General features: G+C 54.2%; 187 protein-coding genes (1 of these 187 cut by a window edge). 109 read left to right on the top strand and 78 right to left on the bottom strand.

Annotated elements, in window-relative coordinates; genetic code table 11:
- Window positions 1-2,445: the 3' portion of a TonB-dependent receptor gene (locus D3A97_RS00915; RefSeq protein WP_119075720.1), read on the top strand. The gene continues 219 nt to the left of window position 1, outside the view; 2,445 of the gene's 2,664 nt are visible here — the last part of the coding sequence; its start codon lies off the left edge, out of view; its stop codon occupies window positions 2,443-2,445.
- Window positions 2,446-2,495: 50 nt separating this feature from the next.
- Here D3A97_RS00915 and D3A97_RS00910 read toward each other — a convergent pair whose 3' ends face one another.
- Window positions 2,496-2,837: a HopJ type III effector protein gene (locus tag D3A97_RS00910; protein WP_119075718.1), complete on the bottom strand. Its 342-nt coding sequence runs from the start codon at window positions 2,835-2,837 to the stop codon at window positions 2,496-2,498.
- 245 nt (window positions 2,838-3,082) lie between these two features.
- Here D3A97_RS00910 and D3A97_RS00905 point away from each other — a divergent pair, with 245 nt between their 5' ends.
- The 3 genes from D3A97_RS00905 (at window position 3,083) to D3A97_RS00895 (ending at window position 4,598) form a co-directional block, all read left to right on the top strand.
- The gene (locus tag D3A97_RS00905) at window positions 3,083-3,544 is read left to right on the top strand and encodes a helix-turn-helix domain-containing protein (protein ID WP_119078364.1); all 462 of its coding nucleotides are present in this window, start codon (window positions 3,083-3,085) and stop codon (window positions 3,542-3,544) included.
- 5 nt (window positions 3,545-3,549) lie between these two features.
- Complete coding sequence (locus tag D3A97_RS00900; RefSeq protein ID WP_119075716.1) at window positions 3,550-4,128, top strand: PIN domain-containing protein; 579 nt, start codon at window positions 3,550-3,552, stop codon at window positions 4,126-4,128.
- A 98-nt stretch (window positions 4,129-4,226) separates the two neighbouring features.
- Entirely contained in the window at window positions 4,227-4,598 is a 372-nt protein-coding gene (locus D3A97_RS00895) for a SnoaL-like domain-containing protein (RefSeq protein ID WP_119075714.1), read from the top strand.
- Window positions 4,599-4,758: 160 nt separating this feature from the next.
- Here the strand turns inward: D3A97_RS00895 and D3A97_RS00890 are convergent, their stop codons facing one another.
- The 9 genes from D3A97_RS00890 to D3A97_RS00850 form a co-directional block, all read right to left on the bottom strand.
- A complete protein-coding gene (locus tag D3A97_RS00890) occupies window positions 4,759-5,190 on the bottom strand; it encodes an RrF2 family transcriptional regulator (protein ID WP_119075712.1) in 432 nt (143 codons plus the stop codon).
- A gap of 4 nt (window positions 5,191-5,194) precedes the next feature.
- Window positions 5,195-5,518, bottom strand: coding sequence for a metal-sulfur cluster assembly factor (locus tag D3A97_RS00885; protein ID WP_119075710.1), 324 nt, complete (start codon window positions 5,516-5,518; stop codon window positions 5,195-5,197).
- Window positions 5,515-6,798, bottom strand: coding sequence for a cytochrome C oxidase subunit I (locus D3A97_RS00880; protein ID WP_119075707.1), 1,284 nt, complete (start codon window positions 6,796-6,798; stop codon window positions 5,515-5,517). The genes D3A97_RS00885 and D3A97_RS00880 overlap by 4 nt, the downstream gene beginning before the upstream one ends.
- Window positions 6,779-7,597: a DUF2249 domain-containing protein gene (locus tag D3A97_RS00875; RefSeq protein ID WP_119075705.1), complete on the bottom strand. Its 819-nt coding sequence runs from the start codon at window positions 7,595-7,597 to the stop codon at window positions 6,779-6,781. The genes D3A97_RS00880 and D3A97_RS00875 overlap by 20 nt, the downstream gene beginning before the upstream one ends.
- A 66-nt stretch (window positions 7,598-7,663) precedes the next feature.
- Window positions 7,664-8,599: an iron-sulfur cluster repair di-iron protein gene (gene ric, locus D3A97_RS00870; protein ID WP_119075702.1), complete on the bottom strand. Its 936-nt coding sequence runs from the start codon at window positions 8,597-8,599 to the stop codon at window positions 7,664-7,666.
- A gap of 30 nt (window positions 8,600-8,629) precedes the next feature.
- The gene (locus D3A97_RS00865) at window positions 8,630-9,082 is read right to left on the bottom strand and encodes a PNPOx family protein (RefSeq protein WP_157986295.1); all 453 of its coding nucleotides are present in this window, start codon (window positions 9,080-9,082) and stop codon (window positions 8,630-8,632) included.
- Between the two features lie 6 nt (window positions 9,083-9,088).
- Window positions 9,089-9,478 (bottom strand): putative zinc-binding protein, encoded by a 390-nt coding sequence (locus D3A97_RS00860; protein WP_119075697.1) that lies wholly within the window; start codon window positions 9,476-9,478, stop codon window positions 9,089-9,091.
- A 383-nt stretch (window positions 9,479-9,861) separates the two neighbouring features.
- Window positions 9,862-10,674, bottom strand: a complete 813-nt coding sequence (locus D3A97_RS00855; RefSeq protein ID WP_119075694.1) for a hypothetical protein — start codon at window positions 10,672-10,674, stop codon at window positions 9,862-9,864.
- A gap of 647 nt (window positions 10,675-11,321) precedes the next feature.
- The gene (locus D3A97_RS00850; protein ID WP_157986294.1) at window positions 11,322-12,140 is read right to left on the bottom strand and encodes a hypothetical protein; all 819 of its coding nucleotides are present in this window, start codon (window positions 12,138-12,140) and stop codon (window positions 11,322-11,324) included.
- A gap of 291 nt (window positions 12,141-12,431) precedes the next feature.
- Here D3A97_RS00850 and D3A97_RS00845 point away from each other — a divergent pair, with 291 nt between their 5' ends.
- The 24 genes from D3A97_RS00845 to D3A97_RS00730 all read left to right on the top strand — a co-directional run bounded on the left by D3A97_RS00845 (window position 12,432) and on the right by D3A97_RS00730 (window position 48,466).
- Window positions 12,432-14,078, top strand: a complete 1,647-nt coding sequence (locus tag D3A97_RS00845) for a glycoside hydrolase family protein (protein WP_157986293.1) — start codon at window positions 12,432-12,434, stop codon at window positions 14,076-14,078.
- Window positions 14,079-14,080: 2 nt separating this feature from the next.
- A complete protein-coding gene (locus D3A97_RS00840) occupies window positions 14,081-15,337 on the top strand; it encodes a mandelate racemase/muconate lactonizing enzyme family protein (protein ID WP_119075688.1) in 1,257 nt (418 codons plus the stop codon).
- A gap of 5 nt (window positions 15,338-15,342) precedes the next feature.
- A complete protein-coding gene (locus D3A97_RS00835; protein WP_119075686.1) occupies window positions 15,343-16,353 on the top strand; it encodes a D-2-hydroxyacid dehydrogenase in 1,011 nt (336 codons plus the stop codon).
- Between the two features lie 11 nt (window positions 16,354-16,364).
- Window positions 16,365-16,847 carry a NanQ anomerase/TabA/YiaL family protein gene (locus D3A97_RS00830; protein ID WP_119075684.1) on the top strand — a complete coding sequence of 161 codons (483 nt, stop codon included), beginning with the start codon at window positions 16,365-16,367 and terminating at the stop codon, window positions 16,845-16,847.
- Between the two features lie 6 nt (window positions 16,848-16,853).
- The gene (locus D3A97_RS00825; protein WP_119075682.1) at window positions 16,854-17,966 is read left to right on the top strand and encodes a Gfo/Idh/MocA family protein; all 1,113 of its coding nucleotides are present in this window, start codon (window positions 16,854-16,856) and stop codon (window positions 17,964-17,966) included.
- A 16-nt stretch (window positions 17,967-17,982) separates the two neighbouring features.
- Window positions 17,983-19,677 carry a phosphate ABC transporter substrate-binding protein gene (locus D3A97_RS00820; RefSeq protein ID WP_119075680.1) on the top strand — a complete coding sequence of 565 codons (1,695 nt, stop codon included), beginning with the start codon at window positions 17,983-17,985 and terminating at the stop codon, window positions 19,675-19,677.
- 477 nt (window positions 19,678-20,154) lie between these two features.
- Complete coding sequence (locus tag D3A97_RS00815) at window positions 20,155-21,354, top strand: GDSL-type esterase/lipase family protein (RefSeq protein ID WP_198673812.1); 1,200 nt, start codon at window positions 20,155-20,157, stop codon at window positions 21,352-21,354.
- 169 nt (window positions 21,355-21,523) lie between these two features.
- A complete protein-coding gene (locus D3A97_RS00810) occupies window positions 21,524-24,583 on the top strand; it encodes a SusC/RagA family TonB-linked outer membrane protein (RefSeq protein ID WP_198673811.1) in 3,060 nt (1,019 codons plus the stop codon).
- A 91-nt stretch (window positions 24,584-24,674) separates the two neighbouring features.
- Window positions 24,675-26,444 (top strand): RagB/SusD family nutrient uptake outer membrane protein, encoded by a 1,770-nt coding sequence (locus D3A97_RS00805; protein WP_198673810.1) that lies wholly within the window; start codon window positions 24,675-24,677, stop codon window positions 26,442-26,444.
- 18 nt (window positions 26,445-26,462) lie between these two features.
- Window positions 26,463-27,389 (top strand): DUF5017 domain-containing protein, encoded by a 927-nt coding sequence (locus D3A97_RS00800; protein WP_119075674.1) that lies wholly within the window; start codon window positions 26,463-26,465, stop codon window positions 27,387-27,389.
- A 72-nt stretch (window positions 27,390-27,461) separates the two neighbouring features.
- The gene (locus D3A97_RS00795) at window positions 27,462-29,633 is read left to right on the top strand and encodes a HEAT repeat domain-containing protein (protein WP_119075672.1); all 2,172 of its coding nucleotides are present in this window, start codon (window positions 27,462-27,464) and stop codon (window positions 29,631-29,633) included.
- Between the two features lie 12 nt (window positions 29,634-29,645).
- Window positions 29,646-30,887, top strand: coding sequence for a hypothetical protein (locus tag D3A97_RS00790; RefSeq protein ID WP_157986292.1), 1,242 nt, complete (start codon window positions 29,646-29,648; stop codon window positions 30,885-30,887).
- Between the two features lie 174 nt (window positions 30,888-31,061).
- Window positions 31,062-34,244, top strand: a complete 3,183-nt coding sequence (locus tag D3A97_RS00785; protein WP_232825807.1) for a SusC/RagA family TonB-linked outer membrane protein — start codon at window positions 31,062-31,064, stop codon at window positions 34,242-34,244.
- Between the two features lie 15 nt (window positions 34,245-34,259).
- Window positions 34,260-35,777 (top strand): RagB/SusD family nutrient uptake outer membrane protein, encoded by a 1,518-nt coding sequence (locus D3A97_RS00780; RefSeq protein ID WP_119075668.1) that lies wholly within the window; start codon window positions 34,260-34,262, stop codon window positions 35,775-35,777.
- Complete coding sequence (locus tag D3A97_RS00775; RefSeq protein ID WP_119075666.1) at window positions 35,767-37,377, top strand: M14 family zinc carboxypeptidase; 1,611 nt, start codon at window positions 35,767-35,769, stop codon at window positions 37,375-37,377. The genes D3A97_RS00780 and D3A97_RS00775 overlap by 11 nt, the downstream gene beginning before the upstream one ends.
- Before the next feature lie 3 nt (window positions 37,378-37,380).
- Window positions 37,381-38,637, top strand: a complete 1,257-nt coding sequence (locus tag D3A97_RS00770) for a hypothetical protein (RefSeq protein WP_119075664.1) — start codon at window positions 37,381-37,383, stop codon at window positions 38,635-38,637.
- Between the two features lie 176 nt (window positions 38,638-38,813).
- A complete protein-coding gene (locus D3A97_RS00765; protein ID WP_119075662.1) occupies window positions 38,814-40,553 on the top strand; it encodes a GMC family oxidoreductase in 1,740 nt (579 codons plus the stop codon).
- A gap of 5 nt (window positions 40,554-40,558) precedes the next feature.
- Complete coding sequence (locus D3A97_RS00760) at window positions 40,559-41,251, top strand: gluconate 2-dehydrogenase subunit 3 family protein (RefSeq protein WP_119075660.1); 693 nt, start codon at window positions 40,559-40,561, stop codon at window positions 41,249-41,251.
- 57 nt (window positions 41,252-41,308) lie between these two features.
- Entirely contained in the window at window positions 41,309-42,562 is a 1,254-nt protein-coding gene (locus D3A97_RS00755; protein WP_119075658.1) for an MFS transporter, read from the top strand.
- Between the two features lie 12 nt (window positions 42,563-42,574).
- On the top strand, window positions 42,575-44,926 hold the full coding sequence (locus D3A97_RS00750; protein ID WP_119075656.1) for an aminotransferase class III-fold pyridoxal phosphate-dependent enzyme: 2,352 nt from the start codon (window positions 42,575-42,577) through the stop codon (window positions 44,924-44,926).
- 50 nt (window positions 44,927-44,976) lie between these two features.
- The gene (locus tag D3A97_RS00745; RefSeq protein ID WP_232825806.1) at window positions 44,977-45,777 is read left to right on the top strand and encodes an HpcH/HpaI aldolase family protein; all 801 of its coding nucleotides are present in this window, start codon (window positions 44,977-44,979) and stop codon (window positions 45,775-45,777) included.
- A gap of 11 nt (window positions 45,778-45,788) precedes the next feature.
- Window positions 45,789-46,745 (top strand): aldo/keto reductase, encoded by a 957-nt coding sequence (locus D3A97_RS00740; RefSeq protein WP_119075651.1) that lies wholly within the window; start codon window positions 45,789-45,791, stop codon window positions 46,743-46,745.
- Window positions 46,746-46,750: 5 nt separating this feature from the next.
- A complete protein-coding gene (locus tag D3A97_RS00735) occupies window positions 46,751-47,683 on the top strand; it encodes a Gfo/Idh/MocA family protein (protein ID WP_232825805.1) in 933 nt (310 codons plus the stop codon).
- Between the two features lie 3 nt (window positions 47,684-47,686).
- Complete coding sequence (locus D3A97_RS00730; RefSeq protein ID WP_119075648.1) at window positions 47,687-48,466, top strand: SDR family oxidoreductase; 780 nt, start codon at window positions 47,687-47,689, stop codon at window positions 48,464-48,466.
- Window positions 48,467-48,475: 9 nt separating this feature from the next.
- Here the strand turns inward: D3A97_RS00730 and D3A97_RS00725 are convergent, their stop codons facing one another.
- Window positions 48,476-49,393 carry an AraC family transcriptional regulator gene (locus tag D3A97_RS00725; RefSeq protein WP_119075646.1) on the bottom strand — a complete coding sequence of 306 codons (918 nt, stop codon included), beginning with the start codon at window positions 49,391-49,393 and terminating at the stop codon, window positions 48,476-48,478.
- Window positions 49,394-49,610: 217 nt separating this feature from the next.
- Between D3A97_RS00725 and D3A97_RS00720 the strand changes: the two genes are divergently transcribed.
- Genes D3A97_RS00720 through D3A97_RS00695 form a run of 6 tightly spaced genes read left to right on the top strand, consistent with a single transcriptional unit; the run spans window position 49,611 to window position 55,709 of the window.
- Complete coding sequence (locus tag D3A97_RS00720; RefSeq protein WP_119078360.1) at window positions 49,611-50,024, top strand: RidA family protein; 414 nt, start codon at window positions 49,611-49,613, stop codon at window positions 50,022-50,024.
- Entirely contained in the window at window positions 49,996-50,976 is a 981-nt protein-coding gene (locus D3A97_RS00715; protein ID WP_119075644.1) for a 3-hydroxyacyl-CoA dehydrogenase family protein, read from the top strand. Before D3A97_RS00720 ends, D3A97_RS00715 begins: the two co-directional genes overlap by 29 nt.
- An 18-nt stretch (window positions 50,977-50,994) precedes the next feature.
- Window positions 50,995-52,302, top strand: coding sequence for an aspartate aminotransferase family protein (locus D3A97_RS00710; RefSeq protein ID WP_119075642.1), 1,308 nt, complete (start codon window positions 50,995-50,997; stop codon window positions 52,300-52,302).
- A gap of 18 nt (window positions 52,303-52,320) precedes the next feature.
- Window positions 52,321-53,265, top strand: a complete 945-nt coding sequence (locus tag D3A97_RS00705) for a 3-hydroxyacyl-CoA dehydrogenase family protein (RefSeq protein WP_119075640.1) — start codon at window positions 52,321-52,323, stop codon at window positions 53,263-53,265.
- Window positions 53,258-54,340, top strand: a complete 1,083-nt coding sequence (locus D3A97_RS00700) for a dipeptidase (protein WP_119075637.1) — start codon at window positions 53,258-53,260, stop codon at window positions 54,338-54,340. The genes D3A97_RS00705 and D3A97_RS00700 overlap by 8 nt, the downstream gene beginning before the upstream one ends.
- Before the next feature lie 19 nt (window positions 54,341-54,359).
- A complete protein-coding gene (locus D3A97_RS00695) occupies window positions 54,360-55,709 on the top strand; it encodes a hypothetical protein (RefSeq protein ID WP_119075635.1) in 1,350 nt (449 codons plus the stop codon).
- A gap of 120 nt (window positions 55,710-55,829) precedes the next feature.
- On the opposite strand, the gene D3A97_RS00690 is transcribed toward D3A97_RS00695, so the two are convergent.
- The 3 genes from D3A97_RS00690 to D3A97_RS00680 are packed head-to-tail and all read right to left on the bottom strand — an operon-like array spanning window position 55,830 to window position 58,112.
- Window positions 55,830-56,306, bottom strand: coding sequence for a hypothetical protein (locus tag D3A97_RS00690; protein WP_119075632.1), 477 nt, complete (start codon window positions 56,304-56,306; stop codon window positions 55,830-55,832).
- Between the two features lie 2 nt (window positions 56,307-56,308).
- Entirely contained in the window at window positions 56,309-57,424 is a 1,116-nt protein-coding gene (locus tag D3A97_RS00685) for a hypothetical protein (RefSeq protein WP_119075630.1), read from the bottom strand.
- Window positions 57,425-57,455: 31 nt separating this feature from the next.
- Complete coding sequence (locus D3A97_RS00680) at window positions 57,456-58,112, bottom strand: hypothetical protein (protein WP_119075627.1); 657 nt, start codon at window positions 58,110-58,112, stop codon at window positions 57,456-57,458.
- A gap of 143 nt (window positions 58,113-58,255) precedes the next feature.
- On the opposite strand from D3A97_RS00680, the gene D3A97_RS00675 reads away from it, so the two are divergent.
- The 13 genes from D3A97_RS00675 to D3A97_RS00625 all read left to right on the top strand — a co-directional run bounded on the left by D3A97_RS00675 (window position 58,256) and on the right by D3A97_RS00625 (window position 72,152).
- Entirely contained in the window at window positions 58,256-58,957 is a 702-nt protein-coding gene (locus D3A97_RS00675) for a helix-turn-helix transcriptional regulator (RefSeq protein ID WP_119075625.1), read from the top strand.
- 259 nt (window positions 58,958-59,216) lie between these two features.
- The gene (locus D3A97_RS24765; RefSeq protein ID WP_157986291.1) at window positions 59,217-59,384 is read left to right on the top strand and encodes a hypothetical protein; all 168 of its coding nucleotides are present in this window, start codon (window positions 59,217-59,219) and stop codon (window positions 59,382-59,384) included.
- A gap of 45 nt (window positions 59,385-59,429) precedes the next feature.
- The gene (locus D3A97_RS24760) at window positions 59,430-59,588 is read left to right on the top strand and encodes a hypothetical protein (protein ID WP_157986290.1); all 159 of its coding nucleotides are present in this window, start codon (window positions 59,430-59,432) and stop codon (window positions 59,586-59,588) included.
- Window positions 59,589-59,645: 57 nt separating this feature from the next.
- The gene (locus D3A97_RS00670) at window positions 59,646-60,404 is read left to right on the top strand and encodes an ABC transporter ATP-binding protein (RefSeq protein ID WP_119075623.1); all 759 of its coding nucleotides are present in this window, start codon (window positions 59,646-59,648) and stop codon (window positions 60,402-60,404) included.
- Between the two features lie 3 nt (window positions 60,405-60,407).
- A complete protein-coding gene (locus D3A97_RS00665) occupies window positions 60,408-61,739 on the top strand; it encodes a hypothetical protein (RefSeq protein ID WP_119075621.1) in 1,332 nt (443 codons plus the stop codon).
- Between the two features lies 1 nt (window position 61,740).
- Window positions 61,741-62,430 carry a hypothetical protein gene (locus D3A97_RS00660; protein ID WP_119075619.1) on the top strand — a complete coding sequence of 230 codons (690 nt, stop codon included), beginning with the start codon at window positions 61,741-61,743 and terminating at the stop codon, window positions 62,428-62,430.
- Window positions 62,427-62,948: a peroxiredoxin family protein gene (locus D3A97_RS00655; RefSeq protein ID WP_119075617.1), complete on the top strand. Its 522-nt coding sequence runs from the start codon at window positions 62,427-62,429 to the stop codon at window positions 62,946-62,948. Before D3A97_RS00660 ends, D3A97_RS00655 begins: the two co-directional genes overlap by 4 nt.
- Window positions 62,945-65,314, top strand: a complete 2,370-nt coding sequence (locus D3A97_RS00650; protein WP_119075615.1) for a peptidase domain-containing ABC transporter — start codon at window positions 62,945-62,947, stop codon at window positions 65,312-65,314. The genes D3A97_RS00655 and D3A97_RS00650 overlap by 4 nt, the downstream gene beginning before the upstream one ends.
- 46 nt (window positions 65,315-65,360) lie before the next feature.
- The gene (locus tag D3A97_RS00645; protein ID WP_119075612.1) at window positions 65,361-66,101 is read left to right on the top strand and encodes a sulfite exporter TauE/SafE family protein; all 741 of its coding nucleotides are present in this window, start codon (window positions 65,361-65,363) and stop codon (window positions 66,099-66,101) included.
- A gap of 56 nt (window positions 66,102-66,157) precedes the next feature.
- Window positions 66,158-66,919, top strand: a complete 762-nt coding sequence (locus tag D3A97_RS00640) for a class I SAM-dependent methyltransferase (RefSeq protein ID WP_119075609.1) — start codon at window positions 66,158-66,160, stop codon at window positions 66,917-66,919.
- 59 nt (window positions 66,920-66,978) lie between these two features.
- Window positions 66,979-68,913, top strand: a complete 1,935-nt coding sequence (locus D3A97_RS00635) for an SGNH/GDSL hydrolase family protein (RefSeq protein WP_119075607.1) — start codon at window positions 66,979-66,981, stop codon at window positions 68,911-68,913.
- Between the two features lie 85 nt (window positions 68,914-68,998).
- Window positions 68,999-69,904, top strand: a complete 906-nt coding sequence (locus tag D3A97_RS00630) for a helix-turn-helix domain-containing protein (RefSeq protein ID WP_119075605.1) — start codon at window positions 68,999-69,001, stop codon at window positions 69,902-69,904.
- Window positions 69,905-70,028: 124 nt separating this feature from the next.
- A complete protein-coding gene (locus D3A97_RS00625; protein ID WP_119075602.1) occupies window positions 70,029-72,152 on the top strand; it encodes a right-handed parallel beta-helix repeat-containing protein in 2,124 nt (707 codons plus the stop codon).
- Here D3A97_RS00625 and D3A97_RS00620 read toward each other — a convergent pair.
- Window positions 72,138-73,307 (bottom strand): glycosyltransferase family 87 protein, encoded by a 1,170-nt coding sequence (locus D3A97_RS00620; protein WP_119075600.1) that lies wholly within the window; start codon window positions 73,305-73,307, stop codon window positions 72,138-72,140. The two genes, D3A97_RS00625 and D3A97_RS00620, sit on opposite strands and share 15 nt — an antisense overlap.
- A gap of 54 nt (window positions 73,308-73,361) precedes the next feature.
- Between D3A97_RS00620 and D3A97_RS00615 the strand changes: the two genes are divergently transcribed.
- Entirely contained in the window at window positions 73,362-74,159 is a 798-nt protein-coding gene (locus D3A97_RS00615) for an aminoglycoside phosphotransferase family protein (protein WP_119075597.1), read from the top strand.
- A 1-nt stretch (window position 74,160) separates the two neighbouring features.
- Here D3A97_RS00615 and D3A97_RS00610 read toward each other — a convergent pair whose 3' ends face one another.
- Window positions 74,161-75,123, bottom strand: a complete 963-nt coding sequence (locus D3A97_RS00610) for a zinc-binding alcohol dehydrogenase family protein (protein WP_119075594.1) — start codon at window positions 75,121-75,123, stop codon at window positions 74,161-74,163.
- An 87-nt stretch (window positions 75,124-75,210) separates the two neighbouring features.
- On the opposite strand from D3A97_RS00610, the gene D3A97_RS00605 reads away from it, so the two are divergent.
- The 5 genes from D3A97_RS00605 (at window position 75,211) to D3A97_RS00585 (ending at window position 80,192) form a co-directional block, all read left to right on the top strand.
- Window positions 75,211-76,074 carry an AraC family transcriptional regulator gene (locus D3A97_RS00605; RefSeq protein ID WP_157986289.1) on the top strand — a complete coding sequence of 288 codons (864 nt, stop codon included), beginning with the start codon at window positions 75,211-75,213 and terminating at the stop codon, window positions 76,072-76,074.
- A gap of 101 nt (window positions 76,075-76,175) precedes the next feature.
- On the top strand, window positions 76,176-77,084 hold the full coding sequence (locus tag D3A97_RS00600) for a serine hydrolase (protein WP_119075592.1): 909 nt from the start codon (window positions 76,176-76,178) through the stop codon (window positions 77,082-77,084).
- A gap of 161 nt (window positions 77,085-77,245) precedes the next feature.
- On the top strand, window positions 77,246-78,169 hold the full coding sequence (locus tag D3A97_RS00595) for an ABC transporter ATP-binding protein (protein ID WP_119075589.1): 924 nt from the start codon (window positions 77,246-77,248) through the stop codon (window positions 78,167-78,169).
- A gap of 23 nt (window positions 78,170-78,192) precedes the next feature.
- Window positions 78,193-79,338 (top strand): methionine aminotransferase, encoded by a 1,146-nt coding sequence (locus D3A97_RS00590; protein ID WP_232825804.1) that lies wholly within the window; start codon window positions 78,193-78,195, stop codon window positions 79,336-79,338.
- A gap of 20 nt (window positions 79,339-79,358) precedes the next feature.
- Window positions 79,359-80,192 (top strand): DUF5995 family protein, encoded by an 834-nt coding sequence (locus D3A97_RS00585; protein ID WP_119075587.1) that lies wholly within the window; start codon window positions 79,359-79,361, stop codon window positions 80,190-80,192.
- Here the strand turns inward: D3A97_RS00585 and D3A97_RS00580 are convergent.
- The 7 genes from D3A97_RS00580 to D3A97_RS00550 form a co-directional block, all read right to left on the bottom strand.
- Window positions 80,146-81,021 (bottom strand): SMP-30/gluconolactonase/LRE family protein, encoded by an 876-nt coding sequence (locus D3A97_RS00580; RefSeq protein WP_119075585.1) that lies wholly within the window; start codon window positions 81,019-81,021, stop codon window positions 80,146-80,148. The genes D3A97_RS00585 and D3A97_RS00580 overlap by 47 nt on opposite strands.
- A gap of 50 nt (window positions 81,022-81,071) precedes the next feature.
- A complete protein-coding gene (locus D3A97_RS00575; protein WP_119075582.1) occupies window positions 81,072-83,066 on the bottom strand; it encodes a gamma-glutamyltransferase family protein in 1,995 nt (664 codons plus the stop codon).
- Window positions 83,067-84,779 (bottom strand): amidohydrolase family protein, encoded by a 1,713-nt coding sequence (locus tag D3A97_RS00570; RefSeq protein ID WP_119075580.1) that lies wholly within the window; start codon window positions 84,777-84,779, stop codon window positions 83,067-83,069. It lies immediately after the preceding gene.
- Window positions 84,780-84,897: 118 nt separating this feature from the next.
- Window positions 84,898-85,773, bottom strand: coding sequence for an acyl-CoA desaturase (locus tag D3A97_RS00565; RefSeq protein ID WP_119075578.1), 876 nt, complete (start codon window positions 85,771-85,773; stop codon window positions 84,898-84,900).
- Between the two features lie 207 nt (window positions 85,774-85,980).
- Window positions 85,981-86,181: a hypothetical protein gene (locus D3A97_RS00560; RefSeq protein ID WP_119075576.1), complete on the bottom strand. Its 201-nt coding sequence runs from the start codon at window positions 86,179-86,181 to the stop codon at window positions 85,981-85,983.
- 100 nt (window positions 86,182-86,281) lie between these two features.
- The gene (locus D3A97_RS00555; protein WP_119075572.1) at window positions 86,282-87,328 is read right to left on the bottom strand and encodes an agmatine deiminase family protein; all 1,047 of its coding nucleotides are present in this window, start codon (window positions 87,326-87,328) and stop codon (window positions 86,282-86,284) included.
- Window positions 87,325-88,203, bottom strand: coding sequence for a carbon-nitrogen hydrolase (locus D3A97_RS00550; protein WP_119075570.1), 879 nt, complete (start codon window positions 88,201-88,203; stop codon window positions 87,325-87,327). The genes D3A97_RS00555 and D3A97_RS00550 overlap by 4 nt, the downstream gene beginning before the upstream one ends.
- 131 nt (window positions 88,204-88,334) lie before the next feature.
- On the opposite strand from D3A97_RS00550, the gene D3A97_RS00545 reads away from it, so the two are divergent.
- The 3 genes from D3A97_RS00545 to D3A97_RS00535 all read left to right on the top strand — a co-directional run bounded on the left by D3A97_RS00545 (window position 88,335) and on the right by D3A97_RS00535 (window position 91,281).
- On the top strand, window positions 88,335-89,843 hold the full coding sequence (locus D3A97_RS00545) for a sensor histidine kinase (protein ID WP_198673809.1): 1,509 nt from the start codon (window positions 88,335-88,337) through the stop codon (window positions 89,841-89,843).
- 16 nt (window positions 89,844-89,859) lie between these two features.
- Window positions 89,860-90,561 carry a LytR/AlgR family response regulator transcription factor gene (locus tag D3A97_RS00540; RefSeq protein ID WP_198673808.1) on the top strand — a complete coding sequence of 234 codons (702 nt, stop codon included), beginning with the start codon at window positions 89,860-89,862 and terminating at the stop codon, window positions 90,559-90,561.
- Window positions 90,562-90,804: 243 nt separating this feature from the next.
- Window positions 90,805-91,281, top strand: coding sequence for a DUF4920 domain-containing protein (locus tag D3A97_RS00535; RefSeq protein ID WP_119075568.1), 477 nt, complete (start codon window positions 90,805-90,807; stop codon window positions 91,279-91,281).
- Window positions 91,282-91,341: 60 nt separating this feature from the next.
- On the opposite strand, the gene D3A97_RS00530 is transcribed toward D3A97_RS00535, so the two are convergent.
- Together D3A97_RS00530 and D3A97_RS00525 are read right to left on the bottom strand one after the other, a co-directional pair.
- Window positions 91,342-92,043: an alpha/beta fold hydrolase gene (locus tag D3A97_RS00530; RefSeq protein ID WP_119075565.1), complete on the bottom strand. Its 702-nt coding sequence runs from the start codon at window positions 92,041-92,043 to the stop codon at window positions 91,342-91,344.
- Window positions 92,044-92,260: 217 nt separating this feature from the next.
- The gene (locus D3A97_RS00525; RefSeq protein ID WP_119075562.1) at window positions 92,261-92,653 is read right to left on the bottom strand and encodes a VOC family protein; all 393 of its coding nucleotides are present in this window, start codon (window positions 92,651-92,653) and stop codon (window positions 92,261-92,263) included.
- 143 nt (window positions 92,654-92,796) lie between these two features.
- On the opposite strand from D3A97_RS00525, the gene recQ reads away from it, so the two are divergent.
- From recQ to D3A97_RS00510, 3 genes are all read left to right on the top strand, one after another.
- On the top strand, window positions 92,797-94,947 hold the full coding sequence (gene recQ, locus D3A97_RS00520; RefSeq protein WP_198673807.1) for a DNA helicase RecQ: 2,151 nt from the start codon (window positions 92,797-92,799) through the stop codon (window positions 94,945-94,947).
- A 154-nt stretch (window positions 94,948-95,101) separates the two neighbouring features.
- Window positions 95,102-96,085 carry a sugar phosphate isomerase/epimerase family protein gene (locus tag D3A97_RS00515; protein WP_232825802.1) on the top strand — a complete coding sequence of 328 codons (984 nt, stop codon included), beginning with the start codon at window positions 95,102-95,104 and terminating at the stop codon, window positions 96,083-96,085.
- 54 nt (window positions 96,086-96,139) lie between these two features.
- On the top strand, window positions 96,140-96,475 hold the full coding sequence (locus D3A97_RS00510) for a hypothetical protein (RefSeq protein WP_119075556.1): 336 nt from the start codon (window positions 96,140-96,142) through the stop codon (window positions 96,473-96,475).
- Between the two features lie 87 nt (window positions 96,476-96,562).
- On the opposite strand, the gene D3A97_RS00505 is transcribed toward D3A97_RS00510, so the two are convergent.
- Window positions 96,563-97,348 (bottom strand): FecR family protein, encoded by a 786-nt coding sequence (locus D3A97_RS00505; RefSeq protein WP_198673806.1) that lies wholly within the window; start codon window positions 97,346-97,348, stop codon window positions 96,563-96,565.
- A 207-nt stretch (window positions 97,349-97,555) separates the two neighbouring features.
- Here D3A97_RS00505 and D3A97_RS00500 point away from each other — a divergent pair, with 207 nt between their 5' ends.
- From D3A97_RS00500 to D3A97_RS00475, 6 genes are all read left to right on the top strand, one after another.
- On the top strand, window positions 97,556-98,734 hold the full coding sequence (locus D3A97_RS00500; protein WP_119078355.1) for a proline dehydrogenase family protein: 1,179 nt from the start codon (window positions 97,556-97,558) through the stop codon (window positions 98,732-98,734).
- 121 nt (window positions 98,735-98,855) lie between these two features.
- Window positions 98,856-99,425 carry a sigma-70 family RNA polymerase sigma factor gene (locus D3A97_RS00495; protein ID WP_119075552.1) on the top strand — a complete coding sequence of 190 codons (570 nt, stop codon included), beginning with the start codon at window positions 98,856-98,858 and terminating at the stop codon, window positions 99,423-99,425.
- Between the two features lie 66 nt (window positions 99,426-99,491).
- Window positions 99,492-100,697: a FecR family protein gene (locus D3A97_RS00490; protein ID WP_119075550.1), complete on the top strand. Its 1,206-nt coding sequence runs from the start codon at window positions 99,492-99,494 to the stop codon at window positions 100,695-100,697.
- Window positions 100,698-100,891: 194 nt separating this feature from the next.
- Window positions 100,892-104,242, top strand: coding sequence for a TonB-dependent receptor (locus tag D3A97_RS00485; protein ID WP_157986288.1), 3,351 nt, complete (start codon window positions 100,892-100,894; stop codon window positions 104,240-104,242).
- Between the two features lie 18 nt (window positions 104,243-104,260).
- Complete coding sequence (locus D3A97_RS00480) at window positions 104,261-105,913, top strand: RagB/SusD family nutrient uptake outer membrane protein (protein ID WP_119075545.1); 1,653 nt, start codon at window positions 104,261-104,263, stop codon at window positions 105,911-105,913.
- Between the two features lie 4 nt (window positions 105,914-105,917).
- Window positions 105,918-107,432, top strand: coding sequence for a sulfatase family protein (locus tag D3A97_RS00475; protein WP_119075542.1), 1,515 nt, complete (start codon window positions 105,918-105,920; stop codon window positions 107,430-107,432).
- A gap of 137 nt (window positions 107,433-107,569) precedes the next feature.
- Here the strand turns inward: D3A97_RS00475 and D3A97_RS00470 are convergent, their stop codons facing one another.
- Together D3A97_RS00470 and D3A97_RS00465 are read right to left on the bottom strand one after the other, a co-directional pair.
- The gene (locus D3A97_RS00470) at window positions 107,570-108,859 is read right to left on the bottom strand and encodes a RagB/SusD family nutrient uptake outer membrane protein (RefSeq protein WP_119075540.1); all 1,290 of its coding nucleotides are present in this window, start codon (window positions 108,857-108,859) and stop codon (window positions 107,570-107,572) included.
- Window positions 108,860-108,880: 21 nt separating this feature from the next.
- Window positions 108,881-111,847 (bottom strand): SusC/RagA family TonB-linked outer membrane protein, encoded by a 2,967-nt coding sequence (locus D3A97_RS00465; protein WP_119075537.1) that lies wholly within the window; start codon window positions 111,845-111,847, stop codon window positions 108,881-108,883.
- 481 nt (window positions 111,848-112,328) lie between these two features.
- Here D3A97_RS00465 and D3A97_RS00460 point away from each other — a divergent pair, with 481 nt between their 5' ends.
- Window positions 112,329-113,123: a thymidylate synthase gene (locus tag D3A97_RS00460; RefSeq protein ID WP_119075535.1), complete on the top strand. Its 795-nt coding sequence runs from the start codon at window positions 112,329-112,331 to the stop codon at window positions 113,121-113,123.
- Window positions 113,120-113,623 (top strand): dihydrofolate reductase, encoded by a 504-nt coding sequence (locus D3A97_RS00455; protein ID WP_119075532.1) that lies wholly within the window; start codon window positions 113,120-113,122, stop codon window positions 113,621-113,623. Before D3A97_RS00460 ends, D3A97_RS00455 begins: the two co-directional genes overlap by 4 nt.
- On the opposite strand, the gene dnaG is transcribed toward D3A97_RS00455, so the two are convergent.
- Window positions 113,616-115,604: a DNA primase gene (dnaG, locus tag D3A97_RS00450; protein WP_119075529.1), complete on the bottom strand. Its 1,989-nt coding sequence runs from the start codon at window positions 115,602-115,604 to the stop codon at window positions 113,616-113,618. The two genes, D3A97_RS00455 and dnaG, sit on opposite strands and share 8 nt — an antisense overlap.
- 96 nt (window positions 115,605-115,700) lie before the next feature.
- On the opposite strand from dnaG, the gene D3A97_RS00445 reads away from it, so the two are divergent.
- The 5 genes from D3A97_RS00445 (at window position 115,701) to D3A97_RS00430 (ending at window position 124,068) form a co-directional block, all read left to right on the top strand.
- Entirely contained in the window at window positions 115,701-119,651 is a 3,951-nt protein-coding gene (locus D3A97_RS00445) for a PKD domain-containing protein (RefSeq protein ID WP_119075526.1), read from the top strand.
- Between the two features lie 555 nt (window positions 119,652-120,206).
- The gene (locus tag D3A97_RS00440; protein WP_119075523.1) at window positions 120,207-121,379 is read left to right on the top strand and encodes an acetyl-CoA C-acyltransferase; all 1,173 of its coding nucleotides are present in this window, start codon (window positions 120,207-120,209) and stop codon (window positions 121,377-121,379) included.
- 88 nt (window positions 121,380-121,467) lie between these two features.
- Entirely contained in the window at window positions 121,468-122,451 is a 984-nt protein-coding gene (locus D3A97_RS00435; protein WP_119075521.1) for a pyruvate dehydrogenase complex E1 component subunit beta, read from the top strand.
- Between the two features lie 81 nt (window positions 122,452-122,532).
- The gene (locus D3A97_RS24755) at window positions 122,533-122,682 is read left to right on the top strand and encodes a hypothetical protein (RefSeq protein WP_157986287.1); all 150 of its coding nucleotides are present in this window, start codon (window positions 122,533-122,535) and stop codon (window positions 122,680-122,682) included.
- An 18-nt stretch (window positions 122,683-122,700) separates the two neighbouring features.
- Complete coding sequence (locus D3A97_RS00430) at window positions 122,701-124,068, top strand: TlpA family protein disulfide reductase (protein WP_119075518.1); 1,368 nt, start codon at window positions 122,701-122,703, stop codon at window positions 124,066-124,068.
- Between the two features lie 5 nt (window positions 124,069-124,073).
- Here the strand turns inward: D3A97_RS00430 and cysM are convergent, their stop codons facing one another.
- Together cysM and D3A97_RS00420 are read right to left on the bottom strand one after the other, a co-directional pair.
- Entirely contained in the window at window positions 124,074-124,958 is an 885-nt protein-coding gene (cysM, locus tag D3A97_RS00425) for a cysteine synthase CysM (protein WP_119075516.1), read from the bottom strand.
- 33 nt (window positions 124,959-124,991) lie between these two features.
- On the bottom strand, window positions 124,992-125,792 hold the full coding sequence (locus D3A97_RS00420) for a serine O-acetyltransferase (RefSeq protein WP_119075513.1): 801 nt from the start codon (window positions 125,790-125,792) through the stop codon (window positions 124,992-124,994).
- A gap of 196 nt (window positions 125,793-125,988) precedes the next feature.
- Here D3A97_RS00420 and D3A97_RS00415 point away from each other — a divergent pair, with 196 nt between their 5' ends.
- The 3 genes from D3A97_RS00415 to D3A97_RS00405 are packed head-to-tail and all read left to right on the top strand — an operon-like array spanning window position 125,989 to window position 128,007.
- Complete coding sequence (locus D3A97_RS00415) at window positions 125,989-127,173, top strand: sigma-54-dependent transcriptional regulator (protein WP_119075511.1); 1,185 nt, start codon at window positions 125,989-125,991, stop codon at window positions 127,171-127,173.
- Window positions 127,174-127,187: 14 nt separating this feature from the next.
- Window positions 127,188-127,364, top strand: coding sequence for a helix-turn-helix domain-containing protein (locus D3A97_RS00410; RefSeq protein WP_119075508.1), 177 nt, complete (start codon window positions 127,188-127,190; stop codon window positions 127,362-127,364).
- On the top strand, window positions 127,357-128,007 hold the full coding sequence (locus tag D3A97_RS00405) for an alpha/beta hydrolase (RefSeq protein ID WP_157986286.1): 651 nt from the start codon (window positions 127,357-127,359) through the stop codon (window positions 128,005-128,007). The genes D3A97_RS00410 and D3A97_RS00405 overlap by 8 nt, the downstream gene beginning before the upstream one ends.
- Here D3A97_RS00405 and D3A97_RS00400 read toward each other — a convergent pair.
- Window positions 128,002-128,895 (bottom strand): MerR family transcriptional regulator, encoded by an 894-nt coding sequence (locus D3A97_RS00400; protein WP_157986285.1) that lies wholly within the window; start codon window positions 128,893-128,895, stop codon window positions 128,002-128,004. The genes D3A97_RS00405 and D3A97_RS00400 overlap by 6 nt on opposite strands.
- 163 nt (window positions 128,896-129,058) lie before the next feature.
- Between D3A97_RS00400 and lepB the strand changes: the two genes are divergently transcribed.
- The 3 genes from lepB to D3A97_RS00385 all read left to right on the top strand — a co-directional run bounded on the left by lepB (window position 129,059) and on the right by D3A97_RS00385 (window position 131,994).
- Window positions 129,059-130,234 carry a signal peptidase I gene (gene lepB / locus D3A97_RS00395; protein WP_119075501.1) on the top strand — a complete coding sequence of 392 codons (1,176 nt, stop codon included), beginning with the start codon at window positions 129,059-129,061 and terminating at the stop codon, window positions 130,232-130,234.
- 96 nt (window positions 130,235-130,330) lie between these two features.
- Window positions 130,331-130,816 carry a cytidine deaminase gene (locus D3A97_RS00390; protein WP_119078354.1) on the top strand — a complete coding sequence of 162 codons (486 nt, stop codon included), beginning with the start codon at window positions 130,331-130,333 and terminating at the stop codon, window positions 130,814-130,816.
- 239 nt (window positions 130,817-131,055) lie between these two features.
- On the top strand, window positions 131,056-131,994 hold the full coding sequence (locus D3A97_RS00385) for a tetratricopeptide repeat protein (RefSeq protein WP_198673805.1): 939 nt from the start codon (window positions 131,056-131,058) through the stop codon (window positions 131,992-131,994).
- A gap of 51 nt (window positions 131,995-132,045) precedes the next feature.
- On the opposite strand, the gene D3A97_RS00380 is transcribed toward D3A97_RS00385, so the two are convergent.
- Window positions 132,046-133,977, bottom strand: coding sequence for an arginine--tRNA ligase (locus tag D3A97_RS00380; RefSeq protein WP_119075497.1), 1,932 nt, complete (start codon window positions 133,975-133,977; stop codon window positions 132,046-132,048).
- Window positions 133,978-134,114: 137 nt separating this feature from the next.
- Between D3A97_RS00380 and D3A97_RS00375 the strand changes: the two genes are divergently transcribed.
- Window positions 134,115-134,780 carry an HAD family hydrolase gene (locus tag D3A97_RS00375; RefSeq protein WP_119075494.1) on the top strand — a complete coding sequence of 222 codons (666 nt, stop codon included), beginning with the start codon at window positions 134,115-134,117 and terminating at the stop codon, window positions 134,778-134,780.
- On the opposite strand, the gene D3A97_RS00370 is transcribed toward D3A97_RS00375, so the two are convergent.
- On the bottom strand, window positions 134,777-135,355 hold the full coding sequence (locus tag D3A97_RS00370) for a porin family protein (protein WP_157986284.1): 579 nt from the start codon (window positions 135,353-135,355) through the stop codon (window positions 134,777-134,779). The two genes, D3A97_RS00375 and D3A97_RS00370, sit on opposite strands and share 4 nt — an antisense overlap.
- 225 nt (window positions 135,356-135,580) lie before the next feature.
- Window positions 135,581-136,939, bottom strand: a complete 1,359-nt coding sequence (locus D3A97_RS00365) for an OmpA family protein (RefSeq protein WP_232825801.1) — start codon at window positions 136,937-136,939, stop codon at window positions 135,581-135,583.
- A 209-nt stretch (window positions 136,940-137,148) separates the two neighbouring features.
- On the opposite strand from D3A97_RS00365, the gene dnaK reads away from it, so the two are divergent.
- Window positions 137,149-139,059: a molecular chaperone DnaK gene (gene dnaK, locus D3A97_RS00360; RefSeq protein WP_119075490.1), complete on the top strand. Its 1,911-nt coding sequence runs from the start codon at window positions 137,149-137,151 to the stop codon at window positions 139,057-139,059.
- A gap of 67 nt (window positions 139,060-139,126) precedes the next feature.
- Here the strand turns inward: dnaK and D3A97_RS00355 are convergent, their stop codons facing one another.
- From D3A97_RS00355 to D3A97_RS00345, 3 genes are read right to left on the bottom strand one after another with little or no spacing between them, the layout of a single operon-like run.
- Window positions 139,127-140,431 carry an amidohydrolase gene (locus D3A97_RS00355; protein WP_119075487.1) on the bottom strand — a complete coding sequence of 435 codons (1,305 nt, stop codon included), beginning with the start codon at window positions 140,429-140,431 and terminating at the stop codon, window positions 139,127-139,129.
- A gap of 38 nt (window positions 140,432-140,469) precedes the next feature.
- Entirely contained in the window at window positions 140,470-140,847 is a 378-nt protein-coding gene (locus D3A97_RS00350) for a helix-turn-helix domain-containing protein (RefSeq protein WP_119075485.1), read from the bottom strand.
- A 6-nt stretch (window positions 140,848-140,853) separates the two neighbouring features.
- Entirely contained in the window at window positions 140,854-141,159 is a 306-nt protein-coding gene (locus D3A97_RS00345) for a type II toxin-antitoxin system HigB family toxin (protein ID WP_119075482.1), read from the bottom strand.
- Between the two features lie 208 nt (window positions 141,160-141,367).
- On the opposite strand from D3A97_RS00345, the gene D3A97_RS00340 reads away from it, so the two are divergent.
- Together D3A97_RS00340 and D3A97_RS00335 are read left to right on the top strand one after the other, a co-directional pair.
- Window positions 141,368-143,755 carry a 4-alpha-glucanotransferase gene (locus tag D3A97_RS00340; protein ID WP_119075480.1) on the top strand — a complete coding sequence of 796 codons (2,388 nt, stop codon included), beginning with the start codon at window positions 141,368-141,370 and terminating at the stop codon, window positions 143,753-143,755.
- 31 nt (window positions 143,756-143,786) lie between these two features.
- A complete protein-coding gene (locus D3A97_RS00335) occupies window positions 143,787-144,806 on the top strand; it encodes a dipeptide epimerase (RefSeq protein WP_119075478.1) in 1,020 nt (339 codons plus the stop codon).
- On the opposite strand, the gene D3A97_RS00330 is transcribed toward D3A97_RS00335, so the two are convergent.
- The 3 genes from D3A97_RS00330 to D3A97_RS00320 all read right to left on the bottom strand — a co-directional run bounded on the left by D3A97_RS00330 (window position 144,803) and on the right by D3A97_RS00320 (window position 147,215).
- The gene (locus tag D3A97_RS00330) at window positions 144,803-145,201 is read right to left on the bottom strand and encodes a hypothetical protein (protein WP_119075474.1); all 399 of its coding nucleotides are present in this window, start codon (window positions 145,199-145,201) and stop codon (window positions 144,803-144,805) included. The genes D3A97_RS00335 and D3A97_RS00330 overlap by 4 nt on opposite strands.
- Window positions 145,202-145,456: 255 nt before the next feature.
- Complete coding sequence (locus D3A97_RS00325) at window positions 145,457-145,765, bottom strand: hypothetical protein (RefSeq protein WP_157986283.1); 309 nt, start codon at window positions 145,763-145,765, stop codon at window positions 145,457-145,459.
- Complete coding sequence (locus D3A97_RS00320) at window positions 145,725-147,215, bottom strand: C25 family cysteine peptidase (protein ID WP_119075469.1); 1,491 nt, start codon at window positions 147,213-147,215, stop codon at window positions 145,725-145,727. The genes D3A97_RS00325 and D3A97_RS00320 overlap by 41 nt, the downstream gene beginning before the upstream one ends.
- A gap of 142 nt (window positions 147,216-147,357) precedes the next feature.
- On the opposite strand from D3A97_RS00320, the gene D3A97_RS00315 reads away from it, so the two are divergent.
- Window positions 147,358-148,554, top strand: coding sequence for a DUF6807 domain-containing protein (locus D3A97_RS00315; RefSeq protein ID WP_157986282.1), 1,197 nt, complete (start codon window positions 147,358-147,360; stop codon window positions 148,552-148,554).
- 91 nt (window positions 148,555-148,645) lie between these two features.
- Here D3A97_RS00315 and D3A97_RS00310 read toward each other — a convergent pair whose 3' ends face one another.
- Complete coding sequence (locus D3A97_RS00310; RefSeq protein ID WP_119075464.1) at window positions 148,646-150,001, bottom strand: NAD-dependent succinate-semialdehyde dehydrogenase; 1,356 nt, start codon at window positions 149,999-150,001, stop codon at window positions 148,646-148,648.
- 79 nt (window positions 150,002-150,080) lie between these two features.
- Here D3A97_RS00310 and D3A97_RS00305 point away from each other — a divergent pair, with 79 nt between their 5' ends.
- Window positions 150,081-151,259: an MFS transporter gene (locus tag D3A97_RS00305; protein WP_119075462.1), complete on the top strand. Its 1,179-nt coding sequence runs from the start codon at window positions 150,081-150,083 to the stop codon at window positions 151,257-151,259.
- On the opposite strand, the gene D3A97_RS00300 is transcribed toward D3A97_RS00305, so the two are convergent.
- From D3A97_RS00300 to pfkA, 3 genes are all read right to left on the bottom strand, one after another.
- Window positions 151,235-151,687 carry an energy transducer TonB gene (locus D3A97_RS00300; RefSeq protein ID WP_119075460.1) on the bottom strand — a complete coding sequence of 151 codons (453 nt, stop codon included), beginning with the start codon at window positions 151,685-151,687 and terminating at the stop codon, window positions 151,235-151,237. The genes D3A97_RS00305 and D3A97_RS00300 overlap by 25 nt on opposite strands.
- A 108-nt stretch (window positions 151,688-151,795) precedes the next feature.
- Window positions 151,796-153,286 (bottom strand): pyruvate kinase, encoded by a 1,491-nt coding sequence (gene pyk, locus D3A97_RS00295; protein WP_119075458.1) that lies wholly within the window; start codon window positions 153,284-153,286, stop codon window positions 151,796-151,798.
- A 10-nt stretch (window positions 153,287-153,296) separates the two neighbouring features.
- Entirely contained in the window at window positions 153,297-154,277 is a 981-nt protein-coding gene (gene pfkA, locus D3A97_RS00290; RefSeq protein WP_119075456.1) for a 6-phosphofructokinase, read from the bottom strand.
- Window positions 154,278-154,498: 221 nt separating this feature from the next.
- Between pfkA and D3A97_RS00285 the strand changes: the two genes are divergently transcribed.
- Both D3A97_RS00285 and D3A97_RS00280 read left to right on the top strand, forming a co-directional pair.
- On the top strand, window positions 154,499-156,598 hold the full coding sequence (locus D3A97_RS00285; protein WP_119075453.1) for a prolyl oligopeptidase family serine peptidase: 2,100 nt from the start codon (window positions 154,499-154,501) through the stop codon (window positions 156,596-156,598).
- A 97-nt stretch (window positions 156,599-156,695) separates the two neighbouring features.
- Window positions 156,696-157,613 carry an SDR family oxidoreductase gene (locus D3A97_RS00280; protein ID WP_119075451.1) on the top strand — a complete coding sequence of 306 codons (918 nt, stop codon included), beginning with the start codon at window positions 156,696-156,698 and terminating at the stop codon, window positions 157,611-157,613.
- Between the two features lie 75 nt (window positions 157,614-157,688).
- Here D3A97_RS00280 and D3A97_RS00275 read toward each other — a convergent pair whose 3' ends face one another.
- The 3 genes from D3A97_RS00275 to D3A97_RS00265 are packed head-to-tail and all read right to left on the bottom strand — an operon-like array spanning window position 157,689 to window position 163,355.
- Entirely contained in the window at window positions 157,689-158,603 is a 915-nt protein-coding gene (locus tag D3A97_RS00275) for an HU domain-containing protein (protein ID WP_119075448.1), read from the bottom strand.
- Between the two features lie 36 nt (window positions 158,604-158,639).
- Window positions 158,640-160,271, bottom strand: a complete 1,632-nt coding sequence (locus D3A97_RS00270; protein WP_119075445.1) for a hypothetical protein — start codon at window positions 160,269-160,271, stop codon at window positions 158,640-158,642.
- A gap of 9 nt (window positions 160,272-160,280) precedes the next feature.
- Window positions 160,281-163,355, bottom strand: a complete 3,075-nt coding sequence (locus tag D3A97_RS00265) for a tetratricopeptide repeat protein (RefSeq protein WP_198673804.1) — start codon at window positions 163,353-163,355, stop codon at window positions 160,281-160,283.
- A 373-nt stretch (window positions 163,356-163,728) separates the two neighbouring features.
- Here D3A97_RS00265 and D3A97_RS00260 point away from each other — a divergent pair, with 373 nt between their 5' ends.
- The 4 genes from D3A97_RS00260 to D3A97_RS00245 all read left to right on the top strand — a co-directional run bounded on the left by D3A97_RS00260 (window position 163,729) and on the right by D3A97_RS00245 (window position 167,374).
- The gene (locus D3A97_RS00260; RefSeq protein WP_119075440.1) at window positions 163,729-164,139 is read left to right on the top strand and encodes a DoxX family protein; all 411 of its coding nucleotides are present in this window, start codon (window positions 163,729-163,731) and stop codon (window positions 164,137-164,139) included.
- A 185-nt stretch (window positions 164,140-164,324) separates the two neighbouring features.
- A complete protein-coding gene (locus D3A97_RS00255) occupies window positions 164,325-164,732 on the top strand; it encodes an acyl-CoA thioesterase (RefSeq protein ID WP_119075438.1) in 408 nt (135 codons plus the stop codon).
- A 21-nt stretch (window positions 164,733-164,753) separates the two neighbouring features.
- Complete coding sequence (locus D3A97_RS00250; protein ID WP_119075436.1) at window positions 164,754-166,001, top strand: CinA family nicotinamide mononucleotide deamidase-related protein; 1,248 nt, start codon at window positions 164,754-164,756, stop codon at window positions 165,999-166,001.
- Window positions 166,002-166,051: 50 nt separating this feature from the next.
- On the top strand, window positions 166,052-167,374 hold the full coding sequence (locus tag D3A97_RS00245) for a dihydrolipoamide acetyltransferase family protein (protein WP_119075433.1): 1,323 nt from the start codon (window positions 166,052-166,054) through the stop codon (window positions 167,372-167,374).
- Between the two features lie 347 nt (window positions 167,375-167,721).
- Here the strand turns inward: D3A97_RS00245 and D3A97_RS25320 are convergent, their stop codons facing one another.
- Both D3A97_RS25320 and rbp read right to left on the bottom strand, forming a co-directional pair.
- Window positions 167,722-167,979 carry an integrase core domain-containing protein gene (locus D3A97_RS25320; RefSeq protein WP_119075430.1) on the bottom strand — a complete coding sequence of 86 codons (258 nt, stop codon included), beginning with the start codon at window positions 167,977-167,979 and terminating at the stop codon, window positions 167,722-167,724.
- Window positions 167,980-168,052: 73 nt separating this feature from the next.
- Window positions 168,053-168,376, bottom strand: coding sequence for an RNA-binding regulator (gene rbp / locus D3A97_RS00235; RefSeq protein WP_119075427.1), 324 nt, complete (start codon window positions 168,374-168,376; stop codon window positions 168,053-168,055).
- Window positions 168,377-168,627: 251 nt separating this feature from the next.
- On the opposite strand from rbp, the gene D3A97_RS00230 reads away from it, so the two are divergent.
- Complete coding sequence (locus D3A97_RS00230) at window positions 168,628-169,347, top strand: hypothetical protein (RefSeq protein ID WP_119075424.1); 720 nt, start codon at window positions 168,628-168,630, stop codon at window positions 169,345-169,347.
- 164 nt (window positions 169,348-169,511) lie between these two features.
- Window positions 169,512-169,793, top strand: coding sequence for a hypothetical protein (locus D3A97_RS00225; RefSeq protein WP_119075422.1), 282 nt, complete (start codon window positions 169,512-169,514; stop codon window positions 169,791-169,793).
- Here D3A97_RS00225 and D3A97_RS00220 read toward each other — a convergent pair.
- From D3A97_RS00220 to D3A97_RS00185, 8 genes are all read right to left on the bottom strand, one after another.
- On the bottom strand, window positions 169,790-170,404 hold the full coding sequence (locus tag D3A97_RS00220; RefSeq protein WP_119075419.1) for a DUF4230 domain-containing protein: 615 nt from the start codon (window positions 170,402-170,404) through the stop codon (window positions 169,790-169,792). The genes D3A97_RS00225 and D3A97_RS00220 overlap by 4 nt on opposite strands.
- A gap of 9 nt (window positions 170,405-170,413) precedes the next feature.
- Window positions 170,414-170,875 carry a GNAT family N-acetyltransferase gene (locus D3A97_RS00215; protein ID WP_119075416.1) on the bottom strand — a complete coding sequence of 154 codons (462 nt, stop codon included), beginning with the start codon at window positions 170,873-170,875 and terminating at the stop codon, window positions 170,414-170,416.
- Window positions 170,876-170,959: 84 nt separating this feature from the next.
- Window positions 170,960-171,613: a DUF6597 domain-containing transcriptional factor gene (locus D3A97_RS00210; protein WP_119075413.1), complete on the bottom strand. Its 654-nt coding sequence runs from the start codon at window positions 171,611-171,613 to the stop codon at window positions 170,960-170,962.
- Between the two features lie 197 nt (window positions 171,614-171,810).
- On the bottom strand, window positions 171,811-174,648 hold the full coding sequence (locus D3A97_RS00205) for an alpha/beta hydrolase family protein (protein ID WP_119078352.1): 2,838 nt from the start codon (window positions 174,646-174,648) through the stop codon (window positions 171,811-171,813).
- A gap of 75 nt (window positions 174,649-174,723) precedes the next feature.
- Window positions 174,724-175,611, bottom strand: coding sequence for a DMT family transporter (locus D3A97_RS00200; RefSeq protein WP_119075410.1), 888 nt, complete (start codon window positions 175,609-175,611; stop codon window positions 174,724-174,726).
- Complete coding sequence (locus D3A97_RS00195) at window positions 175,608-176,327, bottom strand: polyprenol monophosphomannose synthase (protein ID WP_119075408.1); 720 nt, start codon at window positions 176,325-176,327, stop codon at window positions 175,608-175,610. The genes D3A97_RS00200 and D3A97_RS00195 overlap by 4 nt, the downstream gene beginning before the upstream one ends.
- A gap of 71 nt (window positions 176,328-176,398) precedes the next feature.
- Complete coding sequence (locus D3A97_RS00190) at window positions 176,399-177,175, bottom strand: 3'-5' exonuclease (RefSeq protein WP_119075405.1); 777 nt, start codon at window positions 177,173-177,175, stop codon at window positions 176,399-176,401.
- A 3-nt stretch (window positions 177,176-177,178) separates the two neighbouring features.
- Window positions 177,179-178,549 carry a UDP-N-acetylmuramate--L-alanine ligase gene (locus D3A97_RS00185; RefSeq protein WP_119075402.1) on the bottom strand — a complete coding sequence of 457 codons (1,371 nt, stop codon included), beginning with the start codon at window positions 178,547-178,549 and terminating at the stop codon, window positions 177,179-177,181.
- Between the two features lie 174 nt (window positions 178,550-178,723).
- On the opposite strand from D3A97_RS00185, the gene D3A97_RS24750 reads away from it, so the two are divergent.
- The 4 genes from D3A97_RS24750 to aroQ all read left to right on the top strand — a co-directional run bounded on the left by D3A97_RS24750 (window position 178,724) and on the right by aroQ (window position 180,693).
- On the top strand, window positions 178,724-178,864 hold the full coding sequence (locus tag D3A97_RS24750; RefSeq protein WP_157986279.1) for a hypothetical protein: 141 nt from the start codon (window positions 178,724-178,726) through the stop codon (window positions 178,862-178,864).
- A 22-nt stretch (window positions 178,865-178,886) separates the two neighbouring features.
- On the top strand, window positions 178,887-179,210 hold the full coding sequence (gene ytxJ, locus D3A97_RS00180; RefSeq protein ID WP_119075400.1) for a bacillithiol system redox-active protein YtxJ: 324 nt from the start codon (window positions 178,887-178,889) through the stop codon (window positions 179,208-179,210).
- Window positions 179,211-179,596: 386 nt separating this feature from the next.
- Entirely contained in the window at window positions 179,597-180,157 is a 561-nt protein-coding gene (locus D3A97_RS00170) for a UbiX family flavin prenyltransferase (protein ID WP_119075395.1), read from the top strand.
- A 113-nt stretch (window positions 180,158-180,270) separates the two neighbouring features.
- Window positions 180,271-180,693: a type II 3-dehydroquinate dehydratase gene (aroQ, locus tag D3A97_RS00165; protein WP_119075393.1), complete on the top strand. Its 423-nt coding sequence runs from the start codon at window positions 180,271-180,273 to the stop codon at window positions 180,691-180,693.
- Window positions 180,694-180,787: 94 nt separating this feature from the next.
- On the opposite strand, the gene D3A97_RS00160 is transcribed toward aroQ, so the two are convergent.
- The 4 genes from D3A97_RS00160 to D3A97_RS00145 form a co-directional block, all read right to left on the bottom strand.
- The gene (locus D3A97_RS00160; protein WP_119075391.1) at window positions 180,788-181,411 is read right to left on the bottom strand and encodes a hypothetical protein; all 624 of its coding nucleotides are present in this window, start codon (window positions 181,409-181,411) and stop codon (window positions 180,788-180,790) included.
- Between the two features lie 30 nt (window positions 181,412-181,441).
- Complete coding sequence (gene bioB, locus D3A97_RS00155) at window positions 181,442-182,431, bottom strand: biotin synthase BioB (protein WP_119075389.1); 990 nt, start codon at window positions 182,429-182,431, stop codon at window positions 181,442-181,444.
- Between the two features lie 405 nt (window positions 182,432-182,836).
- Window positions 182,837-183,937 (bottom strand): M42 family metallopeptidase, encoded by a 1,101-nt coding sequence (locus D3A97_RS00150; RefSeq protein WP_119075387.1) that lies wholly within the window; start codon window positions 183,935-183,937, stop codon window positions 182,837-182,839.
- Window positions 183,938-183,974: 37 nt separating this feature from the next.
- The gene (locus tag D3A97_RS00145; RefSeq protein WP_119075385.1) at window positions 183,975-184,814 is read right to left on the bottom strand and encodes a UbiA family prenyltransferase; all 840 of its coding nucleotides are present in this window, start codon (window positions 184,812-184,814) and stop codon (window positions 183,975-183,977) included.
- Window positions 184,815-184,927: 113 nt separating this feature from the next.
- Here D3A97_RS00145 and D3A97_RS00140 point away from each other — a divergent pair, with 113 nt between their 5' ends.
- On the top strand, window positions 184,928-186,244 hold the full coding sequence (locus D3A97_RS00140; protein WP_157986278.1) for a sensor histidine kinase: 1,317 nt from the start codon (window positions 184,928-184,930) through the stop codon (window positions 186,242-186,244).
- Window positions 186,245-186,302: 58 nt separating this feature from the next.
- On the opposite strand, the gene D3A97_RS00135 is transcribed toward D3A97_RS00140, so the two are convergent.
- Together D3A97_RS00135 and D3A97_RS00130 are read right to left on the bottom strand one after the other, a co-directional pair.
- On the bottom strand, window positions 186,303-187,841 hold the full coding sequence (locus D3A97_RS00135; RefSeq protein WP_119075380.1) for an acyl-CoA carboxylase subunit beta: 1,539 nt from the start codon (window positions 187,839-187,841) through the stop codon (window positions 186,303-186,305).
- Window positions 187,842-187,899: 58 nt separating this feature from the next.
- Entirely contained in the window at window positions 187,900-188,361 is a 462-nt protein-coding gene (locus tag D3A97_RS00130) for a hypothetical protein (protein ID WP_119075378.1), read from the bottom strand.
- A gap of 100 nt (window positions 188,362-188,461) precedes the next feature.
- Here D3A97_RS00130 and D3A97_RS00125 point away from each other — a divergent pair, with 100 nt between their 5' ends.
- Window positions 188,462-189,439 carry an acyl-CoA synthetase family protein gene (locus D3A97_RS00125; RefSeq protein WP_119075376.1) on the top strand — a complete coding sequence of 326 codons (978 nt, stop codon included), beginning with the start codon at window positions 188,462-188,464 and terminating at the stop codon, window positions 189,437-189,439.
- A 48-nt stretch (window positions 189,440-189,487) separates the two neighbouring features.
- Window positions 189,488-190,339 carry a hypothetical protein gene (locus tag D3A97_RS00120; RefSeq protein WP_157986277.1) on the top strand — a complete coding sequence of 284 codons (852 nt, stop codon included), beginning with the start codon at window positions 189,488-189,490 and terminating at the stop codon, window positions 190,337-190,339.
- 108 nt (window positions 190,340-190,447) lie between these two features.
- Here D3A97_RS00120 and D3A97_RS00115 read toward each other — a convergent pair whose 3' ends face one another.
- Window positions 190,448-191,872 carry a S41 family peptidase gene (locus D3A97_RS00115; protein ID WP_119075372.1) on the bottom strand — a complete coding sequence of 475 codons (1,425 nt, stop codon included), beginning with the start codon at window positions 191,870-191,872 and terminating at the stop codon, window positions 190,448-190,450.
- Window positions 191,873-192,077: 205 nt separating this feature from the next.
- Here D3A97_RS00115 and D3A97_RS00110 point away from each other — a divergent pair, with 205 nt between their 5' ends.
- The 3 genes from D3A97_RS00110 to D3A97_RS00095 all read left to right on the top strand — a co-directional run bounded on the left by D3A97_RS00110 (window position 192,078) and on the right by D3A97_RS00095 (window position 194,666).
- Window positions 192,078-192,719, top strand: a complete 642-nt coding sequence (locus tag D3A97_RS00110; RefSeq protein WP_119075370.1) for a YceI family protein — start codon at window positions 192,078-192,080, stop codon at window positions 192,717-192,719.
- 298 nt (window positions 192,720-193,017) lie between these two features.
- Window positions 193,018-193,230, top strand: coding sequence for a dodecin family protein (locus D3A97_RS00100; RefSeq protein ID WP_119075365.1), 213 nt, complete (start codon window positions 193,018-193,020; stop codon window positions 193,228-193,230).
- 86 nt (window positions 193,231-193,316) lie between these two features.
- Window positions 193,317-194,666: a DEAD/DEAH box helicase gene (locus D3A97_RS00095; protein WP_232825800.1), complete on the top strand. Its 1,350-nt coding sequence runs from the start codon at window positions 193,317-193,319 to the stop codon at window positions 194,664-194,666.
- Between the two features lie 79 nt (window positions 194,667-194,745).
- On the opposite strand, the gene D3A97_RS00090 is transcribed toward D3A97_RS00095, so the two are convergent.
- Complete coding sequence (locus D3A97_RS00090) at window positions 194,746-196,935, bottom strand: B12-binding domain-containing radical SAM protein (protein ID WP_119075361.1); 2,190 nt, start codon at window positions 196,933-196,935, stop codon at window positions 194,746-194,748.
- Between the two features lie 154 nt (window positions 196,936-197,089).
- Between D3A97_RS00090 and D3A97_RS00085 the strand changes: the two genes are divergently transcribed.
- Window positions 197,090-199,090: a TonB-dependent receptor family protein gene (locus D3A97_RS00085; protein ID WP_119075357.1), complete on the top strand. Its 2,001-nt coding sequence runs from the start codon at window positions 197,090-197,092 to the stop codon at window positions 199,088-199,090.
- Window positions 199,091-199,093: 3 nt separating this feature from the next.
- Here D3A97_RS00085 and D3A97_RS00080 read toward each other — a convergent pair whose 3' ends face one another.
- Window positions 199,094-200,221 carry an ATP-binding protein gene (locus D3A97_RS00080; RefSeq protein WP_119075355.1) on the bottom strand — a complete coding sequence of 376 codons (1,128 nt, stop codon included), beginning with the start codon at window positions 200,219-200,221 and terminating at the stop codon, window positions 199,094-199,096.
- 257 nt (window positions 200,222-200,478) lie between these two features.
- Between D3A97_RS00080 and D3A97_RS00075 the strand changes: the two genes are divergently transcribed.
- Entirely contained in the window at window positions 200,479-202,560 is a 2,082-nt protein-coding gene (locus D3A97_RS00075; RefSeq protein ID WP_119075352.1) for a M3 family metallopeptidase, read from the top strand.
- Between the two features lie 158 nt (window positions 202,561-202,718).
- Here D3A97_RS00075 and D3A97_RS00070 read toward each other — a convergent pair whose 3' ends face one another.
- From D3A97_RS00070 to D3A97_RS00050, 6 genes are all read right to left on the bottom strand, one after another.
- Window positions 202,719-206,453, bottom strand: coding sequence for a restriction endonuclease subunit S (locus D3A97_RS00070; RefSeq protein ID WP_119075350.1), 3,735 nt, complete (start codon window positions 206,451-206,453; stop codon window positions 202,719-202,721).
- A 749-nt stretch (window positions 206,454-207,202) separates the two neighbouring features.
- Window positions 207,203-207,853 (bottom strand): DUF1345 domain-containing protein, encoded by a 651-nt coding sequence (locus tag D3A97_RS00065; protein ID WP_119075347.1) that lies wholly within the window; start codon window positions 207,851-207,853, stop codon window positions 207,203-207,205.
- Window positions 207,854-207,875: 22 nt separating this feature from the next.
- Window positions 207,876-209,177, bottom strand: coding sequence for a DEAD/DEAH box helicase (locus tag D3A97_RS00060; RefSeq protein ID WP_119075344.1), 1,302 nt, complete (start codon window positions 209,175-209,177; stop codon window positions 207,876-207,878).
- 273 nt (window positions 209,178-209,450) lie between these two features.
- Window positions 209,451-213,875 (bottom strand): TonB-dependent receptor plug domain-containing protein, encoded by a 4,425-nt coding sequence (locus tag D3A97_RS00055; RefSeq protein ID WP_198673802.1) that lies wholly within the window; start codon window positions 213,873-213,875, stop codon window positions 209,451-209,453.
- A 4-nt stretch (window positions 213,876-213,879) separates the two neighbouring features.
- Complete coding sequence (locus D3A97_RS24975) at window positions 213,880-216,369, bottom strand: SusC/RagA family TonB-linked outer membrane protein (RefSeq protein ID WP_198673801.1); 2,490 nt, start codon at window positions 216,367-216,369, stop codon at window positions 213,880-213,882.
- A 179-nt stretch (window positions 216,370-216,548) separates the two neighbouring features.
- Window positions 216,549-218,450 carry an AAA domain-containing protein gene (locus D3A97_RS00050; RefSeq protein WP_119075339.1) on the bottom strand — a complete coding sequence of 634 codons (1,902 nt, stop codon included), beginning with the start codon at window positions 218,448-218,450 and terminating at the stop codon, window positions 216,549-216,551.
- Window positions 218,451-218,596: 146 nt separating this feature from the next.
- Between D3A97_RS00050 and D3A97_RS00040 the strand changes: the two genes are divergently transcribed.
- Together D3A97_RS00040 and D3A97_RS00035 are read left to right on the top strand one after the other, a co-directional pair.
- Window positions 218,597-219,250 (top strand): Crp/Fnr family transcriptional regulator, encoded by a 654-nt coding sequence (locus D3A97_RS00040; protein WP_232825799.1) that lies wholly within the window; start codon window positions 218,597-218,599, stop codon window positions 219,248-219,250.
- Between the two features lie 70 nt (window positions 219,251-219,320).
- Entirely contained in the window at window positions 219,321-219,650 is a 330-nt protein-coding gene (locus tag D3A97_RS00035; protein ID WP_119075331.1) for a DMT family transporter, read from the top strand.
- A gap of 157 nt (window positions 219,651-219,807) precedes the next feature.
- Here D3A97_RS00035 and D3A97_RS00030 read toward each other — a convergent pair whose 3' ends face one another.
- From D3A97_RS00030 to D3A97_RS00020, 3 genes are all read right to left on the bottom strand, one after another.
- Window positions 219,808-220,200: a VOC family protein gene (locus D3A97_RS00030; protein WP_119075329.1), complete on the bottom strand. Its 393-nt coding sequence runs from the start codon at window positions 220,198-220,200 to the stop codon at window positions 219,808-219,810.
- A gap of 323 nt (window positions 220,201-220,523) precedes the next feature.
- Complete coding sequence (locus D3A97_RS00025; RefSeq protein WP_119075326.1) at window positions 220,524-222,161, bottom strand: SusD/RagB family nutrient-binding outer membrane lipoprotein; 1,638 nt, start codon at window positions 222,159-222,161, stop codon at window positions 220,524-220,526.
- Between the two features lie 11 nt (window positions 222,162-222,172).
- Window positions 222,173-225,259 carry a SusC/RagA family TonB-linked outer membrane protein gene (locus tag D3A97_RS00020; protein ID WP_119075324.1) on the bottom strand — a complete coding sequence of 1,029 codons (3,087 nt, stop codon included), beginning with the start codon at window positions 225,257-225,259 and terminating at the stop codon, window positions 222,173-222,175.
- 771 nt (window positions 225,260-226,030) lie between these two features.
- Between D3A97_RS00020 and D3A97_RS00015 the strand changes: the two genes are divergently transcribed.
- Window positions 226,031-229,324: a glycosyl hydrolase gene (locus D3A97_RS00015; RefSeq protein ID WP_157986276.1), complete on the top strand. Its 3,294-nt coding sequence runs from the start codon at window positions 226,031-226,033 to the stop codon at window positions 229,322-229,324.
- A gap of 36 nt (window positions 229,325-229,360) precedes the next feature.
- Here D3A97_RS00015 and D3A97_RS00010 read toward each other — a convergent pair whose 3' ends face one another.
- Both D3A97_RS00010 and D3A97_RS00005 read right to left on the bottom strand, forming a co-directional pair.
- Window positions 229,361-229,675 (bottom strand): hypothetical protein, encoded by a 315-nt coding sequence (locus tag D3A97_RS00010; RefSeq protein ID WP_157986275.1) that lies wholly within the window; start codon window positions 229,673-229,675, stop codon window positions 229,361-229,363.
- Window positions 229,676-229,719: 44 nt separating this feature from the next.
- Entirely contained in the window at window positions 229,720-229,959 is a 240-nt protein-coding gene (locus D3A97_RS00005; protein ID WP_119078351.1) for a helix-turn-helix transcriptional regulator, read from the bottom strand.
- A 98-nt stretch (window positions 229,960-230,057) separates the two neighbouring features.
- On the opposite strand from D3A97_RS00005, the gene D3A97_RS24745 reads away from it, so the two are divergent.
- Both D3A97_RS24745 and D3A97_RS24740 read left to right on the top strand, forming a co-directional pair.
- Entirely contained in the window at window positions 230,058-230,222 is a 165-nt protein-coding gene (locus D3A97_RS24745; RefSeq protein WP_157986274.1) for a hypothetical protein, read from the top strand.
- A 14-nt stretch (window positions 230,223-230,236) separates the two neighbouring features.
- On the top strand, window positions 230,237-230,539 hold the full coding sequence (locus D3A97_RS24740; RefSeq protein ID WP_157986273.1) for a hypothetical protein: 303 nt from the start codon (window positions 230,237-230,239) through the stop codon (window positions 230,537-230,539).
- Window positions 230,540-230,686: the final 147 nt, after the last annotated feature.

The following is a 230,686-nucleotide window of genomic DNA, read 5'->3' as shown; positions in this document are numbered from 1 at the left end:
AACGAACCTGTTGAAAAAGTAGTACCGCTGCTCTTCGAAAAAACCGGCATCAATTACCGCATCACAGATAACACCATTCTGCTGTCAAAAAACAATCCTCCCAAACAGGATGTCACTGATCAGCCGGTCCTTTTTCAAACTATAAAAGGGAAAGTAGTAGACAAAGAAAGCCAGGCGCCGCTGCCCAACGCCAGCATCACCGTATTGAACCAGCCGGAAGTACGGGGCGCCATCACCGACAACAACGGCCGGTTCTCGCTTAAAGTACCGGTGGGCCGGCAGGTGCTGCAATGTTCTTTTCTGGGTTACCAGAAATATACCACAGCCGATGTGCTGGTGATTTCAGGGAAAGAAACTTTTTTGACAATAGAACTGCAGGAAGCGGCGGAAAACATGCAAACCGTTACCATCCATGCCAACGAAGGCGCACCCCGCGCCCTCAATTCCATGGCTACCGTCAGCACCCATACCCTCAGCGCGGAAGACGCCGCCCGCTTTGCCGGTGGTTATAACGACCCCGCCCGTATGGTCACCGCTTTTGCGGGCGTTACCTCCGGCGGCAGCGGCAGAAACAACATGATCGTTCGCGGCAACTCCCCCAAAGGGATACTCTGGAAACTGGAAGGTATCGAAATCCCCAGCCCCAACCACTTTAGTCAGGGTCAGGGCGATGGCGGCGGCATCTTCAGCATCATTGAAGCTGATGCGCTCAGCAATTTCGACTTCTTTACCAGCGCTTTCCCTGCTGAGTACGGCAACGCTTTATCCGGCATCCTCGACCTTAACCTCCGGAAAGGCAATACGGATAAAATGGAATATGGCCTGCAACTGGGCATGATAGGTACACAGGCTTCTATTGAAGGCCCCCTCAGCAAGCACAAAAAAAGCTCCTTTCTCTTCAATTACCGCTACGGCAACCTGCAATTCCTGGATAAACTCAATCTGGTCTCGCTCGGGGAGAACAGCAAACCGCCCGTTTTCCAGGACTTCAACCTGCATGTGCATTTACCCACCCAAAAGGCGGGCGATCTCTCCGTATTCGCCATTGGCGGCATCAGCAAAACCGGGAGGTCCCCCGGCAGGAACACGTCTGGCGGCTCAATGGGAATTGGCAACGAGAGTAACGACGAAACGGAAAATCATCAAATGGGCGTAGTGGGCATCAAACACATGCAAACATTTGCGAACAAAAAGACCTACCTGAGATCCGTTGTATCCGCATCATGGCTGAGCGACCGTTACGAGAACACAGTGCTGGAGCAGGATAACCAGCATATCCTCACAGACAGCAGCCGCTTCAGCTACCCTACTGTCCGGTTCAGCACCATGTTGAACCACAAGTTCAGCGCAGGCAGTGTGATCAGGGCGGGTGTCAATTACAATCACTTCTTTTATTCCATTTACGGTAAACGGAATAACCGGAATACCGGGCCTGACATCTATGCAGATCAAAGTGGCAATACAAGTTCTGCGGAAGGGTTTCTGCAATGGAAATACCGCCTCGCAAAAAACCTTGAGATCAATACCGGCCTGCACGCCACTTTGTTTTTCCTGAACAACAGCAACGCCATAGAGCCGCGCTTTGGCGCAAAGTGGCGCACCGGCCGCAACGCCGCTATCAGTTATGGGTTTGGCATGCATTCGAGGATCGAACCTATTTCCCTGTACCTCTATAAAATGACAGGGGCTGACGGCAGCATCACACAACCTAACCTGGACCTGGGGCTGACAAAGGCCGTGCATCATGTGCTCGGGTATGAGTGGGCGCCTGCCAAAAATCTCCGTTTCAAACTGGAAGCATATTACCAATACCTGTACGATGTGCCGGTTAAAGACGATTCAACCAGCACTTTTTCCATCCTCAACACCATGCGCGGCATTGCAGATTCAGCGTATGCCAACAAAGGGAAAGGGTACAACAAAGGTATTGAGCTTACGATGGATAGGTCTTTCTCGGACAACTATTACCTCATTTTCTCCGGCACTGTTTTCGATTCAAAATATGTTCCCGGCAACGGCAAGAAATACAACACCTACTTCAATACCGGCTGGCAGGTAAACGGGCTGGCAGGCAAAGATTTTAAAGTAGGAAGATCGAAACAGAACCTTTTAAGCCTGAATGCCAAAGCGGTGGTACACGGCGGCTTCCGGTACTCGCAGGCGCAAATGGCTACCAACAGCAGCGGTATGCCTTATCTGTATTATCTTCCTGAAGATACGTATGCCGGCCAAACGGACAAGTTTATGCAGCTGGATGCCGGGATCAAGTTCAGAAAAAACAACCGGCACTATTCATGGATACTTTCGCTGGACGTGCAAAACCTCACGAACCGGGAGAATGTGCTGCAACGTGATTTTTATATTGTCAACGGAGGAGCCATGCGCGCAGAAGACGAGACCGACCTGGGTATTATTCCCATCCTGAACCTGAAAGTGGAGTTTTGATTGGGATAAATGCAGGAGCAGGTCACCGATCTGTAGCTTCTTTGCATAAATTACTTCGCAACCAGCGCCTGCCCCTCAAAAACAACCCCCGGCCATCCGTGCGCCATAAATTGCCTGATGTTCTGATGGTCTGCGCCATCCGGAGTATTTAATACCGACTGATAGTGTTCCGCAAACAGATAAAGCGTGTCTTCCTTGCTCAGGTTGTTCAATTGAGCAAAAGCGAAAACCTTGGCGCTACCCTGGTTTTGCGTAGCTTCATTATACGCCCCGCCATTTTTAAATGCTGTTGGCTGATGCTGATAGTACCGCTCTATAAATCCGGTCACCTCTTTGAAGGAGAGTGTATTGTTTTTTAGTTGGCCGATCAAGGTAGTTAGTTGTTCTTTCATGCGGAATGACGTGTATGGTAATTAATTAGAGTTGCTTTAGCGGCTCAAAAGTAGAAATTTAAATATGGTTTTCAATGGGCTTTGCTGGAGGTGCTGCCATACCTATTGCAACTGATGAACGGGTCAGCCCTTAAAGCCGGCCCGCAATACTTATGATCGTTGTTGCCTGCTGCATGAAACCCGCCAGCCGTTGTTTCGTTTATTTCGTTTATTTTCCTATCTTTGAAATGAAAAATCAACGGGATATGGAAGCGATACTTGAGAAAACCACGAAAAGCGATCAAAAAATTGCCAGGGCGCTGAGGCCCAGGGTTACAGAGGTATCCGCAGCAGTAGCGAAAACGAGCAGCAGTACGGTCCCATTGCGGATTGCCGGGTACAAACAGCCATTGGAGATACCGAAGTCGGCCATGACGCTGCTTTTTACAATTCTGGATAATATGGCAGACGGCAACTCCTTTGCATTATTCCTTTCAGATGATAATGCAGAGATCAGTACGCAGCAAGGCGCAGATCTGCTTGGCGTGTCCAGGCCGCATCTGGTCAACTTGCTGGAGAAAGGCGAAATACCTTTTCACAAGGTGGGGACACACCGCAGAATACAACTTAAAGATCTGATAGCTTACAACAAAAAGATCAAGAAAAATAGGGCCGATAAGTTAGATTTTCTGGCTGATCAGGCACAGGAGCTTAACCTGGGATATTAGTTTTCATGAACGATACCGAAAAGTTTGTTGTGGTACTGGACGCGAACGTTCTCTACCCGGCCCCCTTACGAGATTTTTTTCTACGCCTGGCAGAAACCGGTTTGTATATACCGAAGTGGTCTGACGAAATTCATGATGAATGGATAAGGAACCTGCTGCTAAAGCGCCCTGATCTGAAGGAGGCCCAGTTAAACCGGGCCCGGCAGGCAATGGACAGTGCTTTCCCCGACTCGAACGTAGCCGGTTTTAAAAGCTTGATAGCTGGCTTGAGTTTGCCGGATAGCGGTGACCGGCATGTACTGGCCGCAGCTATAAAATGTGGTGCAAGGATGATCATTACGTTCAATAAAAAGGATTTTCCGGCAAAGCATGTCAAAACATTCAATCTTGAGATAAAAAACCCGGATGAATTTGTTATGCTGCTGCTGAAGGTTAACCAGCCTAAGGTGTTACATGCGCTGCGGAGGCAGGTCAGCGCCCTTAAAAATCCGCCCCAAAGCAGAGAGCAGGTATTGTCTTCCCTGAAAAAATGCGGTTTGGCGCAAAGTGGAGGAATGTTGGCAGCGGCGCCCGGTTTGGCGTAAGTACCTATGCGCCATGTCCAAATCCCCCCGCCACAAAGTCCACATCACACATCATCGAACTTCTTTTTGGACAATACCTTTGCTTAAAAAGCAATACCATGTCAAAGGAACACAAAACAGTGCAGCAGGTGGCCGCCCGGTTCATGGAGCTGGCCCGCCAGGAAAAATGGTTCGAGATACACAACGAGCTGTTTGCTGACAATGTAAAAAGCGTAGACCCGCCTGATTCTCCCTATTTCGGCTATGCGGAAGGCAAAGTACCGGTGCGGCAAAAGGGAGAGCGCTTCGTGAGCCGGATCACGGCGCTCCACCACGCCGCCACTTCAGAGCCTGTTATAGCGGGCAACCACTTTGCGGTGGGCCGGGAAATGGATATTACCACGCAGGACCACGGGAGGATACAGATCAACGAGATCATGTTGTATGAAGTGAAGAACGGGGAGATCGTGCTGGAGCAGTTCTTCTACTAGGCCGCGGTTATGACCGGGCAAACATACAGGGACCAGGCCGTTGACGGGTACGCCGTCAACGGCCTGGGTGTGCTTGACTAGAACTGCTGCAGCGCCTGGCTGAGGGAGACGCAAACGCCACGCAGGTGCATAGAACAGGCAATGACTGTTTTATGCGCCATCATCCGATCAAATAGGCAATGCCGCAATTCACCGGCCCGCACAGGTCCGCTATTTTTTTACTGCTGAACAGGTTTTCCAGCAAGGTCCTTGCCTCCTTGTATTCGTTATGGATGGGGCAGGGGCGGGTGGCGGAACATTTGCTCAGGCCAAGGCCGCATTCTTTAAACACCTGCTTTCCATCAATTGCCTCAATTATATGGATGATGGGTTGCTTTATTTGCGCTTTGGAAACATAAAAACCACCGGCAGGGCCTTTCATGCTGTTGATGACCCTTTGTTTGACGAGCGTTTGCAGCAGCTTGCCGACCGTATGTTCGCTGGCGTCAATATATTCCGCAATTTCCTTGATTCCCGCATTTTCGCCGCTTTCAAATTTTGAGGCCAGGTAGATCACTGCCTTTATAGCGGTTTTACATGTATTGCTTAACATCGGATCATCTGTTTAAAAAATTCTGGCCTTCTTCAGATATCATCTCGTGGTTCCAGGGAGGATCAAATACCAGCTCCAGCTCAACATCATAACCTGGAAAGCAGGCTGACAGGTTATTTTTCACACCATCCGCAATGGACTGGCCCATGGGACAAAATTGCGTGGTTAAAGTCATTAAAGCAAATATTTTTCTGCTGTCTTCCTCAAAATTCAACTGGTATATCAACCCCAGGTCTACTACGTTCAATCCTATTTCAGGATCAAGCACATCATGCAGGCTGGCCAGCGCAATGGTACATCTGAGATCATTATTGGTGGCTACATTCATTTCACGGTGGCTTTATGAAAAAATATTTTGAACACGTTGCCGCTATACAGCACGGCGCTGCAGAGCAGCAGCACCGCGCCGGCTTGTGTGATCAGGGTGTTGCCGGCCAGTATGCCAACGGCAAAACATACAAACCCGGCCAGGTAACTGAACGCCATGCCATTAAACATCCGGGAGCTGAACAGGTCTTTTGGATGGGGTGTTTTACCCAGGCCTGCTTTGGCGTGGTATGTTTTATTCCAGACAATGAACGGCAATGTTTTGAAGGTCATTCCCAGGATCAGGGCCGTCAGCCATCCAAAAAAGATGGTGAAGCCGTACGCCAGCACCAGGGATGTGCTGGCACCTGACAGCAGCAGCACGGCAATAATGGTGAACAGGAATACCATGGGCACTATCATCATCAGCACGGAAAGCAGCGATATTTTCATTTGCCCGTCCACCTGTTTCCGGATGCGCTGCCGGTACGCATGGCGGCAATAGGCCCCGAACAGTACCAGCGCTGCGGCCACGAGCGCTGCCGGGAACAGGTAAGTAAATGAAGGAAAGGGCAACAGGAACAATATTAAAAATATCACCAGGCCGCCATTGATCAGGAAATACATCCACCATAACATGCCGGGGTGGTTGAACTTCGAGATCAGGAACATGGGTATCAGCCGGGAGCCAACGCCGATGACCAGCAGCAGGAACCATCCTGCAATACCGATATGGGCATGCAGCGAAAGATAGTGGAGAGAATTTTCAGGTAAAATGTGCGCGGTAAAATTAAATACCAGGAAGCCGCCAACCGCCGTTGTGATGAACAGCCACACGCCGGCCGTGAAGATGAAGGTGGCATGTACGTTTCCATGACGGCTCTGGTCAATACTTGCGCCAACATTGATGAGGTACAGCAATACCCCGGTATTGACCAGCACGGCCCCGTATTGCGCGGGCCAATGCATGTCAAAGATGTAGAAGGCCCATACCAGCAACGGGATGCCGGTACCGGAAAATATAAAAGAGAGGTATGCCAGGGAAGGGCTGTATAGCTTGCCGCCGGTCAAGACGGGCAGCAGTTGATGGCTGGCGCCCAGTATGATCATGGTGCCCCAGCCAAGTGCCATGGCATGCGTGACCGCCAGTATTTTAGGCTGAAAATAATGCCCGGAAAACGCGTGCGATGAGGCAAGCAGCAGCACGGCGGAAACAACGAACGCCAGCGCCGCATAGATATAAAAGGGCAATACCACCTTGTGGGTAGTGGTTTTCGCTATGTCACTGCCTGCCAACATCATTGCTGAAAATTATGAGGTGTACTTCCCCGTCGCTGATCTCTTTTATCCTGTAGTCAAATTGCCTTTGGGCCAGCTCGGGAAGCAGGAATACGGGGATGCGTTTATGGTATACGAATAAGGCGGTCTCAACAGGCAACTGGTCCAGCTCTTCTAATATGGTGAGCATGGGCAGCGGCATTTCAAGGTGGCGCACGTCAATCGTTTTCAGTTTGCCCTTGAATTGCCGCAGGATGTTGTCCCAGTTCATCTGGCCCTCCGCCGTGGGCGCGGGATGCCATTCTTCCGCTGATGTCCTGTAGAAAAAGGTTTCCACCAAATTGTCGTCAATTTGTTCGGCATAGGATGCGAAGCCCTGTTTTTGCAACAGGAGCATCAGCGGAGTAGGCTCAAAAGTATTCTGGATCTTTAGCACCTGGCCGCTTTGCAGGTGGCGCACCTTTTCGAGGATGATATTCAGCGGGTCTTGCCCCAATGCCAGCACCGGCCGTACATCCAGCAGCACCACCTGGTCTGGTTTGACCGTTTTGAGGAAGCCGGGCACATCCTGCTTTTCTTCCGGCCCTGCCGGTGTGGCAAGGTCAATGTCAAACCCCAGGGGCCGCAGTTTGGCGAAGAAATCGCCAACAGGGCAGCCGCCGATCTTGCTGGCCATGGCAACAGTGGCCCTGCCTGCTATCAGCTTTCTTAAAAGCGGGTTGCGCAGCTTCTCAAATTTGGGAGAGATACTGATGATCGCTTCCAGCGCGGCGGGGTGGTGCTTCAGGATGGCGGCGATCCTTGTACGGGCGTTGATGACCATGATCTTCCAGGTTTAAGGTGAAACAAGCGCCTGCCGCGGTTGGCGGGCCGGCGCTTTTCCATAACGTTATTGTTTTTCGAGCGCAAGCGCTTTAGGGAAGAGGATGTTGTTTTCAAGATGAACATGCAGGTGCAGGTCACCCTCAAATTCCTCCAGCATCCGGTACAGCAGGCTATAGGTGGCGCAGGCGCTATCCGGCAAGGTATAGTTGTTGCTCAGGGTCCTGATCTCTTCCAGGGCCTTGCCGGTCATTTCATGTTCTGTTTCCATCACAGTGACCGGATGCCCCAGCGTTCCGGGATTGGCCGCTGCGTGCTTTTCTGTTGCCAGCGCTTTAATAAAGGGGAACAGCGCATTTTCCTCCTCTTCCAGGTGAGCAGGCAGTACGGCGCAGATCTTCTCTACCAGCTGATAGATCACCAGCAGCTCCGGGTTCATCTCCCCATGTACCTGTGCCACTTTTGCCGCATAGGCGCGCAGGTCGGGCAGCGTTTTCTTTACATAGGAGTGATGCGTATTCACAATGTAGTCCGCCAGAAAATCAAGGCTCCAGTCATCATAGGGGAGCGGCCTGGCGCCGGGATTTTTATCCACCTGCTGCAGTTCATACTCAATTTTGGTGACATCCAGCCCTTTGTCCGCGCAAGCCTCCTTGACGCTTTTCTTGCCTCCGCAGCAGAAGTCAAGGCCATATTTCTTGAATACTTCCGCTTTACGCAAGTCTTTAGCGGCAATTTGGCCGAGGGTTTCCTCCCCGGCGCCGGTGATGTTTTTACTGATCCGCACTTTCCACCACTCCGGCCCCTGCTCCAGGTATTCCCAGGAGAATATATTTCCCCGCTCGCCCAGCAGTTGGTAGTAAAGCGGTTTGGGGTCATGGTCATTATGTATGGTAAGGCTTTCCCCTTCCCGCAGGTGGTCGAACCGGGCAAAAATGGTGGGATGTTTTTGTCTTGGTTCCAGCAAGGTCACGTCCAGGATGTTTTCCGCTATGGTTTGCATGTGTTTGTTTTTATGAGTGAAAAAATTGTTTTAAGGTAATGTGGCGGCATCCGCGGTGTCATCCCTTTGCCAGGTGATCTTGTTGCCGAAGCCTTTTGAATTGTCGGTCATTTTTATTGATGTCAGGCTGATCATATAGATGGCGCCCGGTACCGCCCTGGCCAGGGGGAATTTTTTATAGTACAGTGCCGGGGCATCTTTCCCGCCGGTGGCGGCGGGAAAGAGAACAGTACCCGAAAACTGGATGCCCTTCATGGAGAACAGGTGCAGCTTGTCTGGCAGAATGGTGCCAGCAACGCCGGGCCTTTCCATGATGATCTGGCTATGCAGGGCAGTGGCGGCAGATTTGAAAATGAGCAGGTGGTTGTGGCGGTCAAATGCATAACAGCAGTTAAAACAATGCGGCCTGTTCTGTGCATCCGTGCAGCATATGGTGGCCACCGTCTGGCCGAGCATGAATTTGACTATTGTTTCGTGCAACATATACGGTTATTTTTTTACGGAAGGGAAGGCGCTTGGTATTTGCTGCAGCAGGTCTTGCAGAATAACGCCCGCCTGGTGCTGATCAAAATCCTCATGCTTTTTTTTCTGCACGCCCATCCGGGTCAATTCAACTTCCATATCTGGTGTTATGCCGTGATTGGAAAGGCATGCCTTTGAACAGGCCAGTGGACAGCCATCTATTACTATGATCTTTCTGCCTGACAGCGCCGCCCTGACCAGTGACCTTACATTCCCGCCAACCCCGGCTATGCAGGACATTTCCGCCAGGCCGGCCCTGTCCAGCTGAACAGCCAGGTAGTTGGCCATTTGCGCCGCGCTGGAGCAGCCGGAGCAGGAATAAACGAGCGGTTTGCCGTGTAGTGTCTGACTGGTCATGTGCTTTTAATTGTGTACTGCAAATATAGGGACGAATAATATAAAAGTATAAAAGTACTTTGATACTTTTATTATTATTTTCTTGTGGAAGTGTCAAAAGTGGGGAAAGCTGATCAATGTCAGGAAGGGTTGTGACGTGGGTCATGGTTTCCAACTTCCTGGTATGGTATGGAACAGGCAGGGGATAACCTGGGGAATGGCTACAGCGGGAATATCACTTGTGAAAACAGGCAGGCGATACGTGAACGTGATTGTTCGCAAGGGAAAGAAAAAGAAGGCGGATAAAGACGGCAGGAAAACAATAGTAAGTGATGAAAGGTTTTCCTGGTACACGCTGAAGAAGTACCAGCATTTACAGCATGCCCGCCGGCGGGGAAATGGTATCACCAGTTTTTCAGACCGGCGGGTATTTGCTGCAGGAAACGCGCCAGCCCCGGCCCTTCCCGGTGAACGCGCACGGCTTCCCTTTCAAAGCCCAGTACAGGATAAGAGCCTTTTTCTTCCGCGGTTTGCTGCGTGGTCACAATAAAGGGGATACCCCGCTCCCGCGCAAACGCCACCGCCCCGTTCAGCGAAGTGATGGACCCGCCCGGATGCCCGCTGATATTGCAGCTGGTAATGAGCAGCGCCGTGTAATTGTTGCCGCCCCAGATGGCGTCTTGCGGGTAATGGTCAAAGGAACGTTCCACCTGCATGAACAACCGGCGGAACGGCCCGTTCAGCAGCAGCCCCTGGTGCTGCCCGTTCCTGATAACGGCAGACTGGAAATGCCGGTGCCTGAATTGCAGGCGGATAAAAGCGCCTTCCATGTTCCGGAACTGTTCCGCCGTATGAAAATCGCAGGGCAGCGCTCCCGGGCGTGCCTGCGCCAGAAAATGCTGCAGGCTGCCAATAGCCGTGCCGTAGTTTTTTCCTTCCAGCCGCATTTTGCAATTGTCCAGCTGGCGCGCGCCTTCCGCGGTGGGCGCGGCCATCAGGGCAAATACCGTTGGCAGCTGGATGAGTACCGGGTGCTGGTGAACGGTTCTTGTTACCATGGCCATGGCCGCGGGAGTGTTCATGTCAATCAAAGGAATGGCGGTGGTGCGGTGGTGTACCGGTTTACGCAAGGGAGTGGTGATCGTTTCCATCATGGTGTGTTTAATTGGGGTGACTGTTCTCATCATAGCGTGTTTGGCGGCAATGCTCGTTTCCATCACATATGTTTGTTTGGGGTGACCGTACAAATCTACCACCGCCCGGCAGGTCGGAGTAGCGGTTTTAACGCAGGGGTGGTGCGGGTTGATGGATGGGTGGTTTTGATTAATAGGTAACAGGGCTTGCCTGCGCCCCGGTGGTGGGGAAGTGAAAGGTTACCCGCTCTACCATTGGCTTTGTACAGATGCCTGCCTGCGCCCCCCTACCGGCGGAGTAGGGATTGCATAGCGCCATCCATACCGGAACACTATAGGAACGCTACAGGGTCAGTATAGGGAAAGCGAACGGTAGGTGGACTTGATGCGGAAATGCCCTGCAAATGATGTAGGGATGATCTGGCGATGCCATTTTGAGTTAACACCGGCTAAAAAAGGGTGCGGAAATACGTTCAGGATATCACGCGCAAGGCAAAAGCAGCGGGGAACAGTGTTTTCAGGGTGTTTTAAGGAAGAAAAAGTGAGGCTTGGGCATGAAGGGGCGTTCAGCAAGGCTGGGGAGGCGGTAAAGGATATAAAAAGATCTGCGAAGCGGAGGTTATTCCTGTTGCGGATGGTGGATCACCGATTTCGGCCCTCCAGGCGTTGTGTACGCTATTCCTGTTGCGGATGGTGGATCACCTATTTCGGCCCTCCAGGCGTTGTATACGCTATTCCCGTTGCGGGTGATGAATGACCAGACCCGGCACAACCGGCGGCTGCACCCGAGGCTGCCGCTGCGTACCATGCGGAACGGGTTCCTCCCGCACAACAATCGCTGCCTCCGGCTGCAGCACAGCAATCACCTCCGCCGCCATAAATTTCCGGTTACCCAGCAGGTACGGGCGGCCATGTTCCATCTGCCAACTGGTCACCTCCAGTATCACGCAGGTGACCGCATCCCGGTCAGCCGACACCGTCAGCGAAAACGCCGCCGAAGGTTCGTCCGCCTTCAGCATCACCATGTCTGACGCCGCGGCCTTTGCAGTAGCGAAGCCGCGCTCCAGGCATACGGCCACCGCCCTGATGCCCACATGCGTGGCCCTGGGGTTGCACAGATGCTGCCGGATGGCGGGAACGGTTACGCCAATGCTGCCGTCCGCATTTCGCATAGCGGCGGCCTCTACGGGCAAAACATGGGAAAGGTCTGCATGCGGGGTGAAGCAGAAACGCTCCAGGTCACGGAAGTACCGCGGTATAAAACGTTTCTGCCGGTGCAGGTCATCTTGCCGCAATACGTGCAGCAGGCTTTTGTTCAACCTGTTGATCACCGTATTGTCCTGCTTTACGTGCAGCAGCCCGTGCAGGGCGTGGCGTATGGTAGCGCCCAGGCGGCTGGCCTTGCCGAAGTGGCGGCTGCTCACCTTGCTGTGCGGGCTTTGCCGTACTTGCTCCGGCGCGCTACGCAGGTAGTACTTTTTGCCCACCCGGTAGCCGATGAGGTTACCCACCTTCCCGGTGAATTTTAACAAACTTGTTTGCGTTGCCATAACATCTTTTTTATTGAATGTAAGGTATTTGGCGGGGCAGGGCCGTGAGGGGGATTCAATAGATTCTAAAAGGAGAACGATTGGCGTTAGCAATTTTCCAAAAGCGCTTCGACTCAGGTTAGATATTGACGAAGGGAAGTGCATTGCGGGGTGGAGATTATCGAAAATGAAGGCGGCTTTTCCGGGGAAGCGGGCCTTCCTGTAAGATAGTGTTACTATTCAAAATAAATTCAGTACTCTGCCATTGGGAGCTGGCTATCTTTGAGAGATACCTTCAATAAATCAGAAAGTATGAAAAAGAAGCCTGTAAATTCCAGACGAAATTTTATTCAGCATACGCTTTTGTCAGCTACGGCATTAACTATTGGCCCATTGAAAGGCGTTGCGGCCGGTTTTCTCGAAAGTACCGCGGAGGGTAGCGGCGCCAGTGTAAATACCGGCAGGGAAAAGGTGTTGTTTTCTTTTGATGATCAGAGCATCCCCTGGCAGCATAACCTCAAAGTTACTTTGGTAGAAGCTACCAAACATCCCGGTAACCCGGTGCTGAGGCGGGGCCCGGCAGGCAGTCCCGATCAGGGGCATGCCATATTGTATGGGACCGTTATTAAAACAGGTGACCGTTTCCGCATGTGGTACCTGGCCATGCACGAGACCAGGATAGTTAAAGGGCAGGCCCCCGGCAACTGGCGGCCCATGTGTTATGCGGAAAGCAAAGACGGTGTACACTGGGAAAAGCCGGATCTCGGGCTGGTTGAATTTAACGGCAACCGTAACAACAACATCTGCCTCATTGAAGGTACCCCGCATTCATTGACTCGCATAAATGATTTTTTATCAGTACTTTATGAACCAAACGACCCGGACCCGAACAAACGGTACAAGGCCGTCTATATTGCCCACGTGCCTGTTGATGATATTAAAGGAGGGCTTAGCAAAATAGGCCCGCCTGAAAAAACGCCCTGCGTAACTATTGCCGCTACCAGCGCGGACGGGTTGCGGTGGAAGGTGGTAGGTGACCGGCCTGCTGATGCCGGCGGGGAACGTTTTGAAGTATCCAGCCTGTACAAATTCGGGGACTTCTACTATTCTACCGGCCAGCTTTTGTCACCCTGGGCCTGGATGCCGGACGGGCGCCCGGCCGGCAGGGTGATCATGGTGTACCGCTCGCCCGATTTTAAAAACTGGTCAAAGGCAAAAGCGTTCGGTTTTGCGCGGCCGGGGCAATGGGCCAATCCGCCCATAAAAGGGCAGCAGTCCCATTTAGGGGTTGGGCTGTGGAACCGCGGGAATGTGATGGTGGGCCTGTACGGCATCTGGCAGGACGGGTTGCCCGCCTCCGAGCGGCCGCCCGGCGCTTCGCATTTACTGGGTACCAGCGTTGACCTGGGTTTGATATTGTCTAACGATGGCATTCACTACCGCGAGCCGGCGCCCGATTTTAAGGTCATAGCCCGCGGAAAAGCCGGCGAATGGGATGATACGGCCTTGCTGCAGGGGCATGCTTTTGTGAATGAAGGCGATCAGACCATGATCTGGTATTCTCACTGGGATACAGGCGGAAAACTGAAGAACATGGAAATCGGGCTGGCCACGCTGCGGAGAGACGGGTTCGGCTATTTATCAAGGCAGCACGATGTAAACGATGCCCATTTCCTGACCGCCACGCAGGAAGTAGATAAACAGGCCCGGTTGTACATCAATGCAGACGGGCTAAGCCAGGATGCTCCGCTGTATGTGGAATTGCTGGACCACCTGGACCGCCCGCTGGAGGGTTTTTCCGGTAAACACCGGGCGGTACTGGTGAAAGATGGCATCCGGCAGGTAGTGGCATGGCGGGGATCACAGGTATTGCCTGCCAGGAAAAAGTTTGTTGTAAAAGTGTATTTCCCTGAAAATAGTACCGCCAGGGTATATGCGCTGTATGTAAGTCAATCCTGAGTATGAAGATAACAGACGTTAAAACAATATTGCTGAGCGGCCCCTGTACGAACGATCCTTTTCTGAGTGAACTGAGAACGATGCGCAGCGCGGCCTTTATCCGGATAGAAACGGACACGGAGTTATACGGAACGGGTGAAACCTATGCGGGCTATTTCTTCCCGGAGGGGGTGCCGCCCATTGTGGATTTTTTTAAGCCGGTACTGATCGGGCAAACGGTTGACGATATCGATCTGCTGTGGCAGCGCATGTATCACGCCGGCAATTTCTGGTGCCGCGTGGGCCTGGGAGCCATTGTGCTGGCCGGAATAGAGGCCGCCTTGTGGGATTTGCGCGGTAAAGAACTTAAAACCCCTGTGTACAAATTACTGCAACAAAAATGGAGCGCTGCGTTCAGCAGCCAGCATTTACAGGCATATGACCCCGAGCGCCCTTTACCCTGTTATGCAACAGGCGGCCCCAGCAATTTCCCGCTGGAACGGCTGGGGGAGAAAGTAGCGTTTTACATGGAGGAAGGTTTTAAGGGCGTTAAGATCGGCGCAGGCGCCTTCGGGCAAAACAAGGTGCTCACCCTGCATCATCATCCGGAAAATGCCGCCGCCGCGGAGGTAGAAAAAGCCGACTTCATCCGCCGGCAGTTCGGCCCTGATCTATGGTTAATGCTGGATGCGCATATGGGGAACAGTCCCGGTGTTACCTGGGGACTGGACACCGCCCTTACCGTATGCAAGGCGCTGGAGCCGTACGGATTATTGTTCCTGGAAGAACCGCTGCATTATACCCGGCCAGACTGGTACGCCACGCTTTCAAGGTCCACTTCTGTACCGGTTGCCGGTGGGGAATGCCTGACCGCCGTTTGTGAGTGGCAGGCGTTCATTGACCAGGAATGTTTCCATATTGGCCAGCCGGACGCCTCATTTACCAGTGGCCTGAGCCCCTTTATGGATGTTGCCTCCCGCTTGTCCCAGCGCGGCCTGGGCATTGCCACGCATGCCTGGGGCGCCGGCGCTTCCCTGATGCAGAACGTACATGCCGGGTTTGCCAGCGCCAATACCCGCATACTCGAAATTGCCCCGGCCTACGGCCCGCTGCATGCTGAGCTGATCGGTGATTCACTGCAGATCAGCAAAGGGCATGTATTGCCTCCCCAAGCGCCGGGGCTGGGCATAGACCTGCGGCCCGATACAATAGACCGGTATCCGTTCATTCCCGGAACGGGAGAATTTAACAGCGTTCCGGGCAAAATATTAACAACCTGAGTGCCATGAAAATATTAATTGACGTGCCGGTTTACAAGCCCGCTTTAGACCGGTTGCGGCAGCGGCAGGGGCTGTATGTTGAGGTGGTGGAGCCGCCGGCGGAATACTTGCGGCCGCTGCCGGTTGACCGTATTGAGGATTGTGACGTGTTGTTCTGCACCATTCCGCCGGAGAATCACCGCCAGATGAAAAAATTGCAGTTCATCCAGATCTGCTCCGCGGGTTACACGCAGCTGGCAGGCGCCGGTTTCCCGGAAAGGGGCGTGCGTGCCAGCAATGCGCTGGGGGTATTTGACGTACCTATTGCGGAATGGAATATAGCCATGATGATCAACCTGAAACGGAACCTGCGGCAGATGGTCCGCAACCAGGAGGCGGCCGTTTGGGACCGTTCCGCCGTTTTTCAGCAGGAAATAAGGGGCAGTGTGGTAGGCATCTGGGGATATGGGGGCATTGGCCGGGAAACGGCCCGCCTGGCCCGCGCAATGGGCATGCGGGTACATGTACTGGGCCGCCGCCGGCCGCCTGTCCGCAGCAATACTTATGTAGTGGCCGGCACCGGGGACCCGGATGGCACGGGATACGACCGGTTTTTCCCGCTTGAGAGCAAAGCGGATTTTCTGCGGGGGCTGGACTTCCTCATCATTGCCATGCCCGGAACGCCTGAAACATTAGGCATGGTAAGTGCAGAAGATCTGAAAATGCTGCCGGCGCATGCATTTGTACTGAACCCCGCCCGTGGGCCTATTATACAGGAGCAGGCGCTCTTGCAGGCGCTTCGTGAAAACTGGATCGCGGGCGCCGCGCTGGACACGCACTATTATTACCCCATGCCGCCAGACCATCCGCTGTGGCGCATGCCGCAGGTAATACTAACGCCGCACATATCCGGAAGCAGCGCCAGTAACCGCTTTAAAGAAAGGATATGGGATATTTTCACACAGAATGTTGACAGGTTGCTGAACGGTGAGAACTTATTGAATGAACTGTCACCAGCGCAACTTCAACCTGCCTAAATGTACTTGTTATGATCTTTGACTACGTGGAGAACTACACACGTTACGCAAAAGGCAATACCGCCGTATGGGAAAAGGTATTTGACTTTATTGCCGGCCTCAACGAAAATTCGGCGGCCGGGAAATTCGATATTATAGGTGATGACGTGTTCGCATTTGTACAGCACTATGAAACGCTGCCGGTAGAAGCCGGTAAAATAGAAGCGCATGATCAGTACCTGGATATTCATGTTCCCCTCTCCGGCAGTGAACGGGTATATTTTAGCGCCCTGGAAGCGCTGGTATTGCTGGAAGACTTCAGGCCGGCGTCTGACGATCTGCTGTTTGCGTTCGATGCGGCAAAGGCCAGCAGCTTTGAACTGACGCCGCGGCATTTTGCGCTTTTCCTGCCGGGAGAAGGGCATATGACACGGATTCAGACAGGCCCTGCGCCGGCCGCCATTAAAAAGGCCGTTATCAAAATTTCCGGCAACCTCTTTTACGGGCCTAAATAACGAACGATGCATAGACTAAGGTACATGTTGCTGTTCCTCCTGCTGGCGGGCCCTTGGTCGGAAGCCAGGCCCCAGCTGCCGGAACGGCCGCTTAGAGTGGTAGTGGCGGGAGTAAGCCATGGGCACTCGTCCTGGATATATGGTGCAAAGAAGACCGGCGCTATTGAAGTAGTGGGCATCTTTGAACCAAACCGGCAGCTGGCCGCGGAATTTAAACAGCGGAATAACTTACCGGCATCGCTTTTTTACACAGACCTGGAGCATGCGCTGGATACGCTGAAGCCGGAAGGCGTGCTGGCATTCAATGCCACCAGCGAACATCTTTCCGTGGTCAGGGCCTGCGCGCCAAGGGGTGTTCATGTAATGGTGGAGAAACCGCTGGCCACCACGGAAAAAGATGCAAGGCAGATAGCCGGTCTGGCTAAACGGTATGGCATTCAGGTACTGACAAACTACGAAACATCGTGGTACCCCACTACACGTAAAACCTACCAGCTTGTGCACGATACCGGCTTTGTAGGACAGGTCAGGAAAGTAATATTTCATACAGGGCATTCCGGCGCCAGAAGGCAGGAGCATATCCGCTTCTTTTTTGACTGGCTGACGCACCCGGTAAAGAACGGCGGAGGGGCCTCATTTGATTTTGGCTGCTACGGCGCCAATATCATGACCTACCTTATGCAGGGGGCGGCGCCTTTTGCCGTGACCGCGGTTAACAGGCAATTCAAGCCGGATATATACCCCCGTGTAGATGATGAATCTACGGTCATTCTCAGTTATCAACAGGCGCAATGCATTATCCAGGCATCCTGGAACTGGCCGTTTAACCGGAAGGACATGGAGGTATACGGCGTGGCCGGCTCCATCAGGGCGCATGACCATACCAGGCTGTCTGTACGCTCCATGCAGGACAAGGCAGAACGGCACCTGCTGGTTACTAAAGAGGATACGCCCGTGTACGACAACCCCTTTGAGTTTTTTGCGGCCGTTGTGCGCGGGCTTGTGAAGCCAGACAGTTATTCTCCCTATACCCTGGAAAATAATGTGCTGGTGGTCAAAATTCTGGCCGCCGCGCGGAAGTCCGCCCGTTCGGGCAAAACGGTCAGCTTGAAATATTGACAATCAAAACAGCATCATGAAGTACAGTTCCCGGCTCTGTTATTTATTGGTATGGCTGCTTCCCTGCAGTTGTTCCCTGAACCGGAAAACTTCCGGCGGCCAGCAGGATAGCACGGTTTTTCACATTCTGCACGGGGGGCAATCCCTGGGAGAAGGCAGCCAGTCGTTGCCGCTGGTAACCACCGCTCCAACAGGGTACGGGAATTTCCGGTTCTCAATGGGCACACACACCTGGCGGAATAACTACGGGAACAACCCGGAAAGCCGCCCGGACTCTTTGTTCACCTTTGTGCCGCTAACGGCGGTGCAGCTGGGTGGTATTGGTGAAACCATCGGCAACGGGGTGGCGGACCACCTGCGTGCCGCATTGCAAAAAGCAGGGCGCAATGGCCCGCGGTTCTTATTCAGTTACGCGGGGCAGGGAGGCCGTTACATACGGGAGCTGAACAAACGGCATGATGATGCGAAAGACCCGAGAGCGGCCGGCCGGCAGTCGGCAGGCGGGTATTACCGGACGGCTATTGACGATGTGCGGAGGGCCCGGCGGCAGGCCCTGCAAATGGGCCGGCCCTACCAGGTATTGGCCTTGACCTGGATGCAGGGCGAAGCCAACGGAACGCTCCGGCTAAACCGCTGGGAAGGACCGTTGACCAGGCAGGCGGCCATGGAACATTACCGGGAAGATCTTGTGGCGCTGAAAGAAGATCTTCAGCAAGACGTTCAGGCCATTACAGGGCAGCAAGCACCGCCTCCTTTTTTCATGTACCAAACGGCCGGCAATATGGCGGGCATTGCACAGTTTCAGGCCAGCGAAATGTACGGTGACATGTACCTGGTAGCGCCCACATATATGCTGCCAAATGCAGAGAACGGCTACTACTACAGCGGCGAAAAACGAATGCATGGAGACGGCATTCACCTGACGGCAGATGGCGAGCGCTGGCTGGGTGAGCAGTTCGGGAAGGTAATTTCGGAAGTCATGTTTTCCGGGAAGAACTGGAAGCCGCTGCACCCCAAACGGGCATGGCTAAACGCTGAAGACGGCGCCATATATATCCGCTTCCACGTACCGGCGCCTCCTTTGGTACTCGATACGGCCTGGTTGCCCGCACAGCAGAAAGGATGCGGATTTGACGTGTTTGACAGCGGCGGCAACAGCATAGCGGTTGAAAAGGTGGAAATAGCCGGGGAGGACCTGCTGAAACTCCGGCTGAACAATCCTGGCAAGGCCATGCCCGCCAGTATACAGTATGGCCTGAATAGCCGGGTGGCAGACCTTTCTCTCCCCGTAGCCGGTGTACGGCAGCCGGTTACTCTAAAAGATGGCCATGAGGGGCTGGACGTAATTTTTGACGGGGACCTGTTGGCCGAAGTAGCTGCACTAAGAAAGGAAGGGGTGTTTTATATCGGGAATATAGCAGCCGAGAATATTTTTACTAACCTGATCATCCGGGAGGTTTTCCTGGATGCCGCCGGGCAAACAGTGATGCGCGGGGAATTGAAAGACCTGAGAAACAACGTGCCCTTTCAGAAAGGGCAGCGTATCTATACAGCCAGAAGATATGCTTACGGGAACCTGAGAGATTCAGATAACCGCCAATCGGTATTTACATTTTCAGATACTTCGTACGGTACCCGCCAAGGGCAAAAATACCCGTTGTACAATTACTGCATAACCTTTGAGGCGTTGCCGGTCGGCGGCAAGGAATAGTTCCTGCCGCAAAATGTAGGATTGTGTTATTATAATGGAAAAAAGTAGGAATACTGTTGATGATTAAAGGGTAGTTTTGAAGTAATACGTTAGACATATTCAACCATCATACAGAGCGCATATGAATACATGACCTGTTTCTCCCGGGAAACGGGAAGCGCTGATATTTTATATCCGATTTTTTGCCGGGCAACAATAATTGATATGGGTTTATTTGCTGGAACGGTCCTCCGCGGTACATTCTTTTTCCTTTTCACGATGGCCGCCTTTCATGCGGGTGCGGCATCACCCTGCGCTGATTCGGTGCTCCGTTTTCAGACAGCGGATGGTGTAAGGTTCGGGATGTGGGGAAAACGGACAGGTACCGCGCCTGCCCCGGTGCTGTTCATTTTGGCAAGTACGATTGATGAAACATTAGGCAGCGGTTATTTCAGGCAATGCGGCACGCGGCTTTCAAAAGAAAACGGCTGGCTTTGCGTGTCGCTTGATTTACCCTTTCATGGCGAGCTGCACACGGAGAACGGGCAAAACAACCTGGCGGAATGGGCGGCGGCAGCCCGGCGGAAAGAAGATTTTGTTGCCAGTAACAATGCGCGGATGAGATCGGTGCTGGACTACCTGGTGCGGCACGGGTATGCGAATGATACGCTGGTTTTTGCATGCGGCACCTCACGCGGCGGGTACCTGGCGCTGCAGTTTGCGGCGTATGACCAACGGGTAAAAGCGGTAGCTGCTTTTGCTCCCGTAACGAAGCTGACCGCCTTGCGCGAGTTTGAGGGAATGACGGAGGAGGGCCTGCTTCCTTCTTTCCGCCTGAACAAGCAACTGGATAAACTTGCCGGCCGGCATTGCTGGCTGGTTATTGGAGACCGGGATGCCCGGGTGAATACAGATGATGCCGTTCAGTTTGCGAGAAACCTGAGCGCCCGCATAGCGGAACGCAAGGAGGGCGGCAGTGTGGAACTGAACGTAATGCCGGAACCCCGGGGCCATACAACGCCTCCCGGCGCGGCAGACAAGGCCGTGGAGTGGTTCCGGCGGCAGGCGCCTGATCATTTGCCGCGCTGGGACAGTACTGCCCGCCCCGATATTTATTATTCCCGCGTAGAACTGTTCCGCTCGCTGCCGCATTCCGGGAAGGACATTGTTTTACTGGGCAACAGCATTACGTTCTGGGGAGACTGGAACATGTTACTGGCATCTCCCCGCATCAAGAACAGGGGCATCCCGGGAGATAACACCTTCGGCGTGCTGGAAAGAATCAACGAAGTGACGGAAGGGAAACCGGCAAAGGTGTTTTTGCTGATCGGCATCAACGACCTGGCCAAAAATATCCCGGATAGTGTCATTGTTCGCAACTACAAACAGATCATTGCACAAATAGAAAAGGGATCGCCCGGCACAAAAATTTATTTCCAGACCTTGCTGCCCACACAGAATATACTGAACAAGCGATCCCCTATTTATAACAATAACGACCGTATACGGAAGATCAATGCGTCCATCAGGGAGCTGGGCGCTTTGAACAAGCGGGTGGTGATAGTAGATCTTTATCCCCACTTTGCCGATGCCGGTGGAAGGCTGAAAAGGGAATACACCTGGGATGGTGTTCACCTGAACCTGGCGGGATACAAGAGATGGGCGGCCATCCTGGAAGCGGAAAAAATATTGAAATAGCTGGTTTTTGCCATATACCTGAATTTTTATCAGACAATACGAAGTAATTCCATTTTTCATTTTTTCAACCAAAACTGTTATGACTATACCGCGATTGGGAAACAGGATGCGTGCGCTACGCTGTTGCGCCCTTCTGGTGCTTTTTCTCACTTCTTTTTCGGCTGCTGTAATGGGTCAGAGAACAATTACGGGCACTGTTGTAGACGAAAGTCAGCAGGGGCTTCCCGGGGTAAACGTTTTCGTCAGGAACAAGAGCAGCAAGACCGTTACCGCCGGCGATGGCCGCTACAGCATTCAGGCCGCTACAGGAGATTCAATTGTTTACTCGTTCGTAGGAATGAAAGTAATGGTCGTTCCCGTACGGGACAGATCAAGTATTGATGTAACGCTGGAAAGGACCACCACTTCCCTGCAGGATGTGGTGGTGATCGGCTATGGTACGGTGCGCAAGGGAGACCTCACCGGCTCTGTTGGCGTGGTGAACATGGAAGATGCCGGCAAGGCGCCGGTGTCTAATTTTGCGGAGGCGCTGGCAGGCCGGATTGCCGGCGTACAGGCGTCCTCTGCGGATGGTCAGCCGGGCGCATCCATCAACCTGGTGGTCCGCGGCGCCAACTCCATTAACTACTCCAATTCCCCGCTGTACGTGATAGACGGGTTCCCGTTTGAAGATCCGCAGCCCGCCTCGCTGAACCCTGCTGACATAGCGTCCATTACCGTGCTCAAAGACGCCTCCTCCACGGCTGTGTACGGCTCCAGGGCCGCCAACGGGGTAGTGGTGATAGAGACCAAAAAAGGAAAGCTGGGGCGCCCCGTGGTAACGTTCAACAGCTCCGCGGGCTGGCAGTCGCTTCAGAAAAAGGTAGACCTGATGAATGCCTATGAGTTTGTGAAATACCAGGAAGAGCTGAATATTGTGCGTGCCACGCCTGACTGGACGGCCGCCCGGTATTATTCGAACGGGAGAACGCTGGAGTCTTACAAGACCATTGAGACCATAGACTGGCAGGACCTGATCATCCGCAACGCGGCCCCCTTTATGAACTACGACATTGCGTTGCGGGGCGGCGCGGGCGGTACCAGGTATTCGATTTCCGGCAACATACACGACCAGGAAGGCGTACTGATCAATACCGGTTTCAAGCGCTACCAGGGGCGTTTAACGCTAGATCAGACCATCAGCAAGACCTTCAGCGCGGGGTTAAATGCCAATTATGGGTATACGGATACCTACGGCCCGCCGGCCGCTTCCGGCCAGTTCACCAACTACACATTGTACCAGACCTGGGGATACCGCCCGGTGGCTGGCGAAGGAATTGACCTGCTGAACGATGTGGTAGACCCTGATAACAATGTGGTGAATAACTATCGCTTCAACCCGTACTTATCCCGTACCAACGATCATACCCAGCAAACTTCCGGCAACCTGAACGCGGCTTTGTATGTAAGCGTCAACCTGACCCCGTCACTGGTGGCCAGAGTGTCCGGCTCCATTTATAAACGAACGGACCAGCGAGACCTGTTTTATAATTCCAATACGCCGCAAGGCTCGCCGAAAATTCCCGAGAATACGCGGGGCATCAATGGTTCGGTATTTTTTAACCAGTTCAATATCTGGTCTAACGAGAATACGCTTACTTACCGCAAACGCTTCAATGACCATGCTATTGACGCGGTGGGCGGTTTTTCAAACCAGTATACCAAAAATCAGCAGTTCGGGTACTCCGGCATGAACCTCCCGAATGAATCTTTCGGTATGTCCGGCCTGGAAGAAGGGCAGGTGTATGCCTCAGTGGCGTCTGTCAGTTCCAATTCCCTCTCCTCTGTATTTGGCAGGGTGAACTACGGGTATAAATCCCGCTACCTGTTAACGGTTACTTTCCGGGCAGACGGTTCTTCCAAGTTCAAAGGCGAGAACCAGTGGGGGTATTTCCCCTCCGGCGCATTTGCATGGAATGTGATAGAAGAACCGTTTATGAAAAGCCAGCGGTTGTTCTCCAACCTCAAATTCAGAACAAGCCATGGTATTACCGGCAACAACCGGGTAGGTGACTTTGCCTATGCGGCCCGCATTACCATGCCGCTGGTCAATTCCTACTCCTGGAACAATGCATCGCCCACCCATGGCCTGATCCAAAGCGCGCTGGAAAACAAGGACCTGAGATGGGAAACCACCGAGCAAACTGATATTGGCCTGGATGCGGGGTTTCTCAAAAACCGGGTGGAGCTGACGGTAGACGTGTACAGGAAAACTACCCGGGATTTGCTGCTGTCTGCTGACATACCGGGCGCTTCTGGTCTGACTACCAGCACCATGAACATTGGCAGCACGCAGAACAGGGGGCTGGAAATTACCCTCAATACCGTGAATATCGAAAAACGGGACTTCACATGGTCCAGCAATTTCAACATCAGCTTTAACAGGAACAAGATCATTGCGCTGGCAGACGGGCAGCAGTCTTTAACCGGGTCTTCCCTTATTGCGTCCAACCTGTACATGTCTTTTGTAGGCCAGGAAGCAGGTACCATGTGGGGCTATGTGTTTGACGGGGTTTACCAGTATGAGGATTTCGACAGCCCTTCTCCCGGAAAATATATCCTGAAGAAACAACTGCCCTCAAACGGGAATGCCCGCAATACTATCCAGCCCGGAGACCAGAAGCTGAAAGACCTCAATGGCGATGGCACGGTGGACATATATGATATGACGGTGATAGGGCGTTCCCAGCCGGTGCATACCGGCGGGTTCACCAACAACTTCCGGTACCGGAATTTTGATCTGAACGTTTTCATGCAATGGTCTTACGGTAATGACCTGCTGAACATGACACGCTACCAGTACGAAGGCAACGGCAGCCGGCTGGCGGACCTTAACCAGTTTGCCAGTTATATTGACCGGTGGTCTCCCACCAACCCCAGCAATACGCTGTACAGGGCCGGTGGTCAGGGCCCGCTGGCGCGCTCTACATCGCGGCTGGTTGAAGACGGGTCTTACCTGCGGCTGAAAACGGTCTCGCTGGGGTATAACATGCCGAAGCACGTGGCCCGGAGACTGTATATGAGTGATTTGCGGCTGCATTGCTCCGCGCAGAATTTATTGACCATTTCAGGCTACTCCGGCCTGGACCCGGAAGTTTCAAGGGTCAATTCCATACTTTCCGGGGGGCTGGACTTCTGCGCCTATCCACATGCCCGGACCATCACTTTCGGCTTAAACGCAACCTTCTAGGTCTTTATTTCAAGCAACAATTTTTACTATGAAACGGAGTTTAGTTTTTATATCAATAGTGTTCCTGCTTTCGTCTTTTTCATGTAAGCGATTGCTGGATACGAAACCGGTAGATTTCCTGGCGCCGGAAAATGCCTACAATACCCCCGAGCAATTGACCAGCGCGCTGGTAGGCGTGTACGATGTTTTGGGGAATACCTACATGTATGGCAGCAGAATGTTGTACCTGTATGGGCTGGAAGGGGACATGTCGTATTACGGCGCAACCAACCCGGCAGATGGCCCGCAGCAGTATGATTTCAATTCTTCCCATATAGAAGTGGTCAACCACTGGAACGCGCTGTATACTGGCATTGGCCGGGCCAACAACCTGCTGGCGAATATTGACAACAACCAAAGTATCCCGGAGGGCACCCGCCACCAGGTACGTGGCGAGGCGTTGTTCCTGCGGGCGTACTACTATTTTTTGCTGGTACAGACCTACGGCGGTGTTCCCCTGCAGCTGGAGCCGACCCGGTCTGTAAGCGATGCGCAGCGGCCCAAGGCATCTGCTGCCGAAACCTATGAGCAAATACTGTCTGATATGAAAGCGGCGGAAGGGCTGGTGGCCCCCATTACCACACTAGGGTTTGGCGGGCGCGTGAGCAAATCTGCCGTGAGGGGCATGCTGGCCCGGGTATGCCTGTATATGGCCGGTGAACCGCTGAAAGATGTTGCCCGGTGGGCTGAAGCGGCTTCCTGGGCAAAAAAGGTGATGGACGATGGCGAAGCAGACCATGCCCTGAACCCGAGCTTTTCGGAAGTATTCCTGAATTACGCGCGGGATAAGTACGATATCAAGGAAAGCATCTGGGAAGTTGAGTTCCACGGCAATCTTAAAACCAGCTACAATGAAACGGGCCAGAACGGGAACGTGAACGGCATATCCAGCGGGAACCTGTTAACGGGTACGGCAAATGGCCTGGTGAAAGTAACAACAGAGCTGTTCTTTAAATTCAGGGAAGGGGACCTGCGGCGCGATTTTTCCATTTCGAACTATACGTACAATGCCACCGGCCCCAATGGCAGTAAAACATTTGCGGCCATTCCCACCCACCGCAACCAGTACTATGGCAAGTTTTCCAATAAATTCCGCCGAGAGCACGAAGCGCTGACGGACAAAGCGTCTAACTGGACGCCCATTAATTTCCCGCTGCTGCGGTATGCCGATGTAATGCTCATGTTTGCGGAAGCGGACAATGAAGTGAACGGCCCCACAGCAACCGCCATTGAGGCAGTGAATGACCTGCGCCGGCGTTCATGGTCATCAGGCATCCGCTCCATTACCGTAACAGACGGTGGCAGCGGGTATACAACGCCGCCAACGGTCACTATCAGCGGCGGCGGGGGCAGCGAGGCGCAGGCAAAGGCCGTTGTTGATGTAAACGGCAAGGTAACCCGCATAGACTTTGAGTTTGACGACATCCAGGGCTTTAAGCGCGGTACCGGCTATACGGCCGCCCCCGATGTGGTGATCAGCGGCGGCGGCGGCTCCGGCGCAACAGCTACGGCCGCTGTCTTTTTGCCGGACGAAGCGGATATGGAACCTGCTGACTATGCAACCAAAGAAAGCTTCCGCGAAACCATACGGCTGGAACGTATACGCGAACTGACCTTTGAGCTGCTACGCAAGCGGGACCTGGTCCGCTGGGGCATCTTTGAAGAATCCATGCACTACGCCGGCAGCCGCATACGGGTAGATGTTCCCACCGCATACTATGCCGTACCGTTCGAAAATGTGGAAAACAAACATAAGATATGGCCCATACCGGCGAGGGAAATTAACCTGAACAAACTGCTGGAGCAAAACGCTAATTGGTAATTCGAAAACGAATCTGTTATGAACTGTAAATATATACTGGGAGTCTTTTTGTGCATGGCCATACTGTCATGCAATAAAGAACTGCCCGTCCTGAACGGCGTGCCGGACTTTAACGTACGCCTGAATAAAAATACGTACAAGGCGAACGAAAAAATTGACTTCATCCTGGAAGGGGATGCCGGTACCATCTCCTTTTTCTCCGGCGAAACCGGAAGGGACTACGAGTTTCGGAACGGGCGTGTGGTAGAGGCTGGGGATCTGAAGCTGAGCTTTCAAAGCGCGGTATCCGGCGGGGCGCAGGCCAACCAGTTTTCGCTCTGGGCGTCTTCTGACTTTGACGGGCAGTATGACAACTATACCAGCATCCAGAACGGCAACTGGGTGGATATCTCAGACCGGTTTGTTTGGGGAACTGCCGCTACGTTCGTGGCATCCGGCAACCAAAACCTGTCTGACCTGAAGAAGCCGGGAAAAAGGCTCTACCTGGCTTTCAAATACCATACAAAACCACAGGTAGCAAATGGCGCTGCCCGGTCATGGATGGTGCAGAGCTTTTCCCTTACCACCGCCAGCAGTATCGGCAACCTGGTTGTTGCGGATATGAACAATGTGGGTTTTCATATCATAGACCAGGATTCTACACAGGCCATCTCAAGATCATCGGTGTCTGCAACCCGGCTCACCATGCTGGGCAACACCTTCACGGCCGCCGCGGACCCGGAGCTGACCACCTGGGCCATTACGGCCCCCTTTGAAGTGAATAACTTTGATAACGGGCCAGACAGGGCGGTGGGCATAAAAGCCCCCCTGGAGGCGCCAAAGGCTACGTACAGCTACAGCTATAGAACCCCGGGCACTTATAAAGCCATATTTGTTGCCTCCAATCACAACGTGTACGGCGGGCACCAGGTGGTGAAAGAAATAACGGTTACCATTACTCCTTGATTACACTTTTACCCGGGGTAGCTTTATAGCCTTGCCGCCAATAGAGCTGCCCCTTTTTTCCCCTGATTAATTATGATACGTAGCAGGTTGGGGATGATCATCCCTGTTTTTTTATGGTGTTTTCCTTTTTCCGCGCTGCATGCCATTGGGCAGCAGGCGAGAGAAACGGGCAAGCCGCATGTTGAATCGGTAGATAATTTCATTAGCACCGGCGATAACCACTGGCTGGGCGAATCCATGGCCATTGATTCAGACAGGTCTATCCGTGATGCCCTGGCCATGATGAAGGAGCTGTACAACACCAAAACTTTGTATTGGCGGGGATTGCAGGAAGCAGCCTGGGTCCGTACCCTCTATTTTCGGCCGGAAAACTACCGGTATGCCACCGCTATGCGCTGGTTCAGGCACCTGATAGAAAATGTGAAGGTAGAGCGGTTGGTGACCAGGGCGGGGGCTGAAGTGGGCATTGATGTATGGGGCGTGTCTACCCTGGGAGACTGGGGCTCGCCGGCAGATACGCCCGGTTTCAATGACTTCCCTTTCTGCTTTGAGTCCAGGCTCCGCATAGACCACCCGGAATGGGTACCGGTTGACAAGTACGGCTACAGAAGGCAGGGCGGCACTATTGAACTGGCCTATCCGGCAGCCAGGAAGGCGTTGATAGACCTGCACGTGCAACTGGCAAAAGAGGCCGGTTACAAAGGGGTGGCGTTTTTGACCTATGTGGAAAATTTTTCCTTGCGGTTCGAAGATGAGTTCGGGTACAGCGAGCCGGTTGTTGCGGAGTTTAAAAAACGGTATGGTATTGACATCCGCCGCGAGCCGTTTACCAAAATGGCCAGTGTACATGCCTGGCGCAAGTTGCGGGGAGAATATGTAACGCTGTTCTTTAAAGAGCTGAAAGAAGCGCTGGTAAAAGAAGGAATGGGGCTGGGCGTTTTTCTCGACCCCGTTATGCCGAACAAGCCGATGACCTGGGCCACCCTGCCGCATACGCATACTACAATCGGTAACATGTATATGGATATCAGCCAGTGGGTGCAAAACGGTATTGTAGACAGGTTGCTGGTGTACGGCGGGGTGAACGGGGGCCTGGCGGCTAAAACCGCCCTTGACCTGGCCTTCCTGGCAAGGGGCACATCTGCTGATATCAGCACATGTACCTCCGGCCCTTATAATGATTTGTGGAAGGACCTGCGGCGGCAGGGCATCAAAACAATTCTCACCCTGGGCAAAGACGCAGACTATATCCTGAGAAGCCCCCTTCCGGTGCAAACGGTGGCTGCGCTGAAGTCAGGCAGCGTATACGAAAAACTGCGCTTCCTTTGCCAGGTGGCGGAGGGGAGCAGTACGGCCGATGCGGCGCTGGTATTGCCCCTGCTGAAAAGCGGGAATGTGATCACGCGGCGCATGGCGTTGCTGGCGCTGGCGAAAATAGGGGACAGGGCGGCCATACCGGCCATGGAACATGCGCTCAGCGATGTGGAGGTAGGGGTGCAGAGCATGGCCATACATGCGCTGTCACAGTTAACAGGGCCGCAATCTGTCCGGAAAATATTTGACCTGGTGGGGCGGCGTAAGAGCCATCCGCTACTGGAAGTGTGCCATGCCTATTTGCATCGCATGCAGCCATTTCCCAAAGAAGAGTTTATACAGGCGGCACAATTTCATAAAGTACCGGAAGTACGGCTTACGGCCATGCGCATACTGGACATAAAGGCCTTCCCGGACCTGGCGCCCGTATACCGGAAGGGCCTGCAGGATAAAGACGGGTACGTAAGGTATACCAGCGCCCGCGGTTTGGGCAAGCTGCGCAATAATCCGGAAGCAGTGCAGGTGCTGATAGCGGCCCTGCGGCATCCGGATGTGGTTACGCAATGCCGGGCGGCCGTTTCGCTGGGTGAGCTGATGCAGCGTAAAGATGAGGCGGCGGCCGCCAAACAGGCTGAAATTATTGGCGCGCTGGGCGAAGTGTTTAAACGGTACGGCAATGGTTCAACGCGGTCAGACCTTTCCTGGGGGTACCGCTCTGTTGGCCAGGCCCTGCTTGATGGCGGCGAGGAAGGAGAAAACCTCCTGCATGCCTTCCGCACGCAACACGCAGACGGGCAGCTGGCTGAAATGGCCTGGCGGGTATTGGTGTACCGGGAAAAGAAAGGCCCCAACGCGTTCAACCTGATATCAGCGAAAGAGAACGACCTGCTGTTTGGCCTGCGGCCGGATTTTATGAAAGGACCAAAATAAAAATGATACGCTATGCGCTGCTTGTTTTATGTTTTGTGCTGCATGGCAACCCTGTTGCCGGGGTCCGTATGGGCCCAGCATATTTACGTTCATCCCGGAAAAGGGAACGACGCCGGTAACGGCAGCAGCCCGCAACAAGCTGTTCAATCCTTGCAGCGGGCGGTATCACTGGCCGTGCCGGGAACGGTTATTCATCTGATGCCAACGGAAACGGCCTGGCACGACTTCCTTTTTTTTCACGACCGGAGCGGTACGCCAGGCAAACCGATCATTGTGGAAGGCAACGGGGTGCGCCTGTCCGGAAGTGTGCCGGTCAACCCGCAGGAATGGGAGCATCTGGGAAACGGACTGTACAGGAACGACACCTTGTTCAGGCAGTTACGCGCTAACATGGACATAGTAAGGCGCTACTTTTTCCTGTTTGATGGTAAAATGGAGCGGATGGGGCGGTGCCTGAAAGGGCATAACGAACCTTTTCGGGACCCGGCGGAGCTGAAGCCTTTCGAATGGACGTTTGTACAGGCGGAAGGTGCGTTTTACCTGAAGACAGACCCCGCCCGCACATTGCAGGAACTGGACATTAAGATCCCCGTACGCCCAACCGGCGTGCAGTTTTCCGGTAAGGTCCACGATGTGATCGTCCGCAATATAAAGTGCGAGAATTTTTATAACGACGGGTTTGGTATTACGGGCCAGGTACACCGGGTACGTTTTGAACAGATACAGGCCTGGTATAATGGTGACGATGGTATTAGCGCCCATGCGGACTGTGCTTTTCACGTAGAAGGGTTCATATCGGCAGGTAACGGCACTGGCATCTGTGATACCGGGAACAGTTTTACCACTTATAATAACGTGCTCATCAGGGATTGTGCGGGCGTGGATGTATACTTCCTCAATGAAAAACCCGAAAGGCCCGCGTACCATGCGCTGCGGAACGCCCTGGTGTACTGCGCCGCCTTCAGGCCCGTCATATTGGAGGCAACCCACCCGGCTGCCGGGTTGGGCATATTGATGGAAAACGTACAGTTTCTGGCAAAGGAACATGGAGACAGGCAGGTGCGTATTGCCGGCAATGTTGACCTGAAAACAAGCCGGCTTGGCGCCGGCGGGCTGGCGTTCAGCCGCCCGGAACAGGCCGCCGCGGCAGACGGGGCATTTGATGCAGGCTGGCTGGCAACACTGGAAGCGCCATGGGGCCATCTGTTCAGGGAAGCATTTGAAAAAATGAAGGATAGTATTAGTATTCCATAATTATTCAGGTGATTTAACACATTTATCAACCTACTTTTAAGACTGGATACGTTGCATACCATTAGACGATTATACATGTGATTACGCTACTCTCTTCACTCACTAGCGATTGTTAATAAAATTAATACAATGATGTACAGGTATTTTTTTGAAAAAAATGGGTCAACTGTTTTTTTGAGGAAGCCGTTAAGGCATGCTTTTCTCTTTAAAGCCGCCTGCCTGGTGATAGCCATATTATTGGGCTGTCTGAACGTGATGGCCCAGCAGGTCCGCGTTCATGGCACTGTCAGGGAAGCGGGAGGCCAGGGGTTGCCGGGCGTGACCGTACGCCTTAAATCATCCGGAACGGGTACCACCACAGACGGATCGGGCCGCTTCCAATTGCTGCTGCCGGCCGGCGGCGGAGAGCTGGAATTTCGCCTCATGGGTTATGAGCCTTATGAGGTACGGGTAACCGGCGAACAGGAACTGAATATTGCGTTGCAGGAAAAAGCCTCGGAGCTGGAAGGCGTGGTAGTAGTGGGTTACGGCAAACAGTCCCGGGCAACCGTTACCACCGCTATCAGCAAGCTGGACAATAAAGTGCTGGAAAATATATCCTATGCCAATGTGGGTACCGCCATGCAGGGGGCCCTGGCGGGCGTAAAGGTGCAAACAACTTCCGGCCAGCCCGGAACGGCGCCCCGCATCATTGTCAGGGGCGGGACCTCTATCAATAACCCCAACGGGGCCGCACCCTTATATATCGTAGACGGTGTTATCAGGACCATTAACAATATATCGCCAGACGATGTGGAATCCATCCAGGTACTGAAAGACGCCGCTTCAACGGCCATATATGGCGCCCGCGGGTCTAACGGGGTGGTGTTGATCACCACCAAATCGGGAAAGGCCGGTAAAACGCAGGTAACGTACTCCGGGGATGTTACCACGTCCAAAGTGGTACGTTTATTCGAACTGGCATCCGCGGAGCAGTACATTACGCTGGGGCGCCTGGGAACAGTGGCGGTAGCGGGAAAATTGCCTACCTACCTGGGAAGGCTTGCCCAGCCGTTGGGATATGGTACCGGTAATGACTTTACCAAGAATACGGATTATACCACCATGTACCTGACCGATGCCAACCGGCATAAGCTGAACGAAGGCTGGCAGTCTATGCCGGACCCGGTAGACCCTTCAAAAACGATTATCTATAAAGAAACGGATTTCCAGGCGCTGGCCATGCAGACCGGTATTTCTTCCAGTCATCACCTGTCTGTGTCCGGGGGAACGGAAAAAGCCACCTTTAACGCAGGCGTTGGCTACCTCGATGCGTCCGGCACCGCTAAAACCACCTTCTACAAAAGGCTGACGTTTAACCTGAACGGTGACCTGTACGCCACCAACAAGCTGAAGTTTTTTGCGCGGACCATGTTTGCACAGGCGGTTGACAACCGGCTGGTGTCTGACAGTTACACCTTCTGGGGAGCCGCCACCCGGCCCACTGCCAAGTATACGTATGAAGATGGTACGCTGGCGCCGGGGCGGATCAACCAGGGCAACCCTGATTATCATATGAAGAACCGGGATGCGGAGAACCGTTCTTACAACCTGACCCTCACCGCAGGTGCGCGGTGGGATATAGCGGACGGCCTGTCATTTGAACCGCAGGTGTCTCACAACAGCACATTCGGGTTCAACCGGTCTTTCCAGCCAACGTATGGTAACGGGTCAGGCCGTATTGTGTCAACGCGCGCCGCATCGGCCAACGATTCGCGCAACAACCAGATACAGGCAGACGCCGTGCTGACCTACGTAAAGGCCATCAGGGACCATCACCTTGATGTTAAGGCCGGTTTCTCCTATTTCAAGCGCAGCGCTTATTCAGTGGCCGCTGCGGGCCAGGGCGCTTCTACAGACCTGATACCCACCCTCAATGCGGTGGGGCAGTTCGTATCCATGAGCAGCACGTTGAGCGACCAGGTGATCCTCGGGTACTTTTCCCGCATCAATTATGACTATAAACAAAAATACTTGCTGTCCATCAACATGCGGTACGACGGCGCTTCCAACCTGGGAGAGCAGAACAAGTGGGGCTATTTTCCGGGCATCTCCGTGGGCTGGAACATGCACAATGAAGATTTCTGGGCATCTGTTCCCAAAATGTTCTCTACCGTCAAGCTGCGGGCCAGTTACGGGGTGAACGGCAATATCAGCCAGCTGGGCGACTTTACAGCGCAGGGCACCTATAGCGTAGGAGGGCAATATGCCGGCGGGCCTGTGATCCAGAATACCGGCATTCCGAACCCGGACTTGCGGTGGGAACGTTCCAAAACCGTGAACGTTGGTACAGACATTGGCCTGTTGAATAACCGTGTGCAAATTATGTTTGACGCTTACCGGCGCGTAACGGACGATCTGATTACCACGCTCACCCTGCCCGGCTCCACCGGTTTCACCGGCATACTCACCAACTACGGCAGCCTGGAGAACAAAGGAATTGAACTGGAGGCTAGCATACAACCCCTGGCCCCCACCAGCCGCTTTTCCTGGACGCTTTCCTTCAACGCGGCCAAAACCATTGGCACTATTTTAAGCCTGCCGGAAAACGGTATTGAAAGAAACCGGGTGGGAGGCAGCTATGTATGGGACGCGCCCTCCAAGTCATACCAGTGGAAGGGCGGCCTGCAGGAAGGCGGAAGAATAGGGGACTATTACATGTACAAGCAGCTCGGCGTATATGCTACAGATGAGCAAGCGGCCGGCGCGCCTGTTGACCGTGTGTCGCCCACCGCGGATAAAACCAAACACGGAGGTGATGTTATCTGGCTGGATGCGGACGGTAATGGTGAAATAGATTCCAGGGACATGGTGTACGTGGGCAATATGTACCCGGTGTGGACAGGCGGCATTTCCAACTACCTGCAGTACAAGAACTTTTCACTTGCCCTCCGCCTGGACTATACTACCGGGCATACCATCTACAATTACGGCCGGGCTTTTTATGATATTAATCTGGACGGGGATAACGTGATGACGAAAAGATTTGCGGACCTTTCCTGGAAGAAGCAGGGCGATGTCACCAATGTACCGAGGTACTACTGGCAGGATGCAACGGAGTACAACATCCGGCGGGGTAATTCGGAATACTACGAATCCGGCGACTACCTGGCTATCCGGGAGCTGACTCTGGCCTACAGCCTGCCGCAGCCAATATTATCCAAACTGAAGCTGACGAATGTTCGCCTCCATTTTACAGGGAATAACCTGCACTATTTTACCAAATACATGGGGCTGAACCCTGAAGACGGGGGGCAGGAATTTGGCCGTTACCCCATTCCAAGAAACTTCATTTTTGGGATCAATATTACCTTATAATTAAACAGGTTCGTCATGAGATACAAGTTTTTTTTACATACAAGTCCCGTTCTCCTTTTGATATTTATTTGCTCGGTATCCTGCAACCGGGAGCTGGAAGTGAAGCCCGTTAGCGTAATAACGAACGCTTCTTTCTGGAAAACCGAGAGTGACGTGCAGGGCGCGTTGAACGGCATGTATTTTTCCCTGCGGGAAATGAATAAAATGACCTACCAGCTTGGAGAAGGAAGGAGCGAGGTAATGACGTTCGGTATTGCGGGCACCGGTGGGTATGATCTGTTTTATCAGAACACACTGAACCCGAACAACCTGGCCGCTACCGGCAACTACTCCTCGGGGGTGGAATGGAAAGGATATTATACCATTATCAACACCGCCAATTTGCTGATCAAATATGTGCCGGGCATCAGCTTTGCCAACGCGGCTGATCAGCAGCGGGCACTGGCGCAGGCGTATGCCATGCGCGCCTATATATACTTTGTAATGGTACGCACCTGGGGTGATTTGCCTTTGCGTTTGCTGCCAACAGAGGGGTATGACCCCGCCCTGGTACACCTGGAACGCAGCCCTGTTGCCGCAATTTTTGAGCAGATAAAGGCTGACATAGCCGAAGCGCTGCAATTGTTCCCGGACAATTCCATTCCGGCGGGAAGGTATTTCTGGTCCAGGCCGTCTGCCAATGCGCTGAAAGCGGAAGTTTTCCTGTGGACGGCCAAAAGGCTGAATGGTGGTACCGCTGACTATACGGCGGCGTTGAACGCCTGTACGGAAGTGGAAGATGCCGATGCAACGCTGCTGGACAATTTTGCCGATATTTTCAAGTACCAGAACAAAGGTAACCGGGAAGTGCTGATGGCAATCCGCTTCCAGGAACTGGAGGCAGCCGGCTTCAGCTATTTCAGGGATATGTATATGTTTGCGGGGCTAATGCCCAGCAACGTATCGCAGTACACCCGGGACCTGATTGGCCCTACGGGCACCGGCCACAGTGTATGGAGCCCTTCAGCGCTGGTGAGGGACCAGTTTACCACAGACGATACGCGCAGGGATGCGTCGTTCTATGAAATTTATTCGGAAGAAGGAGGCACGCAGGTATATTTCACCGCGGCTGTGATGAAAGGCACCGGCATTGTGACCGCCGGCGGAGTAAGGGAATATGTAAGCGACATTATTATTTACCGGCTGGCCGATGTTATACTGATGAAGGCGGAGGCCAAAAATGGGCTCAGCCAGGACCCCGCCGCCGAAATGAACCGCATCCGGCAGCGTGCCTATAAAGACCAGTTCCCGGCCCATACCTTTGTTAGCGGCAGCCCAGCGCAGAATGACGCGGCTATATTGAAAGAACGTTTGCTGGAGCTGGTCTTTGAGGGTAAACGCTGGTGGGACCTTGTCCGGTACGATAAAGCTTTTGAAATTGTGCCTTCCCTGCAGGCCCGCGCAGCTGACAGATACCTGTTGCTGTTCCCGATTTCAACGAATACATTAAGTTTAGAACCGAAAGTAAAACAAAACCCGGGCTATGAGCAGTAACTATGTAAAATGCCTGTTAGCCGCACTGTTGCTGGCAACAGGCCCCTTGTCCGCACAGGTATGGCAGGGACCGCCGCTTCACCGGTTAACGCTCGAGGAATATGAGCACACGCTGGCCTACTGGCAGCGGCAATTCCCCGACCGGTTTGCGTATGAAAAAATCGGGCAAACACTGGAAGGAGACGGCATCTACCTGGCAAAGATCACCAACCGGGGCATTCCGGACAACAACAAGCAGGTAGCCCTCATCACCTCTATACACGGCGGGCCGGAACGCTCAGGCGTTACCGGAACGTTGTCTGTGCTGGAATGGTTGCTGGGGAACGATCCGCTGGCCGTGGAAACCAGGAACAGGCAACTGGTACTGTTCATTCCCATCGTGAACCCGCACGGCTTCTTTAAAACCGACCGGTTCGGAAATTCGGTAAAAATAGACCCGTACAACAGTGGCGGCGCCACATCATGGAATTTTACCAACGGCATCACATACAACCGGCAGGATGAATCGCCGGAGGTAAAGGCGCTGCTGCATGTTTTTGATACTTACCGGCCCGATGTCAATCTCGATATTCATGGTACCGGTATGCAGGAATACAAACAGGAACATATCAAACAACTGCGCGGTAAAAGTTTTCGCGGTCAGATCATGTTCGAGGTAACGGGAACGGCATACTCCAACAGCAACCTGCGTCCGTGGGACTGGCGTATTACCGAGGCCATGCTGGAAGCGGGGAGGAAAGAGGGTTTCCCCTCAGACCGCGCAGAGGCGGATGCGCAGCAAATGCACTGGAGCGCTAACATGCAGGCGGCAGAAGGCCAGTTGTGGCGGGGGCGCCCCCTGTTCTATACGGCGCAGTACGCCTATCTGAAATACCACACCTTGTTAAGCACGCTCGAAGTGGCCTGGGAGCAAAGCGCCGTTGCGCGCGCCAAAGGGCTGTTCAAGATAGGGAACGGCGTTTGGTCAGACGAGAACGTGCAGGGCTACCCCGTCAATAAAGTGCATGCCTTTGTGGGGAAATTCGTAGTGGCTTATGGAAAGAACGCAACAGAGCGGCGGAATAGCCGGGTAACCATCTGGCAGCAGCAGGCGGCTTTTAGCCATGGTATCGCATACCCGGAAGTGGAAGGCCGCGAAAGCTTTTTTGTAGGGCTTACACCAAAGGGGAACAGCTGGATGCACGAGGACCTGGACACGCTGGTGGAGCGGCTCAGGCAACAGCCGGGCTTCAACACAGATGCAATTGCTTCCTTTTTAAGAACAACCCCATATATCAAATTTGCATTTGAACGCTCAACCAGGAAACCATTGGACTCGGCGGGCATCAAATATGGTATGGGGCTTCGCGTAAGGGTGCCTTACGAGAACGCCAGGCTGAAGCAGGTACGGCTGAACGGGCATCTGCTGAAAGAGAGCGCTGCAGACGGGTATCAGGCCTGGAAAGGAGAGGGGTACCTGCAGGTGCAGGTGAACATTCCGCCGGCCAAAGCAGCCGGTATGGACATGGCCATTCTTACCTGCGAGTATGAAGCGGGCGTAAAACGTTCCTACGGCTGGACGCCCCCAAAAGCAGTGCTGGACCAACTCAAGAAAAAATAACCTATGGGGCAGAACAGAAGAAATTTTTTACAACAGGCTACGCTGGTGGCTACTGCGGCATTTTTACCCGCTACCGCCGGCGCAGGTGATCTGAAAGATGCGGACGCCTGGAAAAAGGGGAGAGCAATACCCCGCCCGTGCAAACCTGTAAAATGGCGGAAAAAAGGAGTCGTGCTCAGGCCGGAAGAAGTCATCAAAGGAAAGTTCATCCAGAACTTTAATTCACCGGCAGTGCCTTTAGGCAACGGGAAGTGGCGTATCTGGTTTTCTGCTATTCCTGAAAAACCGCAGACTTTTAATATCGGTTATGCGGAAGGCGTACCGGGTCAGCAAATGGATGTGCAGCTGGCACAATTGTCCGAGGGAACACCCGGGCCGGGCGGGTTGTCTATTGGCAACCTGCCGGCGGGCTGGAACCCGGTGCAGCCCGTATATATACAGCTCAAAAACGGCCGGCACCGTTTGTATTTCTGGGCGCACGGAAAAGGCGTGGTGCGGTTTCTGGCGGCGGAGAGCGAAAACGGTCAGCACTATACCGTGCTAACTCCCCACGAGCCCTGTTTATACCACCCCAACGACCGGGCGGTGACCTTTACCGGCGTAACGGCAAGCGGCCAGAAAGTGACGGCTAAAAGCGACACGTTTAAACGCAATAACCCGAAGCCCGCGCATGAAAAAGATGCGCCGGAACATTTGATCTGTAACGATGCCACCACCGTTTACCAGCTGGCGGACGGCACCTTTGAATTGTATACGGTAACCCTCATGGGTCTGGAGCCCGGTGATCCCCGCTGGGCGCGTAATGATAACCTGGCGGGTTTTATACGGGTAATTGACCGCATGGTGAGCAAAGACGGGATCCACTTTACCGGCAGGTCACGCGTGCTGGCCCCTGACGGGAACGACCCGGAAGACCTGCAGTTCTACAACCTGAACGTTACCTATACAGATAAAGGAAGAGTGGGAATGCTGGGGCATTTCCGCTGTAAAGACCAAACGATGGACATTGAATGGTGCTATTCCCGCGATGGCATTCACTGGGAACGCCCCTGCCGCAACCTGCCCTGGATTGCCCGGGGATGGCCGGGAGCGGACCAGGACAGTTTATGCCTTTACCCTGCAACAGGGCTGGTGCCCTTTGAAGGGCGCTGGTACCTGTTCTATACCGGCTGTAACTACACCCACAACCATAAGGTAACAGATGGAGATGCCACTTCCATGATTCACCTGGCGGAAACAGCATCTATCTGGGATGTGTGATATTTTTCATCAATGGTTAGCCAGCCAGCCTATCGAAGCTATTTTGACAGGCTGGTTTTTTTTGCCGTTTTGAAAGATAGTGTTACTTAAATATAGGAAATAGGTAGTAAGGACACGGCTTCCCTAATAATTTTAATGGACCGTATACAGGGTTTCAAATTACATTTAAAACAGGTATGGGATTCGAAATAATAGAACGAGAAGAAGCATATGACGTGCTGATAGTAGGGTCTGGTGCCGGCGGTGGAATGGCCGTAAAAACTTTATCAGACGCTGGTTTGCGGGTAGCATTAATTGAAGCGGGGCCAGATTACGACCCGGCAGACCCGGAACAGCAAACACAATTGAAATGGCCTTACCAGTCTCCGCGCAGGGGCGCTGGCACGGTCCGGGACATTGGCGAGTTTACCGCTTCCCTGGGTGGATGGAAAATAGAAGGAGAGCCTTATACCAACACGAAGGATACGGAGTTCCGGTGGTACCGCTCCCGCATGATAGGCGGAAGGACCAATCACTGGGGGCGTATTTCCCTGCGTTTCGGCCCTGACGATTTCCGGCGCAGAAGCATTGACGGGCTGGGAGACGACTGGCCCATTACGTATGACGATGTGAAGCCTTTTTATGACCGCGTAGATAAAATGATAGGCGTATTTGGCACGCGTGAAGGGATTTACAATGAACCGGACGGTTTTTTTCTGCCGCCCCCCAAACCGCGTCTTCATGAACTGCTGGTCCAGAAAGCGGCCGCCAGGATCAATATCCCCGTTATTCCCGCAAGGTTGTCCGTATTGACGCGCCCTATCAGCAAAAGCCGGGGCGTGTGCTTCTATTGTAACCAGTGCAACCGCGGCTGCTCCGTGTATGGCGATTTTTCCTCTTCTTCCGTGCTGATCAAACCTGCCAGGAAGTCCGGTCATGTAGATGTGTATACCAACGCTATGGTGCGCGAGGTGCTCACAAATGCAGAAGGCCTCGCCACGGGCGTGCTGTATATTGATAAAACGGATTTGCAGGAGTACCGGGTACGTGCGCGGGTGGTGGTGCTGGCGGCGAGCGCCTGTGAGTCTGCGAGGATATTGCTGAACTCCCGCTCAGCCCGGTTTCCCAACGGAGTTGCCAATTCCAGCGGAATGGTGGGGCGTTACCTGCATGATTCCACCGGGGCCGTTCGCAGCGCTTTTATTCCACAGCTGATGGACCGGAAGCGGTATAATGAAGATGGCGTAGGCGGCATGCACGCCTACATTCCCTGGTGGCTGGATAATAAAAAACTCGGTTTTGCCCGCGGTTATCACGTTGAGCTGGGCGGTGGAATGACCATGCCCATGTATGGTTTCGGGTTCGGCATACAAGCGCTGAACGGGAAATACCCTGACAAGAACGGGCAGCAGAAACCTGCCGGCGGGTACGGCCTTTCCTGGAAGGAAGATGTAAAACGGTTTTACGGCGCCACCGTTTCATTTGCAGGACGTGGTGAAAGTATTGCACTGGAAAGCAACTATTGCAAAATTGATCCCGCTACCGTAGATAAATGGGGTATCCCTGTTCTGCAGTTCCACTACCAGTGGACGGACCAGGAGCTGAAGCAGGCCCGTCATATGCACGATACGTTTGAAGAATTGATCCATCAGATGGGTGGTGTGCCTAACGGGGAGAAACCCGGTGAAAGCGAGCAATACGGGCTGGCAAAGCCGGGCGCCATTATTCATGAGGTGGGCACTACCCGCATGGGGAACGATCCATCAAGGTCTGTATTGAACAAGTACAACCAGGCGCACGATTGCCGGAACCTGTTTGTAGTGGATGGCGGGCCTTTTGTTTCGCAGGCGGATAAAAACCCTACGTGGACCATTCTGGCCTTGTCGCTCCGCGCTGCCGAATACATGATCGATCAATTCAGGAAGAAAAATTTATAAAGTAAATGGATAGAAGGGAGTCACTGAAAATATTGGGAATAGGCTCGTTGCAGGCAAGCCTGCTGCTGGCCGGTTGCAGCGGCCGCTCCGGTTCTGCCGGGCAGAAAGCGATGCCGGTAGAATTATACGGCAGAACGGCGCAGGAAGCCGCATACGATGCCAGCCTGCACGCGGAGACATTTTTTACAGCACACGAGCGGAAAACACTGGCCGGCATTTGTGACTGGATCATACCTGCCGATGGGGAAACAGGCGGCGCTACAGCCGCCGGTGTAGTGGATTTTATCGAGTTTATAGTGAAAGACCAGCCGCCGCTTCAATTGCCCCTGCGCGGTGGCCTGGGCTGGATGGATATTACCTCCAGGGAACTGTATGGAAGATCTTTTATAGCCGCAACGCGTAATGAGCAGGCGGCGTTGCTCGACAAAATTGCATATCCCGGGAAAGTGGAAAAGGATTTTCTGGCAGGCGCGGGCTTTTTTAACCAGGTGCGGAATTTATGCACCACAGGTTACTTTACCAGTAAAATAGGCTTGAAAGACCTGGGGTATATGGGTAATACGCCCAATGCATGGGACGGGGCGCCGGAAGAAGTGCTGAAAGAGTATGATGTGGCATATGACCCCAGGTACCTGCATTTGTACGTCAGGCCGGAAGACAGGGGCACGCTCATGACCTGGGACGACCACCAGGGATAATTTGCAGTTGCACAGGGAAATTGATTAAATTACTAACAGCGAAAAATATACGATTACATGCCCGAAACCTTGAACGCCGATACGTCAAAAACGCCCAAAGGGGCCTGGTTAATGTTGGGGTTGCTGTGTGTGGTAGGCTGCCTGAATTACCTGGACAGAATGACGATTACCACCATGCGGGCCTCTGTACTGGAGAGCATACCTATGACGGACGCAGAGTTCGGTTTGCTTACCTCCGCTTTTTTATGGACGTATGGGATCGTAAGCCCCATATCAGGGTTCCTGGCAGACCGGTTCAGCCGCCGCAAGATCATTATCGGCAGCCTGCTTGCCTGGTCGCTGGTAACATGGGTTACCGGTTATGCCACCACTTTCAACCAGTTGCTGCTGACAAGGGTGCTGATGGGTCTGAGCGAAGGTTGTTATTTCCCCGCGGCGCTTGGTCTGATCGTCAGCTATCACACCGGGCGTACCCGTTCACTGGCCACCGGCATTCATGTAGCGGGCGTGATGCTGGGGCAGAGCCTGGGTTTTGTGGGCGGCTGGCTGGCAGAAACATATCACTGGTCCACAGCGTTTGCCGTGTTTGGCGGTATGGGTATTGTACACGCGTTTATACTGGTGATCTTTTTGAAGGACCGGCGGCCGGAAATACCCGAAAACAGCGCCACGGCAACACCCCTCATGACCATGCCCGGCTTTTTCAGGTCGTTCGGAAGAATTATGCGGAGCAGGAATTATTTGCTGCTGCTGATCTTTTATGCGTTACTGGGTATAGTTGGATGGATGACCATCGGCTGGCTGCCCACCTTCTACATGGAGGAATACCAGTTATCGCAAACAGAGGCGGGCGTATACGCCACGGCTTACCTGCACCCCTTTGGCTTTGGCGGCGCCATCCTGGGCGGCTTTCTGGCAGACCGTGCGGCCAGGCGGTTTAAGAAAGGGCGTTTTCTGGTGCCGGTATTGGGTTTGCTGATAGCCGCCCCCTGCGTTTACTTTGCCAGCCATTCCACGGTACTGCTTGTAACGGCGGTAGGATTTATGATATTTTCAACGACCCGCATTTTCGGGGACGCCAACCTGATGCCGATGCTTTGTGAAATTGTGGGCCCCGAGTTCCGCTCTTCAGCATACGGTACGCTCAATGCGGTTGGCTGCCTGGTGGGCGGGCTCGGCTTATATGCCGGCGGTATGTTGCGGGACAGGCATCTCGATCTTCGGTTGATGTTCCAGCTTTCCGCGATTGTTTTATTGCTGGCCGTGGTGATGCTGCTGCTGATCCGCCCGAAATACGATTCTGCTAACTAATTTATATTGGACATGAGCATATTACAACACATTTCAGAAACAGACCGGTTGCTGATCCAACAGGAGCTGCTGGATTTTCTGCCGGATGAGATTTATGATATCCATGCGCACCCTTTTCACCCGGCCCACTATGGCAACGAAGCATACCCATGGCTGGGTACCCGTGATGTGCTGGATTGCGCCGCCCACCAACGTTACCTGAAGCGGTATATGGGAGACCGGCTGATCCACGGGTTGTATTTTGCCGGGCCTCATCTCACCGCTGCAAGAGATGACCTGAACAACTGGGTATATGAAGAAGTGTCGCAAAACGGCACCCCTAAAAGCCTTGCGCTGAAACTGATAGCGCCGGAAGATGACAGGGAGCAGGCCCGGCGCGAATTGCAGGAGGGGAAATTTATCGGTTTCAAGGTATATCATATTTATGCCGGCCGGCCTGATACCATGCAGGCGTCTGTTACGGAATACGTACCGGAGTGGATGTGGGAAATATTGCATGAGTTTTCCGGTATCCTGCTGCTTCACATTGTTCGTGACGGCGCTATGGATGATAAAGACAACCAGCAGGAGCTGCGCAGGCTGTGCCTGCAATATCCGAACGCAAAAGTCATACTGGCGCATGTAGCGCGCAGCTTTAATTACAGGAACGGCCGCGCAGGCCTGTCTTTCCTGCAAGACCTGGATAACGTGTGGATAGATACCTCCGCTGTTACAGAGTCGGAATCATTCAAAGCGGCCTTACAGGCTTTAGGCCCCCGCCGCATACTCTGGGGTTCCGATTTTCCGGTTAGTGAGATGAGGGGCAGGTGTGTCACTACCGGCAATTATTTTTTCTGGCTGCATCCCGAGGTGCTGGACCCCGCTTTGAAGGCGCCCACCACTAGTGAGATGACGCTGATCGGCATTGAATCGCTGCTTTGCCTGAAAGAAGCCTGCCTGGATATGGGATTGACGCGGGCTGATATTGAAGACATATTCCTGAACAATTCCCTCCGCCTGTTAAACGTACACCTCCTGAAAAAAGCCGCCGGAGACGTGGCTCCAACGGCGTATGCCGCCGGGCCGCGGCGCTGGCGGGAAACCAAAACGCAAATTCCCGGCGGCACGGGCCTGTTGTCAAAACGCGCCGAAATGTATGATGTGGATACCTGGCCGGCTTTTTTTGAAAGGGCCAACGGCGCGTATGTATGGGATCTTGACGGGCGCCGCTATATTGATTTTGCGGGCGGAGTAGGTGCTGTTTTGCTGGGCTATGCAGACCCGCACGTGGTAGCCGCGGTAAGGCGGCGCATAGAAATGGGCTCGTACTGCACATTGGTGAACCCGCAGGAAAAGGAACTGGCAGACCGCCTGCTGCAGCTGCACCCCTGGGCCGGCAAGGTACAATTCGCACGCGGTGGCGGTGAGGCCATGACGGTGGCCGTACGGCTGGCCCGGGCAGCCACCGGCAAAAGCGGTGTGATATTTTGCGGTTATCATGGCTGGCACGACTGGTACCTGGCCGCAAACCTGGGAGAAGCGGCCGCGCTGGATGGCCATCTGCTGCCCGGTTTGGAGCCGAAAGGCGTACCCAGGGAACTGAAAGGTACTGCCGCCACCTTCCGCTACAATGATTTGCAATCGCTTGACAAGGCCTTGCAGCAAATGGAAGGAAAGCTGGCAGCCATAGTGATGGAGCCGGTAAGAAGCCAATGGCCGGCAGATGGTTTTCTGCAGGCAGTGCAGGAGCGTTGCCGGAAGGCCGGCGCCGTTTTTATCATAGATGAGATCACCAGCGGCCTGCGTTTCGGTTTTCCGGGAGCATTGAGCCGTTTGGGCGTGGAGCCGGATGTGGTGGTATATGCCAAAGCCATGAGCAACGGCTTCCCGTTTGGCGCGGTGGTGGGGAAAGATTGGGTGTTGCAGGAAGCCGTCAGCTCCTTCGTATCGTCCAGCTACTGGACGGACGGTGTTGGCACCGCTGCCGCGCTGGCCGTGCTTGACAAAATGGAGCGGGAAGGCGTGGCAGAAGCAGTATGGAGCAAGGGAGAAACGCTTGTCTGCCGCCTGCAGGAAATTGCCGCCCGGTACCCCCGCTGCCGGGTAAAGGTGAGCGGCATGCCTGCCGCACCGGTACTGGCCTTTGACCTGGGAAAAGAGGCCACGAACGCCAAACGGTTGTACGTCCGGAAAATGCAGCAGAGAGGAATATTGGTGAGCAGCATTTTTTATGTAATGGCAGCGCATACAGCGGCGCATTTTGAGCAGCTGTATACGCATTTTGACGCTACGCTGGCGGAGATACAGGCATTGATCGACCAGGGCGCGCTGCAGGCGGAAGTAGGGGCCGGGGAGGCACTATCCGGTTTTGCACGGTTAACATGAGCCAATGTGTCACGTAAAGAATTTACAACCATCAAAATAAAATAATAGATATGAGGCCAAGCCGGGTATTACAATTGCTGCGGGCAGGAAAGACCGCCAGCTGCTTTAAGGTGAATCTGCATGATCCCCAGGTAGCAGAACTGGCGGCCATGGCCGGGTTTGACTGCCTTTGGGTAGACCTGGAGCATCAGGGGCGGGACTGGGCCGGTATAGCTGCCAGCATATGGGCGGCCAAGGCGCATCAGGCAGATGTAATGGTGCGCGTGGCAAGAGGAGGGTATAGCGAATATATCAGGGCGCTGGAGCTGGATGCCACTGGTATTCTGGTGCCACACGTAATGAGCCTGCAGGATGCGCAGGAGCTGGTACGCATTACCAGGTTTCACCCGGTGGGCCGTCGCCCGCTGGATGGCGGGAATGCGGACGGCGGGTACACCCGTTTTGACATGCTCAGGTATATGGAACATGCCAACCGGGAGCGCTTTGTTATTTTCCAGATTGAAGATCCGGAACCTATGGAAGAGCTGGATGCCATTGCCGCGCTGGAAGGGTACGATATGCTGTTTTTTGGCCCTGGTGATTTCAGCCAGGGAATTGGCGCCCCTGGCCAGTGGGACCATCCGCGGCTGGCGGAGGCCCGCAGGCAGGTAGCTGCCGCGGCCCGCAGGCACGGAAAGTTCGCCGCAACAGTAGGCGGCCCGGGAAACCTGCAGGAGCTGTTTGATATGGGATACCAGTTTGTCAACGTCGGGGCGGACGTAGTGGGCCTGAACAGTTATTGCCAGCAACTGCTGGCGGCCTTTCACAACACACAGGCGCCTGGCAAGGGCAACAGCTACCTTGAACCTTGAAATCTTGCACCATGAGAAGAAAAGAACTGGGTAAAACGGGTATTGCTGTATCCGAAATAGCGTTCGGCGGTGTTGAAATAGGCATGCCTTACGGGCTGGGTATACATTCTCAGGCAGACATGCTGCCTGTACCGGAAGCTATCAGTTTGCTGCACCGGTCTCTGGACGCAGGCATTAATTTTTATGATACCGCCCGCCTCTATGGCGCCAGCGAAACCATTATGGGATTGGCTTTTGAAGGGAAGCGGCAGCAGGTGGCCATCGCCTCCAAATGCCGGCATCTGCGCACAGGAAGTGCCGCCCTGCCGGATAAACGCACCATCGAAAAAATAATCAGGGATTCTCTGGCAGAAAGCCTGCGGGAACTACGTACCGATTTTATAGACATCTACATGCTGCACCAGGCCGATGCGGAAATCTTGCGGCACGAAACCGTCATGCGCGTATTTGAAGACCTGAAAAAAAGCGGCAGCATCAGAGCTACCGGTGTGTCTACCTATAGCGCGGAAGAAACCAGGATAGCGCTGGATGCGGGTATTTGGGATGTAATTCAGCTGCCCTTCAATTTGCTGGACCAGCAGCAACGGGTACATTTTGAACAGGCGGCCCGGCAGGGGGTGGCGCTGGTGGCAAGGTCTGTGTTAATGAAGGGGCTGTTGAGCAGCCGGGGAACAACGCTGCCGGCGCCGCTGGAAAAAGTGCAGGCGCATATACAGCGGTACCTCCGGCTTCCGGGCATGAATATGGCGCAGCTGCCGGCCCTGGCCACGCGGTTTGCGCTGTCTTTCCCTGAAATCGGGGCAGTGCTTGTAGGTATTGACAGGGAGGCGTATTTACAGCAAACCCTGTTGTCTATTGAACAGGGAAACCTGGATGAGGGCTTGATGAAGCAGTTGAAGGCAATGGCCTATCCAGATCCGGATTTTCTGAACCTGGCCCGTTGGGCACAGGAAGGCTGGCTAAAATAATAATGATGATGATAAAATTGGGGATCATAGGCATGAGCCCGGGTAATGCGCATCCGTATTCCTGGTCGTCCATTATCAACGGGCAATTTGATGCCGGTGAAATTATAAAGGCCGGTTATCCGGCGGTGGCGGACTATTTGCAGGTCAATCAGGACACGCTGGGTATTCCACATGCGCGCGTTGCCCGCGTGTGGACGCAGGATGAACTGCTGTCGCGCAGCATTGCCAGATCTGCGGGCATTGACCGGGTGGTGGAGAATATGGAAGACATGGTGAGTGAGGTAGACGCGGTAATACTGGCGCGGGACGATCCGCACCAGCACGTGCAAATGGCGCACCCCTTTATAGAAGCCGGTATTCCGTTGTTTGTGGATAAGCCCCTGGCGGCCACTATAGAAGACCTGAAATGGTTCCGGCAAGCGGTGCAGGCAGGAAAGAAGCTGATGTCCTGCTCCTCCATGCGTTATGCCGCCGAATGCCGCACTGCCAAAACAGAGCTGCCGGGCCTGGGCAACATATCCTTTGTATCTGCAGTAGGGAAGAAGGACTGGCTGAAGTACGGTGTACACATGCTGGAAGCCCTGTTCTTCCTGCTGGACGATCCCCGGCCGGTGCGCGTTAAACACATCGGCACGGCAGAAAAGGCCAGCGTACAGGTCCGTTTTGAATCAGGCATACACGCCATGGTACACCTGATAGATGATATTTCGCCCACTTTCCAGTTGCATGTTTACGGAAAGCAGCACTGGAAATTCATTGATATCAGGAACTCATATGCCATGTTCCGCCAGAACATCCAGTCGTTCCTCCAGTTTGTAGAAACCGGTGTATCGCCTATTGAGTTTTATAAAACAGACCAGATCATACAGGTAGTGATAGCCGGCATCTTAAGCTACGAGAATGGTGGGCAGGAAATACAATTACCGCTAACAATATAGATCATGCATATCAGAGAACTATTTAGCCTGAAGGATAAAGTGTGTGTAGTAACGGGGGGCGCCGGAAAATACGGGAAATGTATTGCGGAAGGGCTGGCGGAAGCAGGCGGCACCGTTATTATCGCCTCCCGTAATTTGTCACAATGCGAAGAGGTGGCGGCCGGCTTCAGGGCGGCCGGCCTGGATGTGCATGCCCTTGCTGTAGACCAGGCCGGGCCGGACTCGGTGCGGCAATTTAAACAGGCCATCCTGGCTCGCTTCGGCAGGCTGGACGTATTTGTGAATAATGCCGTAGCACGCCCCATGAAAAGCTACGATTCGCCTATTGCTGAATTTGCGGAGTCCATGCGGGTAAATGCTACCGGCAATATGGATATACTGCGGGAAATGATCAGTTTACTGGAATTGAACCAGGGCGGGAGCGTTATCAACATCGGCTCTATGATGGGCATGCACGGCCCCGACCTCTCTAATTATGAAGGCACGGACATGACCATGTCCCCGCCGCCAGACTACTACTTTCACAATGCTGGTTTGCTGAACCTGACCCGGTACCTGGCAAAAATGCTGGCCGGCAAGAATATACGTGTCAATACCATCAGCCCGGGTGGATTGTTCAACCATCAGCATCCCCGTTTCCTGGAAAACTACACCCGCAAGGTACCCTTGCGGCGTATGGCAAATACGGACGATATTAAAGGGGTGGTGGTATTGCTGGCTTCACAGGCAGGCGCCTATATTAACGGCGAAAATATTCTGATGGACGGTGGGCTGAATGCCTGAGCCCAATAGCTATTCATTCACTATATAGGCTTCATTAAAGAAAATGGAGTCTTCTTCCAACTGCGTATCCAGGCGCTTGCGGTATTCCCTGGGGGTCATGTTTTTTATTTTCTTGAACTGCCGGTTAAAGTTGCCCAGGTTGTTAAACCCTACTTCATAGGCCACCTGCACAATTTTGTTCTGCTCATTTGCCAGCAGTTTACATGCCAGCCCGATCCTTACCTGGTTCAGATATTCAATAAACGTACAGCGGTACTGATTCTTGAAGAAATTGCAGAACGTGGTAACCGCCATGTTCGATACGCCGGCTATTTCCTGCAAGGAGATCTCCCGGTGAAAATTCAGCATAATGTACTCGTTGATCCTGTCTGTAGGGCCTTTCAGCTGATCTTCCTGGCGGGGTGTGTAACCGGGGCTGGCCAGCAGCTCCAGTTCCTGGGATTGCGAGAGCAGATCGAATATGGACATGAGGGCGGCTAGCCGCTGCAGGCCGTTCATGGTCATCATCTTTACCATCAGTTTGCCGATCTTTTCCCTGGCACTTCCCTGAATAACCAGCCCGCGCCGCGAAAGATCGAGTATTTTTTTCAGGGTTTCCATTTCCGGGATGTTTATAAATTCTTTACCAAGAAAATTTTCCTGGAAGTGGATCACGATGGCATCCGCATCATAAGCAGCCCCTCCGTTAATGAACGATTCATCGTTTACCCATACATGCGGCAGGTTCGGCCCCATAAGGACCAGGTCTCCCTCGTCGAAATACCCTATGTGATCACCTACCATTCTTCTGCCATGGCTTTTGGTAACGAGTACAAATTCGTATTCAGGATGATAATGCCAGGGACAGGGAAAGTACTTTCCGGTTTCTCTGAAAACGACGAAAGACTTGTCGATTTCTTTCGCAAAACGAACTTCAATAGCCTTCATGACGTTGAGCTTTTTTGTAAAAAAAACGCTGGTGACAGGTGGTGTGCCGGTTTTTGAAAGATAGTGTTATAAATATAAACAAAAGTAACATAATCCCATGCAGGCAGCACCTACTTTTACAACGTTGCGACTGGGTTTTTTAATGGTCGGGAACTACAGGTAGAACGTGAAATTTATTTACTCAAAAGTACATCAAAAGTTAAGTAAACCTAAAAAAATGAAAATTAAAATAGATCATCCTGAGCGTGACCCCCGGTTTGTGACCGGCGCTTATTCAGACGCTGTGCTGGTGGGTGGGTTTGCGTTTGTGAGCGGCCAGGCTTCGGTAGACTTTACAACCTCCAGGTTTGTGCTGGGAAGCATTGAAGAAGAAACCGCCCGTACCCTGGAGAACATAAAAATGATCCTGGCAAAGGCCGGCGCCACCATGGATGATATTGTAAAATGCACGGTACATCTGTCTGATATTACTTTTTTTGACCGGTACAATGAAGTGTATGCCGGGTATTTTACCGGTATAAAACCTGCAAGGACCACCGTTCAGTCCGTATTGGCGGAAGGCATCAAGGTGGAGATTGACTGTATCGCAAAAATTTCATCCCATGACAAAGTTGAACAATCAAGAGGTTGATATGGAAGTAGGAGTGGTTGGCTTGGGTTTGATGGGCAGCAGCATAGTAGTAGCGCTGCTGTTAAGCGGGCAAAAAGTGATCGGGGTGGCGCCGGTAGCATCTGACCTTGCGCATGCCGAAAAAAACATGCGGGCCATCCTGGTAGATTGTGCAAAGGCTTCCCCGTTGCAATACCCGGTGGAATGGTATATGCAGCGCCTTACATTAACCGAGGCATACGCAGCCCTGGCCAATTGCCGGCTGGTGATGGAATGTGTACTGGAAAAAGCGGCCATAAAGGCATCGGTATATGATAAAATTGAAGCCGTGGTAAGCCGCCATACGGTGATTGCCAGCAATACCTCGGCTATTCCCATCAGCGACCTGCAACGCACTGTTTTGTTCCCGGACCGTTTTGTTGGCGTGCATTGGGCAGAGCCGGCCTTTGCAACCCGCTTCCTGGAAATTACCTGCGGGAAGCAGACGGACCCGGCGTATGCCGAATGGGTGGTTGGCCTGTCCGCGCAATGGGAGAAAGAGCCTACCGTGCTGAAGAAAGATATTCGCGGGTTTATCACTAACCGGCTGATGTATGCGGTATACCGGGAACTGTTCCATTTGGTGGAAACGGGCAAAACCACCATAGAGGATGCGGATAAGGCGTTCCGGTATGACGCCGGGGCCTGGATCACTTTGATGGGCATTTTCCGCAGAATGGACTATACAGGCCTGGAAGATGGCGGCGTTATGCTGCGGAACATCATCCCTACCCTGAGCAACACAGGCCGTGTGCCCGTGGCCATGCAGCAAATTCTCGAAAAGGGGGGAAGGGGCACCCAGAACCAGGTAGGCCTGTATTCCTACAGCGTGGCCGAAGCGAGGTTATGGGAAGAGTCTTTCGCAAAATTTAACAGGGAAATTTACCAATTGGCGGCTAGGTATCCATTGCGGAAACAGCAGGTGGATGTGTAGCGCCAGCATATTTTATACATGAATCAGTACAAGAAATCAGCAGAATTGCTGGAAAGGGCCAAAAAGGTGTTGGCGGGAGGAGTTTCATCAGAGTTCAGGAAATATTCTTATCCCCATGCATTGTTTTATACCTCCGGAGAAGGCTGCCGTATTTACGACGCAGACGGGAACGGGTACCTCGATTTTTCACTCAGCCAGGGTCCGTTAATACTGGGGCATTCCCACCCGGAGGTGCTGGAGGCAGTGCATACCTATACCAACAAGGGGCAGTTATTTGCCGGCCAGCATATACAGGAACTGGAGCTGGCGGAAAAAATTCAGCAGCTGTTACCGGGCGCGGAACGCATGCGCTTTTGCCTGGACGGGTCTGCCGCCATTCAAACAGCTTTCAGGCTGGCCAGGGCAAAAACAGGCAAGCAGCTGTTCATCAGGTTTGAAGGGCATTACCACGGCTGGATGGATAATGTAAGCTGGGCGCTCTCCGCACCTGGCGTGGAAGCACTGGGCAGCCGTTTGGCGCCGGAAGTGTTCCCCTGGAGCCAGGGTTTGCCGGAGCAAGCCCGCAACGAGTTTATTACGCTTCCCTGGAACGATCTGGAACTGCTCCGGAAAGTAGTAGAGGAGCGCGCGCATGAAATTGCAGCGGTGATTACGGAACCCGTCATGTGCAACGCAGGGTGCATACTGCCCGAAAAAGGTTTCCTGGAAGGCATCAGGGAGCTGTGTACCATGCATAATATCACTTTTATCCTGGATGAAGTGATCACCGGTTTCCGCCTTTCGCTGAGCGGGGCACAGGGTTATTTTGGGGTTGTGCCAGACCTGGCGGTGTACGCCAAAGCAATAGCAAGCGGGTACCCCCTGAGCGTAATTTGCGGAAAATACGGGTGGATGCAGCTGCTGGAAAAGGGAACGGTTGTTCAGGCAGGCACCATGAACGCCGCGAATGCAACCGTTGCGGCAGCGCTCGCCACCGTCAGAACACTGGAAAAGCTGCAACCTTACAAGCGCATGTTTGACCTCGGGCAGCAATTGATGGACGGGTTGCGGGAAGCGGCAAAAGAAACAGGGCACCGCTTGCTGGTGCAGGGCCCCGGCCCAATGTTCCATACCGGGTTTACCCGCCTTGAAAAGGTGCGCGATTTCAGAGATACTTTCACTTTTGATAAAGAAAAACTTAACCGCTTTGTTGCGGGCCTGCAAAACAGCGGCATCCGCGTCATTGGCCGGGGGCTTTGGTATATCAGCGCCGTTCATACCGCAGATGATATCCGCACAGCTATTGAAAAAAGCCGCAAAGTGCTGGATGGTATGAACAGGGCATAAAATTTTAAGTCAGTAAATATGGATATAGTCGATATAAAGCCTTCGAAAATACTGGTAGCGGGCGCAGGGAACTTGCCAGACAGCATTGTGATCAACCTGCTGGAAGCCGGCCACACTGTTTGTTACTGGACACCCGACCCCGATTCGGCGGTATTGAATATGGAGCAGGAATGGGAACAGCGGCAGGCTTTCCTGCTGTCTCCCCGGAAGCTGCCCCGCCGCCTGCAGGTAAGCGAGCGGTTTGCCTGGAACGGTGTTTTTCAGCTGGCCATTCTTGTTTCGCCCGAAAATGCAGCGGTGAAAGCGGAGAAGTTGCTTGACCTGGAAGCCAGGCTGCCGCCGGAAGTAGTGATAGCCGTAAACGCCGAGAGCGTGGCGCTGGATGCATTGCAGCAGGGCTGCGCCCACCCGGGCCGTGTAATGGTGGTGAACTGGACAGTGCCCGCCTGCTCTACCCGTTTCCTGGAAATTGTTACCAACACCGCTGTTCCTGAAAGTAATCTCCGGCTGCTGTTCTCACTGGCAAAAAAATGGAAAAAAGATCCCTATGTAGTGAGAGACCATGGCATCAGAAGCCGGTTGCTGAGCGCCATGTTCCGCGAGGCATTTTCACTTGTGGAACAAGGGTATGCCACTATTGAAGACATTGACCGTGCATGCCGCAATGATGCGGGGTACTATCTTCCGTTTGCAGGGAATTGCCGTTATATGGACCTGATGGGCACTTCCAGCTATGCAATTGTAATGAAAGACCTGAATCCCGAACTGTCGAATGCCGGTGAACTGCCTGCTTTCTTCAACGCAATAGTCGCAAGCGGTGGGGCAGGTATGGAGAACGGGCAGGGATTTTACACGTACAGCGAACAGGAGGTGCAGATGTGGAAGCAGGTTTACCAGGAATTTTCACTGAAGATAGAAAGATTGATAGATAAATATCCTTTTGGCTCCAATACAAATGAATAACTTTATTATAGACGCCCATCTTGATCTGGCGATGAACGCCATAGAATGGAACCGGGACCTGCGCGCTCCGCTGGAAGATATACGGCAGCGGGAGATGCATATGAAAGACAAGCCTGACAGGGGCAGGAACACGGTATGCCTGCCCGAACTGAGAAAAGGCAGGGTCGGTTTGGTAGTGGCTACGCAGTTGGCACGCTATACCCCGCCGGGCAGCAGCCTGCCGGGCTGGCATTCCCCGCAGCAGGCCTGGGCCATGACACAGGCCCAGCTGGCCTGGTACCGGGAAATGGAGGCCCTTGGCGAAATGGTCCAAATTACCACCTGGGCAGGGTTACAGCAACACCTCCAGCGCTGGAATGATCCGCTGGAGCCTGATCATACCAAGCCGGTCGGTTATATACTAAGCCTGGAAGGGGCGGATTCGTTAGTGAACCCCTCTTACTTGTACCGTGCGTATGAATACGGGCTCCGGGCAATAGGGTTGTCACATTTCGGCCCGGGGCGTTACGCGCCTGGTACAAAAAAAGAAGGACGCCTGACCGCGGAAGGAAGGGCGCTGTTAAAAGATATTGAACAGCTGGGGCTGATCCTGGATGTTACGCATTTGACCGACGCCGGCTTTGACGAGGTAATGGACCTCTTTGGCGGCGTAGTATGGGCTTCCCACCATAATGTGCGGCAGTTGGTGCCCACACAGCGCCAACTGACGGATGAGCAGATCAGGCAGTTGATAAAACGGAAGGCCGTTATTGGGGGAATGCTGGATTGCTGGGCCATGGATATACGCTTTATAGACACTGTGTCCGACCCCTGGCAGCTGAACATCCGGCTGGAAAACCTGGTTGACCACTGGGACCATATTTGCCAGATTGCCGGAAATGCTGACCACATTGGTATCGGCAGCGACCTGGACGGTATTTTCGGTACCGAACAGTCGCCCTGGGATATGGATTCTGTTGCGGATTTAAATTGCTTTTACGAAATTCTGGACAAAAGAGGGTATCATACCAACGATATCATTAAAATAATGAACGGCAACTGGTTGAACATATTGGAAAGGGCATGGCATTTATAGACTTCAGATCATTTAAAATATGAACAGTAATTTATGGGCGGGAGCGGCGCAGATAGATATTACACCGCCACTGGGCACTATTGTTAACGGTGAATTTGTAGCGTACTACGCGCATAGCATTAACGACCCGCTTTTTGCAAAAGCGCTGGTGCTGCGCCAGGGAACGGATTACCTGGTGATGGTAATGGTAGACATTTGCGGTATGGATGCCCTGTTCCTTGATCCTGTCAAAGCCGCCCTGTCCCAAAAAACGGGCATCCCTTCTTCCAACATGCTGATAGCGGCTACACATACCCACTACGCCGGTTCTGTTATTGATTTGCTAGGTGGCCCCTGCGACCTTGAATACCGCAACCGGCTGGGTAACTGGCTTGTAGAAGCAGTGCTGGCGGCATTGGCAAAGCTGGAGCCGGCAGAAGCAGGTTTTACAAGCGTAAATGTGCCGGAGCATGTTTTGTGCAGGAGGTATTTGATGAAATCTTCTTTTACGGCAAGAAACCCTGTTACAGGAGGGCTGGACAAAGTGAAAACAAATCCCGTTGGGGCCGCGCATCTGATTGATGGTCCGGCAGCCCAGACAGATCCTGAATTAAGCGGATTGTTTGTGCGCAGTTTGAAAGGCCGCTGGATTGGCATGCTGGGAAATTATTCTATGCACTATGTGGGTGATTGCCGGAATGGGACGATCACGGCTGATTATTTTGGCGCCTTTGCGCGTGCTATGAATGAGCTGCTACAGGATGCGGATTGTGTCTCTATGCTGAGCAACGGGACAAGCGGTGATGCAAACATTTGGGACTATATACACCCGGAACGTTACCCGGCGGGAGACCATCAGAAAAGCGCTTATATCGGAAAAGATCTTGCCACACGCTTGTTTCATACAATACCGGGGATCACGTGGCAAACGCAGGGTGCTATTAGTGTCCAGACTGTCAGGCTTGAGGCTGCCCGCCGGGTTATTACCAGCGAGGCTCTGGAAGCAGCAAAAAAAATTGTATCGGAAACGGACTACCGTTTGTTAATCCCGGACAGCGCAGCCATGCCTTCTATTTACGCCAGAGAGCAGGTATTGTTGCATGCCAGGCCAGAAAAAGTGCCGGTCTATTTGCAGATGGTGCAAATTGGAGGGATACGCATCGGGGCCATTGGCGCCGAGGTCTTTTCTGAAACGGGCCTGCACCTGAAATCAGCTGCAAAGACGCCTTATTTTACTATCACTATGGCAAATGATCTGGTAGGGTATATTCCTCCCCAACATGAATTTTCGCTTGGCGGGTATGAGACATGGACATGCCGTAGCAGTCAGTTGGCCGAGGATACAGAAGGGCTTATAAGAGCGCAAATGAAAAAAATGCTGGCCCAGTAGCGCCGGGCCAATCTAGCGCTTCCTCGTTCAGGAAGGCCGCATAAATAGTTTGCGGAGCGGCTTTGAGTGCCCGGGATGCGGTGTTTGACCGTTTGGCCATCCAACTAAAAGCACATTTTTTCAATAAACAGTGATCTCGCAACCGGGGAAGTGCGCTTGCAGTTTTTCCAGCAGCGGCGCCAGTTCGCCTTCGGGCAGGTCGGATGAGATGAGCAGTTCTTTCAGGTTGTTGAGCCCGGTAAGGGTGAGCAGGTCTTCAGGGGCTATGTTGTTCTTCGAAATGTCCAGGTATTCCAGCCCGCCTAGTTTATTGATGTCTGGCAGGCAGTGTTTTGTGACATGCCGGTGGTCTTTTATGGTGAGCTGCCGGAGGCCCTGCAGCCGGCAGATGTACTGCACGCCCAGGTCTGTGATATTGGTACAGCGCAGGTATATCTCCGGTATGGTGGTAACCCTGGCGGTAAGAAAGAAAAAGAACTCGTCGTCGTGAGACGAATCTATGCCGGTGATCCCTTTCAGCTCCGCCGGGATGGCGGCCGCGCTTTTGATATTGAAATTCCGTTCCCAGAAGTATTTTTCCCTGCCTTTCAGTTTCATGGTTATGAGTTTTTCTTTACCTGAATAACAATGCTCACCCGGGTACGGGATTCGTTCTGTTGTACTGCCAGATGGAACCCGTTGCCGGCAAATATGTTTTTGGTAAGAGAAGATGAGGAAGAAGGTAAGAGTTTTACGGGCTTAACGCCCAGACAGGTCTCCACCATTCCAGAGAGTGCGTCAAATTCTTCCGTATACCCTTTTTCGGACATAACCGGCGATTTAAGGAAGCCGCTGTATTCATAATAGTACGGATGTTCCTCCACTATCGCGTTCATATAAGGCAGCTCAATTTTGGGATAGTAAACGGAAGTTTCCGCGTCTACCTTTTCTCCGAAAATGGCGCTTTCGTTCCCGTTCTTTAGCTCCGTCGTTATTCTTTTGATGGCATTGCATAGCTTGGTCTGGTCTACCTTGAACATAAAGTTCACCGTATTCATAAAGCTATAGTCACTGTCAGAAGATGCAGGTTTGTTCTGGCTAACACCAGTTTGTTTGGACAGTTCAATATCCTTGACGCCGATCCTCACCCGCAAAAAGGGGTCAAGCGTAATGTAAACGGAGGCATCATCTGTACCTTTATACCGGTCTGAAACATACCCGAAGAAAACGAACAGTTTATTTTGCATGAGGGCGGCGGCGGTACGGGCATCGTCTTCCCAATCTGCCCGGCTGTACGGTTGCTCCCACTCCATGGCAGACATCGTGGGCGATCCCAGTTCTTTGTAAATAGTATTGGAAACTTTGTTAAAGGCGATTTTTTGCGCGCCCATTTTTGTGGCCGCGCCATATCTTGTTGATTTGTCGCCATCAATAGACATCACCAGCTCGTATATCCGCCCGTCTGGCAGGTAGTACAGTTCATACATGGTGGAAGCGCCCCTTTGTACGCGCTCCAGCAGGCGAACATTACTGATCTTGGGTTTTACGCTGTCTGTTACGTCCCGGAAACCGGCTGCCAGCAACTTTTGACTGTACGGTTCCAGTGATTTACTGTTTTCCAGGTCCATCAGCGTGCCGAAAGATCTGATAACCGGCTTGTATTCTTTGGGGGATTGTGCGTATACGGCGGTTTGCAGCAACAGCAGGAGTGCCGGGAGGCGGAAAAAATTCTTCATAAGGTATATTTTAATTGTGGCGAGGCATGGATCAATACAGTATCTTTCTTTCGTCCACCAGCTTGTAAGGCTTACCTGCCCTGGTTTTAGTTCGTTCAATTTTATTCAGTTCCAGGAAAACGATGCTGTTTGCCTGGCCGGCGTATTCAAAGAGGTAGTCCCGCTCCAGGAAGGCGCGTTCCTTTCTGCCCGTCATGGTAAAGTCCGACTTCCCGTTCAGCCGGTACCGCACGGGTTCTCCGGGCTTTATGTCGGCTATTTTATGGTTGTTGCGACTGGGGATACCGATATCGAGGCTGTAGTGGGTATAGTTCAGGAACAGGCTGAAGGTACCCTGGGGCGTTTTTTCGATCCTGAAAATATCATACACCAGGTTACCGGAAGATTTGGCAATACAGGTCTCCTCGCCGTTAGCCAGCAGGGTGTGGCCCTTGTCTTTCAGCCACCGGGGCGGCCGCTCCCTGTTGGAAAAAGGGTCAGGCCCGTTGGTGTCCTGTATAATAACCGTCTGGGATTGCCGGAGGTCAGGCTGCTCTCCAATGTAAGGCAGGTACAGCACGTGATTTTCCAGGAAACCTGTTCTGGACGGGAAATCCTCTTCCAGCCCGGCAAAGAACTGCTGTTTGGCCGTTTCGTAGGTGTCCTTCCCGAACCATTCAATGAATTTATATACCTGGATTACGTCCATCGTATGTTTGGTGCTAAGATAGGCCGGTCAGGCGTGCCCGGCAATACCTAAAAAGGGGTAAAGTTCACCGCGTAAAAAATACCCCCCGGGGGGTATTTTTTACGCATGCTTTGTTATATTGAGGGCTGAAACCGAGCACCTGGATGAATACGCCTGTACCTTTTGGAGAGCACCTCAGCAGCACCCTGCGGCAAGAAATGACCGCCAGGATAGACAGTATCCGCGCCATAGAAGAAAACTTCCCCGGCGCCATCATTATCCATGACCTGGAAGGAAAGGTGGTGTACATGTCCCGGTGGGGCAGGGAGCACCTGGGTATTACCCTTGAAGGCCTGCGGCAGATGGGGCTGGAATACTACGAGCGTTTTTTCAACGGGGAAGATGCGAAGGATTATGTGCCGAAGATAATGGGCTTGCTGGAGCGGAACAACAATGAGGAATTTATCTCCTTCTTCCAGCAGGTGCGGCAATCTCCCGCGCATAGCTGGAGCTGGTACCTCAGCGCGGTAAAGATTTTTTTCCGGGATGAGGTGGGGCGGCCGCTCCTGACCCTTACCCATGCGCTGCCGGTAGACGCGCAGCACCACATTGCCGCCAAGGCCCAGCGGCTGCTGGAGGAGAACAATTTTCTCCGCAACAGCTACCCTGTATTTAACCAGCTGACCCGGCGGGAAAAGGAAATACTCCGCCTGATGGCCCTGGGCGAAAGCAGCGCCCACATTGCGGCCCAATTGTACATCTCCGAAAAAACGGCCAAAACCCACCGCAAGAACATCCGCAAAAAACTGCAGGCGGAAAACAATTATGATATTACCCGCTACGCACAGGCTTTTGACCTGATATAACCCCGGTGCAACACCTGCCCCCGCCTTTTCATGGCATACGGCCCACTGCTCCGCTGCGGAAATGGGACCGCTTCCGGCGGATACGGAAAAAAGCGCGGCGGAAATAGATCCTGCGTATATGGAATAACGGCATGCTGTAATTTAGGACTGTCTTGTTATCCCGGACCCTGTGAATTGCCACCCTGATATAATTGGCCGTTATATAGGAAATTGGGTCTATGCCAGAAAGACGACCCGTTCATTTCACAATTGTTAACTAATGCAAACTTTACATCCCAATGAAATGGTAAATTTCACGGCAGGTGGTAACCTCTCCAAAGCCTGTGGCGTAGCCGTAGGCCTCTCCGTAGTTACCGGCGGCATCGGGGCGCTCATCTTCGGGCCCTCTGCCATTGGCCTCTGCATTGCAGCCGCTATCCGCGACTAATTTTCGGAACGATCTGTTTTAAACTAATCAAAAAAAAGTTATCTTATGAAATCATTGTCATTTGACCAAATGCAACAAATTGAAGGTGGTTTTAACTGGAGAGACGCGGCTGACGGCTTTTGCCTGGTAGCCGGCCTCGCCTCCGGGGTAGGTGCGATAGCCTGCACTGCCTACGGAGCAGCCCGCCTTTTCAACCTCATCTAAGGTAAAACAGGGGCCGGTATAACGCAGGCCGGCCCCTTTATTTTTTAAAAACGGAACATGGAAGGCCATATCATCAGCATGCAGGGCATCACAAAACGCTTTAACGGTAAAACCGCGCTTGACAAAGTGCAGTTCACCATAGAGAAGGGAGACAGCGTGGCGGTACTGGGGCGCAACGGCGCGGGGAAAACCACCCTGCTCAGGATATTGCTGGGCCTGCTGCAACAAACGGAAGGCACCGTGCTGTATGAAGGCCAACCTCAACTCACCCTGGCTTTCAGGAAAAAAACAGGCTTCTACATTGGCAAGGAATACCTGCCGGAAGAACTGAGCGGCATGGAATACCTCCAGTTCCTCAACCACCTTTACAATGGCGGCCGGCTGCGGTCAGACGAGGAGTTGCGGGGCCTCATGGATTATTTTTTTGAAGGGGCGGACGCGGCCGGCAAGGCCATCGGCGCCTACTCCTTCGGCATGATGCAGAAAGCGGGTATCTGCGGCGCCTTGGTCAACCAGCCTGAACTGCTGGTGCTGGATGAGCCTTTCTCCGGCCTGGACGCCTTCAGCTGCAAAAAACTGCTAGCGTTCCTGCAGCAATACAAACAGCAGCGAACATTGCTCTTGTCTTCCCACGATCTTTCCTTTGTGGAAAAGATCTGTAACAAGTTGCTGGTGATAGATGCGGGCAAGGTCTGCTATTACAACACCATGGAAGATTTTACGGTCAACGGCCGTAACTCCCTGGAAGAGTCTCTCTTCCGCCTGCTGTACCCGCAGGAAAGTGATAACGAAAAGATCAGTTGGCTTATTGAATAAAAGATGCGCTTCCTCTTATTCATTACCCGGTTAAAGTGCAGGGCCTTCCTGCAGAACGGCGGTGCAGACGGCTGGATGCGTGTGCTCTTTTCTTTGCTGATGCTGCTGGTGGTAGTGTTTTACGCCATCGGCACGGGGTACCTGCTGAACTACCTGGGCGGCGCGCAGCAGGTGCTCATTTTCGGCATCAATTGCACCGCAGCGGCGTTTACCCTGCTGAAAGGGTATTTCCCGAACAACACGCCGTTCCGGAGTATTTTTCTGCCGGTGCATCCGCTGCCGGCCTGGCGCAAAATGGGCCTGCAACTGGTGTATGATCTGCTCACGCCTTTTTACCTGCTGGTGGTGATCTTCTACCTGGTGCTGCTGCTGACGGCTGATGCCTTTACGCCGGCCGCCCTGCTGAACAGCCTGTTATACCTCGGCATGTTCTACCTGCTGGAAAGAATACTGAAAATGCAGCAGGCTTCCCGTTTTATGCCGTTGCTGACGGTGTGCTCACTGGCCATAGCGGCGGGCGGCGCCTACCTGCAATGGCGGGCCATGTTCTCTATCTATGCGCCCGTTGCCGGTGTGTTGCTGCTGATGGTTGTTTACAGCCTGGTGTACAGGCAGGCGGCCAGAACGTCTTTGACCGGGCGCCGCCTGGTACACGGCGCGGGGGTGCAAACCGTGGCCGCGGCCTTTTGGGCCGCTGTTATCAGGAGAAAACCCGTGCGTACGGCATTGGTAATTGGCGTGGTGTTCAAGCTGATCTTCTGCGCCCTCATCCTGTTCACGCTGCAGCGCAACCGCGCCCGGTTCGATACGGACCTGAACGTGCTGCTGGCCATTTTCTGCTCACCGCTGATGCTGTGTACGTACCTGGTGAACAACCTGCCGGGCTACATGCCGCAGGTGTTCAGCAAAACGGCGTACCTGGCAACGCCGGGAGCGCTGTTCAAACGTTTTTTGCGGGTATACGTGCGTTTTGCCGTGCCAGACATGTTGCTGGCGCTGGGGGTGCTGCTGGCGGTGGAAACCTCTTTCCGCTACCCGCTCTTCCTGCTGTTTGCCTACATCAACGCGGCCATCCTGGGATTTTTCATATCTGTGCTGGCGCCAAAGAAAGTAACAAAGGGGCTGGATTTTACGAGTTTCCGCACCAATACGTCCATTGCGGGCAACCTCATCACCGGTCTGTTCATTTATGCCCTGTTCTATTTTTCACGTTCACCGGGCTGGTTCTTTGTGATTGAAACTGCGTTCCTCATTATAGCATTGCTTGTCTATCACTTCAGCTACAAAAAAGATTATGATCACCTTGTCCGTTCCATGACGGCCAAAATCATCTGATATGAAACCATATACCACTGTACCCAATTCCGCCTGGTATCACCGGCTGAACGGGCTCTTCATGTTCAATGCCTGGCTGGTGGCGGGCCTGATGGCCCTGCTGTACCTGCTGCTGGCTTACTACAACAACAGCTTCATAGTGAGCAACGAGATCTACTACCGCACCTACAGCGAGCAGCTCACCGTTGAGCGCATAGATGCGCTGCTCTCCGCGCAGCACCGCTGGCTGTGGCTGGGTTATGCCATGGTGCCCCTGCTGTTTGCCGTACGCACCTCGTTCACGGCCTGCTGCCTCTACCTCGGCGGTTTTTTGCTGGATAAAAAAATACGCTACGGCGCGGTGTACAAAGTAGTGTTGCTGGCGGAAGTACCGCTGCTGGCGGCCGCCTGCGTCAAGATCATCTGGTTCGTGTTTTTCCGGGAAGCGGAGGTGCTGTCAGACATCCAGCTGTTTTCCCCCTTTTCTCTGGCCAGCCTGGTGAACGTGCAGCATATTTCCAGCTACTTCGTATACCCGCTCATTACCCTTAACCTGTTTGAGGTGATGAACTGGCTGTTGCTGGCGGTAGGCATGGCGTACTTTCTCAGGGAAAGCCTGCAGCAGGCCGTTCCCTTTGTGCTGAAAACATACGGCCTGGGGCTTTTCACCTGGATGCTGGTGGTTATTTTCATTCAATTGCAGTTATCATGAAGAACAAAAAGATACTCAAAGGGGTGCTGATCACCCTGGTGCTGCTGATAGTAGCCTATGTGGCCTACAGCACCGTGCGCGCCTATACGGTGAAGGCCGCCGCCGAAAAGAAATTGAGCGCATTGCCGGCGTTCGTCTTCCGCGGAACGGACGGGCAGGCCGTTACGCCGGCGCAATACGCCGGTGAAACGCTGGTGATCTATTATTTCAACAGCGGTTGCGATCATTGCGAGCTGATGACGAAGGAGATCATCAGTCGCCACGAGGCGTTCCAGGGTGTTAAGCTGCTGATGGTGAGCGAAGAGAAGGCGGCAGACATTGCCGCATTTGCAGACCGCTACAAGCTGGCCGCGTATGATTTTATACGCGTAGCGGGAGACGCGGACAAAAAATTCTACGCCACCTTTGGCACAGCCATGGTACCCAGCATGTTCATTTACGGGAAAGACGGGCGGCTCAAAGAAAAGATAGCAGGAGAGGTGAGCATTGATAAACTGCTTGTAATGATACGCTCATGAAAAAACACATCCGCCGCACCTTTGTAAGGCAGCAGGCCAGCTCAGACTGCGGGGTGGCCTGCCTGTTGTCTGTAGTGCAGTATTACGGCGGCAGCAGGGAGCTGGAGCAGCTCCGCATACTGTCCGGCACGCAGGTAACCGGCACCACGCTGCTGGGGCTGCACCATGCGGCTACGCAATGCGGTATGGAAGCGGCAGGCTGCAAGGCGGACATGGCCGCATTACAGGCGCACGGCGCGCCGGTCATATTGCATGTAGAACTTGAGGGTGCCATACAGCACTATGTGGTCTGTTACGGTTTCTGGCAGCAAAAGGCCCTGGTGGGAGACCCACAGCAGGGCCTGCGTTGGATGGAGCCCGCAGCGCTGGCGGCCATCTGGCGGTCAGGCGTATGCCTTACCCTGCAGCCGGGCGCTTCTTTTGAGCCAGACAGCCGCCTGCGGGCCAGGAAACGTCGCTGGTTCCTGCAACTGCTGGAAGAAGACAAGCCCGTGCTGCTGATGGCGGTGGCCATAGGAGTGGCCATGGCCGTGCTGCAAATGTCTATGGCCGTGTTTTCCCAGAAGCTGATAGATGAAATAATACCCAGGCGGCAGTTTGACCGCTTTATGCTGAGCATGGCCCTGCTGCTGGTATTGCTGCTGGTGCGCGAAGGGCTGCAGGTATTGCGGCAGTATGCGCTCCTGAAACAGAGCTACCAGTTCAACCACCGCATTATCGGCAGTTTTTACCGGCGGCTGCTGCAACTGCCGCAGGTGTTCTTTGACTCCCGCAAGATAGGTGACCTTACGGCGCGGCTGAATGATACGGCGCGCATCCAGAAGGTGATCGGGCAACTGGTGGGCAATACGCTGATAGACCTGCTGCTCATTGCAGTGTCCCTGGCGTTCATCACCCGTTATTCCCCCGGCGCGGGCCTCATTGCGGCGGCGTTCATCCCGCTTTTTACGTGGCTTTTTTACCGGTACAACCGGCCCGTGTTTGGCGCCCAGCAGGCAGTGCTGGCGGGGCATGCGGGCTGCGAAAGCAATTACATATCCACCCTGCGCGGGGTGCAGGCCATCCGCAACCTGCGGCAGCAGCCTACGTTCGAGAACATCAACAAACGGTACTACGGGCATTACCAGGATAAAGTGCTGACCCTGGGCCAGCTGCAGGTGCGGCTGGGGTTTATGGCCAACGCGCTGGGCATCCTGTTCATGCTGGCCGTACTGGTGTACACTACCTGGCAGGTGTTTGAAGGCCGGTTGAAGGCGGGAGAGCTGGTGTCTGTTCTGGGCATCAGCGGCAGCATTTTGCCGTGTATTGCCAACATAGCCATGGTGTGCATTTCGCTGAATGAGGCCAAGGTGGCCTTTTCCCGCATGTTCGAGTTTTTTGCGATGCCGGCGGAGGAGGAAGGTGTGGAGGGTGATTGGCAGCAGGGGGAAGCGCGTGGTGACTCCCTGCGTGTGCAGCAGCGTGATGACAGGCAGGCAGTACATGATGATTCCCGGTATGTGCAGCAGCGTGATGACAGGCAGGCAGTACATGATGATTCCCGGTATGTGCAGCCGCATGATGACCGGCAGGCGGCGCATGTTAATCCCCATCCGCTGCCACCGCCCGCCGCTTTCCATCAAATAACCGTGAAAAACCTCTCTTTCCGCTATCCCGGCCAGCGGCAGTTGCTGCGGCAAGTGTCTTTCGACGTACGGAAGGGAGAGATCATTGCCGTTATGGGAGAGAACGGCTGCGGCAAAAGCACTATTTCCGCGCTATTGCAGCGGCATTACCTCCCGGAAGAAGGGCAGGTACTGGTGAACGGCGTACAACCGCTGCAGGCGCTCCCGTTGGAGCAGTGGCGCGGTATGGCGGGTGTGGTGCCGCAGCAGGTGCATGTGTTCAACGGCTCCGTGCTGGAAAACATCGCGTTTGAGGACGCGCATGCCAGAACGCCGGAGGTGATCGCTTTCCTGGAGGCGTACGGTTTTATTCCTTTCCTTGAACAGTTGCCGCAGTCTTATCACTCCCTGGTGGGAGAGGGCGGCATCAGCCTTTCCGGCGGCCAGCAGCAAATGATAGCGCTGGCGCGCACGCTGTACCGCCGCCCGCAGTTTCTGGTGCTGGACGAAGCTACCGCCGCCATGGACAGGCAGGCGGAAACGTTTGTGCTGGAGCTGCTGCTGCGCCTGAAAAAAGAAATGGCCGTGATCTTCATCACGCACCGCCTGCATGTGCTGAAGCATATCGCAGACCGTATTTATGTGCTGGGCGGGCAAACGGTAACGGCCGCGGGCAGCCATGCGGAACTGCTGGCTACAGACAATCTCTACAGTGCTTATTGGGGCGACCTGACAAGGGAGAAAATGACTTTCCGTTCATAACAATATGGGGGGTAAAGCGGCCGTCATTTTATACCTTTGACCGCTTATGAGTACCACCATTATCTTCATTCTCATCATCAGTTTTTTAGCCACTTTAGTACGTTCCACGTTCGGTTTTGGCGAGTCTTTGGTAGCCGTGCCACTGTTCATTTTTTTTATCCCTGTAGAGCAGGCTGTGCCCCTGTCTGTACTGATCTCCATCCTGGTGGCACTGGTAGTAGTGGTGCAGGACCATAAGGAGGTGCATTTCAACAGCGCCAAATGGCTGATCCTGTTTGCCATCCTGGGTATTCCGATTGGCGTGCTGTTATTGGTATATGGTAACGAGCAGATGATCAAAACCGGCCTGGGCCTGCTGATCATCGGGTATTCCCTGTACGCGCTGTACGGGAAGAACAGCCTCTCCCTGCAGAAAGACAATATGCTCTGGCTGTTTACCTGCGGTTTTCTTTCCGGCATACTGGGCGGTGCTTTTGGCATCAACGGCCCGCCGCTGGTGGTATACGGCAACATGCGGAAATGGAGCGCCACGCATTTCAGGGCCACGCTGCAGGCGTACTTTTTGCCCGCCAGCTTCATTGGCGTGCTGGGGTACGCGCTCAAAGGCCTGGTCACGTTCGAAGTGATGAAGCTGTTCCTCATTTCATTGCCCGCCGTTATACCCGCTATTTTCCTGGGCAGGTATTTAAACCGCCGCCTGAAGAACGGCGATTTCTTCAAATATGTTTATTTCGGCCTCATCCTGATCGGGCTGTTCCTGGTGCTGAACACTTCGGCCATTCATTAGCAGGAGCGGGGTCAGACAACTTTCCTCCATAACAAAATAGGCCGTATTTTTATAGCATGACAGCACACAACAGCACCCAGCGCTTCGGTAACCGCGTGGAAGACTACGTGAAATACCGCCCGGGCTACCCCGCCGCCGTGATCACTTATTTGCAGGAGCAGTACGGCCTGGCGCCCGGCAATACCGTGGCGGATATTGGCGCGGGCACCGGTATCTCTTCGGCGCTTTTTCTGCAGGCCGGCTATAAAGTGCTGGCCGTGGAGCCGAATGCGCCCATGCGCGAAAAATCCATAGCGCTGCTGGGCCAGTACCCAGGTTTTACCGCAGTGGATGGCAGCGCGGAAGCAACAGGGCTGCCGGCCGCCTGTGCGGACGCGGTGGTAGCGGGGCAGGCGTTCCACTGGTTCAACGCCGCCCAAACGCGCCCTGAATTTCAGCGTATATTGCGGCCCGGCGGAGTAGTGGCCCTCATCTGGAACGAACGGCTCACGGAAGGGGCGTTTGAACAGGCGTACGATGCGCTGATCGTCCGCCACGGGAAAGACTACACGCAGGTAGACCATCGTAAAACAGACGAAGACAAGATAGGCGCGTTTTTCAGTCCCTCCGCATTTCAGCTGGCCACTTTCCCCAACCAGCAGGTATTTGATCTTGAGGGCCTGAAAGGGCGGCTGTCTTCCTCTTCCTACGTTCCTGCTGCGGACGAGCCGGGCTATGGCCCCATGATAGACGACCTGAAGGCCCTGTTTGCCCAATACCAGCAGGATAACACCATCACCGTGCGGTATACTACCAAATTGTATGCAGGTAGGTTATAATCGTATCGGAACTTCCCGCCCTTTGTGAGTAATTTTCCGTCCACGTAAAGTTTTATTGTATGAAGTTCCGCGTATTCTCAACATGGGCATTGCTCTCCCTTGTATTTGGTTTTCAAACGTTGTTGGCACAGGAAAGAACGGTCAACTGGAAAGGTTTTGAAAAGGTACAGTTCCGCTTCCAGGACCGTGACGCTTTTTATATAAAACCCATGAAGGCCCTGCCCGGCAACCCCTGGGTGTGGCGGGCGCATTTCCCTGACTGGCATACGGAAATGGACAGCATACTGGTAACCCGGGGCTTTCATGTGGCCTACGTCAATACCAACAACCTTTTCGGCCTCCCGCAGGCCATGCAGGTGTGGGACGCGTTTTACGAACATCTTGTGAAGGAAAGGAAGCTGGCCCCGAAAGTAGCGCTGGAAGGCGTTAGTCGCGGTGGCTTATACGTATACGGCTGGGCCAAACGCAACCCCGGTAAGGTAAGCTGCATTTACGCGGAAGCCCCCGTGTGTGACCCCAATAGCTGGCCCGGCGGCAAAGGCAAGGGCAAAGGCGCCCCGGCGGAGTGGGCAAAATGGCTGCAGCTTGCCGGTCAAACGGAGGCTACGGCCGCGGATTATGCAGACATCCCGCTGAAAGACCTGGCCGGCCTGGCGGCTTTCAAAGTGCCTGTGCTGCATGTGATCGGCCTGCGCGATGCCATTGTGCCGCCAGATGAGAATACGCTCCCTTTAGTGAAGGAATATACCCGCCTGGGCGGCCCCGCCGCGGTGTACCCGATGACAAGGGGAAAACAGAACCTCGAAGGGCATCACTTCCCCATTGAACACCCGGAGCGTCTGGCAGACTTCATTTACAGCAACAGCGTGCCCGTGCAGGCGCCCCTGCAAAGCAGCGCCTACGTTAAGGCCAGCGCTTCCCTGGCTGGCGCCTTCCGCAAGTTTGAGGAAACAAAAAAAGGCACGGTGGCCTTCCTCGGCGGTTCTATCACCCATAACAAAGGCTGGCGCAACAAAGTGGCGCAATACCTGCAGGAGCGTTTCCCTCATACCACGTTCCAGTTCATAGCCGCCGGCATTCCGTCTCTGGGCAGTACCCCGCACGCCTTCCGCTTCAGCCGCGATGTGCTGGAAAAAGGCACGCCGGATATCCTCTTCCTGGAAGCGGCTGTGAATGACAGGGGGAACGGGTTCAGCGAAAAAGAACAGGTGCGCGCGCTGGAAGGCATCCTGCGCCGGTTGTACCAGCAAAATGCCCATGCGGCGGCCGTGCTGATGGCTTTTGCAGACCCTGCCAAGAACGCTGATTACACCGCCGGCAAGGAACCGGTAGAAGTGGCGGTGCATAAAAAAATAGCGGAGCATTATAACGCTTCCTTCATCAACCTCTCCCGCGAGGTGTATGACCGCATACAGGCCGGTGAGTTCAGCTGGGAATATGATTTCAAAGACCTGCATCCTTCCCCCTTCGGGCAGGAGATCTATTTTCAGACCATGAAAACCCTGCTGCGGCAGCCGCCCGCCGCGCAACCCGCGCCCGCAAAGCTGCCGCCAAAGCTGGATGCCCGGGCGTACGACAAAGGCCGCTACCTTGCCGTGGCGGAAGCGCGTCAGCTGAAAGGGTTTACCGTGACCGATCACTGGAAACCGGCAGATCACAAAAACACCCGGGAAGGTTTTGTAGATATACCGGTGCTGGAAGGGGAAGCTGCCGGCGCTTCTTTTGAGCTGGCATTCAGCGGCCGCGCTATAGGGCTGGCCGTTATTGCCGGGCCCGATGCCGGTACCATCCGCTACCGGGTAGACCGCGGCGCCGCCAAAACCGTTGACCTCTACACCCCATGGAGCAAAAACCTGCACCTGCCCTGGTACCTGGTGCTGGACGGGGACCTGCGGCCCGGCCGCCACACCCTGCACGTGGAAATATTGCCGCAAAGCAACAACGCCGGCCAGGGGCCTGCCTGCAGGATAGCGTATTTTCTGGTGAATGAATGATGCCGCGCCGGGTAAAGATTGAATGATACTGTTTCTCCTTTGATAGCGGCCACCCGGTGCCCGGCAGAATGCTTATTTTTGCGGTATGGAAAAACCGGAATCACTGGAACAGTTTTACCGTAGCCGCATGGGCGCACTGCCCGGCGAAATGATCAGGAAAACGGGCCATTTCAACGTGTTCCGCCTGTCTGACCTCAAGGGCGGAGACGGGGAACAGCCTATGCCCTACAGCCGGAAGGACTATTACAAGATCAGCCTCATCACCGGCAGGAACGAGGTGCATTATGCAGATAAGACCATGGTGGTGGAGGAGAACATGCTGCTCTTCGCCAACCCCCTGATCCCTTATAACTGGGCGCCGGCAGGCAGCGGGGTAACGGCTGTTTTCTGCGTGTTCACGGAAGATTTTTTCAAAGGGTATGGCAACATCAGGGAGTACCCGCTGTACCGGCCGGACGGGTTTCCGGTGCTGGACCTGAGCAACGAAGAAGCCGCGCAGGTGAGGGCCATATACAACAGGATGTTTGAAGAAATAGCATCTGATTATGCTTACAAGTACGACGTGCTGCGCAACCTGGTGCTGGACATCATTCATACCGCGCTGAAGCTGCGGCCGGGTATTATCAGCACGCCGGGCAAAATGGATTCCAACGCCTCGGAGCGCATCACCGCGCTTTTCCTGGAGCTGCTGGAAAGGCAGTTCCCCATTGAGTCCGTTATGCAAACCATCCGGCTTCGCGCCGCGGGCGAGTTTGCCGCGCAGCTCAACCTGCATGTGAACCATCTTAACAAGGTGCTGAAAGAAGCCACGGGCAAAACCACCTCCGCGCTCATTGCGGAGCGTATGGCGCTGGAAGCCCGCGCACTGCTGAAACATACCAACTGGACCATTTCCGAGATAGCCGGCAGCCTCGGGTTTGAAGACCTTTCCCACTTTATCCGGTTCTTTAAAAAATATACACAGGTTACCCCGCGTGAGTTCCGCAGGTAAGCGGTAAACCATAAAAAGAAATCACTACATTAGATCCCCGGTATCAGCCAGACACGCAGGGAGTGAATACAGCGCATTTTTTGACAGCAATCGGACCTGGTAGAAAACCCGGTTTATAACCAGCATGATGACGCACCACATCCGCAATATATCCGCAGGGCTGGCCGCCACGCTGCTAATGCTTATCTTTACCCCAGGCAGCGTGTATGCGTTGCCGTCCGGACCTGTTGCCATCTATGTATCACCCTCCGGCAATAACGTCAACCCCGGCACTGCCGCCAGGCCCCTTGCCACGCTGGCCGCGGCCAGGGACCACGCCAGGCAGCTGCGCGGCAGCGGCAAGGCCACCGGCCCGCTGGAGATCATCCTGTTGCCCGGTACCTACCTCCTGCGGGAAACGCTGGAGCTGACGGCGGAAGATGGCGGCACGGCCGCCGCGCCGCTCGTGTTCAGGGGGCAGGGCAAAACGCCGCCGGTAGTTTCCGGCGCGGAAAAATTACCGCCGTTTGAAAAGGTGAATGACCGGCTCTGGAAAACCCGCGTAACGCAAGATATAGCCACCGTGCAACAATTGTTCGTGAACGGCGCCCGCACTACCCTGGCCCGCACGCCCAATGCGGAGCAATGGTTCAGAACGGGGCGTGTTACGGAAACGGTCACCGCGCCCGGCGCCACGCAAAAGGTACACCTCACGCAACCGCAATGGGAGGCGTTGCGTGCCGTACCCGATGCAGCGCTGGCGCAGGTGATCGTTTCCATACATCACGCCTGGGACCGCACCCGCAAATACCTGCAGGCCCGCTCCGCAGCAGATACGTCTTTCACCATCTCCGGCCGCCCCATGAAACCCTGGAACAAGCTGGACAATGCCTCCCAGTTCATTTTCGAGAACGCCGTTCAGTTCCTGGACGCGCAGGGAGAATGGTTCCTGCAGCCGGACGGGGTGCTGCTCTACGTACCCCGGCAAGGAGAGCACATCAGCACCGCCGTGGCGGAAGTGCCGGTGCTGGAACAGTTTGTTGCTATCCGGGGAGACAGTGCCCGTAAAGCAACACATATCCGCTTCGAGAATATCGCCTTCCGGTATACCCGCCACAATATGCCGCGCACCGGCCAGGAGCCCGTACAGGCGGCTTCTCCCATGCCGGCCGCTGTGATGGCGGACTATGCAGACAATATCGTATTCCATAACTGCGAGATCGCCCACACCGGCAACAACGCCATCTGGTTCCGGAAAGCATGCACCAACAGCAAGATCACGCACTGCTACCTGCACGACCTCGGCATTGGCGCCGTGAAAATAGGAGCGGTGCAGGAGCCCGCTCATGCGGAAGCCGTTACCCGCCATATTACGGTAGACAATAACATTCTCCGCTCAGGTGGCCATGTAGTGCCCACCGGCGTAGGCGTCACCATTTTCCATTCGTCAGACAACATCATCTCGCACAACGAAATAGCGGACTTCCGTTACTCCGGCGTATCTGTAGGCTGGATATGGGGGTACAAGCACAGCTACGCCAAGCGGAACCAGATCGTGTTCAACCACATCCATCACCTGGGCTGGGGCCTGCTGAGCGATATGGGCGGCGTATACACCCTCGGCCCTTCAGAAGGAACAACCGTCAGCCATAACGTGGTCCACCACGTATACTCTTACGGCTACGGCGGCTGGGGATTATACACAGATGAAGGTTCTACCGGCATTGTTATGGAGAACAACCTGGTATACCGCTGCAAAAGCTCCGGCTTTCATCAGCACTATGGCAGGGAGAACCAGGTCAGGAACAACATTTTCGCTTCACAGATCAAGGCGCAGCTGGAAGCTACGCGGGTGGAAGATCACCGTTCCTTCCACTTCGTACACAACATTGTTTACATGAACGAAGGCATCCTGATAGACAAACGCTGGGCGGAGGTACACTTTGCGGCAGACAGCAACCTGTACTGGAACGCGCATGCGCAGGGCGTCCGCTTTGGCCGGCAGGATCTTGCGGCCTGGCAGGCATCTACCGGCAAAGACAAACACTCCATTGCAGCAGACCCGGGCTTCACGGACGTAACCACGTATAACTTCCACATAAAGAACAAGGCCGCTATCGAGAAGATCGGCTTTCAGCCTTTTGACTACAGCAAGGCCGGCGTGTACGGTACCGCGGCATGGAAACAACTGGCCGCGTTTGACCCGCAACTGGCGGAGCGGTTTGACCGTATGGTAAAAGCGAGGGAAACCGGCTCAAACGGGCTTTAGCCGGAGAAACTGCCCGCGCAGCACCTGGTACACCAGGATCAGCCACAACAGCAGACAGGGAAAAGCCTTGAAAGCATAAGGGATCACAATGTTCTTTTTCACCCAGGGCGTTACAAGGTCTGAGTGCGAAAAGCTGCAGCCTATCAGGATGAAAATGAACAGGGCGTTATTCCATTTGGTGGGGTATTGCAGCACGTACCAGATGCACACCGCCGGAAAAGCGATGATGTACGTGGGAGATTCCGAACTGGTGCTGAACAGTACCGTAAACAGCAGGGTAGAGGCCAGCAGGTACAACCGGTAGTGCGGGTTGGCCGCCCATTTCAGCCGGCTGTATTGCGAAAAGAAAAGCAGCAGCCCCGGCCCCAGCACCCACCAGTTGTTCAGCTGCGGCAGGCGGAATACGCGTTGTATAAAACCCATGGCGGAAATATTCTGCATCACAACGCCTTGCTCAAACTGGTAGTTCTTGGTATTCTTCTGCACCAGGGCCGCCATCCACTCCCGGTAAGTCTGGAGGATGTAATCCATGGGCGCCAGCACCACCGGTAGTATGAACAGGATACCCGCCCACAGCGCCAGGCTGCCAAGGAGGCGCAGCCGGTGCCTGCTGAAAAAGAAAAAGGCCAGTCCCGCAATGCCGTAGAGTTTTGTAAACGTGCCCAGCATGATGAAAAAAGCCGCCCGGAGATCTTTCCCTTTCAGTATCAGTGTAAAGCTGAGTATCAGGCAGGCCGCTATGGCAGGGTTGAACTGGAAGTAGCTGCTGGCTGCCATCAGCTCATGGCTGGAAAAAATGAGGATGAGGTTTTGCTGTATGCGGCTCAGGGGCAGCTGCCGGATAGCATAGTACAGAAAGGCCGCATTGCATATCACCCACAGCATGGCGCCTAGAAAATCAGGCAGCAGCGCAAAGGGCGCAATAATGACGCTGAAGAGGGGACCGTACATGTTCACGTCAAAATATTCAGGGTAGGGGATGTACAGCGGCTGTTGCCCGCGCACATGCAGGAACACATGTTTGAAGATGATGTAGTTGTTCATGTTGTGTACCAGCAGCTCTTTGGCCGCCACTATCACAGACAGCCCGAACCATAGCAACAGTGCGGGCCAGTCTCTTTCTCCCAGCAGGGAGAGCGTAAATCTTTTTTTCATGCAGGCGGGTTTTCCGGGCAAACTGAAATTATAGTTTATTATTTAGATTTACGAATGCAATTCGAAGATTATATAGCACGCTGGCAATTGGAGCAGGACGGTGAGCCCATCATCACGCACAGCAGCCGCCTGCTGCCCGTGCGGCAACATGGCCGCCCCGCCATGCTGAAAATTGCGCATGAGCCCGATGAAATGGCGGGTAATGCCATCATGGTATGGTGGAACGGAGAAGGCGCTGCGCCGGTGCTGGAACATGATGAGGCCGCGCTGCTGATAGAGCGGGCACAAGGAACAAGGTCGCTGGCGGCCATGGCAAGGAACGGGGAAGATGAGGAGGCTACGCGCATACTCTGTGCGGCTACGGCCCGCCTGCACGCCATAAGGCGGCAACCGCTGCCGGTGCTGAAGCCGCTGAAAGCATGGTTCCGGGACCTGGAATTGCATGCCCACAAATACGGCGGCATATTTTCCGATGCCGCCGCTACCGCCCAAACGCTGCTGGATGCCCAGCAGGAGATAACCGTGCTGCACGGGGACGTACACCACGATAATTTCCTGGACTTCGGGGAACGCGGCTGGCTGGCCGTAGACCCCAAATGGATCATCGGAGACAGGGCCTTTGATTATGCCAACATCTTTTGCAATCCTGATTCTGATGCGGCCACACCGCCACACCGCTTCCTTCGCCGGCTGGAGGTCATCGGCAAGGTGTCTGGCCTGGAACGCAGGCGCCTCCTGCAATGGACGCTGGCCTGGGCGGGACTGTCTGCCATATGGTTCCTGGAAGATAACCAGACCGCGGCAATAGACCTTGCCATTGCGGAGCTGGTACAGGCGGAGCTGTCCAAATAATTCAATACTCCACCATCACCTTGATGCTCTTGCGGGGATAGTTTTCCATCAGGTCTTTCAGGTCTTCAAAACGCACGCGGTGTGTGATATAGGAAACGGGGTCTATCTTTTTGGAGGCAATGCTTTCCGTCACCATGTCAAAATCTTCACGGGTGGCGTTCCTGCTGCTCATGATGGCGCCTTCTCTTTTATGCAGCTCGGGGTGGCTGATGGTGAGTGCTTCTTTCTGCAGCCCTACCAGCACATAACGCCCGCCATGGGCAAGGTTTTGCAGGGAGCCGTTGAGCGCTGCCAGGTTGCCGGTGGCGTCTATCACTACATCTGCCGTTATGCCGACGGGGTTGTCTGTAACCTGTACGCCGGCGTTCCGGCAGTAGGCCAGCCGCTCCAGGTTGAGGTCTGTTACCGTTACCTGCGCCCCCGCAAATTTTGCGAACGCCATCAGCCCCAGCCCTATAGGGCCTGCCCCTACTATCAGCACCGTTTCTCCCGGCCTTACGCCCGCCCTGCGGATGCCGTGCGCGCTGATGGCCAGCGGCTCCGTAAGCGCCAGCTCGTCAAGGCTGAGGCCGGGGTGTTTTACCAGCGCTGCGGAAGGTACCCGCAGGTATTCCCGCATGCCGCCGTCCGCATGTACGCCGCAAACCTGCATCTGCACGCAACAGTTGGTTTTACCCTGCAGGCACGCACGGCATTGCCCGCAGTGATAATAGGGAATGAAGGTAACGGTATCGCCGGCCGTAAAACCGTTTGCCCCGTCTGCATCCACCAACTCGCCAGATAGCTCGTGCCCCAGTATGCGCGGGTAGTTGAAATAAGGCTGCGTACCGTGGTAGGCATGAAAATCGGTGCCGCAAATGCCGGTGCGGCGGATGCGCAAAATGGCATGCCCTTTTTTCATGTCCGGAGCAGGTACGTCACGATATTCCATTTGGCCCGGCGTAATGCAGATCAGTGCTTTCATAAGGCGAAATTCTTACAAACATATCAATTTCCTGCTCCTTTCCATCACTGTTTTTCTTTCAAAAAATTGCCCTATATTAACATGAACATGAAACCAGAATTGCGCCAGATGACCGTCACGCCCAACCTCTCTTTTACCGTGCGTAAAGATGTTGGGGAGAACATGATCAACAACTGGCATTACCATGCGGAAATAGAATTGCTTTTTATCAGGAGCAGCGCCGGTACCTGGCTGGTTGGTGACCACATCGGCCATTTTAAAACGGGGGATGTGGTGATGACCGGCGCCAACCTGCCCCACTGTTTCCGCCATGAGGCGGGGCATATGGAAAACGGTGAGACCATCTGCGTAAAGTTCCTGCCTGAAATGTTGGGCGAATACTTTATGAACCTGCCCGAAGCCAGGGACATCCGCGGCCTGTTTGCCGGCGCGGCCAACGGCCTCCGGCTGGAAGGGGCCATCCGCGAACAGGCCGGCCGGTTAATAGAACAGATGCTGAACGATGCCCCCGGCCGCCGGCTGGTGTGCCTGCTGCAGTTGCTGCAGGATATTGCGGACAGCCGTGACTGTGTGCCGCTTTCTTCCACCGGCTTTATGCAAAGCCCCGGCCCCGTTACAGACGAGGAGCGCATAAAGACCATCTTTGAATATACCCTGCGTCACTACCAGGAAAAGATCTCGCTGGACACGGTGGCCGCCCTCCTGCACATGACGCGCCCCTCTTTCTGCCGCTTTTTCAAGAGCAGAACACGCAAAACCTACGTACAGTTCCTGATGGAAGTGCGCATAGGCCATGCCTGCAAGCTGCTGGTGGAAGATGAAAAAACCGTGGCGGAAATAGGGTATGAATGCGGGTATAACAATATTTCCCATTTCAATCACCAGTTCAAGTTCATTACCGGTAAAAAACCGCTGGAATACAAGCGGGATTACCTGCAGAAATACAGGTAACCGCATTGCATCACTTATTTAAAAGCTCATCCGCCGCCGGCTTATCCTGGCCCTATTGATAGTGCCTGTTTTTTTATATTTTGTACCATTATTCTCTGCTTATGCGAAAACTCAGCTTCTTATTGCTCCTGCTCTTCCCTGTACTGGCCTTTAGCCAGAAAAACAAACCCGACCGCAAAATGCAGCAGGCGCTGCAGGATATTGTGAGCCGCTTTAACGGCACTGCCGGGGTGTATGTACAGCACCTCAAAACCGGCGCCTGGGCCGCCATCCATGCAGACACCATTTTCCCCACCGCCAGTATTGTAAAGGTACCGCTGCTGGTAGGTCTCTTCAACAAGATAGACAAGGGTGAGCTGGGCTATCACCAGTCCCTGATCTACCGCGATTCCGCCAAATACGGCGGCTCCGGGCTGATGCAGTTCTTTAAAGACAGCGCGGCCACGGAAGTAAGCGTACTGGCCGCCCTGATGATGTCTTACAGTGACAATACCACTTCCCTCTGGAACCAGCGGCTGGCCGGCGGAGGCGTGGAAGTGAACAGGCTGATGGAACAATACGGCCTGAAAGATACCCGCGTGAACTCCCGCACGCCGGGCCGCGAAGATATCTGGAAGATCTACGGCTGGGGGCAAACCACCCCCCGTGAAATGGCTACGCTGCTGATAAAGATCCGCCGCGGCGAAATCATCAGTCAGGACGCCAGCGAAAGAATGTACCGCCTGATGTGCCGCGGGTATTACGATGAAACGGCCCTTTCCCAGATACCGCCTTATGTGCAGGCCGCCCACAAGACCGGCTCCGTGAACGACTCCCGCTCCGAACTGGTGATGGTGAACGCGCCGCATGGGGACTACGTGTTCTATGTGGGTACCAAAAACAATAAAGACCAGCGCTGGGAGCCGGATAACGAAGCCATTGAAATGATACGCACTATTTCCGCCTACCTCTGGAAACATTTTGAGCCCCGCAGCAAATGGACGCCCAGGTTCAGGAAAGACAAGTTTTAACGCGGAGCGTTGTATACACAAGGAGCTTTATTTATATAAATGATTAATTAATGTATGGCAGCAGGCCATTGGCCGCCGGTTAGGAATAATAATTGCTGAAAGAAGCGAAAATTCCGGATTTTAGACCGGAATGGGCTAGTTTTAAAGGTATTATTGAAATTATGCATTTATTAACTGTATCGGGCATCCAGAAATGGATAGGCGGGGAACATATATTGAAAGGCATCTCTTTTAAACAGGACAGGTTCCAGAATATAGCCATTGTGGGCGAATCAGGCTCCGGCAAAAGCACTTTACTGAGGATCGTATCAGGCTTTACACAGGCAGACGAGGGGGAGGTATTATTCGAAAAACAAAAGGTGAAAGGCCCTATGGAAAAGCTGATACCGGGCCATTCCGGCATCGCCTACCTGTCTCAGCACTACGAACTGCGGAATAATTATAAAATGGCGGAGCTGCTGCAGTACGCCAACAAGCTGCCGGCTGCAGACGCGGCCGCGCTCTACAAGGTATGCCGCATAGACCATCTGCTGGGCCGCAAGAACGACCAGATCTCCGGCGGCGAGCAACAGCGCATAGCCCTGGCGCGCCTGCTGGTCACAGCGCCGCGCCTGCTGTTGCTGGACGAACCGTTCTCCAACCTGGACCTTATCAACAAGAACATCCTGAAATCAGTGATACGCGAACTGAGCGAAAAACTGAAGATCACCTGCCTGCTGGTGTCTCATGACCCTACGGACATATTGCCCTGGGCAGACCAGATCATGGTGATGAAAGACGGGGCGGTGATTCAAAAAGGATCTCCCTGGCAGGTATACAAACACCCGGTCAATGAATACGCGGCCGGCCTCTTTGGCAAGTTCAACCAGATAGCCTCCAACGGCAAAACCATGTTTGTACGGCCGGAAGACCTGCACATTGTGACCGGCACGCCCAATACCCTGATGGGGAAAGTGAAAAAGGTGCATTTCCTCGGCAATGCTTTTGAGCTGGAAGTAATGCTGCTCAACGAGCTGGTGACCATTCGCACCATAGACAGCAGCATCAAGGCGGGAGACACGGTACACGTGGCGCTGGCGAATTAGGGGAAGATGTTGTATTTTGTTGCATGATGCGGATCACTTCCAAACTACCGGATACGGGTACCACCATTTTCTCCGTCATGAGCGCGCTGGCTGCGCAGCACCAGGCCGTAAACCTTGGCCAGGGCTTTCCTGATTTTCCCATGAACGCCGCGTTGGTGGCCCGCGTAAATGAGGCCATGCAGCAGGGGTTTAACCAGTATGCGCCCATGCAGGGCCATATGCTGCTGCGCGAAGTGCTGGCGGAAAAAGCTGCTTATCTTTACGGCAGCCGGATCGATCCCGATACCCAGATCACCATCACGCCCGGCGGTACCTATGGTATTTATACGGCGATCACCACCGTATTGCACCCCGGAGATGAAGTGATCGTATTCCAGCCATGTTATGACAGTTACATTCCCAACATCCGCGTCAACGGCGCCATACCGGTGCTGGTAGACCTGCAGTTTCCCGAATACAGAATTGACTGGGAAGCGGTAAAGCGGAGCATTACGTCCCGCACCCGCATGATCATGCTCAATACCCCGCACAACCCCACCGGGGCGGTGCTTTCCGCCGAAGATATTGAGCAGCTGCGCGCCATTGTGACCGGCACGCCTATACTGATACTGAGTGACGAGGTGTATGAGCACCTCATATACGACAACATCCCGCACCAGAGCATGCTCCGCTATCCTGACCTGCTGGAGCGCAGCTTTGTGACCTTTTCCTTCGGCAAGTTGTACCACTGCACCGGCTGGAAGCTGGGGTATTGCGTGAGTTCACCCGCATTGATGCAGGAGTTCCGGAAAGTACATCAATACAACTGTTTCTCCTGCCATACGCCCTCCCAGGTAGCGCTGGCCTCCTTCCTGCAGGAAAAAGACAGCTACCTGCAGCTCAGCGGCTTCATGCAGGCCAAACGGGATTATTTTGCGCAGCTCATGGGCCATACCCGCTTTACGCCGCTGGCCAGCCATGGCAGCTACTTCCAGTGTTACCAGTACCACCGTATCAGTGACGAAGGCGCGGCGGATTTTGCCGTGCGCCTCACCAAAGAGGCCGGTGTGGCCACCGTACCGGTGTCTGCATTTTACCAGTCCGGCAAAGACCACCGGGTACTGCGTTTTTGTTTTGCCAAAAAGGAAGAAACGCTGCAAAAAGCAGTGGAGCAACTAATGAAAGTGTAATGATCAACTAACCCCAATATATGAACACGCCTGTATTTACCCCTGCCGCTTCCATAGATGAAGTGATCCACCAGTTGAACGGCATCATTGAAAATGCCCGTCAGCAAAATGACCGCACCGGCTACTTTGCCTCCCTGTACCACAAGGTAACGGTACGCGTGAAAGAAGGTATCCTGAACAACGAATTTGAAGACGGCCCCCGCATGGAGCGGCTGGACGTGTTCTTTGCCAACCGCTACCTGGAAGCGGTTCACCAATGGCGGCACGGGCAGCCGCCTTCAGGCCCCTGGGCCGTGGCGTTTGAAGGCACGCGCAAAATAACGGTGATACTGCTGCAGCAGTTGCTGCTGGGCATGAACGCGCATATCAACTACGACCTGGGCATTGCCGCGGTAGATTGTGCGGCCGGGGGAGATATTCAGGTGATGCACCGGGATTTCATCAGCATCAACAACATCATTGGCTCGCTCACGTTTGAGGTAACGAACGAGATCAGCCGCATTTCACCGCTGCTTTCCCTGTTTGGCCTGCACTCGCAGAACGGGCAGTCTATCCTCATCCAGTTCAGCATCAGCAACGCGCGGGACGGCGCCTGGGGCTTTGCGGAAGAGCTGAGCGGCAAACAGGGCGCGCAACGGGAAGAATGCCTGCAGGCACGCGATGCCTCCATTAAAAAGCTGGCGGAAGCGCTCAAGAAGCCCAAAGGCCTGGTGCGCTTCACCACCTTCGTTATCTTTTTGTTTGAATGGAAAAGCCCGCGCAAGATCATCGGGGCCCTGTACAAGTATCAAAAAGCCTACATCACTGTTACTCCACGCCCTGCACCGCCATCTTCAGCACATACACGGCCGTAGAGGCGGTGATGAAGAGGATGTTCTGGTCTTTGCCGCCGAAGCAGGCATTGGCCGTCCATTTTTCGGGCACGGGTATCTGCGCTATCTGTTCACCCTGCGGGTTGAACACGCTTACACCGTGGCCGCAGATGTAGAGGTTGCCGCGGTTGTCTAGCGTAATGCCGTCTCCGCCCTTGTTCACGAACAGCACGCGGTTGCCCAGGCTGCCGTCTGTATTGATCTCGTATTTATAAGTCTTGTTATCACCAATATCCGCTACCAGCAGATGTTTCCCATCAGGCGTACCTACTATGCCGTTGGGCTTTTTAATGTCATCTGCCACCGATATGGGCTGCTTTTTGCCCTTGGGCAGGTAATATACTTTCTGGCCTTCTATTTCGCCTTTCTGCCGCGTCCAGTAATTGCGCTGGTAATAGGGGTCTGTAAAGTAGATGCCGCCCTTGGCGTCTATCCAGAGGTCGTTGGGGCCATTGAACTTTTTGCCCGCATAATCCGTCATCAGCACTTTTATTTTCTTGCGCGGCGTAATGCTCCACATTTCGTTGTGGTCATCGGCGCAGGCAATGATGTTGCCTTTTTTATCCACGTACAGCCCGTTGGCACGGCCGGATGGTTCAAGGAAGAGGCTTAGTTTGCCTTCCGTATCATATTTCCAGATCTGGTTATTGGGCTGATCGGTAAAATAGATGTTCCCTTTTTTGTCCGGCGCGGGGCCTTCCGTGAAGCTGAACTGTTTGGAAACCAGTTCCGGTACGGCGCCCGGGGCTACCACGCCGGGGAGCGAATCCGCCTGCTGAACAATGCAAAACAATAGTGCCAGTATTTTCATGAACGATGGATATTTTGATGAGACAAGTGTAAGGAATAATACCGGGAAAGTCACCATCCGATGCCGTAATCTTCCCCGTGATTGCTGCTGCCGCCCCAGAGGGAGCCATGCTCCCGGTCAAAATAAATGGCATTGATGGGCCCGCTGGTGCGTTGCCTGAAGGTCAGTTTATAACCCATCTTTTCCAGCTCCGCCCTTGTTTGCGCGGAGGTGCCGGCCTGCAGCAGCAGGTGGCCGGGCCGGGGCAGGCGTGCCTTGAGGCTGTCCCCGCCAAGTGACAGCCATAGTTGTTCGCTGTTGATGTTGGCGGCTTCTGTAGCCTGTTGCACCGTCATCCCAAATTCCACCATGTTCAGAAAAAACTGCAGCAGGTTCTGGTCTTGCGTATCGCCACCCTGCACCCCGAATGCCAGGTAAGGCTTGCCGTCTTTCAACGCGAGGGAAGGGGTGAGCGTTACCCGCGGCCGTTTGCCGGGCGCTATTACGTTAAAGGGGTTGATCACGGGGTCCAGCACAAAACTTTGCGCCCGCTGGCTCATGCCAACGCCAGTGCGGCCGGCAATACAGGCAGGCATCCAGCCGCCGCTGGGGGTGATAGACACTACCCAGCCTTCCGCGTCCGCGGCCTCTACGGTGGTGGTGCCGCGCCAGAGGCGGGACTGGTATGCGGCTTCGGCGGCCAGCGCATTATGTTGCAGCTTACCAGCTTCTCCGGCTACCGCGGCCGTCAGCACATCGTGCTGCTGCCAGTCTGCTTCCCCGGGGGCAATGCTCCCCGGTCCGGCCGCCGCATCGTGTTTCGGTACCACCTGCCCCGGCTTGGCGGGCGCGGCAGTATCCGCCAGTTTCATTCTTTCTTTCAGCAAAGACAAAAACGGGTTTGTGCCGCCTTCAAAAGGGTAGGGGTCTCCGGGTTGTACGGTAGGATTGTTCCTGTCTTGCCGCATCTGCTGCACGCGTTGCCTGGCGTAGGCCTTGCTCAGCAGGCCTTTGATGGGTGGCCTGGGGGAAAAAGACGGGTCGCCATAATAAAAATCCCGGTCGGCAAAGGCCATGTTCATCACCTGGTACAACGTGTGAATGTACCGGGTGGAGTTGTAGCCCATGGCCTTGAGGTCAATATTTTCCAGCATGTTGAGGCTTTGCAGCAGCGCGGGCCCTTGCGTCCACTCCTGTAGTTTGTATACGTCAATGCCTTTGTAGTTGATGTGCAGGGGTTCTTCCTCCACCGGCTTCCAGCGGGCCAGGTCTTCCAGGGTAATGAGGCCGCCCTGCTCCCGGCAGCCGCGCACAAACTCGCGGGCTATGTCTCCTGTATAGAAGCGGTCATATGCCGCCATGATGGCTTGCTTGCGGTCCTTGCCGCTTTCGAGCGCCTGTTGTTCCGCCTCCACCATTTTGCCGAGGGTGGCCAGCAGGTCCCGCTGCACAAATATTTCACCCGCCTCCGGTGCTTCGCGTTTTTCCCCGGGGTGGGTCAGGAATACGGTTTTGCTGTAAGGCCATTGTTTGATCAGGGCTTTCTCCCTTTCTATGCTGTTGGCCGTTTGTGCTTCCATGGGGTAACCTTTCGCCATTTCCATGGCGGGGGCCAGCACCTGTTGCAGGCTCATGGTGCCGTAGTGGGCCAGCATATGGCAAAGGCCGCCCGGCGTACCCGGTGTGACGGCCGCCAGCGGGCCGTATTCCGGCGGGAAACTGTATCCTTTCGCTTTGTAAAATGCTGGTGTAGCGCCCGTGGGGGCTACGCCCAGGGCGTTGATGGCAATTACTTTTCCTGTTTTGGGATGGTAGATGAGCGCCTGCGTTTCACCGCCCCAGCTCAGCACGTCCCACATGGTGCAGGTGGCCGCCAGCATGGCGCAGGCCGCGTCTACAGCGTTGCCGCCCTGCTGGAAAATAGCGGCGCCCGCCGTGGCCGCCAGCGGTTTGCCGGTAATGGCCATCCAGTGTTTGCCATGCAGTGGCGGTTTCTGGGTTTGCTGCGCATGCAGCAGCGTGGCAGGGGCTGCCAGCAGCAACAGGATAAAGCAGGTCAGTTTCATTTACCTAAGATACTTAGTTGGATTGACGCAGGCAATAAGCGCAAACTCCTCTTCAGACAAACCGGTGAGCATGGCGGCATGCAGGTGCTTGTCGCTCTTGTGGTTACGCACTACGTAAAAATCCGTGCCGTACAGCACCCGCTGGCGCAACACGGGGTGTTGCAGGGTTTGTTTCAGCAGGGAGAACACGGCCTCCCCATCGTGCAGGATGTAGCTGATATCCGCGTATACCTGGGGGTATTGGAGCATCAGGCTGCAAATAATGGTGTACCAGTCCACTCCTTTCCAAACCTGCTCCGGCTTGCCAGGAGAGGGCCGCCCGGCATCGTCTGTCAGGAACTCAACGCCTCGTTCGGGATGGGTAAACAGGCGGGCGCTGTAGTTTTCCCTGTCATGCTCAAAGAACTGCTCCCACTGGTCTTCCCCGCCAAAATGCCCGAAGCAGAGCTTCAGTTGTTCCAGACTCCCGCTCATGGTGCCTTTTGCGGGGTCATAACCAAAGGCCTGGTGCAGCAGCGGGCCTGCGGATGATGCCACCAGTTGCTGCAGCAGCTCCGGATGCAGCAGGCACAGGTAATTGAGCGGATGTGTGAAGTTGAGGGTGAAGTCGATATTCTTTTTCTGCGGCAGCAGCAGGGGTTGATAGGTGTTATCTCCCATGGCCTGCCTGAATACGGGATGCTGGTCCCAGCTTTTTTCTTTCCTGCCCCGGTAGAAGATGGTGCCCTTGATGCAATGCGTCATTACGGGTATGCCGTTGTCTGCCGCATATTTATAGAGCGGCAGCAGCTTTTCATCAAAAGGGAAGTAGCCGAGCGCGGGGTATATCTTGATACCGGAGAAGGCCCGGTCTTCCAGGTACGTTTTGAGAAAACAGTCTTCCAGTACCATGCGCCCCTGCTCCACCCGGTACCGGAAATAATCAGGCTCTGCCGCCATGCGCCGCGGGTCTGCAAATACAAAAGGATGGATCAGGTCTTTCAGCTCATTTTTTTCTTTCAGCTTTGCCAGTTCTTCCATTTGCTGCCGGTAGCGTACTGGCGGTTTGCCGGCGCCCATATAGTCCATGTCCATAGGCAGAATGATGAACCGGCTGCCGGTCTCATACTGGCGCATCAGGCGGCCCAGGATGGTGCGCTGCCGGGTATGGAAGGAGAAGCGGCCCAGGTTCATGTACCGTTCCGCCAGCCGCAGTGTTTGGCGGCCGGGCAGGCTGCGCAGCAGCTTCCAGCCCTGGCGCAGCACAAAAAACAGCAGGTTGCGGCCGGAAGGGAACAGGGTGAGGAATACCAGTATGCATAATAACCGGAGCCAGGTGTTTGGCGCCGGTATTTCAAGATGGTAGGTGCGCGCCAGCTGCCGCAGGTACTGCAAGGGGCCATGCACCCAGCTTTCCGGGCTGATCAGGTCCTGGAGCCAGAACAGGATGTGGTAGGTGAGCACTACGCCCACAATGGTATGCAGCGTGGTGGCCATGTAATTGCGGCTCACAAATATCCAGAAGCGGTACAAGGCGCGGGTGAGCTTTTTATGCCAGGGGTAGTGGCGCCAGCGGTGCGGCCCGCGGAACCAGGCCCTGCAGAGTTTTACCAGCAGCGTAACCGGCAGCAGGTAATAGAACGGCCAGGGGAGGAACTTCTTCGCCAGCCAGGGCGGTACGCTGTCTCCTGTGAAGATATGGGTATGGCAGTTAATGACGGGTTTTTCAGGCATGCTGCAGGGTTGAGGGATACCAAATAGTATTTGCCCGTCCAAGTTATTAAAAAAGAAACGGTGCGCAAACTGTTGTACAGCTGTTGCGCACCGTTCCGGTATCTTGTATAGGCTGATCTTATGCCTGCAGTACTTTGTTGCTTTCCTTTACTTTTTCCGGCACCCCCCTGATATCCCATACAATCCCCAGCAGGCCCAGCATGCGGATAACGTAGTACGTGATGTCTATTTCCCACCAGTAAAAACCCTGCCGGGCCGCGCTCTGGTAGTAGTGGTGATTATTGTGCCAGCCTTCGCCGAGCGTTACCAGCGCCAGTATGAAGCTGTTGCGGGACTCGTCTCCGGTTTTGTAGCGTGGCTTGCCAATGCTGTGCATCAGCGAGTTGATGGTGAAGGTACCGTGAAACAGCAGGATGGTGCTAAGGAAGAAACCGATGAAAAGGGTGGAGAGGCCGGCAGACCAGTCAAACCAGCCCGCGCCGTTCACCTTGTTGCCGATGAAATATACCACGGCCGCCAGTATCAGCGGGGGCACAAAATGGTATTTGTTGAGCCAGAACAACTCCTTGTGTTTCATATCCTTGATGAGGTCATACCGTGTTTCTTTATGCTCCTTATCCATGATCCAGCCGATGTGGGCATGCCAGAAACCATATATTTTGGCGGAATGGGGGTCTTCCGGCGTATCGCTGTGCTTGTGGTGCACGCGGTGATTGGCCGCCCACCAGAGCGCGCCCTTCTGGAAACTGCTTTGAGCGCCACATGCCAGTATGAATTGGAAGAATCTCGAGGTTTTATAGGAACGATGCGAGAAATACCGGTGATAGCCGCCGGTCACAAAAAACATCCGTACAAAATACAGTACGGCGCACAATATCCAGTCAAACGCCGTTACGTGCGTAAAGAAGGCCAGGAACGGCACAAAGTGCATCCCAATAAAATCCATTTCATGGAGCCAGTTAGTGCCCTTGCTTTTCGGGTTTGTGTTGTTCATACATCAAAAGTAAATCCTGTTTTGTAAATGAGCAATGATTGTGGTCAACGGATGTTGGGGCGGGAAGGTCTGGTTGCGGTCAATCCGCTCTTTTTTAACATGGATTTAACTTTTCCGCATGGGGAGCGGAGAGGTATATATGCAAACGGCCCCGTTCAAAAGCACAAGGGCCGTTTGAATATATCATACTTGCGGGAAGTAAATAAGTTATGCCAGTGATTCATTCACCATGGCATTGGTTTTACGGGCGGCTTTTTTGCCATGTTTGTACATCCTGTTATAGGCGTTTTTGGCGGCTTCCTTCACATCGTTCAACGCTGCATCTGCCCGGTTGCGGTTTTTCATGTACCAGAAAACGCCTGCTGCTGTGGCGCCTAATACGGAGGCTGCAATGATGATACTTTTCATGACTAATGTTTTTTGGTTCAGGAACAAAACGGCAATGCCCGTGCCAGAAAAACCTAAAGAAATGTTGTGTGTAATAATTTCTACAGCGTAAATATGTTCCCTACACGGCCGGCTCCTGCTGGCTCAGGCAGTGGAAACTTCCCAGCCCCCAGATAATGTCCGTAGAATCTATCCCCACCACTTCACGGTCTTTGAAGCAGCCGGCAATAATGCCGAGCGCTTCATCGTCTTTCGCGCATTGGAAAGTAGGGACAATCACGTATTTGTTGCTGATGTAGAAATTGGCGTAGGAGGCCGGCAGGCGCTGGTCTTCGAACACCACCGCGTCAGGCATGGGCAGCGTTACAATGTTCAGCTGTTTGCCGTTGAGCAGCCGCATTTGCTGCAACTGGCGGAGGTTCTGCTGCAGCAGGGCGTAGTTCTCGTCTTGCCGGTCTGTTTCTATTACGGTGAGCACGGTGTCTTCATTCACAAAACGGATGGTATCATCTATGTGCCCGTCCGTATCGTCTCCCACAATGCCGTCTTCCACCCACAGTACCTGTTCTGCGCCATAATATTGGTGCAGGTAATTTTCCACCTGTTCCCGGTTGAGGTGGGGGTTGCGGTTTTCGTTCAGCAGGCAGCAGGTAGACGTGAGAATGGTGCCTTTACCGTTAAATTCCACCGAGCCGCCTTCCATGATGATGCCGGGGTTGAACAGCGGCAGGTTGAAATGGCGGGCTATGCGGGTGGGGATGATATCGTCCAGGTCAAAGGGCGGGTACTTGCCGCCCCAGGCGTTGTAGTTCCAGTCTACCACCGCCTTTTTTTCCGCGGCGGCGGGATTGATCAGGAAGGCCGGGCCATGGTCGCGGCACCAGGCATCATTGGTGGGGTGTTCAAAAAACTCCACCTTGTCCATGTTCACGCCGGCTTTCAGCAACTGTTCCGTGGCAAAGGCCTGCATGGTGCTGTTGGCCACGTTGATGCGCACCAGCTCGCTGTCTGCCAGGTACTTCACAAAACGGCTGTAATGCGGGAAAATGGTATGGATCTTCCCCGGCCAGCTCGCTTCCTTATGCGGCCAGCTTAGCCATGTGGCGGTATGGGGATGGAACTCTGCGGGAAAAAAGTAGCCCAGCTGTTTGGGAGTGGGATGCGTCATGCTTCTTCGTCAATGTATCTTTTAGTAATCGGTTGGTAGGAATCTATGCGCCGGTCACGGAGGAAAGGCCAGTGTGTGCGGTAGCGGTCCGTTTTAGAGAGGTCAAGCTCCTGCACTACCGTTTCTTCTTCTTCGTGGCTGCCCTGGTACAGGACGGTGCCAAAGGGGTTGGCTATGAAAGAGCCGCCCCAGAATTTCATCAGCCCGTTCTGTTCCAGCCCTACGCGGTTCACGCTTACCACGTGTATGCCATTGGCTACGGCGTGGCTGCGCTGAATGGTCTGCCAGGCGTTGTACTGCTCGGTGTTGGTGGCCTCATCCTGGCTGGTGGCCCAGCCAATGGCGGTGGGGTAGAAGAGTATCTCCGCGCCCATGAGCGCGGTAATGCGCGCTGCTTCGGGGTACCACTGGTCCCAGCAGATGAGCACGCCGATGGTGGCAAATTTTGTCTTGAACACTTTATATCCCAGGTCGCCGGGGGTGAAGTAGAACTTCTCATAATACGCCGGGTCGTCAGGGATGTGCATTTTGCGGTATTTGCCCAGGTAGCTGCCGTCTGCGTCCAGCACGGCGGTGGTGTTGTGGTACAGTCCTTCCGCCCGTTTTTCGAACAGGGAGGCAATGATCACCACGCCCAGTTCCGCGGCCACCTGGCCCAGGGCCTCTGTAGATGGGCCGGGGATGGGCTCCGCCAGTTTGAAATTGTCATAATCTTCCACATCGCAGAAATAGAGGGAAGTGAACAGCTCCTGCAGGCATATTACCTGCGCGCCCTTTGCTGCGGCCTCTTTTACTTTGCTGATGGCTTTCGAAAGGTTCTGCGCCTTGTTGGCAGAACAGCTCATCTGAACGAATCCTACTTTTACTTTTGCCATTGAAATGCCCGTTATTGAACGGGTACAAAGGTATGAAAAACCCGTGTTTTCGTCCCATATTCCCTCCGTTCCGTCCCATTTTGGCGCAGGGCATACGCAGGGTTTATTATTATTGCAGGAAAGAAACAAACATGCATACGATCAGGAAAGCGGAGTTATGGCTGGCATCGGGGTTATACCTGATGGTGCTCTTCGCGGTTTTATATCCCACCCTCTTCCATGAAGCGGAACCTTTTGCCTATGGCTATCATGTGGAACGGTTGTTTGAGGACAACAACATGGCGTTCGACAACTTCACGCACTTCATCATGCCCAAGCTGCTGATAGCCACGCTGGTATACCTTGTTTTTGTCAGCGTGAACCAGTGGATCGTTCCCGGGTTTATGGAACAGCGGAGGTACCTGGCGGGCATACTGCTGCTGGCGGCCGTAGCGCTGGTGTTTTTCACCTTTACCATGGTGGCCTACAGTTACCGTTTCGGGTATATGCTGGGGTATAAAACAGCGGGGGATTTTCACTACTGGTGCGCCGGCAGGGCTTTTGTGGCCACCATTGTGATGGCCGCGGCGTATGTTATCTATTACGGCGCCAAGTACCTGTATTTCCGCTTTCTGCATGCGCAGTTCACAGAATGGCAGGTATGGAAAAAGATAACGGTAGAGATCATCCTGATGCTGGCGGCCTGGGTGATATGGCTGGTAATGCTCACGCAAGACAACCGCTATGCGGCGTTCAAGGCCGTGTTCTGGACGGGGCTCAACTACCTGGTGGTGTACATCCTGCTGTACTATTTCATCTTCCCGCCATTTCACCGCAAGGAACAGCGCTGGCCTATTCTCTGGCGCAACCTGCTGCTGATCATGATCTTTTTCTGCGGGCTGTCTACCATTCTCATTGGCTTTACCACACGGATACACGAGATGGGCATTGTGCTCACCATCACCATATTTGGCGAGATACTGTTTGTACTGCCGCTGGCCTTCATCCTCTCAAAGACCAGAATGAAACAAAAGAATGAGGTGTTGAACCTGGAGAAAGCGCTGGGTCGCTCTTCCGCCAATCTGGACTTTCTGCGCTCCCAGATCAACCCTCATTTTCTTTTCAACGCGCTCAATACCCTGTACGGTACGGCCCTGGAGGAAAACGCGCTCCGCACCAGTGAAGGGGTGCAGAAGCTGGGGGACATGATGCGTTTCATGCTGCATGAGAACCACCAGGAGAAGATAGAGCTGAGCAAGGAAGTGGGCTACCTGCAGAACTACATTTCCCTGCAGCGCCTGCGTACGCAGGCGTCGCCAGACATCAAGATCGAGGTGAACATCCGGGAAGAGCACTGCGATCATTTTATTGCGCCCATGCTGCTGATACCCTTTGTGGAAAACGCCTTCAAGCACGGTATCAGCCTGCGCAGCCGCTCCTGGATAGTGGTTTCCCTTTCCTGCAATGAGCGCCATATTTATTTTGATGCCTATAACAGCGTGCATCCCAAGCCGGACAATGACCCGGAAAAGGCCAGTCTCGGTATTGGCCTCAACAATGTGAGGCGGCGGCTGGCGTTGCTGTACCCCGGCAAACATGAGCTGAGCATCCGCGAAACGAACACCGAGTTTTTTGTGCACCTGACCATAGACACCCAATAAAGCGTACCTTGTAAATATGAAAATGACAGCCATTGCCATTGATGACGAGCCCGTAGCCCTCTCCGTGATACAGGCGCATGCCGCCAAGGTGCCCTATCTCGAAATGAAAGGCTCGTTTACCAATGCGTTTGAGGCCATGGAACTGCTGCGCCGGGAAAAAATAGACCTCATTTTCCTGGACATTAAAATGCCTGACATTTCAGGGCTGGAATTTCTGGCCAGCCTGCATGAACCGCCCATGACGGTCTTTACCACCGCTTATTCGGAACATGCCGTGCAAAGCTTTGAGCTGGACGCTATTGATTACCTGTTGAAACCCTTTTCCCTGGCCCGTTTCCTGAAGGCCTGCAACAAGGCGCACAGTCTTATGCTGCTGCGGCAGGAGCGGCCCCAGCAGGATTATATCTTTATCAAAAGCGGGTATGAACAATATAAAGTGGAACTGGCTGAAGTACTGTACCTGGAGAGCGCGGGCAACTATGTGAACTTTGTGCTGCAAGACAAAAAAGTGATTTCCCGCCTGTCTATGCAAGAGGCTTTGGCGCTGCTGCCGGCCGCGCAGTTTACCCGGGTACACCGTTCGTTCATTGTAGCCAACCACCAGGTAGACCGTATAGACCGTAACAGCGTATACATCCGCCACGCAGTGATACCTATTGGCGCGGCCTACGGGGAGGCCGTAGCGCGTATTGCGGGGGCGGCGCCGGAGGCGGGGTAGGCGTACTGGCAGTGAGCGGCGCGTACTATCCGGCGCGGGAGCAGCGCCCGGTGCGCGACATTTGACTGCGGGGCGCAAAAAAACGGGCGTCGCCAAAAAAGCAAGCCCGTTTCCTGTAAAGTGTATTCGGTCAACACTTAAATCTGGCACAAAGATATATTATATCTAAGTATAATTTAAAAAATTCTTCTATTGCCGCCGCCTGCGGAATGCCGTATCTTTGGGCCTAAATCTAGACCGACAATGACAAAATCCATCCTGTTGCTGGCAGCCGGTTTGTTTGCTACCGCCGCCACCTATGCCCAGTCTTCCATTGAGCCTGCCAAACCGGGCGTTACCTACGGCAAAGCCGTTACCGCGGACCAGGCAGTGGCCATTCCCGAGCTGCAGCAGCAATTGCAGACAGATACCGCTTTTACCGGCAAAATTGAAGGCAAGGTAGTGGAAGTATGCAAAAAGAAAGGCTGCTTCATGAAGCTGGAAAGGCCCACAGGCGATGCCATTATGGTGAAGTTTACAGACTATGCTTTTTTTATGCCCCAGAACATTGTTGGCAAAACCGTGGTAGTAGAAGGTGTGGCCCGGGTGAATGAAACGTCTGTAGAGCGCCTGCGCCATTTTGCTGAAGATGCCGGCAAAAGCAAAGATGAAATTGCAAAGATCACCGCGCCCAGGAAAGACATTGTGATTGTGGCAGACGGGGTGCTGGTGGTGAAATGACCCATACCGGCAGGCTGCGCCGGCCAGCCGGTGAAGCCTCATTTTTCTGCGGCAACCTGGTCATACCGTCATAAAAGACCTGATCTCCCAGATCAGTACCGCGCTGTTTACTTTTTCCAGCGGATGTTTCGTATCCGGCAGCACTGTTAGTGAGGCCTGGGGCAATTGCCGGTAGGTGGCCACTGTTTCCTCTATGCTCACCATGGCGTCCCGGTCTCCCACCATCACCCGCACCGGCACTGTTATGTTTTTCAGGGTGTCCGCGGTGAGGAGGGGCTCACTGCCCAGGTTTTCCATCATAATGGCCGTGGCCGCCAGCAGGGGCCCCCATTCCTGCTCCCCGTGCAATTGCTGTTGCGCGGCGGCATAGTCTGGCGCTTTTTCACGCAGGGTGGCGGCATTCAGCCGCCGGGCCTCCCGGGCGGCGGTATCCGGCGTCCAGCTGAATTTGGTGGCCAGGGTCTGGATGCGGCTGAAGGCTTCCGGCGCTTCCAGCGCGGCCTGCAGCGCTACATAACCACCCATGCTGTAACCAAATACGGCCACGGGCGCCAGCTTTTGCTCCGCTATAAAATCCAGCAGCTGGCGGGAAAACATGGGAATGCTCAAAGGCATCACCGGCAGCGGCGAACCGCCATGGCCATGAAAGTTAAAACGGTAAACGGTGTAATGAACGGCCAGCGCCGGTACAACAGGGTCAAAATCAGTGTGGGCGCCCAGTGCGCCGTGTAACAACAGTAAGGCCGGTTTGATCTGTTCCATGGGGTTTTATAAAAAGTTCGCTGTTTGTTTCGGCAAATTAGCCTATATTTATAGGACGATATACACCTGCATCCATTCCAATACCTTTATTACGATATTCTGAAAATATATATAAAATATTTTCACCTGAACGCATTGTCCTCGAAAACCCTCATGCGCAGCAGGAAAAAGTGAGTTAAAAGGATAATATCCGCAGCGTGCCAACGCTGCGGTTTTTTTATGCGGAGATCTCCTGGCCGAATTGCAGCAGGTAACCATTGTTATCATAAATGCCGAACTCACGCATGCCGTAGTCAAAGTCCTGCACGGGGAAACATACTTCGGCCTTGTCTTTCACCTTCTCCCACAGCTCATCGATCTCTTTGCCTTCTTCAAGATGTATGTAAATGCCGCTGGTGAAAACAGGGGCGTTAAAAGGCTCTCCGCCGTTGTACGGGAAGCGTGCCTGCGGGTGTACCAGCTCTACCGTTACATCGTCTTTTTTAATGCAGGCTATCTTCCACTCTTCATCCAGCGTGTTGCAGGTGAAATCCAGCACAGACACATAAAAATCCACGGTATCCTGTAATGACGGAGCCGTTAACTGGGGGATCGGTGATAACAGTTTCATAAACACAATAAAGTTTCGGGTTAAAAGTGTACAGTTGTAAATGACGCTGCGATAAATATACTTAAAATATTCCTTTACCTGTTACCTTATCCCTTATATTTGCCGGGGGCTAATACAAGTTTTTGAGCATGCAACAATCTTCCTTGTTAACTCTGTTAAAGCAACATTTCGGCTACACGCATTTCAGGCATAACCAGCAGGCTGTTATTGAAAACGTGCTGCAGGGGAAAGACACCATGGTGCTGATGCCTACGGGCGGCGGCAAGTCTGTTTGTTACCAGTTGCCTGCGCTGGCGCTGCAGGGCGTTACCATCGTAGTATCTCCGCTCATTGCCCTCATGAAAGACCAGGTAGACGCGCTGAAACAAAACGGCATCCCCGCGGCTTTTCTCAATTCCACGCTCTCCGTGGCCGAACAGCAAACGGTGGTGCAAATGCTTCGCAGCGGGCAGCTCAAATTATTGTACCTGGCCCCGGAGCGCCTGATCGGCGAAGGCAACTTCCTGCAATTGCTGGAAGAGCTGCAGGTGTCTCTCTTTGCCATTGATGAAGCGCACTGTATCAGCCACTGGGGGCATGATTTCAGGCAGGAATACCTGTACCTGGGCCAGCTGAAAGACCGCTTTCCGCATGTGCCGGTAATTGCGCTCACGGCCACGGCAGACGGGGTAACGCGGCAAGACATCCTGGAGAAGCTGAACCTGCGCAACTACACGGTATTCGAGAACTCTTTCAACCGCCCCAACATTTACTACGGCATCCGCCCCAAACGGAATTATTTTGAGCAGCTCACGGCTTACCTGGACGAGCACCGGGAAGACAGCGGCATCATCTATTGCCTTTCCCGCGCCGCCACAGAATCTCTGGCGGCAGACCTGCAGGCGGAAGGTTTTTCCGCCGCCGCTTACCATGCCGGCCTGGAGCGGGAGGTGAGGGAAACGCGGCAGGAGCAGTTCCTGCGGGATGAAGTACGTATCATGGTAGCCACCATTGCCTTTGGCATGGGCATTAACAAAAGCAACGTGCGGTTTGTGGTGCATGCAGACCTGCCTAAAAATATAGAGGGTTATTACCAGGAAACGGGGCGCGCCGGGAGAGACGGGCTGGCCAGCGAGGCCATTCTCTTTTTCAGCCCGGGCGATGTATATAAACTGCGCAACTTTGCCATGGTGGAAGGCAATGAGGCGCAAACCGCCGTGATGCTCAAAAAGCTGGAGCGGATGGCCGGCCTCTGTGAGACCCGCCAGTGCCGCCGCCAGTACCTGCTGCAATATTTCGGGGAAAGCGCGCCGGACCATTGCGGCAATTGCGACATCTGCCAGGGCCAGATAGAGCGGGAAGACGGCACCATTGCCGCGCAAAAAATGCTCAGCGCCGTGTTCCGCCTGCAGGAACGCTTCGGGATGAACTACGTGGTAGACTTCCTGAGGGGCAGCAGCACAGTGAAAGAAGCGCATCAGGCCATTAAGACCTTCGGCATCGGGAAAGACATTTCAAAAGAACAATGGAAAAAATACGGCCGGGAGCTGATGCAGCTCGGTTACCTGCAACAGTCCGCCGGGGAATACCCCGTGCTGCAACTGACCGGTACCAGCTGGAAAGTGCTGAAAGGCGGGGAGCAGGTGATGTTTGACGTGGCTGCCCCGGCCGCCGCGGGCAAAGCGGCGCCAGACAAAAAAGCAGCGGAGATGTCCAATCCCGCCCTGTTCCAGGAGCTGAAACAGCTCCGCCGCCAGCTGGCCGAGCGGGAGAACGTACCGCCTTATATCATATTTTCAGACGCCACCCTCGCGGAGCTGGTTACGTACCTGCCGCTGACCGGCAGCGACCTGGCCAAAATTTCCGGCTTCGGAGACGTGAAGCTGGCCAAATACGGAGATGTGTTCCTTGACGCGGTGCAGGCCTTCTGCATCCGCCACCGCCTCCAGTCACAAATGCATTTAAAGGCCCCCGGCCGCCAGCGGAGCCGCAAACCCCGGCCCGATGCGGGGGGCAGCCAGCGCCAGTCTCTCGAGCTGTTTATAGACGGGTATGCCATTGAAGAAATTGCGGCGCGGCGCAGTCTCTCCGTCAGCACCATAGAAAGCCACCTGGCCGGCTTTGTACGCAAGGGCGAGCTGGACGTGCGGGAACTGGTGCCCGATGAACAGCGCGTAGCCGCCATCCTGAAAACCGTGGAAACCATGGGAGGCTACGCCATAGGCGCTATCAAGGAAAAACTCGGCAACGATATTACTTACGGGGAAATAAGGGCCGTGCTCAATTACTATTTCTGGCTGCAGGAACAGAGTTGACATTATTCGGATTTTTGCTTACTTTGTTCTATGCTTCCACGTTTTTTGGTGAAAAGCGTATGTTCGTCTCAGTTATTCATTTCATTACCCATTTCAAATTTTTAATCCAATGTCATCATCCACGAACCGTAGACACTTTTTACGCCAGCTCGGTATGTTCACCGCAGGTGCAACACTGGGCCCGGCCTTCCTGGCAGCCTGCAACAATGCGGGCAAAGCAGGCGCTGCAGATTCTGCCCAAACAGATAGCACGGGCGGCGCAGGTACGGCCAAAGATATCTTCTTCAAAATATCACTGGCGGAATGGTCTTTCCATAACGCCCTTTTTTCCGGAAAAATGACCAATCTTGACTTTGCGCAGAAAGCTAAACAAGACTATGGCATTACCGGGGTGGAATACGTGAACCAGTTCTTTAAAGACAAGGCCAAGGACAAAACTTACCTGGCAGATCTGAAAAAGCGCGCAGACGATAATGGCGTGACCAGCGTGCTCATCATGTGTGACGGCGAGGGCGAGCTGGGAGACCTGGATAACAAAAAACGTACGCTGGCCGTGGAGAACCACTACAAATGGGTGGAGGCCGCGCAGTTCCTGGGTTGCCACGCCATCCGCGTAAACGCTGCCGGCAACGGCGCGGCGGCGGAAGTGCAGAAAGCCGCCATAGACGGCCTGGGCAGGCTGACAGACTTTGCAAAAGACTTCAACATCAGCGTGATCGTGGAAAACCACGGCAGCTATTCTTCCAACGGCATCTGGCTGAGCGATGTGATGAAAGGCGTGAATAAACCCGGTTGCGGCACCCTGCCTGACTTCGGGAACTTCTGCATCAACCGCTCCAAACCGGAAAACGATACGCCGGAGGCCTGGCACAATACCAAATGCCTGGAAGAGTATGACCGCTACAAGGGCGTAACGGAACTGATGCCTTTTGCCAAGGGCGTAAGCGCCAAAACGCACGACTTTGATGCGGAAGGCAACTGTATTGAGACCGATTACCGCAAAATGCTCAAAATAGTGAAAGATGCGGGTTATACCGGCTTTGTGGGTATTGAGTACGAAGGCGTGAAAGACGATGAAGCTACCGGTGTTCGCAAAACGCTGGAGCTGCTGAAAAGAATAGGCGCGGAGCTGGGCTGAGCGAACAAATGAACAGCCCGTTTTGTTTTTCTTTGAGATCAAATACATGAGCTTATGCAGACAAGTCCCGGTGGTATGACCACGCTGTCAGGCGTACTGGCAGTATTGAAAGAAAGAGGATATGACACGGAATTTCGCCTCCTGGAAGACGGGCGTGTGCAAAGCCTTGCAGACCATGCCATATACACCACGGAAGCGCTGAAAATTATCCGCACGTACCGCTTTGAAGGAGAGTCCAACCCCTCAGACTCCGCTGTGCTTTACCTGCTGGAGCATACCAGCGGCAGTATTGGTTACATTATCAATGCTTACGGCACCTACAGCGACTATGAAGGGGATGTGTTTGACGAGTTCATCAGAAAGCTGCCCATCGAGGAACGGGAGTTCTGAACAGGCATCATGTTATACATAACAAAAGCCGGCTGCAGATCGTCAGCCGGCTTTTTTTGAATTTAATGGTATCAGGATATGGAATTGTCAGAATTTGATCACCACTTTGTCTCGCGTAATGCGGTAGGTAAAGCCGATGCTGTCTCCCAGCGTAGCCAGCATATCTTGCAGGGAATCGTTCCGGAATACGCCTGAAACGGCTTTTGAGATACTGCTGCTGCGCCCCTTCAGTTCCACTTCCACCCCAAACCAGTCTTCCATCTTCTTTAACGCTGCAGGCAGCGGCGTATTGTCAAACACCAGTTTTCCTTCCAGGCAATCCTGCTGTTCCGCCAGCGTGAAGGTCTCTTTCTCCATCAGGTCAATGTCTTTATTGGCCAGTATCATTTCTCCGGCAGAGAGGTTTTCCCGCTCGTTGTCTGTATCCGAGTGGTAAGACTTGCCTACATTGGCATCCCCGGCCAGCAGGTACATGGTGGCGCCTGACTGTTTTTCCAGGGAGCGGATGCGGAAGTTGCCGGAACGGGAGGTAATGTTCAGCTTGTCTGTATGGAGGGTAAACTGTTGCGGGAAGGCGCTGCGCACATTAAAAAAGGCCTCGCCGTCCAGTATCACCTCGCGGCGGGTTTGCGGAAAGCCGGCGGGCACATACAGCCGGGAGCGGGAGTTGAGCAGCACCACCGTACTGTCTGCCAGGGTTACCGCCTTGCGTTTGCCGTAAAGGCAATGGTACATGGTGTAACGCTGGCCGGGCTCCAGCAGCACGGAAGGGGTGGTGTGGCGCCCTGCCGCGTAGTACAGCACACCTGCGGTAATGAGCATGGCCATAATAAGTCCCAGCGCAACCGGTTGCCAGTTGCGGCGCTTTTTCATATACAGTGGAAAACGTGGCCGTCTGAATTGCTTTTGTGCTGCGCTCATGTTTAGGCGTAAAGAGATTTGTTGTGCTGTCCGGGGATAAATATAATAAAAAAAAGTTCGCAAAAACATCCCCTCAAAAATTACATATATGTCAGAGAATTATCACGAGCCGGGGCTGTTTTTTGTTAGAATACCGGCATCCCCTTAATTTTGCCCGCCATGGAGCAACAACTATCGTTATCGTTCGAGAATACGGCCATTGCCTTTGAGCATATGTCTGACAAAGCGTTGAAAAGAGCCAACTTCCTGTTCAGCAATATTGGCAGGCCGTGGCTGGTGAAACTGGGCGCCATAGTTACTCCGCTGGCCTTTAAGCTGCACCTGCCGGTGAAAGGCCTTATTAAAACCACCATCTTTAACCAGTTTTGCGGCGGAGAATCGCTGGAAGAAGCGGTACATGCGGCGGAAGAACTGGGTAAATTCGGCGTAGGCGTGGTGCTGGACTATGGAGTGGAAGCCGTGGAAGGAGAAGAGAACTACGATAATGCCGTTCCCGAATTTCTAAGGGCCATCCAGTCTGCCGCCGGCAAACCCCACATCCCCTTTATTGCCATCAAGGTAACCGGTTTTGCCCGTTTCGGCCTGCTGGAAAAAATGCACAGCGGCACGGCGCTCACGGGGGAAGAGCAGGCGGAATTTGAGCGCGTGCGCAAACGCATCCATACCATCTGCGCAGCCGCCGCAAAAGCAGACACCGCAGTGCTGGTAGACGCGGAAGAAAGCTGGGTGCAGCAGCCGGTAGATGACCTGGCTGACGAAATGATGGCCCTCTTCAACAAACAGGAAGTGTTCGTTTACAATACGTTCCAGCTGTACCGGCATGACAGGCTTGCATTCCTGGAAAGATCATTTGAGAAGGCCCGCGCCGCGGGTTACCTGCTGGGCGCCAAGCTGGTGCGCGGCGCTTACATGGAAAAGGAAAGGAAACGCGCCGAAGAAGAAAATTACGCCTCCCCCATACAACCCAATAAAGACGCGGCTGATGAAGATTATGACGCTGCCGTGCGTTTCTGCGTGGACCGGCTTGATCACCTGGCCGTATTCATCGGCACCCATAACGAAGACAGCTGCATGCTGGCCGCAGAACTGCTGCATACAAAAGGCATTCCCCACAACCACCCCCGCGTGAGCTTCTCCCAGCTCTATGGCATGAGTGACAACATTACGTTCAACCTTGCGCATGCGGGTTACCGCGCGTCCAAGTACCTGCCTTACGGCCCGGTAAAAGACGTAATGCCTTACCTGATCCGCAGGGCGCAGGAAAATACCTCCATTGCCGGCCAGATGGGGCGGGAGCTGGGCCTGATCAGGGAAGAGCTGAAGCGGAGAAGGTTGTAACAGACATGCCGCCGCCGTTAGGATTTATGGAAATATTGGCTACCTTTAACCCCTCTACGGTAAAGATTCCACAACCAGTACGCAGGTGCAAAACAGTTAGTATTTATTTCTATCAGCAGACATGGTGGCAACCAAGTATTTAAGCGAACAAGCGCTACTCGCAGACGTGGCTTCCGGCAACTCATCCGCTTTCAGGGCTTTATATGAGCATTGGTATCCGTTCCTGGACACCCATATTTTCCGTATTACCACTTCCAAACCGCTTACGCAGGAAATTGTGCAAGACGTGTTCCTCAAGATATGGGAGGCACGGGAAACCTTGCATAACATCCGGAGCTTCAAGGCATACCTGCTGGTGGTGTCAAAGAACCACGCCCTTAATGCCTTGCAGAAACTGGCCGCGGAACACCGCAACCAGGAGCGCTGGGCCAGGGAACAACCGCCGGTGCAGGACGCCCCGCCGTTTTATTATTCATTGATAGACGAAGCCATAGACCGGCTGACGGACCGCCAAAAGGAAGTGTACCTGCTACACCGCCATCAGCGGCTGACCTATAAAGAAATTGCCGGGCGCCTCGGCATTGGGCGGGAAACCGTCAAATATCACCTGGAAGTGGCTACCGCGGCTATTTCCCGCTACGTACAACACCGGCTGGCCATGATGGCCGCCCTCATTTTGCTGCTGCAATAAAAAAAACGGGCGCGCTCCCCCCCATTCCGGCCCCCGTTACTGTCTTGTATCTGAAATCACACGTTTATGAGCGAAAAGAGGCTGGAAGAACTATTTGCACGTTATTACGAACAATTGGCCACGGCGGAAGAGACCGCGGAGCTGATGGAGCTGGTGCGCAAGGCGCCGCCGGAGAAACTGGCCGCGCTCATTGTGCGGCACGGGGAGGCGCTGGAGCACCTGGCGCCTGTTACCAACGCGGATGAAGCGGAGGGCATGCTGCAGGCTATCCTGGGAGCGGAAGCCCATGGGCGGGAACTGCCGCCTTATGTAGACAGGGGCATGGAAGCGCAGCATGCAACGCCCTTGCGCAACAGGCGCTGGTGGCGGGTTGCCGCGGCGGCTATCATACTGGGTACAATGGCCTCCTCGGCGTTCTGGCTGCTGCGGAACAGGGAAACCGCCGTACCCGCTACCGTTGACCAGGTGGCCACGGCAGACATCAGCCCCGCCCGGGAAAAGGCCGTGCTGCTGCTGGACGATTCTTCGGCCATTGGGCTGGACACCCTGGCCAACGGCACCACGCAACAGCAGGGCGGCGCATTTACCCATACCAACGGCCAGCTGGTATACAATGCCACCGGCAACAGCGGCGCGCCGGTATATAATACTATTGCCACGGGGAAAGGGAACTATTATAAACTGGTGCTGTCAGACGGTACCAGGGTGTGGCTGAATGCCGCATCGTTGCTCCGTTTCCCGGTGGTGTTCAGCAACACGGAGCGGCTGGTGGAGGTAAAAGGGGAGGCTTACTTCGAGGTAGTGAAAGATGCGGCGCGGCCTTTCCGGGTGAAGCTGGCCAATGAAAGCATGGTGGAAGTGCTGGGCACGCATTTCAATATCAATGCCTACGCGGAGAACGCCGCCACCCGTACCACTCTGCTGGAGGGCGCCGTAAAGGTAACCCGGGGCGCCCATACCAGGCTGCTGAAACCCGGGCAGCAGGCCGTAGCCGGGGCTGCGGGCATTACGCTTGAAAACGGCCCTGACCTGGGGCAGGTAATGGCCTGGAAAAACGGCTATTTCTGGTTCGAGAACTCGCAGGTCCGGGATATTATGGCGGAAGCGGCGCGCTGGTACGATGTAGACGTACGCTATGAGGGCAACATAACGGAAGAAGGGTTTTCGGGAAAGTTCAGCCGGGAGGCGCCGCTTTCCCGGCTCTTGCAGATACTGGAGCTGAACGGGATCCATGTGATGGTTAACGGTAAAACGATCACCATTCAACAATAGCAAAACAACCAAAACGGCATTGCGGTAAAAAAAGGCCAGCGGTGGTGGAACACTGCCGGCCGGCGTCCGGGATGTCTAAAACAATGAGTTAGCGCTCTATTTTATCACCCAAACAAAACAAAAGTATGCTTTTAAAAGCGAAGTTCAATCCGCCCGGCCGGAGCAGGCCGGGGCGTACCAAAATCTTTCTGGCCATGAGGCTTGCTATCATCATTCAACTGGCAATGTGTTTGCAGATCAGTGCAAAAAGCTACTCGCAGAAAATCTCCGTTTCGCGGCAAACTGTTTCGTTGAAAACAGTGTTTCGTGAAATAGAGCAACAGAGCAATTACCGATTTTTTTATAAAGACCGTATTGTGAAACTGGCCGGTACGGTCAGCATTAACATGAAAGATGCCAGCCTGCATGAGGTGCTGGACTTCTGCCTGCCGCCCAAAGGGCTTACCTATGATATTGTGGATGACATGGTGGTGATCCGTGAAAAGAACAACGCCCCTCCGCCGGCAACAAGCGCATCCGCGCCGCAGGATACCGAGCTGAAGGGAACGGTGAAAGATGAATCAGGCGTGGCCCTGCCCGGCGCCAGCGTAAGATTGAAAGGCACCAGCCAGGGCGCTTCTACAGATGCGAAAGGTGGCTTCACCCTCCGTGTGCCCGCGCATGGAGCCACGCTGGAGGTTTCTTTTGTGGGATATGAAACGCAGGAGGTGAGCGTGGCGGCGGGCGCAACGGCCATCAGCATTGTGCTTAAAACACGGGAGCTGAAAGGAGATGAAGTAGTGGTGGTGGGGTATGGCACGCAGAAAAGATCACAACTGATCGGCTCCGTGTCTCAGATAGGCGGTAAAGACATCAGCAACCGCCCTGTAGCCCAGCTTTCGCAAGCGCTTACCGGGCAACTGCCGGGGCTTACGGTGATACAGCGCAACGGCCGGCCGGGCCAGGCCGCCAACCTGAACGTGAGGGGCATCGGCTCCTTTGGCGCCACGCCCAGCGCGCTCATCCTGGTAGATGGCATTCCTACCGGCTCTTTTAATGATATTGATCCTAATGATGTAGAAAGCATCTCCGTGCTGAAAGATGCGTCATCTGCCGCCATTTACGGCGCCCGTGCGGCCAACGGCGTTATATTGGTCACTACTAAAACCGGCAGCATCAGCCAGAAAATGCGCGTTAGCTACAACGGGTATGTGGGCATGCAGCGGATCACCGCTACACCGTCGTTCGTCAATTCATGGGAGTATGCGGAACTGATGAACGAGGCGGAGCCGGGCTCTTATTCTGCTGGCGATATTGAAAAGTTCCGCAACGGCAGCGACCCGGATAATTTTCCCAACGCTGACTACATCTCCGCCAGTTTCAAGGAAAGTTTCCTGCAAACGGGCCACAACATCAGCCTTTCCAGCGGCAACGAGAACACGCAGTACGTGCTGTCTCTCGGTTATCTCAACCAGGACGGCGTAGTGAAAGGCAACCAGTTCAACCGCTACAATGTACGCCTCAACCTGGGTACCAGCCTGCATAAAAACCTGAAGCTCACCGCGCGCCTCTCCGCCATCCAGTCTGGCACGGTAGAACCGGCCACACCGGCCACGCTGGACGTTACAGATATGATGGGCATCATCACCAACGTGGTACGGTATACCCCCATTTATCCGATTAAGATGACCAACGGAGACTGGGGCACCGGCGTTGTGAACAAAGGCAACCCGGTAGGGTGGCTGGAGAGCGAGTCTTTTTACCGCGGCAGGTCACTAGACCTGAACGGCAACCTGCGGCTGGACTGGTTTGTGATCCCTGACCTGAAGCTGTCCCTGCTGGGCGGCTACACACAAACACAGGGGCAGGATAAAACTTTCCTGGCTACCCAGCGCATCAACGACAACATTTTCCTGGGCCCGTCTTCCCTGTCACAGTTCAACAGCTATTCCAACTACAAGACCATGCAGGCGCTGGCGGAATACCGCAAGCAGGTGAAACGTCATGAATTTGGCGTGCTGGCGGGCTACTCCTTTGAAGAGCAATATTCGGAAGATCTGCGGGCGGCACGGACCAACCTGCCCAGCAACGACCTTACGGAACTGGACCTCGGAGACCCCAGCACGCAGACCAACAGCGGCACGGCGGCGGAGTATGCGCTGCAATCTGTTTTTGGGCGGCTGCAATACAACTTTGGCAGAAAATACCTGGCCGAAGCTACGCTCCGGTACGACGGGTCTTCCCGCTTCCCGCAAAATGACAAATACGGGCTGTTCCCTTCTATGGCAGTAGGCTGGCGTATTTCGGAAGAACCTTTTCTGAAAGACCGTTTCAACTGGCTGGACGAACTGAAGCTGAAGGCCTCCTATGGCCGCCTGGGCAACCAGAACATTGGCAATTATCCTTACCAGAACCTGCTGAGGACCGGCTTCAACTATCCGTTTGGCGGCCAGGTGAGCGCCGGCGTCAGCCGTACCACCATCACAGACCCCACCATTCACTGGGAAACCACCCGCACACAGGATGCCGGGCTGGAAGCCAGCTTCCTGAAAAATATGTTCAGCATCAGCCTCAGCTATTTTGACCGGTATACTTATGACATTCTGGTGAGCCCTTCTTCCAGCGTATCCTGGGTGCTGGGCGCCAGCGTAGGGCAGCAAAATTCCGGAAAACTGTCTAACAAAGGCTGGGAGTTCACGTTCAACCACCGGCACCACATCGGCGCGGTGCAATACCATGCAGGCGCCAACCTCAGCATCATCAACAACAAGGTGCTTGACCTCGGCGTGGGCAACATCCAGCAGCCCAACGGCCTGGTGGGCAACGGCAGCACGCTGTTCATCGGCTTCCCCATGAACCTGTACTATGGCTATGTGGCAGACGGCCTGTTTGCAGATGAGGCGGATGTGGCGGCCTGGAAAGCGGGTAATGACATGACGGCCATCAGCGCCAGTCCCAAACCGGGAGACATCCGTTACAAAGATATCAGCGGGCCTGATGGCAAGCCTGACGGGAAGGTGACCGCGGCCTATGACCGTACCTTCCTCGGCTCTACCATTCCCAAATACACCTACGGCATTAATCTCGGCGCATCGTGGAAAGGTTTTGACCTGTCTGTATTGCTGCAGGGTATTGGCGGTGTAAAAGGTTTCCTCAACAACTACAACGGCTGGGCTTTTTACCAGAACGGCAACGTGCAGCGCTGGCAGATGGAAGAGCGGTGGACGAAAGAAAATCCCAATCCCAACGCCAAATATCCCCGCATGGAGATCATCACCAACCAGGGTACGCCTAACACGCTGATGTCTTCTTACTGGATGCTGAACAGCGCTTACCTGCGCCTGAAAAACCTGCAATTGGGTTATGCCGTGCCGGCGGCCTGGCTGCAAAGGGCGGGCATTGCGGGGGCACGCATCAGCCTGAGCGCGGAGAACCTGTTTACCTGGAGCAACTACCGCAAAGGCTGGGACCCCGAGACCAATACAGGGGGCAGTTATTTCACCATAGCCCAGGGGTATTACCCGATCATGGCCAACTATACGTTAGGCCTCAATATCAATTTTTAACCGGTAAAACCAGCAACGATGTATCGACGTATCTCAACCATAAAAATATTTGCATTGCTGGGCGTTCTGGCCTTTGCCGTCAGCGCCTGCAACAAGGAACTGAACAAATCACCACTGGCCAGCTTTTCCAGCGATGTATTCTGGACCAGCGAACAAAATGCCCTGCTGGCGCTAACGGGAGTATACCGCAGCAATATACAGATGCAGAAGACCGCGGAGTTTTCGCCAACAGACTGGTGGTCTTACCACGGCCTGTTGTACCTGGAGTTTGCTTCAGACAATGCTTATGACCGCCGGGGAGATAACTCCGTTGTCAACCGCCTGAGCAACGGCACCATGACGGCAGACCTGGGCATTCTGGGCAATTTCTGGGAGGCCAGCTACCTGCGCATCGGCCGCGCCAATTTCTTCCTGGAAAACCTGGGCAAAACACCCGTTGCGGAAGCCAAGCTGAAGCGGATGGAGGCGGAGGCCCGCTTCATCAGGGCGTGTACGTACTTTTACATGTCGCAGTACTGGAAAGACGTGCCGCTGGTTACCAGTACGCTTACGCTGGAAGAGGCTAACACCGTGTCCAAAGCGCCGCAGGCGGAAGTGGTGAAGTTTGTGGAAGACGAGCTGACAGCGGTGGCTGCCATACTGCCGCGGGCCAAAGACCTGCCGGCGGCAGAACGCGGGAGGGCTACACAACAGGCTGCGCTGGCCTTCCTGGGCAGGCTGCAGCTGGCGGAGCAAAAATTCACCGAAGCAGTGGCTACCTACAAAACCATTGTAGACCTGAACGATAATGCCATAGACCCGAATTATGAAAGCCTCTTCAACGGTACCAACGAAGCCAGCAACGAGATCATTTTTGCCACGCAGTACCTGCAGGACCTGGCGCCTAACGGCATGCTGCAGCACAATTACCCGGCCATAGCCGGCGGCTGGCATTTGTATTGCCCCCTCGGCAGCCTGGTGGAATCTTACGAGTTTACTGACGGTACGCCGTTTTCGTTTAATGATCCGCGTTATAACCCGGCAGATGTGGCGCAAGACCGTGACCCGCGGTTAGGGTACACGGTGCTGTACAATAACGCGCAATTCGGGAGGTTCCCGTACATCACCCATCCGGACTCCACCAGCTCGCGCGATCAGCTTACCACCACCAAGCAGGGTACCCGAACAGGTTTCGGGCTGCGCAAGTATAACTACGACGCGTTTGCCGGCGGTGATCTGCAAAACTCAGGTATAGACCTTCCCATTATACGTTATGCTGAGGTGCTGCTCAGCTATCTTGAAGCAAAGCTGGAAGCGGGAGAGGCAATAGACCAGGCTTTGCTGGATGCTACTATTAACAAGGTGCGCAGCCGGGCCGGCGTGAACATGCCGACCGTAACCGCAACAGATGCGGCGGCGCTGCGCACCATTCTCAGGAGGGAACGGCGTAATGAGCTGGCGCTGGAAGGGCTGCGTTACTGGGACCTGCTGCGCTGGGGCATTGCCGCGCAGGTACTGAGCGGCGATTTTTACGGGGCCGCTTTCCCTACCGCCGTGAACCTGCGTAAAAAAGGTAATATTGTTGACCCGGCGCGCCGCTGGTATGTTACCAGCAAGGCGTTCCGCGCCGGCATGGACGAAAAGTGGCCCGTACCGCAACGTGAGGTAAACATCAACCCGAAACTGCAATAATCTTATGAAGATCATCAGACTCTTATGCTGCTGCCTGCTGCCCCTGGGGGCGCTGGCGCAGCAGCAAAAGCCCAACATCATCGTCATCTATGCGGATGACCTTGGTTATGGAGATGTAAGCTGCTACGGCATGCAGCGCATCCAGACGCCTAATATAGACAGGCTGGCAAGGAACGGCGTAAAATTCACCCGCGCCTACGCCACTTCCGCCACCTGTACGCCTTCCCGCTTCGGGCTGCTTACGGGGAAATACCCCTGGAAACAACAGAATACGGGCATTGCCCCGGGAGATGCTTCCCTTATTCTGCCCACAGACCGGCGCACCTTGCCCGGTATGCTGCAGAGCGCCGGTTACCAGACGGCCGTGATCGGCAAATGGCACCTGGGCCTCGGCACCCGGGAAGGTATTGACTGGAACAGGGAGATAAGGCCGGGGCCGCTTGAAACCGGTTTCAACTATGCATTCATTATGCCGGCCACGCTAGACAGGGTGCCGTGCGTGTACGTGGAAAACCGGCAGGTGGTCAACCTCGATCCCGCGGACCCTATACAGGTAAGCTATAAACAGAAAGTGGGCAACGAGCCTACCGGCGCGGAGCATCCGGAAAAGCTGCGGATGCTGCCTGACCCCGGGCATGGCCATAACCAGACCATTGTAGACAGCATCAGCCGCATTGGCTGGATGAGCGGCGGGCATAGCGCGTTGTGGAAAGATGCGGATATTGCGGGAGACATCACCCGCAAGGCTGTATCGTTCATGGGCCGCCATGCCGGCAGCCCTTTCTTCATCTACTTTGCCAGCGGAGACATTCATGTACCCCGCTACCCGCACAGCCAGTTCCGCGGCAAAAGCGGCATGGGCCTGCGCGGAGACGCCATTCTGCAACTGGACTGGTCTGTGGGGCAGATCATGCACGCGCTTGACAGCCTGGGCCTTACCCGCAACACAATGGTCATTTTTACCAGCGATAACGGGCCGGTATTGAATGACGGGTATGTAGACCAGGCCGTGGAACTGGCGGGCAACCACCGCCCGGCAGGCCCCCTGCGAGGCGGTAAATACAGCGCCTTTGAAGCCGGTGCGCGGGTGCCGTTTATTGTACAATGGCCCGCCGGTATGAAAGGCGGCCAGCGTTCTGATGCGCTGTTCAGCCAGGTAGACCTGTTTGCTTCCCTCGCAAAACTCACCGGGCAAACGCTGCAAGACAATGAAGCGCCAGACAGTTTTGACAGGCTGCCGCAGTTGCTGGGCAAATCAAAAACAGACCGCAGGTACCTGATCACCCAGGGCGGTGCGCTGTCTGTGATCAGCAACGGCTGGAAGTATATTGCACCGTCTAAAGGCGCCAAAGTAGCGCGCCTTGTGAATATAGAGCTGGGCAATGATGAAGCGCCGCAACTGTACCGCCTGAAAGGAGATGACGGAGAGCGGAAAAATGAAGCCGCGCAGCATCCGCAGCAGGTCAGCGCCCTGGCCGCGTTGCTGCAGGAGGTAAAGACATCGGAGAGAAGCCGGTAAAGGATACTGCAAAAAAGAGGGGCTGTCTCAAAAGTAATTTGATGGGCTTGAGCATCGCGTAAGCGAAAAATCTCTCCATCAGGTACCTGCATAAGATCAGGTAAAAATTACTTTTGGGACAGCCCCTTTTTGAATGCCTAATTCGCTTCCGTGAGCGGAACAGGGAACTTGTCCCACACCTTGTCATTTGGCCGCGTGTTGGGTAATTCAGCCAGGCGGTTGTACCGCCGCATGTCTACCCAGCGGTGCCCTTCCGCAAACAGCGAGTACCTTCTCTGCCGCAACATTTCCGTGATGAGCGCGGCCTGGCTGACGCCGCCGGCATAGGGCGGCAGGTTATGCCCGAGGCGGATGCGGTTGAGGGCCACTATGGCGTCAGGGAGCGCGCTGGTCTGTATTTTGGCCTCTGCATAGATCAGTATCAGTTCTTCATTGCGGATAATGGCAATGGGGGAGGTGTTGGTGGTATAGATCCATACATCCCGGTTGGAGGTAAGGCCGTCTGTGGTAACCGATGCGGTGCGCAGGGTGGCTTTGCCGATGCGGTCGTCTCCCGGCGTAACGTCTGTAGCGTAGGAAGGATGCGCCAGGCGGTTTTCTCCCGCGTTGTTCTGCGGCAGGAAGAGGTTGTTGAGCTGGTCTCCCGAAGCGCTGCTGAACACGTGGTATATGCCGGCGCCGAAGGAGCCGTTGAGGTCAAAGAAAGACTCGTTCAGCGCGGTGAGCGCCGCGGGCCATTGCTGCCGGTACACGGCTACGCGCGCGGCCAGCGCCCGGTTGAACCGCAGCAGGCCGGCCGGGGTTTTGAAACCGGCAAACCCGTCAGACAGTGGAAAGTCTATGGCGCTGCCCGTGAGGTCTGCCTTCCCCTCGTCCAGCAAAGCGGCAATGTCTGCCAACGCATCCGGCGCCGGTTTGATAGGGCCGAGCTGGTTGGGGTCTTTTACATCCGTACGGATGCCGTTGGCGTACGTCATGTTCAGGTTCATCAGCAGCTGGTGCGCCATCACTGTTTTGGTAAAACCGCTGTAGCCCTTCTTCTGCTCCGCGGAAAGGAAAGCGGCGTTGGCGGTTGCCTCCAGGATGATGTTGCCCTGCCGTACAGCGCGGTAGCGGGAGGTCCAGGGGTTGGTGATGTAGAACGTGTTGTTGTTCAGTTCCCCGTTGCCCATCAGCTCGCTGGTGTAGCGCGGCTCGGAACCGGAGAAGCGGTAGATCTCCCGGCCTATGATGCCCACGGCGTCAAAGTAGGTATTGAGCGTAAGGCGCATGCTGGATTCCATCCCCGTTACCAGGTTGTCTACCTGCTCTTTGGTGCCGGTGCTGCCCGCCACGGGCGTGTTCAAGTTGGGTATTTCCCCCTTCTGGCAGGCGGCCAGCAAAGCGCCGGTGAGGAAAATGGCCTGCAGGAATTTATATTGTTTCATGGTCTTTTTTTTAACAGGTGATCAGAAGGTAATGCCCAGGTGGAACATGGCGCGTTTGGAAGCAGGGTAGGGCGTTACTTCCACGCCGGTGGAAATGCCCGTGCTGCCGCGCGATGTAGCGGTAGACATGGTGTTGCTCCCGAAGTTGGAAGACTCCGGGTCGTAACTTTTATAGTCTGTAAAGGTGAACCAGTTGCTGGCTGATACGCCCACGTTCACGGCGGAGATGATCTTGTTTTTCGGGATGGGGATGTTGTAGTACAACCCTATTTCGCGGATGCGGAAGTAGGAAGCGTCCTGCACGCGGATGCTGGCATCGTTGTCCCCGGCGGCATTCATACGGTCTATGCCGTCTTTCACACCGTTGCCGTTGGCATCATCGTCATAATCATGAGAAGTGCCGAACACGTCTGACAGGTACTCGGTGAGGTTGATGTTGTCCCCTCCTTTTTTCCAGTGCATCATGACCCGCAGGCTGAGGTTGGAGAACAGGGTCAGGTCGTTGTAAAAGCTCATCTGGAAATCCGGCTCGGAATTGCCCAGTACGCCGGTGCCTTTGCCGGTGCCCAGGGTGCCGATGATCTGCGTGGCGGATTTGCCTTCTTCTATGAAAAAGTTGCCCAGCGTATTGCCAAAGGCGCCCAGCGGAAATGCCGGAATGGTGAGGCGCGTCACTTCAGACGTGTTTTTCCAGAAATTGACGGTAGACTGCCATCTTACCTTGCGCGTATCTACCGGGGTGGCGTTCAGGCTCAGCTCAATGCCTTTGTTCTGCAGGTCGCCGCCATTCACCCATTGCTGTGCAAACCCGCTGGAAGGCGGTACAGAGCGGCGCAGCAGCAGGTCATAGATCTTTTTCTGGTAATAGGTAGCCTCCAGGCTGAGGCGGCCGTTGAAGAAGCTGACGTCCAGCCCGGCTTCCAGCTCGGTTTGCCGCTCCTGCTCAATGTCTTCGTTACCCAGCTGCGTGTCTACCAGCGAGCCCGGCTGCCCGCCAATGTTGCTGGCGGTAAGGGCCAGGAACTTTGCGCCGTAGGGCGCCACGTTGCCCGCCGCGCCATAGGCCGCGCGCAGCTTCAGGCTGTTGATGGAGGGCACGTTCCAGAAATCCATTTTGGCAAGGTTCCAGGACAGGGACGCCTTGGGCAGCACAAAGTACTTCTTGTAGTTGCCGTTGTTGGTGGAGCGGTCAAACCGCACGCCGGCGGAAGCGGTAATAGCGTCCATGATCAGCACGTCTTCCTGGATGAAAATGCCATTGTCGCGGTACTTCTGGCGGAACTGCTGCAGCTGCGAGGCGGAGGCCTGGTCTACATTGGTTTGCTGCGGCAGCAGGTTGGTGGCCGTGGCTATGAGGTTGTCCATATAACTGGTTTCCAGCGTGGCGCCAACAGAGGTGGTGAAGGTGAGGGTGGGGCCGGCCTCCAGGTAGTTGACCAGGATGCCCATCAGGTTGGTGTTCAGGTTATTGGTGTTGCCCTGTATGCTGGCGCCGTTCAGCGCGCCGGCCATGAACTGCAGCGTTCTGGGAAAAATGGCTTCTGTTTTCAGGTTGAAGAAGTCTATGCCGCCGCGAACGATCAGTTTGGTATTGGTCTGTTCGTTCTGGTGCAGGGTGGCCTTCACTTCACCGCCGGTGATCACGCGGTTCACGGTTTCGTTGTTCCGCATTTTGTCTCGCGTTTCAAACGGGTTGGCGGCTTTGGGGTTGATGGGATAGTTGCCCTGGGCGTCCGGGTGCATTTCGAGGAATTCGGGAATGGTGGCCAGGGATACGCCGTAGGTCACGGAGTTATTGTCGTTGTTGGTGAGGCCGCGGTCTGAAGAAGTGTTCATATAGGTAGCCCGCAGGCCTACGCTGATGCGGTCGTTGAACTTATGGTCCACGTTCAGGCGAACGGAGTTATTGAGGTAACCGGTGTTTTTGATAATGCCTTCTTCGCTGCGGCGGTTGGCGGAAAAATACATGCCGGTGCGCTCATCGCCGCCGCTCACGCTTACGCCGGTATTGGAAATGAGGCCGGTCTCCCCGTAAAATTCTTTTTCATAATCGTACAGCTTGCCGGCATCGCGCGCGGCAATGAACTGGTTGCGCATGGCATCGCCGCCCAGGTCAAAGGCCGTTTCTTCCGTGAAATGGCGTTTGCCCAGCAGTTTGCGCACTTTGGTGAAACCGATGTCCTGCACCAGCCGTACGGTGGTCTTGCCCAGGGAAGAACCTTTTTTGGTAGTGATGATAATTACGCCGGCAGCGGCTTTGGAACCGTAGATGGCCGCGGCGGAGGCGCCTTTGAGTATCTCGATGTTCTCAATATCGTCAGGATTGATGTCTGCCACGCGGCTGGAGGGATTGTCCTGGTTCTGCGGGTTGCCGGCAGACGCGGCGGCGGTGATGATGTTCAGCCCGGCGGGCACGCTGACGTTGCTGATAAATACGCCGTCTACCACGTACAGCGGCTGGGAGTTGCCGAAAATGGAGGTAACGCCGCGCATCTTCACGGAAATGCCGCCGCCGGGAGCGCCGGAGTTGGCGGTGATGAGGGCGCCGGGTATTTTGCCGCTGAGGGCGGCGTCAAAGGTTTGTGCGGGGGCCACGCCGTATAGTTCTTTGGCGGAGATGGTGGCTACGGCATTGGCCAGGTTGCTCCGTTTTACTGAAGTAGCCAGCCCGGTGATCACTACCTCGTCCAGGTTAGCGTAGTCTTCCGCCAGCTGAACGTCCATAGTGTTGCCGCTTACCGCGGCCTGGTGAGACTTGTAGCCGGTAAAGGAAAATATGAGGGTATTGCCCGGCGCCGCCTCCAGGGAGTAGCGGCCGTTCACGTCGGTAATGGTGCCGCGGTTGCTTTGCTGTATGCGCACGGTAACACCGGGTACGCCGTTGCCCGCGGCGTCAGTAACCCGGCCGGTTACCTTTTGCTGGGCGGCAGCCGTGAGTGTGCTGCCTATCAATAATAGCAGCAGCGCCCAATTTTTGATCAGATACATGTTTTGGCGATTTAGAGGTGATAAATTAGTGAAGGTTGAATGGTGAAGAGCGGTACAGCCGCGCAGGCCGCCGCGTAATGGCGTACATCAGATCTGCATAAGAAAAGGTTTAGAGGTTGATAAAATTTTACGTTTACGCAGTGTCACCCGCAAGGATGCGTTGAACGAAGCCGGGGTTTGAATGAGGTCCTATTTGCTGTAACAGTTTTTCCGCTCAAGATATGTAGTGCCTTATCGTGGAGTGACCTTTGCCATTGATTTTGGATTGCTGGTGTTTTAGATTTTGGTTGATGCTGATCAGTTAAAGGGTTTTTCAATACGCACGTTCCTGGAATGATGCAGATTAAGCAAATTTGATGGAAATCAGATTTGTTTATTATCGTGGGTTTTATTATATTATTTATACTGCGAAATCCACGCGAAATCCACATTTTCAGACGCTGCTAGGCAGTATGGCCTTTTACCTGTAACTTGCAGGGTTATGCAACAATACCTTGATTTATTGCAACATATACTGGATAACGGGGCGGATAAAACAGACCGCACCGGCACCGGTACACGCAGCTGCTTCGGTTACCAGCTGCGTTTTGACCTGCAAAAGGGCTTCCCCCTTGTGACCACCAAAAAGCTGCACCTGAAGTCTATTATTTACGAGCTGCTCTGGTTCCTGAACGGAGACACCAATGTGAAATACCTGCAGGAGCACGGGGTGAAGATATGGGATGAATGGGCGGACGAACAAGGCAACCTGGGCCCGGTATATGGTAAACAATGGCGCAGCTGGGAAGGGGCCAACGGCCAAACTTTTGACCAGGTGCGCGATGTAGTGGAGCAGATCAAAAAGAACCCGGACTCGCGCCGCCTCATTATCAGCGCATGGAACGTGGCAGACCTGCCGCAGATGGCCCTCAGCCCCTGCCATTGCCTCTTCCAGTTCTACGTGGCCAACGGCCGCCTGAGCTGCCAGCTGTACCAGCGCAGCGCAGACGTGTTCCTGGGCGTGCCTTTCAACATTGCCTCGTACGCGCTGCTCACCCTCATGATAGCGCAGGTATGCGGCCTGCAGCCGGGAGAGTTCGTTCACAGCTTCGGCGATGTGCATCTTTACAGCAATCATATGGAGCAGGCCAAACTGCAGCTGACCCGCCAGCCGTACCCGCTGCCGGTCATGAAGCTGGACCCGGCCGTGAAAGACATTTTCAGTTTCCGGTACGAAGACTTTACGCTGGAACACTACGAGTTCCATCCTCATATTAAAGCCCCCGTTGCAGTATGACCATTTCCATTATTGTAGCTGCGTCTGATAACAACGTGATAGGCATTGAGAACCGCCTGCCCTGGAACCTCCCGGCAGACCTGCAGTTCTTCAAGAACACCACCTGGGGCTTTCCCATTATCATGGGGCGCAAAACCTTTGAGTCTATGGGCCGCCCGCTCAAGGGCCGGCAAAACATCGTGATCACCCGGCAGGCCGGTTACAGCCACGCGGGCATTACCGTGGTGCCGTCTATTGAAGCCGCCATCAGGGCCGCGGAGGAGCAGGACGTGAACGAGATATTCATTACAGGCGGCACGGAAATATTCCTGCAGGCATTTCCGCTGGTGGACCGCATCTACCTTACGCGCGTGCATACCACCCTGCAGGGAGACGCGTTCTTCCCGGAGATCAGCCCGGAGGAGTGGGTACGGGTACATAGCGAGCCGCATGCCGCGGATGAGAAACATGCGTACGCGTATACATTTGAACGGTGGGAGCGGCGGCAACCGGCTACTTGAAGATCACCATCCCCAGCTGCAGTGTCAGCTCCCGTTCCAGTTGCTTCAGGTGCTGATGCATTTCCAGGCATTTCATCATTTCTTCCATATCTGTTTGCCGTTCCATTTCCTGCTGGTTTTCCACGATCAGTTTTTTGATCTTGCGCAGAATGAGGTAGTTGGTGGTGGAGAGGGTATCTTTTAAATAGGCATCATCACCATACACGGTCTTGATCTCGAAGCGCTCCTGCCAGTTGTGGCTGAGTTCGGCTTCTTTGTCTTCCAGTATCAGGGCTACGTTCTGGGCTATTTCCGCATCCTGGTGGTAGAGGAACCATTTTTTATCGGGCATGTTGCCCTGGTCATACCCGGCTTTATATTCCCGCAGTATTTTTTTCACTATCTCGCTGTCTGCCAGCGATTCAAAATCGTACGGCAGGTGAAAGATGTAGTCAGCCACCGTGTTGTTGTTTTCTTCACTGAATATCTTGTCCCCGAAGCGCAGCAGTATCTTCACCAGTTCCCTTTCCTGCTTTTCGTCTTTATTGAAAAGATTGTCTGCCGGCGGTGCGTCGGTGGCGCCTTCTTCAAAATACTCCGGGTACATTTCAGCCAGGGAGGGGCCGTCTTCTTCTTCTCCGCGGCTGGCCTGCTGCTGTTTGTTTTGCTGCTGGGCAACCTGTTTGTTGATACGGTCCCGGATGTATTTGTTCACCAGCGTTACCATGCCTTCCTCATCTATCTTCAGTAACTGGCTGCACTGGCGGATGTAATCCTGCTGTTTGGTGAAGTCTTCTACCTTGTCTATCCGGGAAATGGTTTCCGCAATTTCATTCACCAGCTGTGATTTGCGGGTAGTGTCGTTACCGGCTTCTTTCAGGGACACCTGCAGCTTGAACAGGATGAAGTCCTGCTTGTTCTCCGCAATGAACTGCCTGAAGCCTTCCGCGCCTATTTTACGAACGTAACTGTCCGGGTCTTCCTTGTCCGGTATGAGGGCCAGCTTTACGTTGAGGCCTTCTTCAATGGCCATGTCCAGGCCGCGCAGCGCCGCTTTTACACCGGCATTGTCCCCGTCATACAGGATGGTGAGGTTGCGGGTGTACTTTTTGATGAGGCGGAGCTGGTCTGTGGTGAGCGAGGTGCCGCTGGAGGCTACCACGTTCTCTATACCGGCCTGGTGCAGGGAAACTACGTCTGTATAACCTTCCACCAGCAGGCATTCGTCCAGCTTGTCTATGGAATGGCGGGCAAAGTAAGTGCCGTACAGTACTTTGCTTTTGACATAGATCTCGTTCTCCGGGGAGTTGATGTATTTGGGCGCCCGGTCGTTCTTTACCAGTATGCGCGCGCCAAACCCCAGCACCTTGCCGCTCTGGTTGTGGATGGGAAAAATAACGCGGCCGCGGTAGTTGTCTGCCGGCTGTTCGTTGCGGATGGCCACCAGGCCCGTTTTGAGCAGGTACTCCTGGTTGTAGCCTTTTGCCACGGCGGCCTTTACAAAAGCATCGCGCTCATTGAGGCAGTAACCGAGCTGGAACTTGCGCACCGTTTCTTCCGTAAAGCCCCTTTCCTCAAAATAGCTCAGGCCCACGTTCTGGCCCTCTTCCGTTTCATGCAGGGTCTTTACAAAATAATCGCGGGCAAAATTGTTGATGATAAAAAGGCTGTCTGCCAGCTGTTGCTGGGCCTTTACTTCCGGGCTAACCTCTTTTTCCTCAATTTCCACATTGTATTTCTGCGCCAGCCAGCGGAGGGCTTCCACATAGGAGTACTTTTCGTGCTCCATGAGGAAATTGATGGTGTTGCCGCTTTTGCCGCAGCCAAAACACTTGTAGATCTCCTTGGTGCCGGATACCGTGAAGGAAGGCGACTTTTCATTATGAAAAGGGCAGAGGCCGAGGTAGTTGGCCCCCCGCTTCTTCAGTTTAACGAAAGAGCCTACTATCTCAACAATATCTATCCGGTTGAGTATCTGTTGTATGGTGTTCTGGGAAATCAATTGCTTACGGGTTTACCATTGGCAAACATAGTATAAAATGAGGAATAGGGAGGACGGATATAAATTTTAACTATATTTGTGTATTCCTATATATCTATGAAAAAATTGCTACTCGGGTTTTTAACCTCCCTGGTGTTTTGCACGGCGCATGCGCAGGAATATTCAGGTCTTATCACTTATTTTGTTGACAAACAGGCGGCATGTGACAGTATAACGGTCACATTTACAGCAGATACCACCAACATCCGCGGGGTGATCGGCTATACCTGGATTTTAGGCAATGGCGACAGTATTGTGGCCGGCCACAGTATGGCATACACGTACCGCCAGCCCGGTTTGTACCGGCCCTACCTGCAGGTGGAGCTGGAAGATGGCCGCCGCCTGAACAGCTACCTGCTGCGGAATATCGAAGTAGGCCCGCTGCTGGAAATACTGAACATCTTTTATTCGAAGAAAGACGAATACAGGAGTTTTATGCAGAACATCCATCACGGGCTGATAGGTCCCAAATATACCTGGAGCACGGGCAACACCGAACGCCCCCAGTATATAGATACGCCCGGCGTATACATGGTGTCCATGGAATATTGCAACAAGGTGCTGTACGATACGGCCTTTGCCTATGAGATACCGGAGCTGAGCATGGAAGTAGAGCAGATACCGGCCTCATGGGACCTTAAAGTGCGGTTGAAAACACCCCCTATTTATCCCGCGGCGCATACCAACTGGGCCTTCTGGAATTTTGGCGACGGCGGCGGCACCAGCAATGTGCAAAGCTCTGTGGCAGATACCATCATAGAGCATGTTTACCCCGCTCCCGGCACCTATACCGTAAAGTTCAATTCCACCAATACTTATAATCACAGCCGCTTCTATACCCAGGAGATCACGCTCGTAGATACGCGTTTCTGGCTCAGCCTGGGGCAAGATACAACGATCATCTACGGAGATACCATTCTGCTCCAGGCGTCCAACCCCGGCAACGGCGGTGCGCAGTTCTTATGGAACACCGGGGATACGCTGCCCCAGATCAGGGTCACCGAAGCCGGTACTTACAGCGTGGCTGTTTCCAAATACGGCCGTACGCTGACGGACGAAGTGGTGGTCTCCGTCAATGACAGCGCCATTGCCCGCATGGGGCATAATTCTACTGTTGGGTGCCTGCCGCTGATGGTGGACTTCTGGGATGCATCCGTGGTGCGCCGCGGCAGCATTGTGTCAAGAAAATGGAAATGGGGGCAAGACAGCAGCTCCGTAGAAAGGCCTGTGTATACTTTCACCAGCTACGGCACGCACCTGGTGGAGCTGGAGATCACAGATGACCAGGGAAGAACTTCTCACTGCACAGATACTTTGATCTTACAACCCTACGAGACGCTGGCGGTAGACCTGCCTGATACCGCCTGGCTGCCAGACAGCGCCATTCCCCTCCACCTGGAAGCAACTTATTACCCCGGCGCTCACTATTACTGGTCAAGAGGGGATACCGGGCGTATCTTGACCATTGAGGCCGGTACCCAGGATGCACCGGGTACTTACATATTGCGCGTAGAGCGTTGCGATACCACCATAACGGACAGCATTATTGTGATGAAAAGCTACGGTGACCCGGCTATTGCTTATGATCCCTTTGTGCCATGCCTGCCGGTTACTGTACAGTTCAGGAACGTGACCGTACCAGGCCGCCTGCCGCTTACCTATAGCTGGTGGATCGAATTGGACGGCATACAGATCCCTTCAAACGGCACGTACAGCGATTCAGTGTTTTCCCACACCTTTGAGAAACCGGGGCTGTACGAAATAGGTCTTGAGGCCACTACGGGTATGGCTTACACCGGTACCAGGGTGAAGGTCCGCATTCCTGATACGCTGGTAACGGCTTACGGGGGAACAGCAGATACGGTGCTTCCCGCCGGCGGCAGCATTCAATTGAAGGCGCTGCAGGAAGAACATACCACCTATGCCTGGTCTACCGGAGATACTGCTTCCGCCATTACCGTGTACAACCCGGGCGTTTACGCCGTTACCGCTACCCGCTGCGGGAAGAGCGACGCCAGCAGCATCACCGTACACCCGCCAGATACAGCCACTATCAACCTGTACTACCAGCAACTGACCGGGCAGTGCCGGCCCTTCCGGCTGAGGTTCAGCATATTCGGACTGACTGATACCACCGGCATCAGGCGGTTTGACTGGGTTTTCACCGACCCCCTGGGCCTGGTGATAACAGACAGCGTAGCCAGGCCGGAGCGCCTGTTTTTCACCGAGGGCAACTACAGCGTACAATTATATGTGCAGTATGTTGATGGCAGGGCCGGGTACGGCAAAATTGAGATACCGCTGAAAGAACCTGTGTTCACGCTTGAGTCTCCTTTCCAGACAGACACGCTCTGGTGGTGCGGCCCTTATCCCATGCAGCTGAACGCCGGGAATCCGGGGGCGCGTTATCAGTGGTCCGGCGGCACGGTGACCGGTACGGATTCGCTCTATACTGTTACCAATGCAGGCATGTATAAAGTGCGGATCAGCCGATGCAGCAAAATGCTGACAGATAGCGTATACATCGCAAATCCTCCGCCAGTGTCACTGGTGGGCGGCACGCAGCACGAATTTTGTAATGACGATACGCTGACGCTGGAGGCTGTATTTCCTGACAACTGGCCAGTGGCCTGGCTGCGCAATGGAGACACCATACCCGGCGCAACGGGGAAAACGCTGGCCGTTACAGACAATGCCATTTACATGATCAGCGCCACCAATGGCAATTGCAATATCAGCTCCAGTACCGTTACTACCAGGCGGATAACATTAGAAGGGCAGCTCACCTACGCCCGGGATACGCTTTTTGCCACCGGCAGCTCCAATGTGGAAGCAGGTTTCTATTATAGCTGGTATTTCAACGGCCATCCCGTTCCCGGTTATGCGCTGCCATATTATATACCGGCGGAAACCGGTTATTATCAGGCGCGCGTAGGTAACTTCAGGTGCCTGGCTTTCACGGATTCCATGTTGATCACTATTACACCAGCCACACCGCCCGCGCCTGAAATAGTGGTGGATAACAACGCAGATCAGGTAACATTGTCATTTACACACCCGCAGCAGCCGGAGCCGGGCAATGAATATACGGTGCAGATGAGCGGCAGCGGCGGGGCCTTTACCCGGGAAATGGAAGCGAAGTACACTACGCTGGCCGTTATTCCCAGCACAGAAAGAAGCATTGACCTCTTGCTGAACATACCTGACAGCGTACCCTGCAGTGACGACTACCGGATACGCATTATCAGTTCCAAACCGGCAGACACATCGCTGCTTTCCACCGGTTTCAGGATCGAGAACATGCCGGAAGCCCGTATTAACGCGGCCGCGCTGAACGAGATCTGCGCGGGCACGGAACTGGGGCTGGAGGCAAAGGCCGCCTACCTTTGGACGTACAGCTGGCTGCACAACGGGCAGCCGGTGGCCGGGGCAGACGAGAGCGGGCTAACGGTTACGCAGCCCGGTGAATACCGGGTGGTGGTATCTAACGGGCCTGGCTGTACGGTAACTTCCGGTGCGGTGCGGTTAACGGTGCATACACCGGTAGTGCCTGCACTGGTGCAGCGGGGAGACTCGCTGACCGCCACGCCCGCCGCCAGCTACCAGTGGTACCGCAACGGCCAGTTGCTGGACGGCGCTACCCAGGCCACGATCCGTGCGCCCGGCAGCGCGCGCTACACTGTGCATACCACTGACGCTAACGGCTGCAAGGCGGTATCTGATGAACTGAGCGTGATGGTAACGGCCATTGACCCCGTAACGCTGGAAGGCAGCACCGTGAAACTGTTCCCCAACCCTGCTTCGGGGAAAGCATTCCTGCAGTTCTCTGCCATGCCGGCGCCGCGGACCTTTGTACGTGTTACCAATGCTGCCGGCCTGACCGTATATACCGCGCAAGTGAGCGCCACCCTGCATGAGCTGCCGCTGACCGGTTTGCCTGCGGGTATCTATTTTGTACAGGTCAGCACTAAAAAAGAGAAAATATCGCTCCGGTTGTTCGTACGCTGACAATGCCATATTTGGGTGCGGCCCTTGACCATCAACCTGGTGAGCGGGGCTGCCCCAATGACTGCCGCCGTGCCATGCACAATGCACGCCCGTTTATGCACAGCTATATGATTTTAATACCGGCCGCCTGTTTTCCGCGCTGCTCCTCAACCCCGGCCGCCTATAGCCGCCAAGCGCATTTTTAGCCCCATCCGGGCAGTTTTATTACAAAAGCGGGTTGGTGTCTGTGAACAGGCGGCCGCCGCCAAAAAGGCGCAAAACAACCAAAAGGGGCCATGCTACTGACATCCTGCTGCCATCCTTCGGTGATCCTTCGGTGGTGTTCGGCGCCAGTACGGGTTTGAGGGTGTTTAACCGAAGGTTGACCGAAGGACCGCCGAACGGTTACCGAAGAATGGGCGTATTGACAAACCGTTACATTCCTGTACCGGGCATTATCAAAAATATCATACCCTGCTTTCCCGGGCATCTTTTGGCCCCCGCCTTACAATTGCCTAAATTTGAGATTCCCGCAAGAGAGGGGAACACCAAAACAAATAAAAACAAACGAAACGGATGAAAGAAGTATTCATAGTATCCACCGCCAGAACGCCCATTGGCAGCCTCAGCGGCGCCCTGGCCGCCATACCGGTCACCCGCCTGGGGGCTACGGTGATCAAGGCCGCGCTGGAAAGGGCCCATGTAAGCCCGGAACAGGTGCAGGAAGTGTACATGGGCAACGTGATCAGCGCCAACGCCGGCCAGGCGCCCGCCAACCAGGCCAGCCTGTATGCCGGGCTGCCCAACACGGTACCCTGCACTACCGTGAACAAGGTGTGCGCTTCCGGCATGAAAGCCATTATGCTGGGCGCCCAGAGCATTTTGCTGGGAGATAACGACGTGGTGGTGGCCGGCGGTATGGAAAGCATGAGCAACATTCCCTATTACCTGGATAAGGCCCGCGGCGGCTACCGGCTGGGCCACGGCGCCGTAATTGACGGTATTATCCGGGACGGGCTGTGGGACCCCTATAAAGATTTTCATATGGGCAACGCGGCGGAGATCTGTGCGGCCGAGTACAAGATCAGCCGGGAAGACCAGGACAATTTTGCCGTTCAGAGCTATAAAAGGGCCGCGGCGGCCTATGAAAAAGGGTATTTCCAGGGAGAGATAGTGCCGGTGGAGATACCCGGCCGGCAGGTAACCACGGTGAGCGAAGACGAAGAGTTCAAAAAAGTGAACTTCGAGAAAATGCCCGCGCTGAAGCCCGCTTTCCAGAAAGACGGCACCATTACGGCGGCCAATGCGTCCAAGATCAACGATGGGGCGGCGGCCGTGGTACTGGTGAGCGGGGAGAAGCTGAAGGAGCTGGGGCTGAAGCCGCTGGCCCGGATCGTCAGCTTTGCAGATGCCTCCCAGGCGCCGGAGTGGTTTACCACCACCCCCGTGAAGGCGGTGAACAAGGCCCTCCAAAAGGCCGGCCTGACCATGGGAGACATGGACTTTACCGAGATCAACGAAGCCTTTTCCTGTGTGGCGCTGGCCAACGGGAAAGACCTGGGCGTAAAACCCGGTACCCTCAACATCTGGGGCGGCGCGGTGGCCCTGGGGCACCCCATTGGCTGCAGCGGCGCCAGAATTGTGATTACCTTAACATCCATCCTGCACCGGGAGAACGGGCGCTATGGCGTGGCCGGTATCTGCAATGGGGGCGGGGGCGCCAGCGCCATGGTGATAGAGAAAATGTAAATGCTTTGCTTTTTCACCAACAAACGATATTTTTGCCCTGCCTTTTTTGAGAAAGGTGTGTAATGTTCAAAATATATTAAAGATTCAAATGCGTCAGATAGCCTTCAGACAAGCCTTAAGAGAAGCCATGCAGGAAGAAATGCGCCGCGATGAGCGGGTGTTCCTGATGGGCGAGGAAGTGGCAGAGTACAACGGAGCGTACAAAGTTAGCCAGGGAATGCTCGATGAGTTTGGCCCGCGCCGCGTAATAGACACCCCTATTGCCGAGCTGGGCTTTACCGCCATAGGCGTGGGCGCCGCACAGAACGGCCTCCGTCCCGTACTGGAATTTATGACCTGGAACTTTGCTGTACTGGCGCTTGACCAGATACTCAATACCGCCTCCAAAATGCTGGCCATGAGCGGCGGGCAGGTAGGCTGCCCCATCGTGTTCCGCGGGCCTAACGGCTCTGCCGGTCAGCTGGGCGCGCAGCACTCCACCGCATTTGAAAGTTATTATGCCAACATCCCGGGCCTGAAAGTGATCTCCGTATCCAACCCGTACGATGCCAAAGGCCTCCTGAAAGCCGCTATCCGGGACGATGATCCGGTGGTTTTCATGGAAAGCGAGCAGATGTACGGCGATATGGGTGAAGTGCCCGAAGAGGAATACATCATCCCCATCGGCAAGGCCGATATCAAACGCGCCGGTAAGGACGTGACCATCGTTTCTTTCAACAAAATGATGAAAGTAGCCATGGGCGCCGCGGAAGAGCTGGCCAAGGAAGGCATTGAGGCTGAGGTGATAGACCTCCGCACCATCCGCCCGCTGGACTGGTTCACCATCCTGGAATCTGTGAAAAAGACCAACCGCCTGGTGATCGTGGAAGAACAATGGCCGTTCTCCAGCGTTTCTTCCGAAATTTCCTACCGCATCCAGAAAGAAGGGTTCGACTACCTGGACGCGCCCATCCGCCGCATCACCGCTGTAGATGCTCCCATGCACTACGCGCCTAACCTGGTGAAACTGTACCTGCCCGATGTGGAAAGAACAGTGAAACTGGTGAAAGAGGTGATGTACATGAAAAAGTAACTACCCGTAAGGAAGTATAGCAGCCCGCTTCACTACGAAGCGGGCTTTGTTTTTGGTTGCCGTTGCCACGCAGCCCTGGTTATGAAGGCCTCCACAGCCGTATTCGGCAAAAAGGTGTTTGCGCTGAAACTGGCGGATATGCTGGTCACCTTCGGTACCCTGTTCGTTTTTTACCATTTCTCCCGGCGGCGGCACGCCGCTTCTTTTTATGCCGCATATCCATTATTTTAGGAAAACTAAAATCCCTCCATGCATCTTATCCGCCTGTTTTTCCTGCTGCTCTTCCCTGTATGTACCCTGGCCGCTCCATCTGTTACCATCGTAAAAGCCGTATTCCCCGCATCTCCCGGAAAAATATCCATCATCACCTATGACCCCGTTACTGGGGAGGAGGTGGAGTACAAGGCAAAGAAACAAGGGAAGACGTGGGTTGTTTCATTCCCCCAGCTATTGCCTGGGGATGTGCTTTTCCGGTACGGAAAGAAGTGGACCATGTTGCTGCTTTCTCCCGGCGACACGCTGGAGATAACCGCCAATGAGCACGGCCTTCGTTTTTCGGGCGTAAGGGGAAAGACCAATGAACAATTGCAGGCTTACCGCCGTGAGCTGTATGGGCCTGATGTGTATGCCCGCGGTAAAGCACTGGATAGCTATATTCCAGACAGCAGCGCAGCTTCCATAACGGCCTTTCTGCGGCAAAGATCTGTACGTGACAGTACCGTGCTGGCAAATTTCATCTACCAGCAGCAACCTGATACGCTGTTTTGCCATTGGGCGTGGCAAAGCCTGCGTTATGAACTGGAAGAACGGCTGCTGCGATATGCCGCTTTTAAAAAGTATGGGGTGCCCGCCGGCTGGTTTGATACCGCTGAAACGCTGGCCGCACAACCAGACAGCATCCTCCCCATCGCCCGGATGATGTTTGTGGATGAATACAGTAATTACCAGTTAGGGGAGGTGATCAACAGCGGGCGCAATTTTGTAACGTACTGTAGATCGTGGCCGGCGGGTACCATGCGGGATATGTTGCTGGCCCGCTATGTGTACGTTTTTCAGGACGCCGCCCTGGGTTTTGTATTGCAGCCGGATATGGCCAGGATACAGCAGATGCTCACGCACCCGGTTTTCATGGAATATGTACGGCGGGTAGAGAAAGACGTGAAAGCGGATGAAGGCCGGGGCGCCTCTCTCGGGGAGGCAAAACGGCTGGAGAAACCGGGGATGGGAAAGGATTCCATCCTCCAGAAGTTTATAGCGCCCTATGCCGGCAAGGCGGTGTATATAGACGTTTGGGCCACCTGGTGCGTGCCCTGCCGGGAAGAGATGCCCGCCTCTCAACAATTGCGCCGGCGCCTGGAAAAAGACAATGTGGTGTTTGTGTATCTCTGCGTAGGCTCCCCTGAAAAGGCCTGGAAGTCAGTTGTAGACAAAATGGGCATACGCGGGGAACACTTTCTGCTAACGCAGGCGGAATATGATGCCTTGCGCGAAACGTACCGGTTGCAGGGCGTGCCCCATTACCTGGTGGCAGACAGGCAGGGAAGGGTGGTACACAGGAACGCGCCCGGGCCTTCAGACGGCAGGGCGGAAGAAATGTTGCGGAAACTGGCGGAATAACCGGCTTATTCCCCGAACAGGTCACTGCTCAGGTACCGGTCTCCGCGGTCGCAGATGATGCAGACCACTACGCCGTGCTTCAGCTCGCGGGCCACTCTTACGGCCGCAGCCACGGCCCCGCCGCTGCTCATACCGCAGAAAATGGCTTCTTCTTTGGCCAGCCGCCGCGTCATGGTGCGGGCTTCTTCTTCAGAAATGTCCATAGTGCGGTCTACGCGGTGTTTTTCAAATATTTTGGGCAGGTACGCTTCCGGCCACTTGCGGATGCCGGGTATCCTGGAGCCGTCTGTAGGCTGGCAGCCAACGATCTGGATAGACGGGTTTACTTCTTTCAGGTAGCGGCTTACGCCCATAATGGTGCCGGTGGTGCCCATGGCGGATACAAAATGGGTCACGCTCTTGCCCGTGTCCCGCCAGATCTCCGGGCCGGTGGTGCGGTAATGCGCGCCGTAGTTGTCCGGGTTGGCAAACTGGTTCAGCATATGATAGCCGCCTTTGGCCACCTGCGCATGCGCATAGTCTATAGCGCCTTCCATGCTTTGCTCTTTGGGCGTGAGGGTCACTTTGGCGCCAAAGGCTTCCATGGTGAGCACCCGCTCACGCGTGGCGTCTTCCGGCATTACCAGTTCTATGGCTACATTGAATAACTTGGCGATCATGGCCAGGGCTATGCCTGTATTGCCGCTGGTGGCCTCTATCAGCTTGATGCCGGGTTGCAGTTCCCCGCGGTCAAGCGCCCCCTTGATCATGCCGTAGGCGGCGCGGTCTTTTACACTGCCGCCGGGGTTGGAGCCTTCCAGCTTGGCGTAAATGGTAACGTTCGGGTTTTCAGGTATCTGTTGCAGGGCTACCATAGGAGTATTGCCCACCAGGTCCAGTACTGTTTTCATCGTTTGGTCATAAAATATTTCGTTCAAAAAAGATCATACCATCTTGATGCTGCCGTCTGCCTTGTAATAAATGCGGGAATGCGGCGCTGTGGATTTGATCAGCCATACGTTCCCCCCAATAATGCTGTGGTGGCCTATTACGGTATCTCCACCTAAAATGGTGGCGCCCGCGTAGATCACTACATGCTCTTCTATGGTAGGGTGGCGTTTGCTCATGGCCATGGTTTTGTCTATGCTCAATGCGCCGAGGGTAACGCCCTGGTATATTTTCACATGCGGGCCAATGACCGTTGTTTCGCCAATGACCACGCCCGTGCCATGGTCTATGCAGAAATACGGCGCAATCCGGGCCGCGGGGTGAATGTCTATGCCCGTGCGGTCATGCGCAAATTCCGTGATCACCCTGGGCAGCAGGGGCACGCCCAGCGTATGCAGGCCATGCGCCACGCGGTAGGCCGCAATGGCGTAAAAGCCGGGGTAGGCGCGTATTACTTCGTAGAGGCAGGTGGCCGCCGGGTCTCCCTGCAAAATGGCCTCCGCGTCTTTGGTGAGATGACTGTAAATGCCCGGCACCTGCTCCATAAAAAGGCGCGCCGTGGCCGCCGGCGGTTGGGGAAGACTGCCCTCCATAGGCGTCAGCAGGTCTTTCAGCCTTTCTTCCAGCTGGGCCGCGTACAGCTCCAGTTCGGCGCCGCTCATCACCCTGCCGGTATGCTCCGGGAACAACCAGTTCACCAGGTCCCTGCAAAAAGCCCATACCTGTTCTGATGAAGGATAGGCATTGGCAGCCGCGGCCGCATGCCGTAATTTCAGTTGCTCCAGCAATTTTTTCATAAAATGTGAATAGTTACCTCAACGGGTTAAAATTACAGATAAAACCGGTATAATTAGTAGACTGTTTAGCGCCAAACCGTTTACAGTACACAAATTATTCATTCTTACTGCAATAATACGGGAGTATTTAAGGCAGGCTGGCGGCGGTTGGCTTCTTTTTCTTAATTTTGGCACTGTTTAAAATAATAGACAACCTATGGCCAATATCCTGATTATTGACGACGAAAAAAGCATCCGCAAAACGCTTTCCGAGATACTGACCTACGAAGGGTACAAGGTAGATGAGGCGGCAGACGGGGCGGAAGGGTTCAAAATGTACCAGGGCAAAGCCTATGATGCCGTTTTGTGCGACATCAAGATGCCCAAGATGGATGGCCTGGAATTTCTCGAAAAAGCAAAGGAGGTCAACCCTGACGTGCCCATCATTATGGTGAGCGGCCACGGGAATATTGATACGGCCGTGGAAGCGGTGAAAAAAGGAGCGTACGATTATATTTCCAAACCGCCCGACCTGAACAGGCTGCTCATCACCCTGCGCAACGCGCTGGATAAAACCACCCTGGTGGCGGAAACCAAAGTGCTGCGCAAAAAGGTGAACAAAACGCCTGAAATGATAGGGGAATCCGCCCCCATCGTGAAAATAAAAGACACCATCCACAAAGTGGCGCCTACAGACGCGCGTGTATTGGTAACAGGAGATAACGGCGCCGGCAAGGAGCTGGTGGCCCGCTGGATACATGAGTACAGCAACCGCGCCGCCGGCCCGCTGGTGGAAGTGAACTGCGCGGCCATTCCCAGCGAGCTGATAGAAAGCGAGCTGTTCGGCCACGAAAAAGGTTCCTTCACCTCCGCCGTCAAACAACGCATCGGCAAGTTTGAACAGGCATCCGGCGGCACGCTGTTCCTGGACGAGATAGGGGACATGAGCCTTTCCGCCCAGGCCAAAGTGCTGCGCGCCCTGCAGGAAGGCAAGATCACCCGCGTGGGAGGAGACAAGGAGATCAGTGTAGACGTACGCGTAGTGGCGGCCACCAATAAAGACCTGCTGAAAGAAGTGGAGGAAAAGAACTTCCGCCTGGACCTTTATCACCGCCTGAGCGTGATCCTCATCCACGTGCCTTCGCTCAATGACAGGAAAGAAGATATCCCCCTGCTGGTAGATCATTTCCTGGACTCGGTCTGCGCGGAATACGGCACGGCCCGCAAGGGAATGGACAAAGATGCCATCAAGGCGCTGCAGGCACACCCGTGGACGGGCAACATCCGCGAGCTGCGCAACGTGGTGGAAAGGCTGGTGATCCTCTCCGGCAAAACCATTACGGCAGATGATGTGGAAAATTATGTGGTACCCAACCACGACAAAAAAAAAGTCACTTCCTGAATGATGAACTGCTGGTGCTGACGCGCCTGCACGATTTCAGGGATGAAGTGGAAAAGATCTTCATTGAGTTCATGCTGAACAAAAATAGCTGGAATGTGTCCAGAACGGCGCAGGAGCTTGACATACAGCGGAGCCACCTGTACAACAAGATGGAACGGTACGGCATCCGCAAATCAGCAGCAGATGAATAACAAGCACATTTACCTCATAAGCGGCCTGGGCGCAGATGAAAGAGTATTCAGCCGGCTGGAGTTCCCCGCCGGGTATGAGACACACTTTCTGCCCTGGATACAGCCGCTGACGCCGGGAGAGCCCATTGGCGAGTACGCCGCCCGCATGGCGCGGCGCATCCTTCACCCCAACCCCGTATTGCTGGGCCTCTCCTTTGGCGGTATGATGAGTATAGAAATGGCCCGCCATATACCGGTAGAAAGGGTCATATTGTTGTCGTCCGTAAAACAAAAACAGGAACTGCCCCCTTATTATAACGGCCTGGCCCGGCTGCTGCTGCGGCAGTTGCCGGACCGCATCCTTTTCCGGCGCCGGCAATACATTGTGCGCCTTTTCATGCAAAGTAAAACCGAAGAAGAACTGGCCCTGCTGCGGGACTACATGCAGAAAAAAGACTACACCTACATGCGCTGGGCCCTCAATGCCATCCTGCAATGGCAGAACGAATGGGTGCCGCACCATTGCGTACATATTCATGGCAGTGCAGACAGGCCTTTTCCCCGCCGGTACGTCAACCCCACCCACACTATTGTGAACGGCGGCCACTTCATGGTCATGAACCGCGCGGCGGAGATCAGCCGCATCCTGGAAAGAGAATTATAACATCACTTTACGCCGCGCAAAGTCTACCATTTCCGTCAGCGTATGCAGCAGCATAACGTTGGCAGGAAGGGGAACGGTAATGCGGGACACCTGCGGGCCGGATATAGTGATGGGAATGGAAGGGAAGTATTTGCCCAGCTCCTTCACAAAATTGTCCAGCGTCTTTTGGGGAAAGTTGGTGATGATGTGCGTATACACATGGTCTGCCCGCTTGCGCTCAATATAGAAACGAAGGTCTTGCAACGGCACGCTGGCCCCGAAGTTGACCACCGCGCAGCCGTGTTTTTTCATGAGGTATTGTGCAAAGAGCAGGGGAATTTCGTGAAACTCGCCCTCGGGGAGGAACAGCAGGAACTTTTCGCCGCCCTCGGGAGGCATGTCAAGCCCGTCTATGGCCACCATCAGCTTTTTACGGATAATGCTGGACGCAAAATGCTCCTGGGCCGGTATTACACAGTCTGCCAGCCACAGCAGGCCTACCTTTTCAAGGTAGGGGTATATCACCTTCAGCATGGCCTGCTCAAAACCCGTGCGTAACAATGCGTTATGAAAAACCCGCTCAAATTTGACCTGGTCAAAGTCTATCATGGCCTCCACCAGCTGGTTAACATATACCTGCTGCAGGTGGGGGCCTTTCTGGCCTGCTTCGTCCAGAGACAGCTGCCGGATCTCCTCGTCCGTCATCACGGCAATTTTGGATATCTTGTAGCCGTGGCGGTACAGGTAAGCTATGCGCAGCATGTGTTTCAGCTCGGCATTACTGTAAACGCGGTGATTGGTATCCTTGCGCTTGGGGCGCAGCAGTTTGTACCGTTGCTCCCATATGCGGATGGTATGCGCCTTGATACCGGTGAGGCTTTCGATGTCCTTTATGGTAAAACTGTTCAATGTTCTGGATTGCAGATTAAACAAAAATAGACATAAAGTTGCATCCGGCTCAATTAGTTTCCGGGAACTTACGTGTGATTTTTAAGAAAACTTTTGTAGCCGTTTTCTGGCTTACAATTAACAGAATATTATATTTGTTCCCTGAACAACTAAAAAGAACAGCATGAACCTGGCATTTTGGAAGAAGAAAGACGGTCAGCCGAAGAAGAAGAAATCCGCACTACGGGAATGGCTCGATGCGGCTATCTTCGCGGTGATTGCGGCAACGCTGATTCGGACCTTCATTTTTGAAGCATATACCATCCCTACGCCTTCTATGGAAAAAACCTTGCTGGTAAACGATTTCCTGTTTGTCAGCAAAGTTAGTTACGGCCCCCGCGTTCCCATGACACCGCTGGCCGTGCCTTTTACGCACCATACGCTTCCGCTCACCAAATATACCAAGGCCTACTCCGAGGCCGTACAATGGAAATACAGGCGCATACCCGGTTTCAGCGAAGTAAAGCGGAACGATGTGGTGGTGTTCAACTTCCCGGAAGGTGACACTGTGGCCCTGGAGCGGTCAGACGAAAGTTATTATGACCTGGTGCGCCGCATGGGCCGTGACCAGGTATGGAGCCAGTACAAGGTGGTCTCCCGCCCGGTAGACAAACGGGAGAACTATATCAAACGCTGCGTGGGCATTGCGGGAGATACCCTGGCCGTGCGTGAAGGCGTTGTAGTGGTGAACGGCGTGCCCGAAGCGCAGCCGCCCGCCAGCGAGCGCCTGTACCATGTGACCACCACCACCGGGGACCGGCTGAACCACATGCGGCTGGAGGAAATGAACATTGAAGACGTGCCCGAGGTAAGGGTGTCCGGCAAGATCAGCTATAACCTCACCCCCTCCGAAGTAACTTCTGTAAAACAGCTGGAAGCCGTGAACGGGGCGGTAGAGCCTTTTATTGACGGTAACGAAGACGGTGTGTGGCCGCAGGATACCGCGCATTTCAAATACACGGTAGACAATTTCGGGCCTGTTTATATCCCGAAAAAAGGCGCCACCGTACGGCTTGACAGCAGCAATATTGAGCTGTACCGCCGTATTATTGCCGTATACGAAGAGAACACGCTGGAAACCAAAGACGGCCGTTTTGTGATCAACGGCACGCCTACAGACCAGTATACCTTTAAAATGAACTATTACTGGATGATGGGAGACAACCGCCATCATTCCCTGGACTCCCGCTACTGGGGCTTTGTTCCCGAAGACCATGTAGTAGGCAAGGCCTGGCTCATCTGGATGAGCTACGGAAAGGGCGGCATCCGCTGGAGCCGCTTGTTCAGGACCATCAGGTAATACGGAAGCCCAGCTTCTCCACCGGGAGCAGCCATGCTGAAATTCCTTATCTTCGGAAAGCAGCATGCCTGCTCCCGGTTTTTTAATACCAACAGTATGAAAATCAATACCCAACAGTTCAGCTACGAAGAATACGCCAACGCCGGAGAACTAAACCCGGCAGACGCTTCGCTGCTGCAGGCCGCCAAAGACGCCACGCGGCAGGCTTATGCCCCTTACTCCCGCTTCAGGGTAGGGGCGGCGCTGCAACTGGCTAACGGCCAGCGGGTAACGGGTACCAACCAGGAAAACGCGTCTTATCCCGTAGGCATCTGCGCGGAACGAACGGCCCTTTCCGCCGCATCTGCCCAATACCCCGGTGTAGCGGTTGAAACGCTGGCCGTCAGCTATGATAACGAGCTGGGCCCCAGCCAACACCCCATCACCCCCTGCGGTATTTGCCGCCAAACGCTGGCCGAGTACCAGCAGCGTTTTCAGGCGCCCATCCGCCTGGTGCTGGGCGGCCTCAGCGGAAAGGTGATTGTGATACCGGATGCGGCGTTGCTGCTGCCGCTGTCTTTTTCTTCGGAGAACATGAAATAGCGGCCGCGAGAAGGGCGCCCCTCAGTAATATGCATAACGGCCCGCGCAGCATTTCTTCCCCGTATAAGAAATAATGCTATTATATAAATTATCTTTTTTTATATTTGTGTAGCGCTGATGCGCTGCCAGCTATGAACCTATACCTTATCCTGCTGAATGCCAGCCTGTTGGCGCCGGGTTACACCGCTCCGCCTGCCATGGCTCATCCTTTTCCGGTTTTTAAAGGAGGAATTGCACCTATGACGTACACCGCCCCCGGCAACCCTGCCCGGCAGCTGTACCGTGAGGGCCGCCGTATGCAGCGCAGCGGGCGGCTGGATGAGGCGCAGCAGCATTATGAGGCGGCCATCAGGGAGAACCCTCTTTATGCTGACGCTTATCTTGCGTTGGCGGCGCTTTACCAGCAGCAACAACAGCCTGAACCAGCCAAACAGCAATTACAAACCCTGTTGCGCCACTTCCCTGCGCAAAGGGAGGCCCTGGCCATGCTGGCGGCCCTGCATTATGAGCAGCATGCCTGGGAAGATGCGCTGGCCTGCGCTTTCCGGGCGCAGGAGCTGGGCCAGCCGCAAATGCACCGCATCATAGGTCTCAGCTACGGATTCCTGGACCACCCCGCGGAAGCCGTGCAGGCGCTGGAAAAAGCACATCAAGAGAAAAAGCTGGACGGGGAAGAGCTGTGCAGGCTGGCGCGCCTGTACGCGCAGCTGGAAGATTATCAGAAAAGCATTCAATACTACGAACAATCACTGAAGGCTGGCAGCAACCCGCCTGATGTATATTACGAATTGGGAATGATGCACTTTAACATGAAAAACTACAAGAACGCCGCCGGGGCATTTGAGCAGGCAGCCAGATCTGGCCGCCCGGTAGATGCGGACCTTTATTTGAACCTGGGAATGGCCCACCTCAGACAGGCCGAGTACGATCAAGCCATCCACCACCTGCAAACCGCCCTCAGCTTAAGGCCCAAAGACATACAGGTGATGTTGAGCCTGGCCAACGCTTACTACAAGCAGCAAGATTACCGGCAGGCCGCCACGCAATGGAACAAAATACTGATGATGCAGCCGCAGAACGCTTTTGCCATGTTCATGCTGGGAAAATCCTACATGGGTTGCGGAGAGCTGGCAAAGGGGCAGGCCATTTGCGACCAGGCTTTGAAAATATCGAACTGATATAGGGCGGCTGCAAAACCTGCCGCAGGCCGCAGATCACTTTTGCCACTGTTACATCCGCTCCGGCACTGCAATCCCCAGCATTTTCATGCTCTGTTTGATAGTGCTGGCGGTGAGTGATGCAATTTGCAGGCGCAGCTTTCTTTTGCTGTCAGACTCCGCGTCCCTTACAGAATAAATGTATTTGCCCTGTTCTTTTTTGGCGTAGAAAGAATTGAACGTTTGCGCCAGCAGGAAGGCGTAATTGGCTATTACGGAAGGGCTCATTTCACGCTGGGCTTCTTCCAGGATGCCGTCAAACTGCTCGCAGAGCATGATCAGCTCTTTTTCCATAGGCAGCAGCGCTTCTTCGTGCGTGTAATCTGCCAGTACGGCAAGGTCTGCTGTGGAGAACTCGCGCATAATGGACTTGATGCGCGCATAGCTGTACTGGATGAACGGGCCGGTGAAGCCATGCATGTCTATGGACTCTTCCGGGTTGAAGATCATTTTCTTCTTCGGGTCTACTTTCAGCAGGAAGAACTTCATGGCGCCCAGGCCAATGGTTTCGTTCAGCTCCCGCAGCTCTTCTTCTGAAAAGCCTTTCACTTTGCCCAGCTCTTCCGTGTTGGCGGCGGCGGTGGCAATCATTTCGTCTACCAGGTCGTCTGCGTCCACCACGGTGCCTTCACGGCTTTTCATGCGGCCGTGCGGCAGCTCCACCATGCCGTAGGAGAGATGGTAAATGCCGTCTGCGCAAGGCTCCTGCAGTTTTTCAAGGATGAGCTTCAGCACCTTGAAATGATAGTTCTGCTCATCAGCCACTACGTACACGCTTTGTTCCATGTGGTAGTCGTCATATTTAAGACGGGCGGTGCCCAGGTCTTGCGTCATGTATACGGAAGTACCGTCGCCGCGCAGCAGCAGCTTTTCATCCAGCCCTTCGGCGGTGAGGTCTATCCATACAGAGTTGTCTTCCTTGCGGAACAGCACGCCCTTGCGCAGGCCTTCTTCTACCAGGTCTTTCCCCAGCAGGTAGGTCTGGCTTTCGTAGTACATCTTGTCAAAGTCGATGCCCAGGCGGCGGTAAGTTTCATCAAAGCCTTCGTACACCCAGCTGTTCATGGTCTGCCAGAGGGCGCGTACTTCCGGATTGCCGGCCTCCCATTGCTGCAGCATGATCTTGGCCTGTTGCATGATCTCGGTGCGGTTGCGGCTTATTTCCTTGATCTCGTCTTTTATCTTCGTGCTCTTCTCTTCGTCTGCCTGTACTTCAGGCTTTTGCAGCGCCTGGTAGAGTTTGATGATCCTTTCTTTCTCCGCTCCGTCAAAATCTTTGAACTCACCTTCCAGCACATCTGAAATAATAGGCTCCGCCTGTTCCTTGAGAATGGTCTCGAAATGCACGTAGTAGTCACCCACCAGGTGGTCTCCTTTAATGCCGGTGGTGGCCGGCGTATCTCCATGGGCAAACAGTTGCCATGCCAGCATGGATTTGCAGATATGGATGCCACGGTCGTTCACGAGGTTGGCCTTGATCACTTCAAAGCCGTTGGCCTTGAAAATTTCCGCCACCGAGTAGCCGAGAAAGTTATTCCGGAGGTGCCCCAGGTGCAGGGGCTTGTTGGTATTGGGAGAGGAGTATTCGATCATTACCTTGCGGCCGTTAGCGGGCTTCTGGCCAACCTGCCGGCTGGCATGCGCCTGTTGTACAAAACGGATCCAGTACTGGTGGCGTACCTGCAGGTTGAGGAAACCTTTCACCACGTTGAAGCCGGTGATCAGGTCCGCATAATTGGCCGTGAGCCAGGCTCCCAGCGCCTGGCCGGTTTCTTCCGGCTTTTGCCGGCTGAACTTTGTAAATGGAAAAACAACGATGGTATATTCTCCCTCAAATTCGGGCTTGGTAGTGTTAACCGCAATGTCTGCAGCCGTGAAAGGCTGTTGGTACAGGGCCTGTATTGCCGCAGCAGCGGCATTCTTGATGTCAGAAACTACACTCATACTGAATTGATCTTAGAGGGCAAAGGTACTTTTATTAAGCCTAATTTAACACCCCTTTAAGAAGGGCAACGGCTATTTTCCGTAATTTTGCAGGAGTTATTTATCCCTTTCCTGTTTTGTTCAAGTAATAACCTGATATGATAAAACCGACCCGTACATTCGAGAAGATGGCCATTTTTGATATGGACAACACCCTGCTGCAGCGCAGTTTTATACATACCGCCGCCGCCTCGCTGGGTTTTACGGATGCATTGCGGAATATTGTTGCGGCCGGTTACCCGGACGTTGAGCGTACCCAAAAAATTGCCGGCCTGCTCAAAGGCCTGCGCCAGGAACAACTCATGGCCGTTGTAGCCTCCATTCCTGTAGTGGAAGATGCCGCCGCCGTAGTGGCGGAGCTGCAGGGGAAAGGGTATGTATGCGGCATTATCAGCGACAGTTACACCTGCATCACCGAATACGTGAAGAACAAACTGAAAATGGATTTCAGTTGTGCCAATGTGCTGGAGTTTGAAGATGATATAGCCACCGGTACCGTATATATTCCCCACAATTTCCGCCGCTTGCAGAACAGTGACTGCCAGCACGACTATTGCAAATGCAACATGATGCGCCACATCAGCAGCCAGTTTGCCATTGACACGGCAGATGTGCTGGCCATTGGTGACGGCGTGAATGATATTTGCATGCTGAGCCACGCGGGTACCGGCGTGGCGTTCAACGCCACCTGCGCGCAGGTAAATGAAGTGGCAGACGTGATCTTGGACGAGCGCAGCTTCAGGCCGGTGCTGGAGTTTGCTTAAAACAGCATGTACATCCCGGTTTGCAGGAGGTGGTTTTTTGCATGAGAGGCTGCTGCCCGTTGCGCAACGGGCGTAATTCCCCGGTTGTAACGAACATTAAATCCCAGTCTTTTGCCCGCCTGGTACCCGGCGCCGAATGCCGCCAGCAGATCGGCCGCATTTTCGTGATGGTCTACATAGCTTACGCCATCTGCATAATAGTGTTCCCGCAACTTTCTGTTTACAAGGATGCCCAACTGAGGCCCGGCCTCAAAGTATAACCTGCTTTTGAACCGGTATTGGGCAAGCATGGGGAAGGCAAGATAATTGCAATCCGTAGCAGGCCCCAATACCTTTATGAAATTGCCTCCGCCCTGTTGAGAAAAGTATACTTCCGGTTGCAGGCGCCAGTGCTCATGAAGTTTCAGGTGAAATAACAAACCGGCATGGAACCCTATGCGTGGATTGTCAATGTTCCGGGTGAGCCAGGATACATTGAGGCCCGCCTTGGGGCCGAAGCGGAATATTCTTTCCTGCGCTGCCGCGGGAGAGTGGTACAGGGTGCATGCTGCCAGCAGCATAAAAAGATATTTCATACAGGGGCCGGGTTTGATATAGAACGATGCGTTCCCTTCCAAAGTTACACGCAAAAAAAAGCAGTGCACCAGGAATGGTACACTGCTCCGGATTTTATAGGTAGATACTATCTTTTTGTTATATGTTAAAAGTTGACAGCTTCCATTTAACAAATAGTGTGCCGATACAAAGGCCTCCGCATACCGCGGAGGCCTTTGTCATGTTGTCATATCATTGTCAGGGCGCTAGTAGATGGTAAATTCCACCCTGCGGTTTTTCTGCCGCCCTGCCGCTGTTTTATTGGAGGCAATGGGCTGCGTTTCTCCGTACCCGGTGGCCTCAATGCGGCTCGGGTTAGCGCCTTGTGAAACCAGGTAGGCTTTTACAGATTCTGCCCTGTCTTTAGACAGGCGCATGTTGCTGGCATCGTTGCCCACATTGTCTGTATGCCCCGCCAGTTTCAGGCTGAGGTTCTTCCGTTTCAGCAGGTCCGCTACCCGGTTAAGCGAGGGGTAGGAGGCCGGTTTGATGTCTGATTTGCCGGTGGCAAATTCCAGGTTGGCAATAGCATCCCGCACCAGGCGCCGGTCGTCTTCCGTAATAATAACCTGTACGGGGCCGGGTTTGGCCGTGTCCGGCTTGGGCAGCGGGCAGCCGGAGCCGTCCACCTTGTCGGTTTTGGGGGTGTTCGGGCATTTGTCGAACAGGTCTGAAACACCGTCGCCATCACTGTCTGCCTGCAGCTTTTCAACACTGGCGGCCAGTTTGGCGTTAGATTCTTTCTGGGCGTCCAGTTCCAGCTTCAGCTGGTCTTTCTGGGCCACCAGGTCGTCATACATCACGGCGGGGGCATTGTGCCACTGCAGTTGCGGTTTGGCGCGGTTGCCCAGGGCAAACTCGATGCCCACATGCGCATAAGAGAACTTGTCTTTCGTAGGCGAGTTGTAGTTATACCCGTCAAAGTTGTCGCCATCCACGTAATGCATGGTGTACCCCAGGTCCAGGTTGGTGATGTCACTCAGCCTGAACTTGATGCCGGCGCCCACGGGCACGTAAAATTCCTTGAGAGTGCCGGAGGGCTTGTATTCGGTAGTAACCCCTCCCGGTGTGGTCATTTCGGGGCTATAGCCCGCCAGCCCGCCGCCCACGGAGAGGTACAGCTGCGCGGCGCCCTGCTTGTGCAGCCAGTTGATAGAGGCTACATTAAACACGGCGTTAAGGCTGCCTGACCATTTAAGGGTGGTCTCGAAAGACTGGTACTGCCGGTTGGGGTCGGAGCCGTCTCCCAGCTTGCGGCTGTTGTCTCCCTTTACCTTGCCGCCCATAAAATCCGCACGGAGGCCCAGGAAATGGAGGATCTGCCATTTAACGTTGGCGCCGTAACCGTAGTTGACCTGCCATTTGGTAAAGTCATTACTGCCGCCGGTGGCCACAACGGGCATCAGCACCCCTGCATTAACGCCAATGGAGAAGGTCCGGAATTGCTGGCTGCCGCCAAATACTTTCCCTGCCGGGGCGGGGTCTGTGGCCTGCGGGGTCTGCGCAAGGCCTGCCAGGGGTAAAACGGTCAACATACTGAAGACCCACTTCATGGTTCTGTTCATATGATATTTGGTTAGGTGTACAGCATGGAAAACAAATTTTGAGCCACTGTGTTGTAATGGGGAAGACATCTTTTTTATTCTCATACAAGCATATTGGTGCGGAAACTGACATAATAGCATACTGCCATGCCTTGGCATAATCATTGAATACCCATCAAGGTCTGAAACCTTTCAGGCTACACTGTTTCACAAAGGAGAACATTATTATTATGGGAAAGATTATAGGAATTGACTTAGGAACTACCAACTCTTGCGTTGCCGTAATGGAAGGTAACGAACCGGTAGTAATTGCCAACGATGAAGGCCGCCGTACCACGCCTTCCGTTGTAGCTTTTTTAAAGAACGGCGAAAGGAAGGTAGGTGACCCGGCCAAACGCCAGGCTATCACCAACCCGGTAAATACCATTATGTCGGTGAAGCGTTTCATGGGCCGCCATTATGACGAATTATCCAACGAGATCCCCCACTGGAGCTACAAAGTAGCAAAAGGCGATAACAACACTACGCGTATCGATATAGATGGCAGATTGTACACTCCGCAGGAAATATCTGCCATGATCCTGCAGAAAATGAAGAAAACGGCCGAAGATTACCTGGGCCAGGAAGTATCCGAGGCGGTGATCACAGTACCCGCTTACTTCAATGACGCCCAGCGCCAGGCTACCAAAGAAGCCGGTGAAATTGCCGGCCTTACGGTACGCCGTATCATCAACGAGCCTACCGCGGCCGCACTGGCTTACGGGCTTGACAAAAAACATGCAGACAGCATCATTGCCGTGTTTGACCTTGGCGGTGGTACTTTCGACATCTCCATCCTCGAACTGGGAGACGGGGTGTTTGAAGTGAAATCTACCAACGGTGATACCCACCTGGGTGGAGACGACTTTGACAAGGTGATCATGGACTGGCTGGCCGATGAGTTCAAGAAAGATGAAGCGGTAGACCTGCATAAAGACCCCATGGCATGGCAACGCCTGAAAGAAGCGGCCGAGAAAGCAAAGATAGAGCTGTCTTCTTCCCAGGAAACCGAGATCAACCTGCCTTACATTACGGCAGTAGACGGTGTGCCCAAGCACCTGGTAAAAAAGCTGACCCGCTCCAAATTTGAGCAATTGAGCGATAGCCTGGTGGAAAGAACGTTGGGCCCCTGCAAAAAGGCCCTGGCAGACGCCGGCATGGACGTGTCTAAAATTGATGAAGTGATTTTGGTGGGCGGTTCTACCCGTATCCCCAAAATACAGGAAGTAGTAGAGAAATTCTTCGGTAAAAAGCCGAACAAGGGCGTGAACCCTGATGAAGTGGTAGCCGTTGGCGCCGCTATCCAGGGTGGCGTACTGACCGGTGAAGTGAAAGACGTGCTGTTGCTGGACGTAACCCCCCTGTCTCTCGGTATCGAGACCATGGGCGGTGTGTTCACCAAGCTGATCGAGTCCAACACCACCATTCCTACCAAAAAGAGCGAGATCTTCTCCACTGCGGCAGATAACCAGCCGAGTGTTGAAATACACGTGCTGCAAGGCGAAAGGCCCATGGCCGCCCAGAACAGAACGCTGGGCCGTTTCATCCTGAACGACCTGCCGCCCGCGCAAAGAGGCGTGCCGAAAATTGAAGTGGTGTTTGACATTGACGCCAACGGCATCCTGCACGTAACGGCAAAAGACCAGGGCACCGGCAAATCTCAGAACATCCGTATTGAAGCGGGCAGCGGCCTGAACAAGGACGAGATCGAAAAGATGAAGGCAGAGGCCAAAGCACACGAAGCGGAAGACAAAGCCGCCCGTGAAAAGGTGGAAAAGATCAACCAGGCAGACAGCCTCGTATTCCAGACTGAAAAGCAGTTGAAAGAGTACGGAGACAAGATCCCTGCTGATAAAAAAGCACCGATTGAAACTGCGCTCGAAAAACTGCGTGAAGCACAAAAAACGCAAGACATAGCACAGATAGACGCTGCTGTAAATGAACTGAACACCGCATGGACGGCTGCTTCAGAAGAAATTTACAAAGCCCAGGCACAGGGCCAGCCCGGCCCGGACGCGCAAGCCGCCGGCCAGCAACAGGGCGGTCAGCAGGGCCAGGCAGGTGATACTGTAACGGATGCTGAGTTTGAAGAAGTAAAATAAGTTTGTTTTAGTTGAATAGCTGCAGGCCCGGGCATTTTGATATGTCCGGGCCTTTTTTTGTGTGGGCCTATTTTTTTGCGCGGAGCGCCTGGCCGTAGTCAAACACCAGGTTGCAGAAGGCTTTCACGCCGGTGTCCAGCATACTGTCATCAATATAGAAATCAGGCGTATGGTGGCCGGGAGCCTTGCGGGGATCGGCGCCTTTGGGCATGCCGCCCAGGTAAAAGAAAAACGCCGGCGCTTTGGTGCCATAGAAAGAAAAGTCTTCCGCACCGGTTACCCAGCTCATGGTAGCTACGTTGCCGGCCCCTGCCGCCTTTTGCAGAGAGGGTACCATGCGTTGCACCAGCGCGGAGTCATTGAAAGTGACGAGGGTCTTGGTATCAATGGTCACCTTTACTTCCGCGCCCGCTGCGGCGCCTACCTGCATGGCTGTGCGGCGGATGCGCTGGTGTACGTCCTGCTGCATTTTACTGTCAAGCGTGCGGATGGTGCCTTCCAGCAGCGCCTCTTCCGGAATGATGTTATTGCGTACGCCGCTGTGGAACTTGCCTACCGTAATAACTACCGGCGCCTCCACAATATTGGCCTGCCTGCTTACAATGGTTTGCAGGGCGTTAATGATCTGTGTGCCGGTCACAATAGGGTCTATGCTGTTCCAGGGCGCAGAGCCGTGGGCCTGTTTGCCCTTGATGGAAATGGTGAACCAGTCGGATGAGGCCATGGCCGCGCCGGGTTTGTAGTGTATACGGCCCGCTTCAATGGCGGAGCTGATATGCAGGCCGAACACGGCGTCTACCACAGGGTTGTCCATCACCCCTTCTTTCACCATCAGCGGCGCGCCGCCTTCTTCATTGCCAGGAGGGCCTTCTTCCGCGGGCTGGAAAATGAACTTCACGGTGCCGGTTATATCTTTTTTCATGCCGGCCAGTACGCTGGCGGTGCCCATCAGGATGGCCACATGACTGTCATGCCCGCAGGCATGCATGACCGGTACCGTTTGCCCCAGGTATTCTGCCGTAACGGTTGATTTGAAAGGAACGTCTACCTTTTCCTGCACGGGCAGCGCGTCCATATCTGCCCGGAGAGCCACTACCGGGCCGGGCTTGCCGCCTTGCAACAGGCCTACCACGCCGGTTTTGGCCACGCCGGTCTGTACCGTGATACCCAGCGAGCGCAAGTGCGCGGTTACATATTCGGCAGTTTTAAATTCGCGGTTAGACAGCTCGGGGTGTTGATGCAGGTGCCTTCGCCATTTGATCACTTCAGGCAGGATGGCGGCGGCCTTCTGGCTGATTTGCGCCTGAAGGTCTTGCGCCTGCAGCGATAGCGAAAAGCAGGCAAGTGCAAAGGTGGTCAGCAGTTTTTGCATGTTAGCAGGATTCTGGTTGATAAAAAACAGGATATTGGCTATGCGTGCTCCAGCAAAAAGCCCGCATCTATCTTCAGTATCTTGTACAGCGCCTTCAGAAAAGGGATATCCGGTTTCCTTTTGCCGTTCAGGATCTCGGACAGCTTGGATTTTCCCATTCCCAGCGTGTCCGCGAGGCTGGCCTGAGACATCTTCTGCTCAAACATCTTCAATTCTACCGCTTCCGTAATGGTTTGCGGCTCTTTGCCGGGCTTAAGCCCCAGCACTTCATCTTCGTATTTTTCCGCAGCCGCGGCCATGGCTGCCAGCTGTTTCAGTTCCTGCGGCGCCAGGTTGTCTTCCCCTTTGTCCATCAGCCGGTATACTTTCACCATTGTTTCGTGGTAGTCTTTTCTGCTGTTGATGGTGTGTTTCATGTTGTTTTATGGTTTATAAACGGCCTCAGACGCTTTTATGCTGTCATATTCGGCGTGTGTGCCTATGAACAGGATAAATACGGTCCTTACCTTAAAAATGATCAGTGCTATCAAACGGAACTGGTTCCCTTTGATATTGAAAACGTAGCGGTCATTGCCTACGCAATCCGCGGAATTGAAGGTGTTCCGCAACGCCGGAAAGTTATTCCAGTCAGCCGCGCTTGTTTCTTCGTACCATTTTTCCAGTGCGCTTTCCGCTTCCGGATGCTCTTTTGTAAACCCGTTCAGGATGGTTTTTGAAATGATCACCATTTACCAATAATTTAAAGGTAGAACATTATTCCGGAAATAAGAATAATATTCCACTATTGTGAATAAATAAATATTGGGATATGATGAAATAAACAGAAAAGTCCGGGTTAACGCGGGGACCAGGTGCGGTTGATTTTGTTGCTTCATCAAAGTACGAAATAAAAAAACCATTCCCCGCCATAACCGTAAAAACTTGTAATTTACCCGCATGACGCTTTGCTTCTACGTTCAGTATTCATCCGCCTGGGGAGAACAATTGTACCTGTCATACACCTGCGGCCATACCAGCAAAGTGTTGCCCATGGCTTACTTCAATGAATCTTTTTGGTGGCTGGAAATAGAGGTGGCAACCCCCGCGGCATTCAGCTACCATTACATATTGAACGGTCTTGCAGAAAGGCATTCCCGCCATATTTCCCTGCAACATCATCCATCCCTCACCATCCGCGATGTATGGATACCGCCGGGGGAGATAAATAACACCTGGCTCACCGCTCCTTTCCAGCAACATACACCGGAAGCGCTTCCTGCGCAGGCGGGTAACTGCACGTTCCGGGTATGGTCTCCTTTAACACGGCAGCCGCTGCTGCTTGTTGGCAACCTGCCGGAGCTGGGTAGCTGGGACGTGCGGCAGGCCATTCCGCTGCACCGCAGCGCCGCCGGGTATTTTACCGCCAACGTACACCTCCCCGAAGGCCGCCACGTAGCATACAAGTACCTCCGCGGCGGCGGGTACGAGCCTGGTGAAAACCGCCGGGTGGTCACCGCCGCGCAAACGCTGGTGCAGGACGGTTTTACCCGCTTTCCCGAAAACGCGCCCAAAGCCGCCGGGGTAGCAGTGCCGGTGTTCTCCCTCCGTTCTGAAAGCAGCTGCGGGGTAGGGGAGTTCAATGACATCCCGCTGCTGGCAGACTGGGTGGAAGCCACCGGCCAGCGCGTTATTCAGCTGCTGCCGGTGAATGATACCACCGTTAATTACAGTTTCACGGATTCATACCCCTACGCGGTAGTTTCCGCTTTTGCGCTGCACCCGGTGTACGTGAATGTACAGGCGGTGGCTGACGGTATTACACCCGGCAGCCAGGTTGTTCCGGCCTTGCCGCCTGACTATGAAACCACCCGCGCCCGCCTCAATGCCGCTCCGCTGCTAGACTATGAGGCCGTTATCCGGTACAAGATGCAATGCCTGGAACAACTGTACGCCCATCACACGGCCTCTGACGCATTCCGCCGGTGGGTACAGGAAAACGGCAGCTGGCTGGAGCCTTACGCCATGTTTTGCAGTAAGCGGGACGGGGGAAGGGACGCCGCTTTTTATCATTTTGTGCAATACCACCTGCACCTCCAACTGGCGCATGCGGTAGATGATGCCCGCAGCAGGGGCATTGCGGTAAAGGGAGACCTGCCCATCGGGCTCAGCCTGCAAAGCGTGGATGTGGCCGCCTTTCCTTCCCTCTTTCACACCGGCGTGCAGGCCGGTGCGCCGCCAGACGAGTTTGCCGTGAACGGGCAGAACTGGGGCTTTCCTACGTATAACTGGCCGGCCATGGAAGCGGAAGGGTATGCATGGTGGAAGCAACGGCTGCGCCACATGGCTCGTTATTTTTCGGCTTTCCGCATAGATCATATACTGGGTTTTTTCCGCATCTGGCAAATACCCCGCCATGCCGTACACGGCATACTGGGTTACTTTGAGCCCGCGCTGCCCTTCTCTGAAAACGAGTTGCAGGAGTGGGGCATACCGTTTAGCCGGGAGCGTTATTGCGAACCCTATATCACAGACATCCTGCTCTACCACATTTTCAGCACGCAGGCCGTTACGGTAAAGGCCATATGCCTGGAGCCTTCCGGCGGCGGGCAGTACCGGCTGCTGCCGCCGTTCCGTACGCAGGCGGCCGTACTGGCAGCGGGGCTGGCGCCAGACATTACGGAAGGGCTGCTGCAACTGCTGGGCAATGTATTGCTGATAGAGCCGGAGCCCGGCCGCTTTCACCCGCGCTTCAACCTGCAGCTCACCAGCTCTTTTGAAGCGCTGGAGGCAGACGTGCAGCAACGGCTGGCCACACTGGCGGAGCATTTTTTCTACCGCCGGCATAATGCGCTGTGGGAGCAGGAGGCCATGAAAAAACTGCCGGTGCTGCAAAACGCCACCAACATGCTGGTATGCGGGGAAGACCTGGGCATGGTGCCGGCGGGCGTGCCGGCCGTGATGCGGCGGCTGGGCATCCTGTCACTGGAAGTGCAGCATATGCCCAAACAGGAGGGCCGCCGCCCGGCAGACGCGCCTTACCTTTCCGTGGTAACACCCTCCACGCATGATATGCCCACCCTCCGCAACTGGTACGCCGGCCCCGCGGCAGACGCCATCAGGGAGCAACTGCGCTCCCCCGCCATGTGGTGCATACCGCAGTTGCAGGACTGGCTGGCGCTTGACCCTTCCCTGCCAAAACTGCCGCCAGAACAGGAAAGGATCAACAACCCGGCGGTAATGCCGTGGTACTGGCGCTACCGCATGCCCCTCACCCTGGAGGAACTGCTGAAGGCCACCGGCCTCAACGCCCTGGTGCGGCAGCTGGTAAGGGATAGCGGGCGGTAAGAAATCAATGAATACAATGTATATTTAAACCATGGAGCTGACACTTTACCCCTTCGAACTAAAATTCCGGCACACCTTCACCATTTCCCGGAAGAGCAAGGACGTGCAACCGCTGCTGGTGGCGGAACTGAAGCAGGATGGCTTCAGCGGGCTGGGTGAAACGGCTGACAACGCATATTATAACATTACTGTGCCGGGCCTCATGAAGGCCATCAATGCGCACCGCGCGTTCATAGAATCTTACCGGCTGGAAACGCCGGAAGCGTTCTGGGAAGCCATGTACCCCTTGCTGGCGGATAATATGTTCGCGCTCTGCGCGCTTGACCTGGCGGCGCATGACCTGTATGCCAGGATGCTCGGCAAAAAGCTGTATGAAGTGTGGGGGCTTGACCCTTCGCACAACCCGCTTACAGACTATACCATAGGTATAGATACGGTGGAGAACATGGTAAAAAAGCTGCAGGAATTTCCCTGGCCTATTTACAAGATCAAGCTGGGCACCAAAGAAGATATTGCCATTATCACAGAGCTGCGCAAGCATACCACCGCCACTTTCCGCGTAGACGCCAACTGCGCCTGGGGCGTGGAGGAAACGCTGCGCAATGCCGCGGCCTTTAAGGAACTGGGTGTTGAGTTCATAGAACAGCCCATGCCCGCCGCAGACTGGGAAGGCATGAAAAAAGTATACCAGGCGTCTGCGCTGCCGCTGATAGCAGATGAAAGCTGCATTGTGGAGGCAGACGTGGAAAAATGCCGCGGCTATTTTCACGGCATCAATATCAAACTCACCAAATGCGGCGGCATTACGCCCGCCCGCAGAATGATCATGCAGGCCAAAGCCTTCGGCATGAAGGTGATGACGGGCAGCATGAATGAAAGCACCGTGGGCACTTCCGCGGTGGCGCACCTGTTGCCTTACCTGGACTATGTGGACATGGACGGCCCGCTGCTGCTGGCGGAAGACGTGGCAGACGGCGTAGAGATCCGCAATGGCGTTATCTATTACGCCAAAGGCAACGGTACCGGCGCACTGCTGCACCGGGCGTTCTAGTGGAGCGGTTGCTGCCTCATGCCGGAAAAGGTGAACTGCGGTATCTCCGGGTCGTTGTTGACCACCATGTATCCCCTGATGATGTTATCTTCCACAAAACGGAAATATGTTTTGTTGTTCAGCAACCATTCATACGGTGCGCATGGCAGCGTGAAAGGCTGGTCTCCGTTAAATACCGGTTTCATAATAAAATCATAGTGTTTCTTTTCTGCCAGTATGCCTTTGATATGGCAGAAGTCCTGCCGGCGCGGATGGTAACGCGTATCGTTCTCCATCCTCCCGTAGAAGAAGGCGCCATGGGCGCTGTCTATGTGCAGTACGTAACGGAGGGTGCCGGTGGGGCATTTGAAAGAGACCAGGTATTTGCCGATGAGCGCAGCGGTCTTTTGCTGCATAATACTGGGCGTTCGCTGACTGTTAGCTTGCAGGGATATGCCTAGCAGTAATACTGCCAAAAAGGTAACAGTCTGTCGGATTGAAGAATGGCGGATCATGACGACAGATTTGTTGTACTTTAAAAGTACAACGCTTCCGGCAGGCGGCCGCCTGAATATACAGGGATGGACGGAACAGGATGTTTTTGTTGTTAACAATTGCCCCGGAGGCACTGCTGACAAAGGTTGCGCAGCGGCTGGAGCATATTATGCTTATCATGTGTCTGCCGGCAGGCCGGCTTCTTCTGCCGTAATTTCTTCCCATTTCCGGGCAAAAAAAACATAGTCGCTTTTCCTGCCTTCTGCGCGGATGTATTTGCCCGCCAGCTCCGCTAAAGGATTGTCCATAAAGGGGTTGCCGGCGGCGGGGCGTATCAGGAAGCTGCCGTCTGCCGTGCGCAGGTATACGCCCAGGCTCTCGCTTTTGGTGGTGCGGGCAAAGGTCTTCAGCACCAGTTGCCCCTTTACGGTCGTTATTTTCTTTTTATCGTCTGACATATTCACGGTACCCAATAATATCGCCATTCCTTTCTTTTACCACCAGTACTTTGGTGTCTTTGAACTTTCCATGGAATGATGATGCCGAATATACATGAAATTTCACCGGCGCCTGCATGGATTTTATGCCCCTGGCCAGGGGAGCGGCTTTGGGCGTATTCTCGAACACCTTTTTGTTAGGCGCCTGGCCGAATTTTTTTGTTTTCAGCAGCAGTTGGAGGCCCTTTTGCATGGTGGTACTGCTTTTTTTAGCGGCCACGGCCCGGGGTATGGTAATGAAGCTGTTGAACGCTATGCCCTTGGCCGCCAGGTTGCCCCTGCGGTTGCTGCGCAACTCCATGGTTTTGGGCGGCGCGGCGGTGAGCACCAGCGAAGGGTCTCCCAGCAGGTAGAACTGCGCCAGTGTTTTCAGCTCATAGGGGTCCAGCGTAGGGCCCATCTCGTCCAGGAAGCGTTGCCGCGCTTCCAGCAGCGCGCGGCCGGTTGAAGCGCCTTTAATAACATTGGCCAGAAAGTATTGGGTGAGCAGGTCTGCCAGCCCCTGGCCTTCTGCCGGGCCGTAAGCAATGGTAGAGCTGCCGGTAAAGGCCAGGGCGTGGTGCAGCAGGTAGCTGTTGGCAATGCTGAGCTGGTCCGTTTCTGTGAGGGAAGGGTCGTACAGCTGCGCGCCGTAACAGCATTCCGCCGCCACAATAGTGCCCTTGCTGATCTTTTTGGCCAGCAGCGCGGCATTCACCGCCTCCGGGTATTTGCTGCCTTTCTGCCCGTAATAGCAGGGATCTTCAAGCGAGCCGTGGCAATTAATGAAATGGGCCCTGGGCTTCAGCTGTGCGCTGGTCCATTGCGGGCCTTTGGCGGGAGATACCTGCAACTGCCGGTGGTGGCCGAAAATGCGGGTGAGGCTTTCCTGCGTGCTCAGCCGCCAGTCATGTACGCTCACAGAAAAATATTGCTGGTAGTCTTTGGTTTTGCCGGGCTTGCTGCCGGTCACGTCTTTTACCAGCGAGCGGAAATAAGCGGGGTTGCTGCTGCCGGGTACGTCAGGCAGGCGGCCCACTACGCGGGTAGGCGCAATGAATTTGCCGGGGTTGGTGCTGTACGCGGCCTCACAGGCGTAGGGGAGGTCTGAGGGGATGGTCTCGTCCTCATCATCTTCACTGTACAGGAGGTTGGCCAGCGGCTGAAAAGGGATCACGTCCTGCGCGCCGGCCAGCAACAGGTAGTCCGGCTGAAAGTACCGGTACAACGCGTCTATGGCCAGCTTGTTCTGGCGTGCGTTGGCGGCGTCTTTCACGGCCGGGGCCTTGTATTTCTTCATGGCCGCGGCGTCATCCGCAAATACGATCACTGTACTGAGCCCGCGTTTTTTGTCTGATTGAACGATGGATTGGAGGTCTGCCAGAATGGACTTGTGCTGCTGCCCGTACTTCCGGGCAAGGGCAGACCGGTTGGAAACGATCAGTTTATCCTTTTTCATGGGGGTATAGTTTTGGGGTACGAATAACTATATTAAGGTACGAATTATTGCATAAACCCGGGGGAATGCCTATTTTACAGCAAGCTTTTCAACCGGATTCAATATGCTTCACCCACGTTATTTTCTCTCATTCCTGTTACTGATGGCAGTACACATGGCCGGCGCCCAGACTGTTGCGCGCATCACCGTAAACACCGGCGCTTACGCCCGGTATAACACACCGGTTTCCTTTGCGCTGGGCAAAGTGAACGTGAACAGCCTTAAAGGCCTGGTGCTGTACCAATTGAACAACGGCAGCCGCCAGGCGGTGCCGGTGCGCGTAGAAACTGGTCCGGCGGCCATTACCTGGCAACTGGCGGGGGAAGTGAAACCCGGCGTTACCCTGCAATACGAGCTGGTAAAGGGAAAGGAGGAAACCACGCTGCCGGACAATGAACGCGTAACAGTAGAGGACGATCACCGCACGCTGACAGTGCTGGCGGGCAACCACCCGGTGCTGCGTTACCAGTACACCGTGATGGAACCGCCCCCGGGCGTAGACACCGCGTTCCGCCGCAGCGGGTTCATTCACCCCGCCTGGACGCCGGGCGGCAAGGTGCTCACCAATATCCAGCCTAAAGACCACTACCATCATTACGGCATCTGGAACCCATGGACGGATACGGAGTTTGAAGGCGAAACGGTAGACTTCTGGAACCTGAAAAAACGTTCCGGCACCGTGCGCTTCAGCAGGTTCAATTCCAAAACCGGCGGCTTCAACGCGCTGCAGGAGCACGTGGTATTCAAAAAGAACGGTACGGAGAAAGTGGCCATGAACGAGGAGTGGGACGTAGATGTATACCCTTATGACGGGAAAACGTTCATGTGGGATTTTACCTCCCGGCTGCAATGCGCCACCGCGTCTCCCATCACCCTCAACCAATACCGCTACGGCGGCGGCTTTGCCATCAGGGGCAATGCCGAGTGGAACAACGAGAACAGCGCTGTGCTTACTTCAGAAGGGAAAACAAGAAAGAACGCGGACTCTACGCATGCCCGCTGGCTCAAAATAGCCGGCAACCTGAAAGATGGCCTGGCCGGCCTCCTCATCCTGTCTGCCCCCGCCAACTTCCGGGCGCCGCAGCCAGTAAGGGTATGGCCTGAAAAAGACCAGCATGGCCAGGTGTTCGGCATGTTCAGCCCCACCAAAGACTACAGCTGGACGTTGCAGCCCGGCAAAACCTACACCCAGTCTTACCGCGTCATCACGTTTGATAAAGACCTTACAGCAGAGCAGGCGGAGGCCTATTGGAACGATTTTGCGCACCCTCCGAAAGTGACCGGCAGGCTGGTGAAGTAAGGGCGTCAGACCAGTAGCCTGCATGAAGGATGCAGGTCTCTCGCGCCGCAAGAAACGGCAACTGTGAAAGTGCGGCCCTGCTGCCAAGCAGTTACGCTATGTATACCGTTTTGATATTGAGGAACTCATGGGCGCCCTCCACAGACAGCTCCCGCCCGTAACCGGATTGTTTCACGCCGCCGAAGGGCAGCCGTGCGTCTGAACGTACCATGGCATTGATGAACACGTTGCCGCTGTCTATCAGCGTGGCCAGGCGTGCCGCCTTGTCCAGGTCTTTTGTCCACAGCGCGGCACCCAGCCCAAAGGGCGTCTGGTTGGCCAGGCGGATGGCCGCGGCCTCATCGTGGGCCGTAATAACGGCTGCCAGCGGGCCAAAGGTCTCTTCATCAAATGCGGGCATGCCGGGTTGTACGCCTGTTAGCAGGGCGGGGGTAAAGTTGCAGCCGTGCTGCTCGCCGCCCGCCAGCAGCTGCGCGCCTTTCCCGATGCTTTGTTCCATCTGCCGGGTAATTTCATCTGCCAGGTCAGCGCGGGCCATGGGGCCGGTATCCGTATCCGGCAGGAACGGGTCTCCCTGTTGCAGGGAAGTGATGATGGCCTGTACCTGTTGTATAAAATCTTCCGCTGCCGGTTTTTCCACTATCCAGCGTTTGGCGGCAATGCAAGACTGGCCGGCGTTCTGCATGCGGGCCTTTACGGCAATTTTGGCCGCTTCCGCCAGGTTGGCGTCTTTCAGTACAATGAAGGGGTCGCTGCCGCCCAGCTCCAGTACGGTCTTTTTGATGTATTTGCCTGCCAGCGCGGCTACGCTCATGCCCGCGGGCGTGCTGCCCGTAAGGGTTACGCCTTGTATGCGCGGGTCTGCAATGATCGGTTCCATGTTTTTGGAAGATACCAGCAGCGCCTGGAACGCTCCTTCAGGAAAACCCGCTTCCAGGAAGAGCTTTTCAATGGCCAGGCCGCAGCCGCTTACGTTGCTGGCGTGTTTCAGCACCACGGCGTTGCCCGCCAGCAGGTTGGGAATGGCAAAACGGAACACCTGCCAGTACGGGAAGTTCCAGGGCATAATGGCCAGTATGATGCCTTTGGGCTCAAACGCCGCGTAGCTCTTTTTTCCTTCCGTGGCAATCAGCCGCGGCTGCAGCATGGCGCCAATATTGTTGGCGTAATATTCCGCTGTGGAGGCGCATTTCAGCACTTCCGCCTTCGCCTCGCTGAGGGTTTTGCCCATCTCACGGGAAATGAGCGTGCCATGCTCCGCGGCCTGTTCTCTCAGCAGCGTTGCCGCCTGCATCATCCACGCCGCGCGCTGCTCCGTACCGGCCTGGCGCAATGCTGAAAAAGCCTGCCAGCCGTGCTGCAGGCGGGATGCTATTTCGTCTTTCGTATGCGCGGGATATTCCGCAATGGTCTCCTGCGTGAAAGGGTAAATGCTCTTGAACGTCATGTTATAAAGTTAAGGAATTTAGAGGGCCGGTACACTTGTTGCAAAAGGCATAACTTTGCAGCCTTAACGTAAACGGAACATGTCTTTAAGCAAGTTGAACATAGCGGTGATGGCCCTGTGTACAGGCCTCATTGTAGCCAATATTTATTACGCCCAGCCTTTGCTGGTACTGATGAGCAGGGAGTTTTCCGTGTCGGAGCCCAACGCCGGGCAGGTCACCTTTTTTACCCAGATGGGTTATGCCCTGGGCCTGCTGTTTTGCGTGCCGCTGGGAGATAAGCTGGAGCGGAAAGGCCAGATCATGGCCATGACGGCCATGGCCGTAGCGGCGCTTTTTGCCACGGCCCTTTCCGTCAACATTACCATGATGAAGGTGATGGGTTTCATTATCGGCTTCACCTCCATTGTGCCGCAGCTGATACTGCCCATGGCGGCCAGCCTGGCCGCGCCGGAGCGCCGCGGCAAAGTGATCGGCGTTATCATGAGCGGCCTGCTCATAGGCATCCTGCTTTCCCGTACCATCAGCGGCGTGGTGGGAGAGCACTTTGGCTGGCGCGCCATGTTCTGGATAGCGGGCGGCGTATCGCTGGCGCTGCTTATCATCATGTTCTTTTCCTTCCCTTCCAGCAGGCCTTCTTTTTCCGGCAGCTACGGCGCGCTGATGCGTTCCGTGTTCACGCTGGTGAAAGAGCAGCCGCTGCTACGGGAGGCTTCCTTCATCAATGCCTGCGGCTTTGCGGCGTTCGGGCTGTTCTGGACCACCTCGGTGTTTTTATTGTCTAACCCGCCGTTCAGTTACGGCAGCGACGTGATCGGCCTCATGGGCCTGGCCGCGGCTACCGGCGCGCTGGGCGCCCCGCTCATTGGCAGGATCGCAGACCGGAAAAACCCGCGCATCGCCATCGGTTACGGCATTGCCTGCATTCTGGCAGGGTATGTGATCTTCTGGCTGTTCCGGACTTCCATTGCGGGCATTGTGGCCGGCATTATACTGCTTGACCTGGGCCTGCAGGGCGTACACGTATCCAACCAGACGCGCATCTACGCCCTGCTGCCCGAAGCGCGCAACCGCATGAACACGGTGTTCATGACGGTGAGCTTCATCGGCACCTCGCTCGGCTCGGGCATTGGCCTTTGGGTGTGGGACATCGGTAAATGGGGTGGCGTGTGCCTGGCGGGCGTGGGCATGATGATGATCGGCGTGGGGATCTATGCGGCAACGTACAGGAAAGGTCAATTATCAGCCGGGCCTGTTTGATGTGCTTTTTTGTATTGTCTTCTAAATCTGGGATCAGGATAAAAGTACAAGGGCAGCCTGAATTGCACGTTTACTTTTTTCCCGTTTTGAATACCGGGATGCCAGCCGTTCAACAAGTTGACCAGTCTTATGGCCTCCTGGTCAAGATCGCTGCGTATGCCTTCTACAACAGATGCCGCTCGTATGTTCCCGGCGGTGTCTACAATGAACTCCACCACTATTTTCCCGCCTATCCTGTCTTGCCGGGCCGCTGGCGGGTACCGCATGCTGTCTGCAATTATCCGCATCAGCATTTTGTCCCCGGCTTTAAACCTGGGCGGTATCTCGTCATAGCTCTCATTGCGTGCGGATGGTGCGGTGGATTGCGCAGTTACGGCACAGGCGGGTGCCAGTAAACAGAAATAGAGGAGTAGTCGCAAGGCAGGCATGGGGATGTTTTATATGATCGTAATATACGAAATCCGGCTGAATGTCAGACAAAACGGCCGGCAACAAAAGATGCTGCCGGCCGTTCAACAAAAAGGTAAGGTCTCTTATTATTCAGGTACCGTCGTAATTTTCAGCATGTTGGTGGGCAGGTGTTCCTTGATGGGCGTGCTGCCGGTGTTCACCACCACATCGTTAGCCTTGATGAAGCTGCGTTCTTTCAGGATGTTGATCTGGTCATGGAAAATATCGTCCAGGCTTTCTTCTTCGCCGTAGTAGAAGGCGCGTACGCCCCAGCTGAGGCTCAGCTGGTTCACGAGCGTCTTTTCCTTGGTGAAGATGAACAGCGGGGATTTAGGGCGGTAGCTGCTCAGCATAAAGCCGGTGTAACCGCTCTGCGTCATGCCTATAAGGGCGTCAGCTTCCAGGTCTTCCGCAATTTTACAGGCGTTGTAGCACAGCGCATCGCTCAGGAAGGTGGGGGAGTGACGGTGAGGGATCAGGTTACGGTTGTAGATGATGCTTTCCTTTTCCACTTCGCCAATGATCTTGCGCATGGTCTGGATCACCAGGGTAGGGTGGTTGCCGGTGGCGGTCTCGCCGCTCAGCATCACCGCGTCCGCGCCTTCCAGCACGGCGTTGGCCACGTCCGTGATCTCGCTGCGGTTGGGGCGGGTGCGGTCTATCATGCTCTCCATCATCTGCGTGGCCACAATCACGGGTTTGGCGCGGTGAATGCATTTGCGGATAATGTCTTTCTGGATCATGGGTATCTGCTCTACGGGCAGCTCCACGCCCAGGTCTCCGCGGGCTATCATTACGCCGTCGCTTTCCCAGATGATCTCTTTCAGGTTCTGGATGGCTTCCGGCTTTTCGATCTTGGAAATGATCTTCATTTTGGACTGGCGCTCCGCCAGGCGTTTGCGCAGCAGGCCCAGGTCTTTTACGTTGCGTACAAAAGACAGCGCTACCCAGTCGCACTCCTGGTCAATGATAAACTCCAGGTCTTCCACGTCTTTTTCCGTGAGCGCCGGCAGGGATACTTTGGTATCCGGCAGGTTGAAGCCTTTCTTGGAAGAGAGTATGCCGCCCAGCAATACTTCCGCCTTGATGAGGTGGTCAGGCGTTATTTCTTTCACTACGGTCTCTATCTTGCCGTCGTCCAGCAATATTTTCTGGCCGGGGCGCACGTCTTTATGCAGGTCATGGTAGGATACGTAGATCTTTTCCATGGTACCCACGCATTTTTCCGTGGTGAAGGTGAGAATGTCTCCCGTTTTCAGCGGCAGGGCATTGTCCTTGATCTCTCCCACACGCAGCTTGGGGCCCTGCAGGTCTGCCAGTATGGCAATGTTGTAAGGTTCGGTCTGGTTGATCTCACGAATGTACCCGATGATCCTCAGCTTGTCCTCATGGCTCCCGTGAGAGAAGTTCAGGCGGAACACGTTCACGCCTGCCTTTACGAGCTCCAATAATTTCTCATAGGTATCACAAGCCGGGCCAACAGTGGCAACAATCTTGGTTTTCTGCTTTGAATGCGCCAGTCCGGCTTCATTGTCCATTCCTTTGTGAAAGTACTTGGACAGATCTTTTGTACTCATAGACGTTTATTTAACTCGCAAGAATTTTTACAATCTTAAACCACTCCGCATCAATTTTCTGTTTGGCTTTTACGGCCTTTTCGAGGGGAGTGTACTGAATTTTGTTGTTGACGATGCCGATCATCACGTTGTGGGTGCCTTCCAGCAGGGCGGTTACCGCGGCATAGCCCATTCTGCTGGCTATAAGGCGGTCTATGCAGGTGGGGGAGCCGCCGCGCTGGATGTGGCCCAGGATGCACACCCGCGTATCCAGCTGGGGCATTCTTTCCTTTACGTGGCGGGCTACTTCGTCCGCACCGCCAAACTCGTCCCCTTCCGCCACTACAATGAGGTTCACCATTTTCTGGCGGCGCTCGTTGGCGGTCAGCTCGTTGATCACGTCATCTATATCGGTTTTGCGCTCCGGCATCAGGATGTGTTCCGCACCGGTGGCAATACCGCTGTGCAGGGCAATATAACCCGCATCGCGGCCCATTACTTCAATAATGAACAGCCGGTCATGCGCATCCGCCGTATCGCGGATCTTGTCAATTGCTTCTACGGCCGTGTTAACCGCCGTGTCAAAACCAATAGTGAAATCGGAACCTGCAATGTCTTTGTCAATAGTGCCGGGGAGGCCTATGCAGGGAATATCGAACTCCTGGCTGAACTTCTGCGCTCCTTTGAAAGAGCCGTCCCCGCCAATCACCACCAGTCCGTCTATCCCGAATTTTTTCAGGTTTTCATAAGCACGTTTGCGGCCTTCAGGCTCATAGAACTCCTTGCAACGGGCCGTTTTCAGTACGGTACCCCCTCTCTGGATGATGTTGGCCACAGACTTGGATTCCATAGGAAAAATTTCGCCGGTCAACATCCCCTTATACCCGTACATTACGCCAAACACATTCAGATGATTGTAAATACCGGTCCTTACTACCGCCCTGATGGCTGCGTTCATCCCCGGTGCGTCGCCCCCCGAGGTAAGAACCGCGATGTTGTTCACTTTCTTCATTGTGAGATCTTATATATTTTCTACTATGGCCACATCGAATGGTATTTCATAGTAATTTGCCTTAGTTCCGTCCTTTTAAAGGGCGCACAAAATTAACATTTTTTGGTAGTTTCCTATCAGTTGTTCGATGAAATAACCTAAATTTTTAATTTTAATCAAATAAAAGGTAAATTTTTTTTAAAAAGTTACGTATGCCAACTATTACTAATAAGCTAGCTGCCATGAGTGTAATGATGACTTTTGCGGCAGGTACCGTCCTGGCGCAGCAACAGATCCCTGTTACCTATCCGGTTACCAGAAAAGTAGATACAGTAGACAACTATCACGGGAAAAAAATTGCGGACCCTTACCGCTGGCTGGAAGATGACCACAGCGAGGAAACAAAAGAATGGGTGGATGCGCAGAATAAAGCGACGCAGGCCTACCTCTCCGCCATTCCTTTCAGGGACAAGATCAAAAAGAGACTGGAAGAACTGTGGAACTACCCGCGCTATGGCACGCCCTTCCGCGAAGGGGAGCACTATTACTTTTACAAGAACGACGGCCTCCAGAACCAGGCGGTGCTGTACCGCCAGAAAGGTCTCACCGGCGCGCCGGAAGTGTTCATTGACCCCAACAAACTGTCAGACAAAGGCACCGCCGCCCTGGGCAGCCTCAGCTTTTCGAAAGACGGGAAATACTGCGCCTACCTCATTGCCAAGGCCGGTTCAGACTGGCAGCAGGGGTTTGTAATGGACGTGGCCACCAAACAGGTATTGGCAGATACGCTTGACTGGATCAAGTTCTCCGGTCTTTCCTGGAAAGGGCACGGCTTTTACTACAGCCGTTACGACGCGCCGGACGAGCACAGCAAACTGTCTAAAAAGAACGAGTTCCATAAAGTGTACTATCACAAAGTGGGCGATGCGCAGGCGCAGGACGAACTGGTGTACGTAGACAAGGAACACCCCCTCCGCAACGCCGGCGCCGGGCTAACGGAAGATGAACGTTTCCTCATCCTGAGCACCACGGAAGGCACCAGCGGCAACGAGCTGTGGTACCGCGATCTGCAGGATGCGTCCCAGACGGGGTTCAAACTGCTGATCAAAGGTTTTGCCACAGACCCTGACGTGATAGACAATGTGGGAGACAAGCTGCTGGTAAAGACCAACCAGAACGCGCCCAACTTCAAGGTAGTGCTGGTAGACCCGAAGAACCCGGAAAAGGAGCACTGGCAAACTATCATCCCGGAACAGGATGAAGTGCTGCTGGGCGTGGGCACGGCCGGCGGCAAACTGTTTGCCAGCTACCTGAAACATGCCAGCACCCGCATCATGCAATATGACAGGAGCGGCCAGCTGGAGCGGCAGATAGACCTGCCGGGCATCGGCACGGCAGGCGGCTTTGGCGGCAAGGCGGAAGATAAAACACTGTTCTACACCTTCACGTCTTTTGTGGCGCCGCCCACCATTTACAAGTACGATATTGCCGCCGGCAAATCAGAGCTGTTCCGCAAAACGGAAGTGAAGTTCAACCCGGCGGAGTATGAGACCAAACAGGTGTTTTTCAGCAGTAAAGACGGTACCAACGTGCCTGTTTTCCTGTCTTACAAAAAAGGCATCAAGCTGGACGGTAACAATCCCCTGCTGCTCTACGGCTATGGTGGGTTCAATATTCCCATGACGCCCGGTTTCTCCGTATCTAACCTGTTCTTCATGGAGCAGGGCGGCATTTACGCGGTGGTGAACCTGCGCGGTGGCAACGAGTATGGCGAGGCCTGGCACAAGGGGGGCATGTTGCAGAACAAACAGAACGTGTTTGACGATTTTATTGGCGCGGCGGAGTTCCTGGTCAGGGAAAAATATACCAACCCTTCCAAAATAGCCATCCGTGGCGGTTCTAACGGCGGCTTGCTGGTAGGTGCGGCCATGACGCAGCGGCCGGAACTATTCAAGGTGGCGCTGCCCGCGGTAGGCGTAATGGACATGCTGCGCTTCCAGAAATTCACCATAGGCTGGGCCTGGGTGGTAGAATACGGCTCCAGCGAAAAACCGGAGCAGTTCGATTACCTGATCAAATACTCGCCGCTCCACAACCTGGAGAAAGGCACGGCCTACCCGGCCACGCTCGTTACCACGGCAGACCATGACGACCGTGTAGTACCGGCGCACTCATTCAAGTTTGCGGCTACCCTCCAGGAAGCGCACAAAGGCGCCAACCCTGTGCTGATACGCATTGAAACGCAGGCGGGCCACGGCGCGGGCAAGCCTACTTCCAAGCTGATAGATGAGGCTGCAGACGTCTGGGCCTTCACCATGTATAACCTGGGAATGAATATTTAACAATTTTTCAGGACGAATAAACGCCGCGTACTACAACAGTTACGCGGCGTTTTAGTATATTAACATGATGAACGGGTAAAAGACTAATTATATTCCAATGAAAGTTTTAGTAACAGGAAGCAACGGCCTCCTCGGGCAATACCTCATACAACGCTTAAGCGCCCTTCCGGGGTACGAGGTAGTAGCCACGGGCAGGGGGCCCAACCGGCTGAAAATGCAGGACGGGTACGTGTATGAGTCAGTGAACCTGGGAGATGAAGCGGGGGTGAAAGGCCTGGTGGAACGCCACCGGCCGGATGCCATCATTCATGCCGGGGCCATGACGCAGGCGGATGATTGCGAGCGCAACAAAGACGCCTGCTGGATGGCCAACGTAACCGCCACCCGTTATCTGCTGCAGGGCGCGGAAAGAACAGGCTCGTTTTTCCTGTTCCTGTCTACAGACTTTGTGTTTGACGGCCTGGGCGGCCCCTACCGCGAAGATGACCCCGTCAACCCCGTGAACTACTACGGCGCCAGCAAAGCGGCGGCGGAGCGCATCGTTAAACAGGCCAAAGTGCCCTGGGCCATCGCCCGCACCGTACTGGTATACGGCCTGGCGGATGACCCGCGCCGCAGCAACATCATTACCTGGGTAAAGAACAACCTGGAGCAGAAAAAGAAACTCAAGGTGGTGAACGACCAGTGGCGTACGCCCACCTTTGTGCAAGACCTGGCGGAAGGCTGCCGCCTCATTATTGACAAACGCGCGCAGGGCGTGTTCCACCTCTCGGGGAAAGACATGCTCACCCCGTATGATATGGCCGTTCAGGTAGCCCACTACCTCAACCTGGATACCCGCCTGTTCGAAAAGGTAGACGCCACCAGCTTCAAACAGCCCGCCAAAAGGCCCGCTAAAACCGGGTTCATCATAGAAAAGGCGGAAAAGGAGCTGGGGTATTCCCCGCACAGTTTTGAAGAAGGGCTGAAAGCCATATTAGGGGAGGGGCCCGCGCCAAAGGAAAACGGGGCATAGATCATGTATCACATAAAAAAAGACCTGCAACAAACATTGCAGGTCTTTTTCTTTTATATGCATGCCTTGCGGCGGCTAGTACTCTATTCTCACGGGCGCCGAGAACTTTTGGGACACGGCGTCTTTTGACAGCGCGGTATCCGCGGGCAGCGTATGAAATTTCACGGCCAGGTTGTATTGCGAAGAATCTTTGGAGGTGTACAGCACTACTTCCTTGTGCCCCCATGCCAGGCGTTTGGTGTGGTTCTTTTCCGCGGTTTCCCTGGTTTTGAAGGTCTGGAACACCACGTAATAGGTGATGCTGTCACTCACCGGCTCTGCGGGCACAACAGGCGCTACCTGCACGCTGTCTTCCTCAACGGGCGCGGGAGGCGGAGGGGCCGTAGTTTCGGGTACCGGCGTATAGTTGCTGAACTGGTCTTTCAGTAAAAAGAAGCTCGCCACCCCGGCAATCACCACGGCGGGCACGGCCACCCACCACCACCTGAAGCGGCCCTGGCTTTCAAACTCTTCCGGCACTACGGTAGTGTGTTCCACCACTTCATGATTGACCACCTCGGTATTGCCTTGCAATACTTTTGGCGCGGATTCCGGGCGCAGTACGGGCTGCAGGGCAATGGGCTGCCAGGCGTCAGGCAGCTCCTGCGGGGTAAAGCGCACCTGGCCGAAGGGGTCCAGCCGCAGGTTGCCAATGCCCGGCAGGTCTACCGGCTGGCCGGTTTGCAGGCTTTCGCGGAAATCCTGCAGGTATTTTTCCATTTTCAACCGGGCCACCTGTTCTACCAGGTTCTCCTTCTGCGATATCCAGTGCAGGCAGGAGCCGTCGTCTTCCCAGCGGGTCTCAAAGTTCACCTGCTGGCGGGGCGGCGTCAGCACCTGCTCCACCACTGAATAATGCGCCGGGATGTGCTGGATGGTGAACGTACCCACCTGCGGAATGGAACAGGTCTGCTGCTTGAAAAGTACGTCTGTTATATAGTTCTGTAACATGTAGGCCGGTTCAATTTGTGTGCAAGTTTACGCAATTTAAAACTTAACCGTTATACCGCCCAGGATGTTGAACCCGTAACTCTCGTAGCCGCTCCAGCGCTCATACCTGGAATTCAACACGTTATTGGCGTTCAGCCAGAGGTTGAAATTTTTGGTGAGGTTGAAAACGGCCCCCACGTTCAGGTCCTGCGCGGGCTGTGTTTTATCAAAGTCTTTGCTGGGTACCAGTTTGTAATAGGTGCCGCTCAGGGTGTACAGGTTGGCGTTCAGGTGGAACTTTTTGCCGAAAGAGTACTGGGCAAAAAGGTTGGCCGTGAACGGCTGCAGCCCCCAGGGCTTCAGCTCCGTTTTCTGTTTGTTGAAGTTATACCAGTCCATGGTGAGGCGGGCCTGGAACTTCTCTTCCTGTATATACCCGATCTCCGCATGCAGCTGGAAGGCCTTCAGCTCTTCTTCCCGGTATACGTCAAACTTTTTTCCGTCTGTAGAATCGTTCACGAACAGCGGCAGGTCTCGCCAGATCACAGACGCAAACTTGGTGTTGTAGGTGAAGTGGCTGCCCAGCGTACCTTTAATGCCCGTGTATTTTTCTTCCACGCGGGTGTTGAATACGGTAGCGGGGTAGTTGCCGATGAAAGGGTTCTGGTTGGCCAGGTTGCGGTAATTGTTCTTGTCTATGTAAGAGATCCAGCCGCTGCTCAGGATGAGTTTTTTGCGGATCAGGTGAGACTCGTTCACAATGTCTGGCAGCAGGTAGAACTTCCCGTTGGTCCAGGTGGGGTTTACGCCGGCATGCAGCATGAAGCCCGGTTTGGTCACTTCCACGGCGGGGTGTACGGCCGCCACGTTGTTGTTGAGGGTTTCGTTATTGTCCTGCTTGAAGGTGCTCAGGTCTGCAATACCTTCCGCCTTGATCCAGATATCCTCAAACAGCTGCTTGCGGATGGGCGCTTTCAGCACCACGGTGTTTTCCAGCCTTTTATAAGCATCCCCGAACACAATGAACTGGGCGTTGGGGTTGAACTGGAAGCCCCAGTCGTTCTGCGGGCGGTTTTTTAGCCCCACCTTGGCAATTACTTCGTTGAAGGTTTGCCGGATGTCAGACTTTTTAAACTCCTCCACGCTGTGGTCATAACCATAGTAGTGCACCCGGTTCAGGTTGTAGCCCAGGCTGCCGTTGATCTCGAACAGGGGGCTGAAATAGGTGCCGGAGGCCAGCACGTTCATATTGGTATAGTCCTGGTTCTCAATATCTCCCTGGGAGGATGTGTAGTTGAAGAACAGGCCGAAGTTATACTTGTCTTGCCGCCCGCTGCCAAACCCGGCCTGTACCAGCGGGGTAGAGAGGTTGCCGTAGCCGAGCTTCACGTAATTGTTCTGCAACTGCAGGGAAGAGGTGTCTTTTCCCAACGCCAGCGGCCGCAGGGGCACCGGCTGGTACATGAAGTACAGGTTCAGCGCAGGCACCTGGTACCCCAGCCTGGGGCGGGTGGTATCCAGCCCGGGCAGGGAAGCGGTGAGGTTGAGCTTGGCCGCGCCGGGCAGCTTGGGCTGGTATTTGGAGATGATGTCTATTGTTTCCTGCTTGAGCGTATCCTTCTGGGCCTGAGTGGCAAATGGCAGGCTGAGGCCGAGTACTGATAGCGCTGTGATATGTTTTAAGTTCATGTGTTCTGATTAAGGCTGTTTGATTTTGGAACCTGCTTTTTCTTCTGCTTCGGCTTTGGCCAGTTTTTCTTTGGCTTCCGCTTTCAGCTCGGGTATGGGGCAGTTTTCCGCAATGCTCTGGAAAGTGGCTTTGGCGTTGAAATAATCTTTCTGGCGGAAGTACACGTCTCCCAGCAGAATGTAGGCCTTGGCGGTCCACAGCTCGTAGGAAGAAGTGTTCTTGATCACGTCAAAGCCCGCTTTTTCAGCAGCGGCCAGGTCGTTCTTGTCCAGGTAACATTTGGCAACGTTGTACCGGGCTTCCGCGCCTATCTCCGATTTGGTGAGGCCGGTCACGATCTTGAACTCGCTGATGGCCTCATCATACGCCTGCTTTTCCTGCTGGGCCTTGCCCAGGTAGAAGTGGCCGATGATCTGGTCGTCTGTACTGATATTGGCGGCGGAGAGTAATTGCTCGGCCAGCGGCCCCACGGCTTCCCAGTTCTTCAGCTGGTAGTTGCTGCGCAGCAGCCCGCGGGTGGCGGTGAGCGTATTGTCTTTGGTAGTGGCCAGCGTATTCAGCTGCTCGTAGTATTCTTTCGCCTTCGCATAATCTTTCACCTGGTAATAGTTCAGGTAGGCGGCCTGCAGGGCGGCCCTTTCCGCAAAGGGGCTGTTGCCGCGCGTGAGCACAAACTCATACGCGGGCAGGGCGGCGGCGTAATCTTTGTTGTTATAGAGGCATTCCGCTTTGTAGAAGCTGGCCTGCAGGGCAAACTGCCCGCTGGGGTACTTCTGCAGGTAACTGGTAAATGCGGCAATGGCGCCGGCATAGTCTCCGTTGCTGAAGCGCGTTTCCGCCGCGGCGTAGGTAATGGAGTCTTCCGCGGAGGCGGATACGGATTTGCCGGAGGCTTTCAGCAGGGCCAGGTAATCATCGGTCTTACCCTGGTCTACATAAATATTGCGCACGTTCTGCAGTGCCTGGGTGGCTTCGTTAGAGTTGGGGAACTTCTCCACCACTTCGCGGAAGTACTGCAGGGCGGTGTTATGCTGGTTGGTATTGAAATACGCCAGGCCCAGCTTCAGCAGCGCGCGGGGCGCGGCCTGCCCTTCCGGCTGCTTCTGCAATACGCTTTTCAGGTGGGGGATGGCGTCATTATACCGCTCGTCGCTCAGGTAGGTATCCGCGATCTCCATTTCCGCCTCGTTGTTAAAACCGGAAGTGGGGAACTGGCTGCCGAGCTGCCTGAGCAGGTTGAGCTTTTCGGTGTGTTTGCCCTGTATGCCGAGGATGATGCTCTTCTGGTACAGCGCGTAGTCCGCGCCCGGCTGGTTGGCGTTGATCACCTGGTCATACAGGCTGGTGGCCTTCGGAAAGTCACGCAGCATGTAGTGGCAGTCTGCCGTGCGCAGCAGCGCGTCCGTGGCAATGCGGCCGGCATTGGGGCCGCTGGCCTTTTGCGCATTCTCAAAGTAGGGCAGGGCGCTGGCGTACTGTTCTTTTTTCAGCAGGCTGTAGCCCATGTTGTACGCCGCGTTCTGCGGGTTGGCCTCTCCAGATACGGGTGTGGCGCCGGTATTAAAATAGGCCTGCAGGCTGGTAATGGCCTTGTCCGCATTGCCCTGGCGCAGCGCAATTTCCCCTTTCCAGAACTGCGCCAGCTGTACCAGCTGCGGGTCATAAGGGTGGGAGAGCGATACGTCCAGCAAACGGTCCGCTTCGGCCAACTGCTGGTCGTTCACCAGCTGCGTGGCGCGGCCGTAGGCAATTTTCTGGTAGGCTTTGAGCACGGCAGGGCTTTTTTCCTGCAGCATGTCCATAATGGCCAGCGCCTCCTTATAGTTGTTGGTGTTGGCAAAGAGCTGCACCAGTATTTCCCGCGCTTCCTTGTTGTACTCGGAGCGGGGGTATTTGTTGATGAAGTTGGTCAGTTCGGCAATGGCGGCATCCTGGTAGCCCAGCTCAAAGGAGAGCTTGCCGTAATTGAAGCGGCTGATCTCCTGCTGCCTGGCGTTGGAGCTGTTGCGGGCGCTGTAGGCAAAGGCATTGCGCGCGTTGGCCTTCTGGCCGGTGCGCAGGTAGCAGTCTCCCAGCAGGTACATGGAGTTCTGCCCCAGGGAGTCTTTTTCGCTGCTCAGCTGTTTGAAGCCCGTAATGGCCTTTTCCAGGTTGGCGGTCTGGTAGTAGGTGTAAGAAAGCTGGTATACGTCTTCCTTCCTTACTTCTTCCGCGTTCTCGTTAAATTCTTCCAGGTAAGGGAGGGCCTTGGGATAGTCTTTTTTCTCAAAGTAAGCCTGGCCCACGAGTTTTTTCAGCTCGCCTTCGTAATACATATTGCCTTTGCGGATCAGGGGCTCTGCGTAGCTGATCAACTGGTCCTGCTTGCCCTGGAAGTAATAGATCTCCGCAATGTAATAAGGCACCACCGTGCTGTATTTCGGTTCGTTCTGCACCCGCTGGAAGCTGTTGAGCGCGGCGGCGTACTGCTTGTTGTAATAGGAAATGAAACCGAAATAATAGTTGGCGGGTATGTAGTACTTGTTCTGTATTTCCTTGATGGAGGCAAAAAGCGGCTGCGCTTTCTGGAAGTCTTTCACGTTAAAGTAGCAATAGGCCTGTTCGAACTTGGCGTCTGCAATATCTTCGTTGGAGAGGTTGTCTATGCTGGCCTTTTCGTAATAGGGAATGGCCTCCGTCAGTTTGTTGCGGTGAAAATAGAAACGGGCCAGCTGGAAGCTCACCATCTGCTCACGGGCGCTGTTGTTGAAGTATTTCAGGAAGTCCAGCGCTTTTTTCTCCGCGTCTTCGTTCTGCAGTTTGAGCGCGCACATGGCGTAGTAATAATGCGCGTCCGTATTCACCAGGGAGCGGTTGGTCTCTTTAAAATAAGAGATGCCGTCTATGGTCTGTTTGAACAGCTGCATGGATACAGCATATTTTCCCTCGCGGAACAATTGCTGCGCTTCCTTGAAAGTTTTGTCAGGCTCCGTATAGATACGGGTTTGCTGGCCGGCGGCGGCGGTGGCGCCTGTTATGCCCGCAACAAGGAAAAGTACGCGCAATGGAGGAAGAGGGAAATTCTTTCGAGTGAATAGCTTCATGCTGTTTATAGTTATTACTGTAATGTTTTTTCTAAAACGGCGCAGCACCGGAATTATTTCGAACGCAAGACTGTCCGGCATTTTCCGGGTAGCTGACCGGGCTCTTAAAATTGGCAAAGATGGGGTTTACAAACGAAGCAAATATAAAAGATTATACTTTTTTGCCGGTGGCAGGTTATCTACCTTGTGTGGATAAACTGCCGGATGTGGATAACTATCCCGGCCGCTGCGCGGCGGCGCCTTGATTTTCACAGTTTAATCCCGAAATTTGGCTTTTATTACCATATACATTATAAACTATCTAAATTTGAGCCGGGTTGGCGGTTAAAATCAAAATCCCGCTTATTCAACAAGAATCAAACCAAACTGATCTATGAAAAAACTATTATCTGCACGGTTCAGCAACGGGGCTGTTCACTTAACGCAACTGGTGTTGCGCCTGGTATTTGGTGGATTGATCGCCTACCGGCACGGCTGGCCCAAACTCATGAATTTTTCGCAGTATTCCACCCAGTTCGCAGATCCGTTCGGCATTGGCAAATCCGCCTCGCTCGGACTGACGGTTTTTGCGGAGCTGTTTTGCGGCATATTGCTGGTGCTGGGCCTGGTAACGAGGCTGGCCACCATTCCGCTGATCATCTGCATGAGCGTGATCATCTTCATGATCCACCGGACAGACGGCTGGGGCAAGCAGGAAATGCCCGTGCTCTTCCTGGCGGCCTTTGTGGTGATACTCATTACCGGTTCCGGTAAATATTCCATAGACAGCGCCATTGGCAAGTAATACGGCAGAAAGAAAACAGGGGCTGACCAACAAGTATGGTCAGCCCCATTTTATTTGCAATTGCCCGCGCGCGGGCAGCAAAGCGTTTTTTTGATGGCCGGCCGTACCGGGTGTGCCCGCCCCTTTTCTTTTTTGGGAGAGCATGGGGGATATGCTACATTTACACACCAAATTTTCTTTTTATCATGTACAGCACAACCATAGATATTCGCGTGCGGTATGGCGAAACGGACCAGATGGGGTATCTCTACTACGGCAACTACGCATTGTATTATGAAGTGGGGCGTACGGACGCCATCCGGCAGCTGGGCTTCACCTACCGCGAGCTGGAAGAGCAGGGCGTGATCATGCCGGTGGCCGAGCTGCAGGTTAAGTACCTGCGGCCCGCGTACTATGACGATGTAATAACGGTGAAGACTATACTAAAATCGCTACCTGACAATCACAAGATACAGTTCCACTCAGAATTGTATAACCAGAAAGGGGAGCTGCTGAACGTAGGCGTTACCACGCTGGCGTTCATAGATGCCAAAAACAGAACGCGCATGCACATGCCGGAAGTGATGCGGCAGAAGCTGGCGGCTTTTTTCTGATCAACATGTTTAACGGACCATATGGAAAAGATCTTTGCCAGCCTCATTACCATCGGGGATGAACTGCTGATAGGGCAGACCATTGACACCAATTCCGCCTGGATGGCGCAGCAGCTGAACGATGCGGGCATCTGGGTGCAACGGCGCGTGGCGGTGGGAGATGACAGGCAGGCCATTATCCGCGCGCTGGAAGAAGAGGGCGCCGATTCCCACATCATCCTCATCACCGGCGGGCTGGGCCCCACGGCGGACGATATTACCAAGCCTGTGCTGTGCGAGTACTTTGGCGGTAAAATGGTGCAGAACGCCGGTGCGTTGCAGAACGTGATGGACATTGTGCAGACCCGCGGCCTGCCCATGCTGGAGCGGAACCTGGAGCAAGCCATGGTGCCCGATGCGGCCACCATTATCCAGAACAAACGCGGCACCGCGCCCGGCATGTGGTTTGAAAAGAACGGGCGCATCTACGTATCCATGCCCGGTGTGCCGCATGAAATGAAAGGCATGATGGAAGGATACGTGATACCGCACCTCCGGCAGCGCTTTACCATGCCCGCGCTGCTGCATCATACCCTCATTACCAGCGGGCAGGGAGAATCTTCCGTGGCGGAGCGCATCAAAGATTTTGAAGCGGCGCTGCCCGCCCATATGAAACTGGCTTACCTGCCCAGCTACGGCCTGCTGAAACTGCGGCTTACTACCTTTGCGCCAGACCAGGCAGCCGCTGAAGCAGATATGAACAAAGCGTTCTCCGAACTGGGCACGCTGCTGGCAGATATCCGCGTGGCAGACCGGGATGAGCCTATGGGCGTTATTCTGGGCAGCCTGCTCAAGACCAGGGGGCTCAGGCTGGGCACCGCGGAAAGCTGTACCGGCGGCAAAATAGCCAGCATGGTCACCGCCGTGCCGGGCAGCTCCGCCTGGTTCAATGGCAGCGTGGTGAGTTATGCCAACGAAACAAAGATGAACGTGCTGGGCGTGCGCGCCGCCACGCTGGAACAATATGGCGCCGTAAGTGAGGAAACCGTGAAAGAAATGGCCGCCGGCGCGCTGGAAGTATTGCGCGCGGACTGTGTGATAGCCGTGTCCGGCATTATGGGGCCAGACGGCGGTTCTCCCGAAAAGCCCGTGGGCACGGTATGGATAGCGGTGGGCGGGAAGAACAGCCTCCGCACCCGGCGTTATCATTTCCGGTACGACCGTGAGCGCAATACCGACATGACCTGCATTGCCGCCATGAACGAACTGCGGAAATGGCTGGAGAACTAATTTCCCTTATTTTTGTCACATCTATCTAATTAATAAAAACGAGCACATTTATGGCAATAGTCGAACTGGTGATGCCCAAAATGGGAGAAAGCATTATGGAAGCCACCATCCTGCGCTGGCACAAAAAGCCGGGAGACAAGGTGAAGGTGGACGAAACGGTGCTGGAGATCGCTACGGACAAGGTTGACAGTGAGGTACCCTCCATTGCGGAAGGGGAGATCACCGAAATATTGTTTAACGAGAACGATGTGGTGCCCGTGGGCACAGTGATAGCCCGTGTGCAAACAGAAGCCGGCGCAACGGTGGCCGCTTCCCCGGCAACGCCGCCTGTGCAGGAAACCAGGGCGGCTGCTTCCGAGACCAGGTTCCAGACGGCGCCTCCGCGCCAGGAGCCAGCGCGCGCCGCAGCCACGCCTCCTTCCGGCGAGCCGCGTTTTTATTCACCGCTGGTACTGACCATTGCCCAGCAGGAAGGCATTCCTTTTGCCGAGCTGGAGAAGGTCCCCGGCAGCGGTGCGGACGGCCGCGTGACCAAAAAAGACATCCTGGACTATGTGGCCAGCCGCGGCAATGCCGTGCAGGAGCCTGAAGTGGTGCATGAAGCGCCGCAGCCCCAGCACGCCCGCGAAATAGCTACCGTACCCGCCGCCAATAGCTACGGCGGCAATGTGGAGATCATTGAAATGGACCGCATGCGCAAGCTGATAGCGGAACATATGGTGCGCAGCAAACAGATCAGCCCGCACGTGACCAGCTTTGCGGAAGCGGACGTGACCAATATGGTACGCTGGAGGGATAATGTAAAAAAAGACTTCGAAAAGCGCGAAGGTGAAAAGATCACTTTCATGCCGTTATTTGTGGAAGCGGTGGTGAAATGCATCAAACGTTTCCCGCTGGTGAACTGCTCGCTGGACGGGGACAAGATCATCCTGAAAAAAGACATCAACATAGGCATGGCCACCGCCCTGCCCAGCGGTAACCTCATTGTGCCGGTGATCCGCAATGCAGACATGCTGAACCTGGTAGGCCTCACCAAACAGGTGAACAACCTGGCCGGCGCGGCGCGGCAAAACCGCCTCAAACCGGAAGACACCCAGAACGGCACGTTCACCATTACCAACGTGGGCACTTTCGGCAGCCTCACGGGCACGCCCATCATCAACCAGCCCCAGGTTGCCATCCTGGCCGTGGGAGCCATTAAAAAGCGCCCCGTGGTGGTAGAGACCGAACAGGGAGATTCCATTGCCATCCGGCATATGATGTACCTCTCCCTTTCATATGACCATCGTATTGTAGACGGCTCCCTCGGTTCTACCTTCCTGAGCGCCGTAGCGCAGGAGCTGGAAAATTTTGATGCCGGCAGAGGATATTGATTATTAATGATTTAAGATAAAAAGACCGCCCGGCAAGCCGGGCGGTCTTTTTATGAGGTTACGGGGGAGTGCGTGCTTTATAGGGTCATTTTCCGGAAAAACGTGCGTAAGTAGTTGGAAATGCGCTGTTTGGAACATTGCTAAAACGGCGTTTATGCCAAAAACATACACTCCCCATGCACTATGGTGGGAGTATCCTGGGAGTAAGGTGGCAGTAACGTGGGAGTAAGGTGGGAGTAAGGTGCTGGTAAAGTAGCCTTTGGGTCTTGTCCTGATATAGCTTTACACCTTGGTTTAGAAAATACTGATATTGGTTTACAGCGTTCAAAATTAATCCTGTTTTCGGTTTACAGGATGATGTTTTGGTCCTGGTTCCGGTTTACAGGCGGTTTCTTCCTTGTTTTCCACCGCTTCCTGAACGTGCCGGTTGCCTGGCGGTAAGCCTGGTCAGGGGTCAGGTAATCGCAACTGGAATGGAGCCGGATGCGATTGTAAGTGTCAATCGCCTGGCATACAGCTTTCCGGGCTTGCGTAAAAGAAGCAAATGTCTCACCCAATCCCAATTCGCTTTTTGTCTTATCCTGAAAAGACTTGACCCGTGCAATATGCCTGTCTTACCCACAAAAAAAAGGCTCCCGGAACCGGAAGCCTTTTATAATCGATGAGTTTGAATTCGGATTAATAACGACGGTCGCGGCCACCGCCACCGTATCCACCGCCACCGCGGGGACCACCGCCTCTGTTCCCACCGCCATTAGGCGCTTTGGGACGGGCCTCGTTAACCATCAGTTGTTTACCTTCCACTTCACTACCGTTCAGACTCTCCATCGCCTTCGCTCCTTCTTCCTGGTTAGGCATTTCAACGAACCCGAAACCGCGGCTACGACCTGTTTCGTGGTCTTTTATGATTTTTGCAGAGGTTACTTGCCCGAATTCGCTGAAGATTTGGTGAAGGTCCTCATCGTTCAACCTGTAGTGCAGGTTGGCTACGTAGATGTTCATGATAAAAAAATTAAAAAATGAAAAATAATACTGAAGTTAAGGAATTAAACGAATAAAAAAAGGTGCCGCTTATTTTTTGCTTCTCCCGCCGTATACCCTGAACAGGCTTGGTTTTGGGCGGATTCAATGCTGTAAGGCTTTTCCAAGGATTATATATATGGCAAAAATATGTGAAATTAAATGAGGCAAACGGGAGATATTAAATTATTTCGTAAATTCAAATACGGCTGTTCCTAAAAGGCCATGGACTTATGAAAGCATTGAGTGACACCTGGTTTGCAGAAGGGTACATAGACTTTGAGCTGAAAAAATACGCCCTGCTGGCCTACCTGCAGGAAATTAACCGCTATTTTAACGAGAACAAGCTCTACCCGCAGTTGGGAGACGTGGTCTTCCATTATAATAACCTGCTGGCCTTCAAGGAGAACAAACAGTTTTTGCAGCAGCATTTCCCCAAACGGCTCACCGCCGTGAACATAGAAAAGCTGCAATTGCTGTACGAACAGATGATCGCTGATGATGAGCTGATGGAAGAGCTGGAGAACATCATCCAGTACTCCCTGCAAAAAATGAACAGTACCATCCGGGAGGGCACGGAAATATACGAGTTTGTGGAGGAGCAGCTGAACATTACGCCGGTAGGGCTTATCCCGCTTGACGTGCAGGAGGGGTACATGCTGCTGTCTGACGGGCGGGCCAGCGATACGCTGGTATACCAGTACCGCCTCACCATTTTTGAGCGGCACGATGAGCGTTACCGCGGCATCCATACAGAATACATCAGCACCTACACGCGCAACCTGGCGCATACCGGCAACAGCATCAAAACAGACCTGATCCGCCACCGGCGGCACCTGCCCAACCCCGCTGTATACACGGTTGAAACAGACCTGGTGTTCCCGCTCACGGAAACGCTGCTGCCGATTGCAAAACGTTGCCTGGTGAAGTATATTACGGTGAATCCTGCGTAGCATTGTGCGTGTAGCAAACGCCCGCCTGCTATTTGCAAAACGTTGCCTGGTAAAGTATATTACGGTGAATCCTGCGTAGCATTGCGCGTGTAGCAAACGCCCGCCTGCTATTTGCAAAACGTTGCCTGGTAAAGTATATTACGGTGAATCCTGCGTAGTGTATCATGTCGTTACTGACCATCCAAGCCATACATGCTTTTGACGCCTGCCGCGGCGTAGTGGAGCAATACGTAGCTGCTACGGGCCACCAGCCAGACCTGCGGGAGTGGGGCATGATCAACCTGCTCATCGGGGACATGATATTGCTGCGGAGCGGCCGCGCCACCGAGCAACTGCGCGCGCAGCTGAAGGCGCGCATTGATGATGCGGTAGAAGGGGAAGCGGTTTTTTTGCTGCTGGCCGCCATTGCAGACCGTAAAATAGGGGCCAACAGCCTGCAGGGTTAGGGCAGCTTCAGCGTTTTGGCGGGCTCGTTGCCGAATTTCACTTCTACTTCATACTGCAGGGGCGCGTAATAAGTGCGCATGGTGTTGCGGATCTTTTCCTTGCACTGCTCCAGGTAGATTGTGTTTTGCTGCAACTGGTCCCGCGAGGTCTCATACAATTTTTTCTGCACCGCGGTGTATGTTTCATCATCAGAAAACATCAGCCAGCCTTTTTTGTTGGCGGTTTCCATCTGGTTGAGGCGCAGCTCGTAACTCAACAGCTGCGGGGCCGGCAGGGATACCAGCACTTTCTTCTTGTCTACCTTCACGGAGAAATTCTGTTCGTTCACATCTACACCATACTTGGCGGTATAAGGCACCGTTACCCAGATGGTATTTTCTGCAAATACTTTTTTCAGGTTGTCTGTCCAGCTGCCGGAGTTCTCTATATTGCTGCGTTTGATGGAGGCGTTGCCCTGTACTTCCAGGCTGGCCAGCTCCGCAATTTCTCTTACAATGAGGCTGTTGGACACTACCTGTTCGTTCACGTTCCGCGAGCCGAAGCGCTGCCCCAGCCAGAAAATGAAAACGATGAAGAGGATAACCACCAGCCATTGAACGATCTTTTTCATACGCAAAAATTACGGTGCTGTTTTATATGTTTCATAAGCGGGGCCAATGCGGCGGCTCATGAACCTTTCCGGGTATTCGTACACGTTGAAGCCGAACTGTGCGTAGAGCCCCTGCGCATCCTCTGTGAGCAACGCCATTCTCCGCAGGTCTTGCAGATCGGGGTGGGAGAGGATGGTTTCCATCAGCCGCTTGGAAAGGCCCTGGCCGCGGTGGGCCGGCAAAATGAACACGTCCGCCAGGTAACCGAAGGTAGCGCGGTCTGTGATGACGCGGGCAAAACCTACCTGTATCCCTTCATGATACACGCCGAAACAGAGCGAGTTGTTAACAGACCTGCGCACAATATCAAGCGGGATGTTTTTCGCCCAATAAGAATCTTCTGAAAGGTACTGGTGAATAACGTTCAGTTGCAGCAATGCCGGGTCTGATGAAATAAGGTACGCGCCTTTACGGGTCTCAACGGGTTGCATGGTACGGATTTAAGTTCGCGCTAAAAATAACGAAAACGCCGGAATACACTTCCGGCGCTTTAAATATTCCGTACGTTTAGTTGGTTATGCATATCGTTGTTTGCGCAATATACGGTTGTACAGTTGCGGCGTAAGCCCCGTCACTTCCATGAACTGGCGCTCCAGGGTATGGCGGCTGGTCTTGAAACGAAGGGCCAGGTCAAGCATGGCCACTTTGCCTTTCTGTTCAGCCAGGTAATCCACAATTTCATCTACCTGGCGCAGGGCCGCGGTCTGGTTGGCCAGCAGGTTGGCCAGCGCACTGTCAAGCACCTGGCGCACGCTTTCCACATCCAGCGCCATGGCGGTGCGCAGCTCCTGCGCAGTTTGCGCCCAGCGGGGGTGTACTTTGGCCAGGTTGCGGTAATAGTTGGTAACGGATTCCATGCTGATGCCCATCAGCCGGTGGCTGGCGTAAGCGTTCAGCTGTACGATAACGGCGTTCAGCGGCCCGGTTACGCGCGCATCTACGCGGCAGGTGAACGGCCCTGTTACAGCCGCTTCCGGCAGTTCAAAAGCCGCATGGTCCGCCGGCTTGAACGCCAGCCCGCCCTGCTGTATAAATACCAGGTATTGTTTGCCGGCCGTAAAAAGCCTTTTTTCCGCAATGTCTGCTGCTGATGTAATGTTCTCGAGAACAATGTATTGTTGCACAAAGGGGTGCAACGTAGTGTCGGGATGAAGGATATAGGTGTTCATAGGTCTGATTGCATTTGTTTTTTCAACCCATCCGCTCAGTAAACTGATGTAAATATACCAAAATTAGTATATGGCAAAACATTTTAATTAGAAAATTTCTTAACATTCACTGAATCCGTTGAAAATCTTCCAGTTAACAGGCAAATAACAAAGCCGGGCGTAAAGACCCGGCTTTTGTTATTATAAAGTGTTGAAGATCAGTAGTCAAATCCCCAATTTCGCCCTTTTTCCACGGCGGGTACGCCGTTTTTGAGCCATTGCGGCGCGGGCGCGCCCTTGAGGAAGTGGTCAAAGAACTGCTGCTCCCTGATCTGGATGTCTTTCCGGTTCTGGCGGTGAATGAGGTTGTGCGCCTCATTATTGTAATTCAGCATCCACACGGGTTTGCCCAGGCGGCGCAGGCCGGTGAACATTTCTATGCCCTGGTACCAGGGTACGGCCCCGTCCGCATCATTATGCATGATGGCCAGCGGCGTGGTCACCTTGGGGAGGTGGAAGAGCGGGGAGTTCTCTATGTACAGCTCCGGCTTTTCCCACAGGGTGGCGCCAATACGGCTTTGCGTATGTTCGTACTGGAACTGCCGGTTCATGCCGCTTTCCCAGCGTATGCCGCCGTAGGCGCTGGTCATGTTGGCAACGGGCGCGCCGGCCCAGGCGGCCTTGAACATGGGGGTGGCGGTAATGAGGTAACATACCTGGTAACCGCCCCAGCTCTGCCCCTGTATGCCTATGTTGTCCTTATCTATCCACGGTTGGCGGGCCAGCGCTTCGGCGCCGCTTACTATGTAGTTATAAGCGCTTTTGCCGGGGTGGCCTTCCTCATAACGGATATCAGGCGCCAGCACCACGTAGCCGCGGCTTACAAAAAAAGAGATGTTGAGGCGCGAGGGGGTGGGCGCGGGCGCCTGGTAGCTGTACAGCCCGTCTGTCAGCTTCTCGTAGAAATAGATCAGCACGGGGTACTTTTTCTTCGGGTCAAAATCTTCGGGCTTGTATACGATGCCTTCCGTGGTTTTCCCGTTATAGGTGGCCCAGGAAAACAGCTCCGCCGTTCCCCAGTTATAGGAGGCCTGCTGCGGGTTGATGGCGCTGAGGCGCTCCGCGGTGGCTATATCCCGGCCGGCGTACACGTCTGGAGACGCCACGTAGGTTTGCCGTTGAAAGGTATATACGTTGGCGTCTTTTGCCTTTTCGGGCGCCAGGTAGGCGTACGGGCCCATCACGATCTGCTGCGGGCCTTTTTTGCCGCCCAGCTGCAGGCTGTAGTAACCGCCGTAGCGGGTGGAGTCATTGAAGGCTCTCAGCAGCAGGGTCTGTTTGGGCTTGAAATACCGTTCTTCCCGGTCCAGCTTCACGTTGCGCAGTTCCGTTCTTGTTTTGCGGCCCAGGCCCTGCGTGATCATAACGGGCGGGGTTTTGCCGCTGGGGTCTGTTTGCCAGATATCGTACCGGTCGTTCAGGTATACATATTTATCCCCTTCCATCCAGCCGCTGGGCATGTAGGGGCGCGGGTAATCCGGCATGTCCATTTCCTCGTCCGCCATCTTTACCGGCATGCCCTTGCTGATGCTGCGCGTGGCGCCGCCGGCAATATCGTAAGAGAACCATTCGCCGGCGGGCAGGTCAAACCACATGAGGTATTTGCCCTGCGGGGAGGGGTAGAAGTAGCCCAGCAGATCGTCTTTGATCAGCTTGCGTTCCCCGGTGCGTACGTTCACCAGGTAAGCGGTTTTGGCGGTGTTGCCCGTCCACTGCATGGCAACGCGGTGTTCCTTGTCCGTATAACCGATGCCGTAGGGCGCATTGCCTTCGTCCAGTTGCACAAATGTTTCCAGGTCAGGGTTTCCCAGCTGCGTCATGCGGTTTTCTCCGCCGGCGGGGAAGTATGCGGCGGCGTAGCTTTTATTCAGTTCCCGGGTAAGGTTCCTGAGCTGCATGGTTTGCAGGTAATCATCTTTATAATGCCAGATGTCTACCTTGGCCACCTCAAAGTCTACAATGGTAGTGTCTTTGGGCGGGGCTACCGGCGCGGTGCCAAAGTACAGGGCCGTACCGTTTTTGCTGAAGTTGATGTTCCCGTGCTCGGACACGGCCCATTTTGCGGGCATGCCGGGCGTACCGCGGTTTACGGCAATACGGGCGCTATCCTGCCCGGTACGGAAGTAATACAGGGAGAAGAACTTTTGCGGTGCTTTGGCGCTGTCCCTGCTGCCGGCGTAGGCCAGCTGCTGCCCTTTTTCATCAAAGGCGAACTGTGCAAAAGTGCCCTGCCCGCGGCTGAGGGTGTCTGCCGCGCGGTTCTGTACGTCCCACAGCCATACGCCTGCTTTGCCCAGTGTGTCTTTTTTGGGCGGGTTGACCACCAGCGCTATTTTGGTGCCGGGTTTGTTGAGGGTGTAGGCGGTAACGCTCTTCACGGTGTCTGCCGTGGCTTTGCGCAGGTCCATGATCACCAGGTGGCCTGCTTCGGCACCGCCCGGCTTGCCGGGCGTATCTTCGTCCGCATCGCTGCCGTCTTTGGCCGGTGCTGGTTTTTTGCCGCCTTTGGCGGTATCTGTTTTAGGCGCGTCTATCAGGTAGGCCAGCAGGCCGCTGCCTTTTTCCGGCGTTTTGAAAGACCTGACGTTGGGCACGGCCAGGTAAATGCTTTTTTCTCCGCCCAGCAGTATAACGCCCATGGAGTCTTTCGGCATCTGGTCCGGCGCTTTTTTCTTGATGCGGGCCTGCCTTACGTCTTTAAAAAAGGGTTTGATGCTGAACACCACGTACCGGGAGTCTTCCGTGAAAACGGGCGCCGCGCCGCGGGGAACGGTCATTTCCTGCCGGTTTTCCAGGTTGCGCACCACCAGGGTGGCGTCTCCTTCCTGCGGGGTGATGGTATAGGCCACCCATTTGCCGTTGTTGCTGATGGCTTTAGTGCCAATGCTTTGCCATCCGTCATATACGCTATGGTCAAGCGGTTTTTTGGATTGGGCGTTCAGGCCTGCCGGTAACAATAAGGTCAGGGACAGGAGCCAGCCTGGAGATAGTTTCATAAGCCGTTTGTTGATTTTGTTGCGCTGCAAAATAACAATTCCGGCCGCAAATAGGAAAGGAAGCAGGATGAGCGGTTATGCGGTAATGGCGCCCCTGCGGCTTTGCCGCGCCACCCGCAGCATTTGCAGCACCACGGAGAGCAGGATAAGGCCCAGCCCGGCGTAGAAGCCGTTGTGCAGGTCCTTGTTTTCCCTGAACAGCAAAAACGCCAGTGCAATGGTGTACAGCGGCTCCAGGTTAAAGCAGAGGTTGACCGTGAACGCGGATATTTTCTGCAGCGCGTTCATGGAAAGGGTGTACATGAGCACGGTGCAGAACCAGCTCAGGAGCAGCAGGTAAACAAGATCCATGGCGGAAGGCATCAGGGAGGCCACGGGGAAAACATGCAGGTAGAAGGGCATTACCAGGCTGATGCCGATGAACCCTACCGCCAGTTCGTAAAACGTGATATTGGGCGTATCGTACTGCACTACCAGTTTTTTGTTGAGCACGGTGAACAGCGCGCAGAACATGGAAGACAGGATGCCGAGCAGAATGCCGGTACGGTATTGCGTGTCAAAATGGAAAATGAGCATAATGCCGGCCAGCGTGAGCATGCTGAGCAGCAGCTCTACCGTGTCAAAGCGGCGGCGGTTGATGAGCGGGTCAAACAGGGCGGTAAAGAGGCTGGTGAGCGAAAAGCATACCACCCCTATAGATACGTTGGCGTATTTGATGCTGGCATAAAAGAACACCCAGTGCAGCGCTACTATAAAACCGGTGAAGCCGATGCGGAGCACAGCCTGCCGGGGCAGCCTGCGCAGGGTGCCCTGGAACCTGTACAGGAAGAACATGGTCACCACCGTTATCAGCAGGCGGTACCATACCAGCAGCCCTTCGTTGAGCGTGATGAGTTTGCCAAGAATACCTGTAAAACCGGCGAGGAATACAGAAAGATGGAGTTGAAGGAACGCTTTTTTCATTTTCCGAACAGGCTTTGCCACTGAATTTTCAGTACGCCCAATATGCCTTCTTTCACAATGCCTTTGCTCATTTTGGAATAGCCTTCTTTACGGTCTATGAACGTGATGGGTACTTCCTTGATGGTAAAGCCCAGTTTCCAGGCGGTGAACTTCATTTCTATCTGGAACGCGTAGCCTACGAACTGTATCTTGTCCAGCTCAATTTTTTCCAGCACGGCCTTTTTGTAGCAAACAAAACCGGCTGTAGCGTCTCTTACGGGCATCCAGGTAATGAAGCGTACGTAAATGGAAGCGCCGTAGGAGAGCACCGCCCTGTCCCAGGGCCAGTTCTCTGTTTTGCCGCCTTTCACGTAACGGGAGCCCACCGCCAGGTCCGCCCCTTCGTGCGCGCAGGCGTGGTGGAGGCGCACCAGGTCCGCAGGGTTGTGGGAAAAGTCTGCGTCCATTTCGAAAATATACTGGTAACCCCTGGCCAGCGCCCACTTGAAACCGTGGATGTAGGCCGTGCCAAGGCCCAGTTTGCCTTTCCTTTCTTCGAGGAACAACTGTTCCGGGTATTGCGCCTGCAGTTCTTTTACGATACCGCCGGTGCCGTCCGGAGAGCCATCGTCTACTATCAGCACATGGAAAGCCTGCTGTAATGAGAATACCGCGCCAATGATCTGACGTATATTATCCTTCTCATTGTACGTAGGTATGATAACCAACTTTTCCAATTAGCGGTAGCTTTTTTTAGGATGGCGAAAATAGGGAATATCCCCCGCAAAATAGTGCGTTTTACCAAACATTACAATTTTTTTAGCATCATACTGGTGTAGATCTCTGTCAGTTTTTGCTTGGTATTGAGGGGGAAGTCCGCTTTCATCATCCAGTCGTAATACTGCGGTTCTACTTTCAGCACGTCCCTTACGGGGCGGCCTTTGTATTTACCGAAGTTGAACATCTCCACGCCGTTCTGCATCACCATGCGGCGGGCAAAATCCACATAGTCGTCTTCCTTGGTGAAGGCGGCCAGGGCGTCCATATCCGGTTTCAGCTGGGTTTCATACCGCACCAGCTGGGCCTCTAGTATCTCAAAGGTGGCCACGGCATCTGCTTCCGCGCTGTGGGCGTTTTCCAGGTCTTTATCGCAATAGAACTTGTAGGCGGCGCTGAGGGTGCGTTTTTCCATGAGGTGGAAAATTTTCTGCACGTCTACAAAGCGGCGGTCGCTGATGTCGAAAGTAAGGTCTGCGCGCAGAAATTCCTCCACCAGCATGGGGATGTCGAAGCGGTTGGAATTGTAGCCCGCAATATCGCAATGTTCCAGGAACTGGCGCAGTTCATTGGCCAGCTGTTTGAAGAGGGGCGCGTCTTTCACGTCTTCGTCCGTAATGCCGTGAATGGCTGTGCTGGCGGGCGGAATGGGCATACCGGGATGAATGCGCTTTACTTTCCGGAGCACGGAACGGTCCGGCATCACTTTAATGATCGCGATCTCGATAATACGGTCTGTGGCTACATTGGTGCCTGTTGTTTCCAGGTCTATGATTGCCAGGGGGCGGGTGAGTTGTAAAGCTGACATGTGTTATGATGGTTTCTTAACCGATAAATATTTTTTCAATCCTGCAAAATCAAGCCCTTCGTAATCGCCGGAGCTCATCATGAGCAGGTTGGTGTTATCAAAGTCCTGCTGGTCCAGGAAAGTTTCCAGGGCAGCGCGGCTGGTGAGTATGGTAAGGTCTTCCCGGCCAAATCCTTTTTTGATCACGTCCGGGTTCAGGTCTGGCATGCGTTTGATCTCCAGGGCGTGGGCGCTGTAGAACACCGCGGCCGTGTCTGCCGGGGCCAGGGCGCCGGCGTACTCTGTCATAAAACCGGCATTCAGGCTGCTGAAGGTATGCAATTCCAGCACGGCTACTAGCTTGCGGCCGGGGTATTGCTGCCGTACCGCAGTAATGGTGGCCCTTACCTTGGAGGGGGCATGCGCAAAATCTCGGTAAATGGCCGTATCCGCGTTTTTGGCTACCAGCTCCAGGCGTTTGGCCGCTCCCCTGAAGCTGGCAATGGCGGCCAGGAAGTCTATGTCACCGATGCCCAGGGCGCGGCAAACCAGCAGGGCGGCGTGGATGTTCAGCAGGTTATGCTCGCCGAACACCAGCAGGTCTGTAGACACATTGCCGAAGCGCACCCGCGTAGTGCCGTTGAGGATGGTATGCTCCGGCACGCCGTAGGGGATGCGCTCCAGGTGGCCGCCTTCGCGCTCCACGAGGGCGCGCAGGGTTTCGTCCCCGTGGTTGTAGATCAGCTTGCCGCCCGGCTCCATGGTGCGGATAAAAATGGCAAACTGCTCCAGGTATATGTCAAAAGTGGGAAATACATTGATGTGGTCCCAGGCAATGCCGCTCAGCACGGCTATGTGGGGGTGCAGGAAGTGGAACTTGGGCCTTTTTTCCAGCGTGGAAGCGGGGTACTCGTCCGCCTCGCATACAATCAGCGGCGCATCAGTGATGTTGACGGACTGGGAGAAACCTTCCAGGCGGGCGCCCACCAGGTAGTCAAACTGCACCTGGCATTGCTGCAGCACGTGCATGATCATGGCCGTGATGGTGGTTTTGCCATGGCTGCCGCCTACGGCCACCCGGGTCTTTCCCTGGCTTTCCTGGTAAATATACTCGGGGAAGGAATAGATCTTCAGGCCCAACTGCTGCGCTTTGGCCAGCTCGGGGTTGTCTGCCCGGGCGTGCATGCCGAGTATCACCGCGTCTAGGTCAGCCGTAACCCGGGAGGGCTCCCAGCCGATGGCGGGGGGGAGGATGCCGGCATTGGCCAGGTTGGTACGCGCCGGCTCGTAAATTTCGTCATCGCTGCCGCTCACCTGGTAGCCTTTGTTCCGGAGGGCGATGGCCAACTGGTGCATGACGCTGCCGCCTATCGCTATGAAATGTACTTTAGCCATGCTTTTCAGGTCTTTATGTGTGTGTTTTGCCTGTTATAACAAGTAATTAACATCACATAAGATTGTTTTTTTTAATATAAAGTATATATTTGCAAAATAACGTTACAAAATACGATTCACAAAGTTCTATAATCCAAGCCTATGAAATTTCGTTTATTTGCAAAAAAGCAAGCTATGAAATCAGTTTACCGCGTAATTGGTACATTTTGTGTGATGGCGGTCATTGCTGCCATGTTTTCTTCCTGCGCCTCGCAGAAGCTGGGTTGCCCTATGAAGATCACCAAGGTACAGCAGGAGAAAGACAAAACGTGTTAGTGAATTTTAAAAATGGAACGAGATGTGGACCGCACTGGAAAGTGAAGAGCAGTTGAATAAGATACAGGAACATTCTTTTAACCACCCGGTCGTTATATTCAAACATAGCACCCGCTGCAGCATCAGCAGTATGGTAAAGAGCAGGCTGGAGCGGTCTGCGGGGCCGGAGGGCATGGAGTTCTATTACCTTGACCTTATCCGGTACCGCGCGGTGAGCAACCATATTGCGGACCTGTACAAGGTAGGGCATGAGTCTCCCCAGGTATTGCTGATCCGCAACGGGGAGTGCATATATGACGAGAGCCATTATGCCATCAGTATGGAAGAACTGGCTTTACAGCATTAAAAGCATTGAAAGAGGCGTGCCACAGGCGCGCTTTTTTTTACGGCCGGTTGTTGCGGGCGTTCCGTCCTGCATGCTTCAACCGGTGGTAACCGGCGCACGGGGCGTTCTGTCCTGCATGCTTCAACCGGTGGTATCCGGCGCACGGGGCGTTCTGTCCTGCATGTTTCAACCGGTGGTAACCGGCGCACGGGGCGTTCCGTCCTGCATGTTTCAACCGGTGGTAACCGGCGCACGGGGCGTTCTGTCCCGCATGCTTCAACCGGTGGTAACCGGCGCACGGGGCGTTCTGTCCTGCATGTTTCAACCGGCCGTAACCGGCGCATCAGGCGTTTTATCCCCTTCTTTCTTTTAACCGGCCTCTGTTGTTTTTTATTAGCTTTGCTGCTATGAAACATCGTATAGTTGTGGCGGTTACGGGCGCCAGCGGGTCTATTTATGCCAGGCAGTTGCTGAACAAGCTGGCTGCCCTGAAAAAGCAGATAGACCAGGTGGCCATTGTGATGACGGCCAATGCCAGAACAGTGTGGGAAACCGAGCTGGATGACCGGGGCTTTGAGCACCTGCCGTTCCCGGTATTTACGCAAAACGATTTTCATGCCCCTTTTGCCTCCGGCAGCGGGCGTTTCAATACCATGATCATCTGCCCCTGTTCCATGGGTACCCTGGGCCGCATTGCCGGCGGTATTTCCAATGACCTGATCACCCGCGCGGCAGACGTGGTGCTGAAGGAGCGCCGCAAGCTGATCTGCGTGCTGCGGGATACGCCTTACAACCTCATTCACATCCGCAACATGCAGACCGTAACGGAAGCGGGCGGCATTATTTGCCCCGCCACGCCTTCTTTTTACAGCAAGCCCGCCACCATTGAAGCAGTGGCGGCTACGGTAACAGACCGCGTCATAGACCTGGCCGGGCTGGAGCAGGATACGTTCCGGTGGGGGGAGTAGGAGGTGGAAGAGGCATATAGTGGTGTGCCCGGGAGCTGAAGAGCGGTATACCGGTGTATCAGGAAGGCCTGCACACCGCCGGCAAATAATAACTGCAAGAGAATTGACACTTTATGAAAATAGCCATCATCAACGGCCCCAACCTCAACCTCCTGGGCAAACGGGAACCAGAGGTATACGGCAGCCTTACTTTTGAGCAATACCTGGATACGCTGAAACAACAGTTCCCGGATGTCAGCTTTGATTATTTCCAAAGCAACGTGGAAGGGGAAATTGTAAACCACCTGCATGCGGTAGGTTTTTCTCACAACGGCATTTTGCTGAACGCGGGGGCTTACACCCATACGTCCGTAGCCATCCGCGATGCTATTGCGGGTATCAAAACGCCCGTGGTGGAGATACACATCAGTAATATTTACGCCCGGGAAGAGTTCAGGCATACGTCATTAACGGCCGCCAAGGCCGTGGGGGTTATTTGCGGGCTGGGCATGCAGGGGTATGCGCTGGGCGTGAATTATTTCCTGTCAGGGAAGTAAGCCGGCGGGTTGTATAACAAACCATTGCGGCGGTAAATTACTGCCGCTACGTCATAAAAAAGGGCCGGTTTGCAGCCGGCCCTTTTTTTATCTTCTACCCGCGCGTGACGCGGATCACGTAGTCTTCTACCTGTACCTGGTACGCCGGGGCCTTCTTTTTGATGTAATTGGTCAGTTCTTCTATGGTGGGGTAATCATTCTCCCCGGTGAAGCCCTGCGCGTCATCTATCAGCAATACATGCGGCACGTCTTGCTGCAGAATGGCGTCCAGCTCCGCGTAAATGGGCGTCCAGAGGTCTCCCTTGGCGGTAATGCCGGCGGAGTAATGCCCGTCCAGCCAGAAAATGGCGGGCCCTTTCAGCTGGGGCACAATGCTGTGCAGCACCTTGCCGCTGTCTCCCTGGTACAGCTCCACCTTCGGGCTTTTGCGGAAGCGGATCTTTGCCCGCTGGTGCAGGTCTTCGCTCAGCTCTATGGAGAGAATGCGGGCAAAGTTGGGCAGCTGCGCGGCGATCATATCACCCAGGTAAGTGCCGGTTTCCACCAGCGTCTGTATGCCGTAGCGGTCTTTATATGCCTGGATGATCTTCTGTTTGGCAATGTGCGGCATGGGCAGCGGTTTGCCCTGCTCCAGCCAATGCTGGTAGGTGGCTTCCGCCTGTTCCTGGAGCTTCCGGAAACGGATGTTATGCCTGTATACTTTAAACTGCTGCAACATGGTATGCTAAAGTTCGGTAAAATTTGCGGGTTAGTGTGCGTGAGAGTGGTCGCAGCATTCTTTTTCTTCCTTGAACGCTTCGCGGGGCTTGAGGCCCAGCAGCTCAAACATCATGTGGTCTTCTTCAAAAGAAGGGTTCTTAGTGGTCAGCAGTTTTTCCCCGGTAAAGATGGAGTTGGCGCCGGCCATAAAACACATGGCTTGCTCAGACAGGCTCATTTCCGCGCGGCCGGCGCTGAGGCGCACCATGGCCTGCGGCATCAGGATGCGGGCCGTGGCTATCATGCGCACCATGTCCCAGAACTCTACCTTGGGCATATGCTCCAGCGGCGTGCCTTTTACGCGGGTAAGGGCATTGATGGGCACAGAATCAGGGTGTTCCGGCATGGTGGAAAGGGTGAGCAGCATGTTGATGCGGTCTTCATGGCTTTCTCCCAGCCCTATGATGCCGCCGCAGCAAACGGTAACGCCGGCTTTGCGCACATTGTCTATGGTCTTCAGGCGGTCGTCGTAAGTGCGGGTGGTGATGATCTCACCGTAATATTCGTCAGAAGTGTCCAGGTTGTGGTTGTAGGAATAGAGGCCGGCATCCGCCAGTTTTTGGGCCTGGCTTTCCGTGAGCATGCCCAGGGTGCAGCACACTTCCATGCCTATTTCATTTACGCCTTTCACCATGTCTATCACCCGGTCAAAGTCCCGGTTGTCCCGCACTTCGCGCCAGGCCGCGCCCATGCAGAAGCGGGTGGAGCCGGCTTCTTTGGCCTTGCGGGCAAAGGCCAGCACCTCGTCTTTTTTCATGAGGGCCTGTACATCGATACCGGTATTATAGCGTGCTGCCTGGGGGCAATAAGCGCAGTCTTCAGAACATCCGCCTGTTTTGATGGAGAGCAGGGTACATACCTGTACCTCCGCCGTGTCCTGGTACTGGCGGTGCAGGGTGGCGGCGCGGTACATCAGCTCCAGCAGGGGAGTGTTATAAATATCCTTTATTTCTTCAAGTGTCCAGTCGTGACGGATCATAAACTTCGGATTTAGCGGCAAACATACAAATCAATTGCGAATAACGAGCGGGGAACGCCTGAATTATGTCGAATTTTTTGCATCTGTAACGGGCGGATGCGGGCCGCCAGGTATGCGTGGACCGGTTGGCAATGCCAGGCCGGGAAGCACCGCGCCCGTTCCGCATTGATCTTACGGGTACAGGAAATCAATGCCCGGCCGGGAGGCGCCGCGCCCGTTCCGCATTGATCTTACGGGTACTGGAAATCAATGCCAGGCCGGGAGGCACCGCGTCCGTTCCGCATTGTTCTCACGGGTACAGGAAATCAATGCCCGGCCGGGAAGCACCGCGCCCGTTCCGCATTGATCTTACGGGTACAGGAAATCAATGCCCGGCCCGGGAGGCGCCGCGCCCGTTCCCGGCCCTTACAGGTACTGGAAATTCGTTTTCGGCGTAATGTTCAGCAGCGTCTCGTATATCAGGCGGATGGTGTTCTCTATATCGTCTTTTTTGATCATTTCCACCGTGGTATGCATGTAACGCAGCGGAATGCTGATCAGGGCGGAGGGCGTACCGTCGTTAGCGTAGGCGAACGCGTCCGTATCCGTGCCGGTGCTGCGGCTTACGGCGTGCAGCTGGTGGGGGATGTTCTCCTTCTTCGCCGTTTTGATGATCAGGTCGCGGAGAATGTTGTGTACGGCGGGGCCGTAGGTGATGCTGGGGCCGTTGCCGCATTTGATCTCCCCTTCAATGTTCTTGTTGATCATGGGGGTGGTGGTATCGTGCGTTACATCGGTGATGATGGCCACGTTGGGCTTGATGCGTTTGGCGATCATTTCCGCGCCCCGCAGGCCCACTTCTTCCTGTACGGCGTTCACAATGTAGAGGCCGAAGGGCAGGCGCTGTTTGTGCTCTTTCAGCAGGCGGGCCACTTCGGCTATCATGAAACCGCCCACGCGGTTGTCCATGGCGCGGCATACATAGTTATCGTACGCCAGTTCTTCAAAGTTGGCATCAAAGGTGACCACGCAGCCTACGTGAATGCCCAGCGCTTCCACCTCCTTGCGGTTGCGGGCGCCGCAGTCAATAAAAATGTTGTCTACCTTGGGCTGCGGGTCTTTCCCTTCCGTGCTGCGCAGGCGGGTATGAATGGCCGGCCAGCCGAACACGGCCTTTACAATGCCTTTTTCCGTATGGATGTTGACCCGCATGGAGGGGGCAATGGCCTGGTCTGACCCGCCGTTGCGGATCACATAGATCAGCCCTTCCGGCGAAACGTAGTTCACGAACCAGGATATTTCATCGGCGTGGGCCTCTATCACCACCTTGAAGGCGGCTTCCGGGTTGATCACGCCTACGGCGGAGCCGTACGGGTCTACGATGGTATCGTCTATATATGGTTTCAGGTATTGCAGCCAGAGTTTTTGCCCTTCCTTTTCAAAGCCTGTAGGAGAGGGGTTGTTGAGATAGTCCTTTAAAAAAGCCAGCGAGTCTTTCGTTAGTATGGATTTCTGTTTTTTAGCCATCTTGTTCTTTTAAGTGCGTAAAAATAAGTATTCCGCCTCAAATTCCGCCCGCCAGCCGCCAGCCGGCGTGTATCAGGGCAGACAGCATCATGAGCCCGTCCAGGAAAAAATAGTACACATAGTCTGACGTGTGCGTTTGCGCGTACCGTTTCACCATGCCCGTTACCACTACCGGTACCAGCAGGCTGAACAGCGCAAACAGCGGCACGGCGGGCGCCAGCAGAAAGGCGCATATCCAGGCCACTATCAGGGAGCCGTAATAAAGCCCGTTCAGGTGCGGGTCTTTGAGATGGGTGATGAGGCTGCGGATGCCCGCCTGGCGGTCTTCTTCCCGGTCCCGGTAATCAAACAGGATGCAGATGGCGTACACCAGGAAGAAGCGGTATACGGTGAGGTACACCACGTCCGGCTGTATGTTTTCGGCTATGAGCGCGGGCAGGGTGGTGGTTACGTACGTCCACACCCCGGCCAGGAAGATGGTTTTGCCCACGGCAATTTTGCTGAGCCAGCGGAACATGGGCAGCTTGGGGGCGGAGTACAGGAAGGTGAGCACCACGGCCCCGCAGAGGGGCAGCCAGTGTTCCGCCAGGGGAATAATGAACCAGCCGGCGCCCAGCAGCCCTGCCACGCAGCCCGCCAGTTGCAGGGCGCGTTGCCGCTGGCCCCATAGGATACGCTCGGAATGTTTGAGGGAGCCGGGGGTCAGGTACCAGTGAAAGTTGTAGCTGCAGATGGTGGAAAAGAAAACGAAGCAGAAATAGTTGTACCGGTCATACCGCAGGCCGAGTATTTCTGAAGATTCCCAGGCCATCAGCACGGCGCAAACGGCAATATAGATGGAACTGAAGAGTATGAAGTTGAAGAATCCCCTTAACATGGGGGCTAAAATTAGACAAAAAACCGTTTTGTTACACAAACGTGCCAAAACAGCCGCAGGCCTTGGATGGCAGCATGTTTGGTGTTATTTTTCGGGTTATCTTTGCAGCTGTCATGTTCAAGCGGCATTCGCATATCCTATACCGGTTCTTTGATGCCTCGTGGTTCCGCATCGTACACCTGGGTGTTTCTCCCGCCATGTCTTTTGTGGAGGCGCGGCGCACCAAGCTATTGAACCTGCTGGCGCTGCCCTGCATTCCCGTTATAGGTTTTTTTGCCGTGCTGAACGCTTTACAGGGCCGCTGGCTGCTCTCTGCGCTCAACCTCAGTACTACGCTGGCCTGCGTGGCCGTGCTGGTGCTGCACACAAAAAGGAAATACCTGAGCGCACGCTGGGTGCTGATCGTTTTCAGCATCATCGTGTATACTTTCACAGGACTTTATTTTCACAACGGGGCGGAGTACTTCCTGCTCAATATCCTTGTCTGCGCCATACTGGTATATGATAATAAATGGGTGATCGCCGCGCTCAGCGTGGTGATCTGCGGTGCGTTCATCACCATTGTGCTGATGCCGCAGGAGTGGCGGCTGGCCCCGCCCGTGCCACCGGGGCGCGTGTGGCTGAATATGGCCAGCGCGCTGGTTTTTATACCCATTGCCTTGAGCTTTTTCAAACGCATCCAGCACGATTACCACCAGGAAATAGACCGGCAGCGGCAGGCGCTGGCCGGCATGAACAAAGACAAGGAAAAGCTGCTGTCTATTGTTACGCACGATGTGCGCAGCCCGCTGGCCACGCTGGAGGTGCTGCTGGACATGTTCGGCAAAGGGGAGTACCCGCAGGAGATGATGGAAGAAGCCGCCGCCGTGCTGCACACCAAAGTGGCGCAGCTGGGCGGGGCGCTTGACAATGTGCTGCGCTGGAGCTCCCGCAGCATGAAAGGCATCCGTACCAACCCGGAAGATGTGCTGCTGGCCCAGCTCATTACGGAAACGCTGCAGTTTTTCCAGATGGTGATACAGGAAAAAGGCCTGCAGGTGGAAGTGCAGGTATCCCCGGTGGCGGCCGTGTATGCGGACCGTGACCAGGTGCTGGTGATCTTGCGCAACCTGTTCAGCAACGCGGTCAAGTTCAGCTACCCGGGCGGCAAGATCATATTGCATGCCGTGCGCGAAGGGGAGCAGGTGGCGTTGCATATTACAGACCAGGGCAAAGGCATGACGGCGGCGCAGCTCGGCGGCCTGTTCACCTCCTGGCAAAACCCTGGCTATGGCACCGGCGGCGAGCGCGGCACGGGGCTGGGCATGTTGCTCAGCAACGAGTTTGCACAGCAGAACGGGGGCGCTATAAAAGTAGAAAGCGTGCCGGAGGCCGGCACGCATTGTACGGTATATCTGCCGGCAGGGGAGCTGCCGGTAATGGCATCGTGATGGCGGCGGGTTACCCGGGGCTGCCGGACGGTATTGCCGGGCCCGGGCGTGCGGCCGGTTACAACGGAATGTTCCCGTGTTTCTTCCGCGGTACGTTCACCACTTTATTCTCCAGCATTTTATAGCCTTTGATCAGTTTCTCCCGGGTCTCTTCCGGCATCACTACTTCGTCTATATATCCTTTTTCCGCGGCCAGGTACGGGTTGGCAAAGCGTTCCGTATAGTCCGCCACCAGCTCGTTCATGCGGGTTTCCGGCTCGGGGGAGGCGTCTATTTCCTTTTTATAGATGATCTCCACCGCGCCTTTGGGCCCCATTACGGCAATTTCCGCCTGGGGGAAGGCGAAGTTGAGGTCTGCGCCAATGTGTTTGGAGTTCATCACGCAATAGGCGCCGCCGTAAGCCTTGCGGGTGGTAACGGTGATCTTGGGCACGGTGGCCTCGCTCAGGGCAAACAGCAGCTTGGCGCCGTTGGTGATGATGCCGTTCCACTCCTGGTCCGTACCGGGCAAAAAGCCGGGCACGTCTACCAGTACCAGCAGGGGAACATTGAAGGCATCGCAGAAGCGGGTGAAACGCGCGCCTTTCACGGAGGCGTGAATGTCAAGCACGCCGGCCAGCACGGCGGGCTGGTTGGCCACAATGCCAATGCTTCTGCCGGCTATGCGGGCAAAACCCACAATGATGTTGTCCGCAAAGTCCTTATGTACTTCCAGGAAGCTGCCGGCGTCTGTCAGCTCGGCAATTACTTCCTTCATATCGTAGGGCTGGTTGGGGTTTTCGGGGATCATGGCGTTCAGCGCGGGGCGGCTTTCGCTGCCGCCTTCGTAGGGGTATACGGGCGCTGTGTCTTCACAGTTCTGCGGCATATAGCTGAGCAGGTCCCTGATGCGCTGGATGCACTCCACTTCGTTGCTGCAGGCAAAATGGGTAACGCCGCTTTTGGTGGCGTGGGTATGCGCGCCGCCCAGGGCTTCGGAGGTCACTTCTTCGTGCGTTACTGTTTTGACCACGTTGGGGCCGGTTACGAACATGTAAGAAGTGTTCTCCACCATGAGTATAAAATCCGTGATGGCGGGCGAGTATACGGCGCCGCCCGCGCAGGGGCCCATAATGGCGGATATTTGCGGTATAACGCCGGAGGCGCGGGTATTGCGGTAAAAAATATCGGCATATCCCGCCAGGCTCACTACGCCTTCCTGTATGCGGGCGCCGCCGCTGTCATTGAGGCCGATCAGGGGCGCGCCGTTTTCCATGGCAAGGTCCATGATGCGGCAGATCTTGCGGGCATGCGGCTCGGAGAGGCTGCCGCCGTAAACGGTAAAGTCCTGCGAGAAAACATATACCAGCCTGCCGTTCACTGTACCGTAACCGGTTACCACCCCGTCTCCCGGAAACTGTTCCTGCTCTGTGGTCAGCCCTTTGTTGCGGTTGTGTACCAGCATGCCGATCTCTTCAAAAGAACCTTCGTCCAGCAGCAATTGCAGCCGCTCGCGGGCGGTGAGCTTGCCTTTCTTGTGTTGGGAATCGATACGTGCCTGCCCGCCGCCCAGTTTGGCCGCGGCTATTTTGGAATGTAGTTCCTGTATCTTGCTCATACGTGTAAAAATACGGAAAGCGGGGCTAATCCGTTGCAATACATGAAGAAATGCGCTGTTAGCGGTGTATGGCTACTTTGGGAAGGGTCAGCGTATCGCTGCTGTTGCCGGCGTTGTCTACTATGAACACGCGGTATTGCAGGGTGTCAGGGTTGGGTACCAGGTCAGGGTCGCGGCCGTCTCTCAGGCGCATGCGCACATCGTCTCCCAGGTCGCTTACGTACAACACCACCTCTGCGTCTATTTTGGTGCCCTTGTGGCTTTCCAGCGCGGGCATGAATACTTCGTCAAATTTTGTTTCATCCTCAAACCTGATATCGTTCACGAACATGGCGCTTTCGGTATCCCCGTCCGCGTCCTGCAGCTGAAAGGTGAAGGTGAGCATCTTCAAGTCTGCCGGCACGTCTTCTGTAGAAACGGACTTGAAGGTGAGCTTGGGTTTGTTCCCCTCAAGCGCCGGATCTTTCTTGCAACCCAGGAAGGTGATCAATATAGTGGATAAAACAAATATTTTCTTCATATAACAAACGTACATTAATTTAAGCAAAAGGCAAAGTAACTGTATTATTAACGCCGCCCCTCCCCGGTTTGTTACATGCAAGGTCGTAAATTTGCACCCGATGAACCAATTGTCTGCAGACCGGATCTTTACCGTCCGGCGCCCGGAGGCCCTGGCGCTGGAGCTTTTTCATGCCCAGTACGCGGGCAACGAGCTGTACCGGGCCTATGTGAACGCGCTGGGCGTACAGCCGGCGCAGGTACGGTCTGTTTTGCAGGTGCCTTTTCTGCCCATCCAGTTTTTCAAAACGCACCGGGTTACCACCGGCAGCTTTGAGCCGGCCGCGGTATTTGAAAGCAGCGGCACCACCGGTGCGGTCAACAGCCAGCACCTGGTGAAAGACACGGACATCTATACACGAAGTTTCATGGAGGCCTTCCGGCTTTTTTACGGGCCGGTAGAAAACTATGTGGTGCTGGGCCTGCTGCCTTCCTACCTGGAAAGGCGGCATTCTTCGCTGGTGTACATGGTGCAGGAAATGATCAAACGCAGCGGCCGCCCGGAAAGCGGTTTTTACCTCTACGAGCACGGCAAGCTGGCCCAAACCCTGGAGGCCCTGGAGGCCCGCCGCCAGCCGGTGCTGCTCATTGGCGTTACCTTTGCCCTGCTGGATTTTGCGGAGCAGTACCCCATGCGGTTGCAGCACACCATTGTGATGGAAACGGGGGGCATGAAGGGCCGCCGGGAAGAGTGGACGCGGGAAGCGCTGCATGCCTGGCTGCGGCAGCGCCTGGGCGTGCCCGCCGTTCATGCGGAATACGGGATGACGGAGCTGCTTTCCCAGGCCTATTCCACCGGTAAAGGCCTGTTCCGCTGCCCGCCCTGGATGCAGGTGCTGGTGCGGGACGAGAACGACCCCTTCCAATTGTCTGCCGCCAATGCCGCCGGGGTCATCAACGTGATAGACCTGGCCAACATACACTCCTGCGCGTTCATTGCCACGGAAGATATTGGCCGCCTGCAGGAAGACGGCAGCTTTGAAGTGCTGGGGCGGCTGGATAATTCCGCGCTGCGGGGCTGCAGCCTGATGGTGAGTTAGGTAATTTTCTTTAATATGTTTACCTTTCCCGCAGAATTGCCTGATCCTATGAAAAAAACCATTCTCCTGGCAGGGTTGTTATGCCTTTGCATCCCTGCATTGCAGGCCCAGTTGCTGAAGAAACTGACAGGTAAACAAAAACCGCCGGCAGACACGGAAGAGACCGTAGAAGACGCCTTTCCCCAGTTACGCCCCAGGGCGCCGCAGCCAGACGCCACCCTGCTCATTGGCGGCGATGAAAAAGTACAGATAGATTCCTCTTACGAATATGACGTGGCCGTATACCAGGAAAGCGAGGCCTTCCAGGGCAGCCAGCGGGTGATAGACGGCGGGGAAGATATTGTGATCTACTACAGCAGCACCGCCGCCGCCTTTTGTATTCAGCTCACCAGCCGGAGCACGGCGGCGCGGTATCATTTTTACGGGGACTTCGGGAAAGAATCGCAGCTCATGCTGTCTGGCGTGGCCGGCATTTCCAGCGGGGAAAAGGCAACGCTGGAACTGAAGGGCATGGAGCCGGTATACCCCGGAGAAATAGGGTACCTCAGCCAGCTCACCAGAACGGGTTCCAAAAAAGTGATTGCCGGCGTGGCTTGCGAGGAATATGTGGCGCACAACCTGCGGCACGATCCCCGGGTGGTCAATACCAACCACGCCAAAGTAACGGCCTTTGTATGGATACCGATGGACCCGCACGCCGTATTTCCCGGCTACAGCCTGATGCCGGAACATTTCAAGGACCAGATAGAAAAGATGCGCATTGCCGGGTCTTACCCGCCGGTGGTGATGCCGCTGGAAATGTTCCTGGAATACGGCAACGGGGACAAGGTGTTTACGCACACCACCCACATCATCATCCATGAACGGAGAAAGGTGATGCTGGCGGACATCAACCGGTAGGTACACATATTCACCGTTTTCAGGGGCACGTATTGCGCTGTTGCACGTTAATAGCAGGGAGCACAAAAAAAAGGCGGCCGGTCTTGCCCCCGGCCGCCACGGCATAAGCTACTTCGATGGTTTCCGGATAAGGTTTTCCGCAACGGCCATCTCTTTGTCTTTGCCGTTGATCAGCTCTTGCGGCGAGTAAGTAACAGGGTAATCAGGGACGGTGCCTTTGCCCGCATACAGCGTACTGTCTACCGCGGTATAATATTTTTGCAGGGGGATGGTGACCACCAGCCCCGAAGGCCTCATTTCACTTTCCGGCATCATGCCGCTGTTATTGCCCTGGAAGCCGCCGCCGGTCTCTTCGCCTATGAACACGGCTTTTTTATTGTATTTCAGCACAGCGGCCAGGTCTGCGGAAGAAGACATGGTGAAACCGTTGGTCAGCACATACACTTTTCCCCTGAAGGGAGAGAGGGCGGGCTGCTGCTCTTCGTAATAATCAAAATCGTTCACCACTTTGGCCTTTTGCCATAACCAGCGGTTGCCTTCCTGCACGGGTTTGTTGTAGTACTGCTCCGCCTCGCCGGTGATCTGGCGGGCAATGGTTTCCGTTACTTCTATCCTGTTCCAGTAACGGTAAGGTTTGTCAAAAAAGTAACCGGCCAGGAAAACGGCATTGCCATCAGACCCGCCGGTGTTGTTGCGGAGGTCAATGATGAGGTGCTGCACCCCTTTGTCTTTGAGGTCCGCAAATGCGCTCACCATGAATAGCTTGAAATCCTGGTCGTATTCTTTGAGGTCGGAGTCTGCAAACGTATGGATAGAAAGGACGGCTGTGGCTTGATGGATGGATAGTTCCAGGGGTTTACTGAAATCAGGGGGCATCATAAAACCCGGTGTGGCAATGTCTTTGGTGAGCGCGCCTTTAATTTTGTGCGTGCTGGCCTTTCCCTGGTGCGATATTTGAACCGTATACTGTTCCGTTACCTCCACCATGCGGCAATATTGCAGGGGGAAGAAGTAGAACAGCGAGCGGTACTTGAGGGTCTGGTTGAACCCGTCTGCCGCAATGGAGGGCAGCAGCACGTCCAGTATTTGCGGAATGCTGCGCCCGTTGATGCTGAGCACCTCGCTGCCCGGTACAATGGCTTTGTTGCCGGACAGGTTGCGGAGCACGTAGGCCTTCCGCCCCTTGAAATAAAGCTGCATGGGAAAGAGCACGGGCCGTTGGGCCATGGCCGCCCGCGTGGCGTCAGACAGCTGCAGCTCCGTATGCAGGCAGCCGATCTGCGCAATGAAGGGCTTCAGCTTGCGGAAGGTTTCCAGTTCCGAGAGCGGGCCCGTAACCGTGGCGGTCAGGGAGTCTGTGTAGCGGGCAAAATAGGCCGGCGTGTGGTACCGGTAAAAGCCCGGGTGCTTCAGGGCCAGCTCCCGCGAAAGGTCGCGGATGAGGCCCTTCACCGTGTCCGCGGGCAGCTGCTGGGCCGCTGCATGCAGGGTGGTGGCGCACAAGGCAGGTAATAGAATGGCGGATCTAAGCATGGGTATAATTTGAGGCTAAAACTATACGTCGAAGTGCAAAACATATGTGAAATGTTTGTGAAGCAAATGTGAAAATTATTTTCCCGTTTTGTCTGTACAGGGGAAAGGGGATTGCTTAAATTGCCGGAAAATCTTATCATTACGTATAAGCCATTCAATGCCTTTCCAACTAACAGATCATACAATTAAATTTAAACCAGTCAACATGCAACGATTAGCAACCTTATTTTTTATGGGCGGCGCCACGGTATTGCTGTCTTTTACCGTTCCCGCCACCGAAAAACCGGTGAAGGCCACCACGCATGCCACTGCCCGCGCCGCCGTGATATACCAGGTAGACAGCCAGCAGAGCAAGCTGAGCTGGCTGGCCAAAAAAGTAACGGGCTCCCACAACGGGCACATCGGCATTTCCGCTGGCCAGCTGGAGCTGGACAATAACGTGCTGAAGGGCGGTTCTTTCACCATAGACACCCGGTCCCTCACGGTAACGGACATTACCAACGAAGCGTCTAACGCCCGCCTTACCGGCCACCTGAAAAGCGATGATTTCTTTTCCGTGGAAAAACACCCCACCGCCCAGTTCGTGATCACCAGCGCAGCCGGCAAAGGCGGCGCCAATTATGACGTTACCGGCAAGCTCACCATCAAAGGCATCACCAACAGCATCAGCTTCCCCGCCGAGGTAACGGTAGCCGGCGGCAAGGCCACGGCCAAAGCCTCTATCAAGGTAGACCGCACCAAATTCGATATCAAGTACCGCTCTTCCAACTTTTTTGAGAACCTGGGAGACAAAGCGATATATGACGACTTTACCATAGACGTGGTACTGGTGGCCAATGCCAAATAATTTTGGCGTTTGCCACCTGTACAGATGCACCGGCCCGCCGGTGCATCTTTTTTTAGGGCATCCCGCAGTGACAGGCCCGGCCTCTTTTTTTGCCGCCATCCTGCAGTAGCAGGACCGGCCTTTTTTTTACCGCCGTCCTGCAATGACAGTACCGGCCTCTTTTTTTGCCGCCATCCTACAGTAACAGTACCGGCCTCTTTTTTTACCGCCATCCTGCAATGACAGTACCGGCCTCTTTTTTTGCCGCAGCCATAACAAAACGGGGCGGGGGTTGTTGTAACTAGAAAAACTACCGGTTATGGCAATTGTAAAAGTAATAGAGGTGATCGCCTCTTCAGACAAAGGTTTTGAAGATGCCGTGCGCAATGCGGTGGCGGAAGTGTCTCAAACTGTTCACAACATTGATTCCGTGTACGTGAAAGACTTCAAGGTGCATGTGAAGGACGGCAAGATCTCTACCTACGGCGCTATCTGCAAGGTAGCCTTCAGGGTAGACCCCAGCAACAAATAACCATCGTCCGCCGCCCCCCATGCCGTTTCCCGGGAAACCCTCCCGGGACGGGGTTTTATGTGCTGTTTGCAAGAATAGCCGTATGTTTGTGGCTCATTTTTCGCCAGTATATGACCTTTGACGATCTGAACCTGAACAAACCTTTACTGAACGCACTGCATGACCTGCAGTTCACCACGCCTACCACCATTCAGCAGAAAGCATTTTCCGTAGTAATGTCTGGCCGGGACGTGTGCGCCATTGCGCAAACGGGCACCGGTAAAACGGTTGCGTACCTGTTGCCCTGCCTGCGGCAGTGGGCGTTCTCGAAAGACAGGTTCCCGCAGATACTCGTGATGGTACCTACCCGGGAGCTGGTGGTGCAGGTGGTGGAAGCCGTGCAAAAGCTCACGGCCTATATGAGCTTTGCGGTAGCGGGCTTTTACGGCGGCACCAATATGAACCCGCAGATGGAAGTGGCTGCCGGCAAGCTGGACATGGTGGTGGCCACGCCCGGCCGTTTGGTAGACATTGTGCTGAGCGGTGCGCTGAAGCTGAAGAACATCAAAAAGCTGGTGATAGATGAAGTGGACGAAATGCTGAACCTGGGCTTCAGGGCGCAGCTGAAAAACATCCTTGACCTGCTGCCGCCCAAACGGCAGAACCTGCTGTTTTCCGCCACCATTACGCCGGAAGTGCAGGCGCTGGCAGACGAGTTCTTCAACAGCCCGGCGGTAATAGAGGCCGCCCCCGTTGGCACGCCGGTGGCCAACATCAGCCAGTCTCTCTACCACGTGCCCAACTTCAATACCAAAGTAAACCTGCTGGAGCTGCTGTTCCGCGAGCAGGCAGACATGAGCAGGGTGCTGGTATTTGTTTCCACCAAACAACTGGCGGATGAGCTGTATGAAAGGCTGGAAGCGGACATGCCGGGCAAAGTGGGGCTGATACATTCCAACAAGGAGCAGAATTACCGTTTCAACAGCGTGCGCAATTTCCAGAACGGTACCTTCCGCCTGCTGATAGCTACAGACATCATAGCCCGCGGGCTGGACGTTGCGGAAGTAACGCACGTGCTTAACTTCGATATGCCGGAGCAACCGGAAAGTTACATTCACCGCATTGGCAGAACGGGCCGGCTGGACAAAAAGGGCAACGCCATCAGCTTTGTAACGCCCGCGGAAACCGCGCAGCTGGCAAGTATACAGCAGCTCATGCAGTATACCGTACCGGTGACCCCGCTGCCGGAAAACCTTGCCATATCTGCCGTGCTCACCAAAGCCGAAATGCCTGAAACCGTGGTGCCGAATATTGTGCTGAAGCAGCCCAAACGTGAATCCGGCGCGGCCTTTCATGAGAAGAAGGAGAAGAATAAAAAAGTGAACGTGCGGGTGAGCCACAAGGAGAAGATGATGCAGAAGTACGGCAAGCCCAAATCACGGGGAAAGAAGCGGTAGACGGCTGTAAGGCGGGCAGCGCCCGCGCCGTGACATGCCGTTGGCAAGGTTATTGCGGGCCGTACAGGTAGCGTCAGGGCTACAGCATCAGCAACCCCGCTTTATACAACGTGCTCACCGGTTTGTTATCCCAGAACAATTCAAAATCTTCCAGTCCCGCCGCCGCATAGTCTGCTTTCACTTCCTGCAGCGTACAGGTCTTTGCCTGGTGTACAGACAGTTTTTCCAGCATGCCGGCCAGCCATTGGCCCTGCTCCGGGGTGGTGCTGATACTGAATTTTTCCCGCCTGTTCTGAAAAGTGAGGGAGGCTATTTCCCAGCTGCTGCCTTTTTTTGTTTTGGTGAGGATGTCTACCTGCGGCGTTTTGCCCAGCCATACCACTTTTGCGGTGGGTTTGGCGGCGGCGAGCTGGTCTTCCGTGAGGGCTTGCACGATATAGTCTGTCGGTATCCTGGTCTTAGGCACTTTGAACTCGAACCATTTCTGCAGCGGGTCATCCAGGCAAATGCCGTGCATGTAATTGAACAGCGATTTTTTCAGTCCGAAGCTGAAGGCTTCATGGTCTGCGCCGGTTTCGTCAATATGCACCAGATCGTTGTTGGCGAAGGCGCCTACCAGTTCTGTTTCTTTTTTCACCAGGAACCGGGCGGGGTGGAGGCCTACCGGGCTGTGGGCCGTCATGGTGAAAAGGTGCCAGAAGGCAGACTGGAGAATGCCCGCCTTGAATAGCTGCCGCACCATTTCCAGCGAGTCTATGGTTTCCTGCGCGGTTTGCGTGGGGAAGCCGTACATCAGGTAAGCGTGTACCATAATTCCCGCGTCTGTGAAGTGGCGGTTCACCTGTGCTACCTGCGCTACGGTGATGCCTTTCTGTATCAGTTCCAGCAGCCGGTCAGATGCTACTTCCAGCCCGCCGGACACGGCAATGCAGCCGGAGGCCCGGAGCAGCAGGCAGAGGTCTCGGGTGAAGCTCTTTTCAAAGCGGATGTTCGTCCACCAGCTTACGGTCAGCTTGCGGCGGATGATCTCCAGGGCCAGCGCGCGCATGAGCGCGGGCGGCGCGGCCTCGTCTACAAAGTGGAAGCCGGTTTGCCCGGTTTGCGCCATCAGCGTTTCCATACGGTCGCACAGCAGCTGCGCGGCCACCGGTTCATACAGCCGGATATAGTCAAGCGATATATCGCAGAAGGTACACTTGCCCCAGTAACAGCCATGGGCCATGGTGAGCTTGTTCCAGCGGCCGTCGCTCCACATGCGGTGCATGGGGTTCACCACTTCAATGGCGGAAATATAGCGGTCCAGCAGAAAGTCACTGTAGTCAGGGGTGCCCACTTCGCCCTGTTTATAATCCGTGCAGGCCTTGTTGTTGATATAGGTCACCTCGTTGTTCACCAGCGTGAAGGTGCGTTTCAGCTCTGCTGTTGTTTTGCGGCCTTCTATATGCTCAACAAGGCTTTCTATGGGCGCTTCCCCGTCGTCCAGCGTTATGAAATCATAGAACTCGAATACCCGCGCATCCGCGAGGGAGCGCAATTCCGTATTGGCAAACCCGCCGCCCATGGCCACTTTCACCTGGGGATAGTGTTGTTTGATCCATTGCCCGCAGCGCAGGGAGGCGTAGAGGTTGCCGGGGAAGGGTACGGAAATGGCCACCAGCTTTGGCTGCACTTCGGCCATGCGGGCCTTGAGCAGGCGTACCATCAGCTCGTCTACAAACGTATACTCCTGCTGCAGGGCGGTGTACAGCTCATCAAAGCTGTTGGCGGAGCGGGCCAGTTTTTCCGCGTAGCGGCTGAAACCGAAGTGCTCGTCCACACATTCCTGCACCAGGTCGGAGAGGTCTTCCAGGTACATGGTGGCCAGGTGTTTGGCCTTGTCTTGCACGCCCATGGAGCCGAAGGCCCAGCCCAGGTCTTCCAGCTGCGCAAAACGGGCGGCTTCCGGCAGGAAGTCACGCTTGCAGATGCGGTGCGCCAGGGTGGGGTTGTGGCCTTGCAGGAAATGCACCACATCGTCAATGGTATGGATGTAATCGTCTTTCAGCGCAATGATCCTGGCCGCATTATCAGACACCGGCCCGCTGATGCGGCTGAAAAGCGCCTGCAGCCCTTCCTTGCAGAAGAGGGCCAGGGTCACCTCAATGCCCAGGTCTGACTGGAAAGCGGAGATGTTCCTGGTGTTCAGGAAACCTTTCAGGTAAGCAGTGGCCGGGTACGGCGTATTTAGCTGGGTAAAAGGCGGAGTGATCAGAAAAACGGCAGCGCTCAAATCCGGAATGTTTAAAAGGCAAAATTATCATTAAATAATTAAATGGCAGGAGTGGCAAATATTTTGAATCTTTAAGGGCGGAAAGCAAACGCCTTTTGCAAGGCTGCCATGGCTGCCGCCGCATGGCCTGTAATTTTGTATTCAAGACGAACCGATGAGGACCAGCTTATTTCTGATATGCACCCTGGCCGCCGCCGCGGCCCACGCGCAGGAAGACACCACCCGCCTGAATGAAGTAACGGTACAGGGCTACGGCCAGCAGCGCCTGTTAACGGAAGTGCCGGCCGCGGTCAATTACGTGGGCCAGCGAGACCTGCTGCGTTTTGCGCCCACGTCTGTGCTGCCCGCGGTCAACAGCATGCCGGGGGTGAGAATGGAAGAGCGCTCGCCCGGCAGCTACCGGCTGAACGTGCGCGGCAGTTCGCTGCGCTCGCCTTTCGGGGTGCGGAACGTGAAGATGTATTACAACGGCATTCCTTTTACCGACCCCGGCGGCAATACTTACCTGAACCAGTTCGGGGCGGGCAGCTTCAGCAGCCTGGAGATCCTGAAAGGCCCCGGCAGCAGCCTGTATGGCGCGGGCACCGGCGGGGTGCTGCTGGCCGGCTCCGGCAGGCCGGGCAACAACGGTTTTTCAGCAGGCTACACCGGCGGCAGCTTTGGCAGCCACCTGGCGCAGGCCTCCGTGGAAGCCGCGGGGCAGCGTATCTATTACTCCTGGCAGGAAGCCAACGGCTACCGGCAGCATACCTACATGCAGCGCACCGTGGCAGGCTGGAGCGGCCACTGGCAGCCTTCTTCCAAAGGCGTACTGGAGGCCCACCTGCTCTACGGCAACCTGCGGTACCAAACGCCCGGCGGCCTTACGCCGGAACAATATGCAACAGACGCCCGCCAGGCGCGGCCGGCGGCGGGGGCTTTCCCTTCCGCGGCAGAAAGCCGCGCGGCCATTTACCAGCAAACCATCTGGGGCGGCCTGCAGTACCAGCACACCTGGAACGAACAATGGAAAAACGCCACGGCCGTATACGGCGCTTACAGCCAGGTAAAAAATCCCTCCATCCGCAATTACGAACGGCGCACCGAGCCGCATTTTGGCGGCAGAACGGTGTTCACGTACCAGCGGCAATGGTTGAAAGTGCTGGCCGGCGGCGAGCTGCAGCAGGGGTACTTCAATACGTCCGTATACGGCAACAAGGGCGGCCAGCAGGACACGCTGCAAACAGACGACGATATCAACAACCGCAATATTTCCCTGTTCCTGCAGCCGGAAGTGGTGCTGCAGGGCGGCTGGACCATTACCGCCGGCATCAGCCTCAACAACACCGCCATGCATTTTGCCCGGCAGTCAGACAACCCCGTGTTCCATTTCACCAGCCGCTTCCGGAACGAATGGGCGCCGCGCCTGGCCGTGATGAAGCAATTCCACCCCGCGGCCAATGTGTACGCCGTGGTGTCCAAGGGTTTTTCCCCGCCCACGGTAGCGGAGGTGCTGCCCTCCACCAGTGTGATCAACACCACGCTGCAGGCGGAAAAGGGCTGGAACTACGAGCTGGGCGCCCGCGGCGGGGCAGGGCCTTTCTGGTATGACGTGAGCCTGTTTTACTTTGGGCTGAAAGATGCCATTGTGCAGCGGCGCGATGCCAGCGGAGCGGACTATTTCGAGAACGCGGGCGCTACGGTGCAGCAGGGCGTGGAAACCTTCGTTTCCTACCGCCTCCGCCGCCTGAAGCTCCGCGTGGCCTACACCTACAATCATTTCCGGTACAAAGACTTTGTGCAGGTAGACAAGAACTATGACGGCAACACCCTGCCCGGTACGCCCAAACACGCCCTGGCCGCCGGTGTGGACGTGGAGCTGGCGCGGCGGCTGTACCTCTACGCCACCTATACTTATAACGACGACCTGTTCCTCAACGATGCCAACACAGACAAGGCGGCGGGCTTTCACCTGCTGGGCTGCAAGGTGTCCTACACCCATACTTTCGGCAAAACAGCCCTCATGTTCCATGCCGGGGGAGATAACCTGCTCAACGTGCAATACAGCCTGGGCAATGACATCAACGCAGCGGCGCGGCGGTATTTCAATGTGGCCGCGGGCCGCAGCTGGTACGCGGGCGTAACGGTAAGGGGAGCGTTCAGGGGGAAGGAGTAAATGTTATAGCGCAATGAACTCTTCCACGTTTTTGGGAGAAATAACTTGTGTTGTGGCCTGCGGATAGTGGTCAGTAAACGTTTGCGGGAACCGTACTTTTTCTGTTTTACTCCATTTAAACTCATAAGCACGCAGACGGTCTGTTTCTTCTTCAATCAGATCGATTTCCTGCTGTTGTGTAGTTCGCCAAAAGTAAAAGGTGGTGTCAATGTTCCGGTAGTGGAGGTATTTCATCCGTTCGGCAATAAGAAAGTTTTCCCATAATGCCCCGGTATCTATGCGCACATTGACAGGTTTGAAATTGTTAATGATGGCATTACGAATGCCACAGTCATAAAAATATACTTTCTTGCCTTTTTTGATCTCGTTGCGAACATTACGGCTGAAAGCCGGTAAACGGAATACAACAAAGGCCTTTTCCAACAGGTCTATATATTTATCCACTGTTTTATAATCACTGCCTATAGTCTGGGAAATCTCCTGGTAACTAATCTCGCTTCCTACCTGTAAGGCAAGGGCCTTCAGCAATTTTTCAAGCAGAAGCGGTTTTTTTATCTGATCCAGCATCAATAAATCCTTATATAGATAGCTGCCGGCAAGCAGTTTCAACAATTCACGCTCCTCACCTGGTTTTGACACAATCTCCGGGTAATACCCGTAAACCATACGGTGCTCAATGAGGCGCTTTTCTTCCAGCAGGCCATGATGCTGCACCATTTCGGAGAAACTTAACGGGTACAGCATAAATTCGTATTTGCGTCCGGTTAAGGGCTCATTAACATGACTGGATAGTTCGAACGCGGAAGATCCGGTTGCGATTACCTGCACGTTTTTTAACTGGTCAGTGAACAACTTCAAAGTCAACCCGATATTGGGAATGCGTTGCGCTTCATCAACAAAGACAATTTCTGTGTTGCCTATGACGGATTTCAATTTTGCAGCTGTTGTATTTGTTAATATTTCCCGTGCATCCGCATCGTCCCCATTCATATACGTAAATCCTTTATTTTGATTCTCCAGGATAGCGTGTATCAATGTTGATTTTCCTACCTGGCGAGGGCCAAATAACAAGATGGCTTTACCTTTAAAAAGACGATCTTGTATAATGGTCTGCAGATTCCGCTGTATCATATATGTGATGTTGTAATACGAAATTACATAATATTCTAGGATTATAATCCAAAATTATTATGATATTACAGGATCGTAATCCAAAATTATTATGCTTTATAATGTTAGCGTGGTTTTGGGCAAATACCACATGCATTGAAAATTAATGCGTGTTTCGTTATGACGCATCCCAAAAACCGTATTTTTGCCCCGGCCAACTTTTAAAAAACATCATGCATCTGAAACGTATTTCCCGGAATTTGATAGTAGCATTGAGTATGACAGGAACCACCACCATGGCGCAGCAGGCGCCTGCGGAGAAGAACCCGCTCCTGCAGCAATACCAGACCGCTTTTAAAGTACCGCCTTTTGCATCCATTTTGCCGGAGCATTTTATGCCCGCCTTTGAAGAAGGCATGAAAGCCCAGCAGCAGCGCATTGCGGCCATCGTGAACCAGCGCTCTGTACCCACTTTCCAGAATACCATTGCGGCGCTGGAAAGCAGCGGGGCGCCGTTGCGCAACGTGAGCACCGTATTTTTCAACCTTACCTCTGCTCATACCAGCCCCGAGCTGGAGGCCATTTCCCGGCAAATGGCGCCCCGCATGGCGCAGCACAGCGATGATATTTACCTGAACGCCGGCCTTTTTGCCAGGGTGAAGCAGGTGTATGACCGGCAGGCGCAGCAGCGCCTCACCGCCGAGCAAAAACGCCTGCTGGAAAAAACGTACAAGGCTTTTGTAAGAAGCGGCGCCAACCTGGATGCCGCCAAACAAAACAACATGCGGGAGATCAACAAGGAACTGTCTCTGCTCACCGTGCGTTTCGGGCAAAACCTGCTGGCGGAAACCAATAGTTATGAGCTCATCATTGACAAGCAGGAAGACCTGGCCGGCCTGCCGCCTTCACTGGTAACCGCCGCGGCCGCTTCCGCCAAAGAAGCCGGCATGGAAGGCAAATGGCGCTTCACGCTCCACAATGCCAGCGTAATGCCTTTCCTCCAATACTCACAGCAACGCGCCCTGCGGGAAAAAATGTACAAGGCGTACACCAACCGCTGCAACAACGGGGATGAGCGGGACAATAAAGAAATAGTGGCCCGCCTGGCCACCCTTCGCGCAGACAGGGCCGCCCTGCTGGGCTATGCCTCCCATGCGGATTTTGTGCTGGAAGAGAACATGGCCAAAACGCCCGCGCAGGCCAACGAGCTGCTGAACAGGCTCTGGAACGCCGCGCTGCCGGTAGCCCAACAGGAAGCCGCTGAAATGCAGCAGGTGATGGACAGGGAAGGGAAGCACGAACAACTGGAGGCCTGGGACTGGTTCTATTACGCGGACAAAGTGCGGAAAGAAAAATATAATTACGATGCGGAAGCCCTGCGCCCTTATTTCCAGCTGGAAAACGTGCAGGAAGGCATTTTTGCCGTAGCCGGGAAATTATACGGCATTACCTTCTCCCCGCTCAAAGACATACCGGTGTACCAGCAGGATGTGATGGCCTACGAAGTGAAGGAAGCCAACGGGCAGCACATCGGTATTATTTACATGGACTTTTTCCCCCGCAGCTCCAAGCGCGGCGGGGCATGGATGACATCCTACCGCAAACAGGCCACAGACAAGAGCGGCCGCATTGCCCCGGTGGTATCCATTGTATGCAACTTCACCAAACCCACGGCTACGGGACCCGCGCTGCTGACGCCTGATGAAGTGGAAACCTTTTTCCACGAGTTTGGCCACGCGCTGCACGGCCTGCTCAGCAACGTGAAATACGAGACCCTGAGCGGCACCTCCGTTCCGCGTGATTTTGTGGAGCTGCCTTCGCAGATCATGGAGCACTGGGCCTTTGAGCCGCAGGTGTTGCAGCTGTATGCCAAACACTACCGAACAGGAGCGCTGATACCCGCTGAAATGGTGGAGAAAATGAAGGCCGCATCCAAATTCAACCAGGGTTTTGCTACCGTAGAGTACCTGGCCGCTTCGCTGCTGGACATGCACTATCATACCATCAAAGCCGGTCAGCCAATAGACCCGCTGGTGTTTGAAAAGCAGCAAATGGACCAGTTGGGCCTCATCAGCCAGATAGCGCCGCGCTACCGCAGCACTTACTTCCAGCATATTTTCTCCGGCGGCTACTCCGCGGGGTACTACAGCTACATCTGGTCTGAAGTGCTGGACAGCGACGCGTTTGCCGCATTCAAGGAAACCGGCGATATTTTTGACCCGGCCACGGCCCGGTCTTTCCGCAAGAACGTACTGGAAAAAGGCGGCACCGCCGAACCGATGGACCTCTACAAAGCCTTCCGCACACGCGCGCCGGAGGTGAAATTTTTACTCAAGAACAGGGGGCTGGATTCGAACTGATCCATCATCTTTGTTGCATATTATAAAGGGCTGGCCAAAAGTAATGGTCAGCCCTAATTTATTCCGGTATCTGACAGAAACCTGTCATCCGTTAAGCCATTCTCAAACTCTTCATGTTACTTTTTGATCGGCTCCTTTTGTATAATATTTTTAGGTAGCTACAAATACTTATTCAACGCCATTTCCTTTTGCTTATCAATGTCAATCTGCTGCTTTTCTAATACTGCTATTTTCGCCTCAATTTTTTCGACTGCAGCAACAATCTTTTTTTGCTCTGTAATTGATGGCAATGGAATTTTGAAATTCTCCAATTGCGCTTTTGTAATGGCTTGTCTTGATGTTGCCCCTTCGCCAATATCTAACAGTCTGTTCTTATACTCAATGCTGCATAAAATAACTTGCAGGTATTTGGGCAACACTTTTTCATTTGCTCTTATAATGGCTACGTGTTGGTTTACTCTTGCTGGTAAATATTTATTCTCGACAATGCAACACCTTGCAATAGACGCTCCGGTTATATTGAAAAGCAAATCATTTTCTTCAACAGAAACATTATCCAATTTCTCAGCCTGCTCATCATCAATATATGCCAATCCTTCATCAGTAAAGAAACCATCATAAACATTCTGACTTCTGATAAAAGTAATACCCTCCGCTTTATATACTCCTTCCCCTCCTAATGGTGTTGCCCCGCTACCTATTTTGGAAGTTATGTCTTGTAATTTAGTTGCCTCTCCAACAGTCTTACTTGTAAAACTTGCGATTTCATTTTGCAATGAGGCAATGTTTCCTTGTATTTTTTGCTGTTCCTTTTCTAATATATCCATTTTGGAAATTATTCTTCTTTGAACATCAAGAGGAAGTAAGGGTATCTTTATTTTGGATAAATCTCCCGCATAAACGTGTGGTTGTGCCTGTCCTTTCTGTAGTTCAAATATTTCCTTTTGTATTGTTTTCAGAAAATAGTAAATCAACTTTGTAATGACAACAGTCTCGTCTTTTGATTTTATGGTATTGCAGTCCGAAGCAAAAATTGGTTCGTCAAAATAATTTACAAACCCTGCATACGCACCTGATGCACTTACTGTTATAACAGGATTCTTTCTATTGTATTTATTATGATAATAAGCAGGCTCTTTACCTCCTGCTACTACTGGATAATTACCTGCAATAGTCTTTTCTTTAGTTATTGAACTTCCTTTTTGTATATCGGCTACATCAATAATTGGGATTATTTTATCGGTATTCCAAAGCTTGCCAAATTCTACTTTTTTTTTAATCGAAGTAGAAATATTCTTTTCAAAATCTACCCCGTCAAAGGTGAGCATATCCACTAAGTTGTGACGGCTGATGTTTTTTTGAAGGCTTGCATGTATGGCTAATTTTTCACCCTTGAACGCTTTGTAAATATAGGTGCTTGCTTTTTCAGGATTATCGAACACATCAGCATCATAGAGTTTTGTGCATTCATCAATGCTTTTATTTCTTTGTACAGGATGTATTCCTTCACTTCCGCGGCGGAAGGAAAATTCGTAACCTAAGAAACGTTTTTCTTCATCTTTTTGTCCACTTTTTATCAATAAGGTTTGCTGGGGATAAGTCAATATGAAGTGTAGTAATTTGTCATTTTCTTTTTCTACAACAACGTTCCAAAATTCCGTTTCAGTTTTAGCTTTAATCTTCTTACGGTACTCTACATAAATTTCATTGGCACTAATGACTGCATTAGGTTGCTTCCCTAGCAATGTTTTGTAGTCGGCAAAGCTGCATCCTTCCCAAACATGCTTTACATATTTAGAAACGGGCTTTTCAACTCCATTAAGTGTTACATCTTGTAAGTCAGTAAAAAACTTATTTATTGCTATTTTAAGGTTAATGCTATCGTAGTTATTACGGCGGCGTAAAAACAAGGTAACGGTATTCGTTCCTGTTGCCATAAAAGTATTGCTGCCTAATTCAGCAATAGCAATTAATTCAAAATATTGCAGAATAATCTCTCTTGCTTTAGTATAGATACCGGCATTGTTCAATATGGAACTTGGCAGAATGATACCGACAATGCCACCGTCTTTCAATAATTGCTTTGTACGTTCTATGAACAAGCATTCAATTTCAGAACTATTGTCAGTAAGCTTTTCGTAAAGTTCAAAATCGTTTTCTGTATAATATTCCCTTGCCGAATTTTTGAAAGAAGAAACTGAATACGGTGGGTTTGAAATGACCACATCGAACTGCTTATTTTCTTTAGGAAATTGAGGGTCGCTCTTTTTAAGCAGGCCTTTGTATTCTTTGGTAGTAGAAAAATTTGCCAGCCCATCGCTTAATATAACATTTGCCAAACCATCCCCATGCAAGTAGCAACCTACTTTACCCACTTTCACCAACCGGTAGTCCTTTTCTATACCATACACATATTGTGTAGCCCAATCAAAATGGTCATCCTGCCAGTTTGTGATTTTCTTAGCGGTATCTGCAATATAATCTTTAGGCTTTTGAGCATCGAGCAGCCTTTGGATCTCGTGCATGCTTTCCGTAAGAAAATGCCCGCTGCCCGCTGCATAGTCAATTATATACGGCAACAAATCATTCTTTACGCCTTTGCTTAACTTTTGGTTTACCATATCATCCAGCGGCAAACTTTTTATGATGAATTGAGCAATGGGAACCGGCGTAAAAAACTGTCCGCTCTCTTGTTTCAAACCTGTTGTAAGCAATAACTCAAAAAAATCCGAAAGGTATTGCTGCCTTTTGTTGTAGCGAATGCGATAACCCTGTAGCAGTTCTACGACCTCTTTAACTATTTTAGAATTTTCTACAAATGATTGGCGGTCAAAAACCTCTTTGATAGCAAATTCGTTATTCTTTTCTAACCGCAGCTTTATGATTTCATATTTCAATTCTTGCTTCAGGCTTTCATTACCTGCAAAAAGAGAGGCGAAACGTTGGTCAAACTCACTTTCTGAAAAGTCGGATACTTCTTTTTCCAGAAACTCCAGCATACCGTTTTTGTACAAATCAGCAAGGCGTATCTGAAAACTCACTTCGTCATCCTTGCCCTCCAACCACTGAAATTTTAATTCCTCATTCAGTTTGGTGGTTTTTTCGTCATAAACTTTACAAAGAAACAGGGTAAATATTTTGTTGAAGGCATTTGGTTTATCGGAAACTACGTTGTGCCTTAATATCTCCAGAAATCGATTAAATATAAAGCTGCTATCTTCCTGCTTTATTTCTTTTAATGATTTTGGGGTGAGGGCTTTGCTCTCAAAATGGTATGAGTTTACCCAATCTTCAAACACGCCGTTGCTCTTAGGTATTTTATTCCAACGGTCATAAAAGTCTTTTACATTATTAGTCTGGCGATAGTCGTCTTCAATCTTGACTATCTCGTTGCGATATTGGATTTGGTTTTTGTTATCCAAGTGAGATGCATAAAGCATTAAAATTTCAGCACTGCGTTCTTGCTGAAAATAAGTAAACAGTTGCCCACCGTTCTTTTCTATGTTTTTAAATTCCTTTATGAAATCAGCACCGTGATTTTTGCATTCAATCATCAAATAAGCAGTTCCATCATCACGGGTAACCAAAATATCCAATCTGCCGCTTGTGCCATGGCCTGTGCGCCAAACTTTCTCTAAGAAAATATTTTCAGGCTTATATCCTTTCTCCAATAACCTGTTTACACATTCCAGTATTACCCAATTTTCTGCCTGTGAAAAGTTCTGGGTAGTTTTTACATCCCACTTAATTTTTTTGCCGTAGTTAATTAGTTTCTTGTCAAAGTTTACTTCAATGGAATAATTACCTGAAACGGCATACTTTTTATGAAAAATGTCCTGAACATTTTCCTTAGGTTGAAATCCTAACGCTTCTATAAATTTTCTTTCTTTCATTATTTATCATTACCGTTCGACAAAAATCGGATAAAAATAACTGTATCCCTTTACGGATAAACGCTACAAGATGAAAATAAGGTGTTTCAAAATCGGGGCGTACCAACTCCGCTTTTTAATGACCATGCCGAAACTTATCGTTTTTTCATTGCCTAAAATTAGAATGTTGTATTTAGTTTGCTAAATTAATTAGTTTTTTGACTTTTCCGTTAATTGTTGCAACAAAAATACGAAGATGTTATACATCTATTACAATGAGGCGTTTTCCAAATATTTTATTATCATTTTAGTTTTTTTGAAGAGAATTAAGGGTATTTCTGGAATCGCTATAAGCCCCATTTGGGTTTAACTAGTAGTATATAGTCACCTATTTTTAATAGTCCCCGGTACAGGAATGTAACGGTTTGTCAATACGCTCCTCCTTCGGCAACCGTTCGGTAATCCTTCGGTCAACCTTCGGTTAAACACCCTCAAACCCGTACTGCCACCGAACAACACCGAAGGATCACCGAAGGATGGCAGCAGGATGTCAGTAGGATGGCCCTTTTTGGTTGTTTTGCGCCTTTTTGACGGCGGCGCCCTGTTTGCAGGCGCCACTTCGCTTTTGTAATAAAATTGCCCGGATGGGGCTGAAAATGCGTTTGGCGGGTATGTGCAGCCCGGGTGGAGGAGCCGTATGGAAAACAGGCAAGCGGTATTAAAATCATATAGTTGTGCATACGCGGGCGCGCATTGTGCAGGGCGCGGCGTCAGTCATTGAGCAGCCCGCTCACCAGGTTAATGGTGAGGGCCACTACAAAAGTGTTGAGCAAAAAAGAGAGGATGCCATGCAGCAATGCCACGCGGCGTATTTGATGGGAAGAGATATTCACGTCAGATACCTGGAAGGTCATGCCGATCACGAACGCGAAGTAGGCAAAGTCAATGTAATCGGGCTTCTTTTCTCCCGGAAACTCCAGGCCGCCGGCGTGGCGGGTAGTGTCGTTTTCCGCATCGTCGTAAAACAGGTGGGCGTAGTGCGCGGTGTAGATGGTGTGTACCATGCCCCAGGAAGCCATCATGCCGGTAATGGCCACGGGGAGGTAGAGCGCTTTGTCTGCGTCACTTTTGGTGAGCATCACCAGCAACACGGCAAACATGCTGGAAAAAGACGTAATGAGCACCAGCAGCGTAACAAAGGCACGGCTGCCGTCGTCTACCCGCGCATACCGGCGGATCTCATCGGTGGTGCGTTTCAGGAAAATGATCCAGCTGGTGGCGATATACGAAAAAGCAAAGGTGTTCCACACCAGCATGTATTTCACCCAGGGGTTCAGCGGCGAGCGGAAGATGGTGAAAAAGGTGATGGCCGCCAGCGCCAGGCTGATCAGCACACGCTGCAGGGGGTGCATGTTCTTCATATTGATAAAGATAGGAGGTTTCTTATTTCACCACTTCTATCCGCACCTTTTTATTCTTTACCTTTTCGTTTTTGATCAGTTGCAGCACCTGGCTCACCTTGGTTTTCCGCACGGCCGCAAACGCAATGTAGTCCTTCACTTCCACCAGCCCCAGGTCTTCCTTTTTCAGTTTACCCTTGTTGGAGAAGAAGCCTACTATATCCACCTTGTTCACCTTGTCTTTTTTACCGGCGGAAATATAGAGGGTGCTCCACTGCGGTTTATCCGGCAGGGTGGCTGTTTCCGGCAGGGTAATGGTTTCCGCGTTGTCCGGTATATAGGGCGGAAGGGCCTCTTCCGGGCCGGTGATGATAATGGCGGTGCCGCTGGCGTCCATACGGGCGGTGCGGCCGTTGCGGTGAATGAAGGTCTCTTCGTTTTGCGGCAGGTGGTAGTGGATGATGTAGCGGATGTTCGGAATGTCCAGCCCGCGGGAGGCCAGGTCCGTGGTGACCAGCAGGTTGGCGGTGCCGTTCCTGAACTTGCAGAGGGCCACGTCCCGGTCCGCCTGCTCCATGGCGCCGTGGTAGAACACGCTGGTGATGCCTTTGTCTTGCAGCAGGCCGGCGGTACGCTCTACGGCGTCCCGGTGGTTGCAGAACACTATGGTGGAGCGGTTGCCCAGCATGCAGATCAGGCGGAAGAGCGTGTCTGCCTTGTCTTTTTCCGGGCTTTGCAGCGTTTTGATGCTGAGGGCGGGCGGCGCTTCGCCGGAAAGGAAGTTGAGGGTAACCGGCTGTTGCAGCCGGATGAAGTCGGGTATTTCGGCCGCTTCCGTGGCGGAGGTAAGCATTCTTTTGCTGACGGCGGGCAGGGACTCCACCACAAAGGCAATTTCTTCGCGGAAGCCCAGCTCGAAAGATTTATCAAATTCATCCATCACCAGCGTATGAATGCCCGCGGTGTTGATGCTGCCCCGGCGGATGTGGTCTCCCAAACGGCCGGGCGTGCCAATGATGAGGGCAGGGGCTTCTTTCAGGGCGTTCTCTTCCGTTTCCCGCAGGTGGCCGCCATAACAGCTGGTCACTTTAAAACCTGTTCTCATGGCGCGGAACACTTTTTCTATCTGCTGCGCCAGCTCGCGCGTGGGGGTGATCACCAGGGCCTGCGTGGCGGCAACACCGGGTTGCAGGCGCTCCAGCACGGGCAGCAGGAAGGCCAGCGTTTTGCCGGAGCCGGTGTCTGATAAAAGAATTACGTCCTGTGCGGTTTTGCCGGCGGCAATGGCCGCCTTTTGCATGTCATTGAGCGTTTGAATGCCAAGCGAAGCTAAGATCTGCTGCATGCGGCAAAGGTAGCGTTAAAAACAGGCAATAAAAAAAGGGAGGCCATGTGCGCCTCCCTTTTCAATGCGTTTTCCGGTGTTTCAGCTACCCCTGGTACCGCCCGTCTTCAGCGGTTTTTTAGAGAAAGAGGGCGCCTTGGTAGGCCGCTGGAATGTATTATTTGCACCAGGCAAGTTGTTGGTCTTTTTATTTCCCTTCTTGCCGTCCTTTTTATTGCTGTTCGATAACAATGACATAGCTGTAACAATTTGGTGTTGACAAATATAATCTTTTTACGGCAATACTTCCGCCTCCAGGCCCTCGTTCCAGTGTTTATGCTCCGGCATGTAGTACAGGCCTGCATTACCGGCTTTGGCTGTATACGTGCCGGGGATGTCTGCCTTCAGGTCCAGCCGCAGGGTTTTGGTTTCTTCAGGGGCAAACCCCATCCAGTAGAAGACCAGGTAGTTGTCGAATATCTCGTAATAGGCCACCTCATTTTTTTCCATCAGCTCTTTCAGTTGCCAGGGCTGGGCAGACAGTCCGGCGGGAATGCCGATCTTGGCAATAGACATCCCCTGCAGCATGGCCTTTTCATTGGTAACGCTTACTTCCATGCGCACCGTTCCTCCCATTTTCACCTGCCGCTTTGCCAGGCTGGTATGCAGGCGCAGCTCCGCAAGGGGGCTGGAGGGCGGGGTGAAGGTGTAGTAAGATACTTCCATGTTGTACGGCACGTTGTTTTCCGCGCCGCCGTATGCCACTTCAAAACTGTTGCGCGCCGCCGGCGTTTCTGGCGCGGGTATGATGCCCGGCGTTATGGCCCGGTTGTTCAGCAGGAAACGGATGTCTGTTTCCGCCGCGGCTTTCCCGAACACCCTGGCGTAGGCTATTACGGCGTTGAGCGCCAGTACCGTGGCCTGCGTGGAAGAGTAGCCGAAGTAGGACTTGCAGCGCATGATGTCTGTCATCAGCTCCGCCATCAGCGGCAGCTCCGGTTTCTTTTCCCTGGCCAGCGCCAGCAGGTAGAGGGCGCCGGTTTCCACCTTCAGCGAGGTGGCCCTTGAATTGACCACGCTGGTGGCCGCTTTAAAGGTCTTTTGCCGGTAATGCCCGCGCAATATCTTCATCAGCCGCTCAAAATCCGCCTGCCGGTGCATGTTGGAGGCGGTCAGCGCCATCATGGAAAGCTCGTAGGCATCGTTGCCTTTCAGCACGTTGGCCAGCGCATGTTCATACTCCCGCGTTACCTCGCTGCCGTAACCGGCATGGCTGAAAGCGTACACAATGTAGATGTTCGCAATTTTATTGGGCACGGTGGCAAACCGGTCGTACCCGCTGGTGGAGAGCAGGAAGCCGCCTTTACCGTCCCTTCTGCCGAGGAGGAATTTTTTGGTGCGCTTCAGCATTTGCCGGTCTACTGCAATAAACTCGCTCATATCGGTAAACTCCATAAGGCCGTAGGCGGTCAGCGCTTCGTGCGGCGGGGTTTTGCCGAACCACTCAAAGCCGCCTTCCGTAGTTTCAAAGCCGATCAGCCTTTTATACCCTTTTTCAATATAGTCCATGGCCTGGCGCTCTATGGCAGGATTGGCGCGGCCTGATTCCCGCAGGTATTTGAGAATAAAAATATTGGGGTACGTGGCGGAAGATGTTTGCTCAAAACACCCGTACGGCTCCCGCAACATAGCCGCCACGCCGTCCAGCAACTGCCCTTCGGGGTTGTTGAACAATTTCAGCTCGTACCGCAGGCTGCCCGGCACCATTTTATTGACGGTAAAGCGGTGTTGGGCGGAACGGTTGCCCGCAAAGGTTTCCACCACCGGAAAGCCTTTGTGTACCACGGTAACGGGCAGGGAAACCGTTTCTGTATGCCGCGGGCTGCTTACGGTGAAACGGAGGCTGCCTTCTACGGGAGAGGTGGCGGTAACCGGTACGTATACTACCTGCGCGGCGCCCGGCGCCAGGTGGATGGTTTTGTTGAAAATGCCGGCTTTTACGCTTTCCGTAAACGCCACTTGAATGTCCGCGTCCAGGGGGTGGGTATCATTGTTTTTGATGTGCAGGGGAATGAGGGCATTGTCTCCCACCGTGAGGTACGGCGGTATTTTGGCGTCTACGCTGAGCAGCGGCTGTACGGCGTAGGTGGTTTCCGCGCGGCCCGCCAGCCCGTTGTACCCGATGCCTTCCGCAATGGCCCTGAAGGTAGTGGTGGCGTCTGAATTGTAGAAAGACACGCTGGCTTCCCCGTTCTTGTCTGTCTGCACCACGGGGTTCCAGTAAATGGTTTCCCTGAAATCTGTTCTTTCCGCCGTTTCCGTAGTAGGGTACAGCGGCGCGTTGAACCGGCGCACCGGCGTAAAACCGGGACCGTTGAGCTGTACCTGCTGTGAGGCATAGAACGCGCGGGGTGCGTGCGTCCATCGCAGCCTGGACCCGCTGTTCTTTTTGGTTTCTACAATAATAACGCCCCTTGCGCCAGCGCTGCCGTAAATGGCGGAAGCAGCGGGATCTTTCACCACGTAAATAGCCGCAATTTCAGCGGGGTTGAGCTGGCCGGTCCATTCCATGGGAATGCCGTCTACGATCATCAACGGTGTATTGTCTCCCGCAATGGAAGTGCTGCCGCGTATCTGCACGCCGGGGGCCTGGGCAGGGTTGGCCCGCTCTGTTACGTTCACGCCGGCAACGCGGCCCGCCAGTGCGTTGTTGACGGAAACTTCGTTGATGTCCCTGCCGGTAATCACGGTAACGGCGCCGGTCACCAATTGTTTTTGCCGGCCGTTGAAGCCTACCACCACTACCTCCTCCAGGTTCTTGTCTCCCTGCGCGGCCGGCGGGGCCTGCGCGGGCAGCGGGAGAGGGGCTGCCGCGGCGGCGTTGGCGCGCAGTAACGGCCCGTTCTTGATGTCTGCCGTCATAACAAGCCGGATGGGTTCTTTCTTTTGCATGGACTGCGCCACCACCATGTAGTAGCCGTTGTGCTGCAGGCCGGGAAAATAGAACTCGCCATCGTCTCCGGTGAGCAGCTGCATTACCACGCTGCTGGTGAGCACCAGCCATACTTTGGCCCGTACAGGCTCATTACGCCCGTTCACCACCTTGCCGCTGATGATGTGCTGCATGTCAGGCAGGAACTTCAACCTGTTTTCCTGTTCTACGGAAGGCAGGTAATCAAAGTAGCGGTAACCATGCGTGAGCATCAGCAGGTCCAGCGCCGGGGCCGCTTTCTCTTCATCTTTTTTGAAATAGAACTGCGGCTCTTCTATCTTACCTTTCAGCTCGGAGCTTATCATCAGCCAGGATATGAGGTGGTCCTGCCTGTCATCCGCAAACGTCCACAGCTTGTCATCCAGCACGGACAGTGAAAAGTTGGACGGCACGGGCTGGCCCTGGTAGTTCAGCGTTTTCAGGCGAAGGGTCACTTTTTCCCGCGGCATGTAACGGGCTTTGTCCGGTGTTATTTCCACCTGGAGCATTTTTTCCGGGTGGAGGAACATGATGCGCTCCGCCAGCGGCAGCCCGTTGGCCTGTGATACGGTAAACCGCGCAATGCCGGCGGGGAAAAGCGCGGGATCAATGCTGACGGACTGCGCGCCTTTTTTGAGCCGGGTATTTTGTGAAAAGTAAAGCTGTTCTTTTGTGTAGCCGGTAATTTTCACGTCTGCGCTTTGCGTGGCGTGCAGGTGCATGAGCAACCGGCCTTTTGCTGCCGTCAGCTGCATGGCCACACCTTTGGCCGCGGCGGCGGGCAGCGGCTGCACCACGTTTGCGGGACTGGTTACCTGCACCTCGTACGTACGGCCCGGCTGCGGGGTGAAAGCAAACTGCCCCATGCCGTGGTGAAAACTTTGCAGACCGGTGATTACCTGGCCGCTGCCGTCTCTCAGCTGCCCCGTGACATCCACCGGTTTGCCAAATTCGTTCACGGCCCTGAAAGCCACGTTGGCCGGGAGGCCTTCTACCAGGGCGCCGCCTTCGGGCATCAGCTGCAGGTACACCTTGTTGAGCGTAATGGGTATGCTGCGCGAAATGGCTTCCACATAGGCATCATGTTCCACCGTTATATTCAGTAAGCCATCCGTAGTGGAGAGGCTGGCCGGCAGCTGGAATTGCACGGCTGCTTTGCCCGCCCCGTCTGTTTGCAGGGTAACGGGCTGGCCGCTTTGCCCGGCCAGCGACACCGTGTACCGGAACGTTTGATGCGCCAGCGGCCGGTCTGCCAGCGAGCGGGCGGAGAAGTGGGCGGTAACGGTGCTGCCCGGCCCGTAGCCTTTTTGCGGAAAGTCCAGCTTCATCAATATGCGGGGGGAGATCACGTGCTGTACGGTGACCTCCTTTGTGAAAAAGGTGCTGTCTTTTTCATTCTTCATCCATGCGGTGTAGGCCCGCAGTTTATAAACGCCGCCGGCGGCGGAAGGCGGAAAGGCGTAGGAGCCTTCCGTATAACCGTGCTTTACCGGGTAGGTGAGTTTGGCGGCCAGGTTGCCGGAAGGGCCCAGCACGTCTACATATACAATATGGCTGACGTTGGAGGGCGTATTGTTTTGCGCATGCACCAGGTACAGCTTGAAGAACATTTCATCCCCCGGTTTGAAAAACGCGTGGCTGGTCTGCATGTATATCTTTTCCTTATTGGAAGCGTAATCCGGCGCCTGTGCGGCGGCTTTGCCCGCGCATGCGCAAATGAGTATCAAAAACAAGATCCAGTGTTTCATACCGTCAGAATTGAAGTGATGCGTTAAAGCCGTAGGTGCGGACAGACGGCAGGTTGAAAAAATCCAGCCCGGCGGTATTGGGCTGGTCAAACAGCAACTGGCCGGGGTCTGCGCCTTTATATGGAGACCATAGCAGTATATTGGTGGCATAGGCGCTGAGGTGCAGCTCCCGCACTATTTTCCCCATGCTCCACCGGTAGCCCAGCCGCAGGGTGTTCAGCCGCAGCCAGCTGGCATCCTGGATGTATGCCTCCGCCACGCCGCCCGGCCCATAGCGCACCCAGCGGTTGTGTTCCAGCGGCCGCGCGGGGTCGTAAAAACTGACGGGCTGGTTGTTGGGGTGCCCGTTTTCCAGCACGCCGTCAAACACATAGCCGGTCATATTGCGGGCCGCGGCGCTGCCGGCCGAACGCCCGTAGTAGTCCAGCACCGCCTGCGTACCGTTCCAGGCATCGCCTCCCTTTTTCCACTCCCAGCTGGCGTTGAGGCTGAGCTTTTTCCAGTGCAGCTGGTGGTTGACCTTCACCACAAAATCAGGGATGGGGTTGCCGATCACCCGCAGCTGTTCATTAACAAGGGGAAAGCCGTCTGCCCCGATCACTATTTTGCCTTCCGCGGTGCGAAGATAGCTGTTACCCATTATAGCGCCCATGGCCGCGCCTTTTACGAGGGCCTTGTGTACGTCCGCAAAGCCCGCTATGGGAAGGGAAGGCCCGGCGGCGGCCGCTACGTTTGTAACCTGGTGGCGGTAGCGGAGCAGGGAAATGGTGTTGCTGGCGCCTGCCTTTTTACCGGATGCGCTTTGATGGCCCAATGTCAGCTCAATGCCCCGTTTGCGGTGGGCGGCTACGTTGGCCAGCTGCAGCTGCCCGTTGCGGTAGAGCGGAAATACATCGTCCTGCACGCTGGCGCTGAACCACTCCGCCGTTAGCGATAACCGGCGGTAGGTAAGCATGGCCTTTGTGCTGTACGAGCGGCTGCGCACCGGCCGCAACCCGTCATAACCGGTTGCTTCCGTGAGCGGGAAGTATTGCGCCGCCCCGCCTACGGGGTATTGCAGCAGGTTGGTGTAACCAAGGGCGCTGTTGACGGGCAGCTCGCTGTTGCCGGCTTGCAGGGAGCCGTACACATCCAGCCGCAGCCGGCGGTGAAAGATGTCTGCGGCCGTGTGTACGTTCAGCAGCGGGGAAAACTGGCGGGCGCGGGCGGCCGTGTTGGAGAAATAGAACGTATTGCCCGCCTCCGCGTCTACCTGTACCCGCTCAAGGTCATACTCCCAGTAATACCGCAGCTGCGTTTGATTGGCGCTGCGCTGAAAGGCGTAACGCCGCTGTTGGGGCTGGTACTGCATGTTGGCGCGGCTGTCTGTAAAAATATGATAGGCGTTGATGGAAGACCGCATGGCATACCGGGGCATGCGCACGGGGTAAGCAGCGTCCGCACGCAGGTAGTAGTTGCCGTTCCGCTGCCGCCGCTGCGTGGCCAAGCCGGCGGGGTAGGCCTCATGCCCGTTTTCCGATACCTGCCCGTAAGCCTGTGTGACCTGTGCCGTGGCGCGGCCATAGCGGTAGTCCAGTACAAGGTGGCCGCGCTGCTGCGTTTGGCCGTAAGCGTTAGGGTTGCGCTCCAGCAGCCAATACGGGTTGTGCGCCCCGTTGCCGTATGGCAACCCGCTGTACCGGTTGCTGAAGCCCGCGGGCGTGAGCAGGGCGTTCATGTAAGCGCGGTTGAGGTAGCCGGTGCGGTTGCCGTGGGAGAACCCGCTGCGCTGGTACCGGTAGCCGCCGGTAACGGAAAAATGGCCGAAGTGCCTTTTCACGGCGGCGGAGAGATGATCTGTACTGTTGCGGTTGGCCACCAGGAAGGTGTTCTCCCGGCTGCGGCCCAGCGTGGCATCTATCTCCCAGGTTGCTCCCGAGGTGTTCCGGGCATCGGCCCGCAAAGAAAGGGATTGGGACAGGGAAGAGGCGGTGCGGAAGATGCCGTTGTCATATATAACAGGTGGCCGGCCGTTGCCCGTGCCTGCCGCCACCAGTCTGCCGTTGGCGTCATAAGGGTAGCTGCCGCCGCCATCATACGCCAGCGCCGCCAGCGCGGGCCCGTAGCTGAACAGCTCCCCGGTTTCGGCCCCGCGCCAGGCCAGGGCGCCGTTTTCAGCGCGGCCCTGGGCATACGTGTTTTGCAAGGCCGGCTGCCGGTTGGCCCGCCGCAGCTCTACCGCGGTGCTGAAGTTGCCGGAAAGCCGCCATGTGGTGTAATGCAGCGGCCGCAGGCTGACGTGGCCGCCAGACACCTTTACTTTCCTGATGTTCCTGAAATAATAGCCGCGGCGCAGGTTGAGTTGCTGCAGGGAAGAGTCGTACAGGGCGTTGACGGCAAACGGCTCTTTTTTGACCAGGCTGAGGTAGTCAGCAGACAGCACCGGCTCCACAGGCTGTTGCTGCTGGCCGTACAGCAGCGAGGGCAGCAGCAAAAAGGGTATAAAATATTTCAAGGGACGCGCTTTGGTACATGGGCAGGATGCCGGTTTTGCAGCGAATCCATAAAGCGGCGCGGGATTTTTTTTTGAGGGGATCTGTGTTTGTTGTTTATGTATTTACCCGGTGGCGGTAACCCGCCTCTAGTTATCCGCGTACTCCCATGCGCTGCGGTAGGCGTTTCCTGGGGCCGCCTCTAGTTATCCGCATACTCCCATGCGCTGCGGTAGGCGTTCTGCTTTTCTGCATAGGTAATGAAATCCGCGTAAAAAGGCAGCCGGGAAAGGGTGGCGCTGTCACCGATCACCACCAGCTTTTTGCGGGCGCGCGTCATGGCCACGTTCATGCGGCGGATGTCTGCCAGGAAGCCGATGTTGCTGTCCGGGTTGCTGCGGGTCATGCTGATGTATACCACATCCCGCTCCTGGCCCTGGAAGCTGTCTATGGTATTGACGGATATTTTATGACGGTAGGGCTGCAGGGCGGCGGCGTGGTCCAGTTGCTCATTGAGGAGCGCTATCTGCTGGCGGTAGGGAGAGATGATGGCAATACCGGGGAAGTTTTCCGGCCGGTAATGCGGTTGCAGCTCATTGACCAGCTGGAGCAGGTGTTTGAAAAGGAAAGCCGCTTCTTCCGGGTTGGTGGTGCTGGTACCTTCTGTGGTTTCATCAAAGCCGCAGCCTGCGGTGTCTACGAACGCCAGCGGCGTATCTCCGGGGTGCAGCAGGTGGCCCGCCACGGAGGCATGGGCGGTCAGCCTGTTGCCGTAAAACACGGCGGCGGAATAGCCCATGATCATTTCGTGCATGCGGTACTGTTCTTCCAGCAGCGCCACGGCCGGCGGGTACAGGCCGGCCATTTTCTCCAGCAGGGTGGTGCTGAGGCCGTTGCGGGCGGCTTCGGCAGACTTTACGGTGGGAGACAACTGGCAATGGTCTCCCGCCAGCACTACCTTTTCCGCTTTCAGCACCGGTATCCAGCAGGCGGGTTCCAGCGCCTGCCCCGCCTCGTCTATCACTACGGTCCTGTACCGCAGGTTGCGCACCGTGTAATGGTTGGCGCCTACCAGGGTGGCGGTCACCACCTGGGCCTTGGCCATCAGGTCTTCCGTAATATATTGCTCCGTGCTCTCTACGTTTTTCATGATGTTGCGCGCCTCGTCAAAGAGGGCCTTGCGCTGGTCCCGCTCCGCCTTGCCGAAGTTGCGCTTGTATTTGTGGGCCATGTCCCGGAACTCGGAGGCCTGTTTTTTGAGGCGCCTGATGTCTTTCATGGCCGGGTGGGCGCTCATTTTTGCGTCCAGCGTGAGGGACATGAGCTGTTCAGACACCCTGGCCGGGTTGCCTACCCGCAATACGTTGAGGCCTTCGGCGGCCAGCTTTTCGCTGAGCAGGTCTACCGCCGCGTTGCTGGGCGCTACCACCAGCACCTGCTTTTCTTCCCGCAGCAGCGCTTTGATGGCCTGCACCAGGGTGGTGGTTTTACCGGTGCCCGGCGGGCCGTGTACAATGGCCAGGTCGTTGGCGGCCAGTATGCGGTTTACGGCGGCCTGCTGGGAGGGGTTGAGGCCGGGTACCGCTACCGGCGGCAGGGCATCGTTAAAGGTGGGGGCTTTGGCGCCGGTGAGCACCTGTGCCAGGTGCCCTTCCTTTTTATCGAGGATGGCCGCGGCCTGTTTGAGGGCGTTCTGCATCTCGTCGTAGCTGTTGTCATCAAACAGCAGGTCTACGCCCAGCTTGCCGTTGCGGCTCCATTCCGGCAGCTCGTCCGTTTTGAGGGTGAGCTTCAGCCGGTTGCCGCTTTGCCAGGTCACCACGCCTTCTACCGCGTCTTCTTTGGGATCGTGGTTGGAAAACAGCATGGCAGACACGCCGAAGCGCAGCTGGTGGGGCACGTCCTGGTGGGTAGTGCGTTCCAGCTCCACCGTCAGGTAATCTCCCCGGCCCATTTCAGTGTCCCTGACGGCTACCGGGTACCAGGTAAGGCCCGCCGCCCGCCGGTCTCCCGTGGAGCTGCTGCTGATCAGCTGCTGGTATTGTTTCCGGTCTTCTTCCCGCTCCGTCTTCAACAGGTCAAGGAGTGCTGAAAAATAATTCATCCGGCAAAGGTACGGGCCACGGCCTTTATTTTAACGTTTGACCGGGTAAATAATACCAGGCGGCCCGCCGGGCGCGGCCGGTGAGGAAGAGCCGGTAACCGCCGTCAGCGGCAGCCGCCGCTGCGGGCGCGGCAACGGTCTCTTCCATGCCCGCATGGCGCCGCCACGCACCACGCATTGGCGGTGAAAATGCCATCAGCCGGTACAGCAACCCGTTTTTTGTAATTTGCGGGATGCAGCACACCATTGCAAGGATCAAATCTGTATACCCGCTTTCTGAAGACCGGCTTCAACAGTTCACCGGCATGCTGGAGGCCGTTGAGCTGAAAAAAGGGCACCTCCTGTTCCGGGAAGGTAAAACCTGCCGCGACCTGTATTTTCTTGAAAAAGGCATTGCCCGCGCGTATTGCAGCACGGGAGACAGTCATCTCACCTTCTGGTTCGGCACGGAGGGAGACTTCCTGATGTCTTTCAACGGGTATGTGAACAACAGCGCCGGGTACGAGACCATTGAGCTGCTGGAAGACGCGCTGCTCTACAAGGTGCCTGTTGCGGAGCTGGAGCATTTGTACCAGACAGACCTCCAGTTTGCTAACTGGGGCCGCAAGCTCACGGAGAAGGAGCTGATACAGACCGAAGAACGTTTCATTTCCCGGCAGTTCAAAACTGCCACGGAGCGCTACAAGGCCCTGATGGAAGAAGCGCCCGGGCTGCTGCGCCGGGTGCAGTTGGGATACATCGCCTCCTACCTGGGCATTACACAGGTAACGCTCAGCCGCATCAGGGCCGAGCTGAAATAATTTTTATCATTTGTAAAATTTTAGGAGCAGCAGAAGCCGCACCTTTGCAGGGCAATTAAAAACAGGAGTTATGAACTGGATCATATTGATCATTGCAGGTTTGTTTGAAGTAGGCTTCGCATCCTGCCTGGGTAAAATGAAGGAAACCACCGGCAGCGCCGCCATCATGTGGGGCGCGGGCTTTTTTGTGTGCCTTACGGTGAGCATGCTGTTGTTGTACAAGGCGCAGCAAACCCTGCCTATTGGTACCGCTTACGCAGTATGGACGGGTATTGGCGCGGTAGGTACCGTGTTGATGGGCATACTGGTATTCAAGGAGCCGGCCACGTTCTGGCGCCTGTTCTTCATCAGCACGCTGATCTGTTCCATCATAGGCCTGAAGGTAGTTTCATCACACTAGGCTGTATATATCGCAGAAAGCAGGCATGCCGGTATTGCAATAGTATTGTGACCGGTAATAGGTACAGGCTTCCCCTGTACCTATTTTTATGTTGCGTTACGGTAGGCGCGGTATGTTGCGTTACGGTATATGTTGCGGTTGTACCCCAGATCGTTGACTATTTGGCCTTTTCTTCCAGAATGGAGTGGATATTGCCGGAAGGGTCTTCAAACCAGGCTATCAGCGGCCCGCCTTCCCGCATAATGCCTTTGTCATCTGTTTTGATCTCGCCGTCGTATTGCAGGAACTTCACGCCGCGGCCGGTCATTTCCGCCACTGTTTTCTCAATATCGTCTACCGGGAAGTTGAGCACGGTATAGCTGGCCGGTGTATGGTTGGGCTTGGGGTACAGCATAACGGTATGGCCCCCTTCCAGCTGCAGCTCCAGCAGCGGCATGGCGGCCTCGCTGCCCTCTTTTACATTGAGGCCCAGTATTTCCGCGTAGAATTTTTTAGCCTGTTCAATATCGTTCACGGAAAAACTCGTGAATGCTTTGGTATGTGTAAACATGTTACTGTTATTTACGGGTGAACAATACGTACATGGCACAAATATGCGGCCAATATGCCGGTTGGCCGGCGGGCAGATGTGCAAATTTTGGGGGTGAATGTGCCGTGGGGCATATAGGTTGGCGGCGGCCACACCTGAATAGATCCTGGTGATCTGTGCCGCCGGGGCAATAAGGCCGGAACAATAAAAAGGGGCCGTCTCAAAAGTAATTTGATGGCCCCGAGAATCACGTAAACGAAAAATCTCTCCATCAGGTACCCGAATAAGATCAGGTAAAAATTACTTTTGAGACGGCCCCTTTTTTATTATGAATCGATACAAATCTATTTTTTATCCCACCATACAGGCTCGTTGAGGTAAGTAGGCTTGTCCGCATTTGGATTGGCCTCTTTTACTCTTACAATGTTGTAGTTGATCTCGTAGCTGGCTACGGCAAACCTGCGCGGCCAGTCCGTAGCGTTGGGATACGCTTCAGTGAATACGTGAGAGGGGCGTTTGAAACCTTTGTATACGCCCGCCGCCTCATTGTAGTTGCCGGAGGCATCCGTGCAGAAGTCCATACGGCGCAGGTCTACCCACAGTTCAGGAGAGTAGGAGAGCGCCAGGTATTTCTGTATCATGATGTGGCTCAGGGTGAGGTTGTTGGCATCCTGCACCACGGAGGTGCTGGCCAGGAAGTTGTCTATGGTGCCGGATGCAATGCCCAGGTGCGACATGTGGGCGCGGATGCCCGCTTTGTACGCCGTGAGCGCTTCACCCGCCTGACCTTGTTTGAATTTCACTTCCGCTTCTATGAAACGCATTTCCGCGTTGGTAAACAGCAGGCCTTTGGCGCCGCGCGCGGTATACCAGGTACCGGTAGACTGGATGCGCTGGCCCGCCGTGGGGGCGTAGGGCGTTTTGCGCAGCACTACATACTGGGAGTCAGGGCTGGAAAATTCATTTTTATCTGTAGAGAACGTATACCCCAGCGGCCCTGTCTTCGGCAGATCGGAAGCCATGTCTATGCCTACGGCACGCACCAGGTTCCCGGCTTTGTCCGTAGTATGCGGGATCATCAGGAGTATGCGCGGGTCCGCCATGTTGGAGCCGCCGGTGGGCGCGCCGGTATAGTTGTTCGTGAGGTAATCTACGTACAGCTTGGTAACCCTGGCGCTGGTACCGGTATTGGTATACTGCAGGGCTTCCTTGGCAGCGTTGGGAATGGAAGGCCCTTCGTCTACATATTGCATTATGCTGCTTTGGGCTTCCGTTTGCGGGCCTTTAGATACCGCATCGAGTATGGCCTGCGGGTTATATTCCGCTTTTTTGCTGAGGTGGTTCAGGTAGCGTGCTTTCAGGCCATAGGCGAGGCGTATCCAGTTGTCTACGTTCCCCTTGTTCAGGATGTCTCCCTTGGACAGCGGAGGGGCACTGGGGCCTTGTGTTTTCTGCAGGTCGGCAATGGCTTCGTCCAGCAGGGCGAGCACTTTTTCCTGCACATGGGCGCCATCGTCAAACTTGGGCGTGATATTGTCCGCAATGTCAAACTCATCATACGGCAACATGCCGTAAAAGTCGGCCAGCGTACCAAAGCCCCAGGCTTTGATGATCTTGGCGGCGCCGATGTAATGCCATGCTTCCACTTTTTCAGCCGCTACGATCAGCGGCGCTATGTTCACGGCGGCATTTACGTACCAGCATTGCCACGGCCAGTTGGCGCTTGATGTATTGGAATACCAGCGCGTAAGGTTCCAGTTGTTGTTAACGGCGTAGGTAACGCCCAGCTGTTGTGATAAAAAGGCCGCCCGGGTGCCGGAGCTTTCGTAAGCATCGGCAAACTGCGCTGTTAACGGTGGAAGCCGTTGCTCCGCCGTAGGCACGGTGGAGTTGGCGCTGTTGGGGTTATCGTTGACATCTACCCATTTTTTACAAGATGTAAAAGCGGCAGATAAACTAAGTATATACAGTAATTTTTTCATGTCCCTAACTTTTAGAATTTAAGATTTAAACCAATGGCCAGGCCGGCGGTTGCAGGTACGCCACAATAGTCAATGCCTACAGAACCGGAGCCTATTACGCCAGCGCCCGCGGCACTGGTTTCAGGGTCCATGCCGGTGTAGTTGGTCAACAGCAGGAGGTTGGTGCCGGTGGCCGTAAGGGTAGCGCCTTTCAGCCAGTTGACGCCGCCCAGCGCGGATTTAGGTAATGAATATGCGAGGGACAGGGAGCGGAGGCGCAGCCAGTTCACTTTTTCTATAAAGAAAGGAGCGTTGGCGAGGTAAATGTCCCGGTAGTATTTCTCCGAGGCTTTTACTGTTCTGGTAACAGGCTCGTAGTTTTTGGTATCGGGGTTTAAAGACATGCCGGTGAAGGTGATGTCCTGGTCCCGGTTCTCGGTCCTTTTGCTGAGGCCGTAGGCCACCAGCAGGTATTCCGTACCATTGTACACATCCCCGCCCAGGCGGAAGTCGAACAGGAAAGACAGGTTGAAGTTCTTGTAGTTGAAGCTGTTGTTCAAACCGCCGATCATATCCGGTTCACGGTTGCCTACGAGTGATGTGGCGTTGTTGGTGGTAAGCGGATAGCCGGAGTTCCAGTCCAGCAGCAGGTCGCCGTTTTCATGTGTCTGCCATTTGAGGCCGCTCAGGCCCATAAAGTAACCGTCATCAAAAGAAGCGGCTTTGGCATTGCCTACCTGCACGTCTGTTACATACAGAATGGGGAGCGCGCCGGGCAGGGATTTTACACGACCCTTGTTGTGCGAAACGTTCAGCGTAACATCCCAGTTGAAATCTTTCCTCCTCACGGGATTGGCGTTGATAGACACTTCAATGCCCTTGTTCTCGATCTCGCCGGTGTTCACAAAGCTCAGGATATACCCGGTGGCGTTACTTACGCGCGGCTGCAGTATCTGATCCCGGCTGTTGTTGATGTAATAGGTAAAATCAAGCCCCAGCCTGCCGTTCAGGAAACGCAGCTCCGTACCAAATTCTGTGGATGTGGTGGTTTCCGGCTTCAGCTTGTTGTTGCCGCGTGCCCAATAGTTGCGGAAACCTCCGCCTATGGTCAGCTCAGGGCCGAACAGGTAGGTGTTGGTCTGGTACGCGGGGGCGTCTTTACCCACCTGCGCCCAGGATGCCCGCACCTTACCGAAAGAAAGGATGCTGCTTTTCGGCATCAGCTCGGTGAAAACAAAACTTCCGCTCACTGACGGGTAGAAGAAAGACTGGTTCTGCGGAGGCAGGGTGGAGGAAATGTCGTTACGGCCTGTTACGTTGAGGTACAGGAAGTTTTTATAAGAAACCCGCAGGTCTCCATAGAAACCTGCCAGGCGCCTGCGTGTCAGGTTTTCGGAGAGGTACTGGTTCTCTTTGGCGGCGTTGTTGATACTGACAAAGTTCGGTATCACAAAGTTTTCCGCCCTGATGGAGTTGGATTTCAGCCAGGTGTCTTCCGTAGAGTTACCGAGCAGCAGCCCAAAGTCCCAGTCTTTCACGGTTTTGTGGAAGTTCAGCATCAGGTTGGAGTTCACGTAGTTGTAAGTGCGGTCTGTTTCAGATAACATACCGTTCTGCCAGGCTACTTTTACACCGGAACCGGGCGCCGTGAGGCTGGTGTACTGCGTGGTGTAGTTATCCACGCCCAGGCGGTAGGTTACGTCAAACCAGTCCGTGATCTTGGCCGTAGTGTATACAGTACCGATGAAACGCGTATTGCGGTCGCTTTGCGGGTTCCTGTATACCAGCCAGTTCGGGTTATCGATATCGTCTATAAGCTCGGGATTAAGTATCAGCCTACGCTTCGTTCCATCCGGGTTCAGGTAGTTGCTCATATCATCATTCCGGGGCCAGGCTATGATACTTTCCATATAACCGCTGCCGCTTGACCCCCATAAACCGCTGCCGGTGAGGGTTTTCTGTGACTCATTGCGGGCGTAGGAAGCCGTTACCCCAAAGGTGAAAATACCCAGCTTCTGCTCCCCGTTGAAACGTACCGTGCTGCGGGTAAAGTCTGTAGTAGGCACAATCCCCGTTTGTATCAGGTTAGAGCCGGAGAGGAAGAAGTTGCCGGTTTGGGAACCGCCGGATACGGTGAAGCTGTTGTCAAATGCATGCGCCCTTTCAAAGAAATCGCCCATGTTATCGTATACAGGCTCGCCCGCGGCAAATTTGTCTCCCCAGGAGCGGGTGGTGTTGGCAATATAGCTGCCGTTATAGTAAGACCCTTGTTTATAGATCCCCTGCTGTTTGGGCAGCTTGTTCACCCAGTTGTTCATATAGCGGGAGGTAACAGTGCCTGTTACGCTGCCTACCGCGCCTTTTTTGGTGGTGATCACAATAGCGCCCGCGGCGGCACGCAGGCCGTACAGGGCGGCGGCGGCAGGGCCTTTCAGCACGGAAATAGACTCAATGTCTTCCGGGTTGAGGTCCATGGCGCGGTTGCTGTTGGTGGTGGAGAGGTTCACGCTGCCGTCAAAGGCGCTGTTGTCTCCCTGGCCGGTAGAATTGTCCATCGGCATCCCGTCAATTACGAACAGGGGCTGGTTGTCACGCTCCAGCGACGTACCGCCGCGGATGATGATGGAAGCGGAAGAGCCGGGCGCGCCGCCGGAGTTGGTCACGTTCACACCGGCTATTTTGCCGTTCAGTGAATTGACGAGGTTGGCGTCTTTGTTCTTCAGCAGCTCCTCGGACTTGATGTCTTGCACCGAATAGCCGAGGCCCTTTTTTTCCTTTTTAATACCCATGGCCGTTACCACCACTTCGCCCAGCGCACTGGTAGACGTTCTCATGGTAATGTTCACAGGGCCGTCTCCCGGCGTTACTTCCTGGGTTTCGTAACCCACAAAAGAAAACAGCAGGGCTTCGCCCGGGCCCACCTGGATGCTGAAATGGCCCCTGATGTCTGTCTGGGTGTTGCGGGTAGTGCTTTTTACCCTTACCGTTACACCCGGCATGGGGCCTCCTTCGTCGGACAGCACCGTGCCGGTAACAGCTTTCTGCTGTGCCAGCAGCGCAGCAGGCAGCATCAGCATTACTAACGCATACACCGCTAATAACCGGAGAGTTCTTCTCATTGTTCTGATTTTTAGATTTTGAATTGAAAATATTTGGCTGATTACAATTGCGCATACCCGGTTGCACACACGGCAACGTACGTTCCTTGCAAACGTACATGGGGTATCATTACATCGTTACTGATACTGATTGATTTGCGATATAGGACGGCTACGCCTCATGATTCCCGAAATGATTTAAGTTTTGCAGAATAGTCCCGATAGATCTGATTGCTTCCTTCCAGGGGCAAAGCGCTGCCCGTACAGGTTTAAAATTTGCTGATCATTTGTTTTTAAGGTAAATACATCACTCCCACACACTGGAATTGATTGCTTTCAGGCGCCGCCTCAAACCGATTTAAGATTTTGCTACTGTTTTTACTTGTTGAGGGCGTTCTACATCATCCCAATTCAGATCTCAAGATTTTGCTACTTTTTTTTTGAGGGCACAAATATTGCCCCGAAATAGATTTTAAGTTTTGCTACACGTTTACTTTTTCCCAGGCAAAAAATATGCTCCTGGCGGGCGGATTTACATCTTTTGCTGACCGTTGACGTAATTTAATCACAAGATAACAGTCCTGGCGACTATTACGCACTTCACAGCCGGTTTTTTTTGCACTTTTTGTGCATATCTTATCTTGGTTGTAACATGCATGTGTTAGAAATACTGTTTTATGGCATGTGTTTGCGGGCAGGAGAGTGCAGGATAGTATTTCTGGCAAAATCGGCTAATTTGTTGCCGGACCGCAATGAGTTCCACGTCTGCTTTCTATGTTCAATTTCCGCTACATGATACTGACCGCGCTGTTAGCGGTACTGCATGCCCATGCAACAGGGCAGTCACTTTCATTGCTGGAGGCCGGTTTTACCCGCCCGCCGGATTCCGTAAAACCTTCTGTTTACTGGTACTGGATGAGTGACAACATCTCGGACAGCGGCGTGGTGAAAGACCTGGAGGCCATGGCCGCCATCGGTATTGGCCGCGCTTTCATCGGCAACATCGGGATGGATGCCGCGGAAACAACTTATGGGGACGTGAAGATGTTCAGCCAGGACTGGTGGCGCATCACCCAACTGGCCATCCGTACGGCGGGCCGGCTGGGCATAGACATTGGCCTGTTCAACAGTCCGGGCTGGAGCCAGTCAGGCGGCCCCTGGGTACAACCGCGGCAGGCCATGCGTTACCTGGCGCCGGTGGTGCAGCGGGTAAAAGGGCCGCAGCGGTTCAACAGCCGCTTGTCCGCACCCGTTCCGCATTTCCAGGACGTGGCCGTGCTGGCGGTACCGGCAGAAGAAAACCAGGTAGCGGGCGCCATCACGGCAAACATCAACATCCCTGACATCCGGCATATGACAGATGGAGATACGGCCAGCGTTGCGTTTTTGCCTGAAGGCACCAAAGCAGCCATTCTTGATCTGAGCGCTCCCGCGGCCATTACGGCCCGCAGCCTGGTGCTGCACCCCGCGCGGTCGCCTTTTTCGGCCCGGTGTGAGCTGCAGGTGCTGGACAATGGCCGCTACCGCAGCGTGCAGCAATTTGACGCAGACCGCAGCAACCCGCAGAAAAGCGTGGGTTTTATGCCCTATGGCCCGGTGGCCATTTCCTTCCCCGCCGTGAGCGGTACCGCTTTCAGGCTGGTGTTCACCGGCGTGCGGGGAAAAATGGGCTTTGCGGAAATCACCCTCGGCACCGCGCCGAAAGTAGAACGGTATATAGAAAAACAACTGGCCAAAATGTTCCAGACGCCGCTGCCACTGTGGAACGAATACCAGTGGGCGCCCGCTCCAGAGCCCAACGCCCCGGTAACGCCCGCCGCCAAAGTGGTGGACCTCAGCCGCCTGCTGCGGCCAGACGGCAGCCTGCAATGGAACGTGCCGCCCGGAACGTGGGACGTTATCCGTTTCGGCATGGCGCCCACCGGCGTTAACAACTCGCCCGCCGTACCCGAAGGTACCGGCCCGGAAGTGGACAAAATGAATAAACAGGCCCTGGCGGCGCACTTCAATGCCTTTGTAGGCAAAATTCAGCAAAGCATGCCCGCCGCCGAGCGGAGCGCGTTAAAATATGTAGTGGCAGACAGTTATGAAACCGGTTCCCAGAACTGGACAGACGGGATGGCCGCCGCCTTCAAAAAGAAATATGGATATGACCCGCTGCCCTGGCTGCCGGTATTGACCGGGCGCATCATTGGCAGCGCAGACCAGAGCGACCGTTTTCTCTGGGACCTGCGGCGCATGGTGGCAGACCGCGTGGCGTATGATTATGTAGGCGGCCTGCGGGAACTAAGCCACCGGCACGGGTTGCGCGTGTGGCTGGAAAATTACGGCCACTGGGGTTTCCCGGGAGAGTTCCTGCAATACGGCGGCCAGTCTGATGAAGTAGGCGGCGAGTTCTGGAACGAAGGAGACCTGGGCAGCATCGAAAACAAGGCCGCCTCATCCGCCGCTCATATCTATGGCAAAAAAAGAGTGGCCGCAGAATCTTTCACGGCCGGCGGCCGCCCTTACCAGCGTTACCCCGCCCTGCTCAAGAAACGGGGGGACTGGTCTTTTACCGAAGGCGTGAACCACACGCTGCTGCATGTATACATCCAGCAACCTTACGAAGAACGCAACCCCGGCGTGAATGCCTGGTTTGGTACCGAGTTTAACCGCAAGAACACCTGGTTCTACCAGTCTAAAGCCTTTATAGATTACATCCGCCGTTGCAATTTTATACTGCAACAGGGGCTGCCCGTTAACGACGTAGCTTATTTCATAGGGGAAGACGCGCCTAAAATGACCGGCGTGCGGGATCCCGCTTTGCCCGCCGGCTACGGGTTTGACTACATCAACGCAGAGGTGATACAACACCGGTTGCAGGTAAAGAACGGGCGCTTTGTGCTGCCGGATGGTATGCAATACCGCCTGCTGGTGCTGCCAAAGCTGGCCACCATGCGGCCCGCGCTGCTCAAACGCCTGGAGCAGCTGGTTGCCGCGGGGGGCGTTGTATTGGGCCCGGCGCCGGAACGCTCGCCCAGTTTGCAAAATTACCCGGCGGCAGACCGGGAAGTGCGGCAGCTGGCCAACAAACTGTGGGGAAAGGTAGACGGGCGCAACGTTAAATGGGCCCGCTATGGCAAAGGCATTATAGCCACCGGCATGAGCGTGGAAGAAATAATGGACATCATCCAGCTGGGGCCGGACTTTGAAGCGCCCGCCGCCGTGCCGGTATTGTATACGCACCGCAGCACGCCCCCGGCAGACATATACTTTGTGACCAACCAGGCAGACAGCACTATTTCATTCAACGCCCGGTTCCGTGTAAGCGGTCGCCAACCGGAGTGGTGGGATGCCGTAACCGGCCAGCGCCGGCCGCTGCCGGAATATACCGGCAACACAGCAGTGCCGCTAACGCTGGCGCCGTTCCAGAGCGGGTTTGTGGTATTCACGGAAAAAGGCGGCCGTGCCGCTTCTGATACTGTGCGGCATGCGGCGGCACGTGAAATGGACGAGAGAACGGGCAGCAATGCGGCTGCGCGGCGTTCAGCGGCACGTGAAGTGCAGGAGAGAACAGGCAGTAATGCAGCGGCACCAGTAATACCAGCAGGCACCGCTTCCTCCAATTTTCCGGAGCCGCAACCGCTGCTCACTGTACATGGCCCGTGGAAGCTGCAATTCGGCCAGCAGGCGTATGCGTGGGATACCCTGCAAGACTGGAGTAGGAACGCCGCCGTACGCAACTTCTCCGGCACCGCTATATACACCGCTACGTTCAATGCCCCTGCGCTGCCCGCCGGCGCGCGGTTATACCTCCACCTGGGCACGGTGAAAGTAATTGCCGGTGTGAAAGTGAACGGCAAAGACGCCGGCACCGCCTGGACGGCGCCCTGGCAGGTAGACGTAACCGGCCTGGTGTACCCCGGCGCCAACACGCTGGAAATTGCCGTGACCAACACCTGGGTAAACCGGCTGATCGGAGACAGCCAGTTGCCCGCCGCGGAACGCACTACCTGGACGAGCGTAAACCCTTACACGCCCGCCAGCGTTTATGAAACCTCCGGGCTGCTGGGGCCGGTTACCCTGCAGGCCGTGACCTATTAATTAAAGGTAACTATATACTTGTTAAACCCAAATGGCCTAAAGCCTTATTTGAGAAATATTCTTAATGACTTCTAAAATGTCGTTTTCGTCAATTACAGAACTGGCATTTATTTTGGGATTTCCATTAGCATCGTACCACATAAACCAGAAACATCTGGTGTTGTTCACCTTATCGATGACATGCTCTAACCAAAGAGAACTAGATTCATCTTCATACAAGGCACTTTGGGTCACACTTCCCCTATGAAGGTGTCCTAAACGATGCTCAAATCCTCTATTAATATCTGTCTCAAACCGTTTATTTTGACAGGTAAAATCCAAAGGAATATTATTTTGAATAATTCTCGGCATACTGAAAAGTTTAGCATCAATATATATCAAAATTGTTTAATTTTTCAAACGGGATTTTCAGGTAAAAAATCCTTTGGAGAACATTGAAATATCTTAGCAAGTTCGTTTAGGTGGTTTAGGTTGTATTTGGCTCTATACTTAGGGTTCTCCACATCACCAATAAACCCTACAGATACATCAAGCATATAGGCTAATTCCTTTTGGGAGTATCCTTTTTCTACTCTTTTCTCTTTCACTTTGTCGATGATATACTGCTCTATAGGTGTGTGTAGTGGATTAGCCATTTTTATAATATGGTTTAGTCCACAAAGAATCTTTATCTGAAAAAATATTTCACACGTACAGGTATGTGTATTATATTTGAGGGAAATAAACCTCAAATATGGCAACAACACAAAAATTCAAGGTCATGGTTGTGATTAAGGACAATCATGGTGTATCTCGTACCATTTACCCAATTATTGAAGCTGGCACTGATCTGGAAGCTAAAAGGCTTGCCCAAGCCCAATACCCAGACGCTAGTGTTAGAACCGTTACTAAAGTTTAACCAATCTTATATCTATGAGGAAAGGATTATTCTATTCATCAATCTTTCTAGCGTTATTCCTTGTTACTTCTTGTGGGAATAGTTTTAATGGCTCTACATACGCAAGCACTTCTGGCAGGCTTTACATTAAATTCTTAGATGGTAATACTTTGGAATGGAAGGGTAATTATAAATTCCGCGCTGAAGAATACTCTTATGCTTTAGAGGGCAATAAGATAAGGGCTACACGTAAATCTTTTGGTCAGGTACATTATATCACTATTATTGATAAAAATACTTTGGAGATTGACAATGGAACTCAATATTATCTGAAGTAGTAATTATGCGCTGATCTAACGACACTATCCCAAAAACTGTGTAAACGTAGAAAATCGGAGTTCAAAGCGCTCCGATTTTTTTATTTTTAAACTTTATACAGACAATGAAAGCAGAGGAATTTTTATCAGACGATTTTTTGAAGCAAT

The sequence above is a fragment of the Chitinophaga alhagiae genome (genome assembly GCF_003568665.1).
Taxonomy (GTDB): Bacteria; Bacteroidota; Bacteroidia; order Chitinophagales; family Chitinophagaceae; genus Chitinophaga; species Chitinophaga alhagiae.
Note: the sequence above shows the minus strand (reverse complement) of the source record. Positions and strands in the feature narration are given on the sequence as shown.

Bases quoted from the DNA above. Each gene is read 5' to 3' on its own strand.
- D3A97_RS00910 (WP_119075718.1), bottom strand. From the start codon at position 2,837: ATGAAAGAACAACTAACTACCTTGATCGGCCAACTAAAAAACAATACA.
- D3A97_RS00905 (WP_119078364.1), top strand. From the start codon at position 3,083: ATGGAAGCGATACTTGAGAAAACCACGAAAAGCGATCAAAAAATTGCC.
- D3A97_RS00900 (WP_119075716.1), top strand. From the start codon at position 3,550: ATGAACGATACCGAAAAGTTTGTTGTGGTACTGGACGCGAACGTTCTC.
- D3A97_RS00895 (WP_119075714.1), top strand. From the start codon at position 4,227: ATGTCAAAGGAACACAAAACAGTGCAGCAGGTGGCCGCCCGGTTCATG.
- D3A97_RS00890 (WP_119075712.1), bottom strand. From the start codon at position 5,190: ATGTTAAGCAATACATGTAAAACCGCTATAAAGGCAGTGATCTACCTG.
- D3A97_RS00885 (WP_119075710.1), bottom strand. From the start codon at position 5,518: ATGAATGTAGCCACCAATAATGATCTCAGATGTACCATTGCGCTGGCC.
- D3A97_RS00880 (WP_119075707.1), bottom strand. From the start codon at position 6,798: ATGATGTTGGCAGGCAGTGACATAGCGAAAACCACTACCCACAAGGTG.
- D3A97_RS00875 (WP_119075705.1), bottom strand. From the start codon at position 7,597: ATGGTCATCAACGCCCGTACAAGGATCGCCGCCATCCTGAAGCACCAC.
- ric (WP_119075702.1), bottom strand. From the start codon at position 8,599: ATGCAAACCATAGCGGAAAACATCCTGGACGTGACCTTGCTGGAACCA.
- D3A97_RS00865 (WP_157986295.1), bottom strand. From the start codon at position 9,082: ATGTTGCACGAAACAATAGTCAAATTCATGCTCGGCCAGACGGTGGCC.
- D3A97_RS00860 (WP_119075697.1), bottom strand. From the start codon at position 9,478: ATGACCAGTCAGACACTACACGGCAAACCGCTCGTTTATTCCTGCTCC.
- D3A97_RS00855 (WP_119075694.1), bottom strand. From the start codon at position 10,674: ATGGAAACGAGCATTGCCGCCAAACACGCTATGATGAGAACAGTCACC.
- D3A97_RS00850 (WP_157986294.1), bottom strand. From the start codon at position 12,140: ATGGCAACGCAAACAAGTTTGTTAAAATTCACCGGGAAGGTGGGTAAC.
- D3A97_RS00845 (WP_157986293.1), top strand. From the start codon at position 12,432: ATGAAAAAGAAGCCTGTAAATTCCAGACGAAATTTTATTCAGCATACG.
- D3A97_RS00840 (WP_119075688.1), top strand. From the start codon at position 14,081: ATGAAGATAACAGACGTTAAAACAATATTGCTGAGCGGCCCCTGTACG.
- D3A97_RS00835 (WP_119075686.1), top strand. From the start codon at position 15,343: ATGAAAATATTAATTGACGTGCCGGTTTACAAGCCCGCTTTAGACCGG.
- D3A97_RS00830 (WP_119075684.1), top strand. From the start codon at position 16,365: ATGATCTTTGACTACGTGGAGAACTACACACGTTACGCAAAAGGCAAT.
- D3A97_RS00825 (WP_119075682.1), top strand. From the start codon at position 16,854: ATGCATAGACTAAGGTACATGTTGCTGTTCCTCCTGCTGGCGGGCCCT.
- D3A97_RS00820 (WP_119075680.1), top strand. From the start codon at position 17,983: ATGAAGTACAGTTCCCGGCTCTGTTATTTATTGGTATGGCTGCTTCCC.
- D3A97_RS00810 (WP_198673811.1), top strand. From the start codon at position 21,524: ATGGGTCAGAGAACAATTACGGGCACTGTTGTAGACGAAAGTCAGCAG.
- D3A97_RS00800 (WP_119075674.1), top strand. From the start codon at position 26,463: ATGAACTGTAAATATATACTGGGAGTCTTTTTGTGCATGGCCATACTG.
- D3A97_RS00795 (WP_119075672.1), top strand. From the start codon at position 27,462: ATGATACGTAGCAGGTTGGGGATGATCATCCCTGTTTTTTTATGGTGT.
- D3A97_RS00790 (WP_157986292.1), top strand. From the start codon at position 29,646: ATGCGCTGCTTGTTTTATGTTTTGTGCTGCATGGCAACCCTGTTGCCG.
- D3A97_RS00780 (WP_119075668.1), top strand. From the start codon at position 34,260: ATGAGATACAAGTTTTTTTTACATACAAGTCCCGTTCTCCTTTTGATA.
- D3A97_RS00775 (WP_119075666.1), top strand. From the start codon at position 35,767: ATGAGCAGTAACTATGTAAAATGCCTGTTAGCCGCACTGTTGCTGGCA.
- D3A97_RS00770 (WP_119075664.1), top strand. From the start codon at position 37,381: ATGGGGCAGAACAGAAGAAATTTTTTACAACAGGCTACGCTGGTGGCT.
- D3A97_RS00765 (WP_119075662.1), top strand. From the start codon at position 38,814: ATGGGATTCGAAATAATAGAACGAGAAGAAGCATATGACGTGCTGATA.
- D3A97_RS00760 (WP_119075660.1), top strand. From the start codon at position 40,559: ATGGATAGAAGGGAGTCACTGAAAATATTGGGAATAGGCTCGTTGCAG.
- D3A97_RS00755 (WP_119075658.1), top strand. From the start codon at position 41,309: ATGCCCGAAACCTTGAACGCCGATACGTCAAAAACGCCCAAAGGGGCC.
- D3A97_RS00750 (WP_119075656.1), top strand. From the start codon at position 42,575: ATGAGCATATTACAACACATTTCAGAAACAGACCGGTTGCTGATCCAA.
- D3A97_RS00745 (WP_232825806.1), top strand. From the start codon at position 44,977: ATGAGGCCAAGCCGGGTATTACAATTGCTGCGGGCAGGAAAGACCGCC.
- D3A97_RS00740 (WP_119075651.1), top strand. From the start codon at position 45,789: ATGAGAAGAAAAGAACTGGGTAAAACGGGTATTGCTGTATCCGAAATA.
- D3A97_RS00735 (WP_232825805.1), top strand. From the start codon at position 46,751: ATGATGATAAAATTGGGGATCATAGGCATGAGCCCGGGTAATGCGCAT.
- D3A97_RS00730 (WP_119075648.1), top strand. From the start codon at position 47,687: ATGCATATCAGAGAACTATTTAGCCTGAAGGATAAAGTGTGTGTAGTA.
- D3A97_RS00725 (WP_119075646.1), bottom strand. From the start codon at position 49,393: ATGAAGGCTATTGAAGTTCGTTTTGCGAAAGAAATCGACAAGTCTTTC.
- D3A97_RS00720 (WP_119078360.1), top strand. From the start codon at position 49,611: ATGAAAATTAAAATAGATCATCCTGAGCGTGACCCCCGGTTTGTGACC.
- D3A97_RS00715 (WP_119075644.1), top strand. From the start codon at position 49,996: ATGACAAAGTTGAACAATCAAGAGGTTGATATGGAAGTAGGAGTGGTT.
- D3A97_RS00710 (WP_119075642.1), top strand. From the start codon at position 50,995: ATGAATCAGTACAAGAAATCAGCAGAATTGCTGGAAAGGGCCAAAAAG.
- D3A97_RS00705 (WP_119075640.1), top strand. From the start codon at position 52,321: ATGGATATAGTCGATATAAAGCCTTCGAAAATACTGGTAGCGGGCGCA.
- D3A97_RS00700 (WP_119075637.1), top strand. From the start codon at position 53,258: ATGAATAACTTTATTATAGACGCCCATCTTGATCTGGCGATGAACGCC.
- D3A97_RS00695 (WP_119075635.1), top strand. From the start codon at position 54,360: ATGAACAGTAATTTATGGGCGGGAGCGGCGCAGATAGATATTACACCG.
- D3A97_RS00690 (WP_119075632.1), bottom strand. From the start codon at position 56,306: ATGAAACTGAAAGGCAGGGAAAAATACTTCTGGGAACGGAATTTCAAT.
- D3A97_RS00685 (WP_119075630.1), bottom strand. From the start codon at position 57,424: ATGAAGAATTTTTTCCGCCTCCCGGCACTCCTGCTGTTGCTGCAAACC.
- D3A97_RS00680 (WP_119075627.1), bottom strand. From the start codon at position 58,112: ATGGACGTAATCCAGGTATATAAATTCATTGAATGGTTCGGGAAGGAC.
- D3A97_RS00675 (WP_119075625.1), top strand. From the start codon at position 58,256: ATGAATACGCCTGTACCTTTTGGAGAGCACCTCAGCAGCACCCTGCGG.
- D3A97_RS24765 (WP_157986291.1), top strand. From the start codon at position 59,217: ATGCAAACTTTACATCCCAATGAAATGGTAAATTTCACGGCAGGTGGT.
- D3A97_RS24760 (WP_157986290.1), top strand. From the start codon at position 59,430: ATGAAATCATTGTCATTTGACCAAATGCAACAAATTGAAGGTGGTTTT.
- D3A97_RS00670 (WP_119075623.1), top strand. From the start codon at position 59,646: ATGGAAGGCCATATCATCAGCATGCAGGGCATCACAAAACGCTTTAAC.
- D3A97_RS00665 (WP_119075621.1), top strand. From the start codon at position 60,408: ATGCGCTTCCTCTTATTCATTACCCGGTTAAAGTGCAGGGCCTTCCTG.
- D3A97_RS00660 (WP_119075619.1), top strand. From the start codon at position 61,741: ATGAAACCATATACCACTGTACCCAATTCCGCCTGGTATCACCGGCTG.
- D3A97_RS00655 (WP_119075617.1), top strand. From the start codon at position 62,427: ATGAAGAACAAAAAGATACTCAAAGGGGTGCTGATCACCCTGGTGCTG.
- D3A97_RS00650 (WP_119075615.1), top strand. From the start codon at position 62,945: ATGAAAAAACACATCCGCCGCACCTTTGTAAGGCAGCAGGCCAGCTCA.
- D3A97_RS00645 (WP_119075612.1), top strand. From the start codon at position 65,361: ATGAGTACCACCATTATCTTCATTCTCATCATCAGTTTTTTAGCCACT.
- D3A97_RS00640 (WP_119075609.1), top strand. From the start codon at position 66,158: ATGACAGCACACAACAGCACCCAGCGCTTCGGTAACCGCGTGGAAGAC.
- D3A97_RS00635 (WP_119075607.1), top strand. From the start codon at position 66,979: ATGAAGTTCCGCGTATTCTCAACATGGGCATTGCTCTCCCTTGTATTT.
- D3A97_RS00630 (WP_119075605.1), top strand. From the start codon at position 68,999: ATGGAAAAACCGGAATCACTGGAACAGTTTTACCGTAGCCGCATGGGC.
- D3A97_RS00625 (WP_119075602.1), top strand. From the start codon at position 70,029: ATGATGACGCACCACATCCGCAATATATCCGCAGGGCTGGCCGCCACG.
- D3A97_RS00620 (WP_119075600.1), bottom strand. From the start codon at position 73,307: ATGAAAAAAAGATTTACGCTCTCCCTGCTGGGAGAAAGAGACTGGCCC.
- D3A97_RS00615 (WP_119075597.1), top strand. From the start codon at position 73,362: ATGCAATTCGAAGATTATATAGCACGCTGGCAATTGGAGCAGGACGGT.
- D3A97_RS00610 (WP_119075594.1), bottom strand. From the start codon at position 75,123: ATGAAAGCACTGATCTGCATTACGCCGGGCCAAATGGAATATCGTGAC.
- D3A97_RS00605 (WP_157986289.1), top strand. From the start codon at position 75,211: ATGAAACCAGAATTGCGCCAGATGACCGTCACGCCCAACCTCTCTTTT.
- D3A97_RS00600 (WP_119075592.1), top strand. From the start codon at position 76,176: ATGCGAAAACTCAGCTTCTTATTGCTCCTGCTCTTCCCTGTACTGGCC.
- D3A97_RS00595 (WP_119075589.1), top strand. From the start codon at position 77,246: ATGCATTTATTAACTGTATCGGGCATCCAGAAATGGATAGGCGGGGAA.
- D3A97_RS00590 (WP_232825804.1), top strand. From the start codon at position 78,193: ATGATGCGGATCACTTCCAAACTACCGGATACGGGTACCACCATTTTC.
- D3A97_RS00585 (WP_119075587.1), top strand. From the start codon at position 79,359: ATGAACACGCCTGTATTTACCCCTGCCGCTTCCATAGATGAAGTGATC.
- D3A97_RS00580 (WP_119075585.1), bottom strand. From the start codon at position 81,021: ATGAAAATACTGGCACTATTGTTTTGCATTGTTCAGCAGGCGGATTCG.
- D3A97_RS00575 (WP_119075582.1), bottom strand. From the start codon at position 83,066: ATGAAACTGACCTGCTTTATCCTGTTGCTGCTGGCAGCCCCTGCCACG.
- D3A97_RS00570 (WP_119075580.1), bottom strand. From the start codon at position 84,779: ATGCCTGAAAAACCCGTCATTAACTGCCATACCCATATCTTCACAGGA.
- D3A97_RS00565 (WP_119075578.1), bottom strand. From the start codon at position 85,773: ATGAACAACACAAACCCGAAAAGCAAGGGCACTAACTGGCTCCATGAA.
- D3A97_RS00560 (WP_119075576.1), bottom strand. From the start codon at position 86,181: ATGAAAAGTATCATCATTGCAGCCTCCGTATTAGGCGCCACAGCAGCA.
- D3A97_RS00555 (WP_119075572.1), bottom strand. From the start codon at position 87,328: ATGACGCATCCCACTCCCAAACAGCTGGGCTACTTTTTTCCCGCAGAG.
- D3A97_RS00550 (WP_119075570.1), bottom strand. From the start codon at position 88,203: ATGGCAAAAGTAAAAGTAGGATTCGTTCAGATGAGCTGTTCTGCCAAC.
- D3A97_RS00545 (WP_198673809.1), top strand. From the start codon at position 88,335: ATGCATACGATCAGGAAAGCGGAGTTATGGCTGGCATCGGGGTTATAC.
- D3A97_RS00540 (WP_198673808.1), top strand. From the start codon at position 89,860: ATGAAAATGACAGCCATTGCCATTGATGACGAGCCCGTAGCCCTCTCC.
- D3A97_RS00535 (WP_119075568.1), top strand. From the start codon at position 90,805: ATGACAAAATCCATCCTGTTGCTGGCAGCCGGTTTGTTTGCTACCGCC.
- D3A97_RS00530 (WP_119075565.1), bottom strand. From the start codon at position 92,043: ATGGAACAGATCAAACCGGCCTTACTGTTGTTACACGGCGCACTGGGC.
- D3A97_RS00525 (WP_119075562.1), bottom strand. From the start codon at position 92,653: ATGAAACTGTTATCACCGATCCCCCAGTTAACGGCTCCGTCATTACAG.
- D3A97_RS00515 (WP_232825802.1), top strand. From the start codon at position 95,102: ATGTTCACCGCAGGTGCAACACTGGGCCCGGCCTTCCTGGCAGCCTGC.
- D3A97_RS00510 (WP_119075556.1), top strand. From the start codon at position 96,140: ATGCAGACAAGTCCCGGTGGTATGACCACGCTGTCAGGCGTACTGGCA.
- D3A97_RS00505 (WP_198673806.1), bottom strand. From the start codon at position 97,348: ATGAAAAAGCGCCGCAACTGGCAACCGGTTGCGCTGGGACTTATTATG.
- D3A97_RS00500 (WP_119078355.1), top strand. From the start codon at position 97,556: ATGGAGCAACAACTATCGTTATCGTTCGAGAATACGGCCATTGCCTTT.
- D3A97_RS00495 (WP_119075552.1), top strand. From the start codon at position 98,856: ATGGTGGCAACCAAGTATTTAAGCGAACAAGCGCTACTCGCAGACGTG.
- D3A97_RS00490 (WP_119075550.1), top strand. From the start codon at position 99,492: ATGAGCGAAAAGAGGCTGGAAGAACTATTTGCACGTTATTACGAACAA.
- D3A97_RS00485 (WP_157986288.1), top strand. From the start codon at position 100,892: ATGAGGCTTGCTATCATCATTCAACTGGCAATGTGTTTGCAGATCAGT.
- D3A97_RS00480 (WP_119075545.1), top strand. From the start codon at position 104,261: ATGTATCGACGTATCTCAACCATAAAAATATTTGCATTGCTGGGCGTT.
- D3A97_RS00475 (WP_119075542.1), top strand. From the start codon at position 105,918: ATGAAGATCATCAGACTCTTATGCTGCTGCCTGCTGCCCCTGGGGGCG.
- D3A97_RS00470 (WP_119075540.1), bottom strand. From the start codon at position 108,859: ATGAAACAATATAAATTCCTGCAGGCCATTTTCCTCACCGGCGCTTTG.
- D3A97_RS00465 (WP_119075537.1), bottom strand. From the start codon at position 111,847: ATGTATCTGATCAAAAATTGGGCGCTGCTGCTATTATTGATAGGCAGC.
- D3A97_RS00460 (WP_119075535.1), top strand. From the start codon at position 112,329: ATGCAACAATACCTTGATTTATTGCAACATATACTGGATAACGGGGCG.
- D3A97_RS00455 (WP_119075532.1), top strand. From the start codon at position 113,120: ATGACCATTTCCATTATTGTAGCTGCGTCTGATAACAACGTGATAGGC.
- D3A97_RS00445 (WP_119075526.1), top strand. From the start codon at position 115,701: ATGAAAAAATTGCTACTCGGGTTTTTAACCTCCCTGGTGTTTTGCACG.
- D3A97_RS00440 (WP_119075523.1), top strand. From the start codon at position 120,207: ATGAAAGAAGTATTCATAGTATCCACCGCCAGAACGCCCATTGGCAGC.
- D3A97_RS00435 (WP_119075521.1), top strand. From the start codon at position 121,468: ATGCGTCAGATAGCCTTCAGACAAGCCTTAAGAGAAGCCATGCAGGAA.
- D3A97_RS24755 (WP_157986287.1), top strand. From the start codon at position 122,533: ATGAAGGCCTCCACAGCCGTATTCGGCAAAAAGGTGTTTGCGCTGAAA.
- D3A97_RS00430 (WP_119075518.1), top strand. From the start codon at position 122,701: ATGCATCTTATCCGCCTGTTTTTCCTGCTGCTCTTCCCTGTATGTACC.
- cysM (WP_119075516.1), bottom strand. From the start codon at position 124,958: ATGAAAACAGTACTGGACCTGGTGGGCAATACTCCTATGGTAGCCCTG.
- D3A97_RS00420 (WP_119075513.1), bottom strand. From the start codon at position 125,792: ATGAAAAAATTGCTGGAGCAACTGAAATTACGGCATGCGGCCGCGGCT.
- D3A97_RS00415 (WP_119075511.1), top strand. From the start codon at position 125,989: ATGGCCAATATCCTGATTATTGACGACGAAAAAAGCATCCGCAAAACG.
- D3A97_RS00405 (WP_157986286.1), top strand. From the start codon at position 127,357: ATGAATAACAAGCACATTTACCTCATAAGCGGCCTGGGCGCAGATGAA.
- lepB (WP_119075501.1), top strand. From the start codon at position 129,059: ATGAACCTGGCATTTTGGAAGAAGAAAGACGGTCAGCCGAAGAAGAAG.
- D3A97_RS00390 (WP_119078354.1), top strand. From the start codon at position 130,331: ATGAAAATCAATACCCAACAGTTCAGCTACGAAGAATACGCCAACGCC.
- D3A97_RS00385 (WP_198673805.1), top strand. From the start codon at position 131,056: ATGACGTACACCGCCCCCGGCAACCCTGCCCGGCAGCTGTACCGTGAG.
- D3A97_RS00380 (WP_119075497.1), bottom strand. From the start codon at position 133,977: ATGAGTGTAGTTTCTGACATCAAGAATGCCGCTGCTGCGGCAATACAG.
- D3A97_RS00375 (WP_119075494.1), top strand. From the start codon at position 134,115: ATGATAAAACCGACCCGTACATTCGAGAAGATGGCCATTTTTGATATG.
- D3A97_RS00370 (WP_157986284.1), bottom strand. From the start codon at position 135,355: ATGAAATATCTTTTTATGCTGCTGGCAGCATGCACCCTGTACCACTCT.
- D3A97_RS00365 (WP_232825801.1), bottom strand. From the start codon at position 136,939: ATGAACAGAACCATGAAGTGGGTCTTCAGTATGTTGACCGTTTTACCC.
- dnaK (WP_119075490.1), top strand. From the start codon at position 137,149: ATGGGAAAGATTATAGGAATTGACTTAGGAACTACCAACTCTTGCGTT.
- D3A97_RS00355 (WP_119075487.1), bottom strand. From the start codon at position 140,431: ATGCAAAAACTGCTGACCACCTTTGCACTTGCCTGCTTTTCGCTATCG.
- D3A97_RS00350 (WP_119075485.1), bottom strand. From the start codon at position 140,847: ATGAAACACACCATCAACAGCAGAAAAGACTACCACGAAACAATGGTG.
- D3A97_RS00345 (WP_119075482.1), bottom strand. From the start codon at position 141,159: ATGGTGATCATTTCAAAAACCATCCTGAACGGGTTTACAAAAGAGCAT.
- D3A97_RS00340 (WP_119075480.1), top strand. From the start codon at position 141,368: ATGACGCTTTGCTTCTACGTTCAGTATTCATCCGCCTGGGGAGAACAA.
- D3A97_RS00335 (WP_119075478.1), top strand. From the start codon at position 143,787: ATGGAGCTGACACTTTACCCCTTCGAACTAAAATTCCGGCACACCTTC.
- D3A97_RS00330 (WP_119075474.1), bottom strand. From the start codon at position 145,201: ATGCAGCAAAAGACCGCTGCGCTCATCGGCAAATACCTGGTCTCTTTC.
- D3A97_RS00325 (WP_157986283.1), bottom strand. From the start codon at position 145,765: ATGGCGATATTATTGGGTACCGTGAATATGTCAGACGATAAAAAGAAA.
- D3A97_RS00320 (WP_119075469.1), bottom strand. From the start codon at position 147,215: ATGAAAAAGGATAAACTGATCGTTTCCAACCGGTCTGCCCTTGCCCGG.
- D3A97_RS00315 (WP_157986282.1), top strand. From the start codon at position 147,358: ATGGCAGTACACATGGCCGGCGCCCAGACTGTTGCGCGCATCACCGTA.
- D3A97_RS00310 (WP_119075464.1), bottom strand. From the start codon at position 150,001: ATGACGTTCAAGAGCATTTACCCTTTCACGCAGGAGACCATTGCGGAA.
- D3A97_RS00305 (WP_119075462.1), top strand. From the start codon at position 150,081: ATGTCTTTAAGCAAGTTGAACATAGCGGTGATGGCCCTGTGTACAGGC.
- D3A97_RS00300 (WP_119075460.1), bottom strand. From the start codon at position 151,687: ATGCCTGCCTTGCGACTACTCCTCTATTTCTGTTTACTGGCACCCGCC.
- pyk (WP_119075458.1), bottom strand. From the start codon at position 153,286: ATGAGTACAAAAGATCTGTCCAAGTACTTTCACAAAGGAATGGACAAT.
- pfkA (WP_119075456.1), bottom strand. From the start codon at position 154,277: ATGAAGAAAGTGAACAACATCGCGGTTCTTACCTCGGGGGGCGACGCA.
- D3A97_RS00285 (WP_119075453.1), top strand. From the start codon at position 154,499: ATGAGTGTAATGATGACTTTTGCGGCAGGTACCGTCCTGGCGCAGCAA.
- D3A97_RS00280 (WP_119075451.1), top strand. From the start codon at position 156,696: ATGAAAGTTTTAGTAACAGGAAGCAACGGCCTCCTCGGGCAATACCTC.
- D3A97_RS00275 (WP_119075448.1), bottom strand. From the start codon at position 158,603: ATGTTACAGAACTATATAACAGACGTACTTTTCAAGCAGCAGACCTGT.
- D3A97_RS00270 (WP_119075445.1), bottom strand. From the start codon at position 160,271: ATGAACTTAAAACATATCACAGCGCTATCAGTACTCGGCCTCAGCCTG.
- D3A97_RS00265 (WP_198673804.1), bottom strand. From the start codon at position 163,355: ATGAAGCTATTCACTCGAAAGAATTTCCCTCTTCCTCCATTGCGCGTA.
- D3A97_RS00260 (WP_119075440.1), top strand. From the start codon at position 163,729: ATGAAAAAACTATTATCTGCACGGTTCAGCAACGGGGCTGTTCACTTA.
- D3A97_RS00255 (WP_119075438.1), top strand. From the start codon at position 164,325: ATGTACAGCACAACCATAGATATTCGCGTGCGGTATGGCGAAACGGAC.
- D3A97_RS00250 (WP_119075436.1), top strand. From the start codon at position 164,754: ATGGAAAAGATCTTTGCCAGCCTCATTACCATCGGGGATGAACTGCTG.
- D3A97_RS00245 (WP_119075433.1), top strand. From the start codon at position 166,052: ATGGCAATAGTCGAACTGGTGATGCCCAAAATGGGAGAAAGCATTATG.
- rbp (WP_119075427.1), bottom strand. From the start codon at position 168,376: ATGAACATCTACGTAGCCAACCTGCACTACAGGTTGAACGATGAGGAC.
- D3A97_RS00230 (WP_119075424.1), top strand. From the start codon at position 168,628: ATGAAAGCATTGAGTGACACCTGGTTTGCAGAAGGGTACATAGACTTT.
- D3A97_RS00225 (WP_119075422.1), top strand. From the start codon at position 169,512: ATGTCGTTACTGACCATCCAAGCCATACATGCTTTTGACGCCTGCCGC.
- D3A97_RS00220 (WP_119075419.1), bottom strand. From the start codon at position 170,404: ATGAAAAAGATCGTTCAATGGCTGGTGGTTATCCTCTTCATCGTTTTC.
- D3A97_RS00215 (WP_119075416.1), bottom strand. From the start codon at position 170,875: ATGCAACCCGTTGAGACCCGTAAAGGCGCGTACCTTATTTCATCAGAC.
- D3A97_RS00210 (WP_119075413.1), bottom strand. From the start codon at position 171,613: ATGAACACCTATATCCTTCATCCCGACACTACGTTGCACCCCTTTGTG.
- D3A97_RS00205 (WP_119078352.1), bottom strand. From the start codon at position 174,648: ATGAAACTATCTCCAGGCTGGCTCCTGTCCCTGACCTTATTGTTACCG.
- D3A97_RS00200 (WP_119075410.1), bottom strand. From the start codon at position 175,611: ATGAAAAAAGCGTTCCTTCAACTCCATCTTTCTGTATTCCTCGCCGGT.
- D3A97_RS00190 (WP_119075405.1), bottom strand. From the start codon at position 177,175: ATGTCAGCTTTACAACTCACCCGCCCCCTGGCAATCATAGACCTGGAA.
- D3A97_RS00185 (WP_119075402.1), bottom strand. From the start codon at position 178,549: ATGGCTAAAGTACATTTCATAGCGATAGGCGGCAGCGTCATGCACCAG.
- D3A97_RS24750 (WP_157986279.1), top strand. From the start codon at position 178,724: ATGAAATCAGTTTACCGCGTAATTGGTACATTTTGTGTGATGGCGGTC.
- ytxJ (WP_119075400.1), top strand. From the start codon at position 178,887: ATGTGGACCGCACTGGAAAGTGAAGAGCAGTTGAATAAGATACAGGAA.
- D3A97_RS00170 (WP_119075395.1), top strand. From the start codon at position 179,597: ATGAAACATCGTATAGTTGTGGCGGTTACGGGCGCCAGCGGGTCTATT.
- aroQ (WP_119075393.1), top strand. From the start codon at position 180,271: ATGAAAATAGCCATCATCAACGGCCCCAACCTCAACCTCCTGGGCAAA.
- D3A97_RS00160 (WP_119075391.1), bottom strand. From the start codon at position 181,411: ATGTTGCAGCAGTTTAAAGTATACAGGCATAACATCCGTTTCCGGAAG.
- bioB (WP_119075389.1), bottom strand. From the start codon at position 182,431: ATGATCCGTCACGACTGGACACTTGAAGAAATAAAGGATATTTATAAC.
- D3A97_RS00150 (WP_119075387.1), bottom strand. From the start codon at position 183,937: ATGGCTAAAAAACAGAAATCCATACTAACGAAAGACTCGCTGGCTTTT.
- D3A97_RS00145 (WP_119075385.1), bottom strand. From the start codon at position 184,814: ATGTTAAGGGGATTCTTCAACTTCATACTCTTCAGTTCCATCTATATT.
- D3A97_RS00140 (WP_157986278.1), top strand. From the start codon at position 184,928: ATGTTCAAGCGGCATTCGCATATCCTATACCGGTTCTTTGATGCCTCG.
- D3A97_RS00135 (WP_119075380.1), bottom strand. From the start codon at position 187,841: ATGAGCAAGATACAGGAACTACATTCCAAAATAGCCGCGGCCAAACTG.
- D3A97_RS00130 (WP_119075378.1), bottom strand. From the start codon at position 188,361: ATGAAGAAAATATTTGTTTTATCCACTATATTGATCACCTTCCTGGGT.
- D3A97_RS00125 (WP_119075376.1), top strand. From the start codon at position 188,462: ATGAACCAATTGTCTGCAGACCGGATCTTTACCGTCCGGCGCCCGGAG.
- D3A97_RS00120 (WP_157986277.1), top strand. From the start codon at position 189,488: ATGAAAAAAACCATTCTCCTGGCAGGGTTGTTATGCCTTTGCATCCCT.
- D3A97_RS00115 (WP_119075372.1), bottom strand. From the start codon at position 191,872: ATGCTTAGATCCGCCATTCTATTACCTGCCTTGTGCGCCACCACCCTG.
- D3A97_RS00110 (WP_119075370.1), top strand. From the start codon at position 192,078: ATGCAACGATTAGCAACCTTATTTTTTATGGGCGGCGCCACGGTATTG.
- D3A97_RS00100 (WP_119075365.1), top strand. From the start codon at position 193,018: ATGGCAATTGTAAAAGTAATAGAGGTGATCGCCTCTTCAGACAAAGGT.
- D3A97_RS00085 (WP_119075357.1), top strand. From the start codon at position 197,090: ATGAGGACCAGCTTATTTCTGATATGCACCCTGGCCGCCGCCGCGGCC.
- D3A97_RS00080 (WP_119075355.1), bottom strand. From the start codon at position 200,221: ATGATACAGCGGAATCTGCAGACCATTATACAAGATCGTCTTTTTAAA.
- D3A97_RS00075 (WP_119075352.1), top strand. From the start codon at position 200,479: ATGACAGGAACCACCACCATGGCGCAGCAGGCGCCTGCGGAGAAGAAC.
- D3A97_RS00070 (WP_119075350.1), bottom strand. From the start codon at position 206,453: ATGAAAGAAAGAAAATTTATAGAAGCGTTAGGATTTCAACCTAAGGAA.
- D3A97_RS00065 (WP_119075347.1), bottom strand. From the start codon at position 207,853: ATGAAGAACATGCACCCCCTGCAGCGTGTGCTGATCAGCCTGGCGCTG.
- D3A97_RS00060 (WP_119075344.1), bottom strand. From the start codon at position 209,177: ATGCAGCAGATCTTAGCTTCGCTTGGCATTCAAACGCTCAATGACATG.
- D3A97_RS00055 (WP_198673802.1), bottom strand. From the start codon at position 213,875: ATGAAACACTGGATCTTGTTTTTGATACTCATTTGCGCATGCGCGGGC.
- D3A97_RS00050 (WP_119075339.1), bottom strand. From the start codon at position 218,450: ATGAATTATTTTTCAGCACTCCTTGACCTGTTGAAGACGGAGCGGGAA.
- D3A97_RS00040 (WP_232825799.1), top strand. From the start codon at position 218,597: ATGCCCGCATGGCGCCGCCACGCACCACGCATTGGCGGTGAAAATGCC.
- D3A97_RS00035 (WP_119075331.1), top strand. From the start codon at position 219,321: ATGAACTGGATCATATTGATCATTGCAGGTTTGTTTGAAGTAGGCTTC.
- D3A97_RS00030 (WP_119075329.1), bottom strand. From the start codon at position 220,200: ATGTTTACACATACCAAAGCATTCACGAGTTTTTCCGTGAACGATATT.
- D3A97_RS00025 (WP_119075326.1), bottom strand. From the start codon at position 222,161: ATGAAAAAATTACTGTATATACTTAGTTTATCTGCCGCTTTTACATCT.
- D3A97_RS00020 (WP_119075324.1), bottom strand. From the start codon at position 225,259: ATGAGAAGAACTCTCCGGTTATTAGCGGTGTATGCGTTAGTAATGCTG.
- D3A97_RS00015 (WP_157986276.1), top strand. From the start codon at position 226,031: ATGATACTGACCGCGCTGTTAGCGGTACTGCATGCCCATGCAACAGGG.
- D3A97_RS00010 (WP_157986275.1), bottom strand. From the start codon at position 229,675: ATGCCGAGAATTATTCAAAATAATATTCCTTTGGATTTTACCTGTCAA.
- D3A97_RS00005 (WP_119078351.1), bottom strand. From the start codon at position 229,959: ATGGCTAATCCACTACACACACCTATAGAGCAGTATATCATCGACAAA.
- D3A97_RS24745 (WP_157986274.1), top strand. From the start codon at position 230,058: ATGGCAACAACACAAAAATTCAAGGTCATGGTTGTGATTAAGGACAAT.
- D3A97_RS24740 (WP_157986273.1), top strand. From the start codon at position 230,237: ATGAGGAAAGGATTATTCTATTCATCAATCTTTCTAGCGTTATTCCTT.